The sequence below is a fragment of the Achromobacter arsenitoxydans SY8 genome (genome assembly GCF_000236785.1).
GTDB classification, from domain to species: domain Bacteria; phylum Pseudomonadota; class Gammaproteobacteria; order Burkholderiales; family Burkholderiaceae_B; genus Achromobacter; species Achromobacter arsenitoxydans.
On record NZ_AGUF01000052.1, the window covers coordinates 57,672 to 266,142 of the forward strand.

163 protein-coding genes and 3 pseudogenes (1 of these 166 running past the window's edge) are annotated in these 208,471 nt (G+C 62.6%); 74 read left to right on the forward strand and 92 right to left on the reverse strand.

The window, feature by feature from the left end; genetic code table 11:
* The 3 genes in view from KYC_RS14410 to KYC_RS14420 are tightly spaced (at most 15 nt apart) and all read right to left on the reverse strand, a layout consistent with a single transcriptional unit that may run on beyond the window.
* A protein-coding gene (locus KYC_RS14410; protein WP_008163452.1) for an aspartate/glutamate racemase family protein crosses the window boundary here: on the reverse strand, positions 1 to 647 show its 5' portion. It extends 85 nt beyond the left edge of the window; only the first 647 of its 732 coding nucleotides appear in the window; it begins with the start codon at positions 645 to 647; the stop codon falls past the left edge of the window.
* Positions 648 to 662: 15 nt separating this feature from the next.
* Positions 663 to 1,925: an NAD(P)/FAD-dependent oxidoreductase gene (locus KYC_RS14415; protein ID WP_008163454.1), complete on the reverse strand. Its 1,263-nt coding sequence runs from the start codon at positions 1,923 to 1,925 to the stop codon at positions 663 to 665.
* Entirely contained in the window at positions 1,922 to 3,592 is a 1,671-nt protein-coding gene (locus KYC_RS14420; protein WP_008163456.1) for a thiamine pyrophosphate-binding protein, read from the reverse strand. Before KYC_RS14420 ends, KYC_RS14415 begins: the two co-directional genes overlap by 4 nt.
* Before the next feature lie 225 nt (positions 3,593 to 3,817).
* On the opposite strand from KYC_RS14420, the gene KYC_RS14425 reads away from it, so the two are divergent.
* The 10 genes from KYC_RS14425 (at position 3,818) to KYC_RS14470 (ending at position 12,888) form a co-directional block, all read left to right on the forward strand.
* The gene (locus KYC_RS14425) at positions 3,818 to 4,684 is read left to right on the forward strand and encodes a transporter substrate-binding domain-containing protein (protein ID WP_043518457.1); all 867 of its coding nucleotides are present in this window, start codon (positions 3,818 to 3,820) and stop codon (positions 4,682 to 4,684) included.
* Positions 4,685 to 4,696: 12 nt separating this feature from the next.
* Positions 4,697 to 5,362 (forward strand): amino acid ABC transporter permease, encoded by a 666-nt coding sequence (locus KYC_RS14430; RefSeq protein ID WP_008163461.1) that lies wholly within the window; start codon positions 4,697 to 4,699, stop codon positions 5,360 to 5,362.
* Positions 5,359 to 6,168 (forward strand): amino acid ABC transporter ATP-binding protein, encoded by an 810-nt coding sequence (locus KYC_RS14435; protein WP_008163463.1) that lies wholly within the window; start codon positions 5,359 to 5,361, stop codon positions 6,166 to 6,168. Before KYC_RS14430 ends, KYC_RS14435 begins: the two co-directional genes overlap by 4 nt.
* Positions 6,165 to 6,899, forward strand: coding sequence for a GntR family transcriptional regulator (locus KYC_RS14440; RefSeq protein ID WP_008163465.1), 735 nt, complete (start codon positions 6,165 to 6,167; stop codon positions 6,897 to 6,899). The genes KYC_RS14435 and KYC_RS14440 overlap by 4 nt, the downstream gene beginning before the upstream one ends.
* Positions 6,896 to 7,819 carry an NAD(P)-dependent oxidoreductase gene (locus KYC_RS14445; RefSeq protein WP_008163467.1) on the forward strand — a complete coding sequence of 308 codons (924 nt, stop codon included), beginning with the start codon at positions 6,896 to 6,898 and terminating at the stop codon, positions 7,817 to 7,819. Before KYC_RS14440 ends, KYC_RS14445 begins: the two co-directional genes overlap by 4 nt.
* Complete coding sequence (locus KYC_RS14450) at positions 7,816 to 8,169, forward strand: RidA family protein (protein WP_008163469.1); 354 nt, start codon at positions 7,816 to 7,818, stop codon at positions 8,167 to 8,169. The genes KYC_RS14445 and KYC_RS14450 overlap by 4 nt, the downstream gene beginning before the upstream one ends.
* A 28-nt stretch (positions 8,170 to 8,197) precedes the next feature.
* Positions 8,198 to 9,433, forward strand: coding sequence for a pyridoxal phosphate-dependent aminotransferase (locus KYC_RS14455; protein WP_008163471.1), 1,236 nt, complete (start codon positions 8,198 to 8,200; stop codon positions 9,431 to 9,433).
* 176 nt (positions 9,434 to 9,609) lie between these two features.
* Positions 9,610 to 10,932, forward strand: coding sequence for a tetratricopeptide repeat protein (locus KYC_RS14460; RefSeq protein ID WP_008163473.1), 1,323 nt, complete (start codon positions 9,610 to 9,612; stop codon positions 10,930 to 10,932).
* 185 nt (positions 10,933 to 11,117) lie between these two features.
* On the forward strand, positions 11,118 to 11,900 hold the full coding sequence (locus tag KYC_RS14465) for a bestrophin-like domain (protein ID WP_008163476.1): 783 nt from the start codon (positions 11,118 to 11,120) through the stop codon (positions 11,898 to 11,900).
* Entirely contained in the window at positions 11,884 to 12,888 is a 1,005-nt protein-coding gene (locus KYC_RS14470; protein ID WP_238531928.1) for a hypothetical protein, read from the forward strand. Before KYC_RS14465 ends, KYC_RS14470 begins: the two co-directional genes overlap by 17 nt.
* A gap of 41 nt (positions 12,889 to 12,929) precedes the next feature.
* Here KYC_RS14470 and KYC_RS14475 read toward each other — a convergent pair whose 3' ends face one another.
* Positions 12,930 to 14,951, reverse strand: a complete 2,022-nt coding sequence (locus KYC_RS14475; RefSeq protein ID WP_008163479.1) for an alkyl/aryl-sulfatase — start codon at positions 14,949 to 14,951, stop codon at positions 12,930 to 12,932.
* Between the two features lie 337 nt (positions 14,952 to 15,288).
* On the opposite strand from KYC_RS14475, the gene KYC_RS14480 reads away from it, so the two are divergent.
* The 6 genes from KYC_RS14480 (at position 15,289) to KYC_RS14505 (ending at position 23,593) form a co-directional block, all read left to right on the forward strand.
* Complete coding sequence (locus tag KYC_RS14480; RefSeq protein WP_202946587.1) at positions 15,289 to 16,761, forward strand: DUF1254 domain-containing protein; 1,473 nt, start codon at positions 15,289 to 15,291, stop codon at positions 16,759 to 16,761.
* A gap of 50 nt (positions 16,762 to 16,811) precedes the next feature.
* Positions 16,812 to 18,296: a DUF1254 domain-containing protein gene (locus tag KYC_RS14485; RefSeq protein ID WP_008163483.1), complete on the forward strand. Its 1,485-nt coding sequence runs from the start codon at positions 16,812 to 16,814 to the stop codon at positions 18,294 to 18,296.
* Between the two features lie 194 nt (positions 18,297 to 18,490).
* Positions 18,491 to 18,991: a sigma-70 family RNA polymerase sigma factor gene (locus tag KYC_RS14490; protein ID WP_008163485.1), complete on the forward strand. Its 501-nt coding sequence runs from the start codon at positions 18,491 to 18,493 to the stop codon at positions 18,989 to 18,991.
* A gap of 6 nt (positions 18,992 to 18,997) precedes the next feature.
* The gene (locus KYC_RS14495) at positions 18,998 to 19,978 is read left to right on the forward strand and encodes a FecR domain-containing protein (protein WP_008163487.1); all 981 of its coding nucleotides are present in this window, start codon (positions 18,998 to 19,000) and stop codon (positions 19,976 to 19,978) included.
* Between the two features lie 112 nt (positions 19,979 to 20,090).
* Positions 20,091 to 22,475 (forward strand): TonB-dependent siderophore receptor, encoded by a 2,385-nt coding sequence (locus KYC_RS14500; protein ID WP_008163489.1) that lies wholly within the window; start codon positions 20,091 to 20,093, stop codon positions 22,473 to 22,475.
* On the forward strand, positions 22,475 to 23,593 hold the full coding sequence (locus tag KYC_RS14505) for a PepSY-associated TM helix domain-containing protein (RefSeq protein ID WP_008163491.1): 1,119 nt from the start codon (positions 22,475 to 22,477) through the stop codon (positions 23,591 to 23,593). Before KYC_RS14500 ends, KYC_RS14505 begins: the two co-directional genes overlap by 1 nt.
* Here the strand turns inward: KYC_RS14505 and KYC_RS14510 are convergent.
* Positions 23,576 to 24,430: a LysR substrate-binding domain-containing protein gene (locus KYC_RS14510; RefSeq protein ID WP_008163493.1), complete on the reverse strand. Its 855-nt coding sequence runs from the start codon at positions 24,428 to 24,430 to the stop codon at positions 23,576 to 23,578. The two genes, KYC_RS14505 and KYC_RS14510, sit on opposite strands and share 18 nt — an antisense overlap.
* A gap of 166 nt (positions 24,431 to 24,596) precedes the next feature.
* On the opposite strand from KYC_RS14510, the gene eno reads away from it, so the two are divergent.
* On the forward strand, positions 24,597 to 25,868 hold the full coding sequence (eno, locus tag KYC_RS14515) for a phosphopyruvate hydratase (RefSeq protein WP_043518536.1): 1,272 nt from the start codon (positions 24,597 to 24,599) through the stop codon (positions 25,866 to 25,868).
* Here the strand turns inward: eno and KYC_RS14520 are convergent.
* Entirely contained in the window at positions 25,858 to 26,730 is an 873-nt protein-coding gene (locus KYC_RS14520) for a LysR family transcriptional regulator (protein ID WP_008163498.1), read from the reverse strand. The genes eno and KYC_RS14520 overlap by 11 nt on opposite strands.
* Positions 26,731 to 26,843: 113 nt before the next feature.
* Here KYC_RS14520 and KYC_RS14525 point away from each other — a divergent pair, with 113 nt between their 5' ends.
* Positions 26,844 to 27,548 carry a ribonuclease activity regulator RraA gene (locus KYC_RS14525; protein ID WP_008163500.1) on the forward strand — a complete coding sequence of 235 codons (705 nt, stop codon included), beginning with the start codon at positions 26,844 to 26,846 and terminating at the stop codon, positions 27,546 to 27,548.
* A gap of 122 nt (positions 27,549 to 27,670) precedes the next feature.
* On the opposite strand, the gene arsH (KYC_RS14530) is transcribed toward KYC_RS14525, so the two are convergent.
* The 8 genes from arsH (KYC_RS14530) to KYC_RS28780 all read right to left on the reverse strand — a co-directional run bounded on the left by arsH (KYC_RS14530) (position 27,671) and on the right by KYC_RS28780 (position 36,998).
* Positions 27,671 to 28,393, reverse strand: coding sequence for an arsenical resistance protein ArsH (gene arsH / locus KYC_RS14530; RefSeq protein ID WP_008163502.1), 723 nt, complete (start codon positions 28,391 to 28,393; stop codon positions 27,671 to 27,673).
* Positions 28,386 to 28,808 carry an arsenate reductase (glutaredoxin) gene (arsC, locus tag KYC_RS14535; RefSeq protein ID WP_008163503.1) on the reverse strand — a complete coding sequence of 141 codons (423 nt, stop codon included), beginning with the start codon at positions 28,806 to 28,808 and terminating at the stop codon, positions 28,386 to 28,388. The genes arsH (KYC_RS14530) and arsC (KYC_RS14535) overlap by 8 nt, the downstream gene beginning before the upstream one ends.
* Positions 28,809 to 28,811: 3 nt before the next feature.
* On the reverse strand, positions 28,812 to 30,041 hold the full coding sequence (locus KYC_RS14540; protein WP_050814878.1) for an MFS transporter: 1,230 nt from the start codon (positions 30,039 to 30,041) through the stop codon (positions 28,812 to 28,814).
* A 2-nt stretch (positions 30,042 to 30,043) separates the two neighbouring features.
* Positions 30,044 to 31,123 (reverse strand): ACR3 family arsenite efflux transporter, encoded by a 1,080-nt coding sequence (gene arsB, locus KYC_RS14545; RefSeq protein ID WP_008163508.1) that lies wholly within the window; start codon positions 31,121 to 31,123, stop codon positions 30,044 to 30,046.
* A 67-nt stretch (positions 31,124 to 31,190) separates the two neighbouring features.
* Positions 31,191 to 31,517, reverse strand: a complete 327-nt coding sequence (locus KYC_RS14550) for an ArsR/SmtB family transcription factor (RefSeq protein WP_043518460.1) — start codon at positions 31,515 to 31,517, stop codon at positions 31,191 to 31,193.
* Positions 31,518 to 32,263: 746 nt separating this feature from the next.
* On the reverse strand, positions 32,264 to 34,261 hold the full coding sequence (locus KYC_RS29475) for a hypothetical protein (protein WP_139026517.1): 1,998 nt from the start codon (positions 34,259 to 34,261) through the stop codon (positions 32,264 to 32,266).
* 2 nt (positions 34,262 to 34,263) lie between these two features.
* On the reverse strand, positions 34,264 to 35,757 hold the full coding sequence (locus KYC_RS28775) for a site-specific integrase (RefSeq protein ID WP_081478036.1): 1,494 nt from the start codon (positions 35,755 to 35,757) through the stop codon (positions 34,264 to 34,266).
* On the reverse strand, positions 35,757 to 36,998 hold the full coding sequence (locus KYC_RS28780; RefSeq protein ID WP_081478037.1) for a site-specific integrase: 1,242 nt from the start codon (positions 36,996 to 36,998) through the stop codon (positions 35,757 to 35,759). The genes KYC_RS28775 and KYC_RS28780 overlap by 1 nt, the downstream gene beginning before the upstream one ends.
* Positions 36,999 to 37,634: 636 nt before the next feature.
* On the opposite strand from KYC_RS28780, the gene KYC_RS14565 reads away from it, so the two are divergent.
* On the forward strand, positions 37,635 to 38,021 hold the full coding sequence (locus KYC_RS14565; RefSeq protein WP_008163517.1) for an ArsR/SmtB family transcription factor: 387 nt from the start codon (positions 37,635 to 37,637) through the stop codon (positions 38,019 to 38,021).
* 17 nt (positions 38,022 to 38,038) lie between these two features.
* On the opposite strand, the gene moaA is transcribed toward KYC_RS14565, so the two are convergent.
* From moaA to KYC_RS14585, 4 genes are all read right to left on the reverse strand, one after another.
* On the reverse strand, positions 38,039 to 39,133 hold the full coding sequence (moaA, locus tag KYC_RS14570) for a GTP 3',8-cyclase MoaA (RefSeq protein ID WP_081478038.1): 1,095 nt from the start codon (positions 39,131 to 39,133) through the stop codon (positions 38,039 to 38,041).
* Between the two features lie 79 nt (positions 39,134 to 39,212).
* Complete coding sequence (locus KYC_RS14575; RefSeq protein ID WP_043518464.1) at positions 39,213 to 39,542, reverse strand: c-type cytochrome; 330 nt, start codon at positions 39,540 to 39,542, stop codon at positions 39,213 to 39,215.
* A 30-nt stretch (positions 39,543 to 39,572) separates the two neighbouring features.
* The gene (locus KYC_RS14580) at positions 39,573 to 42,056 is read right to left on the reverse strand and encodes an arsenate reductase (azurin) large subunit (protein WP_008163524.1); all 2,484 of its coding nucleotides are present in this window, start codon (positions 42,054 to 42,056) and stop codon (positions 39,573 to 39,575) included.
* 14 nt (positions 42,057 to 42,070) lie between these two features.
* Complete coding sequence (locus KYC_RS14585) at positions 42,071 to 42,601, reverse strand: arsenate reductase (azurin) small subunit (RefSeq protein ID WP_008163528.1); 531 nt, start codon at positions 42,599 to 42,601, stop codon at positions 42,071 to 42,073.
* 287 nt (positions 42,602 to 42,888) lie between these two features.
* Here KYC_RS14585 and KYC_RS14590 point away from each other — a divergent pair, with 287 nt between their 5' ends.
* The 5 genes from KYC_RS14590 to KYC_RS14610 all read left to right on the forward strand — a co-directional run bounded on the left by KYC_RS14590 (position 42,889) and on the right by KYC_RS14610 (position 48,497).
* Positions 42,889 to 43,650, forward strand: coding sequence for a substrate-binding domain-containing protein (locus KYC_RS14590; protein ID WP_238531929.1), 762 nt, complete (start codon positions 42,889 to 42,891; stop codon positions 43,648 to 43,650).
* Positions 43,647 to 45,152: a sensor histidine kinase gene (locus KYC_RS14595; RefSeq protein WP_008163536.1), complete on the forward strand. Its 1,506-nt coding sequence runs from the start codon at positions 43,647 to 43,649 to the stop codon at positions 45,150 to 45,152. Before KYC_RS14590 ends, KYC_RS14595 begins: the two co-directional genes overlap by 4 nt.
* Entirely contained in the window at positions 45,149 to 46,498 is a 1,350-nt protein-coding gene (locus KYC_RS14600) for a sigma-54-dependent transcriptional regulator (RefSeq protein WP_008163538.1), read from the forward strand. The genes KYC_RS14595 and KYC_RS14600 overlap by 4 nt, the downstream gene beginning before the upstream one ends.
* Positions 46,499 to 46,635: 137 nt before the next feature.
* Entirely contained in the window at positions 46,636 to 47,127 is a 492-nt protein-coding gene (locus KYC_RS14605) for a MarR family winged helix-turn-helix transcriptional regulator (protein ID WP_008163542.1), read from the forward strand.
* Between the two features lie 92 nt (positions 47,128 to 47,219).
* Positions 47,220 to 48,497 (forward strand): NAD(P)-binding domain-containing protein, encoded by a 1,278-nt coding sequence (locus KYC_RS14610; RefSeq protein ID WP_043518467.1) that lies wholly within the window; start codon positions 47,220 to 47,222, stop codon positions 48,495 to 48,497.
* A gap of 275 nt (positions 48,498 to 48,772) precedes the next feature.
* On the opposite strand, the gene KYC_RS14615 is transcribed toward KYC_RS14610, so the two are convergent.
* The gene (locus KYC_RS14615) at positions 48,773 to 51,463 is read right to left on the reverse strand and encodes a TrlF family AAA-like ATPase (RefSeq protein WP_008163546.1); all 2,691 of its coding nucleotides are present in this window, start codon (positions 51,461 to 51,463) and stop codon (positions 48,773 to 48,775) included.
* A gap of 275 nt (positions 51,464 to 51,738) precedes the next feature.
* Between KYC_RS14615 and KYC_RS28785 the strand changes: the two are divergent.
* Positions 51,739 to 51,855: pseudogene (locus KYC_RS28785) on the forward strand (phosphomethylpyrimidine synthase ThiC); the annotation flags it as partial.
* 473 nt (positions 51,856 to 52,328) lie between these two features.
* Here KYC_RS28785 and KYC_RS14620 read toward each other — a convergent pair.
* From KYC_RS14620 to KYC_RS14645, 6 genes are all read right to left on the reverse strand, one after another.
* Positions 52,329 to 52,745 carry a universal stress protein gene (locus tag KYC_RS14620; protein ID WP_100148318.1) on the reverse strand — a complete coding sequence of 139 codons (417 nt, stop codon included), beginning with the start codon at positions 52,743 to 52,745 and terminating at the stop codon, positions 52,329 to 52,331.
* Positions 52,746 to 52,937: 192 nt separating this feature from the next.
* Positions 52,938 to 53,690, reverse strand: a complete 753-nt coding sequence (gene arsH / locus KYC_RS14625; RefSeq protein ID WP_043518469.1) for an arsenical resistance protein ArsH — start codon at positions 53,688 to 53,690, stop codon at positions 52,938 to 52,940.
* Positions 53,691 to 53,700: 10 nt separating this feature from the next.
* A complete protein-coding gene (locus KYC_RS14630; RefSeq protein ID WP_008163555.1) occupies positions 53,701 to 54,957 on the reverse strand; it encodes an MFS transporter in 1,257 nt (418 codons plus the stop codon).
* Between the two features lie 3 nt (positions 54,958 to 54,960).
* Entirely contained in the window at positions 54,961 to 55,386 is a 426-nt protein-coding gene (arsC, locus tag KYC_RS14635; RefSeq protein WP_008163558.1) for an arsenate reductase (glutaredoxin), read from the reverse strand.
* Positions 55,387 to 55,394: 8 nt separating this feature from the next.
* Positions 55,395 to 56,480, reverse strand: a complete 1,086-nt coding sequence (locus KYC_RS14640; RefSeq protein ID WP_008163561.1) for an ArsO family NAD(P)H-dependent flavin-containing monooxygenase — start codon at positions 56,478 to 56,480, stop codon at positions 55,395 to 55,397.
* On the reverse strand, positions 56,480 to 56,803 hold the full coding sequence (locus tag KYC_RS14645; protein WP_008163563.1) for an ArsR/SmtB family transcription factor: 324 nt from the start codon (positions 56,801 to 56,803) through the stop codon (positions 56,480 to 56,482). The genes KYC_RS14640 and KYC_RS14645 overlap by 1 nt, the downstream gene beginning before the upstream one ends.
* Positions 56,804 to 56,914: 111 nt before the next feature.
* Between KYC_RS14645 and KYC_RS30125 the strand changes: the two genes are divergently transcribed.
* The 10 genes from KYC_RS30125 (at position 56,915) to KYC_RS14680 (ending at position 65,787) form a co-directional block, all read left to right on the forward strand.
* Positions 56,915 to 57,337: an ArsR/SmtB family transcription factor gene (locus KYC_RS30125; RefSeq protein ID WP_167310253.1), complete on the forward strand. Its 423-nt coding sequence runs from the start codon at positions 56,915 to 56,917 to the stop codon at positions 57,335 to 57,337.
* Positions 57,338 to 57,460: 123 nt separating this feature from the next.
* Positions 57,461 to 58,483: a phosphate ABC transporter substrate-binding protein PstS gene (gene pstS / locus KYC_RS14650; protein WP_008163566.1), complete on the forward strand. Its 1,023-nt coding sequence runs from the start codon at positions 57,461 to 57,463 to the stop codon at positions 58,481 to 58,483.
* A 94-nt stretch (positions 58,484 to 58,577) separates the two neighbouring features.
* Positions 58,578 to 59,567, forward strand: a complete 990-nt coding sequence (pstC, locus tag KYC_RS14655) for a phosphate ABC transporter permease subunit PstC (RefSeq protein ID WP_050814879.1) — start codon at positions 58,578 to 58,580, stop codon at positions 59,565 to 59,567.
* Positions 59,564 to 60,424: a phosphate ABC transporter permease PstA gene (gene pstA / locus KYC_RS14660; RefSeq protein ID WP_008163569.1), complete on the forward strand. Its 861-nt coding sequence runs from the start codon at positions 59,564 to 59,566 to the stop codon at positions 60,422 to 60,424. Before pstC ends, pstA begins: the two co-directional genes overlap by 4 nt.
* Positions 60,417 to 61,268: a phosphate ABC transporter ATP-binding protein PstB gene (gene pstB / locus KYC_RS14665; RefSeq protein WP_420796114.1), complete on the forward strand. Its 852-nt coding sequence runs from the start codon at positions 60,417 to 60,419 to the stop codon at positions 61,266 to 61,268. The genes pstA and pstB overlap by 8 nt, the downstream gene beginning before the upstream one ends.
* 63 nt (positions 61,269 to 61,331) lie before the next feature.
* Positions 61,332 to 61,709 (forward strand): ArsR/SmtB family transcription factor, encoded by a 378-nt coding sequence (locus KYC_RS28795; protein ID WP_008163572.1) that lies wholly within the window; start codon positions 61,332 to 61,334, stop codon positions 61,707 to 61,709.
* Positions 61,706 to 62,212, forward strand: coding sequence for an arsenate reductase ArsC (locus KYC_RS14670; RefSeq protein ID WP_008163574.1), 507 nt, complete (start codon positions 61,706 to 61,708; stop codon positions 62,210 to 62,212). The genes KYC_RS28795 and KYC_RS14670 overlap by 4 nt, the downstream gene beginning before the upstream one ends.
* 78 nt (positions 62,213 to 62,290) lie before the next feature.
* On the forward strand, positions 62,291 to 62,650 hold the full coding sequence (arsD, locus tag KYC_RS28800) for an arsenite efflux transporter metallochaperone ArsD (RefSeq protein ID WP_008163576.1): 360 nt from the start codon (positions 62,291 to 62,293) through the stop codon (positions 62,648 to 62,650).
* Positions 62,651 to 62,660: 10 nt separating this feature from the next.
* Positions 62,661 to 64,451 carry an arsenical pump-driving ATPase gene (gene arsA, locus KYC_RS14675; protein ID WP_139026518.1) on the forward strand — a complete coding sequence of 597 codons (1,791 nt, stop codon included), beginning with the start codon at positions 62,661 to 62,663 and terminating at the stop codon, positions 64,449 to 64,451.
* 52 nt (positions 64,452 to 64,503) lie between these two features.
* Positions 64,504 to 65,787: an arsenic transporter gene (locus KYC_RS14680; RefSeq protein ID WP_008163580.1), complete on the forward strand. Its 1,284-nt coding sequence runs from the start codon at positions 64,504 to 64,506 to the stop codon at positions 65,785 to 65,787.
* A 628-nt stretch (positions 65,788 to 66,415) separates the two neighbouring features.
* On the opposite strand, the gene KYC_RS29480 is transcribed toward KYC_RS14680, so the two are convergent.
* Positions 66,416 to 66,712, reverse strand: coding sequence for a helix-turn-helix domain-containing protein (locus tag KYC_RS29480; RefSeq protein WP_139026519.1), 297 nt, complete (start codon positions 66,710 to 66,712; stop codon positions 66,416 to 66,418).
* 49 nt (positions 66,713 to 66,761) lie between these two features.
* Positions 66,762 to 67,112 carry a hypothetical protein gene (locus KYC_RS14685; protein ID WP_139026520.1) on the reverse strand — a complete coding sequence of 117 codons (351 nt, stop codon included), beginning with the start codon at positions 67,110 to 67,112 and terminating at the stop codon, positions 66,762 to 66,764.
* 624 nt (positions 67,113 to 67,736) lie between these two features.
* Between KYC_RS14685 and KYC_RS28810 the strand changes: the two genes are divergently transcribed.
* On the forward strand, positions 67,737 to 67,982 hold the full coding sequence (locus KYC_RS28810; RefSeq protein ID WP_008163585.1) for a helix-turn-helix domain-containing protein: 246 nt from the start codon (positions 67,737 to 67,739) through the stop codon (positions 67,980 to 67,982).
* A 423-nt stretch (positions 67,983 to 68,405) separates the two neighbouring features.
* On the opposite strand, the gene KYC_RS14695 is transcribed toward KYC_RS28810, so the two are convergent.
* Entirely contained in the window at positions 68,406 to 69,677 is a 1,272-nt protein-coding gene (locus KYC_RS14695; protein WP_167310254.1) for a type II toxin-antitoxin system HipA family toxin, read from the reverse strand.
* A gap of 937 nt (positions 69,678 to 70,614) precedes the next feature.
* On the opposite strand from KYC_RS14695, the gene KYC_RS28815 reads away from it, so the two are divergent.
* On the forward strand, positions 70,615 to 70,860 hold the full coding sequence (locus KYC_RS28815) for a helix-turn-helix domain-containing protein (RefSeq protein WP_008163590.1): 246 nt from the start codon (positions 70,615 to 70,617) through the stop codon (positions 70,858 to 70,860).
* A 24-nt stretch (positions 70,861 to 70,884) separates the two neighbouring features.
* Here KYC_RS28815 and KYC_RS28820 read toward each other — a convergent pair.
* The 5 genes and pseudogenes from KYC_RS28820 to KYC_RS14720 all read right to left on the reverse strand — a co-directional run bounded on the left by KYC_RS28820 (position 70,885) and on the right by KYC_RS14720 (position 75,506).
* A protein-coding gene (locus KYC_RS28820; protein ID WP_085945461.1) for an IS3 family transposase occupies positions 70,885 to 72,005 on the reverse strand; the annotation gives its coding sequence in 2 pieces (ribosomal slippage) (positions 70,885 to 71,747 and positions 71,747 to 72,005; 1,122 coding nt in all).
* A 365-nt stretch (positions 72,006 to 72,370) separates the two neighbouring features.
* Positions 72,371 to 72,496: pseudogene (locus KYC_RS30100) on the reverse strand (Bug family tripartite tricarboxylate transporter substrate binding protein); the annotation flags it as partial.
* 149 nt (positions 72,497 to 72,645) lie between these two features.
* Positions 72,646 to 73,659 carry an RES family NAD+ phosphorylase gene (locus KYC_RS14710; RefSeq protein ID WP_008163599.1) on the reverse strand — a complete coding sequence of 338 codons (1,014 nt, stop codon included), beginning with the start codon at positions 73,657 to 73,659 and terminating at the stop codon, positions 72,646 to 72,648.
* 11 nt (positions 73,660 to 73,670) lie between these two features.
* Positions 73,671 to 74,618, reverse strand: coding sequence for a sce7725 family protein (locus tag KYC_RS14715; RefSeq protein ID WP_008163600.1), 948 nt, complete (start codon positions 74,616 to 74,618; stop codon positions 73,671 to 73,673).
* Positions 74,619 to 75,506, reverse strand: coding sequence for a sce7726 family protein (locus KYC_RS14720; protein WP_050814880.1), 888 nt, complete (start codon positions 75,504 to 75,506; stop codon positions 74,619 to 74,621).
* A gap of 1,962 nt (positions 75,507 to 77,468) precedes the next feature.
* Between KYC_RS14720 and KYC_RS14730 the strand changes: the two genes are divergently transcribed.
* The 5 genes from KYC_RS14730 to KYC_RS29495 all read left to right on the forward strand — a co-directional run bounded on the left by KYC_RS14730 (position 77,469) and on the right by KYC_RS29495 (position 85,072).
* Positions 77,469 to 78,566: a site-specific integrase gene (locus KYC_RS14730; RefSeq protein ID WP_238531930.1), complete on the forward strand. Its 1,098-nt coding sequence runs from the start codon at positions 77,469 to 77,471 to the stop codon at positions 78,564 to 78,566.
* Positions 78,567 to 79,805: 1,239 nt separating this feature from the next.
* Entirely contained in the window at positions 79,806 to 81,584 is a 1,779-nt protein-coding gene (locus KYC_RS29485) for a hypothetical protein (RefSeq protein WP_139026521.1), read from the forward strand.
* Entirely contained in the window at positions 81,577 to 82,560 is a 984-nt protein-coding gene (locus tag KYC_RS28835; RefSeq protein WP_081478043.1) for an ATP-binding protein, read from the forward strand. Before KYC_RS29485 ends, KYC_RS28835 begins: the two co-directional genes overlap by 8 nt.
* A gap of 1,144 nt (positions 82,561 to 83,704) precedes the next feature.
* Entirely contained in the window at positions 83,705 to 83,956 is a 252-nt protein-coding gene (locus KYC_RS29490; protein WP_139026522.1) for a hypothetical protein, read from the forward strand.
* A gap of 51 nt (positions 83,957 to 84,007) precedes the next feature.
* Positions 84,008 to 85,072 (forward strand): site-specific integrase, encoded by a 1,065-nt coding sequence (locus KYC_RS29495; protein ID WP_139026523.1) that lies wholly within the window; start codon positions 84,008 to 84,010, stop codon positions 85,070 to 85,072.
* Positions 85,073 to 85,697: 625 nt separating this feature from the next.
* Here the strand turns inward: KYC_RS29495 and KYC_RS14740 are convergent.
* The 9 genes from KYC_RS14740 to KYC_RS28840 all read right to left on the reverse strand — a co-directional run bounded on the left by KYC_RS14740 (position 85,698) and on the right by KYC_RS28840 (position 106,744).
* Positions 85,698 to 86,537: a DUF2950 family protein gene (locus KYC_RS14740; RefSeq protein ID WP_008163610.1), complete on the reverse strand. Its 840-nt coding sequence runs from the start codon at positions 86,535 to 86,537 to the stop codon at positions 85,698 to 85,700.
* A complete protein-coding gene (locus KYC_RS14745) occupies positions 86,534 to 87,823 on the reverse strand; it encodes a DUF3300 domain-containing protein (protein ID WP_008163611.1) in 1,290 nt (429 codons plus the stop codon). The genes KYC_RS14740 and KYC_RS14745 overlap by 4 nt, the downstream gene beginning before the upstream one ends.
* 134 nt (positions 87,824 to 87,957) lie before the next feature.
* On the reverse strand, positions 87,958 to 89,145 hold the full coding sequence (locus tag KYC_RS14750; protein ID WP_008163613.1) for a hypothetical protein: 1,188 nt from the start codon (positions 89,143 to 89,145) through the stop codon (positions 87,958 to 87,960).
* Positions 89,146 to 89,162: 17 nt separating this feature from the next.
* Positions 89,163 to 91,187 (reverse strand): site-2 protease family protein, encoded by a 2,025-nt coding sequence (locus KYC_RS14755; protein ID WP_008163614.1) that lies wholly within the window; start codon positions 91,185 to 91,187, stop codon positions 89,163 to 89,165.
* 82 nt (positions 91,188 to 91,269) lie between these two features.
* Positions 91,270 to 92,601 carry an efflux RND transporter periplasmic adaptor subunit gene (locus tag KYC_RS14760; RefSeq protein ID WP_008163615.1) on the reverse strand — a complete coding sequence of 444 codons (1,332 nt, stop codon included), beginning with the start codon at positions 92,599 to 92,601 and terminating at the stop codon, positions 91,270 to 91,272.
* A 5-nt stretch (positions 92,602 to 92,606) separates the two neighbouring features.
* Entirely contained in the window at positions 92,607 to 93,386 is a 780-nt protein-coding gene (locus KYC_RS14765; protein ID WP_050814881.1) for an efflux RND transporter periplasmic adaptor subunit, read from the reverse strand.
* Entirely contained in the window at positions 93,383 to 94,891 is a 1,509-nt protein-coding gene (locus KYC_RS14770) for a TolC family protein (protein WP_008163617.1), read from the reverse strand. The genes KYC_RS14765 and KYC_RS14770 overlap by 4 nt, the downstream gene beginning before the upstream one ends.
* 5 nt (positions 94,892 to 94,896) lie before the next feature.
* Positions 94,897 to 106,059: a VCBS domain-containing protein gene (locus tag KYC_RS14775; protein ID WP_043518478.1), complete on the reverse strand. Its 11,163-nt coding sequence runs from the start codon at positions 106,057 to 106,059 to the stop codon at positions 94,897 to 94,899.
* 415 nt (positions 106,060 to 106,474) lie between these two features.
* Positions 106,475 to 106,744: an H-NS histone family protein gene (locus tag KYC_RS28840; protein ID WP_008163619.1), complete on the reverse strand. Its 270-nt coding sequence runs from the start codon at positions 106,742 to 106,744 to the stop codon at positions 106,475 to 106,477.
* Positions 106,745 to 106,835: 91 nt separating this feature from the next.
* On the opposite strand from KYC_RS28840, the gene KYC_RS14785 reads away from it, so the two are divergent.
* Positions 106,836 to 107,816, forward strand: coding sequence for an AraC family transcriptional regulator (locus KYC_RS14785; RefSeq protein WP_008163620.1), 981 nt, complete (start codon positions 106,836 to 106,838; stop codon positions 107,814 to 107,816).
* Positions 107,817 to 107,836: 20 nt separating this feature from the next.
* Here KYC_RS14785 and KYC_RS14790 read toward each other — a convergent pair whose 3' ends face one another.
* The 16 genes from KYC_RS14790 to KYC_RS14865 all read right to left on the reverse strand — a co-directional run bounded on the left by KYC_RS14790 (position 107,837) and on the right by KYC_RS14865 (position 126,966).
* Positions 107,837 to 108,736, reverse strand: coding sequence for a hypothetical protein (locus KYC_RS14790; protein ID WP_238531938.1), 900 nt, complete (start codon positions 108,734 to 108,736; stop codon positions 107,837 to 107,839).
* Between the two features lie 93 nt (positions 108,737 to 108,829).
* Entirely contained in the window at positions 108,830 to 109,612 is a 783-nt protein-coding gene (locus KYC_RS14795) for a bestrophin-like domain (protein ID WP_008163622.1), read from the reverse strand.
* A gap of 124 nt (positions 109,613 to 109,736) precedes the next feature.
* Positions 109,737 to 112,154, reverse strand: a complete 2,418-nt coding sequence (locus KYC_RS14800) for a fused MFS/spermidine synthase (protein WP_008163623.1) — start codon at positions 112,152 to 112,154, stop codon at positions 109,737 to 109,739.
* A gap of 167 nt (positions 112,155 to 112,321) precedes the next feature.
* The gene (locus KYC_RS14805) at positions 112,322 to 113,944 is read right to left on the reverse strand and encodes an arylsulfatase (protein WP_043518481.1); all 1,623 of its coding nucleotides are present in this window, start codon (positions 113,942 to 113,944) and stop codon (positions 112,322 to 112,324) included.
* A gap of 46 nt (positions 113,945 to 113,990) precedes the next feature.
* Positions 113,991 to 115,022: an HAD family hydrolase gene (locus KYC_RS14810; RefSeq protein ID WP_420796115.1), complete on the reverse strand. Its 1,032-nt coding sequence runs from the start codon at positions 115,020 to 115,022 to the stop codon at positions 113,991 to 113,993.
* Positions 115,003 to 116,370, reverse strand: a complete 1,368-nt coding sequence (locus tag KYC_RS14815) for a hypothetical protein (protein WP_238531931.1) — start codon at positions 116,368 to 116,370, stop codon at positions 115,003 to 115,005. The genes KYC_RS14810 and KYC_RS14815 overlap by 20 nt, the downstream gene beginning before the upstream one ends.
* Positions 116,367 to 117,875, reverse strand: coding sequence for a VWA domain-containing protein (locus KYC_RS14820; protein ID WP_008163629.1), 1,509 nt, complete (start codon positions 117,873 to 117,875; stop codon positions 116,367 to 116,369). The genes KYC_RS14815 and KYC_RS14820 overlap by 4 nt, the downstream gene beginning before the upstream one ends.
* Positions 117,866 to 118,867, reverse strand: coding sequence for a vWA domain-containing protein (locus KYC_RS14825; RefSeq protein ID WP_008163630.1), 1,002 nt, complete (start codon positions 118,865 to 118,867; stop codon positions 117,866 to 117,868). The genes KYC_RS14820 and KYC_RS14825 overlap by 10 nt, the downstream gene beginning before the upstream one ends.
* Positions 118,854 to 119,345 carry a DUF4381 domain-containing protein gene (locus KYC_RS14830; protein ID WP_008163632.1) on the reverse strand — a complete coding sequence of 164 codons (492 nt, stop codon included), beginning with the start codon at positions 119,343 to 119,345 and terminating at the stop codon, positions 118,854 to 118,856. The genes KYC_RS14825 and KYC_RS14830 overlap by 14 nt, the downstream gene beginning before the upstream one ends.
* Positions 119,342 to 120,277 carry a DUF58 domain-containing protein gene (locus KYC_RS14835; protein WP_043518483.1) on the reverse strand — a complete coding sequence of 312 codons (936 nt, stop codon included), beginning with the start codon at positions 120,275 to 120,277 and terminating at the stop codon, positions 119,342 to 119,344. Before KYC_RS14835 ends, KYC_RS14830 begins: the two co-directional genes overlap by 4 nt.
* Positions 120,278 to 120,286: 9 nt before the next feature.
* Positions 120,287 to 121,246 (reverse strand): AAA family ATPase, encoded by a 960-nt coding sequence (locus tag KYC_RS14840; protein WP_008163637.1) that lies wholly within the window; start codon positions 121,244 to 121,246, stop codon positions 120,287 to 120,289.
* A 45-nt stretch (positions 121,247 to 121,291) separates the two neighbouring features.
* A complete protein-coding gene (locus KYC_RS14845) occupies positions 121,292 to 122,434 on the reverse strand; it encodes a formylglycine-generating enzyme family protein (RefSeq protein WP_043518485.1) in 1,143 nt (380 codons plus the stop codon).
* A gap of 338 nt (positions 122,435 to 122,772) precedes the next feature.
* Positions 122,773 to 123,894: a BamA/TamA family outer membrane protein gene (locus tag KYC_RS14850; protein ID WP_008163640.1), complete on the reverse strand. Its 1,122-nt coding sequence runs from the start codon at positions 123,892 to 123,894 to the stop codon at positions 122,773 to 122,775.
* A gap of 648 nt (positions 123,895 to 124,542) precedes the next feature.
* A complete protein-coding gene (locus KYC_RS14855) occupies positions 124,543 to 125,520 on the reverse strand; it encodes a Bug family tripartite tricarboxylate transporter substrate binding protein (RefSeq protein WP_008163642.1) in 978 nt (325 codons plus the stop codon).
* Between the two features lie 121 nt (positions 125,521 to 125,641).
* Positions 125,642 to 126,556: an NAD(P)-dependent oxidoreductase gene (locus KYC_RS14860; RefSeq protein WP_008163644.1), complete on the reverse strand. Its 915-nt coding sequence runs from the start codon at positions 126,554 to 126,556 to the stop codon at positions 125,642 to 125,644.
* The gene (locus KYC_RS14865; RefSeq protein ID WP_008163645.1) at positions 126,553 to 126,966 is read right to left on the reverse strand and encodes a carboxymuconolactone decarboxylase family protein; all 414 of its coding nucleotides are present in this window, start codon (positions 126,964 to 126,966) and stop codon (positions 126,553 to 126,555) included. Before KYC_RS14865 ends, KYC_RS14860 begins: the two co-directional genes overlap by 4 nt.
* A 239-nt stretch (positions 126,967 to 127,205) precedes the next feature.
* Between KYC_RS14865 and KYC_RS14870 the strand changes: the two genes are divergently transcribed.
* From KYC_RS14870 to KYC_RS14910, 10 genes and pseudogenes are all read left to right on the forward strand, one after another.
* Entirely contained in the window at positions 127,206 to 128,426 is a 1,221-nt protein-coding gene (locus KYC_RS14870) for an ABC transporter substrate-binding protein (protein WP_008163648.1), read from the forward strand.
* Positions 128,427 to 128,465: 39 nt separating this feature from the next.
* A complete protein-coding gene (locus KYC_RS14875) occupies positions 128,466 to 129,329 on the forward strand; it encodes a branched-chain amino acid ABC transporter permease (RefSeq protein WP_008163651.1) in 864 nt (287 codons plus the stop codon).
* Complete coding sequence (locus tag KYC_RS14880) at positions 129,326 to 130,300, forward strand: branched-chain amino acid ABC transporter permease (protein WP_008163652.1); 975 nt, start codon at positions 129,326 to 129,328, stop codon at positions 130,298 to 130,300. The genes KYC_RS14875 and KYC_RS14880 overlap by 4 nt, the downstream gene beginning before the upstream one ends.
* Entirely contained in the window at positions 130,293 to 131,033 is a 741-nt protein-coding gene (locus KYC_RS14885; protein ID WP_008163653.1) for an ABC transporter ATP-binding protein, read from the forward strand. Before KYC_RS14880 ends, KYC_RS14885 begins: the two co-directional genes overlap by 8 nt.
* A complete protein-coding gene (locus tag KYC_RS14890) occupies positions 131,030 to 131,743 on the forward strand; it encodes an ABC transporter ATP-binding protein (protein WP_008163656.1) in 714 nt (237 codons plus the stop codon). Before KYC_RS14885 ends, KYC_RS14890 begins: the two co-directional genes overlap by 4 nt.
* A 116-nt stretch (positions 131,744 to 131,859) precedes the next feature.
* Positions 131,860 to 132,603, forward strand: coding sequence for a GntR family transcriptional regulator (locus KYC_RS14895; RefSeq protein ID WP_008163659.1), 744 nt, complete (start codon positions 131,860 to 131,862; stop codon positions 132,601 to 132,603).
* Positions 132,548 to 133,780 carry an alpha/beta fold hydrolase gene (locus tag KYC_RS14900; RefSeq protein WP_100148311.1) on the forward strand — a complete coding sequence of 411 codons (1,233 nt, stop codon included), beginning with the start codon at positions 132,548 to 132,550 and terminating at the stop codon, positions 133,778 to 133,780. Before KYC_RS14895 ends, KYC_RS14900 begins: the two co-directional genes overlap by 56 nt.
* On the forward strand, positions 133,777 to 134,574 hold the full coding sequence (locus tag KYC_RS14905; protein WP_008163662.1) for an N-acyl homoserine lactonase family protein: 798 nt from the start codon (positions 133,777 to 133,779) through the stop codon (positions 134,572 to 134,574). Before KYC_RS14900 ends, KYC_RS14905 begins: the two co-directional genes overlap by 4 nt.
* 292 nt (positions 134,575 to 134,866) lie before the next feature.
* A pseudogene (locus KYC_RS30130) lies at positions 134,867 to 134,998 on the forward strand (ESPR domain-containing protein); the annotation flags it as partial.
* Between the two features lie 63 nt (positions 134,999 to 135,061).
* Positions 135,062 to 140,506: an autotransporter domain-containing protein gene (locus tag KYC_RS14910; protein ID WP_238531933.1), complete on the forward strand. Its 5,445-nt coding sequence runs from the start codon at positions 135,062 to 135,064 to the stop codon at positions 140,504 to 140,506.
* Positions 140,507 to 140,546: 40 nt separating this feature from the next.
* Here KYC_RS14910 and KYC_RS14915 read toward each other — a convergent pair whose 3' ends face one another.
* The 15 genes from KYC_RS14915 to KYC_RS14985 all read right to left on the reverse strand — a co-directional run bounded on the left by KYC_RS14915 (position 140,547) and on the right by KYC_RS14985 (position 170,659).
* Positions 140,547 to 142,646 (reverse strand): site-2 protease family protein, encoded by a 2,100-nt coding sequence (locus KYC_RS14915; protein WP_008163665.1) that lies wholly within the window; start codon positions 142,644 to 142,646, stop codon positions 140,547 to 140,549.
* Between the two features lie 10 nt (positions 142,647 to 142,656).
* Positions 142,657 to 143,988 (reverse strand): efflux RND transporter periplasmic adaptor subunit, encoded by a 1,332-nt coding sequence (locus tag KYC_RS14920; protein ID WP_008163667.1) that lies wholly within the window; start codon positions 143,986 to 143,988, stop codon positions 142,657 to 142,659.
* 4 nt (positions 143,989 to 143,992) lie between these two features.
* A complete protein-coding gene (locus tag KYC_RS14925; RefSeq protein ID WP_238531934.1) occupies positions 143,993 to 144,778 on the reverse strand; it encodes an efflux RND transporter periplasmic adaptor subunit in 786 nt (261 codons plus the stop codon).
* Complete coding sequence (locus tag KYC_RS14930; protein WP_008163672.1) at positions 144,775 to 146,295, reverse strand: TolC family protein; 1,521 nt, start codon at positions 146,293 to 146,295, stop codon at positions 144,775 to 144,777. The genes KYC_RS14925 and KYC_RS14930 overlap by 4 nt, the downstream gene beginning before the upstream one ends.
* Positions 146,292 to 157,457: a VCBS domain-containing protein gene (locus tag KYC_RS14935; protein WP_008163673.1), complete on the reverse strand. Its 11,166-nt coding sequence runs from the start codon at positions 157,455 to 157,457 to the stop codon at positions 146,292 to 146,294. Before KYC_RS14935 ends, KYC_RS14930 begins: the two co-directional genes overlap by 4 nt.
* Before the next feature lie 494 nt (positions 157,458 to 157,951).
* Positions 157,952 to 160,471, reverse strand: coding sequence for a fused MFS/spermidine synthase (locus KYC_RS14940; protein WP_008163675.1), 2,520 nt, complete (start codon positions 160,469 to 160,471; stop codon positions 157,952 to 157,954).
* Between the two features lie 74 nt (positions 160,472 to 160,545).
* Complete coding sequence (locus KYC_RS14945; protein ID WP_008163677.1) at positions 160,546 to 162,168, reverse strand: arylsulfatase; 1,623 nt, start codon at positions 162,166 to 162,168, stop codon at positions 160,546 to 160,548.
* A 46-nt stretch (positions 162,169 to 162,214) separates the two neighbouring features.
* Positions 162,215 to 163,243, reverse strand: a complete 1,029-nt coding sequence (locus tag KYC_RS14950; RefSeq protein WP_043518488.1) for an HAD family hydrolase — start codon at positions 163,241 to 163,243, stop codon at positions 162,215 to 162,217.
* Positions 163,243 to 164,589 carry a BatD family protein gene (locus tag KYC_RS14955; protein ID WP_043518490.1) on the reverse strand — a complete coding sequence of 449 codons (1,347 nt, stop codon included), beginning with the start codon at positions 164,587 to 164,589 and terminating at the stop codon, positions 163,243 to 163,245. The genes KYC_RS14950 and KYC_RS14955 overlap by 1 nt, the downstream gene beginning before the upstream one ends.
* Positions 164,586 to 166,097 carry a VWA domain-containing protein gene (locus KYC_RS14960; RefSeq protein ID WP_008163682.1) on the reverse strand — a complete coding sequence of 504 codons (1,512 nt, stop codon included), beginning with the start codon at positions 166,095 to 166,097 and terminating at the stop codon, positions 164,586 to 164,588. The genes KYC_RS14955 and KYC_RS14960 overlap by 4 nt, the downstream gene beginning before the upstream one ends.
* Entirely contained in the window at positions 166,088 to 167,095 is a 1,008-nt protein-coding gene (locus KYC_RS14965; protein ID WP_008163684.1) for a VWA domain-containing protein, read from the reverse strand. Before KYC_RS14965 ends, KYC_RS14960 begins: the two co-directional genes overlap by 10 nt.
* Positions 167,082 to 167,573, reverse strand: coding sequence for a DUF4381 domain-containing protein (locus tag KYC_RS14970; RefSeq protein WP_008163686.1), 492 nt, complete (start codon positions 167,571 to 167,573; stop codon positions 167,082 to 167,084). Before KYC_RS14970 ends, KYC_RS14965 begins: the two co-directional genes overlap by 14 nt.
* Entirely contained in the window at positions 167,570 to 168,502 is a 933-nt protein-coding gene (locus tag KYC_RS14975) for a DUF58 domain-containing protein (RefSeq protein WP_008163688.1), read from the reverse strand. Before KYC_RS14975 ends, KYC_RS14970 begins: the two co-directional genes overlap by 4 nt.
* A 9-nt stretch (positions 168,503 to 168,511) precedes the next feature.
* Positions 168,512 to 169,471, reverse strand: coding sequence for an AAA family ATPase (locus tag KYC_RS14980; protein WP_008163691.1), 960 nt, complete (start codon positions 169,469 to 169,471; stop codon positions 168,512 to 168,514).
* Positions 169,472 to 169,516: 45 nt separating this feature from the next.
* Complete coding sequence (locus KYC_RS14985) at positions 169,517 to 170,659, reverse strand: formylglycine-generating enzyme family protein (RefSeq protein WP_043518492.1); 1,143 nt, start codon at positions 170,657 to 170,659, stop codon at positions 169,517 to 169,519.
* 343 nt (positions 170,660 to 171,002) lie between these two features.
* Between KYC_RS14985 and KYC_RS14990 the strand changes: the two genes are divergently transcribed.
* Entirely contained in the window at positions 171,003 to 172,268 is a 1,266-nt protein-coding gene (locus tag KYC_RS14990; protein ID WP_008163698.1) for a cation:proton antiporter, read from the forward strand.
* Here KYC_RS14990 and KYC_RS14995 read toward each other — a convergent pair.
* On the reverse strand, positions 172,261 to 173,061 hold the full coding sequence (locus KYC_RS14995) for a hypothetical protein (protein ID WP_043518494.1): 801 nt from the start codon (positions 173,059 to 173,061) through the stop codon (positions 172,261 to 172,263). The genes KYC_RS14990 and KYC_RS14995 overlap by 8 nt on opposite strands.
* Before the next feature lie 229 nt (positions 173,062 to 173,290).
* Complete coding sequence (locus KYC_RS15000; RefSeq protein ID WP_008163703.1) at positions 173,291 to 174,820, reverse strand: arylsulfatase; 1,530 nt, start codon at positions 174,818 to 174,820, stop codon at positions 173,291 to 173,293.
* A 332-nt stretch (positions 174,821 to 175,152) separates the two neighbouring features.
* Here KYC_RS15000 and KYC_RS15005 point away from each other — a divergent pair, with 332 nt between their 5' ends.
* On the forward strand, positions 175,153 to 176,337 hold the full coding sequence (locus KYC_RS15005; protein ID WP_008163706.1) for a hypothetical protein: 1,185 nt from the start codon (positions 175,153 to 175,155) through the stop codon (positions 176,335 to 176,337).
* Between the two features lie 151 nt (positions 176,338 to 176,488).
* Here the strand turns inward: KYC_RS15005 and KYC_RS15010 are convergent, their stop codons facing one another.
* The 3 genes from KYC_RS15010 to KYC_RS15020 all read right to left on the reverse strand — a co-directional run bounded on the left by KYC_RS15010 (position 176,489) and on the right by KYC_RS15020 (position 177,774).
* Positions 176,489 to 176,986 carry an outer membrane lipoprotein gene (locus tag KYC_RS15010; protein ID WP_008163708.1) on the reverse strand — a complete coding sequence of 166 codons (498 nt, stop codon included), beginning with the start codon at positions 176,984 to 176,986 and terminating at the stop codon, positions 176,489 to 176,491.
* A 42-nt stretch (positions 176,987 to 177,028) separates the two neighbouring features.
* Positions 177,029 to 177,469: a hypothetical protein gene (locus KYC_RS15015; protein ID WP_008163709.1), complete on the reverse strand. Its 441-nt coding sequence runs from the start codon at positions 177,467 to 177,469 to the stop codon at positions 177,029 to 177,031.
* 80 nt (positions 177,470 to 177,549) lie between these two features.
* Entirely contained in the window at positions 177,550 to 177,774 is a 225-nt protein-coding gene (locus tag KYC_RS15020; RefSeq protein ID WP_008163711.1) for a LapA family protein, read from the reverse strand.
* A 291-nt stretch (positions 177,775 to 178,065) separates the two neighbouring features.
* Between KYC_RS15020 and KYC_RS15025 the strand changes: the two genes are divergently transcribed.
* Positions 178,066 to 178,821, forward strand: coding sequence for a carbonic anhydrase family protein (locus KYC_RS15025; RefSeq protein WP_043518496.1), 756 nt, complete (start codon positions 178,066 to 178,068; stop codon positions 178,819 to 178,821).
* Between the two features lie 50 nt (positions 178,822 to 178,871).
* On the opposite strand, the gene KYC_RS15030 is transcribed toward KYC_RS15025, so the two are convergent.
* Both KYC_RS15030 and KYC_RS15035 read right to left on the reverse strand, forming a co-directional pair.
* Positions 178,872 to 179,441: a class I SAM-dependent methyltransferase gene (locus KYC_RS15030; protein WP_043518560.1), complete on the reverse strand. Its 570-nt coding sequence runs from the start codon at positions 179,439 to 179,441 to the stop codon at positions 178,872 to 178,874.
* Between the two features lie 315 nt (positions 179,442 to 179,756).
* Entirely contained in the window at positions 179,757 to 181,196 is a 1,440-nt protein-coding gene (locus tag KYC_RS15035) for an NAD-dependent succinate-semialdehyde dehydrogenase (protein ID WP_043518498.1), read from the reverse strand.
* A 207-nt stretch (positions 181,197 to 181,403) separates the two neighbouring features.
* On the opposite strand from KYC_RS15035, the gene KYC_RS15040 reads away from it, so the two are divergent.
* Complete coding sequence (locus KYC_RS15040; RefSeq protein ID WP_139026524.1) at positions 181,404 to 181,685, forward strand: hypothetical protein; 282 nt, start codon at positions 181,404 to 181,406, stop codon at positions 181,683 to 181,685.
* A 70-nt stretch (positions 181,686 to 181,755) separates the two neighbouring features.
* Here KYC_RS15040 and KYC_RS15045 read toward each other — a convergent pair whose 3' ends face one another.
* The 5 genes from KYC_RS15045 to KYC_RS15065 form a co-directional block, all read right to left on the reverse strand.
* On the reverse strand, positions 181,756 to 182,304 hold the full coding sequence (locus KYC_RS15045; protein ID WP_043518499.1) for a cytochrome b: 549 nt from the start codon (positions 182,302 to 182,304) through the stop codon (positions 181,756 to 181,758).
* 126 nt (positions 182,305 to 182,430) lie between these two features.
* The gene (gene ligD / locus KYC_RS15050) at positions 182,431 to 184,959 is read right to left on the reverse strand and encodes a DNA ligase D (protein ID WP_008163723.1); all 2,529 of its coding nucleotides are present in this window, start codon (positions 184,957 to 184,959) and stop codon (positions 182,431 to 182,433) included.
* A 2-nt stretch (positions 184,960 to 184,961) separates the two neighbouring features.
* Positions 184,962 to 185,876, reverse strand: coding sequence for a non-homologous end joining protein Ku (gene ku, locus KYC_RS15055; protein WP_008163725.1), 915 nt, complete (start codon positions 185,874 to 185,876; stop codon positions 184,962 to 184,964).
* Positions 185,877 to 185,902: 26 nt separating this feature from the next.
* Positions 185,903 to 186,172, reverse strand: a complete 270-nt coding sequence (locus tag KYC_RS15060) for a hypothetical protein (protein ID WP_008163727.1) — start codon at positions 186,170 to 186,172, stop codon at positions 185,903 to 185,905.
* A gap of 50 nt (positions 186,173 to 186,222) precedes the next feature.
* Positions 186,223 to 186,615: a PRC-barrel domain-containing protein gene (locus tag KYC_RS15065; protein ID WP_008163729.1), complete on the reverse strand. Its 393-nt coding sequence runs from the start codon at positions 186,613 to 186,615 to the stop codon at positions 186,223 to 186,225.
* Between the two features lie 473 nt (positions 186,616 to 187,088).
* On the opposite strand from KYC_RS15065, the gene ppk2 reads away from it, so the two are divergent.
* On the forward strand, positions 187,089 to 187,925 hold the full coding sequence (gene ppk2 / locus KYC_RS15070; RefSeq protein ID WP_008163734.1) for a polyphosphate kinase 2: 837 nt from the start codon (positions 187,089 to 187,091) through the stop codon (positions 187,923 to 187,925).
* Positions 187,926 to 187,942: 17 nt separating this feature from the next.
* Positions 187,943 to 188,197 (forward strand): hypothetical protein, encoded by a 255-nt coding sequence (locus tag KYC_RS15075; protein ID WP_008163737.1) that lies wholly within the window; start codon positions 187,943 to 187,945, stop codon positions 188,195 to 188,197.
* Positions 188,198 to 188,262: 65 nt separating this feature from the next.
* Here the strand turns inward: KYC_RS15075 and KYC_RS15080 are convergent, their stop codons facing one another.
* The 6 genes from KYC_RS15080 to KYC_RS15105 all read right to left on the reverse strand — a co-directional run bounded on the left by KYC_RS15080 (position 188,263) and on the right by KYC_RS15105 (position 194,040).
* Positions 188,263 to 188,460: a hypothetical protein gene (locus KYC_RS15080; protein WP_008163738.1), complete on the reverse strand. Its 198-nt coding sequence runs from the start codon at positions 188,458 to 188,460 to the stop codon at positions 188,263 to 188,265.
* Between the two features lie 72 nt (positions 188,461 to 188,532).
* The gene (locus KYC_RS15085) at positions 188,533 to 190,593 is read right to left on the reverse strand and encodes a TonB-dependent copper receptor (RefSeq protein WP_008163740.1); all 2,061 of its coding nucleotides are present in this window, start codon (positions 190,591 to 190,593) and stop codon (positions 188,533 to 188,535) included.
* A gap of 189 nt (positions 190,594 to 190,782) precedes the next feature.
* Positions 190,783 to 191,187 (reverse strand): DUF2946 family protein, encoded by a 405-nt coding sequence (locus KYC_RS15090; RefSeq protein WP_008163742.1) that lies wholly within the window; start codon positions 191,185 to 191,187, stop codon positions 190,783 to 190,785.
* Between the two features lie 111 nt (positions 191,188 to 191,298).
* Positions 191,299 to 192,711, reverse strand: a complete 1,413-nt coding sequence (locus KYC_RS15095) for a PepSY-associated TM helix domain-containing protein (RefSeq protein WP_043518501.1) — start codon at positions 192,709 to 192,711, stop codon at positions 191,299 to 191,301.
* A 76-nt stretch (positions 192,712 to 192,787) separates the two neighbouring features.
* Complete coding sequence (locus tag KYC_RS15100) at positions 192,788 to 193,249, reverse strand: DUF2946 family protein (RefSeq protein WP_043518503.1); 462 nt, start codon at positions 193,247 to 193,249, stop codon at positions 192,788 to 192,790.
* A 161-nt stretch (positions 193,250 to 193,410) separates the two neighbouring features.
* On the reverse strand, positions 193,411 to 194,040 hold the full coding sequence (locus tag KYC_RS15105) for a Rossmann-fold NAD(P)-binding domain-containing protein (protein ID WP_008163748.1): 630 nt from the start codon (positions 194,038 to 194,040) through the stop codon (positions 193,411 to 193,413).
* Between the two features lie 143 nt (positions 194,041 to 194,183).
* Between KYC_RS15105 and KYC_RS15110 the strand changes: the two genes are divergently transcribed.
* From KYC_RS15110 to KYC_RS15145, 8 genes are read left to right on the forward strand one after another with little or no spacing between them, the layout of a single operon-like run.
* The gene (locus KYC_RS15110; protein WP_043518505.1) at positions 194,184 to 195,359 is read left to right on the forward strand and encodes a PepSY-associated TM helix domain-containing protein; all 1,176 of its coding nucleotides are present in this window, start codon (positions 194,184 to 194,186) and stop codon (positions 195,357 to 195,359) included.
* Positions 195,356 to 195,892, forward strand: coding sequence for a hypothetical protein (locus tag KYC_RS15115; protein WP_008163752.1), 537 nt, complete (start codon positions 195,356 to 195,358; stop codon positions 195,890 to 195,892). Before KYC_RS15110 ends, KYC_RS15115 begins: the two co-directional genes overlap by 4 nt.
* Positions 195,892 to 196,218 (forward strand): hypothetical protein, encoded by a 327-nt coding sequence (locus KYC_RS15120; RefSeq protein ID WP_008163755.1) that lies wholly within the window; start codon positions 195,892 to 195,894, stop codon positions 196,216 to 196,218. Before KYC_RS15115 ends, KYC_RS15120 begins: the two co-directional genes overlap by 1 nt.
* 18 nt (positions 196,219 to 196,236) lie before the next feature.
* On the forward strand, positions 196,237 to 196,851 hold the full coding sequence (locus tag KYC_RS15125) for a DUF6162 family protein (protein WP_043518507.1): 615 nt from the start codon (positions 196,237 to 196,239) through the stop codon (positions 196,849 to 196,851).
* Positions 196,852 to 196,900: 49 nt separating this feature from the next.
* A complete protein-coding gene (locus KYC_RS15130; RefSeq protein ID WP_008163758.1) occupies positions 196,901 to 197,854 on the forward strand; it encodes a metal ABC transporter solute-binding protein, Zn/Mn family in 954 nt (317 codons plus the stop codon).
* The gene (locus tag KYC_RS15135) at positions 197,851 to 198,621 is read left to right on the forward strand and encodes a metal ABC transporter ATP-binding protein (protein ID WP_008163761.1); all 771 of its coding nucleotides are present in this window, start codon (positions 197,851 to 197,853) and stop codon (positions 198,619 to 198,621) included. Before KYC_RS15130 ends, KYC_RS15135 begins: the two co-directional genes overlap by 4 nt.
* Positions 198,618 to 199,523, forward strand: a complete 906-nt coding sequence (locus tag KYC_RS15140; protein ID WP_008163764.1) for a metal ABC transporter permease — start codon at positions 198,618 to 198,620, stop codon at positions 199,521 to 199,523. Before KYC_RS15135 ends, KYC_RS15140 begins: the two co-directional genes overlap by 4 nt.
* Complete coding sequence (locus tag KYC_RS15145) at positions 199,520 to 200,521, forward strand: metal ABC transporter solute-binding protein, Zn/Mn family (protein ID WP_008163766.1); 1,002 nt, start codon at positions 199,520 to 199,522, stop codon at positions 200,519 to 200,521. Before KYC_RS15140 ends, KYC_RS15145 begins: the two co-directional genes overlap by 4 nt.
* Before the next feature lie 158 nt (positions 200,522 to 200,679).
* Here KYC_RS15145 and KYC_RS15150 read toward each other — a convergent pair whose 3' ends face one another.
* Positions 200,680 to 201,627 carry a LysR substrate-binding domain-containing protein gene (locus KYC_RS15150; protein WP_008163767.1) on the reverse strand — a complete coding sequence of 316 codons (948 nt, stop codon included), beginning with the start codon at positions 201,625 to 201,627 and terminating at the stop codon, positions 200,680 to 200,682.
* Positions 201,628 to 201,771: 144 nt separating this feature from the next.
* On the opposite strand from KYC_RS15150, the gene KYC_RS15155 reads away from it, so the two are divergent.
* From KYC_RS15155 to KYC_RS15185, 7 genes are all read left to right on the forward strand, one after another.
* Positions 201,772 to 202,776 (forward strand): tripartite tricarboxylate transporter substrate binding protein, encoded by a 1,005-nt coding sequence (locus KYC_RS15155; protein WP_008163770.1) that lies wholly within the window; start codon positions 201,772 to 201,774, stop codon positions 202,774 to 202,776.
* 7 nt (positions 202,777 to 202,783) lie between these two features.
* On the forward strand, positions 202,784 to 204,307 hold the full coding sequence (locus KYC_RS15160; protein ID WP_008163772.1) for a UxaA family hydrolase: 1,524 nt from the start codon (positions 202,784 to 202,786) through the stop codon (positions 204,305 to 204,307).
* A 25-nt stretch (positions 204,308 to 204,332) separates the two neighbouring features.
* Positions 204,333 to 205,097 (forward strand): aldolase/citrate lyase family protein, encoded by a 765-nt coding sequence (locus KYC_RS15165; RefSeq protein ID WP_008163774.1) that lies wholly within the window; start codon positions 204,333 to 204,335, stop codon positions 205,095 to 205,097.
* A 127-nt stretch (positions 205,098 to 205,224) separates the two neighbouring features.
* The gene (locus KYC_RS15170) at positions 205,225 to 205,614 is read left to right on the forward strand and encodes a hypothetical protein (protein WP_043518509.1); all 390 of its coding nucleotides are present in this window, start codon (positions 205,225 to 205,227) and stop codon (positions 205,612 to 205,614) included.
* 8 nt (positions 205,615 to 205,622) lie between these two features.
* Positions 205,623 to 205,844 carry a hypothetical protein gene (locus KYC_RS15175; RefSeq protein WP_043518511.1) on the forward strand — a complete coding sequence of 74 codons (222 nt, stop codon included), beginning with the start codon at positions 205,623 to 205,625 and terminating at the stop codon, positions 205,842 to 205,844.
* A gap of 88 nt (positions 205,845 to 205,932) precedes the next feature.
* Entirely contained in the window at positions 205,933 to 207,519 is a 1,587-nt protein-coding gene (locus KYC_RS15180) for a hypothetical protein (RefSeq protein WP_008163779.1), read from the forward strand.
* A 114-nt stretch (positions 207,520 to 207,633) separates the two neighbouring features.
* Complete coding sequence (locus KYC_RS15185; protein ID WP_043518513.1) at positions 207,634 to 208,302, forward strand: ProQ/FinO family protein; 669 nt, start codon at positions 207,634 to 207,636, stop codon at positions 208,300 to 208,302.
* The last annotated feature ends 169 nt before the right edge of the window (positions 208,303 to 208,471 follow it).

The following is a 208,471-nucleotide window of genomic DNA, read 5'->3' on the forward strand; positions in this document are numbered from 1 at the left end:
TGCAGGGCGGCCGCGTAGGGGGGCATGTTAGTACATTCCAGCACGATGGCGCCAACCTCGGGATGGCGGCGGATCAGGTCGGCGCCGGCGTCCAGGATGTCCTGTTGCGCCAGATCCACATCCATGTCGGTCTTCTCGGCCTTGATCAGGACGCGGAAGAACTCGCGGCCGTTCTCGGTGCCCGCCACCGGAATGTCGGCCGGCACATTGACGGCCGCCAGATGCTCGGGCGACAGGCTGCCGCCGCTGACGGTGACGACGCCCACGCGCTTGCCCGGCGGCAGCGTGGCCTGCACCCAGGGCACCTGCATCAGCGACGAGGTCGCAACCGGCACCTGCAGGCGGGCGGAGAATTCGCGCTGGAACAGCGCCAGAAAGCCGCAGTTGGTCGTGATGGCTTCGGCGCCCTGATCAATCAGGTCCTGGGCAGCCTCGACAAAGGCGTCCAGGGTGCCGCTGGCCCCTTGCAGCACCACTTTTTCGGGACTGGCGCCCCGGACCACGCGGTATAGCACCGGAAAGGGCCAGGTAAGGCCGTTGCCCATGTCGCCCAGGATGCGCGGAAAGCGGGCGTCGAGCATCAGCACGCCCAGGGGAGCGCCGTAGAGCGATTTGCCGCCACGGGCAATGCGGGGAGTCGTCGGCATGAAGGTTCCTTCGAGTCAGGCGAAGCGTTGGGGGGAAAAGGGGCCCAGGTCGATGGCGGGGGCGGAGCCGGTCAGCAGTTGCGCCACCAGTTGCCCGGTGCGGGCCGAACCGACCAGGCCCACGTGTCCGTGGCCGTAGGCGTGGATGATGTCCGCGCTGGCCGAGGCCGCGCCGATGCACGGCAGGCCGTCCGGCATGCTGGGACGGGAGCCCAGCCAGAAATCGTCCGTGCCCTGCGGTTCGTCCTTGGGCAGCGCGGGAAAGATCGAAACCAGCTGACGGCGCAGGATGCGGGCGCGCTCCCAGTTGGCGGGCGCCAGGGGCGCGGCGATTTCGACCTGCCCGGCGGCGCGCAGGCCGTGGTCCGTCCAGTTGACCACCATCTTGGCGTCGGCAAATTGCGTGGGCGTGCGCACGCCGACCTTCGCATCGCGGATGACGGCGTGGTAGCCGCGTTCGGCGGCCAGCGGCACGTGGTCGCCGGCAAGTTCGGCCAGCGCGCGGCCATGCACGCCAGTGGCGATGACCGCGCGGTCGCAGGCGATATCGCCTGCGTCGGTGCGCACCGCCAGCAGGCGGCCGCCCTCGATGCGAAAACCCGTGGCGCGCGTGACGCGCAGTTCGGCGCCTTGCGCGCAGGCCTGCCGCACCAGCGCGGCCACGTAGCCGCCGGGGTCGCGGCAGCTGCCGGTTTCGGGCACCCAAACCCCGAAGGTGTAGCGCGGGTCCAGGTCCGGCTCGCGCTCGCGCAGCGCCTGCGCGTCCAGTTCTTCCCAGACGATGCCCTCGGCGCGCCGGATTTCCCAGGCGCGGGCATCGGCGCGGAATTGCGCTTCGCTCAGATAGGCATGCAGCAGCCCGCGCCGCTCGATCAGGTGCCCGACGCCGGCCCAGGCGGCCTGCTCGTCATGCAGCGCCGGCGCGTCCCGCAGCAGCGTGCGCAGGGCATGCGCGGTGCGCTCGACTTGCGGCCAGGTCCAGGCCGCGCGCAGATAGCGCCACAGCCAGGGCAGGGCGCGCGGCAGGTAGCCCCAGCGCACCGCCAGCGGTCCGAGCGGGTCAGAGAGCCACTTGGGCAGGCGCTTCCAGACGCCGGGCTCGGCCGGCGGCAGGATGGAGTGCGACGACAGCCATCCGGCATTGCCGTAGCTGGCGGCCTGTGTGCCGCCGGGTTCGGAAGGATCGACCAGGGTCACGCGCAGGCCCGCCTGCAGGGCGCGCATCGCCACGGCCGCGCCCACGGCGCCCGCGCCGATCACCACCACATGGCGGCTCATTGCTGCGGGCCGGTGTAGTCCCGCGCATGGGATTGCGCGCGGGGATCCAGGCGGCAATGCAGGATGGCGGGCTTGCCGCTGGCCAGGGCGCGCTCGAAGGCGGCGGTGAACTGTTCCGTCGTTTCCACGCGTTCGCCATGGCCGCCGAACGCCACGGCCATCGCGGCGAAATCCGGGTTGGCGAGGCGGGTGGCGACCTGGCGGCCGGGATAGTCGCGCTCCTGGTGCATGCGGATGGTGCCGTACTGCCCGTTGTCCAGCACGACGACGATGATGGGGGCGTCGTACTGCACGGCGGTGGCGAATTCCTGGCCGTTCATCAGGAAGCAGCCGTCGCCCGCGAAAGCCACCACCACGCGGTCGGGTAGCTGGCGCTTGGCCATGACGGCCGCCGGCACGCCATAGCCCATGGAGCCGCTGGTGGGCGCGAGCTGGGTGCCATAGCGATGGAAGCGGTGGTGGCGGTGCAGCCAGCCGGCGTAGTTGCCCGCGCCGTTGCAGATGACCGCGTCGGCCGGCAGGCGGTCGCGCAGCCAGGCCAGGGCCTGGCCGTACTGGAAGTCGCCCGGCAGCGTGCGCGGCACGTCCGTCCAGGCGCGGTATTCGGCGTGCGCCGCGGCGGCCGCGCCTTCCCAGGCGGGGCTTGCGGGCACTTCAATGGCCTGCAGCGCAGCGGCGAAGGACTTGGGGCTGGCCTGGATGGCAAGTTCGGGCTGATACACCCGGCCCAGCTCTTCGGCGCCGGGATGCACGTGAACCAGCCGCTGGCGCGGCACGGGAACGTCCAGCAGGGTGTAGGAGGACGACGGCATTTCGGACAGGCGTCCGCCCACCAGCAGGATCAGGTCGGCCTGTTCGACGCGGGCCTTGAGCTTGGCATCCGGGCCGATGCCCAGGTCGCCCGCGTAGTTGGGGTGGTCGGCGTCGAACAGCGAAGCGCGCCGGAACGACGTGGCGACCGGAAGCTGGGCGCGTTCGGCAAAGCGGGCGAATGCCGCGCAGGCCGCTTCGTCCCAGCCCGACCCGGCGAGGATGGCCAGGGGCCGTTTCGCGTCCGCCAGCAGCGCGGCCAGCCGGTCCATGTCGGCGGGGGCGGGCCAGGCGACGGCGGGTTCGACGCGGGGAGCGTCAGGCACCTGGCAGGTCTCGACCAGCATGTCTTCGGGCAGGGCGATGACCACGGGGCCCGGCCGGCCCTGCATGGCGACACGGAAGGCGCGCGCCACCAGTTCCGGCACGCGGGCGGCGCTGTCGATCTCTACCACCCACTTGGCCATGCCGCCGAACATGGCGCGGTAGTCGATTTCCTGGAAGGCCTCGCGCTCGCGCATGGCGCGGTCAACCTGGCCGATGAAGAGAATCATCGGGGTTGAGTCCTGCATGGCGATGTGCACGCCATGGCTGGCGTTGGTGGCGCCGGGGCCGCGCGTGACGAAGCACACGCCGGGACGGCCGGTGAGCTTGCCGTAGGCCTCGGCCATGATGGCCGCGCCGCCCTCGTTGCGGCAGGAAATGACCTCGACGCCCGTGTCGTACAGCGCATCGAGCGCGGCCAGATAGCTTTCGCCGGGCACGCAGGTCAGGCGCTCCACGCCCTGGACGCGCAGTTGGTCGATGAGCGCCTGGCCGCCGGTGCGTTCAGGCCAGGAGGAGGGGGCGGTAGTCATGGATATGCGTCTCGAAGTAGGGCGGACGCAACCCGCGTCCGCGAAGAATCGGTAGGAGTCCCGTGGCGGAACCGGGTGAAAAAAGCATAACACTTGACTGCATGCACAACAAGCATCATGATCTGTATACAGACGCCAATACAGCAACAACTAAGGCGCCGCGACACCCCCGCCAGATGCCCTGGCGGGCGGCATATACCGTGACTATTCAAGGGGTTACACGTAATGAAACGCAGAGAGTTGTTGAGCCGTACCGCCATGCTGGGCGCCGTTGCCGCCGCCGGCGCCACCGTCCTGCCGCAAGCCGCGCAGGCGCAGGCCGCGCCCGCCGCCCCGGCCAACGGATCCACCCTTGACCGCGTCCGTTCCAGCGGCGTGCTGCGCATGGGCGTGGTGGTGGGGCAGGCGCCTTACTTCACTAAGAACCTGACGGACGGCACCTGGACGGGCGCCTGCCTGAAAATGGCCGCCGACATCGCTTCCAAGCTCAATGCCAAAGTGCAGGTCGTGGAAACCACCTGGGGCAACCAGGTGCTGGACCTGCAATCGAACAAGATCGACCTGGCCTTCGCCGTCAACCCGACGCCGGAACGCGCGCTGATGGTGGACTTCGCCACGCCGATCCTGGTGCACTCGTTCACCGCCGTGACGCGCAAGGGCTATGCCAAGCCGGCCACCTGGGACGATCTGAACAAACCCGAGGTGCGCATCGCGGTCGACATGGGTTCGTCCCACGAGCTGATCGCGCGGCGCTATGCGCCCAAGGCCAACATCCTGGCGTTCAAGACCCGCGACGAAGCCGTCATGGCGGTCTCTACCGGCCGGGCCGACGTCAACATCGTGCTGGCCATCCTGGCGCTGCCCATGCTCAAGAAGAATCCCAGCCTGGGCGAGATCGCGATTCCGCGCCCGGTGCTGACGATGCCGACCAACATCGCCGTGCGCCTGGAAAGCGACAAGCGCTGGCGCGACTTCCTGAGCGTGTGGGCCGACTACAACCGCTCCATGGGCACGACCCGCGAATGGTTCATCGAGGGCCTGGCCGAACTCGGAGTGCAACAGGCCGACATCCCGCCCGAAGTGCAATTCTGAGGCGGGCAGGGCATGGAATATTCCTGGGACTTCGGGGCGCTTGCGCCCTACGCAGGCCTGATCGGCAAAGGGCTGTGGATTACGGTGCTCTACACCGTCGCCACGGCCCTGGCCGGCCTGGCCATCGGGCTGGTGGCAGGGGTGCTGCGCACCAACGGGCCGCGCTGGGTCGCCATCCCGATCATCGCCTACATCGAGATCTTCCGCTGCACGCCCTTGCTGGTGCAGCTGGTCTGGATGTATTACGCGCTGCCGGTGCTGGTGCAGATGGAAATGTCGCCCGGCATGGCCTGCTTCCTGACGCTGACGCTCTACGGCGGCGCGTTCTACGCCGAGATCTTCCGCGGCGGGATCGAAGCCGTCGACCGCGGCCAGTGGGAAGCAGGGCGGGCGCTGGGCATGCGGCGCGGACGCATTTTCCGCCGTCTCGTCCTGCCGCAGGCCGTCCGCGTGATGATTCCTTCGCTCATCAACCAGACCGTGCTGCAGCTCAAGAACACCTCGCTGGTGTCGACCGTCGCGGTGGGCGACCTGCTGTACCAGGGTTCGGTCATCACGGCCGCCATCTACCGGCCGCTGGAGGTCTACACCGTCGTGGCCGTGCTGTATTTCGTGGTGTTGTTCCCGCTTACGCTGGGCGCCACCCGTCTGGAAAAACGCCTGGGAGCCCACCGATGAACGCCATACCCGCCGACGGCGCGCCCATGCTGCGCGCCACCGCCATCCACAAGTCGTTCGGCGACAACCATGTGCTCAAGGGCGTGTCGCTGGACGTGGCGCGCGGAGAGGTCGTGACCCTGATCGGCGCCAGCGGATCCGGCAAATCCACCTTCCTGCGCTGCATGAACCTGCTTGAAATGCCCGAATCCGGCCAGCTGGAGGCGGCGGGCCACGCGTTCGCATTCGGCCCGCGCCAGCGTCCCATTGGCGACGCCCAGGCCGCGGACTTGCGGCGCGACGTCGGCATGGTCTTCCAGCACTTCAACCTGTTCCCGCACATGACCGTGCTGGCCAACGTCATCGAGGCGCCCATCCAGGTCAAGGGCATGGCGCGCGACGAGGCCGAGGCGCTGGCGCGTCAGCTGCTGGACAAGGTGGGTCTGGCGTCCAAGGTGGATGCGTTCCCCAGCCGCCTGTCGGGCGGCCAGAAGCAGCGGGTGGCGATCGCCCGGGCGCTGGCCATGCGTCCGGACATCATGCTGTTCGACGAAGTCACCTCGGCGCTGGACCCCGAACTGGTGTCCGAAGTGCTCGCCGTGATGAAGGACTTGGCGGCCGACGGCATGACCATGGTTCTCGTCACGCATGAAATGGCGTTCGCCGCCGAAGTGTCCGACCGCGTGGGCTTCATGCTGGGCGGCGAAATGGCCGAGATTGGTCCGCCGTCCGACATCTTTCAGCGGCCGAATCACGAGCGGCTCAAGGGATTTCTCGAACGCTTCCACAAGCAGGCCGCCTTCTGTTCTGGACCGCCCACGCAATGACTGACACGCCGCCGGGCTCGCCGGCCTCCATCTACGAACGCATCAAGGCAATGGCGACCACATTCCGCCTGCGCCCGGGCGAACGCATTAACGAGGTCGAACTGGCGCGCCAGCTTGGCGTGTCGCGCACGCCGGTGCGCGAGGCCCTGGCGCGGGTGGCGGCGGAAGGGTTCCTGATCGCCACGCCCACCCGCGGCTTCACGATGCGCGCGCTGGACGCCCAGCAGCTGCTGTCGCTGTACGAGTACCGCGCCACGGTCGAACTGGGCGTGGTTCGGCTGGTCTGTGCCCGGGCAAGCGACGAGGCCCTGGCCGACCTGCTTGCCCGCGCCGAGCAGAACCGCGACGAGCCCGACACCGATGCCCAGGCCATCGGGCTGCTGTGGCGCGACGAGGACTTTCACGAGCGCCTGGCGGCGCTGGCGGACAACCCCGAGTTCCTGCGCTCGGTGCGCTCGCTCAATGAGCGGCTGCGGTTTGCGCGCTGGATGGATCTGCGCGCCAGGCGCTCGCATACCCGCAACGACCATCCCGACATCGTGCGCGCCCTGATGGCGCGCGACCTTATCCGCGTGGAGGCGCTGATGCGCCAACACATCAACCATCACCTCGATCACCTGATCGAACTCACCCGGCTCGGCTATGCCGAGATCTACATGGGCAATGCGCTGGCCGATTACGCCGAAGCCGCCAGCGCGCCCGGCGACCCTCTGAACAGGAAATCCGCATGAAAGCTGTCTTCATTGATGCCAACCCCACCTTGGCCGCCGTGGCCGAACGGCTGCACTTGACCGCCGACCCCGAGCTGCGCGTGAATCGCCAGCCTGACATCACGTCCGAGCAGATTCCGGCGGCGCTGGGCGACGCCGAGATCATCATCGTTGACCATACCCACCTGCCCACGGCCATCGCCCGCCAATGCGCGGCCCTCAAGCACGTGGTGTTCCTGGGCACGGGTGCGCGCTCGTACATGAACCCCGAGGAACTGGCCGAACTGGGCATCGAGGTGCACATCATCAAGGGCTACGGCGACACCGCCGTGGCCGAATGCGCCTTCGCGCTGCTGTGGGCCGGCGCCAAGGGCTTTGCCAAGATGGACCGCGGCATGCGCGCCGGCAACTGGCTGCGCACCGACGCGGTGCAACTGACCGGCAAAACGCTGGGCCTGGTCGGTTTTGGCGGCATCGCCGCCGAAATGGCGCGGCTGGCGCAAGGCGCCGGCATGAAGGTGCTGGCCTGGAATCGCAGCCCCAAGTCGCACCCCGGCGTGACCTTCGTCGAACTGGACGAACTGCTGGCGCAGAGCCATGCCGTGTCGCTGCACCTGCTGCTCAATGACGAAACGCGCGGCATGATTTCGGCCGAACGCATCGCCCGCATGCGCGACGGCGCCATCCTGGTGAACACGGCGCGCGGCGCCCTGGTCGACGAGGCCGCGATGATCGCCGCGCTGCGCAGCGGCAAGATCGGCCATGCCGGCCTGGACGTGTTCGACGTCGAGCCCATGCCCGCCCAGCATCCGCTGTATGAGCTGGACAATGTGACGCTGTCGGCGCATTCCGCCTTCCGCACGCCGGAAGCCAGCGACAACCTGGTGCAGGCCGCGCTGAACCACTGCCGCCGCGTGTCGGGCCAGGGGGAACAGCAATGAGCCAGACCATTACCCGGCTTGACCAGAACACGCGGCGGTCGCGCGCCGTGATCCACGGCGACACGGTCTATCTGGCCGGCCACACCGCCGCCGACCGCAGCCAGGACATCGGCGGGCAGACGCGCCAGGTGCTGGCCGCGATCGACCAGCTGCTGGCCGACGCGGGCACCGACAAGTCGCGCCTGCTGAACGTGACGATCTGGCTTAGCAGCATGGCGCACTTCGCCGGCATGAATGAGGTCTATGATGCCTGGATCGTCCCGGGCCAGGCGCCGGCGCGCTGCTGCGGCGCGCTGGAGCTGGCGGCCCCGGACATTCTCGTCGAGATCATGGTCACGGCGGCGCGTTGAGCGCTGCTTTTCCCCAGGAACAGCTGCAATGTCCCAAACAGAAGCAATTGCCCCCGCCGCACCGCTGCGCCGGGCCCGGCGCATCGCCGCCATTGAAGTCTCCGAAATCCTGCGCATCGGCGCGCGCGCGGCCCAGCTCAAGCGGGAAGGGCGCGACGTCATCGTGCTGGGCGCGGGCGAACCCGACTTTGACACCCCGGACAACGTCAAGGCCGCCGCGGTGCGGGCCATCGAAGCCGGCGAGACCAAGTACACGCTGCTGGACGGCACCCTGGCGCTGAAACAGGCCATCGCCGCCAAGTTCCAGCGCGAGAATGGCCTGACCTACGGCCTGGACCAGATCACGGCCGGCGCGGGCGCCAAGCAGGTGATCCACAACGCGCTGATGGCCACGCTGGACGAGGGCGACGAAGTCATCGTCGTCACTCCGTACTGGACGTCCTACGCCGACATGATCACCATCGCCGGCGGCACGACGGTGCAGGTGCCGGGCCGCGAGGAAAACGGCTTCCTGCTGGATCCGGCCGACCTTGAGGCGGCCATCACGCCCCGCACGCGCTGGCTGATGCTCAATTCGCCGTCCAACCCCTCGGGCGCGGCGTACGACGAGGCGCGGCTGCGCGCCATCAGCGAAGTTCTGCTGCGTCATCCGCACGTCTGGGTGCTGGCCGACGACATCTACGAACACCTGGTCTATGACGGCTTTGTCTTCAAGACCATGGCGCAGGTCGAGCCGCGCCTGGCGGACCGCACGCTGACCGTCAACGGCCTGTCCAAGGCCTACGCGATGACCGGCTGGCGCCTGGGCTACGCGGGCGGTCCCCGAGAGCTGATCGCGGCCATGGCCGTGGTGCAGAGCCAGAGCACCTCCAACCCGTGCTCGGTGACCCAGGCCGCCGCCATCGAGGCGCTGAACGGCCCGCAGGACGTGCTGGCCGAACGGCAGGCATCTTTCCTGCAGCGCCGCGACCTGGTGGTGGACGCGCTGAACGCCATCGACGGCATCCGCTGCCGCCGTCCAGAAGGCGCGTTCTACACCTTCGCCAACTGCGCGGGCGTGCTGGGCAAGGTCACGCCGCAAGGCAAGCGCCTGGAAACCGACGCCGACTTCTGCTCGTACCTGCTCGACCACCACGATGTAGCGGTGGTGCCAGGCAGCATCTTCGGGCTGGCGCCGTACTTCCGGATCAGCTATGCCACGTCGCTGACGCAGCTCAAGACCGCCATGGAACGCATCGCGAACGCCGTGCGCGCCTTGAACTAGGGACGGATGCCGGACGGCTTGCGCGCCCGGCCGGGCCGCAAGCCTGCAAAGCCCCGCGCGGCGTCGGCCGGCTGGTGCAATCGCACTAGCGCGGCTGCGCTTTGCCGGGGCTTGCTATCCGTGCTTACATCGTCAGAGCCCGTCGCGGGGCGGATCGGCATCCCGGGGAGATCACCATGGCGCTGAGCGATGTGCGGGGCAACCCCGTTTCCACCGATGACCAGGCGTCCCTGGCCGCCTATGAACGGGCCCAGTCCCTGTTCCACGGCTATTACGGCGATCCGCTGGGCATCATCGACCAAGCCCTGGCTGACGATCCCGTGTTCGTGATGGGCCATGTGCTGCGGGCGGGCATGATGATCACGGCCAGCGACAAATGCGTCGAACCGCTGTTGCGCGACAGCGTGGAGGCCGCCGAGGGCCTGTACGACATCGCCAATGACCGGGAGCGCCGCCACACGGCCGCCGCCCGCGCCTGGCTGAACGGCGAATTCTCCACCGCCTTGCGTCGCTACGCCGACATCCTCATCGACTACCCCCATGACACGCTGGCCCTGCAGGTCGGCCATATCGGCGACTTCCTGCTGGGCCGTTCGAGCATGCTGCGCGACCGCGTGGCCGGCATTCTTCCGGCCTGGGACCGCAGCATGCCCGACTACGGCTACGTGCTCGGCATGCACGCCTTCGGCCTGGAAGAGACCAACCTGTACGCCCAGGCCGAGGCGCAGGGCCGGCGTGCGCTGGAGTTCAATGCGCGCGACCCCTGGGCGGTGCACGCCGTCGCCCATGTGCTTGAGATGCAGGGCAGGGTGGACGAGGGCATCGCCTGGCTCGACGGACGCCGCGACGACTGGTCGGCCGACAACATGCTGTCGATCCACAACTGGTGGCACCTGGCCCTGTTCCGACTGGACCGCGACGAGATCGACCCGGTGCTGGCGCTGTACGACGAGCGGCTGCGCGAGTCGTCCACCGGCCAGGTCCTGGACCTGATCGACGCGTCCGCCATGCTCTGGCGGCTGCTGCTGCGCGGCGTGGACGTCGGGCCGCGCTGGCGCCAGTTGGCCGACGTCTGGCGCGAACGCGGCGGCACGGGGTACTACGCGTTCAATGACGTGCACGCGCTAATGGCCTACCTGGGCGCGGGCGACGGTGCAGCCGCGCAGGAGTTGATCGCGGCCATGGAAGCCGCAGCCGAGGGCGGCGGCACCAATGCAATGATGACCCGCGACGTCGGCCTGCCGGCCGCGCGCGCGCTGGCCGCCTTCGTGCGCGAGGACTACGCGCTGACCGTGGACTTGCTGCGCGACCTGCGCCTCATCGCGCATCGTTTCGGCGGCAGCCACGCCCAGCGCGACGTGCTGGCGCTGACCCTGGTGGAAGCCGCCTTGCGGGACGGCGCGCGCTCCCTGGCCAAGGCGCTGACCGCCGAGCGAATGGCCTTGAAGCCCGCCAGCGCCGGCAACCGCAAGCTGGCCTCGCGGGCAGCGGCGCTGTAGGGGCCGCGGCGGACCGAAACGCAACCAGAATCCGCGAGTGTCGCGCATTTGCCATAGGCGCGCCGCCGGCGCGAGATGGCGTCTTCCTTGAGATATCATGGGCAGCCCAGAGCGTTTCCCGTTCGGGCTTGGGTTCCGTTTTTCTTTCGTGCTTGGTCAACATTGGTTTTGCGCGGGGTATCAACTTGAACTATTCGCTTCTCCTTGCCGGTCTGGCATTGGTGTTTTTCGTGCTGCTGTTGCTGGCCATGCAGTTGGGCAAGCGGCTCGGACAAAATGCGGACGAGACAAGCCGTTCGGGAACCGCCGCCATCGAAGCGTCCGTGTTCGCGCTGCTGGGTCTGCTGGTGGCCTTCACGTTTTCGGGCGCGGCCCAACGCATGGCCGAACGCCGGACCATCCTGGTGCAGGAGGTCAACGACATCGGCACCGCCTGGCTGCGCATCGACCTGCTCAACGCAGCGGACCAACCGGCATTGCGCGACCTGTTTCGGAACTACGTCGACGAGCGCATCAATTATTACGGTCATGTGGCCGACCTGGCAGGGCGCGACGCCATCGCCGCGCGGGCCGGCGCCATCCAGAAGCAAATCTGGACGGCGTCGATGCGGGCGTCGCACAACACCCCGCCGCCCTTTGCCGCGACCTATGTCGCCGCGGTCAACGACATGTTCGACATATCGACGACCCAAACCGTCGCCCAGAAGATTCACCCGCCGGCGATGGCGTACGTATTCCTGTGTGTGCTGGCGCTGATTGGCGCGGCGCTGATCGGCTTTAATCTTGCCGTGTCCAAGCGCTCGCCGTTGCTGCACCAGGCCGTCTACGCGGCGGTCATGACGGCCGCGCTGTACATCATTGTCGATTTCGAGTTCCCCCGTATCGGCACGATCCGCATCGACCAGAGCGATACGTTGCTGATCGCCCAACGGCAATCTATGGTCAACCCCGATGGAACAGGGAAATAGCCACGCAGCGGGCAGGGCAGGCAAGGGCGGCCGCGTGGCCGGACCGGCCTCAGGTCCCGCCTGCGCCCTGATTGCCTGCCTGTTCGCCGGCTCCGTGCAGGCGCAGGAAGGACTGCGCCTGACGCAGGACGACCTGCAAAAGCGCGCCAACGGCGTGCTGGCGCTGATGTCGCTGTCCATCGTCCCGGACATCACCACCAGTTCGCTCAACATCGGCAGCGGCGGAGGGTCCACCTCCGGATCGAACGAATTCTTCATGACGCAGCTGGGCGGCGGCGACACGATATCGGATTCGGTGCCTATCTATCTGGAAGGCGTGCTGGCCGCCAGCCGCTACGACCCGACGTTCGTCGCCACGCAGGGCGCGGAACGGCGGACCATCCCCACCAAGTGGAACAGCGTGTCCGCCACGGGGGGCATCGGCTGGGACTTCAAGCTTACCGACGAGCTGAAGCTGCGGCCCATCTTCAACGTCGCCCTGGGCAACGTCACCAGCGACCTGCGCGCCGCAAGCTGGTACGTGGGCCAGGTGACGGGCCGCGATATCCACTTCCTGGACCGCGGATCGCTGAACGCGTATGGGCTTGGCGGGTCCATCATGCTGGACTACGAGCACTATCGTCCGGGATACGAGGTGGACGTGGAGCTGCGCTATTCCGACATCCGCCTCAAAAGCTTCGACAGTTCGGCGGCGGTGCAGGGCAACGCGACCGCGCAGTCCGCCAACCTTTGGGCGCGGTACCGGGCTCCCACCGGCATCACCATGCTGGACCGGCCGTTGCGCTATGTGCTGGAGCTGACCCATTCCGAATTCATCGGCGACCAGAAGGGCATCCTGGGGTTCGACCGGCTGACGTCGGTCGGCGCGGGCCTAGAACTGGACTCCAGCGCCTACGACATGATCATTACGCGGACCCGGGTCGTGGGCCGCTATGTTTTCGGAAACAACGTGCGGGGCTTCTCCGTTGGCCTGGCCGTCAGCTTCTGAGATGAGCGGCGGGGCCGGCTGTCAGGCCGGCCCCCAACCGTTTACGGCGTCACGATGTTGAACCAGAACTCGAAGTTGTCCAGCGCGGCGAACATGTCCGTGATCTTCTCCTGATCACCGCTGACCTTCACGTCGCCCTTGGCAAGCGCGTCTTTCAGCGTCGTTTCCTTGAGCATCATGCGGTTAAGCGTGTCGCGGCTGAGCGTCATGCTGGCCGTGGGTTGCTTGGCCGGCTTGCCCTCGGTGTGGTTAAGCACGCTGTTGACCATTTCCAGGGTGTACTTCTGGTTGGTGTCGGTGAAATCCAGGTTCAGCACGACGTGCTTGCCCGCGGACTTTTCACGATTGAGCCGCACCGCAAAGTAGTCGAACAGCATATCCAGCGTCATCGCCCGCACGGTGTCGGGGCTGGCCGTGTCCGGGACGGGCAGTTTCTGCACGCCTTCGCGCAGTTCCTTGGCGCCGGTCAGGTAGAAGTTGCGCCACGGTCCGCTTTCGGCCTGGTAGCCCATCTGCTCCAGGGCGTCGGCCTGCAGGTTCTTGGCTTCCTGGTTGTTGGGGTCCGCGAAGACCGCGTAATTCACGACTTCCGCCACCCAGCGGTAGTCTCCCTTCTTGTAGTATTCGCGCGCCTTTTCAAGAATGGCGGGCACGCCGCCCATCATGTCCACGTAGCGCTTGGACGCCTCCTGGATCGGCAGCGTGTGCAGCGTGGCGGGGTTGCCGTTGAACCAGCCCAGGTACAGCACGTAGGTCGCCCGCACGTTGTGGTTCAAGGACCCGTAATAGCCGCGGTTCGAGAACTTGGTGGCGATGGCCTCGGGCAGCTTGACCTGTTCGGCGATTTCTTCCTTGTTGTAGCCCATGTTGGCCAGCCGCAAGGTTTCGTCGTTGATGTAGCGGTACATGTCCCGCTGCAGGCTCAGCTGTTCCTGGACCTCTTTCTTGCCCCACACGGGCCAGTGGTGCATCGCGTACATCACTTCGACGTCGTCGCCCCACAGCGCCAGCGCCTCGTTCAGGTACTTTGACCACGCCAGCGGATCCCGGATCTTGGCGCCGCGCAGGGAATAGGTGTTGTGCAGCGTGTGGGTCGAGTCCTCGGCGGTGTTCAGCGCCTTCTTTTCCTTGATGTAATACAGCATTTCGGCTGGAGCCTCGCTGCCCGGCGCGTACAGGAATTCGTATGTCAGGCCGTCGATGACGCGCTTTTCGCCGGTCTTTTCGATGATGTCGGTGGGCGGGATAAGCGTGACCGTGCCCGCCGAGGTCGTGGTCCCCAGGCCCGCGCCAACCTGGCCGGTGGCGCTGGGCGGCAGCAGGTTGCCGTACATGTAGCTGGCGCGGCGGCTCATGGCCGTGCCGGCCATGACGTTTTCCGCCACGGCGTGCTCCAGGAAGCCCAGCGGCGCGTAGATTTTGACCGTGCCCGCCTTGACGTTTACTTCGTCCACCACCCCGCGCACGCCGCCGTAATGATCAACGTGGCTGTGGGTGTAGATCACCGCCACCACGGGCTTCTTGGGACGGTGCTGATAGTAGAGATCCAGCGCGGCCTTGGCCGTCTCGGTGGAAATCAGCGGATCCATGATCGTCAGGCCTTCCTTGCCCTCGACGATGGTCATGTTGGACAGGTCGTAGTTGCGCACCTGATAGATGCCGTCGGTGACCTGAAACAACCCTGAAATGTTCAGCAGCTGGGACTGCCGCCACAGGCTGGGATTGACGGTGTCCGGCGCCGGCGCGCCTTCCTTGATGAAGTCGTACTTGGTCGGATCCCACACCAGGTTGCCCTGGGCTCCCTTGATCATGCCCGCGGGCAGCGGGGCGATGAAACCCTTGTGCGCCAGGTCGAACGAAGTCTTGTCGGAGAAGGGCAGTTCCTTGAGTAGCGCCGCATTGGCGTCTTTCGTGGCGGGTTCGGCTGGCTTGGGCGTGTTCGCCGCCCAGCCAGGTACTGACATCGCCAGCGCCAGGGTCAGCGCCGTCAGGGCCGGGACCAGGCGGCGCCGTTGAGCTTGCAGGGGAGTGGCAGAAGGTACCGCGCGTACGACGTGCATCATGGGTCAACTCCGAGGGAAGAAACAATCTCGTTGTCCAACGTGAATACCGTTCTTGCGTGCGCCTTTCGAAACCATGGAGACCCGACGCCAGGCTGTCAGATCCATACGGCAGAACCGATAGCGCGAATATGCAATCTTTTCAGCCTACAAGAAAAAGTCGACAAATCCATTACGGGTAACCCCCTAGTCGATCGCGCTGCGTCATGCACGGTCTGCCGGGATCGCTGAGCGGCGGATGCAAAAATCGGCATGGACTTCGAAAGCGTCACTAGCGAGAATAGGCCGTCGGACAAGATCGTCCTGCACTCCCGGAACATGACGTCAGAGGTGTGGATCCATGATGAAACGTACGCGGCTGATAGCAACCTGGTTATGTGTGATTGGCCCTTTGGTGGGTGCGGCGCCCGGACTCGCGGCCGCTGCGGAAAAGGCAGGGAACGCCGCGCTGACGCTCCCCGCGGACGGCATCGTCATGCATCCCGAATACGCGAAAACCGTCGGCAGGATGGCTTACGTCTGGGGCTGGCCGCTGGTGAACATGCAGAACCGCAATGACCGCATCACCAAGGCGCCGCACCCCGGATTGCTGGGGGGCATTCTGCCCGCCGCGCCGCGCGGGCAGGTCGGCATGTTGCACGATTACATCGTGCCCGAGGAGACCTTTGTCACGTGCCCCAATCAGGACGTGGTGTACGGCCTGGGCTTCTTCTCGCTGGACGAAGAGCCCGTGATCGCACAGGTGCCGGATTTCGGCGACCGGTTCTGGGTGTACGCCCTGTACGACCAGCGCACCAACCAGTTCGGTGAACTCGGCAAGCCCTACAAATCCAAGCCCGGCTTTTACCTATTGGTCGGACCCAACTGGAAGGGTCAGAAGCCGGCGGGCGTGCAGGCCGTCATCCGCAGCCCCACGGCCCTGGCCAATGCGATTCCCCGGATCTTCATGGACGACTCCAGCCAGGACCGCGAGACCATCCAGCGCAAGCTCAATCAAGTGGTGTTCTATCCGCTGAAGGACTTCAACGGCAAGATGAAGACCATCGACTGGAAGACTGCGCCGGATATCCCGAATCCGCAGGCCGACAATGCCAGCGACGGCGAGACGCGCTGGGTCATTCCCGAGAAGTTCTTCGATCAGCTCGGCCAGGTGCTGGACCAGGTGCCGCCGCTGCCCGGCGAAGAAGCCATGTACGCGCAGTTCCGCTCGGTGCTGGCCGCCGCTAGCCGTGACCCCGCTATCAAGGAAGCGCTGCTTCAGGTCGCCAAAGAGACTGAAGAGCAGGTAATTACGCCGTTCTTCCAGTGGAAACACAACGGTCGCCCTGCGGGCAATAACTGGAACCGCTCGGTCCACAACGCGCAGACCGGGCTGGATTATTTCAATAGAACGGGCACGGCCAAGTCGAACATGTTCGACAATCGTCCGGTCGAGACCCAGTATTTCTACACAGACTTCGATGCGGCGGGCGCCGTGCTCGATGGCGGGCAGCGCTACGAAGTGACGTTCGCGGCTGGCCAGTTGCCACCGGTCAATGGATTCTGGTCGCTGACGCTCTACAACAAGCGGCACCTGTTCAGCCCCAACGAGCTGAACCGTTATTCGCTGGGCACCAAGAACAAGGCGCTAAAGCGCAACCCGGACGGCTCCCTGACGATCTATGTGGGGCCGGCTTCTCCCGGCAAGGACAAGGAGGCCAACTGGCTCCCGTCGCCGAAAGAACCGATTTCGCTCTACATCCGTGCCTACTGGGGCAAGCAGGGCATCCTGGACGGCAGTTGGAAGCCGCCCGCGGTACGGCGTATCGACTAAGACCGCGCGGCATCGCCAACGCGACCGACTTTCCACCGATGGAGTGATCCATGTCCGCAACACCGAAGTTTTCCCTGGCCGCGATGTCGCTGCTTGCGCTCCTGGCCTGGGGACCCGCAGGCGCACAGGAGAAGGCCGCCTCGCCCCTGGTCCAGCAGATCAACAACGGCAACTGGCTGGCCCAGGAAGAGGCTGAACGGCTGCGCGACGAACTCTACTATCAGCGGGCCGTCCACGCCTACATGACGATGCTGCCGGCGCTCAACGTCATCGGCATGCGCGACGGATCGGAGCAGGCTTTCGGCGCTGGCTACAACGTGCTGCCGATCTGGAAAGCGCGGATGGACTCGCGCACCATGGTTCCCACGCCGAATGCCGACGTGATCTATTCCATGAGCTACCTGGACTTGAAAAAAACCGGGCCGCTGGTCGTCAACGCGCCGCCCAACGTCATCGGCATGTTTACCGACTTCTTCCAGCGCACGATCACGGATGTCGGCGCGGTGGGCCCCGACCGCGCCCGGGGCGGCCTGTATCTGCTGCTGCCGCCCGACTACACCGGCCAGATTCCGGGCGGCTACTTCGCCTTCAAATCGCCCACGTACAACGTGTTCCTGTTCTTCCGCACGATCATGGCCAAGGGCGACGGCAAGCCCGATCCGGCTCCCGCCGTGAAGAACGCCGAGCGCACTCGCGTCTATCCCCTGTGGGCCACGGAAAAGGAAACCAAGCCAATGGCGTTTCCGGACGCCAGCGGCAAGCGCCTGAATATGATGTATCCCGTCGACAACACTTACTGGACCAAGCTCAAGGCGTTCGTCGACTACGAACCAGTGGCGGCCATCGACCCGGAGCTGCGCGGGGTGCTGGCGTCGATCGGCATCGTCAAGGGGCAGCCCTTCAAGCCGACTGCCCGGCAGGAGGAACTGCTGAAAAAGGCCGTGGAAACGGCGCCAAAGATGATCATGGCGACCCGCCAATTGGGCCGGGAAGACCGCCGGAACCTCTATTACGATGACCGCCAGTACGAAAACACCTGGGCCGGCGGCACCGCAGAGTGGATGCAGGAGAGCTACCTGGACGTCAGCCAGCGCGCCAGCTTTTTCCAGATTGCCTATTCGTCCGCGCCCGCCATGGTCATGCATACGACGGGCGCGGGCTCCAAATACCCCTTCACCGCGCGGGACAAAGACGGCAATTTCCTGGAAGGCGGCCACACATACAAGCTGCGCCTGCCGCCGGATCCGCCGGCAAGCCTGTTCTGGGCCGTCACTGCCTACAACATCACCGATGGCACCATGCCGGAAACCGGGCAATTGCTGCCGTCGACCAACGGCTACTACGACATACCCAAGCAGCCGGATGGATCGCTGGAAATCTGGTTCGGACCGCAGAAGCCCGAAGGCGTGGCCGATGCGGCCTTCATCCAGACCATTCCGGGGCGCAACTTCCTGGCTACCGTCCGTCTGTATGGCACGGAAGACGCGTTCTACGACCAGACCTGGAAACCGGACGATCTTGTGAAGACCAAGTAATTCCGCCGCCGGGCGCCGCGTTTTCGGAATGGTCGGCGTCCTGGCGGGGGAGAGGCATCCACGCAACACTGCCTGGCCCAAAGTTCGATGTTGCGAACAATTCTTGGTATCATTTTCCGCGTCTTGGCCGCCGGCCGCTCATGCAGGCAGGCGGCTTTTCTGTGTCATCGCGCTGCTTGTCGGGGCGTTCGAGCATGTCCAACCCCCTCCAGCCGCTCCAGCTTCTCTGCGAAAACCACTACGACTGGCTATGCCAGTGGTGGCGGCGTCAGCTTGGCCACGGCGACGAGGCGGCCGATTTTGCGCACGACACCTTTCTGCGCGTCCTGCGCAATCCCGAAGAAGTCCGCACGCTGCGCCAGCCCAGGGCCTACCTGACCACCATCGCCCGGGGCCTGCTCAACGATCACTGGCGCCGGCGGTCGCTGGAGCGCGCCTGGCTGGAGGCCGTCGCCGCGCTGCCGCCCGAACTGGAAGCCTCGCCCGAGATGCTCCTGGGCGTGCGGCAGGCCCTGCAACAGCTGGACCGCATGCTCGGGAATCTGGCTCCGCAGGCGCGCGAAGTGTTCGTCCTGTCGCAGCTCGAAGGCCTGACCTATGTGGAAATTGCCGCTCGTACCGGCCTCTCCGACCGCAGCGTGAAGCGCTACATGGCGCAGGGTTTCGAAATCTGCCTCGCCTTGATGGAGCACTGAAACAAGGTGAGCGCCGCCGAATCCAAACCGTTGGACGCCATGGTCATCCGCGAAGCCGCGCGCTGGCTCGTGCGGCTGCATTCCGGTGAGGCCGGTCCAGCGGACCATGCCGCCTTCGAGCGCTGGCGCCACGGCAGCCCCGAGCGCGAGCTGGCCTGGCAGCGGGCGCAGCGCCTGACGCAGCAATTCAATGCGGTGCCGCCCGCGCTGGGCGTGCCATTGCTGACGCGCGAACCCGCCGTCAGCCGGCGCACGGTGCTGCGCACGCTGGCTGTGTTTGGCCTGACCGTGCCCGCGGCCGCCTGGATGACCTATCGCCTGAGCGGCCAGGAGCCTGGCGCGTACCGCACGGCGGTAGGCCAAAGCCAGCGGCTGGCCCTGGCCGACGGCAGCCACGTCCATCTGAACACCGGCACCAGCCTGGACCTGCGGTTTTCCGACGACGCTCGCCTGCTGCACCTGCAAGCCGGCGAAGTCTATGTGCGCACCGCGCCCGACCAGGCGGGCAGGGCGCGGCCATTCATCGTCGAGACGCCACAGGGCCGCCTGCAGGCCCTGGGCACCCGTTTCGTGGTGCGGCGCCTGGGCGATGCTGGCGGCATGACCGAGCTGGCGGTGCTGGAACATCGCGTCGCGGTGACGCTGCGCAACGGCGGGGCCGCACGCATTTTCAGCGCGGGAGAGTCGGTGCGATTCACCGCGAACGCCTTCCTGGCGGCCGATGCGGACGCGAAGACGGGCCGCGCTGGCACGCCCGGCTGGACCCGTGGCGTGATCGAGGCCGACAACATGCGCCTGGACGCGTTGCTCGCCGAGGTGGCGCGCTATCGGCCCGGCGTGGTGCGTTGCGATCCCGCCGTCGCAGGTTTGCGCGTGTCCGGCGTATTCCGCCTGGACGACACCGACGCGCTCCTGGCGGTCGTGGCGAACACCCTGGATCTTAGGGTGGTGGCGCGGACTTCGTACTGGATCACGCTGGCACCTTGAATCGAGGACGCGTGGTTTCAAATATTTACATTCGAATTGGCGTTTGCCTGTCCCTTTTGCGGGTGCTCGTTCGGCATACCCCGCATTGATGACCTGAAAGGGATGCGAACCCGTGGCACCTAAAGACAACTTTCACGCGCGCGCCGCGACGCGCGTCCTGCGACTGGCCGGACTGACCCTTAGCCTGGCGGCGGCGTTCGCCGTGGCGCCGCAGGCTGCCGCCCAGGGCGCGCAACCGGCCGCCACGCAGGACTATCGGATTCCGGCCGGCCCCCTGGACCAGGCGCTGTCGGCCTTTGCCAAGGCTGGGGGGCTCACGGTCTCGTTCAAGCCTGAAGAGACGAGGGGGCTGACCACGGCGGGCCTGGACGGCAGCTATAAACCGGAAGCAGGACTGGCGAAACTGCTGGCGGGCACGGGCCTGACCGCGGTGGCGGTGGGCGGACAGGGCTACGTGGTGCGGGCGGCGGCGCCGGCCCCGGCGAAGGCCGCCCCGGCCGCCAGCGCCAATACGCTGGAATCCATCCAGGTCAGTGGCGACTGGCTGGGCACGGGCCTGGAGAACAGCGTGCAGACCTTCGGCGGCGCGCGCACGCTGCTCAAGCGCGACGAGATCCAGAACAGCGGCGCCACTAGCGTCGCCGACGCGCTGCGCCGCGTGCCGGGCGTGCAGATCAGCGGCAGCACCAGCGCCAGCGGCAGTTCAGTCGGCCTGCATGTCGGCATCCGCGGTCTGAACCCGCGCAATTCCTTCCGCACCACCATGCTGCTGGACGGCATTCCGATGGCCATGGCGCCCTATGGCCAGCCGAACCTGGTGATGTCGCCCACCAGCCTGGGCAACATCGACGCGATCGACGTGGTGCGCGGCGGCGGGGCAGTGCGCTACGGGCCGCAGAACGTGGGCGGCGTCATCAATTTCAGGACGCGCCCGATTCCGACCGGCGCAGGCCTTGTAGCGGATGCCTCGGCCCGCTACAACATGTACAGCCACGGCGGCGAAAACACCCAGTACACCGCCTTCCTGGGCACGCAGTTCGACAACGGACTGGGCGTGGCGCTCATGTATTCCGGCATGGACGGCCAACAATGGCGCGACGGCAGCGATGACCGTTACAACGACGTGGCGCTCAAGTGGCGCTACGAGCTGACGCCCACCTCGGAAATCTACGGCAAGTTCGCGCACTACGACGTCAAATCCATGACGCCGGGCGGCCTGACGGTGGCGCAATACCGCGACGATCCCTTCCAGAATACGCATCCGACCGACTACTGGAAGGGGCAGCGCGACCAGATAGACGTGGGCTATTTGAACTCCATCTCGGACACGCAGGAATTCGAGGCCCGCATCTATCACTACGACAGCTCGCGCCAGAGCTCCCTGATCAATACCGCCGCGCGCCGCAACGACTACCAGCCGCGCAACAACCAGGTGCTGGGCATCGAGCCGCGCTATACGCAACGGGTGGAGTGGGGGCCGACGACGCACGACGTCACCATCGGCTACCGCTATATCCACGAAACCGGCCAGGACAGGCGCTATTCGACGTCGCTGGCCACGGATCAGCGTGTGGGCGTCACCCAGGTGTTCGACAACGAAACCGAGGCCCACTCCCTCTACCTGGACGACCGCATCGCGTTTGGCAAGTGGCGTGTGACGCCGGGCGTGCGCTACGAGCACATCGACACCAACCGGCAGCCCAGCGGCACGGGCAACGACACGCCGTTCGACCTGCGCAACAGCCGCGGCCTGCCGTCGCTGAACGTCGCGTACCTGGTCAATGACGCGCTGACGCTTTACGCCAACTACAACACGTCATTCGGGGCGGTGCAGTACACGCAGCTGAACTCGATGTCGGCGTCGAACCCGTTGAGTCCCGAAGTGGCCAAGACGATGGAAGCCGGCCTGCGCTATTCGGGCGAACAGACGCACACTGAGTTCACCGTCTTCAACCTGCGCTTCGACAACCAGATCCTGTCGATTCCCGGCACCAACCCGGCCGTCTTCCGCAACCTGGGCGCCACCACCCACAACGGCGTTGAATTCGCGATCGACTACGACTTCGACAAGTCTGGCCCGCTTGCGGGCCTGAACGTCTACGCCAACTACACGTACGTGCGCGCCATCCAGAAGTCCGGCGAGTTCGAGGGCAACGACGTGCCGTTCTACTCGCGCCAGACAGGCACGCTGGGCGGACGCTACACGCGGAACAACTGGACCTTCAACCTGTTCACCACGGCGCAGAGCGGACAGTATTCAGACACCGCCAACACCGAGGACGAGAACGCGGACGCCAGCAATGGCCGCGTGCCCGGCTTTAGCGTCTGGAACACGCAGCTCAGCTACAAACTGCCGCAATGGAAGGGCAGCGAGCTGGCCGTCGGCGTGAACAACCTGTTTGACCGCCGCTACTACACCCGCAACGTCGACACCAACGGCGGCCGCATGGTCGGCGCGCCGCGCATGGTCTATCTGCAGGCGCGCCTGGCCTACTGATGCGGCGCCTCTGGCTGTCCTGCCACCGGTGGATGGCGCTGAGCCTGGGCTCCATCCTGATCCTGTCCGGGCTGACGGGCGCCTTGCTCGTCGTCGCCCGGCCGCTGGACCGGCTGCTGCATCCGGACTACTTCACGGCCCAGGGCGGATCGGCGGCCCAGCCGGTTTCGCTGGAATCCCTGCGCCGCGGCCTGGCGGCCGAGTTCGGCCCGCAAGCCGCTTTCACATTCCGTCCGCCGCGCGAACCCGGCGAGACGATGCAGGTGCTGGTGAAGGCGCAAGGGGGCTGGCGAGGCACCGTCTACCTGGATCCGGCCAGCGGCCGCGAGCAGGGCAGGCGGGGCGACGGCGAAGGCCTGGTCGCCATCGTCTACAAGCTGCACAGCGCGTTGATGCTGGAGCAGACCGGCAAGGCCGTGCTCGCCTGGACCGCGCTGGCCTACTTGGTCCTGCTGGTCTCCGGCCTGGTTCTGTGGTGGCCGCGCAAATGGCCGCCATCGCTGCGCATGGTGGTCAACAAGGGCGCATTGCGCGCCGTGTTCGACATCCACCGCAACGGCGGTGCGATTCTGGCGCTGCTGCTGGCGGTCAGCATCGCCACCGGCGCCTATCTGGCCTGGCGCCCGATCGGCGGCTGGATCACGCTGGCCAGCGGCCAGCAGCAAGTCGTGGCGCCCAAGCTGCCGCCCCCGCCCGACGGCCACGAGCGCGCAGTCCCAACCCTGGATGAAATGGCGAGCCACGCGCGGGCCGTGTTTCCGGGCGCGGCGATCGGCTACGTGCTGTACACCCCGCATTCGGACCGCCCGATGGCCATCCGCATGCGCGTGCCGGACGATCCGCATCCGAACGGGCGTTCGACCGTATGGTTCGATCCGCGCGACGGCCGCGTCCTGGCGGCGCAGCGCTGGAGCGAACTGGATCCCGGCACGCGGATCAATTCCGTGATGTATCCGCTGCACACCGGAGAACTGGGCGGTGTCGCCGGCGAGACCGTCGTCGCATTGCTGGGGCTGGGCCTGGGCGCATTGGGCATCAGCGGCATCTGGCTGTGGTGGCGCCGGAAATCCCTGCACGGTCAAAAGACCAAGCCGGTTGGATCAAAGCGCGTCCTTTAGCCACCCCACAAACGCCTCGGCCTGGGCGTTCATACGGCGTCCCGCGGCCGGCAGCACCCGTAATCCTCCGTCGAACTGCACGGTGCCGAATGGCGCAACCAGGGCGCCGTCGGCCAGCTCGCGGGCGATCAAGCGCCTTTCAACCAGGGCGACCCCCAGCCCGGACAGGGCCGCTTCAATGCACAGGTGCGTGTGCGGAAACTCCAGCACATCTCCGCGCGCGACGGACTGCCCGGTTTTGGCTTCCCACTGGTCCCAGGCGCTGGACGTGTAGCCATGCGCGATGCGCGTCCGCTTTCCGGGCGACAGCTTCGCGCAGGCAGGCACGCAAACCGCCGCAAAATTCACCGGCGCCACGAGCAGGGCGCGCCGCTGGTCGGCCTCGGGGTAATTCGACATGTCCCACGCCACCAGCAGATCGGCTCCCTCGTTGCGGATTTCGCGCGCCGACGTCATTGATAGCCGGACGCGGATATCGGGATGCTTGCGGTAGAACACGGCAAGCTGGGGAACCAGCCAGCGCATGGCGAAAGTTGCGCTGCACGCGACGTGCACGCCCGGGCTGGCCGCGCTGAGCATCAGGTTTTCGTAGGCACGTTCAAGCTGATCGAACGCGGAGCGCGTTGCCGCATAAAAATCGGCAGCCGCGGGCGTCATGCGCAAACCGGTGCCGTCACGTTCGAAAAGTTCAATCCCGGCGTCATCCGCCAACAGTTTCAGATGCCGGCTGACCGCGCCGTGCGTGCGAGCCAGTTCGTCGGCGGCGCGGGTGACGGACCCGGTGCGCGCGACCGCCTCGAATGCGCGTAGAGAGGCCAGGGGCGGGAGTTTTCGCATGGGCGCCTATTAGTCAGGAAAACTGACGAAACATCAAAACAAATGGATTTTCGGATCCTAGCAGGCTGCTTAGCATTTCTCCAATTTCCTGCCTATATCGGATCGCCGGCAGCCGGCGAGGGCAGGGAAGTTTCGTTCAATTACCTGACATATTGGAGTCATGCGCATGCACATCGTCAACATCCAGGCGTTCGAGGCGATCGACAGCCGCGGCAATCCCACGCTTGAAGTCGAAATGGAACTGTCCGACGGCGCCCGCGGCCTGGCGCTTGTGCCGTCCGGCGCGTCCACCGGCGCCCGGGAAGCGTGCGAACGGCGCGACAAGGATCCGTCCCGGTTCCGCGGCCGCGGCGTCCGGGACGCGGCCCACAGCGTGAACACGGAACTGCGCGCCTTGCTGCTGGACAGACGCGCCGATCAGCAGGCGGCCTTGGATCAGGCGATGATCGCCCTGGACGGCACCCCCGACAAAAGCCGTCTGGGCGCCAACGCGATCCTGGGCGTGTCGCTGGCCGCGGCGCGGGCGGCGGCCTCCAGTCTGCAAGTCCCGCTATGGCGCTACCTGGGCGGGAGCCAGGCCTGCGTGCTGCCGGCGCCGATGATCAATGTGCTCAATGGCGGCGCGCATGCGGACAATCCGCTGGACTTCCAGGAGTTCATGATCTTGCCCGTGGGCGCCGCCACGTTCGCGGAGGCCGTGCGCATGGGCGCGGAGGTCTTCCATGCGCTCAAGGATGCGCTGAAGCGCGCAGGGCATTCGGTGAACGTCGGCGATGAAGGAGGCTTTGCGCCGGACTTGCGTTCAGCGGACGAAGCCCTGGATTTCCTGATGGCCTCTATTGAGCAGGCTGGCCTGCGGCCTGGCCAGGACGTCGCCTTGGCGCTGGACCCGGCCGCCAGCGAGTTCCATCGGCCCGAAGGCTACGTGTACGCGGGGCAAGACAGAAGCCTGAGTTCTGAGGAGCAGGTCGGCTACCTGATGGAACTGACGCGGCGCTATCCCATCATCTCGATCGAGGACGGCATGGCCGAGGACGACCTTAGCGGCTGGACATTGCTGACCGACCGGCTGGGGGCCCGGTGCCAGCTGGTCGGGGACGATGTCTTCTGCACCCATCCCTCCTTGTTTCAAGCCGGCGTGAAGCAGGGCGTCGGCAACGCCATCCTGGTCAAGATGAATCAGATCGGCACCCTGACAGAGACGCTGCAGGTCTTGAGGATTGCGGCCCGTCACGGATACCAGGCGGTCATATCACACCGATCCGGCGAAACCGAAGACACCAGCATTGCCGACCTGGCGGTGGCCTGCAATTGCCCGTGGATCAAAACCGGTTCGATGTCGCGCTCGGACCGCACGGCCAAATACAACCGGCTGATGCGGATAGAGCGCGAACTCGAGGCGGCGGCGGTGTATGCGGGCAGGCTGTTCACTGGCTGAACCGTTCGGCGGCTTCGGCAATGCGTTGGGCAAGCAGGGCGGCGGCAGGCTGCCTGCTGTCCGACGGCCGCTCCACCAGACCGATTTCCCGGTAGAACGTCGCGTCGCCCAGCTCCTTTATCACGACGCCCCTGGGCACCGACAGGGCTTTGCTGAGGGGCAGGAGCGCAACGCCTATACCCCTGCGCACAAGCCGGGTGATCGCGGGCAATTCGTCCAGCTCTATGGCTTCCCTGACCGACAGCCGCGAGCGCCGCAGGAACTGGTCGACCAGCCTGCCGCCGAAAGACGCGCGGTCATAGCGGATGAACGGTTCATTCTGCAGGAGATCCTGCCAATCCCGATGCGCCTGCTTACCGGGGGCCATCAGCACGAAGGGCTCGCTGAACAAGGCCCGCCAGCGCAGATCTGCGGGCAGGGCGAACGGAGGTTTGATCATGACGGCAATGTCGACTTCGCCCGCATCCACTTGTCCCAGCAGATTGAGCGAAAGACCGGGCACCAGCCTGACACGGTAGCCCGGATTCATGCTCCAGAATTCCGCCAGCGCGTCCGTCAGGAACGTCGACTGCGCGGAGGAGATTGATCCGACCCGGATCAGGCCTGTCTTAGGGCTACTGGCATTGCGTCCGAACTTCTCGTAGACCGACATCAGTTCTTCCGCAATGGCCAGGGCTTCGCGGCCGCTGCTATTGAGGTTGGCCGCGCGTCCCGTCCTGTCGAATAACGGATAGCCCAGCTCTTCCTCCAGCCGCTGGATCTGCGCGCTAACGGCCGATTGGGTCAAGCCCACATGCGCCGCCGCATTGGCGAAGGTGCCGTATCGCACCACGGCCATGAAAGTCTGAAGTTCACGCAGCATGGTTTTGATCGAAATTATTGATGCTCAGGCTAAAAATATATCGCTTTTCCTGAATGAAGGGCGCCCCTAGACTAGATCCATCCGCCAATCCTGATATCACCATGGAGAGACACATGACGGTTTCCGATGAGGTTTATTTCAAGGCGCTCTCCGGCGTCACGACGGCCACGCTGACCACCATCCTGCTGAAGAAGGGGTTGCGCAACGTCTGGATTCGCGGCGCATTCCCGCTGGCCCAGGGCTTGCCGCGCATCGTCGGGCGCGCATTCACCGTGCGCTTCGTGCCGGCCCGCGAAGACCTGGCCACGCCCGAATCGTGGTCATCGCCCAAGTCCAGCCGCGGCGCCATCGAGCAGATGCCGTCTGGCTGCATTGCCGTGGTCGACGCCATGGGCGTGAAAGACGCCGGCATCTGGGGCGATATTCTTTGCGCGCGCATGGCCAAGCGCGGGGTCGCCGGGCTGGTGACCGACGGCGTCGTGCGCGACCTGGCCGGCGTGCTGGGCACCAAGCTGCCCGTCTGGGCCAGCGGCGCGGCGGCGCCGCCGTCGGTGGCCGGCCTGACCTTCGTGGATTGGCAGCAACCCGTTGCCTGCGGCGGCGTCGCGGTGTTCCCGGACGACGTAATCGTCGCCGATCAAGATGGCGCCGTCATCATTCCGGCCGCGCTGGTGGCCGATGTGGTCGACGCCGCCGTAGAACAGGAGCGCTTCGAAGGCTGGATCATGGACGAAGTCAACAATGGCGCCGTTCTGCCGGGGCTGTACCCGCCGAACGAAGCCAACAAGGCCAAGTACGAAGCGTCCAAGAAGAAGTAATAGCGCGCAGAATAGAAAAGGGGCGATGCCGGGAATACCGGCATCGCCCCTTTTGCGTTCCTGGCGCCCAGCATCAGGCGGCTGCGGGATTGCCAATCGTGCGGATAAAGGCGCGATGGAGCCTAAATCGAGGCTTGCTCCGCCCGGTTCGACAGCGCAATGGCGGATTCCCTGCGCTCGCTGTAGCGGTCGACCAGGTAGGGCGCGACATCCCGCGTGAGCAATGTGAACTTCATCAGCTCCTCGACGACATCGACCACGCGGTCATAGTAGGGCGAGGGCTTCATCCGCCCCGACTCGTCGAACTCCTGGTAAGCCTTGGCCACCGACGACTGGTTGGGTATCGTCAGCATTCGCATCCAGCGCCCCAACACCCGCATCTGATTCACGGCGTTGAAGGACTGCGAGCCGCCCGATACCTGCATGACGGCCAGCGTCTTGCCCTGGGTGGGGCGCACGGCGCCCACCGATAGCGGAATCCAGTCGATCTGCGTCTTCATAAGCCCGGTCATGGCGCCGTGGCGCTCGGGCGAGCTCCAGACCATGCCTTCCGACCATTGCACCAGTTCGTGCAGCTCGCGGACTTTAGGATGGGAGTCGCTGGCGTCGTCGACCAGCGGCAGCCCGGAGGGATTGAAGATACGTGTCTCGCCGCCCATGGCTTGAAGGAGTCTTGCGGATTCCTCGGCAACCAGGCGGCTGTAGGAACGATCGCGCAACGACCCATAGAGCACCAGGAAGCGCGGTGCGTGGGTGGCGCGCCTGGGCGTAAACAATGCCGTTCTGGACGGCGGTTCCAGCAGTGACGGGTCGATGTTGGGCAAGTCTGCAATGTGCTCAGACACGATGGCCCTCCGCATTGATGAGCGGCTCGCCATCCTCCTTGTTGAAGGCGCCAAGCTGGGGCCGGGGCAGAATGTCCAGGACCACCTCCGACGGGCGGCACAGACGCGTGCCCATGGGAGTGACCACAATGGGCCGATTGATCAGAATAGGGTGTTCAAGCATGAAACCGATCAATTGTTCGTCCGTCCATTTCGGATCCGATAGCCCCAGTTCGTCATACGGCGTGCCCTTTTGACGCAGGACGTCCCGCACCGGCATCCCCATCGCCGCAATCAGCGACTGCAGCGTGCTGGCGTCGGGCGGGGCCTTCAGGTATTCGATGATGGTCGGCTCTTCGCCGGTATTGCGGATCAGGCCCAGCACATTGCGCGACGTGCCGCAGGCCGAGTTGTGATAGATGGTGATGGAACTCATGAACTACCTCTCTTGATGCAAGACTGAGACTTGACTGTCCGGCTTGTGCTGGGCGCGCAGCAGCATCAGCGCGCCGCAGGCGGCCAGGCCAATGGCGCCGGACAGCCACAGCGCGTTGGCGCCCCAGGCGTCCAGCGCAAATCCGAAAAGAAGCGGGGAAAGCGCCTGCGCGAACCGCGCGGGCATCATTAGCCAGCCCTGGCGGGCGCCATACCCCTGGGCGCCAAACAGCACCAGCGGCAAGGTTCCCTTGGCGATCGTCAGGATGCCGTTGCCAGCGCCATGCAGGATCGCGAACACGGGCGCCATGGCCGGTCCGGCCGTCAGCAGCATCGCCACGCCCACGGGATGCGCCACTGCGGCCAGGCGTGCGGACAGCAGCGGATGAACGCGCCGCAAGAGCCCGAACTCGAGCACCCTGCCGGCCACCTGCGCGGGGCCGATCAGCGCGCCAGCCGCAACCGCTGCGGCGAGCGTGGCGCCCGCAGCCTCCAGCATCCGCGGCAGATGCGTGGCCATCGCGGTGCTGATGAACCAGGTCGCGGCGAAGACAAAGGCGAGGAGGGCGGTTGCGTATCCGGAACGCGGGGCCGAGGGAGCAGGGGACGGGGATGCCGAGGAAACCGCCTGCGCTGGATCCGCGGCAGCGAGTCTTTCGGGTTTCGCATGCGCTGGCAACTTCGGAAGCCAGGCATTCAGCGGCAAGCCGATAAGCAGATGTATGCCGGCCCAGCCCAGACAAGCGTTGCGCCAACCGAACTGCGTGTCCATCCAGGCTGATAAGGGCCAGCCTACGGTGCTTGCAAAGCCCGCAATCAGCGTAATGCCGGTGATCGCGCCTCGGGCGTGTTGCCCATACAGGCGAACCAGGCTGGAGAACGCCGCTTCGTACAGGCCGGCGCCCATCGCCGCGCCGATGACCAGCCAGGCGGCGACCATCGTCCAAAGACCCTGGGCGAGTCCAAGCATCGCGAGTCCGAACGCGAATGTCAGGCTCGTGCCGACCAAGACCACGCGGCCACCGCGCCGGTCAATCGCTTGGCCGGCCCACGGACCAACCAGGGCCGATACCACCATTGCGCCGGAAAAGGCTGCGTAGACCGCTGGCGTCGGAACGTCCAGTTCCGCGGCCATCGGCGCCGCCAGCATGGCGGGCAGGTAATAGGACGAAGCCCAGGCCAGCGTTTGGGCAATGCCCAAGGCGCCGACGACGCGGACGGGCGCTCCCGACACCGTCAGCCCCGGCAGGCGCCAGCGTCGTACCAGTCCTTGGACTGGTTCACGACGCGCACGACCAGCAACATCACCGGAACCTCGATCAGTACGCCGACCACCGTCGCCAGCGCGGCTCCAGACTGGAATCCGAACAGGCTGATCGCCGCAGCGACGGAAAGTTCGAAGAAGTTGGATGCGCCGATCAGTGCCGACGGGCAAGCAATGCTGTGCTTTTCTCCCAAGCGACGATTCAACCAGTACGCCAGCCCGGAGTTCAAAAGCACCTGAATCAGGATCGGCACCGCCAGCATGGCGATCACCAGCGGCTGGCCAAGGATGGCTTCGCCCTGGAACGCGAACAGCAGCACCAGCGTCAGCAATAGCGCGGCCATGGAAAATGGTCCAATCCGGGCCAAGGCCGCTTCGAACGCTTCCTGCCCGCGGCGCAGTAGCGCACGACGCCAGAGTTGGGCGAGGATGACCGGAATCACGATGTAGAGCCCGACGGACACCAGCAACGTATCCCACGGCACGGTGATGGCCGACAGGCCAAGGAGCAGCCCGACAATGGGCGCGAACGCGAACACCATGATCGTGTCGTTCAGCGCAACCTGGGACAACGTGAACACCGGATCGCCACCGGTCAGCCGGCTCCAGACGAACACCATGGCGGTACACGGCGCGGCGGCCAGCAAAATCAGGCCGGCGATGTAGCTATCCAACTGGTCGCCGGGCAACCATGGAGAAAAGACCTGACGGATGAACAGCCAGCCCAGGAAGGCCATCGAAAACGGTTTGACGGCCCAATTGACGAACAGCGTCACGCCGATGCCGCGCCAATGCTGTTTGACCTGGCCAAGCGCTCCGAAATCGACCTTGAGCAGCATTGGAATGATCATTACCCAGATCAGCAGGCCGACCGGCAGGTTGACTTGGGCGACTTCCAAGCGCCCAATGGCCTGGAACAACGCCGGCATGCTCTGGCCAAGTGCCACGCCGAGCACGATGCAAACAAAGACCCACAATGAAAGCCAACGCTCGAAAGCGCTGAGCCCCGGGCGCTGGCGCGAAGCCGGAACCGCCTGTGTGATGGAAGACATGGGTTTACTCCCGGGATTGGCCGATGCCGGCAGGAATGTGGAAGGGATTCATGGACACAACTCCCGATCAGCAGGTCTGGCAGGCGTCAGGATTGGCAGCCTCGCACGAGGCGCCTTGGCAGCAATGCTCGGTGAGATACCCGAGCAAGCCATTCATCTGGGAGAAATCGGCGCGATAGATCAGGTTGCGGCCTTGTTGCTCAACGCTGACCAGACCGGCGTGCGCCAGCTCCTTCAGATGAAAGGACAGCGTGTTGCGCGCCACGCCGAGCTGTTCTGCCAGGACGCTGGGCATCATTCCGGGAAGGCCAGCCACGACAAGCGCGCGAAAGGTCCGCAATCGTTGGGGATGGGCAAGGGCGCCGAGCGCTGAGATGGCTTGATCTTCGTTCATGGTTCGATAGTACAACGATTATTGAACTACGGATGGGGGTGCCATACCGCATTCCTTCCCATCAAGCCATAAACACTACTTTACATATGCCCCATGTTTTGGGTTCGCGTGCCCTATAACTAGTTGATATTAAAAAACATTTCTCGAATTTCCGCCTGAGTCCGTTCATGAACATGCACTCGATCTCAAGCTAGTGACCGTTCTCCGCAAATGGGAGCGATTTCGGCATATTCAAAAGTTATGCGCGCCCTGTTCATCGTGCACGTGTTGGTTTTCTGTCGAAACTTCTAGCCAACCGGTCGACGACGATATGTCTCATAAAGCTCACTGCACCAGGTTTCTGTTATTGGGTAGTAGCGGCCTCAGTAGAAATTCAATGTCCCAACCCTTTGCTGTGGCATTGGCAACCACTCGACACAGCTGTTCAATCTGGTGGTCGAGGGCAGCTTGGAGCGCCGTATTCTCGTTCTCCAACTCTCGGATCCGTTCGGCCTGATTTCTTCGCTGTGTTCTCGGGGTCACTGCTCCGCAAGCATCCAGCTGCATCTGAATAGCAAGGTGAATTCTTTGCTTGCGGGCCGCAGTGTGTAGCGTGGACCTACTGTTTAAACCTAGCCTAGTAGTAAGAGCCGAGAATGAAATAGGGGAATTATCCAGGCCATCAGCGAGCATTGATTCCAGCTCCCTATCCAAGAGCTCGTCCAAAGCCAATCCTTTGGCTCGCGTCCGCTTTTTTTTCATTTCCATCAGACAGAACTTCCCCTTTTGGCCTTTATTGACGTAGCGGCACCTTTCGCACCGGGAAAAACCGGTATCGGATTGAGCGTTGATACCTGCGGACCGAGCGCTATTGCTTTGCGAATACCCACAATCTTTCGCTTTTGCTCCTCTACCCACTTGTCCGCGCCGGCTTCGACGTCTGATTCCGCTTCCATTTTCTGCAATACTTGTAGGTTTAGCTGCAGAAGCTTCTTAAGATTATCCGCTTCTCGTGCATCATTCGTCCGGTGCAAATGCCCACAGTTATCAAAGCACTGGAGGTGCTTGGTACAAGGTTCTCGCGAAAAGTCGTTCGTACAAATTCCCCAAAGAGTAACGTGCACCCCTCCAGCATGCGTCTCTAGAAATGCTTCTGCCTCAACCGGATCTCGCGCGGCGAGATCATGGTAGGTCTCGGCAAGCGCTCCACGAATCCTGCCGCTGACGATACCGGCCTGTAGATACTTAACCTTTTCGTGGTACGACTGGAATTCCACGAAGGCGGAATGAAACTTCAGCTCGGTATCCAAGGCCACATGTTGATAGTAACTATTTTGGCGTATGTCCTTGCGACCCATGGCTAATGCTTGTTGAATCTCAGTCATTCCGCCAAGCTTGTACAGGGTGTTCCGCCAGTGTCTCGATTGGTGTGTACGCAGGGATATCCGGCTACCGTCGGCCTCGGTCAGCCTTCGACGATCAAATATTGACTCGGCAGATTCGATATTTCCTAGAGCACCGCTGATATCGGTGAAGGACACGAGCCGAGGCAGCAGATAGTTGACGGATTCGTCGCGCTCCTTAAACCGAAAATATCCTGTGAACGCAATCGCGAGGCATGCATGTAATTCCAGGATTACCTTTCCATCTTTTTTTAGCGCAGCTTGAGGTGGCCGCCGAGCCATGAAAGCTCTCTCGACATCTCCGGCAAGATACTCTGGTTCTCTCGCAACGATGCGAACAGGTTGCACCCCGAGCTTTCTAAGAAGACGATCTAGATTATAGGCTTTCGAAGCTCCGACAAATCGATGCACCAAAGACCGCGGCACGATCTCTTGAGGTGAAATATCCCACAATCTACCGGGATTATCGTGTTGCCAAGCCGCTGTCTTGCGCACATTTCGCGTCAGGAAAGTCAGCCGCTCGACAGCGCGTTTTGCCAGGGGAACGTCCGAATCCGCTAACCAATGAACGCGAGACTCGAATCCCTTTTCTGGAAAATATCGAATTCCGCATTCCGTATAAGGAGAAGCCTCTTCATTGTCTTTTGATATAACTGAATTATTACGATCTCGTACGTCTCTTTCGATCCAGCAGTCTAGAGGAATGAGCAGAGATTCATTTATTCTTGTTCCGAGAGCAATGTGCAAGTCGATGATTCGCAATAATATTTCTTCCCGCTCATTAATGGGGCTATTGGTACATTGCGCATACGCGACCATTGCTTCCTTACTTGGCAGTTTGGAAGGTAAGGCCTCCCGTTCTGCCTTGGGATCGTGACGCAACCTGGGGGCCGGCGCCGAGACTCCAGAGACGAAACCGATCGGCTGTGTGGTTAATTTATATTTATCAATGAGGCTGCCCAAGACCTCAAGGCAATTAGCGGCATCATAGAGATTCTTGTAATTTTGGCGTTTCAGGCGTTCCACGACATCGTGAAACCGATCGTTTGTAAGGTCTGCTGGGTCTGCGCAGCGCGTCGAGGGCAAAACGTCGTACAAACGTCTTATTCCAATCAAGTAAGCATTTAACGCGGCGAACTTTGGCCGTTTCTGCTGATGGACCGCAAGAAACAAGGCTTTAGAAAAATCGCTAAATTTTTCGGGTAGGGGAGTGACAGTACCTAGAATTGTGAAGGGGAACTGCCTCGATTTCACACCTCTGACTTCAAGCCAGTCATCCGCACACCAATGGGAATCCTCCCAGTTTCCGGGGATTTTTACGGCATCGAAGTACTTGCGTTGGCGAGAAATGAATTCGTCCATGATCAATGCGATCCTTCGATATGAGCTTTGCAGCGCTCCAAAATATCGCTTGCATGTTCGATTGTTTTTTCCAATTGCAATACGACTTTGTTTTCGCCCAAATCAAGGGATTGATCAAGCATAAGCTGTACTTCACTGCGCAGCGCAGCAATTACGTTGTCGTGTTCGCCGTTAATAAAGGGCTGAAACTTCCTGCAGGTGTAGCATGAGTAAATAGGATTTTTGCTGCATGCAGTATCGACGTCTAGTCCACATACTCCGATGTTCCCGATGTACCGTGTGGCAACGACTCCGCGAACAATCGTCGCCGAATCAGTGGCATCATGGCGATGAACTAGAGCCCCCGTCATAAGGCTCATTAACTCCTTGTAAGTCGCATTCTTTCCAAGCGCTCTAGCCTTGATTTTTGCAATTGCGGGAGTCGCCTGGACGTAGTATCGGGCAGCGATCTTTGTTGTGTGGTCCAGCATGTCGGAAATCAAGTCGCCAGGGGTACCTTGATCGGCCAGCTTCTGCGCCATGTTATGTCGGAGAAAGGTGCTTGTACCTGGACTGAGCTTCGCTTGCTGACACATCCATACGATTGCGTTGCGTATGAGTTCACCAGATACTCGCCGGTTACCTGAATCGACAAAGAGTGGCAGTTCCTCAACCTCTGCGCCAAAATTCTTAACTCGTAGTGCAATAAGGTTTTTGAGCTTCTTGGCAAGAACCTCTGAAACAACGCGATTTCTATATGATGATTTGTAGCTTCGCTGCTTCAGGCGAATAATTTTGAGATGAAAGTAGCTAACGCCATTCGGTCCAACGACCTCGACCAGATGATTCCCATCTACTCCCGCAACCTGCTCTGTACGCAGACCTAGCTCCCAATTCAGATGCACCATGACGTTGTCACGGAAGGCGAAGTAGCTCGAGTCATCGGCCGTGTTTTCGAGAGCAGCGACAAACAGACTTTCCTCTGCTGCTGTAAAGACGCTATTGCGTAGCTTTACGGACTTATATGATTCTGCTTCGGGCGCTGCAATATCGTCCAAAAAAGAAGATATCTCACGCGTGAAGCCAGCTATTTTCTTGAGCGACGCCCAACGATAAAAAACCCGAAAAACGAGAAATATATCTCGCTTTGCTTGAAAACCACCTAGGATAGCCAGGCACGCCTCTGCCGACCATGGGAAGGGGTGCCTTTCCAACACGTCTTGGTTGCTCATCAACAGCTTGAAGTTTCCATCCGCTGTTAAGGGCGAATTCGCTGAGAGGCGGTACCAAATAAAGCGACGCATCGCGTCTTTCACCCGGTGCTCAAGCCTACATTTTCGCCAGTCGATCGAGCAGTAACGCTCATGCATCCAGGTATCTCCACTCGTATCGACGAAAATGCCATCTTCTACGAAGCGAGTTCGAATGCGTACTTTTGGCGGAACGCAATTATGGGAACTATCTATCTCTGCGCTAAATAGATTTGGTTCGATTTTCTCAATAAATCGTTGTTTCATTATCCCCGCCCATTTCTAGTGGCGTCCTCCCAGGCCGCATTAACTCGGTCCTGATTCTCTTGATTCGCTTGTTCCGCGATCCATTTTGCCGCATAACGCTGCGGCATTTTTGAATTCAGCTGCCAGCCGCACAGATATCTCAACTCGTCTGTAGCACGTTCAATTTCAACCTTGGTTTTATCCACCCGCCAATCCAGATAGTTATTGCAGAATGTGTTGCGCAAGATGTGAGGATGCAGTGCGATTTTTGTGTGTTCAAAGGCGGCCTTTTTCATAACTGAAAAAAGGCTATTAAGCGCCGAAAGAGAGAGCGGAGAGCCTCGCTCAGAAGTAAATAAGAACTGATGAGATAGGCGACTGCGCCTGCCTTCTCGGATAGGACGACGCTCCATCTGGATATATTTCTCTATATCCAGGAACAGTGATCCACTAATTCCGACGGTACGAGGAAGCGTTTTCTGAGCGGGAGGAATTGCGCGTATCTCAGATGGATCGTCGGGCATTCGTCGTAGAACCACGTAAAATCCTTCATCTTTTTCGACGACATCCGTGGTTTTGAGCTTAAGTAGTTCTCCGCGGCGCGCTCCCGTCTCAACAAAAAGCCGGAAGATTAGCCAGTTGCGAACCCGGGCGTTGCGACGAAAAGGATTATTGCTCGCTCGCGGATGGAGAATAAGTAGAACAGCATGCAGATCCTGGCTGTCGAGTCCTTTCATTTCCGCGACTGACGCTCCGCCAAGATAGAGTGCGTCAAAACCAGACCGAATTCGGTCTTTTAAGGCCAATATTCGCTCACCTACCGGTGTCGCTGGCGCTTTAGGCAGATATCGTTCGGCGGCCCACGTCAGGAACATCTGGACAGTGTGGAGATACCCATTGAAGCTTGTGGGATGAAGCCAGTCATCGGCGTCCTTCGATCGAGGTTTTCCGATTCGACCAACGATTTTGGTCGTCACGCGTCCGGTCCGGAGCCAGAATCCAAAGTGTTCTATTCTATTTATGACAAGATCTACTTGGCCGGCAAGGGCAAGCTCATCAAAGTCGCGACCGAGTTCACAGAATGTCCATTGGTATAGCCATTTGAAAATCTGGACATCTCGGCGCAAAGTGCTGACCGCGCGGTGACGGCGGCGCAAGACTGTGTAGATCAGAGGAAGTATTGCCGGTGTTTGGTGAGGTGTTCTGCACAGCACCGGAAAAACCTCCCCGTGATTAAAACGGGTGTTATGAACTTCAAACATTCGGATCCACAGCAAAGAGAGTCGTAGAAGGCTACAAGGGAGCTGGGGAGCTCACAAGACCGCGTGATCATCATGAACATGACCAACATCGGACGTTTGCGACGAACGCAGCCGCTTTCCCAGGAAACCTTTGTCTTTCCTGGCTTCACACATGCGACCAAATGGGGCATAGCCGACAGTGCGACTCGGCAACGTGTCGGTAAATCAGCCGTGGGCTTCTGCACACCCGAGCCGCGCCTAAGCGCTTAGTGTCTGAAGGGCAGCAGGTGGCAGACGAGGCCCCCCCCACCCCAACTGGTCTGCGACTACGTAGCCGCGACTCTGCGCGCCGCAATGCCGAATCACTTGCAAATTGCAAACGAAAGATCGGCCGATTGAGCTCCTGTCGCAAGCTCGGGGCTGTATCGCGAGGAGATCGACAACGAACTCGGTCCGGGGCAATTGACGAAGCCTGCCTAAGACACCGAAGTGCATCCCGACGCTGACGGAATGTTGCTGACACTAATCTGTCATCTATGGGATATAGTCTGTCCGGATATCCAGAACTAACGATGCATCGACTTTTCCATGGCCATAGCTAGCATGCCCTCGCCGGCAGTTGCGAGTCATTTCAACGCAGATCTTCCGCGCGATGGGATGACCTTTCAGCATGCCTTAAGCGCGTTTCACGCTCTTTCCCAGCCCACTAGACTCGAGATTTTTCGTTTTCTAATGGCGAGAGAACCGGAAGGCGCGCCTGCCGGCCTTATCGCGGAGACGGTGGAGGGACCACACAATACCGTGTCTCAGCACCTGTCAGTCCTTGCTCGCGCAGGATTGATTCGAGGCGACCGTCAAGGGCGAAGCATTATCTATCGTGCGGACGTGGGTGTCATGGGCACGCTGATGTCCTTCATGTTGACGGACTGTTGCCATGGCCATCCGGAGGCATGTGCACCCGTCATCGCAGCGCTCGCCGGCCACTGCGACTGCGACATCGTGGTCAACAAAAAGCAGCCTACCCCAAGAAAGAAGAAGAGCTAGCGCGAACGTCGGTCACCCTAGCCTCCGATGTAGCTCATCTCGATCTTGTGCTGACGCTTTGCCACTGCGCGCACCTCTGAGTATCGATCCCCACGAGATAGCCATCGCGTCGCTAGGCGTGCGACCAAGGTTTGATCTTCCGTTTCGGCCCGCAGCATCGAGCGGATGTCGTCGCCTTGCTCGGCAAACAGACAGGTATACAGTTTGCCGTCGGCCGAAAGGCGCGCCCTTGAGCAATCACCGCAAAAGGGATGGCTCACGCTGGAGATCAGCCCAATTTCTCCCTGCCCATCCAGGTACCGCCAGCGGCGAGCAACTTCTCCCGGCGTCGCAGGCGCCACGGGCTCGAGCGGGAAGTGCATATGGATTTGCTTCAACACGTCATCGGAGGGCAGCACAGCGTGCGCCGTCCAGCCGTTGGTCGTGCCGACATCCATGAACTCGATGAAGCGTAGCGTATGGCCCGTACCGCGGAAGTGCCGCGCCATAGGCAAGATCTGGTCATCATTGACGCCACGTTGCACCACCATGTTGATCTTGATGTGCCGAATGCCTGCATCGTGAGCCGTCGCAATTCCGTCCAAGACATCCCCCACGGATGCGGACGTATTGGCAATCCGAGCGAATGTGGCCGGCGCGAGCGCATCGAGGCTGACATTGAGACGCCGAAGGCCGGCGGCCGCCAAAACATGTGCTTTACGCGCCAGGAGCGCGCCATTGGTCGTCATGGCCAGGTCGATTGGCTCGCCTGCAAGGGTGACAAGGCGCGCCAGCTGCGCCACGAGGTGCTCCAAGTCCTTGCGCAAGAGAGGTTCGCCACCACTCAAACGGATTTTCCGTACTCCGAGACGGATGAACGCGCGGGCTGTCCTCTCGAGTTCGTCAAAGGTCAGCAATTCATCACGGCGCAGGAACGGGTAGTCCGCCCCAAAGACCTCTCTGGGCATGCAGTACGTGCAGCGAAAGTTGCATTGATCAATCACTGAAATTCGTAAGTCTCGAAGAGGGCGTCCAAGCGTGTCTTCGGGCTGTCGATCCATCGGCAGTTCGGTTAAAGGTCCGGTCAGTTGCGAACGAGCAACTCGGCGATCAAGCAGGGGGGCTTCAATCATTTTTTGATATGTGAGTTGCTAGTAGGTCAGGGCAGGGGCCGCCAACATTAAGCGCGAACCCGCCCCATGACACGATGCGTCAGCCCGGCGCGCCGCTAAGGATCCAGTTCACGACCTGCTTGGCTTCGTCGGGCGAGATGCCAGGGTTGGGGGGCATCGGCACGGGCCCCCATGTGCCCGCGCTGCCATTCTTAATTTTGCCCACGAGAAGGGTCACCGCATTGGGATCGTCCTTGAACTTGGCACCGACATCCTTGTATGACGGGCCCACGACTTTGCGGTCCACTGCATGGCATGCCAAGCAGTTGTTCTTGCTCAGAATTGCATTGACCGCAGCGTCGGGCGCCGCCAAACAGGCAAGTGATGTAGATGCCAACCCGAGCGAAACTAGCAGCTTGATGGTACGCATGAAACTTGATTCTCCACTCGATGAAAGAAGTTAGCCGAGTACAAATCGGCGGCTCTTGAAGCTGATCGTGCGTCGAAACTCCTCGACAGAGCCGACCTTGCGGATGTTTCCCCATGTGCCTTTGTAATAGGGGATGATGTTGCGGTCGGTCCAGTCAGTCGTAACGTCGCCCTGGATCCCATTGACGTAGCCAAACATCATGAATGTTTGCCCGCGCTTGATCTCAGGCACGGGATACACCATCGCGTAAGTCGATCCGAAATCGTTGTAGACCTCAACAATGTCTGAAGCCTCGACCCCCAGCTCCTTACAGTCGTCGGGATTGATCTCGATGTAGGCCATCGGATAGCGTTCCTGGGCGAAGCTGTTGTACTGGTCGTGATAGGCGGTTTGCCAAATTTCATTGTTTCGACCGTTGTTCAGCCAAAACTTGTACTTTTTCTTTTGCGCTGCAACCGTCTCGGGCAGTCCCTGCCACTTGGCTGGCTTGAAGTGGGCCTTTCCGTCAGAGGTGTCGAATTTCCCGTCCGTATAGAGCATCTCCGTGCCTTTGAGGCGACCATCTGCATAGGCCTGAACGGGAAGCTGAACACCGTTGTTGCCGGCGGCGGCGAGCCGTTCGTACGTGACCAGATGCCCCGTATCACCACCCTGGCTGTCTATCTTGGGCGCGCCATCCTGGCCCGCGCGACGGAACCCATCATTGAATGCGTCTTCCTCGGTTTTCCAGTCGAATCCGGAAAAGCGGTCCACCATTTTGCTGTTGCCTTCCTTCTCATACATCGCCTTTAGCGTGTTGGCGATTCGCGCCGCGATCAGGCAATCTGCTTGCGCCTCCCCGGGCGGGTCCATGAATTTCTGAGATAGGCGGATGCGTCGCTCGCCGTTCATGGAAGTGAGGTTTGTCTCGCCAGGGTGAGCCGCTGGCAGCATGAGATGCGCAGCTTCCGCGAGCTTGGTCGGATAGAGGTTGATGCTCGCTACAAACAGTCCGCCTTGTTGCGTGGCCGCGTAAATGATGTCGACCAATTCCTCGGTTGACGCGCCCCGGGCCTTCTGCATCGCTTCTTTCACAATTGCCGCCCGTTTGAGGACGGCGACGCGGAGCGCCTGGGCGTTGTTGCTGGTTTGGAAATTATTGGAGCCCCACCAGGTCATCATCCGGCCTTTGCCCTTGATGAGCTCTTGATCGATGTAGATCTTCTTGTCGCCAGGGTAGGGCGGCCGGGCATACCCCTCCTGGTGCCCACCCATGCGCACGCATCCTGTGCCGCGACGTCCCACGTTGTGGGTCGCAATCACCAAGTCCAGTAGTGCCGATTGGATGACGTAATTGTCGTTCCCCCAGATGATTCCCTTTTCATAGGCATGCATCGTCCTGGGCAATTGCCCGGTCTTCTTCGGCTTGTACGACCACTCCGCCGCCTTTTTGAGATCTTCGACCGGCACACCCGTAATCTTGCTGCATTCATCCAAGGACATGCGGTTCGTCTTAACCGCCTCGTCGAACCCGGACGTGTGGTCTTTAATAAAGGGCTTGTCGATCCAACCCTGATCAACCACGTAGGTGAACAGCCCGTTGAACAAGGCGATGTCGGTGCCTGGTTCGATCGCCAGGTGCAGCAATCTGTCCTTTCCCACAATCTGCCTTGCTATCGCGATAGACGGTGTGTCTCGCGGGTCGACGAATACGATACGGGTGTCGGGAAGATCTTCCCCCGCAAAGCGCGCCTTCTTCTTTTCGACGGTCTGCCCGTAAAGGTTGGGAACCCAGTGATTGAGGAAGTAGTTCGTCTGCGATTCGTAGGGGTTATTGCCGATAGACCACAACACGTCGGCAAGCTCGGCGTCTTCATACGCATTGTTGAGTTCACCGATGCCCATTTCACGCGTGGCGTGGCACTCCGAGTTGTAGGCGGGGCGGTTGTGGATGCGCACCATTGGAGTCTGCAGGGCAGTGAACATCAGCTTCCCCGTTCCCCAGGTGTTTTCGAACCCTCCACCAGCCCCGCCGTGGTCGAAACAGGAGAACACGATGCCTTCTGGGCCATCGTTGTCCAGCACCTTCTTTAGCAGCCCCGCGTATAGTGCCAGAGCCTTATCCCAGGGCGTATCCACCCACTGATCGGCCGCATACATCCGAGGCTGACTCAAACGCGCCTTCCCATCGCCATCGGGCGTGTACATGTAGCTCGCCATGCGGCCACCGCGAGTAGAACTCAGGCCGCCATTGACCACGCATTCCTTGTCCGGAACGATCATGATGTTGTGACGTGACCCGTCGCGCTGCGTGATGACGTTGGTCATCGCTGGTGTTAGCGTTATGGCGAATGGCGACAATTGCTGGCGGAAGTCCTGGCCCAGCGCGTTCTCTTCCGGAGCGCGGCCTCCCTCGCTTTGCTCGGGCCATTTATAGACGTGGTACCCACAGCCTACGATGCAAAAGTGGCACGTCATATTTGTGCGTGCAGCATCTTTGGGCGGCAGGGTGATGCGGTCTTTAGGTGCAGACATGAGAGCCTCCCGACTTAGAGAATGTTGGCCTGGCGGCCGTAGATCAGTCCCTCAACGCCCACTGCGGAAACGGCATCCGAACTGGCGTCATAGCGCAACAGAATGCGCGGGAGGTTCTCGGTGGCTTGCCCACATATCATCTGACCCGCTTTCTCGGCATCAAATTCGCTGAAGTGGCAAGGGCACTTGAACGTCTTTGTCTTGTTGTCGAACACTGTCGGGCAACCCATATGGGTACACATCGTGCTAAAGGCGACGATGTCGTGATCGGGCCCTACGCCACCGGGAACTGGATGGCCTAGCTTCACCGCGGTACACGGCGAGGCGCTGTCCGGATAGGTGAATTGCAGCGGCGTATCGGCCGCGAGTTTTTTCGCCATGCCGATTGACCTTACGGGGTAGGGCAGCGTGGTGCCAGTGTGTGGCGCAGCCGGTGTCTGCGCCTGGACGGGCACGATAGGAATTAGAGTCGCGGCCGCAACCGCGCCACCTGTGCCGCTTAGCTTGAGAAAGCCGCGCCGGGTGAAGATCTGTGGGTCGGACATGTCGATATTTCCTATTGAAACGAAATGACGGCTTCAGTACTCTGTATCCCTATAAGCAAAGGGCATGCCAAGTAGCTTTCGGACGGCCCTGCACAGTGGAGACGAAAAAAATGCACCCGTTGCCCTGTCGGAACGGTAACTACGAGCGGCCTAGCGCGAGCTCGACGTTACCTTCCGGTAACCGTCGCCGCTTTCTCGCTGCCGGCGCTGCATCCATCGCAATGTGTGCAATGCCGCAACGGGCAACAGCCGCCGAGCCACTCAAATTGGGCACCACTGCCGTCTTCTTGGACGATCAGCTCCAGTTGTTGGACATTTGGCGATCCGACCTGCAAACCGTGCTGAAGCAAGAGGTGCGATTCGTTCAGAGGCGCAGCTACGGCGAGATCGTGGATCTTCTTTTGCGTGGCCAAATCGACGCAGCTTGGATCTGCGGCTACCCCTATGTCCTGAACGCCGATCGGCTCAGGTTGTTAGCAGTGCCGCAGTACCGGGGAAGGCCGCTGTATCAGTCGTACTTGATCGTGCCGCAGAAGGATCGCGAAACGTCGGAGATTGGGGACCTGCATGGACGGGTTTTTGCCTACAGTGATCCGCTGTCAAACTCTGGTTTCCTGGTGCCACGCACAGAGCTGCTGACCGAGCATCAAGATCCGCTCACTTTCTTCCGCAAAGCTTTTTTCACGTTTGCGCATAGCAAAGTCGTGGAGGCGGTAGCCGCCGGCCTGGCCAATGGCGGGGCGGTTGATGGATACATCTGGGACAGCCTTGCATCACAATACCCAGCACGGTCTGCCGGCGCGCGTGTCGCCTGGAAATCACCGGAGTACGGCTTTCCGCCTATCGTCGTGAGCGACCAAATTGCGCCCACCACGGCCACAGCATTGCGCGACGCGCTGCTTCACATGCATGAGCGTCCAGGAGGGCGTCTCATTTTGCAGCGCCTCTGCCTGGACCGCTTTGTAGGGGGCACCGATGACATGTACGACGACATCCGCAGTTTGGTTCGCATATCCGCGGGCGAGAATCTGGCGCAGGACTCGACATGAATTTTGGCCGCTGGAATTTCTGGTCCAGAGTTAGTTACCGCTACAAGGTGCCGCTCGCCTTGGCAGCCGCGATCGTTGTGACGGAACTCGTCGTGACTGTGACGTTGGTTCGCACCGCGTATGTCGGCATGCTTCGAGACACACGTCAAAGCGCGAAGACCCTGACACAAGTGTTGTCCCTGTCGGTGCGAGAGCCTTTGGTGCGTGATGACCTTTGGCGTGTCTATGAGGCGCTCCGTATTCCGCTCGCCGCAGGAGATGGCGCCCCGGGATTGCGGTCGATCCTAGTGCTAGACCCCAACTTGCGTGTCTACGCTTCGTCCGATCCGCAGCAGTTTCCGGTACTTACGCCGAGTGCTGCACTGCCAACAGAACTGCGAGCGGCAGCCGAGACCCTGCGCGGCGATCAACGCGCTTTTGTCTTCACTTCGCCGGATAGTTTAGATGCGTCATTGGCAGTCGCCGGCGCTGCCGTTATGTCTGAGGACGATGGCCTGGCCGGATATGTGCTCGCTGCCTATGACGCGGGTACGTGGCGACAACGGCTTTATGACTTGGTCGCCCGGGTGCTACTTGTCAGCATTCCTGGACTGCTGTTGCTACTAACTCTCGGGTGGCTCTGGGGAAACAGGATTGCCCAACCACTCCTCTCTTTGGCCAGGGCCACCCAGCGCGTCGGTCGCGAACCTGCCGCCAATATCGAGCATTCGCGACACAAGGACGGCAGCGACGAGATCGCGGCGTTGAGCAAGAGCTTCTCGACCATGCTCAAGCAGTTGGAACGGCAGGAAGCTCTAGAGCGGGAAATCATTGCCGCGGAGCGGCTGGCAGCCGTGGGACGAGTCGCTGCGGGAGTCGCGCATGAGATCAACAATCCATTGGGTGGCATGCTAAATGCGCTGGATACTATAGAAAAGCACGGTTCCTATGATGAGTTGACGGGGAAGACGCTCGGGCTCACGCGTAGGGGCCTGATGCAGATTCGGCGCACTGTGTGCGCGCTACTGGTGGAAGCCCGTCTGGACTCGCCGTTGATGCACGCTAGCGACTGGCAAGATCTGCGAGTGCTTATCGAGCCCGAATTATCCGAGAAGGGCGCCACTTTGCTGTGGGATGTCACGGCGCAGCAAGAGTTGCCACTACCTTCACATCTGGTGCGACAACTGACCTTGAACCTGCTCATCAATGCGAAAAATGCGGTTGATCTGGGCGGGACGGTCAGCTGCACAGTAACCGGAATCCAAGATCAGCTAACGGTGGAAGTCGCCAATTCTGGACAACACATTCCGGACGATGCGCTTCCACACCTGTTTGAGCCATATCGAGTGGATGCGCAGAAGGGCAGCAGGGCTCGTGGCTTAGGGCTATGGGTCACCTACCAGATCGTCACGCAATTGGAAGGCACCATCGAGGTGGTCAGTGAAGAGGGCTATACCGCCTTCACGGTGACACTGCCGTGCGCCACACCTATACAAGAAGAGCATCAGGAGACACCGACGTGATACAGCCATACGTATGTCTAATTGAGGACGACGCCATCATGGGCGAGTCCATTGTGGAACGATTCCGCCTTGAGGGGATTAGGACCGATTGGTTCTCGAAGGCAAATGATGCGAAGACAGCCATTCAAACCAATTCCTACGGGGCGGTGATCAGCGACATTCGACTGCCGGACTTGGACGGGGACGAGCTCTATCGGCAATTGGTCGCGCAAGGCTGTACCTTGCCGCCATTCATCCTGATGACCGCCTATGCCACCGTGGAAAAGGCAGTGGACTTGCTAAAACTTGGCATCAAGGACTATGTCACCAAACCTTTTGAGATCGCCAGTCTGATCCAAACCGTGCAAGATGTCTTGCCAATCGATGTCTCTCCGGAGAGCCAGACTGAACTCGGCGTGTCTCAAGCGGCCAAGAACTTGCACCGTCTTGTGCCCCGGGTCGCAGGACGGGCTTCGGCAGTGCTGTTGATTGGCGAATCAGGTGTGGGCAAAGAGGTCTTGGCGCGATTGATCCATAGTCAAGCTCGACGCGAAACTGCCACACGGCCGTTCGTCGCTGTGAACTGTGGTGCCATCGCGCCAACGATTGCGGAAGCTGAGTTTTTTGGCTATGAAAAGGGGGCATACACCGGCGCTGATAAGGTCCGGAAAGGCTACCTAGAACAAGCCGATGGCGGGACATTGTTCCTGGATGAAGTAGGGGAGTTGTCGCCGTCCCTCCAAGCGGCTCTATTGCGAGCAATACAGGAAAAGCGCATCCGTCGGCTCGGCGCCGAACACGACACCCACACTAAGTTCGACCTAATCTGCGCGACCAACCGGAACCTTTCGGAGATGGTGGCCGCAAAGTCGTTCAGGGAAGACCTTTACTACCGAATCAACACGGTGACCCTTGAAGTCAAGCCATTGCGCGAACGTCCTGAAGATGTCCTATGGTTGGCCAAGCGATTCGCCGCAAGCATCGCTGAGCGGCTAGGAGAACCTGCGAAGACGCTTCATCCACTGTCTTTGATCAGGCTCCAAACGTATCCGTGGCCAGGCAATATCCGCGAACTACACAACAGAATTGAGCGCGCCTGCCTGGTTAGCCAATCCAACATGCTGATGCCAGGAGAGATTTTTCCCGAGGAGCCTGACGGTACTCACTATCCGGACGAGTTGCCCACGCAAGAAGAAGCAACACTCACTGCCTATCAGCAGGTCTGTGAGCGGCTTTACATCGAAGAGGTTCTACGACGACATGGGGGTCGGATCCAGGAAACGGCAGACGTCCTGAGCATCTCGCGAAAGAACCTTTGGCAGAAGATGAAACGCTACGGTATCGACTCCAAAAATGCAGGTGACTAGCCCAACGAGATGCGAGGCTTCACGGTGTGGATGGACGGACGCATACGTAGCCCAAGGACTGCCCAACACCTGAGAACGCTTGACGTACAGCAAGAATTCCAATAACGTTGGCACTAACAACTAAATGGAATTTGTCCATGGATCAGAGCACAAGGCGCCCTCTACCGCAGGACGCAGAGGCGCTATACGAAGCTGTGAACCAGCTTATTAGGGTGCATCAGTTCCGCGATCGTGATCGCATTTGCTGCTATGACGTTTCGGTAGCACAGTGCTACGCCCTGGAAACGCTGGTCAAGCAAGGCCCCCTCAGGCTTCAAACGCTCGCGCAGGAAATGTTCTTGGACAAGAGCACGGCCAGCCGAATTGTTGATTCGCTCGAGCGGAAGGGCTACGTCAGCCGGGTGGAGGACGCCTCCGATCGCCGAGCGGTGCAACTGGAGCCGACCGCAGCGGGACACGAGCTATATCAGACCATTCGCGCGGACTTAGTGGCCGAGGAATTTGCGATGATCGAGAACATGCAGCCCGAGGTACTGGATGCATCGTTGACGCTATTGCGGCAACTGACGCGCGCGGCGCAAGCACGCTGCGGTGTCGCCTCCACATGTGCTCCCGATCCGCAGCCGTAGGCGATTACGGTTTTTTTTGTCCATTTGGTTGTTAGTACCAATTAATTGCGGACCAAGTCCGTGTCTCAACCACGTAAAAAGAGGTGCTTGGAATGAACAAGAATGATCTTCCTATCGCAATCATTGGCGCTGGGCCGGTGGGACTAAGCGCGGCAGCCCATGCGCTAGATAGAGGAATGACGCCGATCATTTTCGAAGCGGGCGAGGTCGCGGGTGCCAATTTGTACCAATGGGGGCATGTCAGAATGTTCTCCCCATGGCGTTTCAACATCGATAAGAAAGCCGGCGAATTGCTCGAACGTGCGGGATGGATCGCGCCGCTAAGTGACGCTTATCCCACCGGGCACGAACTTCTGACGCAGTATCTGCAACCGTTGGCCGAACTGGAACCGATCAAGAGCCGCCTCCACACCAAGAGCCGCGTGATTGCCGTGAGCCGCGCTGCGCACGACGTCATGAAGAATAGGGATCGTGCAGCCGCACCATTCCTGCTGCGTGTCCGCGGACCAGCAGGCGAGCATGATGTCTTGGCTAGGGCAGTTATCGATGCCTCGGGCACATACACCACGCCGAACTGGATGGGGGCCCATGGAATCCCGGCCTTAGGAGAGGAAGAATTTAAGGCGCAGATTGCCTACGGTATTCCCAACGTTCTAGGCGACGCGCGGCAGCGCTATGCGAATCGGCGAGTCTTGGTCATTGGAGGAGGGCATTCCGCATTCAATGCGCTTCAAGACTTGGTGAAACTCAAGTCCAGCGCCCCGCGCACTCAGGTGTATTGGGCTGTCCGCAGCGCCACTCTCGACCGCATCTTTGGTGGTGGTGAGAATGACCAGCTTGAGGAGCGCGGCAAATTGGGCCTGGTGATCAGGCAGTTAATGGAAGAGCGCCGCATAGAGGTTTTCACGAACGTTAACGTTGACCGCGTCAGCACCTCGAACGATGGCCTGCTGGTACACACGGGCGCCACGACGCTTCCGGCTGTTGATGAAATAGTCGTGGCAACGGGATTTCGTCCCGACCTTCGATTGATGGCAGAGCTTCGTCTTGAGCTAGATCCCGCGACGGAAAGCCCCGTTCGCCTTGCTCCCATGATCGATCCCAACGTGCATAGTTGCGGCACAGTGAGACCCCATGGCGCCGCCGAGCTCGCGCACCCGGACGAGGGCGTTTTTGTGGTTGGCATGAAGAGCTACGGACGTGCGCCAACATTCCTCATGCTTACCGGCTACGAACAAGTCCGGTCTGTTGTCGCCTGGATAGCCGGCGACCGGGAGGCGGCTGAACGCGTAGAGCTTGAGCTTCCTGAGACAGGTGTATGCAGCACCCAGTTTGATCGGACGAGCGTCCAGAAAAGCTGTTGCAACTAATGCAGCCGCATTCTTATTGACCAGGTCGGTCCCCAGGGTGCAATTTGTCTTGGGGACCGCCTTATTGGGTGCATCAGGTGGCGAGGACCCCAATACCAGTCCGCTTGACCAAGCCTACAACGGCTGTAAGCTAGACGTCGGTTGACGAACGACTGCCATCGGCCCGAAGCGGACGTTCCGCCACTTCCCTGGAAGAGAACCTTGACGAAGCATAAGTCTGACTCTCACGGGCGTTCAGTCGGATGATGTGTCCGAAATGTCTATAGACGCTCCATCTACACCTCAAGTCCGTACATTTTGGCTCGACGCGTAAACGCTTCCTTAGCGCCTTCAAGGATAGCGCATGCGGCATCCCTGGTTTCAGGGCTGTCGATAGAGCCGCGTGAAACAATCTCTGCGTGATCGTTGTTAGCCTTCATCACGATGATCTGTTCAGCGTCACCCAGGACAGCAACATTGGCGTTGTGTGTGACGATAATGACCTGGCGCCGCTCCTTAGCCCGGCGCAGCACGGGAACCAGCGTTGAGTAGATGAACTCACCATCAAGGTTGTCTTCGGGCTGATCAATGATGAGCGGCTTGTCGCTGTTCGCGGAGAGCATCAGCGCGAGCAGGATGGATTGCTGTTGGCCAAGGGAAAGTTTCGAGAATTCCCTGCGGACAGTTCGCCGGCCGCCAGCGCCATCTTCAACTTGCTTGCTGACTTGGAGCCTTGGGACGTCGTACAGGGCAACTCGCTCGAGCCCAAAGCGCACTGCTTGAGCCGACAAGCGCTCCAGCACCCCTCCCGCCTCCTCGACATCGAACGCTTGTGTGCCGTCCTTAGTCTTCAGGGCGGTCAGCGGGCCGATGTCATTGTTCTGGATCGCTTCCAACAAGCTCGGAACCGTCAAATCCTCGACAAGATAACCTGCCCGAACCTGCTGATTGGTGCGCCACCCCATTGCAGAAATGATCTGTTCCGAAGCCTCCGGAGAATAGGCGTTGCGCACGTATTTTAAGCTGACCTGAAGATCAGACAAGGCCTCTCTCAAGGTAGTCGAAGCTAGGCGCCCAAATGACTCACGCAGCATGGCGATGCGGTCACGGGCACTGCTACGTCGGGCCAGAGCGGCCTGCCGCTTGCGACGTGCCTCCGTCAAGTTGACCCTCCATGCCTCCAGGTTTTTAAGCGTCGCCTTGTGGTTGGCCTCGTCGTTTGCCAGCTTTGTGATGTACGACATGTCGAACGTGATCCGCAGCGCCTCGAGTTCCCTTTTTTTAGTGTCGATCCTGCTCTGAGCTTCGCTGTCTTTTGCCTTCCATGCCGCCGTCTGACCGGTGACGGCTGTCTCCAAAGTCGATGCGCCGGCTGCAATCTTTTGCTTTGCGTCAACCACAAGCGACTTAAAGACATCGACCTCGGTCACGATCGCCTCAAATTCTCTGCGACCCAGGGTCAGCGAGGTCGGGTCAGCGAGCTTGGTGATCTCATCAGCCGCGGTGGCCTGAGTTGTAATGTCGGCGCTGTTTTTGAGCTGTTTGAGTTTTGCGACAATCTGGGTCCGAAGCGCACGCTCGGTCGCGAGGTGCCGCTGCAACTCAATCAGCGCTTTGACCTCTGGCTTTTGCATCGCCGCAAGAGCGTTCTGTGTCGTCTGCAATTGCCGCTGGTACTGAGGGATCAGCGCGACTTGCTGCTCGGCCTTCTCGATGGCGGTCTGCAACTCCAGTAGTTCATCCCGCGCTCCCGCCTCTTCGTCCAGGAGCGCTCCGAAATCAATAAACTTGTCGAGATAATTGAGCAGCGCGAGTGGGTTCTTTTGAGCCTCGATACTGATACGCGCAGCGTCTCCTTGTCCGAAACAGTCGATGTCAAAGCAACAAGGGCCGCCGTCTGCGTCGTCGAGATTCTCAAGTGACTGATCTTTATGTCGAGCCAGGAGGTGACGCTGCCCAGACTTGTCCTGCCAGATGAAATGGACCACGTCTGGCCAAACCTCCGAGTCGACGACTTTGCCGGACTCCTCGTCGATGCCTAATAAACAGCGAACACCCTCGAAAGTGGTTGACTTGCCGGTCCCACGGCCACCGATGATACAGTTCAGGTTTCGACTGAACTGAATTACTTGTTTGTCGAGGAACCCACCCTCCATGGCGATGCCAACAACATGGGGCAATGCTTGTGGGATGAGGTCTTCGATACGAACACGGGCGTCCGCATCTTCAAGCGCGATTTTCAGTGCCGCAAAGCTGGGTTTGTCCATTTTGTAGCGGGTGATGCGCTTGTCGTTGGAAGCATTGTGGCCAAGCGCATTCAGAGCGTGGGAGTCCGAGTTCATGACCCTAGCGAGGTATTGTCTCGAACCAAGGCCAAGACGCTCGATTCTTCTCTGCCCCATCTGAACTCGTTCCGCCTGGCCGTCAGCTGGCGAGTAGTGGATATCCGATGTAGCACGCTTTAGTTCAATCCCCACCAAGGCGGGATGGCAAATGACATCCACTTTATGTGGTGATCCGCCGGGATTGTCATGCTCGAACCCTGAAGCCACATCGACGTGGGCAAGGATGCCGAAGCCCCCCTGGACATTCACTGCGGCTAGGCACTCAAGAATTGACTGTTGGCATCGAGATGTCGGCAAGCCCACATCTACGATGTCGAGACCGGCGAAGAACTTCACCAATCTAGGGTAGTCGGGGAGATAGCAAAGAAGGTGACCCTGAGCCGTGGAGAGTTCCACGCCAGGGATAACAATCACATCGCTCCTTTGCCCGATCTCGATGGCCTGCGCGACGTTGGAGATGTCGTTGTGATCCGCGATTGCTATGAGAGAGATGCTCTCGTTGATTGCAGTGGCCACGATGTTCTCGGCGGTCATCGTGGCATCCTTCACATCGTGCGATCCGCCGTAGGAATGAATGTGCAGATCAGCGCGGTAGAACATCGCACCGGCCGACTGAGCATAGATGTCATCGGATACAGACATAGTCCTCTCTTAGGAGTTGGGCGTGAAATCCAGTTCCCGTCGCGATAGTTACTACGAAACCGTCGGGAGTTTGCAACGTGTAACATATTTAGGGCAAGTGTAGAACGTCGAAGAGACCCACTTCGAACGAGACGGAGCGGCTAGAAAATCTATCGCCTTTCGATGCCTGCTTCGGATAATGACTATTTCCAACTCGGGGCGGCAGCAGGCTATCGTTGACGACCACTGCCGGCTTTGGAGCGACAATCGACGACGATGGGCTACGCCCAAATTACTCAGGCATCGGCGCGGCACTGATTGGCTGGTGTGGCAAGGCGATGCGCTGTTATGTGACGCCCAAGGAGCATCTGTGCCTGCCGAACAAGAAGGATGTGAAGGACGGCCCGATCACCTGAATCTACAGTCCACTCTAAACTGCGTGGTGGCCAGTCATTTCGATACTGTTAGACCTTGTACTTTGGGATGCACACGCCTCGGACGAATATATTTCGGCTCTTGCACCCCGCCGCACTACGTTATTGGCGTTACTTGTCCGTTGCGCGTTTTGGAAGGACCTGAACGCGGAACGCTAGACCGTGGTGAAGGAATGGCCCAGTCTCAGTTCGCGCATTCGGCTTACTAAAGGGCGTACTCGATGAGCGTGGATACATCGGGTTGCACCCCCGAAGAAGGCGCGCGCCGTATCCGCTCGTTTTTCAACCAAGCTGAGTAAGTGACGGCTTTTGATACGGGCAGATGTCGCTTCCGGCTCGAAACGGTCGGCCGCCTCGAGCCAGTTTCCGCCCAGGACACGGCCAACTTCAGTGAACCAAATCTCAAGTTGAATGTAATTCGACAGCATGGTCCAACCGGCGCGAAGCCGACATCAGGGCAGAATCAACACCGCGACATCTGCGCGCGTGAGGAAGTCTTTCCAGGGGAGTCCGAGCACGGCATTTCTGATGCCGCCCGAGTGCGACTTTCCCGCAACGATCAGATCGGCATCGATTTCTCGGCCATAACCCAAAAGCGCTTCAATTGGGTCACCCGCGAGAACCTCTAAGCGCGGATCCAGCCCTCGCTGCCGTGCCAAAGACATGATCACGCCCCATTCATCGGCAATCTGTCTTCGCACGTCTTCCACAAACTCATCTTCCGATGCACACAAGAGCTCATCCAGCTTCGGCCGCAGAGCGAGAAAGGTCAGCGCCGAATGGTTGGCCGCAGCCAAATCCAACAGCCCAAGCAACGAGGAATGGCTCAGATGCTCCGGATCGAAATCAACCAATATGCGTGTAAACATGGCGTCCGTCCTGAAGCCCAAGCCGCACCCTTGGTCTCGGTGGTCAGACTCGCCGATCAACCGAGCCTCAATGTTCGCCAACGGACTTCCGCTGTACCAATCAAATAGTTCGATATGTCCAGGTATATGGAATTAATTTCCATCCGTCAAGGCCAATACGTATTCGACCGCCGAGCCGGCAGGCCGAAGTCTCTACTGGGCTTGCTCCTCATGCACCATCGCTTCGCGGCCGAGGCGCGCGATCTCTTCAGCCATGCCTTTGCGCTCGCTATACCGGTCCGTAAGATAGTCGCTTCGATCTCGCACCAGCAAGGTGAACTTGTAGAGCTCTTCCATGACGTCGACCACCCGGTCGTAGTACGGCGATGGCTTCATGCGGCCGGCTTCATCAAACTCCTGGAAGGCTTTGGCCACCGACGACTGATTCGGAATGGTCACCATCCGCATCCAGCGCCCCAGCACGCGTAGTGCGTTCACGGCGTTGAAAGACTGGGAACCACCCGAAACCTGCATCACTGCCAAGGTGCGGCCTTGTGTGGGACGTACGCTACCGGTTTCCAGTGGCAGCCAATCGATCTGGCTCTTGAAGACCCCCGTGATCGTGCCGTGCCGCTCGGGGCTACACCAAACCTGGCCTTCGGACCACATCGACAGTGCTCTGAGTTCGGCCACCTTGGGATGGTCCGCGGGAACGCTGTCCGGCAAAGGCAAACCACTAGGATCGAAAATCCGCGTCTCCGCACCAAGTCGCGTCAAGATTCGGGCGGCTTCTTCGGTCAGAAGGCGGCTGTATGAGCGTTCGCGCAGAGAACCGTACAACAGCAGGATACGGGGCGGATGCGTCGTGCCTACAGCCAGCGACAGCTTGTCGTGCGTGGGCAAATCCAGCAATGTTTCGTCCATGCTGGGGAGATTGAGATCGGAAGGGGAAGAATACGTCGTCATTGCAAAACACTCACTCGGGCAAAAATTGTAATTTCGGGCGGCTGAGCCACGCTGCCAGCCAGAAGCTGGCCGCCAGTAGGACAGCCACTACAAGGATGGCGACTAGGACGCCATCGTAGGAAGAGCCAATCGTCCAAAGCGCTGCCGCACCCACGGGCGCCGCGGCGCGCGCGAATGTCATTGGCACAGTCAAAAGTCCGTTGATCGCTCCATAGGCATCTCGGCTCAGCATTTCCGGCACGACCATGCCCCGCACGATCGTGAATATGCCGTTGGCGCCACCGTAGACCACACAGATGGTCGCAACCACAAAGAAATCCGCATGTAGGTAGGCGAGGGCACCAAAGGCCATCGGGAATACGGACACCACGGCCGTACCCACTGTCCGCATCGAGGCGCGGGCCGCAAATAGGCTTATCACGATCCGGCCCACCACCTGTGCCGGTCCAATCAACGCGATAGCCTGAACCACAGCGGCGGTGTCGATGCCACGTTCGCGTAGCAAGGGGTACATGTGGAACGTAAAGGCGGAGAACATTGCCGCGTATGCCGTCAGCGACAGCAGCAGCGCCCAAAAGACGGGTCGTCGCAATGCTTCCTGAACGGCCAGGCGATTTCTAGTGCGCTGCTCAACAGGATTAGCAGTACCGACAGGCCTGGCATCTCGACCTGGTTGGATGAACAACAGGTAGGCCCCCGTGCAAATGATGGTGTTAACCGCCGCAAGTACCATCAGCGCCTCGCGCCAGCCCCAATGACTTAATAGCCATTGCACCAGTGGAATGAAGACTGTGCTTGCAAATCCTCCCCACAGTGTCAGTGCGGTGATGCCTGCCCGGGAATGGCTGGGACCGACTCGACGTGCGACTACGGCGAACGCCGGCTCATAAAGGGTCGCTGCCTGCAGCGCACCTATTCCTGCTACCAGCACATAGAAGGCAGCCAAGGACGTCACTTGAGACCAAAGCATCAACAATGCGCCAGCGAGCAGTGACGATAGCCCCATCACCCAACGGCCGTACCCACGGTCGACCGCAACGCCGACTGGATATGCCGCCAGCGCAGCGAGGACTAGCCCTAGCGTGGCAGCACCATAAAGGTCAGGCTTGCTCCAGCCGAGCTCCTGGCCCATCGCCTCGGCAATCAATGGAAAGCTGTAGTACAGCGATCCCCAGGAGCAGATCTGCCCAATGCCTAACGCGGTGATCAATCCGTGCGCTTTCTCGGCGGGAGCGGCGGCTGCGGCGACTGTCGAAGCGACTGGCATGGCTCAGCGCACGCGCTTTCCGCTTTCGTCGATGACAACTTCACCATCTTCTTTGGTGAACGGGCCGCGCTGAGGAGCTTCCAGAATATCCAGCACTACCTCGGACGGTCGGCACAGGCGCACACCAGCGGGCGTCCCGACAAACGGGCGATTGATCAAGATCGGGTGTGCCAGCATGGCGTCAATTAACTGATCATCGCTCAGGGATTCGTTGTCCAATCCCAGCTCCAGGTACGGCGTACCCTTCTGCCGAATCGCCTCCCGCACGGTCAGGCCGGCCCGAGCAATAAGATCGACCAGCGTCGCGCGATCGGGCGGCGCCTGCAGATACTCGATGACTTGGGGCTCAATCCCCGCGTTGCGAATCAGCGCAAGCGTGTTTCGGGAGGTGCCACATTGAGGGTTGTGGAAGATAGTGACAGTGTTCATATGCATGATTAAGAGGTGAGGGAAGAAGCGTTTTCGACGAATGCAGCTACTTCCGCCGCGGTAGATTTGGCGGTGCGCATGATGCCGATGAGCGTGGCTGAGGCAAATCCGGTCCACTCGCCGTAACCAACGAGCCACAAGCCCGGGACATTTACGGATTGGGTGCCGGAGACCTGAACCTTGCCGTCAGCCTCTACGACGCCCAGCGTGGCCAGATGACCTAACGCAGGCCGGAAACCGGTGCACCACACGACGGCATCCACGGGCGACTCTGTTCCGTCCGGCCAGACGACGCCATTGCGGGTAAAGCGGGAGAAAGGGCGCACGGAATGAAGTACCCCACGGTCGCGAGCCGCGCGTACTGGCGGCACCATGACGACATCGCCGAATCCGCCGGGCAAATCTTCGGGCGGACTGCCCGCCTGGATCGCCTGCCAACGTGCCGTCGCTCTTTCAAAAAGCACCCGTCCATCAACGTCATCCGGCAGAAATAACGGCTCGGCGGGCGTGACCCAGGTAGTCTGGGCGACTTCGGATAGCTCGGCGAGAATCTGTGCTCCAGAATTGCCCCCGCCGACAACCAGCACGCGCTTGCCGGTATATGGCGCAGGCGAGCGATAGTGCGCAGAATGCACCTGCTCTCCCTGGAAGATGTCATGGCCTTCGTACGAAGGGATGAATGGCGCGCTCCACGTGCCTGTGGCGCTAACCACGGCCGTCGCTCGCCAATCGCCCTGGTTCGTCTTGATGACGAACCCGAAATCCGCCTGCTGTACCGCCTCGACGAGGACGGGCCGCTCAACACGAAAACCGTAGCGCCGTTCGTACTGTGAGAGATAGTCGACAACCTGATCGCGCGTGGGATAGCCCTGCGTCGGCGGCATTGGCCAACCGGGTAGCGAGCTCCACTGCGCAGGCGAAAAGAGGTGCAGCGAGTCCCACCCGTGACGCCAAGCAGCGCCTGGTCCGGTCTCGGCATCCAGAAGCACAACATTCTCGGCGGTGCGTTTGAGGAAATAGGCCAGAGCCAACGCGCTTTGGCCAGCCCCCACGATGACGACATCTGCCCAGCGGTCCTGAGAGGAAACGTCCATCAGGCGTCCTCGGTGGCGTCTGAGGGGGACGGCGCTGACACGCCGCTGCAGCACTCCGCGGTAAGGTAATTCACCAAGTTGTCCATCAATTCGATGTTTGCTCGGTAGCGCATGAATCGGCCTTCCTGCTCAACGGTGAGCAGTTGCGCCTGTGTCAGGGCCTTAAGGTGAAATGAAAGGTTGGTGGGCGGAATGGCCAGTTCTGTAGCGATCTGCCCGGCAACGCACCCATGAGGGGCCGCTCGGACGAGCAGGCGAAAAATGTCCAGCCGCACGCCCGAGGCTAAGGATTCAAAAATGGTGACAGCGGAATCTTTGTTCATCGATCAATACTACAACAACTGTTGAACTATTGAAATACCTCATCTGGACTGTCATTCAATTGTCATATGACAAGAAGAACATGTCTGGAATTTACGACAGATGGAAATGAGATGGAGCACATCAATCCCCCTGCAGCGCGCCCTCAGGCCGTCGTACGCGCGCTCGCCCCGGCAAGACCTTCACACACCACAGCGTTTGAAGCCGTCTCGACCTTCACGGCGCTCAGCCATTCGACACGACTAGGTATCTTCAGGATGCTGATTCGCCAGGAACCGCGTGGCATGGATGCGGGGGAAATTGCAATGGTGGTAGGAGGGCCGCGTAGTACGGTGTCGCAACATTTGGCGGGGCTTGCGAAAGCCGGGCTGATCGTCGGCAATAGAACCGGCGACTGTGTTCGCTATAGGGCGCGGCTGGGCGGAATCTATGGCCTATTGGAGTTCATCTTAGAGGACTGCTGCGCAACGGAACCCTGCGGCTGCTTGCCGGATGATGCGGAGAACTTTTGGAGTGTCGGCGCGTCGGCTCGGTAGCAATAGTCCCTGTCATAAGCCGTTAACACTTTTTATTCATCATTTCCATACATCACGACATATCGAATAGTTGTGACGCTGGGGCCAATGGGGCCTTCAACGTACCTACACAGGAGAACAAGCATGTTTGTACAGGCCAAAAGATACGCCGCCGGATTGGGCATTTTCATCGCACTCGGCATGGGTGCAGCTCAGGCCGCGGATATCACAGGTGCGGGATCCACGTTCGTCTACCCAATCCTGTCGAAATGGTCCGACACTTACAACACCAAAACGGGCAACAAGATCAACTATCAATCGATCGGCTCAGGCGGAGGGATCGCTCAGATCAAGGCTGGAACCGTTGACTTCGGCGCCTCGGACAAGCCGTTGCCTCCAAAAGAGCTCGACGAGGCTGGATTGGGTCAATTTCCTGTTGTTATCGGCGGCGTAGTCCCCGTGATCAATATCGCCGGCGTCGAGCCGGGCAAGCTGCGATTCACGGGTCCACTGCTTGCCGATATCTACCTGGGAAAGATCCAAAAATGGAACGACAAGGCCATTGCTGACCTGAATCCGGAAGTTAAGCTCCCCGACGCAAAGATCACGGTGGTGCACCGTTCCGACGGCTCAGGAACTACCTTCAACTGGGTCAATTACCTATCCAAGATCAGCCCCGAGTGGCAAAGCAAAGTGGGGGAGGGCACCTCTGTGCAATGGCCGGTGGGCGTCGGGGGTAAAGGCAATGAAGGCGTCGCTGCGTATGTCAAACAAATCAAGAACTCCATTGGCTACGTCGAACTTGCGTATGCGCTGCAGAACAAGATGTCCTATGCCGCGGTGAAAAATTCGGAAGGCAATTTTGTCGCGCCCAGCGACAAGACATTCCAGTCGGCTGCCGCTCACGCCGACTGGAAGAATGCGCAGGACTTCCACCTGGTGATCACTAACGCACCCGGTGCTGACGCTTGGCCTATCTCGGCGACTGTGTTCGTCATGATGTACAAGCAGCCCAAAGATGCGGGCCGCACAGCGGCAACGCTCGATTTCTTCAAATGGGCTCTGGAAAATGGCCAGCATGAAGCCGAGGCGTTGGACTATGTCCCGCTGCCGAAGGAGCTTGTTGCTCAGATCGAAAGCTATTGGGCCGCACAAATCAAGCGCTAAACCGAGGTCGACGATCTCCGCCAGGCGCCGCACACCATCGGCATGACGTGGCGGGATCGTCGACCAACTGGCCGCTTTTAAAAGGCTGATGTAAATGTCGAACAATCCGGGACTTAATCCCGCGCTAACACTGTACACGGACGAGCTGCGATCTCGGCGAGACGCCGCATCGGACAGGGTGTTTCGCCGCACTGTTGCCGTTGCGGGCATCTTCGTACTTGTGTCGTTGAGCGGAGCCGCGCTTTCTATGCTTTGGGGGGGAAGGCTCGCGTTCAGTACGTTTGGCTTCGAATTCCTCTGGTCAAGCGAATGGGATGCCGTCAATCACAAATTCGGCGCGTTGGTACCGATCTATGGAACATTAGTGACGGCTCTGATTGCCATGCTAATTGCCGTACCGGTGAGTTTTGGGGTCGCCTACTACCTCACAGAAGTGGCGCCGAAATGGCTGCGCCAACCTGTGGCCTCAGCGATTGAATTGCTGGCGGGCATTCCATCGATAATCTATGGCATGTGGGGGCTCTTCGTCTTCGTGCCGGTGATGGCCGAGTATGTGAATCCCTGGCTTGACGAGCACCTCGGAGCACTGCCATTTGTCGGCGTGCTTTTTTCCGGCCCGCCGCTTGGCATGGGCATGCTGACCGCCGGCATTGTCCTGGCCATCATGGTCGTGCCCTTCATCACGTCCGTGATGCGCGAGGTGTTCCTTACCGTACCTCGTCAATTGAAAGAATCTGCCTACGCGCTGGGTTCTACCACCTGGGAGGTTGTCTGGAATATCGTGTTGCCGCACACACGTTCGGCGGTCATTGGCGGAGTATTCCTGGGGCTGGGAAGGGCGCTGGGCGAGACCATGGCGGTGACCTTCGTGCTCGGTAATGCGCATCGGCTGACCGCTTCTTTGCTAGAGCCAGGCAACTCAATCGCGGCAACCATCGCCAACGAATTCACCGAAGCCGACTCGGACATCTACCTGTCTTCGTTGATCGCGCTGGGCTTCCTGCTGTTTGTCGTGACCTTCATCGTCCTCGCTATCGCCAAACTGATGCTGAATCGGCTGAATCGGCAGGAGGGACGGCTATGACCCCACATGGTCTACGACTGCAACGCGTGCGCGCCGCCCGAAATCTGGTGTCGGTAGCGCTCTCGACGGCCGCTACTCTCTTTGGATTGTTTTGGCTGATATGGATCCTGTGGACCACCGTCACCAAGGGGTTAGGCGCCCTGAAATGGGACCTTTTCATCAAGATGACGCCACCCCCTGGGGCCGATGGTGGGCTGGCCAACGCCTTGTTTGGAAGTTTGGTCATGAGCGTGGTTGCCATTCTGCTGGGGACGCCTATTGGGATCGCTGCGGGCACATATCTGGCCGAATATGTGAATCGCCACAGAATCGGCGCAATGATTCGGTTTGTGAATGACATCCTGCTCTCGGCGCCTTCAATTGTGTTGGGGCTGTTTGTGTACGAACTGGTGGTACGGCAGACGGGACACTTTTCTGGATGGGCTGGCGCGATTGCATTGGCATTCATCGTGCTTCCCGTTGTGGTCCGCACCACCGATGAGATGCTGCAACTGGTTCCAAGCCAAATGCGCGAAGCTGCGCTCGCGTTAGGGGTGCCCCAGTGGAAGGTGACGATTCAAGTGTTGTTCCGGGCTGCGCTGCCAGGCATCACAACTGGCGTTTTGTTGGCCTTGGCACGCATCAGCGGCGAGACAGCCCCGTTGCTGTTCACAGCGTTGAACAATCAATACTGGAATTCAGACCTGAGCGCGCCAATGGCGAGCGTGCCTGCGGTCATCTTCCAATATGCGATGAGTCCATACGAAAGCTGGCACGCGCTGGCCTGGGCGGGCGCATTCGTTGTCACGATGTTCGTACTACTTCTGAGCTTGCTATCGCGCGCAATCTTGTCACGCAACAAGGTGAATCATGACTGAATTTGCTCTTCCGCCCTCACTACTTGGAGCTACTGCGGCCGGAGCTATGGCTGCGCGCAGCGCACCCTTGGCGGATCCCGCCACCACGCCGCAACCGAAAGTAGTGACTAGGGATCTATGCTTCTACTACAAGGGCGCGCAGGCGCTCAAGAACGTCAACATTGAACTTGCCGGTAATCGTGTGACCGCACTTATTGGACCTTCTGGTTGCGGAAAGTCCACGCTCCTGCGCATCTTCAACCGGATCTATGCGATCTACCCCGGGTTAGAGGCCCGGGGGGAGGTCCTGCTGGACAATCAGAACATCCTCGATTCGCAGTACTCGATAAATCGCCTGCGCAGCAAGGTCGGAATGGTGTTTCAAAAGCCAGTCCCATTTCCGATGTCCATCTATGACAACGTCGCATACGCAATCAAGCACTATGAGCGTTTACCAAAAGCTGAGATGGATGCGCGCGTGGAAGCTGCGTTGCGAAACGCGGCTCTCTGGGACGAGGTGAAGGACAAGCTGAACCAGAATGCGCTAGGCCTGTCCGGCGGCCAGCAACAACGGCTCTGCATTGCACGCGCAATTGCTCTGCGGCCGGAGGTATTGTTGCTCGACGAACCGACATCGGCGCTAGACCCCATCTCCACCGCAAAAATAGAACAGTTGATCGCCGAGTTGAAGAAGGACTACACCGTGCTAATTGTGACCCACAACATGCAGCAGGCGGCGCGGTGCTCCGACTACACAGGCTTCATGTGCGCAGGTGAGCTTGTGGAGATGAGCAGAACTGACGACCTGTTCACCAAGCCCAAGCGCGAACAGACCTCTGACTACATCACCGGACGATTTGGCTAGACATTGACCCTGAATGGCAAGGAAGGGCTTTACAGATTTCGATCATTCCATTAAAGTCGAATTATGGAAATGAAAGACGCTGTTAAAGCCCTAGCTGCGATTGGTCATGAGTCGCGCCTGACCGTCTACCGCCTCTTGGTCCAGGCCGGCCCCGCGGGTTTGCCTGCGGGCCAACTCGCCGAAAAGACGGGGATTCCCCCATCGTCACTCTCTTTTCATTTGAAGGAGTTGGTGCACGCCGGCTTATTGGCCTCGCGGCAAGAGGGCAGATTCGTCATCTATGAAGCTCGATTCGAATCTATGGCTGAACTCCTTGCCTATTTGACTGACAACTGCTGCGGTGGCGAACCGTGCGCACCTACAAACATTGCCGCGTGCCCATCGCCCACATCTGCTCGCGCTCGGCGCTCTAAAACCTCTCTTGAGGAGTCCACATCATGACTGACAAGGTCTACAACGTTTTATTCCTGTGCACTGGTAATTCGGCGCGCAGCATCATGGCCGAAGCGCTGCTAAATTCATTGGGGAAGGGCCGATTTCATGCATATAGCGCTGGCAGCCATCCCGGCGGCCAGGTGAACCCGTTCGCTATCGAGAAAGTTCAAGTCCTGAACTATCCGCTGGAAAGTCTGCGCAGCAAGAGCTGGGACGAGTTTGCCAGCCCCGACGCGCCGCAAATGGACTTCATCATCACCGTCTGCGATAACGCTGCGGGCGAGGTGTGCCCAGTCTGGCCTGGTCAGCCGATCTCGGCCCATTGGGGGTTTGAGGATCCGGCGGCCGCCGTTGGGACCGACGACGAAAAGCGCCGCGTTTTTGAGAAGGTCTTCCGACAGATCTCTGCGCGAATCAATATTTTTGCGAACTTGCCCATTGCGGCGCTAGACAAGGCAGCCATTCACCGTGAATTGCAGCAAATAGGCGAGCATCCGGCCACCGCGTAGCGCGCGGTACACGGCTCGTGGTCGACATCCATGAGCTTTTTTTTGAACGGACATTTCGAAAATAGTTGGATTATCAAAATGAAAACCATACGAATCTTCGATCCGGCGTTGTGCTGCAGCACTGGCGTCTGCGGCACCGACATAGATCAAGCTCTGGTCACGTGCGCAGCGGACATTGATTGGGCGAAGCGACAAGGAGCCCGCATCGAGCGCCTGAACTTGGCTCAGCAGCCCCTGGAGTTCGCCCAAAACGCTGTCGTGAGCGCATTTCTCGCACGCTCGGGAGCAGACTCCCTTCCATTGACACTGGTCGACGATGAGATCGCGCTGGCCGGTAGATATCCGACGCGTAGCGAACTCTCGCGCTGGGCCGGTATCAACGGTGAGTCCACCTCCAAAGGGCAATCAACATGCTGCGGTGGAAATAGAAGCTGCTAAGGAGATGATTATGAAGTTCCTGGACGAAACACCCAGGTTTATGTTTTTCACGGGCAAAGGCGGGGTTGGGAAGACTTCGCTCGCCTGCGCTACTGCCGTCACGCTAGCGGAGCAGGGCGCGCGAGTGTTGCTCGTTAGTACCGACCCAGCCTCGAATGTCGGCCAAGTGTTCAATACAGAAATCGGCAATCGCGTCACGGCTATTGAGGCGGTTCGCAACCTTTCGGCCCTGGAGATCGATCCTCAAGGTGCTGCACAACAGTACCGCAATCGCATCGTTGATCCCGTGCGCGGCGTATTGCCAGACGACGTCGTGCGGGGAATCGAAGAATCTTTGTCCGGCGCCTGCACAACAGAGATTGCAGCATTCGATGAGTTCACATCACTGCTGACTGATGCGAATCTGACATTGGATTTTGATCATGTGATCTTCGATACTGCTCCGACAGGACATACCATCCGTTTGCTCCAGTTGCCTGGAGCTTGGAGCAACTTTCTGGAAGCGGGCCAAGGCGATGCGTCATGCCTTGGTCCCTTGGCAGGTCTGGAAAAGCAGCGCACCCAATATCGGGAGGCCGTCGCTGCACTCGCAGATTCACGCCGCACCCGATTGGTCCTCGTCGCGCGTGCCCAGCGGGCAACGTTGGACGAAGCGGCACGGACCAGTCAAGAGCTGGCGGACATAGGGCTTTCGCAGCAGCACCTGGTGATCAACGGCGTCCTGCCCGCCGCAGCCGTCGAGCATGACGCCCTGGCGGCAGCTGTTTACGAGCGCGAACAGGCTGCTATTGCCGCCATTCCGCCGCGGCTGGCTGCGTTGCCTCAGGACCAGGTGACACTAAAAGCGTTCAACATCGTGGGTTTGGACTCATTGCGAATGCTCCTAAGCGACAAGACCGTGGTCGCGCCTGATGCGGGCAACGGAGTCTCGCCCGCGATTGAGGCCCCCGATCTGGCATCCATCGTCGAAGACATTGCAGCCGATGGGCATGGCTTGGTCATGGTCATGGGGAAGGGTGGAGTGGGGAAGACCACCTTGGCGGCAGCCGTGGCCGTCGAACTCGCGGAACGCGGTTTCCCAGTTCATCTCACCACCTCAGATCCCGCTGCACACTTGGCCCGCACATTGGAAGGCACGTTGCCCCATCTAACGGTAAGCCGAATCGACCCACACACTGAAACCGAACGATATCGACAGCATGTGTTGGCCACGAAAGGGGCAAAGCTGGATGCGGAGGGCAGGGCCTTGTTGGAAGAGGATCTGCGCTCTCCCTGCACCGAAGAGATAGCGGTGTTCGGCGCTTTCTCTCGGATCATCCGTGAGGCAAACACCAAATTTGTCATCATGGACACCGCGCCGACAGGCCATACATTGCTGCTCTTGGACGCAACGGGTGCCTATCATCGCGAGATTGCGCGCCAGATGTCGGGTAGCAATGTCCACTACACCACGCCGATGATGCAGTTGCAGGACCCGGCACAGACAAAGGTCTTACTTGTCACGCTCGCAGAGACGACACCAGTGCTAGAAGCCGCAAATCTCCAGGAAGATCTCCGGCGCGCCGGCATTGAACCCTGGGCATGGTTAATCAACAACAGCATTGCCGCGGCCGGACCGAGTTCGCCATTGCTGCGTCAGCGCGCGCGAAATGAGCTCAGCGAAATCAAGACCGTCGCTCAACGCCATGCCAGACGGTACGCCGTAGTTCCCTTGCTGAAAAGCGAGCCAGTCGGCATCCAACGTCTCCGCGAGTTGACGGGATACCACGCTGAAGCCGCGGCGGATCTGCGATCTTCCTGACTGGCCGGGCAACCAGCACAGTTCGTTCTACAAACAAAAAAGAGTTCCCCGAATGTTATTAGCTGCAATAGCGATCTTTGTTCTCACCCTAATACTGGTTATCTGGCAGCCCCGCGGCTTGGGAATAGGATGGAGCGCGAGCCTCGGCGCCGGCCTTGCTCTTCTCGCCGGTGTTGTCCAGATGAGCGATATTCCCGTCGTATGGAATATTGTGTGGAACGCCACGGCAACCTTCATCGCCGTGATCATCATCAGCCTGTTGCTGGATGAGGCGGGCTTCTTCGAGTGGGCAGCTCTGCACGTCGCACGTTGGGGGAAAGGCCATGGCCGTGCGCTGTTCGCACTAATCGTCCTTTTGGGAGCCGCAGTAGCTGCGCTGTTCGCGAACGACGGCGCGGCATTGATACTGACTCCCATCGTGATGGCCATGCTGTTAGCGTTGGGGTTCAGTCCGGCGGCTACCTTGGCGTTCGTCATGGCCGCAGGCTTCATCGCAGACACGGCAAGCCTGCCGCTGATCGTGTCCAACCTCGTCAACATTGTCTCTGCAGACTTCTTCGACATTGGGTTCAACCGCTATGCCGCTGTGATGGTGCCCGTCAACTTTGTTGCGGTCGCTGCCACTCTGATCGTCTTGATGCTCTATTTCCGCAAGAGCATTCCTGCACGCTATGACGCGGATCAGCTAAAGGCCCCCGTTGCGGCCATACGCGATTCGAGCACTTTTCGAGCAGGCTGGATCGTGCTCTTGCTGCTGTTGGTAGGGTTCTTTGGCCTGGAGCCGCTCGGAGTGCCAGTCAGCGCTGTGGCAGCTGCGGGCGCGGCAATCTTGCTGCTTGTTGCCGGGCGCGGCCATATCATTAGCACGCGCAAGGTCATACGAGAGGCGCCTTGGCAGATCGTGGTCTTCTCTTTGGGGATGTACCTAGTCGTATATGGACTGCGCAACGCGGGCTTGACCCAATATCTCGCGGATTTGCTGAGCAAGTTTGCGGAGCAGGGGATCTGGACAGCCACGATGGGCACGGGACTAGTGGCGGCATTTTTGTCGTCAATCATGAACAACATGCCGACCGTCTTAGTGGGAGCCTTGTCGATTGACGCAAGCCAGGCCAGCGGTGTGGTCAAGGAAGCAATGATCTACGCCAATGTGATCGGCAGCGACTTGGGCCCAAAGATCACTCCGATTGGCAGCTTGGCTACATTGCTCTGGCTGCACGTGCTTCAGCGTAAGGGAATGACGATCTCTTGGGGTTACTACTTCAAGGTTGGCATCGTGCTGACGCTCCCGGTGCTCTTGGTGACACTTGCCGCTTTGGCGGTCAGACTGGGCTAGCTGACCTGCAGGCCATTGATCGTTAGCGATGCCCACTTATGGGCACATAGGTGGCTGTACTCGCTAATAGATATTCTCTGGAGCGGGCTTCGTGGGAGAAAACGCTCGGCTGAATCCATTTCCGCAAAGACGTGGTATGGATTTTTGCAACCGAATGGCAAGCGTTCCTGGCCCACGGCGCCGCCGTGGCGAACGCGGCGGAAGAAGGCCCCTTCATGAGTCTGCGTAACAGCGAGCCAGATCTCCTACGGCTGAGCGAATCGCGCGATCTCCAAGCGGTTTGTCGTGTAGCGGAGGGATCGTAGCCGTCTAACGGCACAACTCTATGCCAGTGTTTCGACCCATCTGCTTGGCTTTTTACCGTCGCTTTGATCAAAGCCCGCGTTGCTGCTCATCGAGAATGTCTTCAAGGGTCCTCATATGACCTCGCTTGACCACTTTAATATCGTATCCAACGGCGTCAAGCGGGCGAACCAATGCCGAAACGGTCATCTAAGTAGTTCATCGCACGCGGTCAATCCGTAGCCGTTGAGCTACAAGAGTGCATTCTTACGCCTGCGTCCAAAAAATTGCGTGCTGTAATGCGCGCTCGTAACACCAAGTGCTCTACGGGAAGAGGTACGTCGGGTCAAAAATTCGTGTCAATTGAAGAAAAGGCTGATGTGCCCGCGGGAAGCCCTGTGGCCCAGCTATCAATGTCCGCATCTAGGTCAAGCGCCCAAAGAATGGCCGCGTAGCAGCCTAACGCAATGTTCGGATCACCGATCTCTGCTGCTTGCACATCCGAAAGGTAAATGCCGGCGACCTCAGCAAGCCGGTCTTGAGACCATTTTCGATCTTCGCGAAACATGCGCAGACGTTGGCCAAATAGGGTCAAATATTTCGGGACTGGCGCAGGCAGGCCAGCCGTGTAGTAAATAGTCAAAGTGGCTTACCTCGACAAGAAAGCCGTGGCCCGCAGTAATGCTTGGATCTCAGGCGGTCCAATGTGTACGCGTCCATACTGGAGGTTCACGCCCCTCAATAATTTCAACGCGCATTTCAGCCTCCTCAACAAGAGAGCAGATTTCTTGCTCCTTTTCTGCGTCGTTATCGTTGACGTAGTAGGCGCGTAGCCCTCCACGCTTTTCCTTAATATCCGTCCACCAGAAACGCTCCCGCTCCTCTGGGGAGAGCAGGTTCTCAATTGCGAACATGAGGTTAAACAAGGCAACGTTCCAGGACGGCGGAACGGAGCCATCCACTCGGAACCCAGCCCTGAATTGCAAGGCAAAACGCTCCATGAGGTCTTCGGCAGTCAAATCGGGCGAATTGTTCATGTTCATAGTTGTGGCATATGGATCCATGGCAGCAGAGTAGGGGAAGCCCGCAGTTGCGTATCCGACAAACAATCAGATCTCCATCTCATGCCAGAAGCGTCAATCGATGAGCAGATTCCACGTCTGTGAGCTCTAGGGGAAATCCTTCCTGAATTGCGTGATCAGGGTCGCTTCGTCGCTCGCTCCCACGAGGTGTTCCCAAGGCGGGATGGGCCGCAACTCTTGGGTGCCCACATAGCCATAGACCGGCTCATCGCACATTCGCCGCGAACGATAGACCCAAAATTCAGCTACTCGCTCAATCGCTCCGTGCCACCACATAAAGACGTCCCAGTCGGTCGCCTTCTGCCGCTCGAGCAAGGCCGCTAAGACTGGAGCCGAACTTGCTACATAAGAGCGCAAGTGCCGACCATCGGCACTGTGCTGATTTGTATAAATCAAGAAGGCCGCAGTCTCCGTTGTCACAGCAACCATCCCCCACGCGCTAAATGGCGCGGAAAGCCTTCTTCTAGAACGATCGGATTCCCCCCAAGAATCGGACGTTAGCAACACTTGAATCTTCCTGAACTCGAGTGAAATGGGTCATAAATGCCGTGGCCAGCGAGTCCATCTTAACGCGACGATTCGGGCATGACCAGAGTATCTGCCCGCAACGACCACGGAAGGCGCCTACAAGCGCTTGGCGCGGCCGTGCGAAGTCGTAGGAAGACACTGCAGATATCGCAAGAGTCATTGGCTCTCTTAGCTGGACTAGATCGCAGCCATATGGGGCGCATCGAACGAGGCGAGCGGAATGTGACGCTCCTCAATCTTCTTCGCATAGCAGATGCCTTGGACTGCCAGCCGAGTACGCTTCTAGCTACCGCCGGCATGTAGAGTCGGCCAGCAGCACATGTGCCTGATAGTGCAAGCAGAGGGGGGTCGGGCACTGACTCAAGGGCGTAGTGGCACGGCTCCAGACACGGGGGAGTTTGCTAAGTAGACGACGACAGGCAGATGAACATTCCTGACTTAGGTCGTGGCTTTACATAATGCACATTATGCGTATTATGGCTTGTTCCGTACGGGGCCGACGTCCAGGACGTCTTGGCTCCCATTCAAGTCGGTGGACATAAAGTCGAGAACACGCTAGGCGTCGCAAGTGGTTTTGCAATCGAACTTTCATTTTTTCCGCCAATTCTCAAGTTTTTGGCCGGACATAAAGTCGAGAATGCTCCGTTGCTGGACGTCCAAGTTAAGAATTGGCTGCTTCTGGACGCTCGGGTTGAGAACTGACCGTTAGCGGACGTTGATCGCGGCTCAACGGGCTAGAAGACCAGTGCCTCCCCGCGAAAGCTGTCGCACGAACTCGGCGGCTACCGAGTTGTACGGCCTTAATCCGATAGACCAAAGCTCCAACATCCTGACAATAGCCGCCCTCGTTGGTGCGTCGACGTCTGCCAGACTCCTATCTGTGGTCGTTTTTCTGGCGGCGTCTACGAGTGCTGTCACCAAGCGGTCAACCCAAAAGGCTTCACGTTCATGCGACACTTTGCACCGTCGAGCCAGGCCACTCAGCATGGCTGGCGTAGGCCATCGACGGCTTCCATTGAGAGTTAAAGCCATCCCATCATCGGCATCCCCGCCATTACGTTTTGGTGCGTAAACCGCCATGCTAAGCATGTCGTAGACAGGCGAAAGCGTTGCTGGACAAGTCTGTCCATACAACAATCCAAAATTCTTGAGATGTGCGTCACCGTTCCGGATGACGCTGGCCAGCAGGTACTGAGCAAAGAACCCATCCAGGCTGCAGGCTACTGTCGACGAATCACAAGCGACTTCAAGCATCCCGACGATTCGTTCGGCCGAACTGGCGTACTTGTCAGCGGCGTGCGAGCCGCTGATTGCACACAGATCGGCGAACCCAAGTTGCTCGCCTGTGGCGTCTAGGTCGAACCGCTCGACCATGTAGCGCGAGTAATCATCTGAGATGATCGTCTCAGGAACCTCTAGTCCCATTGACCTTGCCGCACACATCCCAAAGTATTCGACAGCACACAGCCCGGGACGGTCACCATCCGCTACCTTGACGATCCAATGACGATCGCGTTCCAAAGGGGCCGCTGCAGGGCTGGTCACGAAGAGCTTCATGAAACCGCCAGAGATTCCTGGCCACGCATTTCCGACGTCGAAAGCCAAATCGATGAGGCTCCCCTCTTCCATTTGAAGCGCCTCAGTGACGCCCAACCTCAAGCCGGCGCTCGAGGGCAGAGCAGTTGCTTTGGAGTCGGCGGCCTGGATGAGACCGATCATGTTGCAACCGACAGCGCGCAGCAATGCGATATCGCCGGGCTCTACCCTCCCCGGCAAGCGCGCAAGCATCGCACGCCTCATGTGTCCCTCAGGCAGGGAAACTTCAAGAAATGGCGGCAGCGCTCCACCCTTTGTCGATCGTGCGTACTGCACTGCGAGTATGGTGGGAGCCAAAGTAAGGGGAGCAACGATCTCGGCAGTGTACGCGCCTTCGCCCAGCGCATAGACCATACTCCCTACACTGACCGTCCCGTGGCGAATTTCGAGCTTACAACTCATTCTTCGTCTGAAGGGTTGTGAATGCTGTTCTCGAAACACGTGGTGCACCTCGCGCTCAACCACCCTGCCCGTTCCCTTACAGCCGCTGCCGCTCCACATCGCTCACATACTGTTCTCGAGCGTCGCTCGGTCTGGCTAATCAAGGCCCCGACAACTTCTACGTCCGCCCGCGTGCCGTTAGGGACGCCGATGTAAAGACGAAGGGCGCCAAACTTTTCTGTAGCTTGTAAAAAGGTGAACTTGAGATGTGGCGCCAACTTTTGAAGCCTATCTAACTCTTGCAGCGCGGCATCAATCAGCGGGAACCATCCGGGTCCGCAAGTAATCGACGGCGGATGAGCTCTGAAGTTTGCGTGGCGCGCGCACAGCATTTCGAGCTTTTGAAGGTCTTCGTCCATCAGTTCACCACCAAGAACGGCGCTTGATTTTGGTCGCTGACACAAATACGCCGCAACACGATGCGTCAACGTAATCGTCCGGCGCAAAGGTTTCGACATCCGGCGGTATCGGCTTCATCGCGCCCTGGCTATCACAGTAGCCATATCGAGTCGGTCGAGGCTTTCCCTCAGGTCGTTGGATGTACAGTTCAGAAACTTCAGTGACCTTGCCATCCCACAGCATGCGCACTTCCGAGGGCTTTTCCCCGAGCTCTCGCGTTACTTCATACAGGCGAGCACCGCCTCTTACAATTCCTGAAGGCAGATCCAAGCGCAATACGCCCCATTTCACGCGGCGAAGGACGAACAGCGCGACGTGTGGGCACATCAAAATCCAGCGATTCCGCCGTCCTTGGCGAATCGAAGGAACTCCACGTGGGTGCATCCATGAATCGTCAGTAACAAACATCGTGAAGGTTGGAGGACCAAAATCAACATGATAGTTCAATTGGGCCGTAAATGCCGTGGCCCTAATTACCGTGAATCGACACGATCCACGGATGCAAAGAACTTCGGCAAAAACGGACGACGATCAAAACCTAGCAGCTATTGGGACGGCGATCCGTGCCCGAAGAAAGCACCTTGAGCTTTCCCAAGAAGGTCTTTCACTCCGATCGGGAATCGACCGCAGTCACATGGGCCGAATCGAGCGCGGCGAGAGAAACTTGACGATGTTGAACTTGATTCGAATTTCCAGCGCGTTGGACTGTAAGCCAAGTGAGCTCATGGCTGCCGCGGGCCTGTAGAGGCCGGCTGACCTGCCCCCAGACTTAGTACGGCATCGACATAGAGTCCAGGGTTAAAAGCCGTTGTTGCCGATGCGCCTTAGCAAATTGCTCCGGCGTTAAGTATCCCAGCGCGCTATGCGGGCGTTCGGTGTTGTACTCGACGCGCCAGTCTTCGATCAAGGATTTGGCTTGGCGCAGCGACATGAACCAATGCTCATTTAGGCATTCATCGCGGAATTTTCCATTGAAGCTCTCGATGTATGCATTCTCCACGGGCTTGCCTGGTCTGATGAACGACAGCTTCACGCCGACCTGATAAGCCCAAGCGTCCAAGGCCCTGCCGGCAAACTCCGGACCGTTGTCCACGGTGATGGATTTGGGCAGCCCACGCAGTTCCGCAAGCCGTTGCAGCACCTGCGCCACCCGCAATCCCGGCAGTGATGTATCGACCTCGATGGCAAGACACTCGCGCGTGTAGTCGTCGACGATGTTCAAGCACCGGAACCTGCGGCCATAGGCCAGACCGTCGGACACGAAGTCCATCGACCAGCTCTGATTCGGCGCCGTCGCAACGGGCCGAACTACCCGTTCTGCGGGCGCGATACGCTTGCGGCGACGCTTACGCACGCTCAAGCCTGCCTGGCTGTAAAGCCGCCAGACCCGCTTGTGATTCGTCTGCCAGCCTTCGCGGCGCAGCAGAATATGGATGCGCCGATAGCCGTAGCGTCGCTTGAGCGCTGCCATCTCCTTCATGCGCTCGGTCAATGCCACATCGCCCGTACGCTTACTTTCATAAGCGAATAGCGACCGGGAAATGCCTACCAGCCCGCAGGCCCGGGTGATACCCATGCCGCGCTCGGTCATCAACGTTCTGACCGCTTCGCGTTTGGCCTGCGGGCTTGCTACTTTCGGCTCAAAAGATCCTGAAGCGCAGCCTTGTCCAGCATCGATTCAGCCAACAGCTTCTTGAGCTTGTTGTTCTCTTGCTCCAGCTCCTTCAGTCGCTGGGCGTCCGAGACGGTCATACCGCCGAACTTCGCCTTCCAGTTGTAGTAGGTAGCCTCCGAGATCCCGTGCTTGCGGCACAGTTCGGCCACCTTGGCCCCTGCCTCGGCCTCCTTCAGCACCCCGATGATCTGTTCTTCCGTAAATCGTTTCTTCATTGCCGTTCCTTTGTGATCGGACTCTACATCGATTTCGTACTAACCACGGGGAGCAGGTCACGGCTACCCCACTGCCAGTGGATGTGCGGTCCTGCAAACTGGTTGTAGTCGCAGCGGCAGCTAAGGCTGGAAAGCGAAAGCCCCGCTAATGCGGGGCTCCGTAGTCCAATAACTGTTTCCCTCGCTTTTGGAGAGACCGGCGTACCGACAGACAACGCGTTCGCCCTCATCGGGCTCATTGGCTATTGCGTCAATGTATTGACTGTAGCATGGAGAGTAGCCCCCTGAAACGGTGGCCGCACACGCCTCTCAAACCTTCTGTGCGGGGTTCCGCGGTGGCCATTGCATAGCTTCCTGCTAATCGTTCATTGCGGCTCAATGTTTGCGTCGACCGCGCGCTGAGTCCAAACCTGGCGCTGCGATTGCGCAAAGCCCTGATGTTCGGCGAGCGTGTTGGGCGAGACCTGCATACCCAGAGATTCGAAGCGCTCTCGCTCGGCGCTCCTCCATTCTTGGCAGACTCCTTCATGAACGTGTTCAGCAAAAGCGGGCCCCCTGCCCTGTTGCGGACGGACTGTCACGACGGGGCGAATCACATCCCGTAGTGCGTTGAGCCGTAGGAGACGGGACTCGTTCTAGCTCAGCCAACTTCCACACTGACTCGGGACACTCGCATCTGCTCGACACCTCGGCCCGCAGCATGGCTCGGGTTGAACAAAGCCATGTTCATTCCCGTGCCGACCGAACTGCGATACACCACACCGTCCCAACCCAGCTTCTTGATGAGTTCGCACAGATACTGGCTCGGCACGTAGTCAATCGCCACTCTGGTGGGAATGACCGGTCTGGTCAACTCCTCGCCTAGCCTTTCAAGAAAAGGCAAATCATTCTTCAGTGATGCGATCCGATCTTCATCTCCCAAATCGAGAGGAGAAATCATCGTGCGCGGGGCTCGCAAGTCGACGAGTTTCAGCCCGTCGGGAATGTCAAATTCAGCGACGCATACTCGATCTCCCGTATGCGGGCGGATCTCGGCCGCAGCGGTGTTCTGGTTTTCAGCCAAGTACAGATAAGGAATGCCAGCGGGATTGGCGCGACCTACCGATGTGATTTCCTTTGGAGGCGGCCCCATGGCGTCTAAGGAGTACGGTTCATCAGCTTGCTGGATTCTTGCACGATACCATTTGGTAGGTATTTGTCTGCCCTTCAAGAACCCCAGTAACGCCCCAAACCGAACCTCATCGAGCGCAGTCTCTGGGAAGTATCGATTTCGGGCTATAAGCTCGTCCCGCAGGCTTTCCCAAAGCATATGCATGCCCGGCCGCTCAAATCGGCATGACACCGCGAACGGACGGCGCACCAGCTCTGCGTCATCGAGAATGTCGCCGAAAAGGCTTCGGGGCCCTTGCTGCCCGAGCCGAGCGACATTAAAGATTCTCCAGTCCTCTTGCACACAATCAATCAGTGGTCGCCCATTCTCGTCGGGCGCGTAGATTGCCGCCACGGGAGCGAAACGGTCCTTTAGCTTTCGAGGATCGATGACATGGACTCTTACCGCCCCGCAGTAGTCACAGTCCTCGCCTTCGATCTCCGCAAGGTTAGCCCACTCGGCCGAGAGGTGTGGGTCCGTGAAGCAGTTGGCGCAACATTTCACGGCGGCGACTCCTAACTCCGCCGCAAGGCAAAGTACTGTGCCATGGTCTCGATATGGTGCTGCATTGAGAGCTTTTTGACGTACCCCAGTCCCGGGAAATGGCCCCGATCATGGAGACTTCGAAACTCGGCAATGGCATTTGTCTCGTACACCCGCGAGTCGGGTTGATTGATCGTCTCGTACAGAAGTTGGAGAGCTTCTGCGAACTTCGCACCGGGATCGCCGGGCGTGTCCGATTGCTGAGACTTGAAGTGGTACACAAACATGGCGTCGTCCTCACCTTCGTCAACGAAGGTGAGGTGGATAGCTACCGAGTAAGCAGGTCCGCCGCCTTCCGCGTAATCATCACCAACCGTGAGAAAGTCGCCAAAGCCATTTAGACCTGTGTGGTCAAACGTAGCGTGGAGCTCCGAAAATTTTTCGACGAAAGGATAGTCCAGGTTGCGGCGCCGCTTGTTAAATCCATCTCTTATCCGAACCTTGGTGCCAGTCGTAAAGTGGCGGCGGTACAGGAGATTGTCGTCCGTACTGACAAAGAAATGGGCGAACGTCCAGCCGCGGTCCCGAAAGGTTGTGGCCAATTCTCGACCGTGTGAGAAACCGGCGTGCACGAGCGAAACCTGATGCTGCAAATGCTGACCGCATATCGCTACGATGTCATCGACAGTCATAGCCTCAGTTAGCAAAATCCCTGCGGAAACGTCAGCGCCGGCATATCTTTCCCTAAGAAGCGCTGAGATCGCCTCGCCATCTTCCCGGAGCGAGCCGAATCGCGGGTTGACAATCACGATGGCTCGACCTTGAGCAGCACGCACGGCAGCGAGCGCGCGGTCTAGCCCTCCCAAAGCATCCCTAACGGGCTCAATGATTGGCGTGAAGCCAGCTTGTGCTAGACGTTCTGCATTTTCGCGGATGGTTACGAGTTCGTATTGTTTGCCACGAAAATAAGGAAAGTACATTCAAGCCCATCCTAAAGCGTCGACGAAAGTTGAATTAATCGCCGCCAAAAGATTTTTATGCTCTGCAGGCTTGACGCGAATGGTCAGCGCTGCAGCGTGCAAAGACCTGGGCATATCGCTTACTAGGTCTCCCAACGACGCCAGAGTGCGCGACTCTTTAACAACACTGACGAACGTCGAATAAATCTCGCCGGCGGCGAAACCTGCAAAGATCTCGCGCAACTCACCGCGGATCCGAGTGTTCGGAACGACGGGGATCTCAATGTTACGATAATTAAGGATTTTTATCGCTTCGTCAATACGCAACGCGTCAAATATTGCCGCAGGCTGAACCAAGTCCAACCGTTCGGTCGCCTCTCGGATAGTCGAAATTTGGTACCTGCCCGAAAGCATCAAAATGCCGACGTCTGGGTCGGTGGACTGCAGCACGCCGTCAATGTGATTTTCGCCAGCGATTACGTAGCGCCTCGGGAAGACTAGCTGATATGCGTCCAGTTGGCGTTTCAACCGGCCAAGCCCATCGCGCTCTGACTTGATTTCGTATGCCGTCGCCGTGCCGTTTAGAATCGCCAGATCGACTTTGCATATTCCGACCCGAAACTCGTTGAGCATGCAGGCAGAGCGCAACGAATGTCGTCCGAGGAGGATCCGCTGGGTAATGGCGGCTTTATATACGTACTCGTCGCGATTGGCGTGGGCTTTCAATCGCTCGAAGGCATAGTTGAACGCATCCCCTACGGATTGAATCTGGGATTGCTCCGCATCCGTAAAAGATTGGCGCACGAGACGCGCGAATAGGGGCGAACGCCCTTTACCCGCCATTTCCTTGAACACTGATGACGAGAAGAGTCGCGAAAATGCCATCGATCGGTTGGCATCGAGCCTCAAAGCTCCCCCCGTCTGTCAAGCGAAAAAACTTGCGTATTGTATAGGTAATCTAGCAGCGGCGGGCTTGAATGTCGCATTGGCGACAAAGACGCCGCGGGAGCTGAGCCCGGGAAGGCGATCCGCAGAGGTACTCTCATGCACCAGCCTGCGAGGCTCGGGCAGCTGATGTCGGACTTGCTGGGCAAGATGCGAAAGCCCCGGCAGCAGCGAGGTTCCGTCGCCCGGCATCCTCTTACGCCTGTTGTTGGCAAGGCTGATCAAGATCGGCAGGCAACGCATCCACTCCGTTAGGAGCCCGTCGGCCATCGCGTTGGATCTGTTCCATTCCAGTTGCCAGCGATGAAGCGCACGGCGACATCGTTAGTTGGGCAACAGGAGCCCGCGTCTTCAGTCCAGGAGCGCTGGGAGCAAGTCTTCCCGCATGGTTGTGACGCCGCAGCTGACGTTAACGATGCATCCGATTGGTAGCGTGTGCAGTCCACGCGTTGAAATTATCTGGGAAGGAGCCGAGGTGATCGGCCGACCCCCCATCACCCTTTCCTGCGGAAATCGGTCTGCAAAGCAGCAGTCGTCGTGAAAACCCTACATTAGCCAGCGTCAATCTAGTCTTGAGGAGCGGAACGGCCAGACGATGTGAATCCCGGTCGCGACGCCGAATCTAATAGTTGGTGGCACAAAAGCTCATCAGTGACGATCACGATCAAGCGGGCAAAAGCTGATGCTAAGTCAGAATGAGTCGTAAATGCCGTTTTCTCACGTTGTATGTGTGAACTTTGGCGGCTCGTCAGGGGACGGTAGCGCCATTCGGGCACCGCGCGTTTCGATGATCATCGAGCGGTCGATTGAAGCGTCTGTATGTTGAATAAGAGGTACTTATCCGACCTAGAGAGTTCACAACTGTAATGTGTAGTACGGCATACGTATTATTTTCAACACTTCAGTCCAGATTTCTCCTTGAGGCGCTGTTGTGGCTCCTTTGCGACATCAAACTCATGATCGCGAAGAACGGATAGTGAACTGGATATAATTCCAGTACCTCGTCCGAGGTAGCTGTACGTTCCACCTTTCTTGGAGTTGTGAAATGGCAGTTAATCCGAAGCAGACGTCGCAGCGAGTTGCCTCCACGGCGGGCAAGACACTGGGCAGCGGAAGCGCCAGTAACCTGCAACGCTCGTTGGCAGGCTCTGCCCTACGCCAGGCCGGCAGTTCCGCGCAGACGAGTTCCGGCATGGAACAAAAGGCATCTCGCGCGCTAGAAGGCAGTCGGTCGAGCCCTTTGACGAAGACACTCGCAGGCAGTGTGGTGTCGCAGTCCAGCCGTAAACGTTAAACACCCCTGACGCGCTCAAGCGCGCACTTGCCTGCAATCGAACAGGCGCCCTTGCCGGCTAGTTAAAAGCAATGGATCATGGCAGTTGCCGCGATAGTGGCTAGGCTTACCGCAAATCGGCGCGACGACACGCCGAAACGCTCCTGCCAAATGGTCCGACAGTCGGAGGGTGGTGAGCGTTGTCGCTGAATGCCTTCAGCTAGACGACCACGTATCGCCCATGAAGTTGGGAATTGAAGATCCGGACACCGCTTTCGACCCGCATTGCGCGAGTACAGCTTTCGCTGCCGGGAAGTGCTCAGTCTCATCCGGTCGGTCACTTCGAGAGGTCGTACTCTACCAAATTGCGCGAAACTTGGGCAGCAATGCCGACTTGAATGAGTGCCGTGCATCTGACAGCCGCAAGGGGGCGCTGATCCAGTCCTCCGCCTCACCGCCGAATTGCATCATTGCTTGCAGCAATCCCCGGTCACGAGACGCATAGGGCAACCGTCGGCGAGAACGAACGAAAGCCGCGGGTGCGCACCCCAAGTATTTGGCAGTCGTACGATATACATCAGTAAGGCGGAGTTGTCAGCGTTCATAGATGGTGGAACCTCATCTCGCGATAAATCAACGACGAACGTCAGCTTATGAATTCCACCCGTCCAAAAGAATACAGCGCCCTTAAAGAGGACGGTTGTCGCATCCGAAATTCATCCGTTGACACCGCTGTGCGTGCATTGTTGCGCGAAGGCAGTTCTACGAACACCCTCATCTCGTATCGCGCGGCTATAAGGTATTGGGCAGCCTGGCACCGATTGCGCTTTGCGATTGAATTGAAGCTGCCACTGACCCTGGAGGCGGTCGTAACGTTTATCACCGACCACGTAGAACACCTGGGCCCCAACGGCCTTCGCCAAGGGCTCCCTGAGCAGGTCGACCGCGAACTCGTGAAGCTTGGCATCAAGAAGAGGGTCGGTCCTCTCGCGCTATCCACGGTTGAACACCGCGTGGCTGTTATGTCGGAGGCACACCTCGCTCAGCACATGGAAAGTCCATGCCGTGTTCCTGTGGTGCAACGGTTGCTGTCCAGGACCCGGCGCGCGTACGTCAAGCGCGGTGTGCGGCCAAATAAGGTTGACGCGATAACGCTGCAACCCCTCAAACAAATGCTTGAAACCTGCGACGATTCGCTGCTAGGCATACGAGATCGCGCGCTACTCTTGTTTGCTTGGTCGAGCGGTGGCCGGAGGCGCTCCGAGGTCGTGGCGGCAACCGTGGAAAACACGAAGAGACGCGGTGAGAGCTACGTGTTCATCCTTGACCATAGCAAGACAAACCAAGAGGGCCGAGTTGATGGCAGCAGCTACAAACCGATCGTTGGGGCTGCAGCCGAAGCGCTGACGCACTGGCTACATTCGGCCGGGATCACACAGGGAACACTTTTTCGGCAGGTACGTCGCTACGGCATCCTGGGAGGCCCCTTGAGCACAGAAGCCGTCCGGCGAATCGTTATCGAACGCGCAAAGCGTGCCGGTCTGGACGGGAGATTTGCGGCGCATAGTCTGCGCGCGGGCTTCGTCACAGAGGCCGGTATCCAAGGCATACCGATGGCGGAAATTATGGCAATGACGGGACACAGCAGCGTCGCTAGTGTCGTGGGTTACCACCGTGCGGGCTCTTCCTTGACCTCCGCTGCGGCGCGCCTCTTTGACGACGCCGAAATGCGCAATGAACCTACCAGTTAAGACTCGGGCCTAGCAGCTACGTGCCACAAAAAGGAACTGGCTGTACACCTTCACGTCAACATGGAGTCGTCACAACAGTATCGAGCGAAATTGCAGCCCGCTGCTGTCAAAAGAGATTTTTGAATCTCAGATTCGTTAGACGAACTCCGCAGCGCCCCACTCTTTCCACGTTGCGTCATAGGGGCGAACTCCGCAACGGGGTTACCTAGTACAAACACTGATTTCCAATCCAAAAAACGCAGCGCTACGCTGCGCCCATTGTCAACCTCGAATGTCGTTGCAACGACAGTCGGGAGAAATAGATGGGTACGCGTAAGCCAGGACCTCGACTCGGCACCTCACGCAGAGCTCAGCTAGCGCTAGCTCACGGCCGAAAACCCAATGCCCTTGCAACACTGTGGTACGCCTATAGCGGACACAATGGCGAAGATGTCGTGCTTCAGGGGCAAATGGAATGGGCCAACTTCCTACTCGTGGAGAGCACTCCGAGAGTGCTCACTGTTGACTACGCGCCGAGACCAAACATACTGGGCGGCACTCACCACGCCGCTCTCGCTAGCATCGTCGCCTACAACTTCGAAGGGGCAAGCGAATGGCATGTCCTGGACGCCGCCGAGCCAGATGAAAAGCAGGTCTCGCTGGCGTACATTTCTAAAGTCCCCTCGAAGACTCTGATACGCGCCGCACAGGATGTTGGAGCCGTTGTAGTCGTAAGGACGAAGGCTGATTTCCAGGCTCAAGCGCTCCTAATCTCCAATTGGGCTCGAGCCCTTAGTTGGATCGCCGCAGCAAGGTGTCACGGTCTCTCCGACATGCAAGAAAGGGCGTTCTCCACCATTAGGGCCACTGGGCCCATGACATTAAGAGCTGTTCAACGAGACGCTTTGGACCCGCAAGCCTTCGCGTTGGCAGTCGCCGCAATGTTTCGCTTGGTCCAACAAGGACGGCTAGCCTGTGATTTGCACCTTCATCCCCTATCGCTAAACACGAAGTTCAGTTTGAATCGGGAAACGGGCGATGTATAGAGCGACGACCACGTTTGCATCGATACCAGCGCACCTAAAAGATTGCGCAAAATGGCCATGGATCGACGCCGGATTGCTTTCGGACAGCGCTCGCCTCCGCTACGAGTCACTAAGGAAGGGGATTGAGGTCTATTGTCGGAGCGGGCAGTTGTCCATCGCCGCGAAGGAAGCGAAAACCTCGCCTGGGAATCTGCACCGCATATTCGCCAGATGCGTGTCTAGCTGCGCCGACGGCCAAATTGCTGGCTGGCGTGCCCTGGTTCCGCACATTCGTCTTGGTCAGTACATGCGATCGCTCCAAAGCCGAAATCGGGCTGGCAAACCTGGCCAATTCGATTTGTTGCTGAGAACGCACCCTCAGATCAAGGTCTGTCTAGACGATGAAATCCTCCGGCTTCGCGAGGGCAAGGGCAAAGCGTACGAAGCGCGGAAGAGCTTGGTTCGCCTGGTGCATCTTTTGCGAACGCAGTGTGTAAGCATCGGTCTTACAGATGCCGACTATCCACTCAATACCGAATCCTGCGCGAGGAAGGCACTCACTCGATACGTAAAGAAGCTAATCGAGCGAAATCCCAAACGCGGCGTGCTTGCGCGCTACGGAAAACTGGCGGCTCAGATGCTCAACCTTGGGACCGGAGTCGAACCATTGTGGGCGCTACAGGCCCTCCAGCCTTTCGACCGCATATCGATTGACGCCCATCGAGTTGACTGCCTGGGTGTCGTCGAGTTCGATACACCTTCTGGTCCTCTTACAGCGTTGGTCGAGCGGATATGGCTCGTTGCGGTATTCGATGCGTATTCTCGTGCGGCCCTGGGTTATGCCATCTGCTTTGACGAGGAAGTGTCAGCACGTACGGTTGAAGATGCGCTCTTAATGAGTCTCAGTAGTTGGAAGCCAAGGCAGCTATCAAGTCGAGTCCCAGCATATTCGGCCAACAGCGGATTCCCGTCGGGCTTGTTCCCTCTGATCATGGGTACATTCGGGGTACTTCTGACTTTAGACAACGCTCTAGTGCATCTAAGCAACCAAATTGCTGAGAAAGTCCGCCGACGTCTGGGATGCACACTTTCTTGGGGCCCTTGTGGTGCTTGGTACCACAACGACACGCTCGAGCGATTTTTTGGCTCGCTGACTCGCTTAGGATTTCAAAGACTTCCATCTAGCACCGGCGGTGGCACGAGCGATCCAGCTCGCCGAGAGCCGGAAGCGGCGGCGCTCCGGCACAAAATAACAATTGCCGAAATCACGGACCTAGTGGATGTGTTACTGGCTAGACATAATGCACTGGGTCACTCTTCCCTTGCAGGTCGATCTCCGTTAAAAGTAATCGATAACTTTTTGGCGTCTTCCAATAGTCTTCTGTTTGCGCGTCCTCTTCCAATGACGACGGGTGATGTGCTTGAACTGGGTCACAGTTTGGTAACGGTAACCGTCCGCGGAAGCGTTGAGAAAGGCCGGCGACCTTACATACAGATGACGGGTGCGTGTTATACAAGCCGAAAACTAAGCGACAGTTTTTGGCTCATCGGAGAGAGGTTAAATATTCAATATTGTGAGAGTGGCGATTTTCGCGAAGTCGTCGCTTACCATCCATCCGGCGAATTTCTCGGAAAACTGAAGGTTTTAGGCCAATGGGCGCGAATCCCGCACACAAAATGGATCCGGGAACAAGTTCTGAAAGAAATTAAGGCTGCCCGAATTCGACAAACCGACCCCGATCCGATTGATACATACATAAACAATATCAATACTAGAATAATTCAAGACATAGCATTCAAACCCCTAAGGATTTCTGCTTCCGCTACCATTCGGAACCGAATCGCGCACGAACTCGATCACGATAAAAGCGGCGACCTTCCCGTTATCGCCCCAGACAGCTCGAACCAGCCTTTAGCTGACATTCCGCCGGTAAATCACGCGCTGCCTCCTCTATCGCTACCGGACCCCGTAAATTTAATAATACGACGGCCCAAATGGAAGACGAATGGATAGTCAAAATATTCGAGCACAGGTCCTCAATCCAGGAACCGTCCGCGACGAAGCGTACCTTGACCATCCCCTTGTGACAGGGCGGGTTGAGATTCCCACACCTGAGGTTCAAAGAGCTTACGAGGAGACGGTCGCCGCCATCGTAAAAAGGCGTCCCGGTCTATGCTATTACGGTGAATTTCGCGCTGGGAAAACCTTCGCAATATCCCTTTTGCAGCGCAATTTGCCTCAATCATTTGCCCACTTACCAATACGCTCCATTGTTGCCAAGGATCATGAAAAGCCAACAGAGAAAGCTCTGTTCAGCGACATGCTCTTTGATTTGGATCATGCGGCTCATGACAAGGGGTCGGCACCAGATCGCCGCATTAGGTTGATTGAACACTTACGATCTTTGGCTTGTGATCGTGGGTCTGACAAGCTTCTCCTATTTGTAGACGAGGCACAAAACTATTCCATACCAGATCTTAGTAGATTAAAGGATATCGGTAATGATCTGGGACGAATCGGCATCTCTCTTACTGTAATTTTCTTTGGGGATTGCAGGCTTCTCAATATGCGGGCAGCCCTCACTAGCCGTCAGAGGACGGATATCGTCGGTCGTTTTTTTCTGCATTCAAGGCCGTTCAACTCAGTTAATTCCCTCGAAGACGCACGCTCAATTCTTCAAGCAATGGACGACCCCGAAGTATCTTCCTATCCACCAAATTCCGGTATTAGTTATACGGAATTTTTCCAGCATCCGATGTATTCAAGGGGCTGGCGGTTGACAGACGAAGCACCCAAATGCTGGCAGGCATTTGCAACCATTGGGCGATGCTCCGCCGAAGACTTAAGGGTGGGAATGCAATGGTTCATGTCGACAGCATCGGATTTTCTATTTGGCCAGCACTCCCTGGACGTTGATCGTCTACCGGCATGGATTGCTGCAGCAAAGGCATCTGGCTTTGAGTCCGCAAATGGTATCCAACGACCGTGACGAAGGTATCTTGCACGAACCTCTTCCAGCAGCGAGCCGCCGTCTCACGTGGTCGCATAGCTGGACCCGTCCTTATGAAAGTCATATCAGCCTTGTCTGGCGGGCTATCCAAATCAATGTACTGTCACCCACCCTATTCAAGGGATTCCTGATTTTTGAAAAGGAACGGAGAACAAATACAAAAACAGATACTACTTGCGAAATCAACACAATAAAAAAAGCCTTAAAAATCTCTGAAAATATTTACCAACCTGAGTCGGACCGGTTTTTTTTTAAGAATGCACGTCCGCTTGATCTGCTCTCGAAAACGCTCCGTTTTTGTCCAGAGTGTAGCCGAGAAGCTTATCATTCGCTCCTATTCCAAATTAATGACATCGCTCAATGCCCACTACATCGCATACGGCTTCAGTCTCGATGTCCAGGTTGCTCCGAACAGTTCCCGCACGCCAATCTATCCCTAAACACCATGTCACACCCTTGGGGTTGCGCTCGATGTAACTGGCCGCATCTTCGTTCATCAGAGCAATCACAGGCTGCTTGGCGCGACAATTCGATTGACCGAATTAAAAGCTTCGCACCCGTGGTCGCAGAAATATTTCGAGTTATATCTGTGGCGGACTCCGAGGAGTGGATTAAAGAGGTCCAATATCAGGGTTATTGCATAAGTCGTACGTGCGCCTTCAGGTTAGCCGCGAAATGGATCAATGCCTCACCGCAACTTGAAGCGTTACTCGCACCCTCATCTCACCAATTTGCGCGCGCAGTATTGCCCGAGCAGCAAGGAGACTGCGCCAGTACGTCCGGCGATCCCAAGCCTGATCTCCGCGCATATTTGCATATTAGGCGTCATGCTGCGCGTGAGATAAGAGACAGGGAACCGAATGGGATTCTCACAGAGCAGGCATCGTGGAAATGGGACCCCATGACAGCATCCAGAGCTCCTTATTGTCACGACCTATCTTCACGGAAGTTAGGTTTTCACCTTTGGCGCACGGCTCATGAACTAGGCTATGCGAGCATATCGTTTCGAGGCACGGAATGTAACCTCGAGGGGCCAGTGGTTCTATTGCCGATACATCGCAGTTCGGATGTTCACCTTCAACATTCCTATGCGTTATGGGCCGCCTACTTTCACACGTCATTGATGATGTTTTACGAACTGGCAAAGTACTGGTGCCACGACGTCAAAAAAGCTATGCGCGACTCTTCGAATGCGGTCGATCATCAAATTGAAGCAGTAAAGATGATTTGGGCCCACCACGCACCCACCCTCCTCATCAATCCAACCAATGCCAACTTTCCAGTAAAAGCGGTGCTTGTCAAGAATGGCAGCACGTCAATTTTTCCACCCGGCACGGTGTTGTTTTTTTGCGTAGTCCCGCGAAAACTGGTTTGACGCGGACTTCAGAATTTTCGTAGCACTGTTGCTCTTAATATCGAGTTGGCCATGAACGAAACGCGTGACAATTTGGTCGCCGCAGCTCAAACTGCGGCTGCACTCTACGAGAGTAAAGGCAGGTCTGTCGACAACGCGAAACTACACAAGTGCGCCTTACGGCATTTCGGTGCGTGGCATTTATTGAGATTGGGCAAGCCTGTTAAGGGCCCGGTGGATTCTGAGACATTGCGACTATACCTTCTAGACCACCTTGCCTTGCCTGCTAGTCATGGTGCCGCCCAAACGACAATGCCTCTTCACATTAAAGAAACGTTAATTAGGTATCGCTATAAGCGATGGGCGGAGCCCTCCACGCTTTTGTCGATCAAAATACTGATCAGGGTGCTGCGAGAGATTCATGACAGGCACCACTGGCCGCGCCCCGAAGAGGATGCCGAAGTAGTTGCCATCTTATGTGCCGCTGCCTCGCATCAGAACTTATTGTCATTGGGCGGACCTGTCCCACCGCTTAAACGGGAGCACCTATTGGCGCTGCTTGAAACCTGTGATCAGTCGCTTGTCGGAATTCGGGATCGCGCCTTTTTGCTTTTGGCTTGGACCACTGGCCTGCGATGCGTCAGAGCGGTTGAGAATCTGGAGGTCTCTGATCTGTCGCCTTCCGACCAGGGATATCACTGGCCGCTGAGTGAATATGAGGAAAGGTTTACTTTTCGGATGCGAAGCACATCTATCGTGGGAATCGCAGCGGACGCGCTCGATCTATGGTTAGAGAAGGCACGAATAGTGAGGGGTCCTGTCTTTTTCAGATGCGAGAACCGCGGCAGATTCGAGCGCGAGTCCTTTGGGACAAAATCAATCTCAAAAATCCTGAAGGAGCGAAGTTTGATGGCCGGCTTGCGTGAGATATTTTGTTTTCGAAGCATTCAGCGAGGCTATGCTCTTGAGGTTGGTTCGTCCTTACCTTCTATAGCTGACAAGCTGTCGCTCGCGCATCGTCGCCGATCCGTGCCCAATGAACCCGATTCGTGCGCGGAAGGCAATGGAGTTTCGCCAGACCTGGCCGCACAGGATCCGCTTCGAGATTTGGACGAGTTGCTAGCTCGTTTCAGGTGATCTTTCAGTTCGCTGCCCAGGTGCAATAAATTCACCCACCATTTTTGACGGCTGAAGCGCAACATACGCGCACAGCGTGAATCTCTGTGTGCGAGCTACCGCAAGCGAGCTCTGGAGCCTTATTCGATGTCCATGCACCGGTATAGCCCGACATCTTGACTAACCCGCATGCGACAACCTGGAAGCCAGCCCTAGAACGAAGCCGACAAAGGGGCACCGAACGTTCTGTCGAAAAATGAGTCGCGCGGACGTAAAGGGTGCAAGTTTCTCATCGACCGAACCGTTCTTTCTTGAAAGTCGCCCCAGCCAGAAGGAGGTTTTTGAACGGACTGACCGCTTAGAACATATGTCCGGCTTACGGAGCACCCTAACGCGCCGGCGAGCGCTCATCGGAATCCGCCTCGGCTATGACGGTCGCCTACAGCGGAGAACACTTTCACACTCGTCCCGCCGATTTTCAACTTAATGCCCAGATTTGGCCAATTCTCACTTTAAGTCCACTCGTTTGGACATAAATTTGGTTCGAATCAATGGGGTTCTGAGCAAAAAGTACTTTGGAACACGCACAACTTTATGTCCACCGACTTCGTCGGCATGGCTCCAACAACCGGCAAACCCACACCGCTCAGGGGGAAATCTTCGCCCACGCAGCCTTGTCGTTGGCCGCGTGCATCACTTGTCTCTCCGTGACCGGCGCCCCAAATCTCCGCTCGCTCACAACCTTATGGGGGCCAATCAGAAAGCTGTGCAGACCCGATCGACCGGCTTCTGCTGGCCACGCAGCAAAAGAGCATCCTGACGGTTCTGCCGTCGGCACATATGCAAAGCGATAGCCGTTCAACGCAGCGTCCACCGGCACGTCCGCGCCCATCACCAATGCATCGTCATCCAGCGGGCTGGTGGCGGATGGCGATGACGCGGCGTTCCAGTACAAGCCGTCATGTTCGCCTTCGCGGCTGACAATCCTGCGCGCCGGTTGCCCGTTGCCCACGGTTGCCCGGTACTGGTCCTGCGCGGCGCATAGCCTCCGCAGGTTGGCAATTGCAGCCGCTTCGTTTCGCTCAATCCGCCGGTGCTGCATTTCGGCCACGCCGGCGCGCAGATCAAAGCGCCAGCCGCGACTGCCGCTGACCAACGGTGCGGGAAACGACCAGTCGTGCTCACCGACGACAAACTCTGCGGTGTTCGGACCGGTATCGACGATCCTGTGTTTTTTGAACCAGGCGGCGAGAAAGGCATAGATGTCGTCGCGGTCTATGCTGTCGCGCGGGACAAAATGGCGAAAATCGTCGCCCAGCACGCGACGAAGCCCATCGTCGTCGCCGGTCGCCACGGCCTGGATGAGGGCATCGGCGGCCGCCTGTGGGGTGCTGAACGTGGTTTGCGCCGCTTGGCCAGACGTTGCCGCCAGGCCAAGAACAGCGGCCAGCGTCAGTTTGGCTAATGTATGTCGCGTCGATTTCATCTTCTTCCATGCCCCCTTTCGATATGACCGCCTCCGGTGCGCCCACCCGGGTGCGCACCGGCCCCCGGCGAGTGCCGGCGTGTCTCGGTATGTGCGGCAGGCCTGCCGGCTGCCCTGCTTGCTGCGTGTCGATCTGGACGCGGGCTGTCCACGCCGCGCAGCGCATTGTCGCGGTTCGCGCTGCGCGAACGCTCGATGGCAGCATTGCGCGCGTCATTCCGCTGCGGGGTGGCGTTGTGATGTGACGATGTCCGGTTGGAGCCCGGATGTGACGCTGATGCGCCGCGTGCCGAGTTGCTATGGCGCTGCCCCGCCCCGGCCGCCCTGCCGCCTGCCGGTTCATGGTCCCGCATGACTTGTTGTGCGTGGTCACGGCGCGCCTGCTGGTCATTCATGGATCGCCGGCCCCCGTGCCCTTGCGCGGCGCCCACACGACGCTGCTGGTCAAATCTTTGTTGCGTTGCCGAGTTGCGGTAAGGGGTGCTGCCGCGCCGCGCCGGGTCGTGGTTCCAAGCAACATTGTTCCGGCTGGCGTCCAGCTTACGGTTGATGTTGATGTTGTTGTACCGGTTGACGTCGATGTCCACGTCGTTGTGGCCCCAATCGAATCCACCCCATAGCGAGTCTGCAATGGCGATGCCGGTTCCGAAGGCTAAGCCACTGACGATGGCTGAGGCGAAGACCGATCCTGGCGGCGGCGGATAGTACGCTGGCGGGTAGGAAGGATAGGGCCAGGCACCGTAGGCGCTGGTGGGGTTGTAGGATGGCACGTATACGACGCTGGGTGATGCCGGCTCGATGGTCACCACCGTAGAGTTGCCCCCGGTTTGCGTGGATACAGTCTGCTGGTCATTGCTGGTCAGCGTGCCGGCCGCTTGCGCCTGAGCCCGCAGCCGCTGCACCGAAGACATCACGTCCTCTGGCTGGTCCAGAAATGCATCGCCCACCGATCGCACCCATTCGGGCTGCCGGCCCATCATGTCGAGCACCGACGGAAAGGCAGCGAGGGACATCACACTTGGATCCCAAGGCTGCTCCTGCACCGCCTTGACTGCAGCATCTCCGCTCAGGCCGGTATTTTTGCCAGACCAGGTGGCGGCTTGCGCAACATCATCGGGATACGTTGAAGCCATTAAGAGCTGGGACAACAACGCGTCGGGGTACAGCGCCACCGGCGCCAGCATCTGGTCAAGTTGCTGCTTGCTAAACGACGACTGCGCAAGCGCGGTTGAACTGACAATCCACAGCGCTGTTGCGATGAAAAATAGCCTTAAAACCCGTCTCATAACCCCCCCGTTCGGGAAATGCCAGACGCTTCGGAGGAACCCGCCAAGCTTCTGACTCCGTGATTTCATCTGACCCGGCCACATGCCATGCAGCCGCCGGATCATTGCGTGTACGCGCGTCGGCTAGATTCCTCCTAGATAAGCGTGAATAGAAGTTTGGACAGCGTGCTTTTCAACGGCCATTGGGTGGAGATCAGAATCAGCAACGGCAAGGCTGCAGGCAACGCGATCTTGAGCAGGATCGATCTGTTGACCACGACAGGACGCATCGCGGCCACCGCCTGGTACATTGCCTGGATATCGGCGACCGGTCCCAACTCTGGCGCATCGAGGATGGGATTCTCCCGAACCTGCGCGTTCTGAATCCACCGTGCGTCGACCAGCCTTCCGTGCTCGGACAACAAGGCGCCATAGTCCAGTAACGCCTGCCGTTTGGCATGCGCGAGCGACGGCGTAAACACGAGCAGCGGCGCAAGACCGATCAATATCAGTATCAAGAGCAGCGTGGCGACCTGCACATACAGCGATGGGACGGTGACGCCGTGGTAGAACACGGTGTGCGCCCACGCGCCGGCCAGCACGGCGGACACCGAGAACAGGAATGGTGCATAAACCATGGGCAATCGGTCCAGGAACCCCAGCCCTCCCATTCGGTCCGGGTGCATCACCACCAATTTCAGCGGTAGACGTGCGATCCGCAGCAAGAGAATGCCCACAAGCGTCAGCCGCCAGACCCAGGCGAGCAAAAGCACGGAAAAGATCGGCCTGGTAACCAGCAGGAACCACCACGCGCCGAATGCCATGCCCTCCGATCCGGAACCTGCCCATTGCACCTCGTCCGGGTTGGGTGCGAAAAGAAAGGCAACCGTCCAGGCGGTGACGAGCGTTGCGATGACAAGCCAGGGAAATACGCGCCTTTTTAGGCGCAGCACGCCCGCGATGACGCCATCGAACCGGGGCGCCAGCGCCGGGTCGACCAGACCGGAGCGCTTGAACTCGCTCAAGCACAACGGAAGGATTTTGCGGGCGACGCCCTCTGCCAGCACCAGCAGCGGAATGGCGACCAGACAACGGATGTGGATGCCGAAATGCCCGAGCAGCGTTTCTGAGGTACCGGTGCCCTGCTCCGATGGCGTGCCCGTCACCCAGGAAGCAACAACCAGGGGCAGCCAAGCCAGCAGGGCATAAATCAGGGCGCGCCGAACGATTCCCCTGCCTTTCTCGGGAATCAAGCCGACTCGACCTTGCAAGCGCGACAGTCCGTCGTCTTCAACCAGCAGAAAGGGTTCGTCGCGGGAAGCGGTGGGTGGATGCTGTGGCATGGGATGTCTCAATCAAGTCAAAACCCGCTTTCGCGAATGGCCAGGCTGGCCAGATACCGCAGGCCGGCCATCAGGCGGCTCCGCTCTGCCCCGGTGAAATACGCCTTGCCGCGTTGCTCGCGCAAAAGCGGCAAAGGTTCGTCCAGCGCGACGCGCACCGTATAGAGCGAGTATTCGGGAATGAGCACGCCCTGCTTCTCATATGCCGGGATGGGGCCATCGTGCACGGTGGCCAGCATTGCCGACGGCAGATGTTGCAACCTGGCCGGTGCGACGGCATCGACATTGCCGCACAGGTGCCGCGGCGCAAGCTCAAAGTAGAAGCATCCCCGGTCTCCTGGGCGCAGCGCGTGGATATCTTCTTCCGCCACATACGCCTCAACGACCCAGCGATCGGGATTGACCAGACGGCCCAACGGCTGCCGCTGGCTGACCCAGCTGCCCGTGCGCGACTCGGGCGCAACGTCCAGCCATACCCCATCGAACGGCGCACGCAGCGTCAGGCGCATTTTTTCGGCCGCGACGGAAGCCGCGTTGGCCCGGCTGAGCGCCAGGGATTCGATTGTGGCGGCCTGCTCGTCAAGTCCCCCCGCCTGATCCAGTAAACCCGACAGGCGGGCCGCGCCGCCGCGGACGCCCGCCTGGGCGGCGTCGGCTTGCGCGGCCAACTCCGGGTTGTTCAGACTGACGAGAACGGTGCCGGCCGCCACCGGTCCGGGGTCCGCGCGCATGTCCACGCGCGCCGGCGTCGGCGCGAAGGCCGTCCATTGCTGGGCGGGACGCGCCAGCGCGGGCGCTCGCACAGGCGTTGCCGTGGGCACGGCCAGCCACGCGAGGAGCAGCAGCGGCGCAAGCAGAAGCAGCCATCGGTGCAGGCGCCGGGTCTCGCGACGGCGCTGCGACCAGATGCGCAGTTCGCGCCAGCATGGGCGAACGATGAAGAAGCCGATCTCCACCACGAACAGCAATACGCCGAGCGCCTTGAAGAAGAAGTGATAGACCGCGACCGCGATCGCCAGGTAGACCGTCAGGCGGTAGATCCAGGTCACCCAGGCAAAGACGATGAGCCGCCGCCGAACCGCAGGCGCAAAGACTTCCGGCCAGGCTTCATGCCAGCCCAGCAGGCCGCGGCGCAGCGCCGTGCGGGCTTGAGCGGCCGCACGCTCATGAAGATTGGGCATGTCCAGCCAGTCGGACAGGATGAAATAGCCATCGAATCGCATGAACGGACTTGCGTTCAGCAGAAGCGACAGTACCCAGCTCGTGGTGGCAAGGTAAAAGCAGGCTTGCCGAAGGATGCCCGGCGGTAGTAACGCCCAGCCCAGTGTCGCGAGTCCGGCAATCGCCAATTCGGTGACGATGCCCGCGGATGCGATCATCAGCCGCTTGCGGGACGATGCCAGCCGCCACGATTCACTTGTGTCGGTATAGAGCATGGGCCACATCACCAGGAAGGCGACGCCCATGTGCCCTACCCGCACGCCACAATGTGTAGCCATCAGCGCGTGGCCGAACTCATGCAGCGTCTTGGCAACGACCAGCGCCAGCGCGAAGCCCAAGGCGCCCTGCCAGGATACGGATTCGAAAAGCGTGTGCTGAAAGGTGTCCCATTGCCGCAATGCCAGGACAATGCCCAGCAGTGACAACGCCGCCACGGTCCACGGCGTGGCCGGATGGAACAGGAAACGCAGCGCGCGGTGCAGCCGGCCCAGCCAGTATGTGGGGTGAATCAGCGGAATGCGGAAGAACAGATAATTGTGCAGCCACCATTTTGGCTTGCTCCACGGCCGACGCGGTTCCGAGCGCGCCATGGCCTGGCTCTGCGACGGCGCGGGCCGCAGCAGATCGTTCAGGCGCAGGAAGTCGGCAAAGTCGCGCAACTGGTTTTCGTCGGGTTGCAACGGGGTCCGGCGACGGATGTCGGCCAACAGGTCGGCAGGCATCTGCCGCCAGCGGGCCAGGAACTCGAACTCCAGCCAGCCGATTCGAAAATGGCGGTTACGCACCGGGTCTTCAATGACCCATCCCGGGCTGCCGTCCAAATGGGGATCCGCAGAAAAAAGACGGAGATCCTCCCTCAACTGAGGTAGGGATTCCAGGGAGGTCGCAGTCATGGCGGCTGCCTCACAATCCGAAGAACGCGCGCAGCGCCGCCACGGGACGCCGCACGAGTTCGAAGCCCAGCACCGACTGTCCCCCCGACAACCGGGCCGTTCCCTTCAGGCCGATGCGGGCACCCTCACCTTCATCGACGCTGGCCCGCAGGCGGTAGCTGGGCACTCCCTCCGGCGTGAGCGCCGCCTGGTAGCTGGTTTCGATGACCTTGCCGCGCAGCGGATCCATCGGCCGTACGGTCAGGTACAGGTCCACCGGCGCGCCAACCTCCAGCGCGATCGCATCCGAGGCCGGCAACTGTACCAGCATGGCAGGCTTGGCGGGATCAGCCAGCTGCATGATGCGCTCTCCTGTCACGACGGGCTTGCCGACCCAGTCGTTGGGGTCGCTGAATACCGCAACGCCACCGCGCGGCGCGCGCGTTTCCAGCCGTTGCAACTGAGACCGGATGGACGCGAGTTCCGCGCGCCGCTCCTCGGCTCGGCTCTGAAGCAAGGTCAGTCGAGCACGGCTGTCCTCGCTGCGAAACGCCGTCTGACTGGCGGCCAGGTATTCCGCATCCGCAACGGCCACGGCTCGGGCGGCGACCTCCTGCCGGTGGCTGAGCGTAGTGTCGTCCAGCGAAAACAGTAGCTGGCCGGCCTGCACCTCCTGGTTGGGCCGCACATGCACCGCCTTGACGACGCCATCCAGCGGCGCGCTGATCATGTCCAGATCCAGCGATGTGACTTCTGCCGGCGCGAGTGCCCGCTGGCGCACCGGAAGGAAGCACAACGCGACCAACGCAATGAGCGCGAGCCTGACTATCCAGGTCTTACGCCCGCTGGGCTGACGGCCCGAGCGGCGCGCAAGCAGTTCCCAGCTGTAGGCCCAGGACTGCGCCAGGCGTTTCATTACCGCCGCGTGACCGGCAGTCGGCGCCTGATCCATCAAGTACACGGCCCAGCCCAAGCGCGTTCCGGCCCGGCGCTTAAGCGGCAACAGCCAGGCTCCCGCGGGCCACCATTCTCGCCATCCCTGCGCCACGAGTTCGGCGCCGGGCGCTCCGTCTTCCGGCGGTTCCAGCCAGTCCTTTCCATGAAGCGCCTGCGCGCGGATCCATTTGCGCGCCTGCCCAAGCCATACAAGATACGGTGAATCATGGTCGACCGACACGAGTCCCGAGATGTTCAGCAGGCGCCAGTCCGATCCCGTGTCCTCGAAAACCAGGGCCTGCCGATAGCGCAGCAGCGGATGCGCGTCGTTGGCGATGTGAAAGCTGAGCTGCTGGACGTCGTCGGCCTGCCGCGCCAGGCCTTCCACCTCCGCCACCTGCAGCAACAGGAGAATGTCGTCCTGCATGGCCGTTACCGGGAGAAACCGAAATTGGCGATGCCGCTCATGCCGGGCAGCAGTTCATGCCCGGGATCCTCCGCCCTTCCCTCCAGTTCAATCGTTTGCGCCACCGCGTCAACCCGGGCGTTGATCGCGGTGACGCGCGCCTCATACTGCTTGCCGGTTTCGATGACATCCAGCTTGAAGTGGCTGCCCACCTTGACGCTCGCCATCTGGCGCGACGGCAAGTTCAGCCTGAGCCGCGGCGGACCGTCACTGACCAGGTCGATCAGCGGGGCGCCCGCGTTGACGGTCTCATAGGGGCGCACGTAGACCCGGGCGATGCGGCCTGCGAACGGGGCAGCGACCGTGCAGTAGTCGACCTGCGCCTGCGCCAGCGTCTGTGCCGCCGCAGCCCGCTCAGACGCGGCGCGCGCCAGCGCGACTTCGGTGTCGCCTGCGGCGTCCAGCTTGCGCAGTCCCGCCTTGGCGCGCAGGCTTTCGCGCGCGCCTGCAAGTTCGGCCGATGCCATCTTCAGACGGGCCTGCGGTTCGCCGCAATCAAGGCGGAACATCACGTCGCCTTTCTCCACGTGGCGGCCCAGATGCGCGTCCATGGATTGCAGGCGGCCCGCCATTGGCGCGGACAACGTGCTCTCTGGGTCGGCGGCCAGCAGTACCCGTATGGCATTCGGATCGCTGGCGAGGTCCGGCAACGCGCTCTGCGCCGCGACCTGGGCATGTGCGGCAAGGCTTGCCGCCGCAAGCGCAACAAGCGGTGCTGTTCGAAGTCGCTGCAAGCGCCGCATCATTTTGTCTCGCTTTGGGCCAGCAGCGTTGTGCGCTCCCAGTCCGTCATGGTCTTCTGGATTTCCGCCGCCAAAGTGGCGACGTCGTGGCTGGCAATGACGTCCGGCATCACGTCAAGACCGATGGAGTTGTAGAGGCGGCCCCACGCCGCCTGCGCGTCCGAATAGGCCGCATAGCGCTGGTACTGAGACAGCAGCCACCGGGCGTCCGCGCGGATGAACTCCAGTTTCGAGTCAGCGGAAATGCTGGCGCTGGCCTCGGCATAGTCCCGGAGCCTGCCGTCGACCTGCGTGCTCTGATCGGCAAACTGGTACTGCTCACGCGCCAGGTAGTAGCGCTGGGCCGCGACACGCACCTGCGTCAGGACGGCCATGGAAAGCGCCAGGCGGCGCAGGTCGGCAACCTTGTTCTGGTTTTCGCCTGCCGCCTGAAGCGCTGGCGCCTTGAGCAAGCTGAGCAGATTCCAGGACACCCGTACCCCCACGGAGGACCAGGTATTGTTGTAGAGATATTCGTTCGAATCGTAGTGGGTGCCGGCGTTGAAGCTGATATGTGGCCAAAGTTCTGCCTTGGCAATTCGTATGTCGTTTTCCGTCACCCGCTTGCGGTACCACTCCTCCATGATCTCCGGCCGATTCTGCAGCGCCAGTTGTTCCAGGCCCGGAACATTCATGTTGGGCAGAGGAATGGGTGGCGGATTCTCGTCCGCCACCAGAAAATCCGTGCCCGGCGGCAAGGACATGAGGGCCGCAAGTTCGGCTCGCGCCAATTCCAGATCCTGCCGCCGCGTGGACAGCAGGCTTACCGCGTCCAGCAACGCCCGCTGGTACGCCAGCGCCTCCTGGCGTGGCAGCAGGCCCCGCCGTTCGGCCTCGCGCGCGTTGTCCAGGCCCGTGCGCACGCGCATCAGCAGGTCGTCGACCGACGCGATGAGGCGCTGAGCGCCCACCGCTCGCCAATAGGCATTGCGCACGTCCTGCAAGACGTTCTGGACGACCTTGCGGCGACGTTCTTCCGCCATCAGCACCTGGTCCATCTTCTGCTGCGAGCGCTCGTAGGCCACGACGAAGTCCAGGGTGCTCCAGCTGAGCTCGAGATCTGCCAGGCGGTGGTAGCGTTGCTCCGACGTTGACGGCCGCAAGCTGACTTCCCCATCCTCGATGCCGACAGACGTCCCCCCGGAATCGTTTGAACGGTCGGTATAGCCTGCCGACGCAATCAGCCTGGGCAGCATCTCATGCCGGGTCACGTCCACCAGATTGCGCGACAAGGCGCTTTCCATCAGTTTGAGGCGATAGTCGAGGTTGTATTTCAGCGCGCGCGCCGACGCCTCGTAGAAGGTGACGGGATGCGTGATGGGTTCCTGGTCCGCATACATCATCTTGCGGTCCTGTTCGATGCGCTGCAGGATTTCGTCGTGTGTATACGGGCTGGTCAGCTGGCTGGTCGAACATGCGCTCAAGCCAAGAATCGCCAGCACCAACACATTCGCGCGGATCGCGAGCATTCGCTTCATACGTCTCCCCTCTTGGTCTTGACTGCTGCTGTCTCGTCCACCGGCGCCCAGCGATCAATCCATGCCCCCGAGGCGGCGGCATGCACCTGGTCGCTGAAGGAACCCGCCGTGCGCCGGGCAGGCGGACCCCGTTCGCCATCGGCGCTTGTCCTGCCTGTCTGAAGCAGACGCAACTCCTTGTACGCGAACACCGAATCATCATCTAGCAGGCCGTCAGCCGACAGGAATACGTTGGCGTACCGTGTCTGCATTCGGGCGTTTTCGTAACGGGCCTGCCATTGCAGCGCCTGGATGGTGCGCGTCAACGGGGTTTCGTCCTGATCGATGAGGCCCGCAGCCTGGGATTCGAGCGTGGACTCCAGCGGCATGGCCATCCATGGACGTTCGCCGCGGATGGCCGCTTCGAGATAGCGTTGCAGGGCAAGGCTATCCCGCACGGCTGGCGTCACAAAGACGACGGGATCCACGCGCAAGTCCGAACGAAAGCCCGGTGTTTCCTCCTGCCCAAATAGCGCATGCGGATTGGGCGGCGGGAAGTAATCGGCATTGAGGTTGATGATGATGGTAAGGCGCGCCTCGGATTGGTGGCCCGCCAGATCCGAAATGGTGTAGATGAACTGATCCTGCAGAATCGGTCCTTGTCCACGAGCAGCTTGCACCTCCGGGTTGGACAGGTCGACTTCGTAGCGATAGCTGCCGTCGGCGTTCATGACGATCGTGCCGTAGCGTCCCGCCAGGCTCTGGCCTATCTGGCCGGGAGCCGCCCCATCCTGCTGCGGCCGGATGCCGGTGACGGCCAGCGAATCGCCGCCGTCGACGTCGCTATCGTTCTGCAATACGTTGCCCTGAACGACCGGCGGTCCGGAAATGTCGTCTACCTGCGCAACATCGTCGCGCGCCTGTGGCGTGTCGTCGCGGCCCGCGATCGTGATGACAAGACGCGCCTGCGCCAGTGCGCCATCCGTGTCGCGCATCGTGTAGGTGAAGACCTCCGTCAGAGTGTCCGTGGCCAGGCGCAGTGCCTGCACGACGGGATTGTCATTGTCGACGACATACTGATAGTCGCCATTGGCGCCCATGACCAGCATCCCGTACTGTCCTGCGATCTGGCCGACCGCGCCTGGCGCGCCCGTGCCCAGTCCCACCGAGATCACCGTCTTCGTGTCGCCGCCATCGACATCCGAGTCGTTGGCGAGCACGTTGCCAATGGGATTGAGCCCCGGTTCGCCGTTGTTTACCCCCCCTGCTTCCACGGCGTCGGCAACGTCATCGCGCGCCACGGGCGCATCGTTCTGTCCCAGGACCAGAATGACCAGCGTGGCGCTATCCTGCAAACCGCCACTGTCCGTGATGGTGTAGGTGAACACATCCCGCAGCGTGTCGCGCACCAGGCGCAGCTGTTCAACGGCGGCAAGCGAATTGTCGAGCACATAGGAAAACGTACCGTCGGCGTTCACGATGAGATCGCCGTAGGCGCCACGCAGCACGGTCCCTACAGTGCCAGCGATCCCTCCTCCCGCTGCGGGGCCGGTGCGGATGCCGACCACGGTGACGGGTTCGCCTTCGGCATCGATGTTGCGCAGCGTGACATCGCCACTGGGATTACGCCCCGGGAACGGCTGGCTGTCGCGCACGCCCTGCTCAATGGCGATCCCGACCACCGGTGTGGCACGCGGAGGATCGTTGACGCCCTGGATGGTGATGCGCAATTGAGCCTGATCTGTAAGGCCGCCGCTGTCCGCCATGCGGTAGGTAAAGACTTCCTGAAGCGTGTCGCCCGCGTTCAGTGCCGCCACGGCGTCATTGGTGTCGTCCGCGTGATACGTGTAACTGCCGTCCGAGGCGATCTGCAGCCAGCCGAACTGGCCATCGATCCGCAGCGGTGCCGTGCCCGTCACTGCCGTGAATCCGGCCACACCCGCGCCCACGCGTATGCCGTTGACGGTTTTGGTGTCGCCCGCATCGACATCCGTGTCGTTGGGCAGCACGTTGCCGGCCGCGTCCACGGCTGGCGATATCGAAGTGGCTGGCGTCGCGGTATCTGTGTCGTCGACTGCCACCGGTGCGTCGTAGCTTCCGGCGATGGTGATCGTGAGAATTGCCGTGTGGGTCAGTCCCGACAAGTCCTGCACCGTATAGGTGTACGTCTCCTGCAGCGATTGGCCCGCGCGAAGCTGTTGAACGGCAGCAAGGGTATCGTCGACTTCGTAACGGTACGAGCCATCCGTTTGCAGATACAGGGTCCCATACAAGCCCGCTGCGGCGCCGCCCACGGTTCCCGCCGCAGCCTGCGAATTCTGCACGGCGGAGACCGTGCGACGGTCTCCCGCGTCCACGTCCGTATCATTGGCCAGCACATTGCCGATGGCGGGAGTGCCGGGCGTGCCGTTAGCCGTACCCCCTGCCTCCTTCGCACTTCCGGCATCGTTGCGCGCGACCGGCGCGTCATCGGCGCCGCGCACGGTTACCGTCAATTGGCCGTCGCTGGTCAGGCCCGCGGCATCGCTCAGCCGGAAAGTGAAATATTCAACCAGGGTGTCGGTGGGCAGCCGCAGCGCCTGGACGGCGCGCAGCGAATTGTCCACGGTGTACACGTAGCTGCCGTCCGCGTCGATCCGCAGCGTGCCGAACTGCCCCTGAACCGTCGTGCCCGCGGCCAGCATGGCCGCATTGCCGGCTGGCTGGCCCGCGCGCAAGCCGGCGATATGCAGCACGTCACCCGTGTCGGGATCCGTTCCCGCGGCCGGCAGCAGATTGCCCGAAGGGTCGAGCCCGCCCGTGGTGTTGCCTGTGCCGCCTTTTTCGACCGCCGTGATCGACTGCGCCACTGCCTCGGGCGCATCGTTGGCGCCGGTGATCGTGATGCGCAATCCGGCGCTGGATTCCAGGCCGCCGGCGTCCCGCACCTTGTAGGTAAAGCCCTCGAACAGCGTCACACCCGCCGGCAGCGCCTGCACCGCGGCATTTGAATTGTCGACCGCGTACACGTAAGCGCCATCGGCAAGCAGCGTCAGGGTTCCATAGACGCCCGTCACGACCATGACCCTGCCGGTGGCGTCGGGTACCGCGCCGCCGCCCGCGTCCCCCGCCCGCACGCCGGCAACAATTAGCGTTTCGCCATTGGCCGGACTGTCGACGTCCTGATCGTTGTCCAGCACGTTGCCAAGCGCAGGCTGTCCGCGCGAGGTATTGGCCGTTCCGCCGGCCTCGACCGCTGCGTCCGCATCATCTGCCGCTACCGGAGCATCGTTCTGGCCCAGGATGCGCACACGCAGTTCGGCCTGATCGGACAGACCGCCCGGATCCGATACGGTGTACGTAAATACGTCGACCAAGGTGTTGCCTGCCGTGCGCAAGGCCTGAACCAAGGGATCCGTCTCGTTCAGCGCATAGCTGAACGAGCCATCGCTGTTCAGTGTCAACGTGCCGTACGTGCCCGCGATGGGCGCGCCGACCGGCAGCATCGTCCCGCCACCGGCTTCCGTGCCGGTGCGAATGCCGGAAACGCTCAGCGGGTCGCCGTCCGGCTCGATGTCGTTGATCGTCACATCGCCCGTTGCGGTTCGCCCGGGGGTGGCATTGCCCACGCCGCCGCGTTCCTGCGCGACCGCGACCACATCGTTGGCAACCGGTTGGTCCGACACGCCATGGATGCGGATGACCAGCACCGCGCTGCTCTGGCCCCCGTTGGCGTCCTGCAGCCCGTACGTAAAGCGTTCATCCACCGTCCCATTCGGACCCAGAGCTATCAAGGTGGCGTTCAGGCTGTCGATCTCGTAGGTGTAGCTGCCGTCGTCATTTATGCGCAACATGCCGTACAGCCCGGTGATCGCTGCTTCGACGCCCGGTGTCACGGCCTGCTGGATTCCGCCTTCGGGTCCGATACTGCTGACCACGGCGGTAGCGATGTCGTTGTCGACGTCGCTGTCGAGCTGGTCCGGATCATTTACCGTGTACGGGTCGAGAATGACGTTGCCCTGTGGATTGCGCGGCACCCCGATGACGGAGTTGGTATCCACATCCACAAGCGCGGTGTATCCCTCACCCAGGTTGTCGGCAGCCACCGGGTTGTCGTTGGCCCCATTGATGGTGATGACAAGCGAAGCCAGGGCATTCAGCCCCCCCGCGTCGGTGACCACGTAGTCGAACGTTTCGCGTAGCACCTCGCCCACGTTCAAGGCTTGAACCGCCGCGTTGTTGTCATCGGCCGTGTAGGTGTAGCTGCCATCGGCGCCAAGGCTCAGCGAGCCATACTGGCCCACGATGAGCGCACCGTTGGCCGCAGTGCTGCCCGCGGGGACGCTCGACGCGGGGCCTGGCCCTGTGCTTGTCTGGGCACGCGCTTGTGTCACGCCGCGCGTGTCGCCGGCATCAACGTCGCCATCATTGTCGAGAACGTTGCCGTTGGCCGGGCTGCCCCCGCTTGCGTTGGCAGTGCCGCCCTTCTCCTCTGCCGTACCCACATCGTCCTGCGCCGTGGGGGCATCGTTGGCGCCGGTCAACGTAATGACGAGCTGGGCGGAACTCGTCAGGAACCCGGTGTCACGCAGGTTGTACGTGAACGTGTCCGCCAAAGGGGGACTGCTGGCCAGCAGCGCTTGCACCGCCGGGTCTGCGTTGTTCACCACGTACCGGTAGCCCCCGGCCGCGTTGATGAACAGCGTGCCGTACAGACCAGCCACCGGCGTCTCGCCGCCCAGCGGATCCACGGTTTGCGGGCCGCCCACGCCGCTGACCTGTGTCACGATCAGCACGTCGCCGTTGGTCTGGATGTCCACGTCCAGATCGTTATCCAGCACGTTGCCCGCAGGATTGACGCCTGGGATATCGTTGCCGACCCCGCCCGCCTCCACGGCCTGATCGGTGTCGTCAACGCCAAGCGGCGCATCGTTGACCGCCACCACCGTGATATCCACGGTGTCCGTGTCGGTCAGGTTGTCGTCCGCCGCCTCGAACGGCGTGCCGTCGCCGTCGGCATCACCGCGCTGTCCCAGGTCCTCAGTCAGGAGGGTCAGGCGCTCGCTGCCGTTGTAGTTCGCGCCCGGCGTGTAGACCAGCGTGGCGAGCGCCGCATTCAATGCGCTCTGGCTGCCGCGTAGCTGCAGCGTTCCCGAGCCCAGTGCGCCGCCGGCGAGCTGGGCGCTCCCCAGGGTCAATGTCAGGCCGCCATGCAATACGCTCAGCGTGACCTGCATCGTCCCCGCGCCGGCGTCGGGGTCGTTGATGAAAAGTCCGGCAATCGCGAGCGCATTATCCTCATCCACGGACTGCACGCCCGGCACGGTATTGACCGGCCCATTGTTACGTTCCACATAGCCGACGTTGCCGGCGCCCGTGACACCCAGTTCGCCGAATTGTGCAAGCACCTGGCCCGCAGGAGACGCATTGTCGCTGTCGACGCGCGCATTCACCACGCCGGTCGGCCCCGCAACCGTGATGGTTGCCGGCGCATCGATGCGGAACATGCCCGCGCCCAGTACGCCGAAGTAGTAGTAGCCATTGGCGTCGGACGTGGTTGTCCATGTGCCGTTATCCGCCGTGGTCGACAGATCGTTGTCCGCGCCGCCCCAGGTCAGGGTGACAGTCTGGCCGGCCAGCGCCGGGCCGTCCGGCGCCGACGACGCCGTCGCGCTGTCCGTATCGTTCCAGAGCGTTCCCTCGATGCGGCTGACACCCGCGGCGTCGCCGTCCTGATACGTGTTGGGGCCGGCGCCGCTGCCGGTGCGCTCGCCGCCCACGGATCCCGCCGCGCCCACCTGTGTGCCCGCAAAGCTCTGGAAGCTGTTAGGCAGGCTGGTGTAGGTGACGCTGGCCGTCGTGTCGGCCAGCGCCAAGTTGTTCGGCAGCTGCGCGCCATAGGTAAGGCTGACGGTGCCGCCTGCCGCGAGGGTATCCAGCGATACCGTGACCGTGCCTCCAATGACCACCACGGATACTCCTGCGGGATAGCCGCCCGGGGGGTACGCCGTGCCATTGAGCGTCAGGCCGGTGACCGTAAGATTCTGGCCGCCGGCGGGCAGCGTGTCTCGTAAGACGACATCGTAGGCCGTGGCGGACCCGGCATTGCTGAAGCTGACCACGTAGCCAGCCTGGCCAAGCGTGCCGCCAGCGCCAGGATCGAAACTGACGACGGACTTCTGCACATTCTCAATCTTGGGTTCGACGACGCGTTCCGTGACGGTTTCCGTGCCGAACCGGACTTCCGACCCGCTCAGGAAGTCGGCGCGGACCGCCAGCTGACTACCGGCCACGACGCCAGCGGCGTTGTCCACCCGAGCGTTGAACTCGAAATACAGGCCCTCGAAATCCGCATCCTGGTTGGCGTTGACGAGATTGCCGAGCCGCAGCACGATCATGCGCGGATTGCTGGTGTCGATTGCGCCCGTGTTCAGTACGCCCTGGGCGCTGAAGCCCGAGAGATCAGCATTGAGCAGCGTGCTCTGTTTGTCCGTCACGCCACCATCGATATTGGGATTGCCCGAGGCGAACAGGCCCGCTAGATCTGTCGTCAGGCCTGGCGAACCATTGGCCAGCGCGTTCGCCAGGAAGGCCAGCATGGCTGAGCCATCGTTCATGAAGGTCAGGCCCGGCGGCAAATAGACTTGAATCGACGCATCGGGCTGCGTGCCCTCCGGGACCAGAAGCGCCACCCGATAGTGAACGATTTCCCCGATCGCGACATCCTGCGGATCGGCGGTGCTCGGCGTGCCGCCCGCCGTATCGGGCAGCCCGCCTACGTGACTGATCGTGCCCGAGGCCGCCACGTCTTCGCTAAGGACGCTCACCGTCCGATAGTCGTTCAAGACGCCCGAAGCGAGGTTGCCATCGGCGCCCGTGCGTTCTCCACTGCTGGCTCCGTCCAGGCTGCTCCATTGGATAGTGACCTGGTTGTCGACTTTGCCGGAGGTACCGGTCGTGTCGTTCAACGTACCCCTGAACTGCAGAACCAGACTGGCACCCTTGGGTATGTCCAGTTTGGCGCCGGGAGCCAGTTGCAGCACGCCGTTCTGGACCACGAAGTCGCCACCCGTCAACGTTGACCCGCCATACAGTGTGACGCCGATGATCTGTATGGCACCAAGTTCCGTGGGAAGCACGTCGGAGAGCCGCACGTCGAATGCGTCGACATCGGCGGAGGTGGTTCCATTTCCGACTGTGATCGTGTACGTGATCTGATCACCCCGGTCCACGCCAACTGGAGCTCCAGTCGTGACCGCCGTCTGCGAGACAGTCAACGTGGGTTCGACGATGATTGCAGACGGCAGGCCGCCGCCTGCCGCCACGTTGCGGTCTATCGGCGAGACGCCGTTGGGCGTGTCCCCGTCCGGGTCTGTGTATGTCAGCGACGCATCGTTGGTCAGCGTGCGACCCGCCTGATTGCCGCTCAGGTTGACGGCAACCAGGCCAAGCCGGATGACGAAGCTGTTGTCTGCGGCGTTATTGTTTGCCAGTGCGCTGCTGGCGCTGAAACCGAGCGCCAGATCGACGCCGTTTGCACCCAGCGCGCCGCCCGATCCCGATACGCTGGCCACGGACACCAGACCGGCGAAGTTCGCAGCTAGATTACCGCTTTGCGCCGCCTGCGTAATCAGTAGATAGCCGCCCGTGCCGAAACTGGTATCCAGCGCGAAGCCGTCGGGAATTAGGTCCGTGATGCGCAGGTTTTGCGTGCTGCCCTCCGGTAATGTCACCAGGATGTCGTAGAGCATGCGCTCGCCGATCACCAGATTGCTGCCGCTCGTGTGACTGGCGCTGGAGTCTGACGGATCCAGGCTGCCGTCCGCGTAGCCTTTTGTGATGACGGGCGCGGCGGATTGCGCGTCGGCAGTATCTGACAGGTCGGTCGGGGTAAAGTCTGTTCCCCCCTCCACGCTGGCGTAGTGTGTCAGGACAGCCGTGCTCTGCAGCGTGCTGGAGGCTGCCAGCGAACCGCTGGCCACGACGTCATACGTGATCACGATCATGTTCTGACCGCTGTCGTCCTCGGCTGTCCCCGGACGCCCCGCCAGAAGACTTGCCTGACCACCCGCATCCAGGAATGTGATCGTCGTTCCCGAAATCGCGTAGTCCCGTCCAAGCACCATCACCGTCCCGTCTCCGCGGGCGATGCGCAGGTTTGCCGTGTTCAGCGATCCGCCGAAGAAACTCAAGCCAGCCGGGACCTGCAAAGCCACCGACACGTCGAAGGCGTCCCCGCCGCCGCTGTTCTCAAGGCCTGTCGCCATGCGGAGAATGTCGCCGGCGTCCATGCCGCTCACCGCGCCTTCGAGGTCGGCAAGATCCGTAATCGCACCGTTGAAACCCGTTCCTGTGCTGCCCGGTGGATTCCAGTTTCCTGACGCGCCGCTGACCGTGCCGCCAGACGCGCCCACCACACCGTGTCCGATCGCGACGACGGGCTCGGCCACCGATTGGATCAGGACGTTATCCGTATCGACCAATGCGGCTTGATCGATCGTGGTCTGCTGCGAAGACTGGCCCAGCACCGTAATCGAACGCTGGTCCGCGAAGGGCTGGCTGCTGACCCGCAGACTGAATAGCACTTCGATCCGATTCTGACCGGCCGGGTCGCCTTGCAGGGCGTAATCACCAAAATCAAAGACCAAGGCGCCACCGGCCTGCGCGCTCACGCTTACCTGCGTGCCTGGATGAGAATCCCCCGGACCGAACGACCAGCGATGGTCGCCGATCCCCATGGTCCAGTTCCCTTCCGGCTGGAACACCGGCGCCGGCAGGTAGGCCGTCAGCGTCAGATTCTCGTAGTCGCCCGTCTGCAAGTCATAGCGCAGCGCAAAGGTGACGATATCGCCCGGCTGCAGTTCGTAGGATGCGGGCACGGTGCTGCCGTTGACCTGGAACACGGCGATGTCGACGTTGCCCGCCGGCACGGTCACCGTCACCTCGGAGCCATCGGATTGAATGGCGCCAACATTGAGCCGGCTCTGTATGATCGTTCCCGCCAGCAATGCGCTATTACCTAGCGAATCGCCTTCATTGATTTCGGCTTGCGCATAGTCTCCCTGGTACGCCTCGTCGACCCTGGCGTCATAACTGATTGTGGCCCGGGTTGCCGATTGCCGCGTGCCGTCGCTGGCGATGTCGCCGATGAGCGCGTCCATGCTCAGACCCGCCTGCGCGATCGACGCGGCCAGGTCGAAGACGATCTGCGTGCCGTTCTCCGTTTTGGCGCCCAGGCTGTAGATCAACGACACCGTGTACTGCTGGCCATCCTGTGTGAAAGTCAGCAATGGCGTGCCCGCGAACGTCAGGCCATCGCCCAGGTCGTCGGTGATGGTCAGGCTGCCCTGACCCAGCAGCGATTTGCCGATGGCGAAATAATCGGACAGCGTCACGTCGTACTGATAGCGCAGCGTATCGCCGGGCGACAGGCCAGCCACACCGTTATCGTCGAACACCACCGCGGTCTTGTGCAGGGCGACCGACTTCGCCGTGAAGGTGATGCTCTCGCCGCGTCCGATCACTGGTACCCATGGAAGCAGATCGGGCACGTCACGCGGATCCAGCGGGGTCCACTGCCCCGTGGAAAAGGCCTGCGCGACTTCGATCGCTCGCGGTGCGCCGCTGGCGGGATTCAGAACCTGTTCGCCTTCCGCAGTCGTTTCCGCCACGAAGAAGCGCACTTCGGTGTCGGAAGGACCGCTCAGCGTGCCGTACGTGACCTCGTACGACGCGACATACGGCTTGAGCGCCAGAGCCGCATTGATCGCAACCGCATCGGTCAAGACCCTGCCGTCGGTCAGCGTCAGTCGTGTCAGCGTCCCGCCGCCACCAGGTGTGATGCTCAACACGCGAACACTATCGGGCAATTGCTGCGTGACCACCACGTTCTGAATCGTCTGCCCGGGAGCCGGCGTGGCGGTGACGGTCAAGGTGTGCGGGTAGTTTTCGCCGGTGGCGGTTTCGCCTTCGGTCATGTCTAATGTCTGCGTCACTTCGAACGGGGTCGAACGCAGCGCGTACGTTTGCCAAGCTCCCTCAAACAGCGACGGATCCTGCTGCGGGTTGTCCAGCGCATCATTGCCATACTGAAAACCAGCTCGCAGGCTGACGGTGTGATCTTTATTGACGTCCGCCAGCGGGCTCAGGCCCAGGACGATATCCACCGCAATCGAGGGCTGGTCCTTGCCAAAGCCCGCGTAAGGCAGCGCCAGCACCACCAACTGGTCGCCAGGACGATATCCGTAGTCCGCCGCCAGCAACACCACTGGATTGCCGCTGGCGTCCCGAGCCACCGGGTGCGCCGCCGTTCCGTCAGCCCCGAAGGTCACCACGTAGCCATTCAGAGCTATCCCCGACGTGCTGGCGGAAACAAAACTGACGCCGTCGTCGCCGTCGTACCCAGTCGATGGGATGAGGATGTCGATGAATGGCGCATAGCCTTCCTGGGTCGAGGGATTGCTGAGGATGGCCTGGATCTGAGCCGTCCCGCCCAACAGGATGTCGGCGCTGCTGCCGCCGAGCGCAATGGTGGGCAACGCATCGGCCAGTAGCCCGTCGTACGCAGCAAGTCCTGCCATCCCGATCTGAGGTTCGCTTTCAATGGTGCCGGTCGCGATTTCCAGGCGCCAGTCACCGCCCGCCGAGGGATTGCCGGTGTCATTGATGGATGCCGCGATATCTGCGCCGGTGCTGCTGGCCAATGCCTCCATCAGTTCTTGACCGCTGGCCGTGCTGCCTGTGCCGCAACCGTAGATCAGAATGTCCGCATTACCGCCAAGATATTGGCCCCAACTTGCAGTGCGCTGTGTGTCGGCCGATTGTGCTGTCAGGATGCTGCTGCCCAGACTCAGCTGCCCGGGCGTGCCATGGCTCAGGATCTGGATGGAGTCCACGTTGCCCAACGCCTCGAGGGACTGCCGCACCGCTGCCACCCCATCCTGGCTTGGGTTGACGATGAGGACCGTGGTGCCAGGCGTAGCGCTGGCCGCCAATGCCTGTGCGCCTGCCAGGCGGGCATCTATAACGAGAAGATTTTTGCCCGAAGCAGAAGCGGAATCGTCGGCGCCGCTTACATCCGTGTGCTCGCCATGGGTATCGTCCTGGCGGTCGACTGCAGTCGCGGCCGCAGCGTCGTATAACAGTCTGGGTTCAAGGGCCAGCGCCCGAGGCACGGGGCGAAAGATTGGCGACGTACGCATAGCCTTGCTCCTCGGGCAACACGACGACAAGGACGTGCCACCCTGCGACCATCGTTAATTGCTGCTTGAACCAGTAAGCGCTAAATCAATTTCGACCCGCGGCATGCGGAGAGCCCTTTTTCCCGGGGTGGCGAGGTGCGCCCGCCAGCCGAGACATGACTTTGATGAAACGAATTGTTATGGCTAAATCCGACGAATCGTTGCAAATAAAAAGTAGTCCCAATCAGCCGCATTCGCTATCCAAAATGCGAAATCCCGAGAAATCCCATTTCAGTCGGGCATACGTCTGGAAGTATTGAGCAATACCACGTTACTGTGCCATGCCTCGCTTCCAGCAAGATAGAGACAAGTTCCCCGCCACTTTGCGCCCGTTTCCAAGTGGGTCAGATCCCTTCCTAATAGGAGGCGTGCGCGTTCATTTGACGAGGAAGCGACTCCGGTCCTGTCCTCTGATCCAGTTCGGCGGTCTTCCCACTCCGTTCCAAGTCTGCCCCGTGTCCGGATGCCGATACTGCACGAGATCCGAAAGGTCAGGACCGAACAGTTGGCTTTGCGTGATTCCGTATTCTCGAATTCGCTGGCGTATTTCAGCCAGAATCAATTGCAGCTCCTCGCGGCGCAAATTTTCGGTCTCTGCTTCCAGACTGCGTATGCGCGCCCTGACCTGCCGATAGTCTTGCGTCATGGTTTCACCCCAGTCTGAAAGTCTGCGGTAAGTAAGCCCCGATTGCTCGCTGGGGCAGCCGAAAAGCGAAATCGCCAGGGAGTTCTTTGCGATGCCTATCGAATCCGTTTACATGCATCATGTTTACTCCGGACTTGAGCCTCTGCAGGCTTTCGATGTCGTATTCGGCGGCAGCTTCGAGCATCGCTTGATGTCGTCCGACTTGGCCACGATGGAGCATCAGCGCCTGGTGCTTGGAGACGTCCGCCTGGAAACTGGGCGCTACGAATTTCCGGTGATCGCCCATGGCGCCATGCCCAAGGATGGGATCTGCGTCGGTTTCATGGCTGAAGGCGGCCACCTGACGCGCTGCAATACCGCAGCAATAGGCCCGGATGAAGCTCAGATTTACCCTGCGGGCGTCGAACTTCTGTATCACGCCCGCGGACACTCTCGGTGGGTCAATCTGGCCGTACCTGAAGCGCGTATCCAAAAGGTTGCCATCGCCCGCACAGGCCGGCCATTGCCGCTGCACCGGCGCTCGCTGCATTCCATACACCTCAGGCCTGGCACTCGGCAAACATTGACAACGCTCACCAACGATGCGCTCGGACTTGCGCGGCGCCTCCAGCCAGATGGCGGCATGGCGCCGGCCCTGGCCGAGAAGGTCTGCGAATCGTTGTTGACGGGTTACGTGGACGCCCTTTCCCTTGCAACGCCGGCGGGCAAGTCCGAGAAAATGACTGTCGAACAACGGCACTATCATTTGATTGCCGCGTGCGAACGACTGGTCTTGTCCGGCGAAGCGACGGACGTGGCACTCTTGGACATCGCTCGGCGCAGCGGCTACACCTTGCGATCGCTGGAGCTGATTTTTCGCCGCAGCGTCTGCATGTCGCCGGGACGCTGGTTCATGACAGCACGGTTGAACGGGGCGTTGCGCGATCTGCTGACAAGTGGTCCAGACGTCAGCGTGTCCGAAATTGCCTTGAAGTGGGGCTTCAGGCACATGTCGCGGTTTTCTGACTACTACAGAAACGCATTTGGCGAGTTGCCAAGCGCCACCCTCGCCCGCTCGAGCGTTCGCCGCTGAACCCGCCCAAGCGCCGCCCATCAGAAGCTCACCGCCAACCCGACCGAAAAGCCGGATACGTTGTTGCCGAACACGTAGCGACCGACCAAGCGCGTGCGGGTAATGAACACGTCGTAGGCGCTGGAATCCAACTCCAACCCCGCGCCGACGGACGTCAGACGGTCAAACCCCAGAATTCCTTTCTGGTCACCCAGAAACTCCGAGTGCGTCAGCTCCAGCACATACCGGAGCGGCCGCTGCAGCACGACCATGCCGGTGGGCGCGCGATAGCGGGCCCAAAGGTTGGCGGATTGCGCGATCGCACTGCCGCTTACCGCTGCCGAGCTGTCGAAGCTCTTCAGGCGGATGTCGGAATAACGCAGTTCCACATCCACCTCGTACCCGGGCCGGTAGTGCTCGTAATCCAGCATGATCGAGCCGCCCAACCCGTACGCATTCAAAGACCCTCGATCCAGGAAGTCGATATCGTTGCCGGTGCGTCTTCCGACATACCAGCTTGCCGCGCGCAGATCGCTCGTCACGTTGCCCAGTGCAATGTTGAAGATGGGGCGCAGCTTGAGCTCATCGGTCAGCTTGAAATCCCAGCCGATGCCGCCCGTCGCGGAAAGGCTGTTCCATTTGGTGGGTATGCGGCGCGTCTCGGCGCCTTGCGACGCGATGAAGGTTGGATCGTATCTGCTTCCTGCCAGCACACCTTCCAGATAGATCGGGACGGAATCGGAGATCGTGTCCCCGCCGCCCAACTGCGTCATGAAAAACTCATTGGATCCGGAGGTCGAACCGCCGCCGCTCGCGATATTCAAGGAGCTTGTCGTGATGTCTGGAACGATGGAGAACGACATGATCGCCAGCACGCCGTTCGCGCGCTTTTGCAGGTCGTCCTTGCTCAGGCGCAGGCCTTCCTGAGCCTGAGCCTGCATTGGCGCAACGCAGACGGACGCCAGCGCCCATGCGCTCAACTGCGCAGGCAACCTGCTTTGCTGCCTCATGCCTCCGGTCGCCATGAAACTCTCCTAGTTGGCGCCGCCAGCGGGATCGACCATGGATTGCCGCTGCGCCACCAGCAAGGCATCGCTCTGGTCGATGCGTATCGTCCCGATTCGGGGGAACTCAAAATCGATGATGATGTAGAGTGCTGCGGTCATGACGACGGCGTACACGACCTGGTGAAGTCGCGTGCTGCGTTTGGAGGCCGCCAGATTGACGCCAACCAGACCCGCCGCCACAAGTGCCAGGAAGCCCAGGAAGGCGTAAGCCGCAACAGGCGGATGCACTTTCTGCGCCACCGTCTGGGCGGTTGCGACGTCGAACATTTCGTTGACGGCTCCGATATAGGACGCGGCGAACGGCGGCACGCTGCTGCGCGCGGCCAGCATCGAGGTGGTCCAGATTTCCTTCTGCAGCATCCCGACGCGCGCGGCGATGGTGTCGCGTTGCGCCAGGTCAGCGACATTGCGGTAGTAGTTGATGCGCTCATCCACATAGCCGCGGAACTGTTCCCGCAACCGAGGCTGATCCTTCGCATCGATCATGTCGATGCGCAGCCAGGCAGTTCCGATCGCGTTGACCTCCTGGACCAGCAGGTCGCGGCGTTCAGCCATGCGTTGAGCCGCCCCTGAAAACGTGAACGCCACCAGCAGACCCAGCAGCGCAAACACGGAACCTTCGATAACGGCGGCGCCCGGAACGGCCTTCTCGTCGGCGCCCCGCCCAAGCAGCTTTCCCACTTGCATCGCCACGAGCAGCAATACGAAGAACGCGGCGGCCAGCGCGACAAGAATCAGGGAATAGTTCATTCGTTCACCTAACGCATCATCATGGTTGATGGATACATTCCGATCACTTAATGCCATCGCTGCAATGGGACGCCAACCCCAGGTGTGCGTGCGCCCGGCGGCGTCCCTTCCGCAGCAGCCTTCGTCACCCCGGGTCCGTGCCTGCCATGAACCAGCGCAGATAGGGATTCGTTTGCGCCAACTGCGCCAATGCGCCGGCATTGCGCGCCCATTCTTCCCGGTTGCCCTGGTAGGCTGCCAGCGCACTGCGATAAAACACATCCAGGACACCGCGTTCCTGCGCGATGCCGACCATCAGCGTCCGGCCGTCCTCGCCCAGCGGCGGATCGCCGCGCAGCGCCATCAGGGCCGGCAACGTGCGCACGATCTCGCGTGGCCGGACCCACGGGGCGTACTCGATCGCCGGCCAGTCGTCCGTCACCGGCGCTTGCCTGCCCGCGAACCGCGCCAGGCCGTCCCTGTCGGTCACCCATGTCGCCAGCAGCGCCTCGGGTGACGCGACGCCCACGTCCGCCAGCGCCCGGCGCAGCGGAGGATGGGCCATGCGCTGCGCGATGCGCGCGGCATCCAGGGGCATGGATTGCAGAGACCCCACCAGAAGCATCTCGTGCAGTTCCGTCGTCCACAGCGACGCATGCGGGAAGACTGCGATGAAGCTGGCAACCAGGGCACGGGTGTCGTCCAGATTCTGTGTGGGCAATGGCAGCCACTGTGCAACGACGCCCTGGGGATTGAGCCGGCTCGCCGCAAGTTCATAGAAGTCACGCGAGTACAGATTGACCACGCCGGCCGCCGATGGCGGCGGCGGCTCCAGGGTGATCAGGTCATAGCGTTCGGGGCTGACGAGCAGCTCGCGCCGCCCGTCCCGCAGCCGGCGATCCAGTCCCGGATCGACGGCTGCATCGAAGCTGCCTTTGAACAGGGTCCCGGCGCGCAGGACACCGGGCAACAGTTCAGCGGCAACCCGACGCTCCAGGCCGGGATACCTCGACAGCGCCCCGGCCGTGATACCGGTGCCGAAACCGATCACCAGCGCCGACCGTGGCTCGCCCGCATGGATGACCAGCGGGAGCAGCGCCTGCAGCCGCATATAGCGCAGCGACGGCATCGCGTCGCCCGAATTCGATACGCCCTGGATATACAGACGGCGGAACCGCTGATTCGCTTCTCCGCGCTCGACGACTGCGACCGTTCCCCCTCTGCTCTCCTCGTAAAACACGATCGTCCCGTCCTTGGCGCCGGGCAGCAGCCGCGCAAGATGATCGTGCGGCAACGCCCAGCCCAGGATCAGCACGGCGCCCAGCAGGCCAACGGACACAGCCCGCGTCATTGACTCCCGGGAACGCCACGCCGCCGCGATGCCGATGGCGCAGGCGAAGGCGGCCAGAAGCACCAGCCCGCGCACGGTTCCCAGGCGCGGCAACACCACAAATGCGACGACAAGCGTGCCGGCGATGCCGCCCAGCGTATTGCCGGCCAGGACCAGACCCGTGCCCTGCCCCCGCCGGGCCGGCGGCACGGCGATCCGCAACACGGCGGGAAAGGCTGCGCCAAGCAGCAAGGTGGGCAACAGCACCACCACCGCCCCGACAACCGCGAAGCGCGCGCTCATGCCCGCCAGACCGCTGTCGCTCCATTGCCGCACTGCGGCTTCGGCCATGGATTGCAGGCCGATCAGCCACGGGCCCAGCAGCGCCACTTCGAGCAACGCCGTCACGCCTGCGCCGGCGATCAGCAGCGAGAATACGCGCCACGGATCCTGAACGCGGTGTTCCAGGCGCGCATAGAGCGCCGATCCCAGCGCGAGCCCGGCTAGATACACCGCCAGCACGACGGAAAAGGCGAACGCCCGTGTGCTCATGAAAGGCACGACCATCTGCGACCACAGGACCTCATACCCCATCGCGACCGAGCCAGCGGCCGTGTAGAGGCCGATGGCCAGCCAGGCCTCGCCCGACAGGGCCTCGCCCGTTACCGGCTCTTCAGGCGACGTGGTTGGCGCGTGGCGTTGAAGCACCCAGGCGCCGGCCGCCGCCGCAAGATTCAAGCCCGCCGCCACACAAGCGGCACCCATCATCCCGAGAGCGGGAATAAGGACATAGGCAGGGAGCAACGCGCCGGCGATCGCGCCCGTCGTATTGGCCGCATAGAGAATGCCGCCGGACCGCCCGACCTGCCCCGCGCCGCACGCCCGCAACAGCACGGGCAAGGTGCCGCCCATCAGCATCGGGGGGATGGCCACCACGGCAAGAAGCCCCAACCAGGCGGCGCCGGACCATGTCTGCTCGGCGCGGGCAAACAGCGGCGCGCCATGGGCCAGCGCCCAGGTCACCCCCAAGGCCAGCACGGCCACGCCAAGCTCGATACTGGCATACAGGCGCAATGGCCCCGCACTGCCGTCGGCTACCCGGCCCAGCCACGCGCTGCCCAATGCCAGGCCGAAGAAAAAGGCGCTGACCGCGATGGCGATGGCATGAACCTCCACCCCCACGATCAGCGTGAGCTGCTTGATCCAGAGGATCTGGAATATCAATGCCGCCATGCCGGAGAGCGCCAGCAGTCCTGCCGGCGCCCACAGACCCGTGACACGCTTCGTGTTCGAAGGGACGTTTGACCGGATACGCGAATCTTGCAGCGTTGGATTCATGAGCACCTGCTTTTGAATGGGGGATCAGGCGGTGGCGAGCATGCCCGCCACCGCCTGCCGCGCTACTTGCCCTGCTTCTTCGCCGCTTCCTCAAACCGCCTTTCGATCTCGCGATCCACTTCCTCCTGGACCTGATCCACACTGAACGTGGCAGGCCGCTGACTGGGCGGATACTCGATGAACGTCTTGAGGAACTCTCCGGCCTTCATCGACGCGATGAGCGGCAGGTAATCGTTCTTCACGAGCCAGTCGTAATACTGGTTGGAGACGACATCCGCGCGTTCGTAGGGATCCATGCGCAGGTTGAACAGCTTCGGCACGCGCAGGCACACGAACGGATCTTTCCACACCGCGAACCCGCCTGGCGCCTGCTGCTCGCAAAAGACCGCCTTCCAGTTCTGATACCGCATGGCGACAAGCATGCCGTCGTCGTTGAAGTAGAAGAAGTCTTCGCGTGCGCTGTCCGGCGCCTTGCCCGTCAGGTAATCCAGCTGGTTGTAGCCGTCAAGGTGCACCTTGTAGCTCTTGCCTGCGCCGTCGGGGGTCCAGCCTTTCAGCAGCCGCTGTTTGACATCCTGATCGCCCACGGCAGCGAGAAGCGTGGGAAACCAATCTAGCCCCGACACGATGCCCGTCTTGATCTCGCCAGCGGGAATATGCCCTGGCCAGCGGATCATCGCGGGCACCCGGTAAGCACCTTCCCAGTTCGAGTTTTTCTCGTTGCGGAACGGGGTGGTGGCTGCGTCCGGCCAACTGAACTGATTTGGCCCGTTATCGGTGGTGTAGATCACGATGGTATTGTCCGCAATCCCCAGGTCATCGAGCTTTTTCAGGAGTTTGCCGACGTCCTGGTCATGCTCCCACATGCCATCGGCATAATCGTTGCCCGGCATGCCGCTCTTGCCTCGATGCTCGGGACGGATGTGGGTATAGACGTGCATGCGGGTTGTGTTCATCCAGACGAAGAACGGCTTTTCAGCCTTGCCATGCTTGTCCAGATAGTCCAGCGCCGCACCAACCGTCTCATCGTCGATGGTTTCCATGCGTTTGGCGGTCAGCGCACCGGTGTCCTCGACTTTCCCGTCGGCACTACTCTTGATGACCCCGCGCGGCTGATAGCTCTTGATGATGGGGTCGTTGGAGTTCTTGGGCCAATACGGACGTTCAGGCTCTTCCTCGGCATTCAGATGGTAGAGATTGCCGAAGAATTGATCGAAGCCGTGTTTGGTCGGCAGGTATTCGTCGCGGTCCCCCAGGTGATTCTTGCCGAATTGCGCCGTGGCATAGCCATGGGATTTCAGCGCTTGGGCAATCGTGATGTCACGGTCCTGTAGGCCGACCGGCGCGCCGGGCATGCCAACCTTCGACAAGCCCGTGCGCCGGGCCACCTGGCCGGTAATGAACGTCGAGCGGCCGGCCGTGCAACTGTTCTCGGCGTAGTAGTCCGTGAAGATCAGCCCTTCTTTGGCGATACGGTCGATATTGGGCGTGTTGTATCCGACCACGCCCTTGCCGTACGCACTGATGTTTGTCTGGCCAATGTCGTCGCCAAAGATGACGAGTATGTTGGGCTTTTTACCGGAATCCTGAGCTTTGGCCGGCGCGCTCTGGGCCTGAGCCCCGCCCGCCAGCGCAAGGCTGCTCGCGGCCAGCAAGGCCGCTCCCCACCATCGTCTTGCTCTCATTACTGCTCTCCTTGCCCGCGGACGGGCTCCTGGTCAACAGAAACAATCAAGGCTTTTCAGACTGATAGATTTGCTTCCACTCCTTCTCCATATCAACGACGGTCCACCCCTGCGCGCGCGCCGCGTCCAGGGCCTTGTCCAGGCGCCCGACGCTGGACTGCCTGTCATAGGCCCATTCGCGCCGGGCGTCGGTGTGATGCACCAGGCCGGCAAAGCGCTTGCCGGGCCCGGCAGTCGTCCACTCGAGCATTTGCAGGTCACCGTCGGAATTGCCGAAGGCCAAGATGGGCCGGCGTCCGATCTGGCGTTGGATCCCAACCGGCTTGCCGGGCCCGTCGTCCACCAGGTCGATCTTTGGCAGCCGCATGATCTGGAGCTCGCCATCGACCGTCTGCAGTTCGGCCACGAAGCTGGTGCCGACCACTTGCTCCGGCGGAATTCCGTAAGCGGCCTGCGTCCACGGGCGCATGAACTCGGTTTCGCCGCCGGACACGATGTAGGTCTTGAAACCGTTGGCGCGCAGGTAGTCCAGCAATTCCCGCATCGGCAGGTATGTCATGCTGGTGTAGGCCATGCCGGTGGTGGGATGGCGCGCGGTCTGCGTCCAGCGATTCACGCGTTGCGCGAACTGATCAACGGTCATATCGGTATGGGTCGCGGCAATGAGCGTCATCAGCCCCTGATGGCCCGACTTGGCAAGCGCCGCGTTGTCCTTTTCCAACACGGCCTTGAACGGCTGTGTCGTCTTCCATTCAGGGTGGGAAGGCGCCTGTGCGCGGACTTCGTCCATCGCGAACAGCACTTCGAAATACATCGGCTGCTCGCTCCAGAGCGTGCCATCGTTATCGAAGACCGCGATACGCTCATCGGCCGGTACGAAATCCGGACTGCCCGGCTGGGTCACCGCCTTGACGAAATCGACGATGGCGGCGCGCGATGGGCCGTCATTCCAGGAGGCCAGATCGGCCCCGGTTCGGGACTGTGGCGCCGCGCAACCGGCCAGCAGGAAGACTGCGCACAGCCACGTCCAGGCGATCCATCGTTGCATCAGTCCGCGTTCATCGATGTGGCGCATCAGCGTCTCCCGTGCGAGGTGGGGCTTCATGGTGTAGAGGATTCAATGACTTGGGCAGCGCGTGGACCGCAGCCGGCCGCTTGCGCCATGCCCTGCGCCAGACACGGCTGCGCGAGGCCAGCGGAGCCCGCCATGCGGTCTTGGCCGCGTTCATTCCGTACGCGTGGCGCAGCGTGCTTTCCACAAACTGGCGTTCGTCTTGCGCCAGGGGCGCCACCGCGTCGCGCAACGCCGCCGCGCCGCTGCTGCGCCGTATCCACCGGTAGCAATCGCTCAGGACGGCAGGCGCGGCATGCGCCTCGCGCTGCCAGGCACGCCAATAGCGCGGCTCGCTTACCAGCCAGCGCGTCCGCGCGCGCCTCGCGACGGCGCCCAACGCGCGCGCAAGGCGTTGCCAATAAGCGCGGCCAAGCCACAACGCGAGGCCCGCGGCCGCCAGCCCAATCACCGCGGGCATGGCCCAGCCGGGTATCGCCCAGCGCAGGCCATGGCGCAGTGCCGCTAGGTCTGCCTGCAGCGAGAATGGCGGTGGCGCTGTTTGGGCCGCGGCAACGTCCACCTGCCGGCCGGGCAACGTCTGGTTCTTCGGCGAGCCGGAGCGTGCGTCCGTCCAGTGCAAGGTCAAGGGCGGCAAGGCAAAGCTGCCTGACTCCTGCGCGACATAGTCGGCCTGGTCGATTCGTTGCGCCCCAACGAAGCCGCCGCGCCCGTCTGTCAGCGTGACGACTTCCGGTTCGCGCGGATAGCGTTTGAAGTGCGGAACGTCCCCCAGCGGCGCCGGCGGGAGCAACATCGGTTGCACGCCATCGGCCCGCTGTGTAACGCTGCGGGTGATGCGCCCGCCCTGCACCAATGGGTCCGGGGTTAACGTGAAAGACTGCGTCACGGAAAGATCCCCGACGACATTGCCCAGCCGCGCCGCGCCCTTGATCTGAAGGGTCAGCGGCGCACTCTCGGCCGTCACTGGCGCGCCGGCCGGTCCCAGTTGCGCCGTCACGCTCAATGCGGGAATGTGCAGCGCGCCGGCGGATTCGACGCTCAACAGGTAGGTGTAGCGCAGCCCGTTTAAGGACTGACCATTCTGTTCATCGCGCACCAGCTCTCCGTGACCCGACGGCGGCGTGACCGTGACGCCGGGCAGGTCGAGTTTGGGCAACTGCGGCGGTTGCGTGAACCACGTGCTGGTCATCACTTCGAGCTGCAGCTTGATCGTGGCCCCCGTCTGGCCCTCGGCAGGCGCCGAAGCCGTCACGCGCAGCACGGGAGCGTCCTGGGCGTGCAAGGGACGCGCCAGGATCGCGGTCAACGCCACGGCCAGCAGCAGGCAGCATCGGCAGACCCTGCGCATCATTGCTGACTCCCCGCATCCTGCGCGGCGAACTTACCGCGCAGAAAGCGCGCTGGCGACAGGTTCAGCGTGCGCAACCAGACGTCTTCCGATGCCGCTTGTGGGACCTGTACCGTCGTCATCTGGCCCGACTTGGCCGACTTGTCTGCAACGCGCTGGTCGGGCGGCTCGGATTGGCCATCCTGCTGCTCCTGGCTCATCGCCGCGATCAGGCGGGTCACGATACCGCGGTTGACCACCGCGGGCTGCCATCCCGGCTTGAGCGCCAGTGCCCGGTCGTAGGCCGCGAGCGCCGCGTCGTAGCGATGCAGCCGGACCTGGGTATTACCAAGGTAAAAGTAGGCGTCGGGCGTGGTCTGCTGCGAAAACGCCGTCAATGCCGTGGCATAGTCGCCGGCCGCATAGGCAGCTCGCCCTTTCCAGTACGGGTCCTTGAAGTGACCGGCCGCCTCGCCGAAGCGGCCTTGCTCGAAGGCCAACCGTCCTTGCTGGTCCGGCGTGAGGAAGGCATCGGCCAGAGTGGCGGCATGTACCGGTGGCGACGTGGCGGCAAACACGGCGGCTAGCAGGCAGGCTTGCCAGGGCACCCGCCACCCGCGCCGCAGCGCAAGCAGCGCCAGCAACGCCAAGGGCCAGCTCAGCCAGTAGCCCGCGTCCTTCCAATGCGCCGCCCCGCCCCTATCGTCCTGGACGGCATTGAAGTGCTTTTGCGCGTGCAGGGTGACCCAGTCGAGGTCGTCCGGCGTTCCCGTCAGGCTGCCCAGCGGTGCGCCGGCTGCTTGCGCGAGCCCACGCAAGGCCGCCTCGTCGATGCCGCCCTGTTGCGCCGTCCTGCCTACCGCCATGACGAGGATCTGCAGTTGGCTGGCCGCCTGGGCCCGCTCGCGCACGGCATCCGGCGCGGGCGCGCCATCGGTCATAAGCAGCAGCGTGCCGCCGGCGCGTTCTGCCGCCAGCACCTGCGCCGCCAGATCGATGACGCCAGGTACGTCGCGGCCGTCGCGGTCGATGAGATCCGTGGACAAGGCCTGGATGAAGAGGTCCAGCAGATCGCGATCATCGGTGGGCGGCAGCACAAGATGGCTGCTGCCGGCGTAAGCGATCAGGCCCGTCTTGCTGCCTGCCCGTCTGGCCGCCAGATCGCGCATCGTCTGCTTGGCGGCTTCGAGTCGCGACGGCGGCACATCAGCGGTGTCCATGGTCGCCGACAGATCCACGGCCACGACCAAGGGCGCGACGTTGTCCAGAAAACCGGGTTCATCGCGCTGCCAGGCGGGTCCCGCGGCGGCCACCGAGCCCAGTGCGAGCATCACCGCCAACAGGTCCAGCGGGCGTGGGCCGCGCGATCCGGCGGTGTGCACCAGCAGATAGCGCAACAACGCGGGCGCAATGCCGCTGCCCAGGCCTGCTCCCGCCCGCTGCGCGCGCCCGGCCGCCCACAGCGCCACCGCGAGCGCCGCGCCCAGCAGGAACCACGGACGCAGAAAGTGGAAGGCGCTCAGGTCCATGTCGCGCCTTTCGTGTTGTCGACGGCGCCGAACCGCGACCGCAGCGCCGCGGCCGCGTGCCAGAGCGCTAGCAATCCCAGCGCTGCGGCCAACGGAACCCAGAAGTAATCGTGCTTGGGCTGGTGCCGCAGCGTCTTCACCTCCTGCGGCGTCATCTGATCGAGCGTCTTGTAAACGTCCTGCAGCGCAGCCTGGTCGGTGGCGCGGAAAAACCGCCCGCCTGTCGTGTCCGCGATGGATCGCAGGGCCTCGAAGTCCACGCGATCCTCGCCGCTGGCCTGCGGATCGCCGATGCCGATCGTATGCACGACGATGCCGTGCGCCGAGGCAAGCTGCGCCGCGCGCGACGGCGGCACGGCACTGCCGGTGTCGTTGCCATCGGTCAGCAGAATCATCACCTTGTCGCGTTCCCGGGCCTTGTCGAGCATGCGTATGCCCAATCCAATCGCATCTCCGATGGCGGTGTTTGGCCCCGCCATGCCAACGGCGGTCTGATCCAGCAACAGGCGCAAGGCTACGTGGTCGCGCGTCAGGGGCGCCTGGGGATAGGCGCCCGTGCCAAACACGATCAATCCCAGCCTGTCATCGGGGCGCCTGGCGATGAAGTCCGCCACCACCTTTCTGACGCCCTGCCAGCGCGTCACGGGTTGACCATTGGCGTCTTGAAAATCCGCGCTGTCCATCGACTGGGAAATGTCGACGGCCAGCAGGATGTCGCGCATGGGTTCGGTATGGGTCAGCGGCGGCTCGATCCACTGCGGGCGGGACAATGCCAGCAGCAAAAGCAGCCATACCGCAACGTTCAGCCAAAGCTGCCCGCGGCCTGCCTGCACCCCTGGACGGGTTGGCGACCTGCCCGTCAGCGTGGCCATGGTGTCAAAGAACGGTGTGCGCAATGCGCTTTGTGCTTGCATGTAAGGCGGCAGCCAGCGGTAGGCCAGCCACGCCAATGGCGCCGCGGCCAGCAGCCAGGGATAGTCAAGCCGCCACATGGTGGCGTTCCATCCAGTGGCGGCTGGCGGCCAGCAACTGGCGCAGGTCCGAGGGTTCCAGCGCGCTCACGCGCGCGTTCGACGCATAGGCCAGCGTTTCGAGCAGGTGTGCGCCGTTACCCGGCAGCGTCGCGCCGCTGCTCGCCAGCCATGCCACCCACGTTTCGCCGCTTAGCGCCGCGGCCTGGCCGCCGGGCCCTTGCGCCGCCAGCGCGGTGCGTTTGAGCAGCGACGGCAGCGCGCGCGCGGCCAGCGGATCGGCGCCCATGTCGGCTTCGAGCTGCCGCAATTCGGACAGCGCCTCGCGCCGGTAGCGGTTTCGGCGCCACCGGCGCCATGCGCGTGCCGCAAGCCAGCCCGTCGCAAGCACCACGACCACGGCCACCACCAGCCAGCCCCAGGTTTGCGGCCAATAGGAGACGGGCGCGGGCAAAGGCAGTTCGCGCAATTGGTCAAGGCCCGGCAGTTCCTCGTTCATGGCCGCCCTCCCAGGGCCTGCCGGCCCAGTTCGCGGCGCAGTTGCGTCAGTTCGTCCTTTGCCGTATCGATGCTGAGGAGCGGCACGCGGCTGCGCCGCAGCAGTTCGGCCACCTCGCGCAGCCGGCCGCTGAAGAAATTTTCCAGGGGTTGGCGCACGTGCTGGCGCCCTACCGGAATCTCCAGATGAAGCTCGCCCTGCGTGACGTGCAAATGGCCCCGGCTTGGCATGCGCTGCGCCATGGGGTCGAAAATGAGTGCCGCGATGACGTCGTTATGGACCGCGAGCAGGCGCAGGCTGCGGAGCGTGTCGTCATCGGCGCCAAAGAAATCGCTGACGATGCATATCAGGCTATCGTGCGGCGACTGCGCAATGGCAGCGCGCAACGCCGCGTTCAAGCCTTGTGGCCGCGGGCGGTCCGGGCGCTGCGCCGAAAGTCCCTGGTTGGCGCGAACGAGTTCCGCCAGAAATGCCCGTATCCGGTCTCGGCTCCGCAGCGGTTTGACGCTGCGCTGTCCGTCGTCGTCGAAGACGATTCCGCCGACACGATCCCCGGCATGGAACGACATCCAGGCGGTTACTGCCGCCAGACGGGCGGCGACCGCGCACTTGAAGGCTTGCACCGATCCGAAGTACATGCTCATGCGTTGATCCGCCAGGATCAACGTCGGCCGATCGCGCTCTTCGGTGTAGCTGCGCAGGTAAGGCTTGCCATACCGCAGCGATGCTCGCAGATCCAGCTGGCGCAGGTCGTCGCCGGCGACATAGCGCCGCAATTCGGCGAAATCCAGGCCGCGGCCGCGCAGGCGCGACCCATGCAATCCCGCCAGCACGCTGCCCCGGGGTGGGCTTGCGTGGAATGACAGTCCGGCCACGGCCTCTTCCAAGGCCATGAGCTCTGCAAGTGGCGGATGGACGGGGTGCGGTTCCATGAAGCGCCCTCAGGCCGGTACCGCGACCGTGTCAAGCAGGCGGTCGATCACCGCATCGGGCGTCACGCCGTCGGCCACCGCATCGTAGGACAGCTGGAGACGATGGCGCAGCACAGGGTGCGCCATCGCACGCACGTCGTCGGGCGCGCTGAAATCGGCGCCCGATAGCCAGGCGTGGGCGCGGGCCGTCCGGTCCAATGCAATCGCGCCGCGCGGACTTGCGCCCACCTGTATCCAGCGGCCGATATCCGGGTCATTCGAATGCCGCGTCGCGTTGACCAGGTCGACGATGTAGCGATCGGTCGCGGCCGAGACGTGGACCGCAGCCGCTTCCGCCCGGCAGGCGAACAAGTCGTCCTGGGACAGGCGGCTGGCGGCGTCCGCCGACTTGGCCGGGCGGCGCAGCAGCGCAAGCATCTCCAGCTCGTCGTCGGGCGCGGGATAGTCGAAGCTGACCTTCATCAGGAACCGGTCCATCTGGGCTTCGGGCAGCGGATAAGTGCCTTCCTGTTCGATCGGATTCTGCGTTGCCAGCACCATGAACAGCGGCGGCATGGGCCGGGTCTCGCCTCCCACGGTGATCTGCCGTTCTTCCATCGCTTCGAGTAGCGCGGACTGAACCTTGGCCGGCGCCCGGTTCACCTCGTCGGCGAGAATGAGATTGCCAAATAGCGGACCGGGCTGGAACGCCACCTGGTTTCGGCCTTCGGCGTCCTGCTGCAGCACATCGGCGCCCGTGATGTCCGAAGGCAGCAGGTCCGGCGTGAACTGGATGCGGCGCATCTCTGCCGCAAGATGCGCCGCCAGCGCCTTGACCGAGCGCGTCTTGGCCAGCCCAGGCAGGCTTTCGAGCAGGATGTGCCCATCGGCCAGCAGTGCCACGATGATGTTGCGTATGACCTGCGCCTGTCCCAGCACCTCTCGGGATACCGCCTGTTCAAGCGCAAGAATGCCTTCACGGTTCGCCATGTCTCTTCCCCTTCCCCTGGACCGGCAGCTCGCTGGGAGCGGCGCTTAACGACTGGCGATGCTGCGCTGACGCGCTTGGGCCGACTTCCATTGCTCTGGCGTCATGACCGTCCGGAATCCGAGATGCGACATGGGGTTGAGGGGGTCGGTGCCACGCCGCGCGCTGGCGCGGTAGCTGATGCAATAGGTGTCGCTGCAGAGAAATGACCCGCCGCGCGTGACGCGCTTGGGCGCCGAGGCCGGCACGTTGCCGTCGCTCGGGTCGAAACTGTCTGCCGGTCCGGCCGGATCCGTGGGTGGTTGGCGGTACTGCGCCTGCACCATGAACGCATCCGCCCGATACCAATCCGCCGTCCACTGCCAGACGTTGCCGGCCATGTCGTAAAGGCCGTAGCCGTTGGGCGCGTAGCTGCCCACGGGAGTCGTGCCCACCTGCACCTTTTCGTCCTTGACCACGGGAAACGGCTGCTGCTGCCGGGTATCCCATATATTGGCCATGGCTTGGCCCTGCGGCTGCAGTTCGTTGCCCCAACTGTAGGTGGCCTGCTCGTAACCGCCGCGCGCCGCGAATTCCCATTCGGCCTCGGTCGGCAGGCGTTTCCCCGTCCACTGGGCATAGGCCTGGGCGTCTTCATACGACACCTGCACGACAGGGTGTTCGTCCTTGCCGTCGATGTTGCTCCCTGGCCCTTGCGGGTGGCGCCAATTGGCGCCGGGCACGAAACGCCACCAGCGTGAGTAGTCGCGAAGCGAGACCTCGGTCTCCGTGCCGACGAACACCATCGCCCCGGCGACGAGCGCACTGTCATCCGGGCGGGGCGTGCCGGGCGGCAACTGGGGACGCAGATCTTCCCAGCGCGGCTTTTGCTCTGCGGTTGTAACGTAGCCGGTGGCATCGACGAATCGGCGGAACTCTGCGTTAGTGACGTCATGCACGTCCATCCAGAATCCAGTCAGCCGTACCTTGTGCGCGGGGCGCTCATTGGGCTGAGACATCTGATGGTCGTTCCCCATGAGGAATTCAGTCCCCGGAATCCAGGCCATTCCTGCTGGGCCGTTTTTGCCGTCACCGAGTTTGACTACATGAGTCTGAGGAGCGGCAGGAGTACCCGCCACATAAGCGCCGATCGCGGCCGAAGCCCCGAGAATCGCCGCAAGCGCCAGTCCGATCTTTAGCTTCTGTTTCACTTGCCCTCTCCCTCAGTCGAGTCAAGCCAAAACTGCGTGCGCCACGCTCGCGTCAAAACGGCCATAAAGGCAGATTCGACGACGAAGTGTTTGGCGGTTTAAATGGGCTACCGTCCGTAGAAGGTAGAGCCCTTTTCGAGGCGGCGCTATCCGAAATGCGAAAACTACGAATTGGCTTTCAAAAAAAGTAGCTCACAGCAGCACGCAGAAACTCAGCGCCAGCTTATCCAAATGACTGAGGAGTCATTCAATGGGATATCCAATTTTCGAGCGGCGTCGATCGAAACACCGCCAACCGTGGACGCAATGTCGCAGCGCACGGGGCAAAGTCTCAACGTTCACCTCCAGGCAGAGCCGACCTGGATATAGAAGGCGCTTTGGTCCTTGCTATGCGCCACATCCACACCGACGGCCAAGCCCAGGGAGCGTGCGAGCAAGTAGCGAAAGCCTGTGCCCACGCTGACGACATTCTGGGCCTCTGAGAACGAGCGCCAATTGCCGTAAGCCTTTCCAACCCCGGTAAATGCCAGTACCGACCATCGAGGAGTGACATTCCAGCGCAGTTCGGTTTCCAGCACCACCGCGTCACGATCCTGATAGCGCCCGCGCGCTACACCACGCAGATCGACATAAGGTTGGGCGTAGAAAGGTACTGTGCCACGTGTGAATTGACCATCGGCGCGCAGGCCTAATGTCCAGCGTTCCTTCAGCGGCAGCCAGTTGTATCCACGCGCTCGATAGCTTTCGAAAGGTTGGTCGCTGCCCAGCCAATTACGTGCAAGCTCTGCCGTGAATTCGGCATACGATCCGCGATTCGGGTAGAAGATGTTGTCCCGAGTGTCGTATTCCAACACTGCGCCCGCCTTCCCAATGTGGCCGGCCTGCTGTTCCAGGGAAAGCTCTGATGCGGCCGTGCCGGTGAAGCGGGTGCTGGAACGAAAATAGGAATATCGCGGGCCCGCGTACCAACGGCTGTCTCCAAGCCGAGCAAGCACCTGCTGCACCAGAAATGTGCCTCTGACTTGGTAGTTCCGCCCGCTATCGAAGGCGCCGTAGTATTCCAGGTTGGCTCGACCCTGCGCAATCGCGCCAAGATAGCGATACCGGTCTCCAGACCAGTTATGGAAGTGAAAGAGCGCTCCGCCTCGCGTACCGTTTTCAGTGGCCAGGCCACCCACACCGGTAATATTGGGAGGCGGTTTTCGCCCTTCCATCGCCTCACCGCCCTCGTGCGCATCAGCCTCTGAAAAATACAGCAGCATCAGCCCCCCTCCGTAACCCACTGCGGGCTCGGTAATGATGACCGGCACTGGCAATGCGCCACGGTTACGAAGCAGGAAATCGCTAGCGTCGAGCCCTCCATCGGACTTGTCAGTCATGAGTGGCGCGTCAGCCCACGCGGCGGCATTCAGGCAACACGCAAGAAACATTGCAGCGAGAGCCGCTTGCGTCATCTGCATAGGCCAGCGAGGTGTCGCACGGAGCCTAGCGCACTGTCTCGAAATCTTTTGGTTTTCAAGTGCCATCTATGGCTGCCTTCGCCGGAATGTACGGCCTAAGTATTACCGACGCATTCGGATAAAGCCTAGTGCCATGTTGCAGCGCTTGCGCGGCAAAAACTGAGCCCGGGCGCGGGGCTGTGGAGTGCGAAGCATGTTGCGGAGAAACGTCCGCCGATTTCCAACTTTATGTCCCGCTGCCGCGAATTCTCAACTTTATGTCCAATGACTTGGACATAAAGTCGGATTTCGACCTGTTCTTGTTATAGGAGAGATTGGTCGAAATCAACTCTCAACTTTATGTCCACCGACTATTCAAGTCGATGGACATGCAGTCGATAGCAGTCGGCGGCCATGCTGTTGATCTTGATGACCCCGTCGGCACAAGTAAAGCTCGAAGCCTTTGAGAATTCGGAAAGCACCGGCATATGATGAATCCGCCCAAGTTGCGGACGCGGTACGAGAGAACATTCAATCGGCCTCTAGAACCGCTCCGAAAACATTCTGGAATGCACTGAAGAGTCGCGCGCGGATCCCACACGCTGGTCCAACGGCATAAGCCAAGCCAGATCGAGGTAGGACCGCCACCTTCCGTCCCCCGATCTGGCTTCAATTCACAGTGACGTTCGCTTCTTTGATGAGCGCTGAAAACCTGGGCACATCGCGGGCAATCAGTGCTTGAAAAGCTGCCCCGCCCTGCTCTTTTTCGCTCGGCGCTTGCGCTGCCAACTTATCCAGCGACTCGCGCACATTGGGACTTTTCAACGCCGCAGCCAGCGCCTGCTCCAGCCTGGCAATTACCGCTGGCTGTGTACCGGCCGGCGCCGCGATGCCATTCCAGACGCTCATGTTGAAATCTGGCACGCCCGCCTCGGCGAAAGTCGGGACATCCGGAATCTGGGGCAGGCGGCTGGCGCTGGCCACCGCCAGCGCGGTGACGCGGTTCGCGTCGTGAAGTGGGATCATCGTGACCGTTTGGTCAATTACCGCATCCACAGTGCCCGCGATCAGGTCAGCGATGGCCGGGCCCGCCCCGCGGTAGGGTATTTGCATGCCTTGGGTCTTGGTCACATGCATGAAGTAGGCGGCGGATATATGACTGGTCGACCCGTTTCCAGCGTTGCCGAAGTTCACATCGGCGCCTTGCTTCTGCAAACGCGAAACAAAGTCAGGCAGCGTCTTGACGCCGCTCTTTTTACTTACCGACAGCACCATCGGGACGGTGGCGACCAGGCCGACTGCGGCCAGATCCCGGCGCGGATCGAACTTGCTCTTGGGATAGAGCGATGGAGCGATCGCCAGCGAGCCCATGTTGCCGAACGTGATGGTATAGCCATCCGGTTCGGCCCGCGTCACGCGCTGGTTGCCAATCATGGTGCCGCCGCCGCCCAGGTTCTCAACCACAATGGTCTGCCCCAGGTTTTCGCCCATGGCTTGCGCGACGATGCGGGCCAGACCGTCTGTGGATCCGCCAGCGGCGTAGGGTACGACCATCGAGATGGCTCGCGTCGGATAGCTTTGTGCGGATGCATTTGCGCCAAGTGCGACCAAGCCGGCGCCCAGTGTCGCCATGAAAATCTTCTTCATACTCTTGCTCCTCGCTGTTTCGACCGGCAACAGCCGGCCCTCCGCCTTGTCTTGGCGGTTTTTTGTGATGCAGGTTGAAAAGACGGCGCGGTGATTGCCGCGCCGTTGGGATACGAAAGGTCTAGTCTTTTTTGGCAGCCAGCTCCACGCCAGCCAGCATTTCCGACAGGCGCGCCACTGCAGTGTGATCCTGCCCGGCGCCCAGCGTCTTGCCCGCCGACGCCCAGAGTTCGCGGCACAACGAGGCAAACGGCGTGGGCGTACCCGTGTCGGTAGCGATGCCCAGCGCAATGCCCAGGTCTTTGACCATTAAGTCCAGGCCGAAGCCGGAATTGAATTGGCGCGACAGCACGAACTGCTTGAACTTCTTTTGCGTGGAATTGTTCATGCCGGTGGATGCGTTCAACACGTCCACGATCACGTTCGGGTCCAGGCCGAACTGCTGGCCGATCAGCATGGCTTCCACGCCGATCAGAAAGCCGCCGGCGGATACCAGATTGTTCAGCGCCTTCATGGCGTGGGCGCTGCCCACCTCGCCCACCGCCGTGATGGACGTGCCCATTGCAGACAGCGCGGGGCGCACGCGTTCCAGCGTTTCGGCGGGGCCGCCGAACATGATGGCGAGCTCACCGGTGCGTGCGCGCGGCACGCCGCCGGACACCGGCGCATCCACCATCTGGCCGCCCGCGTTGGCAATGGCCGTCGCCAGCCGCTGCGTATGGGCGGGCACGCCCGAGCTCATGTCCACCACGACGCCGCCCGGGCGCAAGCCTGCCAGCACGCCGTCCGGCCCGTTCAGCACCTGCTCGACGATGGCGCTGGTGGGCAGCATCGTGAAGACGATGTCGCTTTGCGCGGCCAGCGCGGCGCAGGTCGTGGCGGCCTGGCCGCCTACCTCTTGCGCGAACTTTTGCGCCTGTCCGGGCACGGCGTCAAACACCGTGACGGCGTAGCCGGCTTGCACCAGGCGCGCCGCCATGGGCCAGCCCATGCTGCCGATGCCGATCAGGCCGACGCGCTCTTGCGCGGCGCTCATGCTTGCTGCTCCTTGAAGGCACCCTCTTCTTCCAGCACCTGATTGGCGACCTTGAACGCATCCAGGCCGGCGGGAATGCCGCAGTAAACGGTGGCTTGCAGCAGGATTTCCTTGATCTCTTCCACGGTGACGCCGTTGTTCAGCGCGCCTTTGACGTGCAGCTTGATTTCGGCCGGCCGGTTCAGGGCGGTGAGCATGGCCAGGTTCAACATGCTGCGCGTCTTCTTCTCAAGACCCGGACGGCCCCAGGTGTAGCCCCAGCACCATTCGGTGGTGATGTGCTGAAACGCCATCATGAAGTCATTGGCGCGGGCCAGCGAGCCGTCCACGTACTCGGTGCCAAGCACTTCGCGGCGCAGATTCAGGCCTTGGTCGAACAGGGCTTGGGTTTCGGATTTGATGTCTGCCATGAGTTCCTCTGGGTGATTTACGGCAGGCCCTTGGGCACGCGCCGCTGGTTGTTGCTGATAGGTATTTCGCCGTTGCTTGGCGAAAGTGTTTGTCGGATTGTCAGGCAATTATTTATAAAACGTCAATAGTCAGATTGTCGGACAATCCGCTTGACTGCTTAAAGTTTGAGCACAATAATGCCGCAAAGCGCCGGGCTGGCTGCCGTGCGCAAACACCCACAAAAAGCCAGGAGACAAATATGAAGAACACCCCCAAGCAGGCCGTGCGCCATGGGCGCCGGGAATTCGTAGCGGGAATGGGTGCAGTTGCATTGGCGGCATCCCTGCCCCGCCCAGCCGTGGCCGCGCCCAGCGAGATCAACGTGGGCGTGATCCTGCCCCTGTCGGGCGCGAATGCGCAGTTCGGCATCAACTCCCGCCAGGGGCTGGAGCTGGCGGCCGATGAGATCAACGCGGCCGGCGGCATCAAGTCGCTAGGCGGCGCCAAGCTCAAGCTGATCATTGCCGATGCGACCTCGCAGCCCACCACCGCCGCCACCGTCGCGCAGCGGCTGATCACGCAGAACCGCTGCGTGGCCATCATTGGCGCCTATGCCTCGTCATTGACGCTGGCCGTGTCGGAAGTGACCGAGCGCCGGGGCATCCCCTTGCTGACGATGTCGTTTTCCGACGTGCTGACCGAACGCGGCTTCAAGCACATCTTCCAGGTGGTGTCCAAGGGCTCGGTGCTGGGCAAGGCGCAGTACGACTATGCGGCCTCGGTGGTGGCCGGCGCGTCCGACATCAAGAAAATCGCCCTGTTGTACGAAGACACGGCCTACGGCACCTCGCAGGCCGTGGGCGTGCGCAATGCCGCCAAGGCGGCCGGCGCGCAAATCGTGCTGGACGAAGCCTATCCGCTGGGCATCACCGATGTCACGCCGCTGATCAGCAAGCTGCGCGGCTCGGACGCGCAGATCGTATTCCCGATTTCCTACCTGAACGACAGCCTGCTGATCATTCGGGTAATGCGCCAACAGCGGCTTACGGTGCCGGTCGTGGGCGGCGCCGCGGGCTACGTCATTCCCGATTTCGCCAAGGCGCTGGGCCAGTACTCGCAGGCCGTGCTGTCCATCGCGCCGGCCAATTACGACCAGGCCCCGGAATACACCGAGCGGTATCGCAAGCGCTTTGGCACCTTCATGCCGCATGAAGCCTTGGAACATGCCGTGTGCGCGGGCGTGCTTGCCCAGGCGCTGGAGGTGGCCAAGTCCGACAAGCCCGAAGCGGTGTCCCAGGCGCTGCGCGCGCAGAAATATGACCAGGGCTGGTCGGGGGTGATGTCGGGCGGCGGCGTGCATTTTGACGCCAAGGGCCTGAACACCCTGGCCCAGCCCATCATGGTTCAGTGGCAGAACAATGAACTGGTGTCGGTGTGGCCCAAGGAGCTGGCCAAGGGCAGCGTCATCGCCGCCGGCTGAGCACGCCGCGCGCTACACGAAGGACGGAGGGGGACAGTCATGCAATTTTTGCAGGCGCTGGTGGACGGCATTTTGCTGGGCGGCGTGTATGCGGTCATCTCAATCGGGTTGACGCTGGTGTTCGGGGTGGTCTCGATTGTCAATTTCGCCCAGGCCGAATTCCTGATGGTGGGCATGTTCGTGGCGTACTTCGCCTGGAAACTGCTGGGGCTGGACCCGCTGCTGGGGTCGCTGCTGTCTTTCGCCGTGGCCTTTGTGATCGGGGTGCTGACCCAGAAATTCCTGATCAACCGCGTGTTGAAGGCGCCGGCGGTCGCGCAGATTTTCCTGACGGTGGGCTTGCTCATCGTCATGGAGAATCTGGCGCTGATCCTGTTCGGCTCGGAGTTCCGGTCGGTGCAGACGTCCTATCAGATGACAGCGCTGGCAGTCGGCCCGATCCTGCTTAGTGCGCCCTATCTGCTGGCCTTTGTGGTGGCGGCCGTGGCCGGGCTGGCGCTGTGGTGGGTGCTGAAAAAAACCTGGTGGGGCATGGCGGTGCGGGCCACGGCGCAAGATCCGATGGCCGCGCGGCTGTCGGGCATTTCCACCCATCGTGTGCATCAGCTGGCGTTTGGGCTGGGCGTGGGCCTGACGGCGTTGGGCGGCGGCATCATCCTGCCCTATCTCACCGCCTCCACCACGGTAGGCGCGCAGTTCAGCGTGCTGATGTTCACGGCGGTGGTGCTGGGCGGGCTGGGCAGCGTGCTGGGGGCAGTCGTGGGCGGGGTGGCCGTCGGCGTGATCCAGTCCCTGTCGTCGCTGGTGCTGCCGATGCAGCTACAGAACCTGGTGCTCTTCGCCATCTTCATTCTTGTCCTGGCCGTGCGCCCGGAAGGTCTTTTGAAAAGGGCTGCAACATGAGCTTGAACCGGCACTCCCTGCCCTGGGCGATCACGCTCGTGATCGCCGCGGCCGCGCCCTGGCTGCTGGAAGATCAGGGCTATGGCATCCGCGTGCTGACGCTGGTGCTGCTGTTCGCGGCGATGGGCCAATCCTGGAATATCGTGGGCGGTTTGGCCAATCAGATCTCGCTGGGGCATGCCGCCTTTTTTGGGCTGGGCGCGTATACCTCCACCCTGCTGTTGCTGCGTTTTGGCATTTCGCCCTGGCTGGGGATGGTGGCGGCAATGGCGGTGGCGGCCGTGGCTGGCGCCCTGCTTAGCCTGCCCACGATGCGGCTGCGCGGGCATTACTTTGCGCTGGCCACGCTGGCCTTCGGTGAAGTGCTGCGCGCCATCGCCAATACCTGGGCCTCGGTGACGGGCGGGCCGGTCGGTCTGTCCATCCCGTTTTCGGAGGGCCTGGCGCAGATGCAATTCAAGTCCAGCATTCCGTATTACTACCTGATGCTGGGCGCCGCGCTGATCACGTCGGTGGTGTTCGCGCTGATCAGCCGTTCGCGGCTGGGCTACCGGCTGCGCGCCGTGAAGGCTAATCCGCAGGCGGCGGAGGTGATCGGCGTGAACACCGCGCGAACGCGGATCCTGGCGGCGGTCATATCGGCCGCGCTGATGGGCGCCTGCGGCACGCTGTATGCGCAGTTCATCTACTTCTTCGACCCGGACACGGTGTTTTCGCTGGTGGGGGTGTCGGTGCGGGTGGCGCTGATCTGCATCATCGGCGGCGTGGGAACCGTGGCCGGGCCGCTGATCGGCGCGCTGGTCATCATTCCCCTTGAAGAAGTGTTCAACGATTGGCTGTCGGGCCACACGGCGGGCGTGTCCCAGTTGGCGTTCGGGCTGATCTTGATCGCCATCATCCTGATCGAACCGCGTGGCCTGTCCGCTTTGTGGGCACGGCTGCGCAATCTGACGCGGAGCCAGCATGCCTGACATCCTGAAAGTGTCGAACCTGCAGCGCCGCTTTGGCGGGCTGAAGGCGGTGGATGACGTCTCCTTCCGGGTCGAGCAAGGCGACATTCTGGGCCTGATCGGCCCCAATGGCGCGGGCAAAACGACGCTGTTCAATCTACTGGTCGGGCTGTATCCCAGCCAGGGCGGGCGTATCGAGCTCGAAGGCCGGGACGTCAGCGGCCTGCGTCCGCATCAGATTGCCGCGCTGGGCATGACCAAGACCTTCCAGAACGTGGCGCTGTTTCCCGAGATGACGGTAGAGGACAACGTGCTGGTCGGTGGGCTGCTGCGCCACGACGTGCCGCGCGCCCGCCAGGTGGCGCGCGCAAACCTGGATCGCGTGGGCCTGTCTTCTATCGCTGCCAAGCCTGCGGGCGAGCTGTCTTTCCCTGAGCAGGCGCGGGTGGAGCTGGCGCGCGCACTGTGCACCGACCCTAAGGTCTTTCTGCTGGACGAGGTGATGGCGGCGCTGAACGATGCCGAAATGGACGCCTTGCTGGATCTGATCCGCAGCTTGCGGGACGAATCGGGCATTACCTTCATCGTGGTGGAACACCATATGCGCGCCATCATGCGGCTATGCAACCGGATTCTGGTGCTGTCGTTCGGCCAGAAAATCGCGGAAGGCAGTCCGGCCGAGATCGCGGCGGACCCGAAGGTGATCGAGGTGTACCTGGGCAAGTCGATGGAGCAGCTGGAGGTGGCGGCATGAGCCTGTTGCAGATCCGGGGCCTGACCGCCTCTTATGACCGCAGCCCGGTGCTGCATGAGGTGTCGCTGGAGGTGCCTGAAGGCGGCTTCATCACCGTGGTCGGCGCCAACACCGCCGGCAAAAGCACCCTGCTGCGCTGCATCTCCGGCCTGCTGGACAAGGTCAGCGGCAGCATCGTCTTCGATGGCCAGGACATTCTGCGCCTGCCCCCGCACCGGGTGCCGGAGCTGGGCATCGCGCATGTGCCGGAAGGCCGCCATGTGTTTGCCGAGATGACCGTCGAAGAAAACCTGTACCTGGGCGGCTATTGCCGCCGCAGGGATGCCGCAGCGCTCAAGCAGAGCTGCGATCAGGTCTATGCGCTGTTTCCCCGTCTGCGGGAACGCCGCCGGCAGGCGGCGGGTACGCTGTCCGGCGGTGAACAGCAGATGGTGGCGTTCGGCCGCGCGCTGATGCTCAAGCCGCGCCTGCTGCTGCTGGACGAACCCAGCCATGGGCTGGCGCCCAAGGTGGTCGAGGAAATGCACCAGGCCATGATCGACATTCATCGCAGCGGGTTGACCATTCTGCTGGTGGAACAGAACACCCGCCTGGCGCTGTCGGTGGCCGATCACGCCTATGTGCTGCAATCCGGCGAAATGGCGCTGTCCGGCCCCAGCAGCGCGTTGCTGGAAGACAGCCGGGTGCGCGCGGCTTACCTGGGGCTGTGATCATGACCCGCCGGCGGGATATATTGCGTCTTTACGTTGAACCGGCGGCTCGCACCGTAACGGCCACAAGCCTGGACATTGCTTGAGCCCGCCGCCAAGTCAAGCGAGAGACCGTCATGCACAGCCGCTCCGGCGCAGTATTCGAAAAGCCATCCACCTTGCGCACCCGCGTCGAGGAATTTTTGCGCACGTCCATCATGGACGGCCGGATCAAGGGCGGTGAACGCCTGCGTGAAGTTGAACTCTGTGAGCAGCTGAACATCAGCCGCAGCACGCTGCGCGAGGCGCTGCGCACGCTGGAGGCCGAACGGCTGATCTCGATCGAGCCGCACCGGGGGCCGACGGTGGTGCGCATCACCGAGAAGGCGGCGCGCGACCTATACGCCCTGCGCGCCTTGCTGGAAGGATTTGCCGCGCATGAGTTCGCGCGGCTTGCCAGCGATGCCGACGTGGAGCGGCTGCGCAAGGCCGTTCAAGCGCTGAACCGGCAGGCCAAGGGCAGCAATAAATCCGCCCTGCTCGCGGCCAAGCGGGATTTCTACGATGTCTTGCTGTCCGGCTGTGAGAACGACCTGGTGAAAGACATGCTGCCGGGGCTGCTGTCGCGCATCAACCTGCTACGCGCCACGTCGTTTGCGCGGCCCGAGCGGCTGCCCGAAAGCATGGCCGAAATTGACCACATCTTCGAGCGCATCCTGGCTCGGGATCCCGTTGGCGCTCAAGCGGCCGCGCAGAGCCACATCGTCAACGCGGAACGCACCGCGCTCGAAGTGCTAAGACGTCAACAAGAGGAGACATCCACAAGTGAAGACGATCGTTCAGGAACTGAAAGCCGGCGTGATGCTGGCGCATCAGGATAGCGAGTTCAAATCCGCGGTCAAAGGCTTGCTGCCCGCCATTGTGCTGCAAGCCGGGCCCGAGCCGGACGGCAAGGTCAGCGTGTGGACTGGCCAGCCCGCCTCGCCCTCGCAATGCATCGTCATTACTGCGCCCGCCGACACCTGGCGCAAGCTGCTGGACCCTGCCCCCGCCGTGGGCTACCACTCGTTCACCGCCGCGCAGCGTTACGCGCAAGGGCTGCATGTCAGCGGCGACCCGCTGGCCATCGCCCAGGCCCTGCATGCGCTGGAACGCTTGTTCGAATTGCTGCGCGGCCAGATCGACCCCATTCCCGCCCTGCTGGACCGCAGCGCGATCACCGGCCACTACGCCACCCTGGATCTGGGCGCCACCCAGGCGTCGGTCTTTGTTGAGACCAGCGGCCTGGCCGACGGCCCTCCCCTGTTGATGCTGCATACCGCGGGCGCCGATTCGCGCCAGTATCACGCGCTGATGGCCGACCCGGAGCTGCGCAGCCAATGGCGCATGATTGCGTTCGATATGCCCAGCCACGGCCGCAGCATGCCGCTGCCCGGCCGCGCCTGGACGGAAAGCGGGTTGACGCGCGACGCCTATCTGCAGATCTGCCTGGCCGTGATCCATCACGTGGCGCGCGCGCCCGCCGTGCTGCTGGGCTGTTCCATGGGAGCGGCAATGGCGCTCGTCATCGCCGCCAACAGCCCTGCGGAAGTGGCGGGCGTGGTGGCGCTGGAGGCGCCGTACAAAGCATCCGGCCGGTTGTCGCCGATGCTTTGCCACCCGGCAGTGAACCAGGCCGCGCACAACCCCGCGTATGTGCGCGGGCTGATGGGTCCCGGTTCGCCGCTGGCCGCCCGCCGCGAGGCCGCCTGGATCTACGCGCAAGGCGGATACGGCGTTTACGCCAATGATCTCTGGTTCTATAGCGAAGACTTCGATGCGGCCGAACACCTGGGCGGTTTGGACACCAGCACCTTCGGCGTGTCCTTGCTAACAGGCGCCTACGACTATTCCGCCAGCCCCGAAGACTCCCGGCGCGTCGCGGCGTTGATTCCCGGCTCGCGCTTCACCGCCATGGCTGACCTTGGCCATTTCCCCATGGTCGAGAATCCATCGAGCCTGATGCAATACGTCAAGCCAGAGCTTGCCTTGATCCGAGCCGCCCGGGGAATCGCATGAACCTGCCCAACTACGAAGTCTATGCCTTGCGCTACGCCACCGTCGCACGACGACGCTCCCAGAATTTCATCACGCCTCCCGACCCGCATGACGGTCCGATGCCGATGGACTATTTCGTCTGGATCATTCGGAACGGCGACCGCGTCTGGCTGGTCGACACTGGATTCAATGAAGCCGCCGCCCAGGCGCGCGGCCGCGAATTCCTGCGCTGCCCGATCGACGCGCTGAGGGCGCTGGGCATCCGGGCCGCCGACGTGAGCGACGTGATAGTGACGCATCTTCACTACGACCACGCCGGCAATATCCGCAAACTGCCCCACGCGCAACTGCACCTGCAGGAAAGCGAATTGCACTACGCCTGCGGCTGCAACATGCGCTTCGATCTGCTGCGCCACGCCTATGCCGTGGAAGACGTGGTGGACGTGGTGCGCGGCGTGTATGACAAGCGGGTCTCGTTCTACCACGGGCACGACGAACTTGCACCCGGCCTGCAACTACTGCACATCGGCGGCCACACCCAGGGGCTGCAGTCCGTACGCGTCCACACCGCCCGAGGATGGATCGTGCTGGCGTCAGACGCCAGCCACTATTACGACAACATGGGGCAAGACGCGCCCTTCCCGATTGTGCTGAATGTCGCAGACATGCTGGCTGGCTTCGAAATCCTGCAGAAATTTGCAGAATCTCCCGAGCACATCGTTCCCGGGCACGACCCGCTCGTACGTTCGCGGTATCCCGCGTTCGCCGATGGCAATGTCGAAATCGTGTCACTGCACATGGATCCTCGAAGTTGATCAAGGATTAGCCTCGCGCCTTGCCATCAGGGATTACCCCATATCCCAGCTGTGTCGCAATCCCGCAGCACTCGCATCGTCATGCGAGTGAAAGTCATCGCGGAATGTAAACGCCTCGCTTACACTCTGTCGTTTTGTAAATTTGTCGTTACAAGACGACATAATTCACACGCCCGGCAAGCGCACCAACCATGCGCTTGAGCTGACAGCGCGCAGGTGCCAACCGCCGCTTCCCGGGATGCCACCGCCCTTCCCCAGCGTCGCGCATGCCTGCGCACATCCAGTACAAGCTATGAACAAAATCCACCGAGTCGTGTTCAACACCGCAACCGGCGCATGGCAGGCCGTCAGTGAAATCGCGCGGGGGCCAAGCAAGAGCAGCAGCGATTCCAGGCGCGTGCGCCGTAGCGCTGCGATGGCTGCCGCGGTTGGCGCGTTCTTGTCGGGCGGGGCGACGATCCCCTCTTCGGCTTGGGCGGCGTGCACGGTGAATACCAGCGCCGCACTCGCGATGTGCTCGGGTACCGACCAGCGGAACTTCAGCAATTTCCTGGACGGCCTTCAGGTGATCATGGATCTTGGCGCCGTCGCCGGCTCGGTGACGGGCAGCGGCGCGCCAGTCTTTCGCATGGGCGGCAGCAATGTCCGTCTCCAGAATAGCGGTCAGATCAACCCATCCGTCGGTGCTCAACAGAGCGTGCTGACCACCGGGGTGAAGGCGGGCAATGCCAACAATAATCAGCACATTGAGATCATCAACTTCTCGGGCGGCTGGATTTCCGGCACGGGCGCCAACCTGGGCGCCTCCATCGCCAACCTGGACGGCATGGCGCTGGATGTGCAAGGCGGCCCGGGCGGCTTGGCGGAACTGACCAATAACGGCATCATCTCCGCCATTCCGATTGTCGGCGCAACGCTGGCAGCCGACGACATGCCGACTGTCGCCGTCCATGGCGGCATACAGGTCGACATGACCAACACCAACCAGCTCCACGGGCGCGTGGCATTCGAAGCCTCGACGCAGGGCAACATCTTCACCAACACCGGAACGCTGCTGGGCAGCGTGTCGTTGGGCGCTGGCGGCGGCGGCAATACCTTCAATGCGATCACCGGCTCCTCAGTGAGCACAGGAGTCGCCACCGGCACCACGTCCGTCAGCGTCGACTCGCACCCCAATCTTGTGTTCGTCGCGCCCGGCATCGTGGACGGCGGCGCCGGCGGCAATAACACTTTGGCATTGAAGAACGCGATCGGCGGTGGTTCGGGTAGTGCCGGCTCTGGTGTGATTTCGGCGGCCAACTACATCAATTTCCGCAACCTGTCGGTGCAAAGCGGCACCTGGCAGGTCAACGGCGCCCTGCTAGCCGGGGCTTCCACCAGCACGACACTGAGCGGCGGCACGTTGTTGGTGAACGACGGCAACGTATTCGGCGCCGGCTCCCTGACCGCCGGCGGCGGAGCGCTTGGCGTCCAGACAGGCAGCGTGGCCCTGGGCAACAACATTGGCCTGCAACCGAATTACAGCACTTTCGTCCATGGACTGACGATCGCCGGCAATGGCGACATCACGTTAAACGGCACAATCTCCGGCGCTACCAATGGAACGCTGACCAAGAACGGCACAGGCATCCTGCGGCTCAACGGCGCCAATACTTACGCCGGTGGCACCCGGCTCAATGCCGGGACGACCGTCGTCAGCACGGACGCTGCTTTTGGCACCGGCCGTGTCGTCATCGGCGCCTCGGGCGCGCGTATTGATGGCGCCGGCAGTATTACTGTAAATAACGATATCAACCTGGAGGGGAACATCGCGGTTGGCGGCTCCGGCAGCCTGACGCTGGGTGGGGTCATCAGCGGCTTCGGCAGTAGTAGCCTGACGAAAGTGGGCTCAGGCCAGCTTACGCTGCCCAATGCCAACGGCTATATGGGCAACACCACGTTGGTGTCCGGCACGTTGCAGGTTGGCGACGACTCGGCTCTGGGTTGGGGCACCTTGACCGTCGCTGGCGCCAGCACCCTGACCAGCACGCAATCGGTAGCCTTGGGCAACCCCGTACAGCTGAATACCGGCCTGACCATCGGCGGCCCCAACGATCTCACCCTCAACGGCCTGATCAGCGGCGGCACAGGCAACACGTTGACCAAGACGGGCAGCGGCAATCTCACGCTGGGTGCCAACAATTCCTTCTCCGGCGGCATCGTCCTCAACAGCGGCACCCTGACGTCGCGCAATGGCGGCGCCCTCGGCGCCGGCACGTTGACCGCCAACGGCGACAGCCGCCTGGCATTCCGTTCGGGCCAGGTCGTCGGCAACGCGATCGCCATCGGCAATGGCGCCACATTGGAAGTTTCGACCGCCGATCCGATCATTCTCATGGGTGGGGTATCCGGCAGTGGCGCCCTTGCCAAAACCGGCGCCGGCAACCTCAATTTCGCCAGCGGCAGCAACACCTTTACAGGCCTGCTTGATGTGCGCCAAGGCACGCTGACCACATCTGTCCCCAATGGGCTGGGCGTCAATCCCGATCTCAATGTCGGCACCGGCGCAAGGGTCAATCTGGGCTTTCAGACCGCCATCGGCACTTTGACCGGCAGCGGCGCGGTCGAAACCAATTCGGGCATGACCCTCACCGTGGGCAATAACAATGGCAGCTCCATGTTCGCCGGCGTCATCAGCGGCGCGGGCAGCCTGACCAAGGCGGGCACCGGCACCTTGATCCTCGGTGGCATCAACACCTATACCGGCAACACCCAGGTCGACGCCGGTCGCCTGCACCTGGATGCCGGCAGCCGCCTGGCCGGCGGACAGGTCACTGTGGCCAGCGGCGCCAGCCTGAGCGGAAGCGGCACGCTGGCCGGCAATCTGAACATCGACGGGAACGGCGCCCTGGACCTGGAAAGCGGTCGCACGCTGACCGCTGGCAACCTGACGCTGAACCCCGGCAGCCGTATAAACGTGGCCCTGGGTGCGCCGTCGTCGACGCCGTTGGCGAGTGCCAATAACCTGCTGCAGTTCTTCAACCCCACGTTCAACTTCAGGGATGCAGGCGGCTTGGGCAATGGGACCTACAGGCTGTTCAGTTTCGGCGGCGCGTTCAATAACACCGGATTCACCCTCGGCCCCTTGCCCGACGATGTGCAGGCGAGCGACATCACCTTCCATCACGTTTCGGGCGGCATCAACGTCGTCATCCAGTCGGCATCGCTGGAGTACCAACACTGGAATGGCAACGGCGTCTGGAACAGCACCAACACCAACTGGGAGAACTCGACCGGCTCCGCCGCCAACGCCTGGCGCTCGGCCAAGGCGGCATTCGGCGGCATGGCCGGCACTGTTGTCATCGAGGGCATGCAAGCCCTTACCGGCGCGGACTTCAAGACCGATGGCTACCGGCTGACCGCGGGCACGGCGGGCGGGCTGAGTCTGGTGAACAGCATCGGCGGTTCGGCCAACTTCATCACCGACGCAGGGGTGACGGCGTTGATCGACGCTCCGGTCAGCGGATTGGGAAGGCTGCAGAAGAGTGCCGCCGGCGCCCTGATCCTGACCGGCGACAACTCCTACTCCGGCGGCACCTTGCTCGGCGAGGGCACGCTGGTCGTCCGCCACGACCGCGCGCTCGGCAGCGGCGGCCTGAACATCGCGAATGGGGCGCGCCTATTGGCCGATACGCACGACGTGCAATTGCAGAACAGCGTCATACTCGACGGCGGCCAGGCAAGCCTGGATGCCGACGACGGCGCCACGATGACGCTGAGCGGCGATGTCAGCGGTGCAGGCGGTATCGCCAAGAACGGCGCGGGCACGCTGCGGCTGCTCGGCGCCAATAGCTACCAGGGCGGCACGACCGTCAATGCCGGCCGCCTGGTGACCAGCGTCGCTGGCCTGGGCGGCGGCGCCATCATCAACAATGCCGAACTCGAACTGGACCAGGCGGCAGACGCCACGCTACTGCAGACCCTGGGCGGCATCGGCAACCTGACGAAGACCGGGGCAGGCACGCTCACGCTGGCAGGCGCTAACACCTCGACCGGCGCCACCATCATCAGCGGGGGCCGTCTGGTCGCCTCCGTGGCCACCTTGGGCAGCGGCGCCATCATCAACAACGCTGCGCTCGACCTGAACCAGAAGACCGACGCCACGCTGGCCCAGGCCATCAGCGGCAACGGCACGCTGACCAAGACGGGTGCGGGCATCTTGACGCTGACCGCCGACAGCCACGCGTTCAGCGGTAACACGCAGCTTTCGACGGGTACGCTTGCCATGGGCTCGGGCGCCGTGCTGGGCGGCACCCTGGCCGTGGGCAACGGCGCAACCCTGACAGGCGCGGGCGCAGTCGGAACCACCACGCTGGCCAGCGGCGCCACGATTGCCCCGGGCAGTGCCGGCGCATCGGGCCACGTCCTCGGCACGCTGAGTATCGGCGGTGACCTGACGTTCCAGCCCGGATCCACCTATCTGGTCCATGCCGATCCCGCATCCAGCGCCAGCGATCGCATCGTCGTCTCAGGCACGGCTCGCCTCGCAGGCGGGGTGCTGCACGTCGGGCCCGAGTCGGGCTTCGATGTGGCCAAGGCCTACACGATTCTGTCGGCTGGCCACGTAAGCCAGACGTTCGACAGCGTGGCGTCCAACTACGCTTATCTCGCCCCGACGCTGCAGTACCGCGACACCGATGTCTTGCTGCAGCTGCAGCGCAAGCAGGTGCCGGTCGATCCGGTCACGCCCGTCGATCCAGGCAAGCCGGTCGATCCGGGCAAGCCGGTACCCCCCGACACGCGTCCCATTGCGTTCGCCGACCTTGCCGCTACAGGCAACCAGCGTGCGGTGGCCAACGCCGTCGAACGCATGTCCGCCAGCAGCGCCCTGCACAAGTTCGTGCAGAACCTGCCCGACGGCGCCCCGCAAAACGTATTCGAAAGCCTGTCTGGCGAAAGCCACGCCTCCGTGCAGGGCAGCATGCGCAACGGCGCGAACCTGTTCAGCGCGAATGCGCTCAATCACCTGCATGCCAATCTGACGTCCAACCTGCGCCAGGGCGACCCTGTCGCCCAATTCGGCGGCTCGCTGCCCGCCTCGGCCTTGCCCAGTTCCCGCGCCCTGCCCCTGTGGGCCGAGGTCGTGGGCCACTGGCAAACCTACTCGGGCGACGGCAACGCCGCACGCATGAAACAGACGACGGGCGGCCTGTTCCTGGGCGGCGATGCGGAAGTGGCGTCCAGCGGCTGGCGCGTGGGCGGATCGCTCGGCTACACCAACGCCGACTCTCGCGTTTCCGACCGTAGCGCCAAGGCCTCCGTGGACAGCTACAGCGCCTCAATCTACACAGGCAAGTCCTTCGGGCTGGGCTCCGCCAACCTGAACGTGATGGGCGGCATGGCCTATACCTGGCACGACATCAACTCCCAACGCAACGTTGCTGGGCTGGGCCAGAACCTGAAGGCCGACTACCACGCCAGCACCGCACAGGTGTTCGCAGAGGTGGGCTACGCCATGGGCCAGCACGATAAGGTAGGCATCGAACCGTTTGCAGGATTCAGCCTGGGTCAGCAGCGCACACGCGGTTTCCAGGAAAGTGGCGGATTCGCAGCGTTGGGAGCCGACAGCAGCAACGACGACTTGGCCAGCACCATGCTGGGCGTGCGTGCACACAGCGACTTCCTGCTGGGCCGCACCGAAGGACGCCTGCGGGCCACGCTGGGTTGGCGCCATGCATTCGGCGACGTGAGCACCCAGACCACCATGGCTTTTGAAGGGGGGCCGAATTTCACCGTGGCCGGCGTGCCGCTGGCGCGCAACACCGCCGTGGCGGGATTGGAAGCCGGGATGGAGCTTAGCCGCAGCAGCGCGCTGGTGCTGGGCTACAACGGCGAATTCGGCAGCGGCAACCGGGACCATTCGGCGCAGGTGCGTGTGCGCTGGGCGTATTGATCGGATATGTGTCCGGGGCCATGTGACGCCTCGGGCAAGTTCAAAAGCCGCTTTCACGGATGGCCAGGCTGGCTACGTACCGCAGCCCGGCCATCAGGCGGCTGCGCTCCGCCCCTGTGAAATAGGCTTTGCCCCGCTGTTCACGCAGCACGGGCAAAGGTTCGTCCAACGTCACGCGCACGGCATATAGCGAATACTCGGGAATCAACGCGTCCTGCTTCTGAAAAGCAGGAATCGGGCCGTCATGCACGGTGGCCAGCATGGGCGAAGATAACTGCTGCAACCGTGCCGGGGCAATTGCTTCGATGCTGCCGCACTGCCGCCGGGGGGAAAGCTCAAAGTAGAAACAGCCACGGTCGCCTGGCCGCAAGGCATGAACGTCTTCTTCAGACACAAAGGCCTCGACGATCCAGTGGTCAGGGTTCACCAGCCATCCCAATGGCTGACGTTGACCGACCCAGGTTCCGGCGCGCACCTCCGGCGAGACGTCCAGCCAGACGCCCGCGAACGGTGCTCGCAGCGTCAAGCGCGCCTTTTCCGCCGCGACGGAGGCTGCATTGGCCCGGCTGAGCGCCAGCGATTCTATAGTGGCCGCCTGCTGATCCAGACCGCCCGACTGGTCCAGCAGACCGGACAGGCGGGCTGCGCCACCTCGGATGCCCGCCCGGGCCGCATCGGCCTGGCTTGCCAGTTCCGGATTGTCCAAACTCACGAGAACGTCTCCGGCAGCTACCGGACCAGCGTCGATGCGCATGTCAACGCGCGCGGGGGTAGGTGCGAAGGCCGCCCACATCTGGGCGGGCCGGGCCAACGCGGGTGCCCGCACCGGCGTCGCGCTGGGCACTGCAAGCCAGACAAGAAACAGTATCGGAATCAGGAGCAGCACAAAGCGCCTGGTGCCTCTGGTTTCGCGGCGTCGCTGCGACCAGATGCGTAGTTCGCGCCAACACGGACGCACGATGAAAAAGCCGATTTCCACGGCAAACAAGAATATGCCCAGCGCTTTGAAGAAGAAGTGGTAGACCGCCACCGCGATCCCAAGATACACGGCCAGGCGATAGATCCAGGTAACCCAGGCGAACGCGATCAACCGTCGCCGCCGCGGCGCAGCAAACGGTTCCGGCCAGGGCTCCTGCCACCCGAGCAGCCCGCGGCGAATTGCCGTGCGGGCCAGAGCCGCGGCGCGTTCGTGCAGGTTCGGCATGTCCAGCAGGTCCGACAGGATGAAATAACCATCGAAGCGCATGAAGGGGCTGGCGTTCAGCAACAGCGACAGGACCCAGCTTGTGGTGGCGAGATAAAAGCACGCTTGCCGGAGAATGCCTGGCGGCAGCAACGCCCAGGACAGGGTCGCAAGGCCGGCGATCATCAGCTCCGTGCTTATGCCCGCTGCGGCGATCATGAGCCGCTTGCGTGGGGCCGCCAGTCGCCAGGACTCACTCGTGTCGGTGTACAGCATGGGCCACATCACCAGGAAGGCGACGCCCATGTGCCCGACCCGAACTCCAAAATGCGTGGCCACCAAGGCATGGCCGAACTCATGTAGGGTCTTTGCAACCAGCAGCGCGAGCGCAAATCCCATGGCCCCCTGCCAGGACACCGATTCGAACAGCGTGTGTTGGAAGGTGTCCCACTGCCGCAGGGTAAGCACAATCCCCGTTAGCGACAGCGCGGCAACGACCCAGAGCGTGGCGGGATGGAACAGAAAGCGCAGCGCCCGGTACAAATGCCTCAGCCAGTAAGTCGGGTGGATGAGGGGTATGCGAAAGAACAGGTAATTGTGGAGCCACCACTTGGCCTGGCTCCACGGGCGGCGCGGTTCCGCCTGCGCCATGGCCTGGCTCTGCGACGGCGCAGGCCGCAGCAGGTCGTTGGCACGCAGGAAATCGGCAAACGCGCGCAATTGCTCCTCGTCCGGATGCAAGGTGGTCCGGCAACCAATGTCGGCCAGCAAGTCCCCAGGCGCCATTCGCCAGCGCGACAGAAATTCGAATTCCAGCCAGCCGATCCGGAAATGACGGTTTCGCACCGGGTCTTCGATCACCCAGGCCGGACTGCCATCGGCGTGCGGGCTGGCCGGGAACAGCCTCAGGTCTTCCCTCAAGCTGGGGAAGTTCTCAATGGCGGCGGCCGGCATCATGGCGGCGTCCTCACAGGCCAAAAAAGGCACGAATCGCCGCGAGCGGCCGCCGGATGATCTCAAAGCCGAGAATCGAATGCTCCCCTGAAAGCCGTGCTGTGCCCTTCAGGCCGATCCGCGCTTGATCGCCTTCGTCTACGCTTGCCCGCAGGCGATAGCTGGGCACGCCCTCGGGCGTCAGTGCGGCCTGGTAGCTCGTTTCGATCACTTTGCCGCGAAGCGGCTGCATCGGTCGCACCGTCAGGTACAGGTCTACAGGCGCGCCTACCTCCAGGGCGATGGCGTCGGACGCCGGCAATTGGACCAACATTGCGGGTTTGTCCGGATCGGCCAATTGCATGATGCGTTCACCGGTCACGACCGGCTTGCCGATCCAATCGTTGGCATCGCTGAATACCGCCACCCCCGCACTTGGCGCGCGTGTCTCCAGCCGCTGGAGCTGGGAACGGATGGAGGCCAGCTCGGCGCGCCGCTCTTCCGCCCGGCTTTGCAGTTGGGTCAGCCGCGAACGGCTGTCTTCATTGCGGTATGCCGTCTGACTCGCCGCGACGTACTCTGCATCGGCCACGGCCACAGCGCGAGTGGCCACCTCCAGCCTGTGGCTGAGCGTGGTGTCGTCCAGCGAGAACAGCAGTTGCCCCGCTTTCACCATCTGATTCGGCCGCACGTGAATTGCCTTCACTACACCGTCCAGCGGTGCGCTGATCATCTGAAGGTCCAGTGAGGTGACCTCGCCTGGGGCCAGCGCGCGCTGGCGCACGGGCAGAAAGCACAGAGCCGCCACCAGCAGGAGCGCCAATCTGGCAATCCACGTTTTGCGCCGGCGCAGCGGTCCGTGCGTCCGACGGGCCAGCAACTCCCAACTGTAGGCCCAGGATTGCGCCAGCCTGCCCATGACGGCGGACTGGGCGGACGTCGGCGGGTGTTCCAGCAAGTAGACCGCCCACCCCAACGGCTCGCCAGCACGGCTTTTCAGCGGCAAAAGCCACGCGCCCGCCGGCCACCACTCTCGCCATCCCCGGGCGACCAGTTCCGTGTCGGCTGTGGGAGTCGCTGGCGGCTCAAGCCAGGTCTTGCGCTGGCTGGCTTGCTCGCGCAGCCATTTGCGCGCCTGCCCAAGCCACACCACGTAGGGGGAATCCTGATCAACCGAGACCAGCCCGGAAATGTTCAACAGGCGCCAATCGTTGCCAGTGTCCTCAAAAATCAGCGCCTGACGGTAATTGAGCAACGGATGCGCATCGTTGGCAATGTGAAAGCTCAGCTGTTGAACATCTTCGGCCTGACGCGCCAGGCCTTCCACCTCCGACAGCTGCAGCAAGAGGAGGATATCGTCTTGCATAGCCTCACCGCGCAAAGCCGAAGTCGGCGATGCCGCTCATGCCTGGTAGCAAGTCGCGTCCCGGATCCTCCGCCCTGCCCTCCAGTTCGATCGACTGCGCCACCGCATCAACGCGCGCGTTGACTGCAGTGACCTGCGCCTGGTATTGCTTGCCGGTTTCGATCACGTCGAGCTGAAATGGCGTCCCGACCTTGACTTTGCCCAGCTGCCGCGACGGCAGGTTCAGCCTTAACCGGGGCGGCGCGTCACTGACCAGATCGACCAATGGCGCGCCCGCGTTGACGCTTTCAAAGGGGCGCACGTAGACCTTGGCGACGTAACCGGCAAATGGCGCGGCAACCGTGCAATAGCCGACCTGGGTCTGGGCCAACGCCTGGGCTGCGTTTGCGCGGTCGGCGGCCGCTCGCGCCAGCGCGACTTCGGTGTCGCCCGCAGCGTCCAGCTTGCGCAAGCCCACCTTGGCGCGCAAGTTTTCGCGGGCTCCCGCCACCTCCGCCGACGCCATGCGCAGGCGCGCCTCAGGCTCGCCGCAATCCAGCCGGAACAGCACATCTCCCTTTTCCACATGGCGGCCCAGCTGCGTTGCCATAGATTCCAGCCGCCCCGCCATGGGCGCCGCAAGCGTGCTCTCGGGATCAGCCGCCAGCAGGACCCGGACAGCGTTCGGATCGCTCGCCAAGTCTGGCACCGCGCCCGGCATGGGCGCCTGCGCGTTTGCCGGCACCCAGGCGCACGCCATCAGGACCATCGGAACAAAGCCCTTTCCTGCCCGACTCAGGTATCCGCTCATTTTGTTCCACTTTGGGCCAACAGCGTGGTGCGCTCCCAGTCCGTCATGGTTTTTTGGATCTCGGCGGCCAGGGTGGTGACGTCATGGTTCGCAATAATGTCCGGCATCACGTCCAGACCGATGGAGTTGTACAGCCGTCCCCAGGCTGCTTGGGCGTCAGAATAAGCCGCAAAGCGCTGGTATTGCGACAGAAGCCAGCGAGCATCCGCACGGATGAACTCCAGCTTGGAATCAGCAGAAATGCTGGCGCTCTTCTCCGCGTAATCCCGCAGTCGGTTGTCCACTTGGGAGCTCTGGTCCGCAAACTCGTACTGCTCGCGCGCCAAGTAGTAACGCTGCGCGGCAACCCGCACCTGGGTCAGCACCGCCATGGACAGCGCCAGGCGGCGCATATCCGCGACTTTGGCCTGGTTTTCGCCCGCGGCCTGAAGTGCCGGGAGTTTGAGCAGACTCAGCAGATTCCACGAAACGCGTACGCCAACCGACTGCCATGTGTTGTTGTAGAGGTATTCGTTGGAGTCGTAGTACGTGCCAGCGTTGATGCTGATGTTCGGCCAAAGCTCGGCCTTGGCGATCTTGATGTCGTTGTCCGTCACGCGCTTGCGGTACCACTCTTCCATGATCTCGGGACGGTTCTCCAAGGCCAGTTGCTCCAACGCGGAGACGTTCATGTTGGGCATGGGGATCGCGGGCGGATTCTCGTCCGCCACCTTGAAGTCCGTGCCTGGCGGTAGCGACATCAGGGCTGCAAGCTCGGCGCGCGCCAATTCCAGGTCCTGGCGCCGTGTCGAAAGCAGGCTTACAGCGTCCAGCAGCGCGCGCTGATAGGCCAGCGCCTCCTGGCGGGGCAACAGGCCGCGCTTTTCGGCTTCGCGGGCGTTGTCCAGCCCTTTGCGCACCCGCACCAGCAGGTCATCCACTGACGCGATCAGTCGCTGCGCGCCTACTGCGCGCCAATAGGCATTTCGGACATCCTGCAGCACGTTCTGCACGACTTTGCGGCGGCGCTCTTCTGCCATCAGCACCTGATCCATTTTCTGCTGGGACCGCTCGTAAGCGACCATGAAATCCAGCGTGCTCCAACTGAATTCCAGATCCGCCAACCGGTGATAGCGTTGCTCGGACGTCGATGGCCGCAAGCTGACCTCGCCGTCTTCGATGCCGATAGACGTACCGCCCGAATCGTTGGACCGGTCAGTGTATCCGGCCGACGCGATTAGCTTGGGCAGCATCTCGTGGCGCGTCACGTCTACCAGATTGCGCGACAACGCGCTTTCCATCAGCTTGAGCCGGTAGTCCAGGTTGTACTTCAGCGCGCGAGCGGCTGCCTCGTAGAAAGTGATGGGATGCGAAATTGGCTCCTGGTCCGCATACATCATCTTCCGGTCCTGCTCGATGCGCTGCAGGACTTCGTCGTGGGTGTAGGGGCTGGCCAGCTGACTGGATGAGCAGGCGCTCAAGCCAAACACGGCCAGCGCCACCAAATTCGTTCGAATCACGAGCTTGCGTCGCTTCATATCGTTCCTCGCTCGGTCGCTACCGCACTTGCCTCGTCATCGGCCGCCCAATGCTCTCGCCATGAGCCGCTTGCGTTGGCGCGTATCTGTCCGCTGAAGGATTCCGCGCCGCGTCTCGAGGGTTCGCCGCGTTCGTCTGCGCGATCGGATCGGCTGTCCTGCGGCAGACGCAGTTCCTTGTACGTGAACACCGAGTCGTCGCGCAGCAGGCCGTCTGCCGACAGGAACACATTCGCGTAGCGGGTCTGCAGGCAGGCATCTTGATATCGCGCCTGCCATTGCAGCGCCTGCACAGTGCGCGACAGCGGCGTCTCGTGATCCTGCCCCAGGTCGGCAGCCTGCGATTCCAGAGTGATCTCGGGCGGCATGCCAAGCGCCGGCCGTTGCCCGCGAATGCTCGCATCGAGATAGCGTTCAAAGGCCAGCGTGTCCCGCACGGTCGGCGTAACGTAGACCACCGGATCCACGCGCAAGTCCGTATGAAACGCGCGCTCGGTCTCCTGCCCGAACAACGCATACGGGTTGGGTGGAGCAACGTAGTCGGCATCAAGCGTCAGGACGATCGTCAGGCGGGCTTCGGACTGATTGCCGGCCAGATCCGAAACTGTGTAGATGAACGGATCCTCCAGGATGGACCCGCGTCCGCGGGCTGCCTGCACTTCCGGATTGGTCAGATCAATTTCGTAGCGATAGCTGCCGTCGGCGTTCATGACAATGGTGCCGTAGCGCCCCGCCAGGGTCTGCCCTATCTGCCCGGCCTGCGCCCCGCCCTGCTCCGGCCGGATGCCGATCACGGAAATCGCATCGCCGCCATCGACGTCGCTATCGTTGCCCAGCACATTCCCCTGCACGACGGGCGGGCCGGAGGCGTCATCCACGTACGCCGTATCATCGCGCGCCTGGGGCGTGTCGTCACGCCCGGAAATGGTGACGATGAGCCGGGCCTGCGCCAGTGCGCCGTCCGCATCGCGCATCGTGTAGGTGAAAACCTCGGTCAACGTCTCGGAAGGGGTTCTCAGCGCTTGCACCACCGCGTTGCTGTTGTCGACCACGTACTGATAGTCGCCATTGGCGCCCATGATCAGCGTCCCGTATAGCCCGGCGATCTGGCCGACCGCCCCGGGCGTGGCCGAGCCCATTCCCACCGCGACGACCGACCGCGCGTCCCCCGCGTCTACGTCGGTATCGTTGGCTAGCACATTGCCGGTCGGGTCGACGCCTAGCTCGGCATTGTTGACCCCTCCTGCTTCCACGGCGGCCGCCGCATCATCAATGGCGACAGGCGTATCGTTCTGGCCCAGGATCAGAATGACCAGTGTGGCGCTGTCCTGCAGGCCGCCGCTATCTGAAATGGTGTACGTGAACACATCGCGCAAGGTGTCGCGCACCAGACGCAATTGTTCGACGGCGGGCAGCGTGTTGTCCAGCACATAGGAATAGCTGCCGTCGTCGTTCACGATCAGGTCGCCATAGGTGCCGCGCAACACGGCGCCCACCGTGCCAGCGGTTCCGCCTCCGATTGCGGGACCGGTGCGAATCCCTACGACCGTCACGGCTTCGCCCTCGGCGTCGGTGTTGCGCAACGTGACGTCTCCGACCGGGTCTCGCCCCGGGAACGGCTGGTTGTCGCGCATACCCTGCTCCACGGCGATTCCGACCACCGGATTGGCGAGCGGGGGATCGTTCACACCCTGGATAGTGATGTTCAATTGGGCGTGGCTGGCCAGGCCCCCGCCATCCACGACGCGGTAAGTAAATACCTCCACCAGCGTCTGGCCCACGTCCAGCGCTGCCACAGCCTCGTTCGTCTCGTCGGCGTGGTAGCTGTAGCTGCCGTCCGTGGCGATGTCCAGCCAGCCATACAGACCATCTACGCGCACCGGCGTTGAGCCTGTCACCGCCGTCAGGCCTGCGATACCGGCGCCCTCGCGAATCCCGTTGACGGCTTTGGTGTCGCCGGCGTCCACATCGGTATCGTTAAGCAGCACATTGCCGCCGGCATCGCTGGCCGGTGAAACCGATGTGGCGGGCGTGGCGGTGTCGGTGTCATCGACCGCCACGGGAGCGTCATAACTTCCGGCGATCGTAATGGTCAGTGTCGCCGTGTGCGTCTGACCGGCCAGATCGCGCACGGTATAGACATAGGTTTCCACCAGGGATTGCCCCGCCCTCAATTGTTGGACCGCTGTCAGCGCATCGTTGACCTCATAGCGGTACGAGCCGTCGGCCTGCAGGAACAGGCTGCCGTACAGCCCCGCCGACGCGCCGCCCACGATTCCCGCCGCCGCCTGGGAATTTTGGACTGCCGACACCGACTTGCGGTCGCCGGAATCCACGTCGGTGTCGTTGATCAGAACATTGCCCATGGCGGGGCTGCCTGGCGTGTTGTTGTTCGTGCCGCCGGCCTCCTTCGCGCCGCCCGTATCGTTGCGCGCAACTGGCGCATCGTCGGCGCCTGTAATGGTCACCGTCAGCTGGCCGTCGCTGGTCAAGCCAGCGGCATCGCTGAGCCGGAAGGTGAAATATTCGACCAGGGTATCGCTGGACAGCCGCAACGCCTGCACCGAGGCCAGCGAGTTATCCACCACATAGGCGTACGTGCCGTCGGCATCTATGCGCAACGTGCCGAATCGGCCCTGCACCGTCGTGCCCGCGGCCTGCATGGCTGCGCCGGCTCCGGGCTGGCCGGCGTTGAAGCCGGCGATGGATAGCGTATCGCCCGTGTCGGGGTCCGTTCCGGCCGCTGGCAGCAGGTTGCCCGTGGGATCGAGCCCCCCGGTGTCGTTGCCGGTTCCGCCCTTCTCCATGGCGGTGATCGCTTGTGCAACGGACTGAGGCGCATCGTCCGTGCCGGTGATCGTGATCCGCAGAACGGCGCTGGATTCCAGTCCGCCAACGTCCCGGACCTTGTAGGTAAAGTCTTCGAAAATGGATACGCCCGCCGGCAACGCCTGCACGGAGGGGTTCGCGTTGTCTACGGTGTACACATACGAGCCGTCAGCCAGCAGCGTCAGTGCGCCGTAGCTGCCGGCAATGACGATAGCCGAACCTGTCGCGTCCGGCACCGCGCCGCCGCTGGCGTCGCCCGCACGCGCGCCCGCTACGGAGAGTCTCTCGCCGTTGGCCGCACTGTCCACGTCGTTATCGTTTGTCAGCACATTGCCAATCGCTGGCCGTCCTCCCGACGTATTGCTTGTTCCGCCGGCTTCGGTCGCCTCGTCCGTGTCGTTGCTCGCCACCGGGGCGTCGTTCTGACCGAGGATGCGGATACGCAATTCAGCCTGATCGCTCAGATTGCCAGGGTCGGAAACGGTGTAGGTAAACACGTCGACCAGTGTGTTTCCCGCCGTGCGCAACGCCTGCACAACCGGATCCATTTCATTCAGGGCGTAGCTGAACGTGCCATCGCTGTTCAGCGTCAGGGACCCGTATTGGCCCACGATGGGAGCACCGATCGGCAGCATGGCGCCGCCGCCAGCTTCCGAACCTGTACGCGCTCCGGTGACCGTCAACGGGTCGGCGTCCGGGTCGATATCGTTTTGGGTCACATCCCCCGATGCCGTGCGCCCGGGGGTGGCGTTGCCGACGCCGCCTTGCTCCTGGGCAATGGCCACGGTGTCGCTGGCCACGGGCTGGTCCGACAGGCCATGGATGCGGATCACCAGCACCGCGCTGCTCTGGCCGCCATCGGCATCTTGCAGGCCATACACGAAACGTTCGTCTATCGAGTCATCGGGACCAAGTGCGACCAGCGCCGCGTTCAGACTGTCGATTTCATAGGTGTAGCTGCCGTCGCTGTTCATGCGCAGAACGCCATACTGCCCATTCAGGGTCTTTTCCACCCCTGCGAGCACGGCCTCCTGAGCGCCACCTTCAGGGCCGATGCTATTGACCACGGCGGTCGCCATATCGTTGTCGACGTCGCTGTCCAACAGCGCCGGATCATTGACCGTGTAGGAATCGGCAATGACATTGCCCTGGGGGTTACGGGGCACGCCGATAACGGTACTGTTCGCGACGTCCACCTCCGCAGTGTATCCTTCACCAAGATTGTCGACGGCCACCGGATTGTCATTGGCGCCGCTAATGGTAATGACCAGCGACGCCACCGCGTTCAACCCGCCTGCGTCCGTCGCAAGGTATTCGAAGGTTTCCTGCAAGACGTCGCCCTGATTCAGAGCCTGCACGGTCGCGTTGCTGTCGTCCACCGTGTAGACGTAGCTACCGTCGGCGCCCAGCCGCAACACGCCATACAGTCCGGTCACGAGCCCCCCGTCTGCCGATGTGGTGTCTGCCGGAATACTCTGCGTTGGCCCGGGGCCCGTGGGGGTCTGGCTGCGCGCCAGCGTAACGCTGCGTGTGTCGCCGTTGTCGACATCGCTGTCATTGTCCAGCACATTGCCGCTGGCGGGGCTGCCGCCCGTGTCGTTGGCCGTGCCGCCCTTTTCTTGCGCTGCGCCGGCATCATTCACCGCATCAGGCGCGTCATTGGCGCCCGTGAGCGTGATGACAAGTTGGGCCGAACTGGACAGCAAACCCGTGTCGCGCAGGGTGTACGAAAACGTGTCCGTCAATGGCGCGCTGCTGGCCAGCAATGCCTGGACGACAGGATCCGCGTTGTTTACTACATAGCGGTAACCGCCGTCAGCATTGATGAAAAGCGTGCCGTACAGCCCCGCCACCGGGACTTCCCCAGCCAGAGGATCGACCAGGACCGTGCCACCGGCGCCGGTGGCCTGAGTTACGGTCAGGATGTCGCCGTTGGTCTGAATGTCTACATCGAGGTCATTGTCCAGCACATTGCCAGCGGGATCGACGCCCGGCGTGTCATTTCTGACGCCACCGGCTTCCACGGCACGGTCCACGTCGTCTGCGCCTGCCGGCGCGTCGTTGACCGCCACCACCGTAATGTCCACCGTATCCGTATCGGCCAGATTGTCATCCGCGGGCTCAAATGGCGTGCCGTCTCCGTCGGCGTCGCCGCGCTGTCCCAGGTCTTCGGTCAGGATGGTCAGGCGTTCACTGCCGTTGTAGTTCGCCCCAGGCGCGTAGACAAGCGTGCCGAGCGCCGCATTCAGAGCGGCCTGGCTGCCGCGCAACTGCAGCGTGCCAGAGCCCATTGCGCCGGCGGTAAGTTCGACACTGCCCAGTGTGAGCGTCAGTCCGCCGTGCAGTACGCTCAGCGTGACCTGCATGAGGCCCGCGCCCGCATCGGGGTCACTGATGGACACGCCAGTGATCGCCAGCGTCGTGTCCTCGTCCAGAGACTGCAGCCCGGGCACGGAATTGACCGGACCGTCGTTACGCTCGACATAGCCCACGTTGCCGGCGGCCAATGCGCCCAGGTCACCGAACTGGACCTGTACCGTGCCCGTGGGAGATGCACTGTCGCTGTCGATGCGCGGGGTCACCACGCCAGTCGGGCCCGTAACGGTAATGCTGGCGGGCGCATCGACGCGGAAGACGCCAGAACCCAGGACCCCAAAGTAGTAATAGCCGTTGATGTCCGTGGTTGTGGTCCAGGTACTGTTGTCGCCCGCTGTAGACAAGTCGTTGTCGGCGCCGGCCCAGGTCAGGGTGACGGTCTGGCCCGCCAAGACCGGGCCGTCCGGCGTGGCCGATGTGCCCGCACTGTCCGTGTCGTTCCAGAGCGTGCCATCAATGCGGCTGACGCCGGCGGCATCGCCATCCAGATAGTCATTTGGCCCTGCGCCGCTGCCCGTGCGTTCGCCGCCCACGGAACCCGCCGCGCCAACCTGCGTGCCCGCGAAGCTCTGGAAGCTGTTTGGCAGACTGGTGTAGGTCAGGGTTGCCGTCGTGTCAGCCAGCGCCACGTTGTTGGGCAGTTCCGCGTTATAGGCGAGGCTGACCGTGTCGCCTGCCCCCAGAGTTTCGAGCGACACCGTAACGGTTCCGGTATTGACCACGACAGTCACGCCCGCCGGATAGGCGCCGGGAGCATACGTCACGCCATTGAGCGTCAAGCCGGTGACGATCAGGTTCTGCCCGCCTGCGGGCAGCGTGTCGGTCAGGACGACGTCATAGGCGGTGGCCGATCCCGAGTTGCTGAAGCCCACCACATAATCGACAACGCCGACCGTGCCGCCAGCGCCGGGATCGAAGCCAACAACGGATTTCTGCACGTTGTCTATGTTTGGCTCGACAATCCGCTCGGTAATCGTCTGGGTGCCGAACCGCACGTCGCTGCCGCTGAGAAAATCCGCATGCACGTCCAGTTGAGCGCCCGCCGCCACGCCTGCCGCGTTATCGACCCTAGCATTGAACTCGAAGTACAGACCCTCGAAATCGTCGTCCTGATTCAGGTTCACCAGATTGCCGAGCCGCAGCACGATCATGCGCGGATTGCTGGTATCAATGGCGCTGGTGTTCAGTACGCCCTGCGCGCTTACACCGGAAAGATCGGGATTGAGCAGCGTGCTTGCCTTGTCCGGCACGCCGCCGTCGATATAGGGACTCCCCGACGCGAACAGGCCGGCCAGATCCGTCGTCAGGCCCGGCGAACCGTTGGACAGCGCATTGGCCAGGAAGCCCAACATGGCCGAGCCGTCGTTCATAAAGGTCAGGCCTGGCGGCAGATAGACCTGGACCGCCGCATCGGGCTGATTGCCCTCCGGCACCAGCAGCGCAACCCTGTAGTGCACGATCTCGCCAATCGCGACATCCTGCGGATCGGCCGTGGTTGGGGTGCCTCCGGTCGTATCCGCCAGCCCCCCCACGTGGCTGATGGTGCCCGACGCCGCCACGTCCTCGCTGAGTGTGCTGACCAGGCGGTAATCGTTCAGAACGCCCGAAGCCAGATTGCCGTCGGCGCCTGTGCGCTCTCCAGCATTGGCCCCGTCCAGGCTGGTCCATTGAACGGTCGCGACATTGTCGACCTTGCCTGCCGTACCTGTAGTGTCGTTGAGTGTGCCTTTGAACTGCAGGACGAGGGTGGCTCCCTTGGGAATGTCCAGCTTGGCATCGGGAGAAAGTTGCAGCACGCCGTTCTGGATCACGAAATCGCCGCCGGTGAGCGTCGCCCCGCCGTACAACGTCACCCCGATGATCTGAACGCCGCTTAATTCGGTGGGCAGTACGTCCGTCAGCCGGACATCGTAGGCGTCCACATCGCTGGCAGTGCTGCCGTTGCCGAGCGTGATGGTGTAGGTAATTTCATCCCCGCGATCCACTCCTACCCGGGAGCCGGTGGTAACTGCCGTGTGCGATATGGTCAGGGTCGGCTCGACGATCGTGACGGCAGGCAGCCCTCCCGTCGACGCCACGTTGCGGTCCAGGGAGGCGGCGCTGTTAGGCGTGTCGCCGTCCGGGTCGGTGTACGTCAGGGCCGCGTCGTTGGTCACCGTGCGACCGGCCTGGTTGCCCGTCACGTTGGTGGCGATCAGGCCCAGGCGAACGACAAAGCTGTTGTCGGCCGTGTCGTTGTTGGCCAATGCACTGCTGGCGCTGAAGCTGAGCAGCAGGTCGACCCCGTTTGCGCCCAGCGTTCCGCCCGATCCCGACACGCTGGCCACGGACACCACGCCGGCAAAGTTCTCCGTCAGGCTGCCGCTCAGCGCAGCCTGCGTAATCAGTTGGTAGCCGCCAGTGCCAAAACTCAGGTCGAGGGCAAAGCCGTCGGGGATCAGGTCAGACAGGCGCAGATTCTGCGTGCTGCCCTCTGGAAGCGTCACCACAATGTCGTAGAGCATGCGCTCGCCGATAACCAGATTGCTGCCGCTGGTGTGGGTGGCGCTCGAGTCCGACGGGTCCAGGCTGCCCCCCGCGTATCCCTTGGTGACCACGGGCGCGGCGGATTGCGCGTCCGCCGTGTCGGTCAGATCCGTGGGCGTAAAGTCCGTCCCGCCCTCCGTGCTGGCGTAGTGGGTCAGGACCGCCGTGCTTTGCAACGTACTGGAGGCGGCCAGCGTACTGCTGGCCACCACGTCATACGTGATCACGACCATGTTCTGGCCGTTGTCGTCGGCAGCCGTCCCTACCCGGCCGGCCAGCAAAGTTGCCTGCCCGTTTGCATCCAGGAATGTGATGGTGGTGCCCGAAATGCTGTAGTCCTGCCCCAGAACCAACACGCTGCCGTCGCCTCGCGCGATACGCAGGTTGGCTGTGTCGGCCGAGCCACCCAGAAACGCCAGACCCGGCGGTAGCTGCAAATCAACGGAAACATCAAAGGCGCCGCCTCCGCCGGTATTCTCGATGCCGGTCGCCAGACGCATGATGTCGCCGGCGTCCATGCCGGCAACCGAGCCCTCGAGGCTGGCCAGATCGGTGATACTGCCGCTGAAACCCGCTCCGGTGCTGCCCGGCGGGTTCCAGCTGCCGGTGGCGCCGCTAACGGTGCCGCCGGAAGCGCCAACCACACCGTGCCCGATCGTGAGCACCGGCTCGGCCACTGATTGGATCAGCACATTGGCGGTGTCCACCAGCTGCGTATGATCCACCGTGGTCTGCTGCGTCGACTGACCGAGCACGGTGATGGAGCGCTGGTCCGCAAATGGATCGTCGCTGACCCGCAGCGTGAACAGAACCTCGATGCGATTCTGTCCCGACGGATCGCCCTGCATGGCAAAACTGCCGAAGTCGAAGACCAGCGCCCCACCTGCTGCCGAGCTGACCGAAACCACGGTGCCCGGATGGGTGTCCTGCAGGCTGTACGACCAACGATGGTCGCCGATCCCCATCGCCCACGATCCGGCAGGATCGAAGACCGGTTCGGGTAAGAAGGCGGTCAGCTTCAGATTTTCGTAGTCGCCGGTTTGCAGGTCGTAACCCAGCACAAAAGTCACCACGTCGCCAGGCTGCAGCTCATAGGACGGTGGCACCGTGCTGCCATTGACCTGGAACACGCCGATGTCCACGTTGCCGGTGGGCACAGAGACCGTCACGCTGGATCCATCCGACTGCAGCGCTCCAACGTTGAGCCGGCTCTGTATGATCGTGCCTGCCAAAAGCGCACTGTTGCTCAGCGAATCGCCTTCGTTGATCTCTGCCTGCGTGTAGCTTCCCTGGTAGGCCTCATCCAGCAACACCTGGTAGTTGATTGTCGCGCGCGTTGCCGATTGACGCGTGTCATCACTGGCGATGTCGCCGATCAGCCCATCCATGCTCAAGCCGGCCTTTGCAATCGAGGCTGCCAGGTCGAAGACAATCTGCGTACCTGCTGCTGTCTTGCTGCCCAGGGTGTACTCGAGCGCGACGGTGTATTGCTGGCCGTCCTGGGTGAAGGTCATGACCGGTGTTCCGGTGAAGGTCAGGCCGTCGCCCAAGGTGTCGGTGATCGTCAGGCTGCCCTGCCCCAGGTCGGATTTGCCGATGGCGAAGTAATCGGAAAGCGTAACGTCGTACTGGTAACCCAGCACATCGCCTGGCGAGAGGCCGGTGGCGCCGTTGTCGGAGTCTATCTCCGAGGTTTTGTGCAGGGCGACCGACTTCGCTGTAAACGAAACGGCCTCGCCGCGCCCGGCTACCGGAATCCACGGCGACACGGCGGGCACATCCCGCGGATCCAGCGGCGTCCATTCGCCGGTCGAAAACGCCTGCGCAACGTCGACTTGGCGTGGCGCGCCGCTGGCAAGGTCCAATACGCGTTCGCCGGTCGCCGTGGTGTCCGCGACGAAGAAACGCACCAGCGTGTCGGAAGGCGCGCTTAACGTCCCATACGTGATGACATAGGAAGTGACGTAGGGCTTGAGCGCCAGCGCGGTGTTGATAGCCGCCGGTTCCGTCAATTCCCTGCCGTCCGAGAGCGTCAACCGCGTCAGCGTGCCGCCGCTCCCAGGGGTAATGTCCAATACCCGGATGCTCTCGGGCAATTGCTGCACCACCACCACGTTCTGCAGCGTCTGCCCGGGCGCGGGCGTGGCAGTGACGGTCAACGTATGTGGGTAGTTCTCGCCGGTGACCGTCTCGCCCTCGGTCATGTCCAGCGATTGCGTTACCTCGAAGGGGGTTGACCTAAGAACGAACACCTGCCAATCACTAGCAAGGATAGAAGGATCCTGCTGCGGGTTATCCAGCGAATCATTCCCGTACTGGAAGCCGGCGCGCAAGCTGACGTTGTGATCCTGATTCACGTCCGCAAGCGGACTCATGCGCAGCGTGATGTCGACCGCAATAGACGGCTGATCCTTGCCGAACCCCGCATAGGGCAAAGCCAGGACGACCAATTGATCACCCGGCCGATATCCGTACTGCGACGCTTGCAGAACAATGGGATTTCCATTCGCATCGCGCGCGAACGGGTGCGCGGCGGTTCCATCGGCGCCAAAGGTCACAACAGAACCATTGAGCGTGATTCCCGCCGTTGTGGCAGAAACGAAGCTGACCCCATCGTCTCCGTCGTAACCCGTGGCAGGAATCAGGATATCGACGAACGGCGCATAGCCGTCCTGAGTCGATGGGTTGCTGACAATGGCGCGGATCTGCGCCGTGTCGCCCAGCAGGATGTCCGCGCTGCTGCTGCCCAGGGAAAGCGTGGGTGTGGCATCGGCCAACAGGCCGTCATAAGCCGCCAGCGCCGCGGCGCCAATCTGCAATTCGCTTTCGATCGCGCCGGAGCTGATCTCCAATGTCCAGTCGCCACCGGCGGCTGGATTGCCAGTGTCGTTGGTGGACGCGGCAACATCCGCGCCTGTGGCTTGAGCCAACCCTTCGACCAGCGCTTGTCCGGCGGCATTGGCGCCCGTGTCACACCCGTACAGCAAGATGTCGGCGCTTCCGCGCAGGTGAGCGCTCCACCCGGCCGTACGCTGCAAATCGGGTGACTCAGCGCTTAGTACGCTGTTGCCCAGCGTCATCTGACCCGGGGCGCCATGTCCGAGAATCTGGATCGAATCCGCTGTGCCCAACGCCTCAAGCGCCTGCCGTACGGCAGCTACACCGTCCTGGGCGGGCTGCACGATCAAAACCTTGGTCCCGGGCGTAGCACTGTCGGCCAGCGCCTGAGCGCCAGCCAGTCGTCCGTCGATGACCAGCAAGTTCTTGCTGGCCGCGTGCGGCGCAGGCGCATCGTTGGCATCGCCTTCGCTCGCTTGGGCGTCGGTATGCTGGCGATCGGCCGCCACTGCAGCGGCAGCGTCGTACAGCAGTCGCGGTTCCAGCGCCAAGGTCCGGGATACAGGGCGGAAGCGATGCGAATCGTTCATCATTCACGGTCCCCTTCGATGCACGATTGCCTTGCCTGCATCGACTTATACCGATTCGATATTTGACAGCGCAGGGCCAAGCCTCGCGGGCGCAGCGCCCTTAGTGCGAAGCGACAAGTTATCGGGAAAGCTGAACTGAAAGTGGCGGAGAGTCGCCAGGGGCACGCGCCGCTAGTGCAAAGAAGCAGAGGGATTTCGTTGCTGTGTACGAAAGTTGTTGCCACATACGGCACCTCTAGCGCAATTCGTTGAGCATAGATAAAGCAAAACGTCCAAGTCACACACTTGTAGTGCAAACATACAGCACTAAAGTAGCGGAATGGATGATGCAATCTTGGCAAAGGTGACGCATCCTGTACAGCACATTCTGCAAATTTGCGACATGCGTTGCTAATGATTTATTTGTGAGTCGATGTGTATCTTTCTGCCGCAAACATAGCGACCAAACAGCCGGGTCCGCGTGACGGTCAGATCGCAGGCTGCGCTTGTCGTCCGTCTCAGCGGCTTTCGGTGCCAGCCATGAACCAGCGCAGATAGGGGTTGCTCTGCGCCAGTTGGTTCAATGCGGCGGCATTTCGGCCCCACTCTTCCCTATTGCCCGCATAAGCCGCCAGCCCGGTGCGATACAGCAGATCCAGAATGCCTCGCTCGCGCTCGATCGCGGCCATCAATGACTGAGGGGGGGAATTCAGCGGGGGATCGCCGCGCAGCGTCAGCAAGGCCGGAAGCGTGTGCAGGATCTCTCGAGGTCTGACCCACGGGGCATACTCGATTGCCGGAAGATCGTCCGTGACAGGGGCCACGTCCCCGGCGAAGCGCGCTAATCCTTCCCGGTCCGTTATCCAGGTCGCCAGCAGCGCCGCAGGCGTGGCGACCCCCACGTCCGCCAGGGCCTGGCCCAATTGCGGCTGAGCCATGCGCGCTGCGATCCGTGAGGCATCCAGCGGCATGGACTGCATGGATCCGACAAGCAGCATCTCGTGCAATTCAGTTGTCCATAACGTCGCGTGCGGAAAGACCGCGATGAAACTGGCTACCAGGGCTCGCGTATCGTCGAGGTTCTGCGTCGGCAACGGCAGCCATTGCGCCACGACGCCCTGCGGATTCAGGCGCCCGGCAGCCAGTTGGTAAAAGTCGCGCGAATACAGGTTCACCACGCCGGCCGCTGAAGGTGGCGGCGGCTCCAGGGTAATCAAGTCGTAGAGATCATGGCTGACAAGCAGTTCGCGTCGCCCGTCGCGCAGGCGTCGATCCAGACCAGGGTCGACACTGGCGTCATAGCTGCCTTTGAACAAGGGGCCTGCCTGCACGACGGCTGGCACCAGTTCCGCGACCACGCGGCGATCCAGCCCGGGAAACCGCGACAGAGCGCCGGCGGTAATGCCTGTGCCATAGCCGATCACCAGCGCCGATCGTGGTTCTCCGGCATGGACGACCAGCGGCAACAGCGCCTGCAGGCGCATGTAACGCAGCGACGGCATCGCATCGCCCGAGTTGGATACGCCCTGGATGTAGAGCCGGCGGAAGCGCTGCCCGCCCTCCCCGCGCTCGACGACCGCGACGGTGCCGCCGCGGCTTTCGTCGTAGAACACCAGCCTGCCTTCCTTGGCGCCGGGCAGTTGCCGCGCCAGATGATCGGCCGGCAGGGCCCAGCCCAGAATCAGGACGGATCCCAGGAGCGCCGCGGTTACCGCCCGCGCCATGGGCGTGGACCGCCAGGCCGCCGCGATGCCAATGGCGCACGCAGCCGCTGCCAGGACGACAAGGCCGCGCACCGTACCCACGCGCGGCAACAGCACGAATGCCACAAACAAGGTGCCGGCGATTCCGCCCAGCGTATTGCCCGCGAGGACCAGCCCCGCGCCCTGTCCACGCCGGGCGGGAGGCGCGGCAATACGCAGCACGGCCGGAAACGCGGCCCCCAGCAGCAAGGTGGGCGCCAGCACAACTACCGACGCGACGACGGCAAAGCGGGCGCTCATGCCCGCCAGGCCGCTATCTGTCCAGCCCCACACCGCAGCCTCGGCCATCGACTGCGCCTTGATCAGCCACGGACCCAGCAGCGCCAGTTCCAGCAATGCCGCCACGCCGGCCCCCGCGATCAAAAGCGCAAACACGCGCCAAGGGTCGCGCACGCGGTGTTCCCAACGCGCGTACAGCGCAGCGCCCAGCGCCAGTCCGGCCAGGTAGACCGCGAGAACCACGGAGAAAGCGAAGGCGCGCGTGCTCATGAAAGGCACGACCATCTGCGACCACAGCACTTCATAGCCCATCGCGATCGCGCCAGCCGCGCCGTACAGCCCGATGGCCGCCCATGCATCGCGCGGAAGCGCCGCCGTTTCGGCGGGCTCGGCCGAAAGCGCTGTCGGCGTTTGCCGCTGCAGCGCCCAGGCGCCGGCAGCGGCGGCCAGATTCAAGCCCGCTGCTGCGCAAGCCGTGTTGAACACGCCGTAGGCCGGGATCAGCACGAAGGCGGGAAGCAAGGCGCCAAGAATGGCGCCCGCCGTATTGGCGGCATACAGGACCCCTCCCGCCCGACCGACCTGGCCGGCGCCGCAGGCGCGCAGCAGCACCGGCAAAGTGCCTCCCATCAACATCGGGGGAATCGCTACCAGCGCCATCACAACCAGCCAGGCGAGCCAGGGCCACGACTGCTCGGCGCGTGCGAATGCCGGCGCGCCATGCGCCAACGCCCACGTCACGGCGAGGGCCAGCACGGCCACCCCCAGTTCGATGCCCGCATACAGCCGCAACGGCTGCGAGCTTCGATCCGCCACCCGGCCCAGCCACGCGCTGCCTGCTGCCAGCCCCAGAAAGAACGCGCTGACGGCAACGGCGATGGCGTGGACTTCCACGCCGACAATCAGCGAGAGCTGCTTGATCCAGAGGATCTGGAAAATCAACGAGGCCATGCCGGACGCAAACAGCAGGCCAGCCGCTGCCCACAGGCCCGCCCCTTGCTTCGTCCGCGTGCCGGCCGCCGCCGGAACCGCCGTGAATCGCAGTGATGAACGCATACGCTACCGCTCTCCGACATCGGCCAGGCGCGACGGACTTGCCGCCCGCCGCACCTGGCCCTATTTGCCCCGCCTTACTTGCCCTGCTTCCTTGACGCCTCTTCGAACTGCTTTGCGATTGCGCGATCCACTTCTTCCTGAACCTGGTCCACGCTGAACGTGGCAGGCCGCTGGCTGGGCGGATATTCGAGGAACGTCTTGAGGAACTCGCCCGCCTTCATCGACGCGATCAGCGGCAGGTAGTCGTTCTTGACCAGCCAGTCGTAATACTGATTGGAGACGACATCTGCGCGCTCGTACGGATCCATGCGCAGGTTGAACAGCTTCGGCACCCGCAGGCAGACGAACGGGTCTTTCCAGACGGCGAAGCCGCCGGGCGCCTGTTGTTCGCAGAAGACCGCCTTCCAGTTCTGGTAGCGCATTGCAACCAGCATGCCGTCGTCATTGAAGTAGTAGAAGTCTTCTCGGGCGCTGTCCGGCGTCTTGCCGGTCAGGTATTCAAGCTGGTTGTAGCCGTCCAGGTGAACCTTGTAGCTCTTGCCCGCCCCGTTGGGTGTCCAGCCTTTCAGCAGCCGCTGCTTGACGTCCTGGTCGCCGACTGCCGCGAGCAGCGTCGGAAACCAGTCCAGTCCCGACACCATGCCTGTCTTGACCTCGCCTGCGGGAATGTGGCCCGGCCAGCGGATCATCGCGGGGACCCGGTACGCGCCCTCCCAGTTCGAGTTCTTCTCGTTGCGGAACGGCGTTGTGGCGGCGTCCGGCCAACTGAACTGATTGGGCCCGTTGTCGGTCGTGTAGATGACGATGGTGTTGTCGGCGATACCCAGGTCGTCCAGTTTCTTGAGCAGCTTGCCCACGTCCTGGTCATGCTCCCACATGCCATCCGCGTAATCATTGCCCGGCATGCCGCTCTTACCCTTGTGCTCCGGCCGGATATGGGTGTACACGTGCATGCGCGTCGTGTTCATCCAAACGAAGAACGGCTTCTCGCCTTTGCCGTGCTTGTCCAGGTAGTCGAGCGCGGCGCCCACTGTTTCGTCGTCGATGGTCTCCATGCGTTTGGCAGTCAACGCACCCGTATCCTCGATCTTGCCGTCGGCGCTCGCCTTGATGACGCCCCGTGGCTGGTAGCTCTTGATGATGGGGTCGTTGGAGTTCTTGGGCCAGTACGGACGCTCGGGCTCCTCTTCGGCATTCAGGTGATAGAGATTGCCGAAGAACTGGTCGAAGCCGTGCTTGGTCGGCAGGTATTCGTCTCGGTCTCCGAGGTGATTCTTGCCGAACTGCGCCGTGGCGTAGCCATGGGACTTCAGCGCCTGGGCGATCGTGATGTCCCGGTCCTGCAAGCCCACGGGCGCCCCGGGCATCCCCACTTTGGACAGCCCGGTACGGCGCGCCACCTGGCCGGTGATGAAGGTGGAGCGTCCCGCGGTGCAACTGTTCTCGGCGTAGTAGTCCGTGAAGATCAGCCCTTCCTTGGCAATGCGGTCGATGTTCGGCGTGGTGTAGCCGACGACGCCCTTGCCGTATGCGCTGATGTTGGTCTGGCCGATATCATCGCCAAATATGACGAGTATGTTCGGCTTCTTACCCGAATCCTGGGCCTTGGCCGGCGTGCTCTGGGCATGCGCTGCGCCCATGAGCGCAAGCCCGCTTGCGGCCACCAGCGCCGCGCCTATCCATCCTTTTGCTCTCATTGCTGCTCTCCTTGCCCGCGAGCGGGCTCCTGGTCGACAGAAACAATCAAGGCTTATCAGTCACGTAAATCTGCTTCCACTCCTTTTGCATATCAACGATCGTCCAGCCCTTGGCGCGCGCTTCGTCCAGGGCTTTGTCCAAGCGGCCGATGCTAGAGTCCCTGTCATAGGCCCACTCCCGTTTGGAATCCGTGTGGTGAACCAGACCGGCGAAGCGTTTTCCTGGACCTGCTGTGGTCCACTGGAGCATCTGCAGGTCGCCGTCCGAGTTCCCGAAGGCCAGGATCGGGCGGCGACCGATGTAGCGTTGGATCGCCACTGGCTTTCCCGGTCCGTCGTCGTTGAACTCCAGTTTGGGCAGGCGCATAAGCTGGAAGGTCCCGCCCGCGTCGACGAACTCGGTGCCGAGTGCGGTGCCGACGACCTGCTCCGGCGGAATGCCGTAAGCGGCCTGTGTCCAGGGGCGCATGAACTCGACCTCACCGCCCGACACGATATAGGTCTTGAAGCCGTGGGCGCGCAGGTAATCCAGTAGTTGGCGCATCGGAACGTACGTCATCTCGTTGTAGAGCATGCCGGTACTGGGATGGCGGGCCTTCTGCATCCAACTGCCAACGCGTTGCGAGAATTGGTCAACGGACATACCGGTATGAGTGGCGACGATGAGGTCCATCATGCCGGCGTGGCCCGACTTGGCGAGCGCAGCCTTGTCCCCTTCCAGTACTGCCTTGAACGGCTGGCGCGTCTTCCATTCTGGATGGGACGGCGCCAGCGCGTGAACCTCGTCAAATGCGAACAGGACCTCGAAGTACATGGGTTGCTCGCTCCAGAGCGTGCCATCGTTGTCGAAGACCGCGATGCGCTCCTCCTGCGGCACGAAATCCGGACTGCTTGGATCCGTCACTGCGTTGACGAATGCAACGATGGCGCTGCGAGACGGCCCGTCGGCCCACGACGGCAGATCAACGGGCGCCTTGGCTTGCGGCGCCGCGCAGCCCGCGAGCAGGCACAGCGCGCAGAGCCACAGCCATGCGAGCCAGCGTCGCATCGGTTCAGTTTCATTGAAACACCGCATCAGCTTCTCCCCTTGCGCGCATCGCGCCGCTGGTTTACAGGATTCAGTTCGTCGGGTAATGCTTGGCCAGATCGTTTGTGGATGCGCCAGGCTTTCCGCCACACACGGCTGCGCGCCGCCAGGCGTGCCCGCCAATCCGCCTTGTGTTCGCCGGTTCCGTAGATCTGACGCAGTGCGTTTTCTGCCAGCAGTCTGTCTTGTTCTTCCAATGACGCCATCGCTGGGCGCAGTGCCACCTCGCCGCTGATGCGCCGTATCCAGCGATAGCAGGCGCTCAGCACGGGCTGTCCGGCGCGGGCCTCGCGGCGCCATTCAAGCCAATAGTGCGGTTCGCTGGCCAGCCAGCGTGCCTTGCCGCGCCTGCCGGCGGCGGCGACGGACCGGCCAAGCCGCATCCACCACGTCCGACCCAACCATAGGATCAGCAGCATTAGCGCCATGCCGATGAGCGTGGGCATGACCCACGCCGGCAGTGACCAGCGCAATCCATGACGCAACTTGGCAAGGTCCTCTTGCAGCGAAAAAGGCGGCGCCGCCTTGGGCGCGGCCTGGATGTTCACCTCCCGGCCAGGCAAGGTCCGGCTCTGAGGCACACCGCTGCCGCCATCGGTCCAGTGCAGGGTCAAAGGCGGCAAAGTAAAGCGGCCGGCCTCCTCGGCCACATAGTCTGCCCGGTCGATCCGCTGCCCGCCCACGAATCCGCCGCGTCCGTCCGTCAGTGTTACGACTTCCGGTTCGCGCGGATAACGCTTGAAATTTGCCACGTCCTCCAAAGGCGCAGGCGGCAACAGCATCGGCTGCACGCCGTCTGCGCGTTGGGTGACGCTGCGGGTAATGCGGCCTCCTTGCACCATGGGATCAGGCGCCAGCTCGAAAGCCTGCGTGACGGTCAGGTCTCCGACGATCTTCGCCGGCCCGGATTCACCCGTGATTTCAATAGAAAGCGGCGCGCTTTCAGCCGTTGTCGGTGCGCCGCCGGGGCCGAGCCGCGCCGTCACGCTCAAAGCGGGTATCTGTATCGCGCCAGCCGACTCCGCGCTGATCAGGTACGTATACCGCAAGCCGTTCAATGCCAGCCCATCCTGCTCGTCGCGAACCAGCTCGCCATGACCGGCAGGCGGGGTGACCATCACGCCGGGCAGGTCCAGTTTGGGCAGCTCTGGGGGCTGCAGGAACCAGGTGGTCGTCATGACCTCCAGATGCATTTCGATGGTGGCGCCGGTCAGCCCCTTGGCCGGCGCCTTTGCCGTCACGCGCAATACCGGCGCATCCTGGGCGTGCGACGGCAGCGCCGTCGCCATCCCCAAGGCCAATAACAGGCAGCATTGCCGTGCCAGACGCATCATGGTTGCCTCTCCGCGTCCTGCACCGCGAATTTGCTGCGCAGAAAGCGCGCGGGAGACAGCGTCAGCGTGCGCAGCCAGATGTCCTCCGACGCCGCCTGTTGGACCTGCACTTTCGAGAGTTCGCCGGCTTTCGCAGTCTTGTCGGCAATGGTCTGATCGGGTGGGTCGGCCTGGTCGCCCTGCTGCTCCTGGCTCATCGCCGCCAAAAGTCGCGTCACAATGCCCCGGTTCACCAATGCCGGTTCCCACCCCGGCCTAAGCGCGAGGGCCCTGTCATAAGCCCCCAGCGCTGCGTCGTAGCGGCGCAGCCGGACTTGCGTGTTGCCGACGTAAAAGTACGCTTCGGCAGTGGTCTGCTGTGAAAAGGCCGTCAATGCCGCGGCGTAATCACCGGCTGAATAGGCTGCGCGGCCCTTCCAATACGGATCCTGGAAATGGCCGGCCGCTGCGCTGTATTCGCCGCGCTCGAAGGCCAGGCGGCCCTGCTGGTCGGGCGTGAGGAAGACGTCGGCTAGACCGTCGGCGCGGGCCTCCGGCGGCACGGTGAAGAGGAATACGCCAGCAAACACGCAAGCCTGCCATGCTACCCGCCAGCCGCGCCGCAACGTCAGCAGCGCAAGCAAAGCCAGGGGCCAGCACAGCCAGTATCCCGCGTCCTTCCAGTGTGCCGGACCTGCGTCGGCGTCCTGCACGGACTCGAAGTGCTGCTGTGCGTGCAGCGTGATCCAATCCAGGTCATCGGGGGTGCCGGTCAGGCTGCCCAGCGGCGCATCGGCTGCGCGCGCCAGCGCGCGCAACGCCGGTTCGTCGATGCCTCCCTGGGCCTCGGTGTTGCCGACCGCCATGACGAGGGTCTGCAGATTGTCGGCGGCCTGCGCCCGCTGGCGCACCTGTTCCGGCGCGGGAGCGCCGTCTGTCATGAGCAGCAGCGTGCCGCCCGCGCGTTCGGCTGCCAACACCTGCGCCGTCAGGTCGATGACACCGGGCACGTCGCGTCCGTCCCGGTCGATGAGATCTGTGGACAGCGCCTGGACGAACAGGTCGAGCAGCTCGCGGTCGTCAGTGGGAGGCAGCACCAGATGGCTGCTGCCGGCATAGGCGATCAGGCCTGTCCTGGCGCCGGCACGCCGGGCGGCCAGGTCGCGCACCGTATGCTTGGCCGCTTCCAGGCGCGACGGCGGGACGTCGGTGGCGTTCATGGTTGCGGACAGGTCGACGGCAACGACCAGCGGCGCGACGTTGTCCAGGAATTCGGGTTCGTCCCGCTGCCAGGCCGGGCCCGCCGCCGCCACCGAACCCAGCGCGAGCATCGCCGCCACCATGTCAAGCGGGCGCGGGCCGCGCGTGCCAGCCGTATGCACAACCAAGTAAGGCAGCAGGCCAGTTGCGATTCCGCTATTGCGTCCAAACCCGGCGCGCTGGCCCCGTCCGGCCGCCCACAGCGCTATCGCGAGCGCGACGCCAAGCAGGAACCACGGACGCAGAAAGTGAAACGCGCTCAGGTCCACGATGCGCTCCCCCTGCCCTCGTCCGCGTCCGGGCCCAGCCGGGACCGCAGCGCGGCGGCGATGTGCCAGAGCGCCAGCAGGCCAAGCGCCACCGCTAGGGGCGCCCAAAAATACTCATGCTTGGGTTGGTGCCGCAATGTCTTCACTTCCTGCGGCGTCAGGCGATCCAGCGTGCCGTACACATCCTGCAGTGCCCGAAGATCACCCGCGCGAAAGAATCGGCCCCCGGTGGCGTTGGCGATGCCTTGCAGCGCGGCAAAGTCCACGCGGTCCTCGCCACTGGCCTGCGGATCGCCAATGCCGATCGTATGCACGACGATCTTGTGATCGGCGGCGAGCCGGGCCGCCCGCGCCGGCGGCACCGCGCTGCCAGTGTCGTTGCCGTCAGTCAGCAGGATCATCACTTTGTCACGCTCCTGGGCAACGTCCAGCATGCGGATGCCTAACCCGATAGCGTCACCGATGGCCGTATTGGGCCCGGCCATGCCGACGGAGGTTTGCTCCAGCAGCAGGCTTAGGGTCGCATGGTCCCGGGTCAGCGGCGCCTGGGGATAGGCGCCCGAGCCGAACACGATCAGTCCCAGCCTGTCGTCGTGGCGCTTGGCGATGAAGTCCGCCACCACCTCCTTGACGGCCTGCCAGCGGGTGGCGGGCCGGCCTTGGGCATCGCGGAAGTCGGCGCTGTCCATGGACTGCGAGATGTCCACGGCCAGCAGGATGTCGCGCACCGGTTCGGTGTGGGTCAGGGGCGGCTCGACCCATTGCGGGCGGGCCAGCGCCAGCACCAGGAGCAGCCACACGGTCAGGTTCAGCCATAGCTGCCCGCGCCCCGCCTGCACGCCTGGGCGCGTGGGGGCCTTGCCCGTCAGCCTGGCCATGGTGTCGAAGAACGGCATGCGCAGCGCGCTGCGCGGCTGCACGTAGGGCGGCAGCCAGCGAAAGGCGGCCCACGCAAGCGGGGCCGCGGCCAGCAGCCAGGGATACTCAAGCCTCCACATGGTGCCGCTCCATCCAGAGCCGGCTGGCGGCAAGCAGGCGGCGAATGTCCGCCGGATCCAGCGCGCGCACCGCCGTGTCGGGCGCATAGGCCAGGGTCGCCAGCAACTGTGCGCCATCGCGGGGCAGCGGTGGGCCGCAATGAGCCAGCCAGGCTATCCAGGCCTCGCCCGCCAGAGGCGCCGCGTTGCGGTCGGGCGCTAGTGCTGCCAGCGCGGAGCGCTTGAGCAGCGCCGGCAGCCCGCGCGCCGCCAATGGATCGGCGGCGGCGTCGGCCTCGATACGCCGCAGTTCGGACAGCGCCTCGCGCCGGTAGCGGTTCCTGTGCCATCGGCGCCACGCGCGCGCCGCCATCCAGCCCGTCGCCGCGGCCAGCAGCAACGCAAGCGCCGCCCAGCCCCAGGTCTGCGGCCAATAGGAAACGGGCGCGGGCAAAGGCAGCTCGCGCAACTGATCCAGGCCCGGCAGCGCTGCGCTCATGGCCGCGCTCCCGCCTGCCGTCCAAGCTCGCGGCGCAATTGCGCCAGTTCGTCCTGCGCAGTGTCGATGCTGAGCAGCGGCACGCGGCTGCGCCGCAGCAGGTCGGCCACCTCGCGCAGCCGTCCGCTGAAGAAATTGGCAAGCGGCTGGCGTTCGCGCCGGCGTCCCACGGCGATCTCGAGGTGCAGCTCTCCCTGGGTTACCAGCAGGCGGCCTCGGCTAGGGATGTTCTGCGCCATCGGGTCGAACACCAGAACCGCGACGACGTCGTTGTGCGAGGCCAACTGGCGCAGCCAGCGCAACGTGTCGTCGTCGGCGCCGGAAAAGTCGCTGACGATGCAGATCAGGCTATCGTGCGGCGCCTGCGACAAGGCCGCGCGCAGCGCCGCGTTCAAGCCATCGTCACGGGAGCGCTCTGGACGCTCGGCCGAAAGTCCCTGGTTGGCCCGGACCAACTCGGCCAGGAAAGCGCGCACACGGTCCCGGCTGCGCAGCGGCTTGAAGCTGCGCTGGCCATCATCGTCGAAGACGATGCCGCCCACCCGGTCGCCGGCCCCGAGCGCCATCCAGGCCGCACTCGCCGCCAGGCGGGCGGAAACTGCGCACTTGAATGCACGCACCGATCCGAAATACATCGTCATGCGCTGATCTGCCAGCACCAGCGTCGGCCTGTCACGCTCTTCGCTGTAGGCGCGGACATAGGGTTTGCCATAGCGCAGCGAGGCCCGAAGGTCCAGCTGTCGCAGATCGTCCCCGGCCACGTAGCGCCGCAGTTCGGCAAAATCCAGCCCACGGCCCCGCAGCCGCGAGCCGTGCAATCCGGCCAGCACGCTGCCCTGCGGTTGGAGGGCGCGGAACGACAGGCCGGCGATCCTCCCTTCCAGGGCGATGAGTTCGGCCAGGGCGGGATGCACGGGGTGCGCTTCCATGGGCTCGCCTCAGGCCGGCACCGCGACCGTATCCAACAGGCGGTCGATCGCCGCATCGGGAGTGACCCCGTCCGCCACCGCGTCGTAAGACAGATGCAGGCGATGGCGCAGCACCGCGTGCGCGACTTCCCGCACGTCGTCGGGCGAACTGAAGTCCGCGCCCGACAGCCAGGCGTGCGCGCGCGCGGCACGGTCCAGCGCAATGGCGCCGCGAGGACTGGCGCCCACCTGTATCCAGCGGGCCAGATCGGCATCGCCGGGTTGGCGCGTCGCGTTGACCAGGTCGACGATGTACCGATCGACTGCCGCCGAGACATGGACGGCGGCGGCTTCGGCTCGGCACGCGAACAGATCGTCCTGGGAGAGTCGCATCGCGGCCCCCAGCGCCTCGGGCGGCTGCCGCAGCAGCGCAAGCATCGCCATTTCGTCGTCGACGGCCGGATAGTCAAAGCTGATTTTCATCAGGAAGCGGTCCATCTGGGCTTCCGGCAAGGGATAAGTGCCCTCCTGCTCTATCGGATTCTGCGTGGCCAGCACCATGAACAGGGGCGGCATCGGCCGGGTCTCTCCACCCACGGTGATCTGCCGCTCTTCCATCGCTTCCAGCAGGGCGGACTGAACCTTCGCGGGCGCCCGGTTGACTTCGTCCGCCAGGATGAGATTGCCGAACAGCGGGCCGGGCTGGAACGCCACCGAGTGCCGACCTTCGGCATCCTGCTGCAGCACGTCGGCTCCGGTGATGTCCGAAGGCAGCAGGTCCGGGGTGAACTGGATGCGGCGCATCTCGGCGGCCAGATGCGCCGCCAGCGCCTTGACGGTCCGCGTTTTGGCCAGGCCGGGCAGGCTCTCAAGCAGGACGTGCCCGTCCGCCAGCAGCGCCACGATGATCTTGCGGATCACTTTCCCTTGGCCGAGCACCGCCTGGGATACCGCCTGTTCAAGCGCAAGAATGCCGTCACGGTTGGCCATGCCTCTTCCCCTCCCCAGGATCGGCCGCTCGCAAGGAGCGGATGCTCAACGGCTGGCGACGCTGCCCTGACGCGCCTTGGCCAGCTTCCATTGCTCCGGCGTCATGACCGTCCGGAAGCCGAGATGCGACATGGGGTTGAGCGGGTCGGTGCCGCGCCGAGCGCTGGCGCGGTAGCTGATGCAATAGGTATCGCTGCAGAGGAACGACCCGCCTCGCGTCACGCGCTTGGGCGCTGAGACCGGCACATTGCCGTCGCTGGGGTCAAAACTGTCGGCTGGGCCTGCGGGGTCTTTTGGGGGCTGCCGGAACTGAGCCTGGATCTGGAAGGCATCCGCGCGATACCAGTCCGCGGTCCACTGCCAGACATTGCCGGCCATGTCGTAGAGTCCGTAGCCATTGGGCGCATAGCTGCCCACTGGGGTCGTCCCTACCTGGATCTTCTCGTCCTTGACGACGGGAAACGGCTGCTGTTGCTGCGTGTCCCAGATATTGGCCATGGCCTTGCCTTGCGGCAGGAGCTCATTGCCCCAGGTGTAGGTGGCCTGCTCCAGGCCTCCGCGCGCAGCAAATTCCCATTCGGCTTCAGTGGGCAGGCGCTTGCCCGCCCATTTGGCGTAGGCCTGGGCATCTTCGTACGAAACTTGCACGACCGGATGTTCGTCCTTGCCGGCGATGTCGCTGCCGGGCCCCTGGGGATGCCGCCAATTGGCGCCGGGCACGAAGCGCCACCAACGCGAATAGTCACGCAGCGAGACCTCGGTTTCAGTACCTACGAATACCATGGCCCCCGCAATCAGCTCACTGTCGTGCGGTCGCGGCGTGCCTGGAGGCAATTGCGGCCGTAGATCCTCCCAACGTGGCTTCATTTCCGCAGTGGTGACGTAGCCCGTAGCTTCTACGAAGCGGCGAAACTCTGCATTGGTTACGTCATGGACGTCCATCCAGAAGCCGCTGACCTGCACCTTGTGCGCAGGACGCTCGTTAGGCTGGGACATCTGATGGTCGTTGCCCATCAAGAAGTCGGTGCCGGGTATCCAGGCCATGCCAGTTGGCCCGTTCTTGCCATCACCCAACTTGGGCGAGAACGTCTCCGGCGTGTTGCTGGTTCCCACCACGTACGCACCGATAGCCGCCGTTGCGCCAAGGATTGCAGTCACTGCCAATACGATCTTCAGTTGCTGTTTCACTGGTGCTCTCCGTCATGCGGGTGTGCCTGGGAACCTCTGACGCGACTGGACGCGTATCTCCTGCGCGAAGGAAAAATCGTTCGTATTCCGTTTGAACGATATACGAAAAACGAGGAACCGGCGGATTTTTTATCTAGGGGCGCTCGGTGATTTCAAAGAACACGGGGTCAACGACAAGGAGTATCGGGCAAAGAAATGACCAAAATGAGAAAGCGCACGGCAAGCAAGGAAAGACCTTGACGCACCACCCGGTTCTCTTAAACTTAGCTTCGCTGCAATCCCTGAACTGGGTTGCCGGACGCCCTCCTCTGCTCTTGACCAACCTGATTAGTCAAGGATCTCCATGTCGTGGACACAGACTGCAGTCGAATATTTCGTCCATCTGGCGCCATTCACACGGTTCGTCTTGTGGCTGCTGTTCTTTTTGACCGTGCCTCTGTTGTGCGAACGTGGCCGTATTCCCCCGGTGATCGGCTTTCTGATCATGGGGTTCTTGCTTGGACCTGCCGGCCTTGGACTGTTGGAGCCCGAAGCGCCGGTTACCGAGCTTGCCTCCGAGCTTGGCGTCTGCCTGCTGCTTTTCTTTGTCGGCTACGACATTGATTTCTCGCTGCTCAAGCAAGCGAAGGCCCAGGTGATCTGCTTCGGGCTGCTCACTTTTTTCATGACTTTTGGCGCTGGATTCGCCGTCGCGAGCGTCTGCGGTTACTCGACCAACGCCTCTTTGCTGATCGGTTCGCTAATCGCGTCTCATACGCTGCTGGCGTATCCCATGATACTCAGGCACGGTTTGGCGCGCCGTATCAGCATCATGGCGGCCAGCGGCGCTACCGTTTTCACCGATATCGCCGCCATGCTGGTCCTGGCGATTTGCCTGATTACGCATGAAAAGGGTTTCTCCCTGGCGGCCGTCGAGCTTCAACTGCTTCAGATAGCAATCTTCATTTCACTCATCGTTCTGGGCGGCCCGTGGTGCATTCGAAAGATCCTGGTGCACGCTCACCGCGATGAAACTCGAATCATCGTTTTCTTTCTGGCGGTCGCCTTCGCAGCCCAAACCGCCAAGCTGTTTGGCCTGGACGGAATCGTGGGCGCGTTTCTCGCAGGTATTGCGGTCCGTCAGGCGGCTCCTGAATCCCGCAACGCCGGTGTCATGAAGCTGATCAGCGATACCTTTCTCATCCCCGCTTTCTTCATGGCAACGGGGATGATGCTGCAACCGCTGGAGGCGCTGCAGACTATTTTCATGAATCCCGTGCTTGCGTTGGGCTTGCTTTTCGCGCTGCTGTTGGCAAAGGCCGCCGCGGCCTACGGTATTGGCCTGGTGTTCGGGTACGGCCGAGACGAAATCAAATTGGTCTGGAGCCTGACCTTGCCGCAAGTCGCCGCTACGCTCGCGGCAGCGACAGTCGCGTATCGCACGCTCAATGACCAAGGCCAACCGCTCATAGACAAGCCATTGCTGAATGTCATCTTGATGCTGGTTGTGGTCACATCGCTGGGCGCGCCGTTCCTGACGCAGCGATATGCCCTGCGGCTCCGCGATTCAGAAGCGAGCCAAGGCGCTACGACCCAGCAGCCGACGCCGGGACTCAAAGAACCTACTTAGGAAACAGCAGGGTAAATTGCAGTCGGAAACCTAGGCCGGAAGGTCCTCCTTCCGGCGAGGTAGCCCAGTATCGAAGGCCGCCGCCGATACTGAATGGCTGATCCCCAATTCGCATAACCTTCGTCAGGTTCAAATGCACTGGCACGCTCCACTGGCCGCGCTTCCAGTCATAGGTAGATTCCGTATTCAGGGCAGTGGTCCAGGCACTGGCAGTGGTGTAATTCACAAACGGCTGCGCGAACGTGCTGCTGACATCCCTTCCCTTGTCTCCAATTCCCCAGATATGGTTTGCCAAGAGGCCGTAAGTCCACGGTCCATCCTGCTTCAGCGCGACCGCCGTCGGACCAGCGCCCCAGGCCTTCGCGCCGAGCGCGCTACGGCTTGCCGTTGGCAACAGAAATACAGGTCCAACACCCCAGATGGTGCCGCCAGCGCCAGGTTCCACGGGAGACAGAAAAATACTCTGCACAATATCGCCCACGCCATGCTCGGAACTCCCTGACTGGCCCACGTCGTGCTGGCTGATCAAGGGCACAATTGTGCGAGAGATCAGGTTCCAATCCTTACTCAAGGAGAAAGGAATGACAGGCTGTACATTCAGCGTGCTGCGGCGCCCATCGTAGTCTCCGATGGAATGATCGTAGTTGTATTGGAAAGGAACGCTGATCAAGGAGGCGACAGGGTTGTTGAGCTGCTTTGCCAAATCTGCGTCGCCTGCGGCAGTCGCAATAACAGGCAAGGTCGAAAGAGCGCTCCAACCGGCAAATAGAAGTTCTCTGCTAAGTTTTTGCAATGCTAATCCTCTGGATCTGGCCTCTGCGGTCAGCGTGTCATTGCTCGTAAACGCGCAGCTACTGACGCGCCGCCACTGCCGTCGGTTCCCGCAGCTTCTGCCACTGATCAGTTGTCATCACGTTCGCTCCAGGCACGAATCGCCAATTGCCGTCTTTCTCTTCACAACATCCCCTTTCAACGGCCTGCCAGGCCCGCTCGCAGACTCCCTATCGCGAGCGGGCTCTAGCCTACTGCCCGGTCGGCGTCAGGGCCTTCAATGCATCGTCGATATTGAAATCAATACTTGCTGAGCGCGGAGGGTAGTCCTTCAAGGACTGGACAAGATCTCCCACCTTGTTGAAAGCCGGCGCATAGGTCCACGCCCTGTTTTCCTGCCACTCGTCGAAGCCGCGTGCTTCATGGAAGCGCTCGAACGGATCTACCTTCAGATTCGTGACTAACGGCGTAACCATGCTTTGCTGTACGCCGTTGAACCACTTGTCTTGCTTCTTGAACAGGAACTTCCAGTCACCGTACCGGACACCATGCAGTGTGGTTTCAGTGAAGTAGTAAAACTCCTTGCGTTGCGACGGGCCTTTACCCGTGATCATGGCTGTTTGATCATATCCGTCCAGATGGATTTTCTCGTAACGCTTGTTCCCGGCAGGGAAGCTCGTCAGCAGTTTCTTTTTCAGTTCCGGTTCGCCCAGCTGCGCCATGATCGTTGGCAGCCAGTCTTCCATCGTCATGAATTCTGCGGTCGTCGATCCGGGAGGAATTACGCCAGGCCATTTCACCATCATCGGCACCTTGAACCCGCCTTCGTAACCCCCTACGCCCTTCTCTCCTCGAAAAGGCTGATTGCCGCCGTCGGGCCAGCTGTTTGACGCCGCTCCGTTGTCAGTCGAGAACATAATCACGGTGTTGTCTGCGACGCCCAGCTCCTCAAGCAGCTTCATAAGCTCGCCCACCACATCATCGAGCTCCATCATTCCATCTGCATAGACGCCATAGCCGCTCTTCCCGAGATACTTGTCTGAAAGATTCGTCCGGTAGTGCATCCGTGTCGTGTTATGCCACACGAAAAATGGCTTATCCGCCTTTACCGCATCGGTGATAAACCGCTTGGACTCGGCAAGAATTTCCCATTCCAGGTTGCGCTGACGCTCTCGACCGAACGGGCCCTTATCTTCGATTTTTTGCTTTCCGTCCGGGAGCGCCCAGGAATGAATCATGCCACGCTGCGCAAATTGCTTGGCAACCTGGGGGTCTTTAGGAAAGTCATATTCCTCCATGTATTCGCCTGCATTCAGGTGATAGAGAATGCCGAAGAATTCATCGAAGCCGTTGTTGGTTGGCAGATGCTCGTCGCGGTCGCCCAGGTGATTCTTGCCGAATTGACCGGTGGCATAACCATACGGTTTGAGCAGGCTGGCCAAGGTGGGATCCTTGGGCGACATCCCTTGCTCGGCGCCGGGCAGGCCAACAGTGGCCAGGCCTACACGAATGGGGTACTGACCGGTGATAAAGGCCGCCCGTCCAGCCGTGCACGACGCCTGGCCGTAGTGATCCATAAACAGCATGCCCTGCTTGGCGATTTTGTCTATGTTGGGTGTAGAGCCGCCCATCAGCCCGCGGTGGTAAGCACTGATGTTGTACATGCCAACATCATCGCCCCATATGACCAGGATATTTGGCTTCTTGGCGTCAGCCGCCATGGCGGCCGTGCCGCCAAGAACAAGAATCCAGCCAACCACGGCAAGCAGAAATCTCTTCATCCCATTCCCCGAACAAACACAGGTTCAACAGCCTGAGAGCCAACTATGCGGCCCGCAGGGCGGATAAGGCGGTAGTCGGAAACCAACGATGGGCACCATCGCGACGAGCTTTCATTTGGCTGAGAGCCTAACCGCAATTCTCCGGTGTATCAATGGATATATGCCAGGACAGTGGCCGGAGGGGGAATGCCTGCTTGTCTGCCGCGCTTGCCGGGACATGGCAGGTCAACCATTGATTACTTGACAGGAATGGTAGAGCCGTGATCCTTTACCGACGTTACCGATCCGCGAGCACTGAACATTTCTCCCATACCATTCAATAGGGAGCAAGAATGAATACAGAGCACAGACCCGCCATCGAGGTCGAGAAGTTCTATCTCACCCGGGGTGACATCTTTTATCGCTTCCAGCAAAAGCTGGGCTTGATACCGGCATCAGGAGGCGGATTCAAGCGACGGGCCATCGCCTATGCGGCCATTGCGTGGCTGCCGCTGGTCTTGGCAGCCTGGCTTGCGGGAACTGCCCTTGAAGCCAAAGCGGGTGAAGAGCCGTTGCTGAGCCACATTGGCATTCATGTTCGTTGTCTCATTGCAATCCCGTTGCTTGTATTGGCCGAGGGCATTGCACAGAAACTCATTCCTCTGACGCTTCGCGAATTTCGTCGCTCCGGACTCGTTGACGAGAATCTGCAGCCCAGATTTGAGTCGGTTCTGATAGACATACTCCGATTGCGCAACCGCAGTCTGCCCTGGCTGATCATCGCCGTACTTATCGTGACATGGGCAACGGTTCTGTTTTTCTCGCCCAACCCTGACGAGATTCGCTGGACGGGGCCCGGAGGCGGCAGCCTGCAATTCGGCGCTTGGTGGCTATTGCTGGTTACGAAGCCGCTTTTCTCCATTCTTCTGCTGGCGTGGGTATGGCGGCTGGTTCTATTAAGCCTGCTCCTGTATCGAATTTCGGCGTTGCCTCTAAAACTTGTACCTTCGCATCCCGACAGGCTGGGAGGGCTCGGTTTCCTGGCTCGGCTACCGGCAATCTACAGTCCGTTCATTTTTTCCGTGTCTGCGGTTATGGCGGGCCTTTGGGCCCATCAGGTGCTTTATCACGACCTGGCTGTTCCTGAACTCTATGGCCAGATCGCGGCACTGCTAGCTGTGCTTACCTTGATCGGTTTGGCGCCCCTCCTTGTATTCACACCTTTGCTTATACGGGTGAAAAAACAGGCGCTTTTGGACTATGGCGTGTTTGCCGCAAAACATGGCCGAGCGGTTGACGAACGGTGGATACAGGATAAAAGCGTCCCGGATTACCCCATGCTGGACGCGCCAGAGTTGGGTCCTGTTGCCGACGTACAAGCCATTTACCAAGCGGTTGAATCCATGAGGACAGCCCTGATTAGCAAGTCCGTCCTTTTGATGATTCTTGCTCCCGCTGCAATCCCATTGCTGCTGGTCGTGGCGATGCAGTGGCCTTTGAAAAGCACCCTGTCGAAGCTACTGTTTACGTTGCTCTAAGCCGGCGCCTGCAGGGCCGGTCCGGGCGTCATCGGCACACATGGCCGATGCGCCACGCGCCGCAGCGTATGAATCGGTGGTGTAGATCAACCAGGCCCGAAGTAATGGCGGGCCTGACGCCGGTCCAGTGCCCTGCCCGCCCCGCCGCCGATCAGATGCCGACGACCCGGCTCACGCCACCCTGCGTGACGATCTGCACGCGCTGGCCGGTGGACAGGGGCACGTCCGCTTCCTGCGTGATGACGCGAAGGTCGCCGCTATCCAGGCGCACGGTCAATTCCAGGCCCGCCCTGCGTGCGCTGGCGTTTTCGATCGCGTTGCCGGCCATCGCGCCGCCCACCGCGCCGCCGACGGTGGTGATCCGCCTGCCGGACCCGCCGCCGATGGCGCTGCCCGTCACGGCGCCCAGCGCGCCACCCGCCATGACGCCCAGGCCCGAGGTCTGGCTGGCCTGGATGGTCACCGGCCGCACGCCGACGACATACCCCAGGGTTACGGTCTGCGCCCGCTGCGCCTGGTCAAAGGTGTAGACGCGCGATGAGGCCGACGGATTGGCGCAGCCCGCCAGAATGACGGCCAGCCCAAGAATGGCGCCAGCGCCGATCGTGGTCAGGGGGCTTCGTTTCACTGCCTGCTGATGCTTGTGCATGATGCGTTCTCCAGTACGACGGAATGGTGGAGGAATTCGGGCTTATCGCGGCTGCGCGGGGGCCGCTGCGGGCGCGGGCGCACTTGCTGCGGGCGGTTGCGCGCCGGTGCGCATGAAATTCCCATTTCCATCGAAGCCGCCGATCGCGCGGCCATTGAAGAACACGACGCGCCGCGCGGTCCATTGCGGCTGCTCGGGGCCCACCTGGTCATAACCGGCAACCTCGAAGGCGTACTCCCAGCCGGACACGGGCTTGCCGTCCTCGCCGGTGTAGGTTGCTTTCTTTACGGAGTCCGCATAGCCCTTGTCGCGGTAACTGACATAGCGCGTGGGCGGCAGCGTGTCCCGCAGCGACGACATGTACTGGTAGAGATCGTCCTCGCTGGGAGGCGTGCCGTAGGTCGCCAGGTCTTTCTGGGTGGCGACGGTGCCGGCGCAACCGGCCAGCAGGCACGTGGAAAAGATCAGGGATAGCCGTTTCATCGAGATTGCTCCTTGGTGCGCGTGCGCGCCTGGAATCGGCGCGGCCACGCGACTTGCTGGGTCGAATCTTTCAGGAATTGCTAGGACGGGCGGTTTGCGGCGCCGCGGAAGGCAGAACGCAACAGGCTGATGAGGAATCCGCCCGTGAACATTCCCAGGATGTACACGCCGATGACCAGGACCGAGGCTGGCAGCGTGACGGTCGAGGTCCAGAGCGACAGCGTGACGGAATCGAAGTTCTGGATCTTGAATGAGAGTACGGCGGCCGTCAGCAGAACGATCAATACGATGTAGAGGTATCTCATGGGGCACCTTTCGTATCTGTAGTCTGAATCGCCCCTGAAACTGCCGGGGACCGATCGTGCGAAAAACTATGCCATTCATCCGGCGGGAATACAAGGAAATCGGGGCGCTTGCGAAACCGGCTTGGCCCCTGCCCCGCCTGCCAATTGCTCGCGTGTCGCGCGGAAACATTGTCTGCCCCGGCGAACAGGAACAGAATATATGCGCCATAAATCAGTCGCGTATGGCCGGCCCGGACATGAACAACCGCGCCCCGCGGTCTGTCTTTGCGGGCTGCATTTTGGGGACACGTCATGGAAGCAATCAAGGATTGTTGCATCGCAGGGCACCCTCATAACCCGGAGCGCCGGGTCTGGTTGAAGGCAGGCGCGGGCGCGGGAGCGGCCGCCGTGATGGCCGGCGTGGCGCTGGCTCCGCAAGACGCGTCGGCCGCGTCGCTCACGCAGGCGCAGCGGGACGCGATGACGCCGGATCAGGTCATCGAAATGATGAAAAAGGGCAACGCCCGCTTTCGGGCGGGCAAGCCGCAAGCGCACGATTACCTGGCCCAGAAACGGTCCAGCGCGTCAGGGCAGTTTCCCGCCGCCGTGATCCTGAGCTGCATTGATTCCCGCGCACCCGCGGAAATCATCCTGGACACGGGCATCGGCGACACCTTCAACGGCCGGATCGCCGGCAATATCTCCAACAACGATCTGCTGGGCAGCATGGAGTTCGCCTGCGCCGCGGCCGGCGCCAAGGTGGTGCTGGTCATGGGCCATACGGCGTGCGGCGCCGTGGCGGGCGCGATCGACAACGTGGAACTGGGTCACCTGACGGGCCTGCTCAACGTGATCAAGCCCGCGGTCGAAGCGACCAAGTACTCGGGCGAGCGCAGCGGCAAGAATGCGGCCTTCGTCGATGCCGTGGCCAGGACGAATGTGCTGCAGACGGTCGAGTCCATCCGCAAGAACAGTCCCATCCTTGCCGGGCTGGAAAAGGAAGGGAAAATCAAGATCGTCGGGTCGATGTACGACCTGAGCAACGGCATGCTTACGTTCCTGGCGTAACAGCGGTTTGCGGCCGCCGGATCGCCGGCCGCCGGTTTCGGCCGCCGGCGTCAGGGCTGGCGGCTCAGGCTGTAGACCGACGCCGGAGGCAGGTTGAGCGGAACGAAGCGCACGCGCCGCGCGAACAGGCCGCAATCCTCGAGCACGCTGGGGGATATGGGACAGCGCACACCGTACGTGAAGAAGTGCATGGATCCGCCCGGGCGCATGGCCTCGAACACGGCGGTGAGCAGCTTATGGTGGTGCGCGCCGCTCATGTTCCTGAGGGGCAGCCCACAGATGGCGGCGTCGATTCCATGCAGTTCGGGATGGCTTTCGCGCGACAGATCCTGGGCCGACACCTGCAGCACGGCCGCCTCGGGGAATTGGGTGCGCAGGCTGGAGCTCATTTCGGAGTCCTGCTCGACCAGGACCAAGCTGGACGGCGCCACGCCTTTGCGCAGCATTTCGCGCGTGAAGACACCGGTGCCGCAGCCCAGTTCAAGGACTTTGCCCCGGGGTTCTATTGATTCGGTAATGGCGGCGGCCAGCGCGGCGCCCGAAGGCGCCACCGCGCCGATGGCCGCGGGGTTGGAAAGCAGCGCCTTGACGAACTGCTTGCGCTCCTGCAGCCACGACATGGAGCGGCTTGACGCTGATTTGACTTGGGCAATCGTTTTGTAGGACGGCGAGGAATGCATTGATGCGTCTATCTCCGGGTTAGACATATCAACCAGACATTACCTAAGCCTGGCGGCAGCGACAGGCAACGGTGCGTAAGCACCCTTATCAATTCGACGCCGCGCCGGGCGCCTGACCGCTTGCTACAGGGGCCGCATCGCCGCGCGCCGCACGCACGATGCTGCGCTTCTACGCATTTTGCAACAGCGTCGCGGTTCCAACGACTGGCCATCAGCCGGATCCGCCGAAAGGCGGACCCGGCGCCGGGCGGGCGCTTACACGCCCACGACCGATACCGCTTTGGTGACGAGATAGGCTTCGAGGGCCTCGGGGCCGCCTTCGGAACCGTAGCCCGAATCCTTCACGCCGCCGAACGGCAGTTCGGCCGAAGGCGTGGCGGGCTGGTTGACCCACAGCATGCCCACTTCCAGACGGCGCGTAAGCTCCTGCACGGTCTTGATCGAGCGGGTGAACGCATAGGCGGCCAAGCCGAACGGCAGGCGGTTGGCTTCGCGGATGGCCTCGTCCAGCGTGTCGAAGCTGCGGATGGCGGCGATCGGGCCGAACGGCTCTTCATTGAAGATGTCGGCTTCCAGCGGCACGTCGGTCAGGATGGTCGGGGCGAAGAAATTGCCCGCGCCGCCCACCCGCTTGCCGCCGGTGGCCAGACGCGCGCCCTTTTCGCTGGCGTTCTTGACGATCTTGTCCATGGCCGCCAGGCGGCGGTCATTGGCCAGGGGGCCGAGGGTCGTGCCTTCGGTCAGGCCGTCGCCCAGCTTGAGCTTTTCGGCGTGGGCCACGAACGCCTCTTCGAAGGCGGCCTTGACGTTCTTGTGCACCAGGAAGCGCGTGGGCGAGATGCAGACCTGGCCCGCATTGCGGAACTTGGCGCCGCCCGAGGCCTTGACGGCCAGCTGGACGTCGGCGTCCTCGGCGATGATTACCGGGGCGTGACCGCCCAGCTCCATGGTGACGCGCTTCATGTGGCGCCCGGCCAGCGCGGCCAGTTCCTTGCCCACCGGCGTGGAGCCGGTGAAGGTGACCTTGCGGATCACCGGGTGCGGGATCAGGTAGCTGGAGATTTCAGCCGGCGAGCCGAACACCAGGCCCACGACGCCCTTGGGGATGCCGGCGTCGACAAAGCAATTGAGCAGCGCGGCGGGCGAAGCCGGGGTCTCTTCGGGCGCCTTCACCAGGAAGGAGCAGCCCGTGGCCAGGGCGGCGCCCAGTTTGCGCACGATCTGGTTGACCGGGAAGTTCCACGGCGTGAACGCCGCGACGGGGCCGACCGGCTCCTTGATGACCAGTTGCTGCGCCGCCGGATTGCGGGACGGGACGATGCGGCCGTAGACGCGCAGCGCTTCGTTGGCGAACCAGTCGATGATGTCGGCCCCGGCCAGGACTTCGCCGCGCGCTTCGACCAGCGGCTTGCCCTGTTCCTGCGTCAGCAGGCGGGCGACGGAGTCGGCGCGTTCGCGCAGCAGCGCGGCCGCCTTGCGCATGACGGCGCAGCGCTCATGGGCGGACACGTCGCGCCAGGTTTCGAAGCCGCGCTGGGCCGCCGCCAGGGCAAGGTCCAGATCTTCGCGGCTGGCGCTGGCGACCTGGCCGATCTTCTGGCCAGAGGCGGGGTTCACTACGTCGATGCGAGCGCCGCCGCGGGCCTCGCGCCATTCGTTGTCGATCAAAAGAAGAGTATCGGGGTAATCGCTCATGAGTGCTCCGTGGTGGAAATGCGGCCGTCACGTTCAATTCGATTCGGGCAAGCGCGGCGGAAAACGCCTGGCGCCTGCCGGTATCGTAAGTGTTTGAGCTGGCGACGGGAAGTGGGCAGCGCGGCCGCGGCCACGAGGCGGGCACGCCGCTTGCTCTCCCCCCTGGGCTGTCCTCCCCCACGTCGTCCTCGATCACGGAGACTCATCATGAGCTCGCCGGAACCCGTCTTAACCCCGACGCCTGTCGGAAATATCCTGGTGTCATTCGCGTCGCCCCTGGCTGCAACGGCCGGGTGCGCCAGTTCGTGTCCGCCGCGGCTGTCCGCCGCCGCCAATGAAGACCTCCCGCCAGCGCCCCCGCGCGACGAGCCGTCCGCCGCCGCGCCCCCTGCCCGCGTGCCGCTCAGCGCGTGGCTGTCGCTGGCGTTCTGGGCGATCGGCACCGCCCTGCTCTTTACCCTGGGGCTGGCCTATCGGCTGGTCGCTTGAGGCCGCGCCGGCCGGGCGCGCCGTTTCGACACGCGCCGGCATATTTTTCCGATGCCGGCGCGCTGGCCGCTCATTGTCCTTTGGTCATATAGGACAGCACGCGCTGTCCGTTCGGCTTGCGGTGCAGGAACGCCATACAGATGTGACCGGCCGTCAGCGCGATCAGCGTCCATCCCAGCAGGCCATGCCAGGAATTGGCCAGCTGCACCAGGCTTTCGATCTCGTGGTCCCTTGCGCCGAACACCTCGATGCCGAACGGCGAATAGCCGCGGCCCCTGCCATATGCGCGCAGGAGGCCCAGGGTCGGGATGGCCAGCATCAGCAGATACAGAACCACATGGCCACACCGCGCCATAAAGCCGCTGTTTGGCCGCCGGCGGGCGTTCACCAGGGCCCACGCGCCGCGCACCAGCACCAGAATGAACAGCAGAAACCCCAGCGACGTATGCGAGAACCAGAAGAAATCCTCGACGGGGGTGTCGGGCATGAACTGGCGGGCGGCCGCGCTGGCGAATTGCCAAAGCAGCAGCGCCGCCATAAGCCAATGCAGGGTGCGGCTGACAATGCCGTAGCCCTCGGGGCTGTCCATGATTCCGGCCTGGGTTGAGCGGGCTGTCATCTGAAGCCTCCTGTGGGAAACCGTTATGCACAGCAGGGACGATTCAGGCATTTTGCCTACACAGCACCGGGCGCATGCAACAAAGTGCAATCGCCGCCGCGCCCTCGCCTTACGGACCCGGCCGCCTCAGGGCTCGAATTCCATCGCGGCCATGGCGCGCCCGGCCGCCTGAGGCGCGTAGTCCTCCCAAGGCGCGTTGCCGATGTCCAACCGCGCATGGATATCGCTGATCGTCCAATGCGCGCCCCCCTTGAGTGTTTCCAGTTCGTCCCAGGCCACGGGCACCGACACGCCCAGCCCGGGGCGGGCCCGCGCCGACCAGGCCGCCACCGTGGTGGCGCCGAAGCCATTGCGCAGATAGTCGGCAAAAATCTTCCCGACCCGGTTCTTCGGCCCGCTTTTGGCCACGAAAATCTGCGGCAGCGTGCGGGCCAGGTGCTGGACGATGGCGTGCGAGAAGCCCTTCACCGTGTCCCAGCCGTACTGCTTGCGCAGGGGCACTACGACATGCAGCCCTTTGCCGCCGCTGGTCTTCAGCCAGGCCCGCAGGCCGATTTCCTGCAGCAGCACATGCAGCAGGTGCGCGGCCTGCTGCATCGTTGCCCAATCCACGCCCTGCCCCGGATCCAGGTCGAACAGCATGCGGTCGGGCTTGTCGATGGAAGTCTTGACCGCGTTCCAGGTGTGGAACTCCACAACGTTCATCTGCACGGCGGACATGATGGCTTCCTGCGTGGGCACCTCCAGCAGCGGCGGATGGTCGGGATCCAGTGTCGGGGGCAACGGCTTTACGCCCGGCATGGCGGCCTCCAGGTGTTTCTGGAAGAAGAATTCCCCCTGGATGCCCGCCGGCGCGCGCAGGAACGACACCGGGCGGCCCTTCAGATGCTTGAGCAGCAGGGGCGCGATCAGCCCGTAGTAGCGGGCCAGGTCCAGCTTGGTGAACTTGGTGGACGGGTCGATGACACGATCCGGGTTGGTGAGCTTGCCCAGCTTTCCGCCCGCCGGCGATGCCCGCCTAGCCTTGGGCGCCTTCGTGGCGCTGGCGTCGCCTTCAATGTCTTTGACTGGCACAGCCTTCTCCCGGGAAACCGCCCGCACCGGCTTGTCCTGCCGCAACCCACGGAACACCGAATGCCGGATATGGCCACCGCTGGTCCATTCGCCGAACGAGACCTCGGCGATCAGCCCGGGCTGGACCCAATGCACTCCCGGGCCCTTCGCCCCGCCCGTCACCGCTTTTTCATCCGTTTCGATGCGCGCCAGCCGCTTTTGCAGGGATATCAGGGTCTGGTCGTCGAATCCCGTGCCGACCTTGCCCGCATACCGCAGGCCGCCGCCCTGTTCGCTGACGGCCAGCAGCAGCGCTCCCAGCCCCGCGCGCGCGCCCTTGGGCGCCGTGTAGCCGACGATGACGAATTCCTGGCGCCGGGCGCATTTCACCTTGACCCAGGTATCGGCGCGCCGCGACACATAGGGCGACGACAGCCGCTTGGCCATGATGCCTTCCAGCCCCATCTTGCAGGCGGATGCCACCAGGTCGGCGGGCGCCGCGTCGAGCGCCTCGCTGAACCGCAGGCGGTCGTCTTTGGCCGTGTCCATCAATTGCTTGAGCAGCGCCCGGCGGACATACAGCGGTTCCTGGCGCAGATCCCTGCCGCCGATGAGCGGCAGGTCGAAGGCGTAGAACACGATGTCCTGGGTGCGCTTGCCGTCGAAGGCGTTTTGCAGCGCCTGGAAGTTGGGGATGCCGTCGCGATCCGGCATGACGATTTCGCCGTCGACCCAGGCCCACTTTGCAGGCAGCGCCCGGAAGGCCTTTGCCAAATGCGGCAGCTTTGCGGTCCAGTCGTGCCCATTGCGCGTATAGAAGCGCACCTCATCGCCTTCGATGCGCGCCATCAGCCGATAGCCATCGAACTTCATCTCATACAGCCAGTCTTGCGCCTGCCGCGGCACGCCGTCCACCAGGGTGGCCAACTGGGGCTTGAGCATGTCCGGCAGATCCGAGGCCACGCCGGGCAGCGCGGGCTCGCCAGCCGACGCCGTGGCCGGATTCCGGCGTTCGGTCCGGGTCTTGCCGGTTCCTGCCTGCTTGCGCGAGCCACGCAGCGGCACGACGCTGTCGGGCATCTCGTCCACGACGCTGAATTCGCGCTCGGCCCGGGCGTAATCGTCGCGGTCCTTGATCAGCAGCCATGGCGGCTGTTTCTCTGTTTCCTTGCCTTTGAGCCGGATCAGCGCCCATCTACCCTGCATCTTTACGCCCTGAAGGTCGAACTTCAGGTGGCCGGCGCGATAGCCTTTGCGCGGATCGCCCACCGGCTCCCACCTGCCCTCGTCCCAGATGATGACCTTGCCCGCGCCGTACTGGCCCTTGGGTATCTGGCCCTCGAACTGGTTATAGGCGATGGGATGGTCCTCGACCTGGACGGCCATGCGCTTGACGGCGGGGTCGTAGCTGGGGCCCTTGGGCACCGCCCAGCTTTTCATGGCGCCGTCCAGTTCCAGGCGGAAGTCGTAATGAAGCCGGCTGGCCCAGTGCTTCTGGATGACAAAGGCGCGCGCGGCCTCGTTGGCCTCGCCGCCTCCGGCCGGCTCCGACGTCACCTTGAAGTTGCGCTTTTCGCGGTATTTCTTGAGGGCGTCCGCCATGGTCAGGCTGCCTTGCGGGACTTGGCTGCCTTGGCTGCGCTCTTGGCCGCCGTTTTGACTGCCTTGGCTGGCGCCTTCCTGGCGGCGGTCTTGCGGGGCGCGGCCTTCTTGGCGCCCGCCCTGCCTCCCTTCAGGCTGCGCTGCAGCAATTCAGTCAGGTCGATGACGTTATCGGCGTAGGCGGGAGATTCCTCCTGCGGCTCGATTACGGTCTGGGTCTTGCCCGCGCGCGCGCGTTTCTCGACGAGCGCCATCACGGCGGCCTTGAATTCATCTTTGTACTGCTCGGGGTCCCATTCGCCGGACATGTCGTCGACGAGCATCTTCGCCATCTTCAGCTCGCTGGCGCTGGGGCTCACGCCCTTGGCGCCCACCTTGGGCAGGTCCAGCCCTTCCAGCGATTTGACCTCGTCGCCCCAGCGCATCAGGTTCAGGACCAGCGCATCGCCCGCCGGAATCAGCGCCGCCAGGTGCTGCTTTGTCTGGATGACCACCTTGGCGATGCCGATCTTGCCGGTCTTGGCCAGCGTGTCGCGCAGCAAGGCATATACCTTCTGGCCCTTGTTGATGGGCGCCACGTAATAAGGACGCTCCAGGTAGACGAACGACACCCCGGCCGCGTCGACGAACTGCTGGATCTCGATGGTTTGCGTGGTCCTGGGGTAGGCATCGGCAATTTCATCGGGCGAAATGATGACGTACTGGCCGTCTTCATACTCTACGCCCTTGACGATATTCTCCTTGTCGATCTCTTTGCCAGTGCGCTTGTTGATGCGCTTGTATCCCACGGGATCCATCGACCGCTTGTCCAGCCAGTCGAAATCCACGCCCGACTCGGTCGTGGCGGTGTGCAGGCCTACCGGAATATGGACCAGCCCGAAGGAGATCGCGCCTTTCCAGATGGTTCTCGATGCCATGGCAAGGCTCCTCTGCTCGCAGGCCGTCAGCCCAGCCGCCTCACCACGCGAGCGACCCTGGCGATGCCCCCGGTTCCACTGGCGGCCCGGCCCACCAGCGCCGTGCCCGCTGCCGTAATGAGCGTCCGGCGCAATACGGTGCGGCTGCGCATGCCTGCCAGCATCAGCAGCACGCCCACGCCGAATACGATGACGTGCTCGCCTGGAAAATCGGGACGGCGGCGGTCAATGTCCTTGAGCTGACGCGCCAGCGACGGGGAGCTGGATGCGGAACGGGGCAAATCGTCATTCTTCATAAGGGCTCCTGCGTGATTCGGAGGCGATTCGCGGCGCGCCTCGGACCCGGCTATTTCATGTACTTGAACTCCGGCAGCGCCTTGAGCGTGTCCTTGGTCGCGTCGGGCAAGACAAGCTGGTCTCCGGCGACCTGGAGTTTCGACAGCGGCACGGTGACGAGGTGGTTGCCCACGCCCAGCAGGCCGCCCACTGACAGCACGGCATACGGCACCCAGTCGGGCGGACCCAGTATCAGGTCGTCGACGGTGCCGACCTTTTCCTTCTTGCCGTTGTAGACGGTGGCGCCGTTGATCTTCGATGCGCGATAGCCCGCGTCCACCTTCGCGACGTCGACGCGCACTTCCGTCACGGACTGTGGCGCGCCCTGGGCCGACACCGTGGACACGTTCGACAGGACGCCCAGCAGGACGGCCCAGCCCAATGTAGCGGTCTTTTCCATCATGGCGGTTCTCCCCTGGCGGGTCAGGACGGGCGCCCGGCGCTGTCCGGGTCATCGTCCGCATCAGTGGTGTCGGTGGGCTCCAGGTCTTCTTCATGGACCTCGTTGCCCTGCGTGTTCTCGCTGGCGTCCGACGGCTTCACGGGCGCGGATCCATCTTTGGCTGGAAGGGGCCGGGCGGTATCCGGGGCCCCGCCGGGCTGTCCCGGCGTAGCTGGCGGGTTGGGAGATTGTGCTTGCATGGCTGTCACCCTGAGTTCGCGGAAGGCTCGCGGGATCGCGGCCGTCGACGCTTTCAGCAAGCGCCATGCCCGGATGCGCCATCCCCGCGCCTTTTCCCTATGGGCCGGTTGGGTGCGTCCCCATAATTCGATACGTAACGCGCCTACAAGCGCGGGCGGATCGGCAATATATTCAAAGTGACTTGCCAGTGTTGACGATGCATTTCACTCGTGCAGCAAGATTCCAGGAGCGCGATGATGGCCAATAAGAAGCGGGACAAGAAGCAGGATAAGAGTCCGTCCGAAGCGCCCGCCAAGACCGGACTGTCCAGAACGCAATACGAAAAGGAGCTTGCCGGCCTGCACGTGGAACTCGTCAAGCTGCAGCAGTGGGTCGTACGGACCGGCGCGAAGGTGTGCATTGTGTTCGAAGGCCGCGACGGCGCCGGCAAGGGCGGGACCATCAAGGCGATAACCGAACGCGTCAGCCCGCGGGTGTTCCGGGTCGTGGCCCTGCCCGCCCCCACCGAACGCGAAAAATCCCAGATGTATATACAGCGCTACCTGCCGCATTTTCCGGCCGCGGGCGAAGTCGTGATTTTCGACCGCAGCTGGTACAACCGGGCGGGCGTGGAGCGCGTCATGGGATTCTGCACCGAAGACCAGGTCGATTCTTTCCTGAAGGGCGTGCCGCTGCTGGAACGGCTCATGATTGATTCCGGCATCCTGCTGTTCAAGTATTGGCTGGAGGTTAGCGAACAAGAGCAGACCCGGCGCCTTCAGTCGCGCATCAACGACGAGCGCAAGACCTGGAAGCTGACCAAGATGGACCTGGATTCCTACAGCCGCTGGTACGACTACTCCCGCGCGCGGGACGACATGTTCAAGGCGTCCGACACAGCTATCGCCCCGTGGTTCGTCGGGCGCTCCGACAACAAGCGGCAGGTGCGGCTGAACATCATCAACCATCTGCTGGAACGCATCCCGTACACCACCGAACCTCGGGAAAAGATCAAATTGCCCAAGCGGCAAAAGCCCAAGGGCTATACCGAACCGGACTACCCGTTCAGGTACGTCCCCGAGAAATTCTGACTTTTGGAGAACCGGCAATGGCCGCCCTGCTGATCAATCATGTGGAAGACAGCACGTCCGACGACGACATCCGGATGTTTCTGCAAAAGTATGGCTTCCCGTCGCTGGACGAGATCAAGCGCGTGCCAAGCGAAGGCGCGCGCCCTGCGGTGCTGGTGACGTTCCACGCCGCGACCGAAGCCGAGCTTCAGGTCTTGCTGCCCCGGATACACCAGGTGTTCTGGAAGAACCACACGATCACCGCCCTGGTGATGCGGGCGCCGATCGAGTGAATCGCGGACGGGGCCCCGCTGCCTGACGGCTTCCTGCTGGGGCCCCTGCTGTCTGCCGGCCGCGCCTACCAGGCAACGCGCGGCCGATACGCCTTCTTGACGTAGCTTGCCAGCTCGGCCTCCACCGAAGACATGGACTCGGGCGCCGGCCTTTCGGGATGCAGCAGCTGCTCCGCCGCCGCCAGCGTGCGCTGCGCGCGGCGTTCCCCGCTGCTCAGGACCCTGACGGAACCAGGGACGACCGTGTATTTGAAGTCTTCCATGACGCTTCTCCAGAGGACAATGAAAGGCGATGCGCCATGGACTGAGCAAGTGCCGTGCCCGGCAAGCCAGCTTCAGTATCTGACGCTGACGCGGGCCCACACGCTGCGGCCCGGTTCATTGACCGCGGTGTTGGCCGGATAGCCGAAACCCGCATTGCCGGCCAGATTCAGGTGTTCGCTGTAGGTCTTGTCGAACAGGTTATCGACCCCCAGCGACAGCTTGACCTGCTTGTTCACCACATAGCCCGCATTGATGGAAAAGACGCCGAACCCCGCGCTGGGGCCGAAATCCTTGCCGACCACGTTGCCCTCATTCAGGGCATAGCGCTTCTGCGGCGCGACAAGGCGCCACAGCGCGCCCGCCGACCAGGTGCCATCGTCATAGGCCGCGCTGAGCTTGGCCTCTAGCGGCGGGATTTGCGGCAGCGCCCGGCCGTCGCTGCGGTTCTGGCCCCAGGCGTACGCGAGCGTGGCGCCCAGCTTCCAGTTGGACGTCACGGCGTAGGACGCGCCGAGTTCTCCGCCGAATATCCTGGCGTCGACGTTGGCGGCCTGCGAAGACGGGCCCATCATTCCGCCCGACGTGTAGCTGAACAGGATGAAGTCGTTCACGTAGCCGGCATAGCCGGAGAACCAGGCGTCCAGCGTTTCCGTCTTGTACTGCGCGCCGAAATCGAGCTGCGTGGTCTTTTCCGGCTTGACGCCCTGGAAGGCGTTAGCTGACCCCGTAGGTCCGTTGTCGGGCGAGAACAACTCCCAGTAGTCGGGGAACCGCTCGACATGGCCCAGCCCGATGTAGACGGTGGCGGGCAGCGAGGCCAGGTCCTTCTCGTATCGCAGAAAGCCGCTGGGCAAGGTATCGTTGCGGCGCTCGTTGGCGGTGGGATTGGGCATGGGCATCATCATGCCGCTGGTGGTCTGGCGAAAGTCTTTGGCGGAGGCCCAGTCCACGCGCGCGCCGCCGATGACGCGGCTGTCAGGCGCGGCGCGCCAGGTCAGCTCTCCGAAGACGCCGGTATTGGAGAAGTCGGCGTCCTTGACCCAGGGCTGGCTGCGGTACGACATGGCTTGCGTTCCGCTGCGCGAGCGGTGGCGGCTCTGCTGGAAGTCCAGGCCCGTGACCAGGCTGAGGTCCGGCGACAGCGTCCAGGTGCTGGCGACGCGTCCGCCCCAGGTGGCGCGGTCCACGTCGCCCGCCATGGCCATCGCCATGGCGCTGGACGGGTCCGGCGCGCGCAGCGTGTAGTTATCCATGACGTGGTCGGCGTAGTTGTAGTAGAGCTGCGCCTCCAGCTTGTCCAGCACCGTGCCGATGTTGCGCTTTTCAAAGCGCAGCCCGAAGCTTTCCCGCTTGAACTGCGAGCCGTCCATGCCCCGGCCGGCGTAGCGCGCCTCGCCGTCGCCGGTGCCGGCGGTCAGTTCGTACAGCGTGTCCGCATCGGGCGTGAAGCCCAGCGTCACGTCCGCATTCCACTTGTCCCAGCGCGAGGGCACGGTGTTGCCGTCGCCGTCCTTGTAGTCCTGCGAATGGGAGTGGTTGGCCGTGACCCGCGTATAAACCTTTTCATTGCCCACGGTCAGGTCCGCCGTCTGGTCGTTGCGCCCGAACGACCCGCCGATCAGGCTGCCGTCAAAGCGCACGCCAGCCTCGGTGAACCGCGGCGTGTCGCGGTCGAAGCGGATGGTGCCGGCCGACGCGCCCGGTCCCCACAACACGGTCTGCGGCCCCTTGATGACCGTGAGCTGGTCGAAATTCTCGGGAGAAATGTAGGAGCTGGGCGCGTCCATGCGCGCCGGGCAGGCGCCGGGCATGGAGGTGCCGTTGGTCAGGATGTTCAAGCGCGAGCCGAACATGCCGCGCAGCACCGGATCGCCGTTGGTGCCGCCGTTGCGGATCGCGGAGAAGCCGGGGATGGTCTTTAGATAATCAGTGCCGTCGCTGGCCGGCAGCGGCTGGCGCGGAATCTTGGGGTCGGTCGTGAAGGTCAGCGGCGCGCTGGGCGCGACGCCGGTGATCACCACGGGGTCCAGCGTGGCGACGCCGTCGGCGGCGGATTGCGCCCAGGCGGGGAACGAGGCGGCCATGGCGGCGGCCAGGCAGGTCATGCGGAGGAATTCGTGCTGCTTGAACATAGGGAATCTCGACCATCTTGGATCGTTGGATTGAGTCGCCCAGTGGTCCGCCCGCTCGCAGCCGCGCAAGCGCGGCCCGGCGACGGAATACCGTGCGAGCGGCGGCGTGGCGGACTTGTGCGGGAGAACGGCGCTACGCGCCAGAGGCTGGCGGCGCGGCGCGCACCGGCGACGCTGGAAAGACGAACGTCAGGCCAGGATGGGCGGCGCGCGCGATCGCTGCTGCAATCGCGCCAGTGCGCTTGAGAAGTGAGTGACGACGGCGGGAGGCGCCGCGTCGGGCTGGGCCACTGTGGGCACCAGCCACGCAAGAAGCCAGAGTTCAGGCAGCGTGGCGCCGCCCAGCATGGCGCAGCCGGCGACGCAGCAGTGCGGCATGGCGCCGCTGTGCTGCTCAGCGCCCTGCCCGGCGTCGTCGAGGCCCAGCGAGACGACGCGCGGTCCGCTGGCCGTGCAGATGATGGTGGTGGCGCCGCCGGACACGCCGCCAGCGGGCGTGGCGAGCGCCGAGGATGCGATCAGCGACTGAAAGACGAACAGGATCGCCGCGAACAGCGAGATCCATCGTCTGCATTCAGTGCCGCATGTGTGCATCAGCCCCCCTTGACGGCGCAGATGGTAGCACGCAAGCCGGTGCAGATCCGGCGCGAAAAGGCCCGCCGCAGGGCCCTCGCGGCGCCTGTCTGCACCGCCCGTTGACGCAGATCAAGCGCGCCGGGCCCGGCGCCAGCGCAGCACGTCCACCGCCATGAAAGCGAGCAGACTCGCGCCCATGACAGGCAGGCACCAGCCCAGCGCCACGGCCACCGCAAGCGCCGCGATGCGCCCGGGCCAGGACAGGTCGCGCCAGGCGTGCGTGAGCGTCTGGCCAGATGCGCCCGCCGCCGGCCGGCGCAGCCACCACATGCGGTAGCCCAGGACGGTCATCGTTGTCAGCGCGATGCCGATGGCGGCCATCAGCAATTGGTTCGGCCATCCGAACAGGATGCCCATGTGCATGTCGACGCCCCAGCGGATGAGCTTAGCGATGAGCGGGAAGGTGTCGAAGTCGGCGCGGCTGGTGATGGCGAAAGTTGCCGGGTCCACGGCGATCGTATCGACCTGCGTGGGCCAGGACCGGTCCACTTCGCGCACCATCCAGGCCTGGCCGTCGGCGCGCGGCGGGCGGATCTCGAGCTGGCTGCTGTCGATGCCGCCCTGGCGCGCGGCGTGCAGGACGTGGTCGAAGCCTTCCGCCACGCTGGCCGGGGCCGGGGCCGGGGCCATGGCGGCATGGTCGTGCTGGCCGCCGTGGTGATGCGCGTGTTCGCCGCCGGACCCCATGTCGCCGCCGGTGGAACCGGGAAGCTTCAGCGATATCGAAGGCGTGATCCAGCCCAGTTGCGCCCGCAATTGGTCCACGCGCGCGCCCGCCCAATTCGACCAGGTCAGGCCGGTGGCGGACAGGAACAAAAGGCCGATACCCACCCATAGCCCCAGCAGGCCGTGCCAGCGGCGGGCGCGCAGGCGCGGGCTGCGCGCGGCCGCGGCCTTGTCCCGGTTGCGCTTGCCGAACCAAAGGATTACGCCGCCCAGCGTCGCCAGCCAGAGCCACGAGGCGGCCAGTTCGCTGTAGTTGCGCCCCAGCTCGCCCAGCATCAGATTACGGTGCAGGTAATCCAGCTTGGTGCGGAACGGCAGCGTGCCGCTGGTGCCGTAGACCGTCATGTCGCCCTTGATCTCCAGCGTGACGGGATCCACGAACAGCGCGCGGCTTTCGGAGTCGCCCATGCCGGGCTGCGTAAACATCACGCGGGTGGTCTCGCCCGGACCGGGCGCGGGCCGCACGGCGAACAAGCGCGGTCCGGCGCCGATGCGCGCCTGCGCCGCCTCGACCTGATCGGCCAGCGGCCGCGGCGCGCCGGTGGAAACGGTGCGCAGCTGGTCCGCGTAGATCAGGTTCTCAATCTGCGGCGTCAGCACGAACAGGGTGCCGGTCACCGCAGCGACCAGGATGAAGGGACCGACGAACAGTCCGACATAGAAATGCAGGCGGGTGATCAGCGCGAACAAGGCGCTGCCAGCCGCAGACCGCGGGCGTGCGGACGCGCCGGGGGTATCCAGGGTGTGAGTGGACATGATGCTCTCGAAAACAACGGACGCCGCCCGCAAAGGGGCGGCATTCGTGCGCGCGGGGCGCGCACGGCGACAGAGGTCATCCGGGGCTTCGAGGCGGAGCGCGCTGCCCCAGCGGCGGGCCTGCGGCCGGCATCGGCGGTCGCGGGCTGTCGGCGATGCGCGGCGGCTGGATGAACCCCCGCAGCAGCGCAGGAACCAGCGTCAGGGCGGGCGGCAAGAGCAGCGCCTGGTGCGCAGCCAACCCGAAGGGACACTCCTGCCCGGCGCCGACGTGGCCGGACGAATCGCCTTGTTCGTGGTGGCCGTGATGGGAGCCTGCCTGCGCATGCGGGCCGGCGAACTGGCTCATGCCCGGAAACGCGCCGCCGCCCGCCGCGCAAAACCCCAGGGCCAGGCGGCCCTGCCTGAGCGCGTCCGTGTCGGGCATGTAGCCGACGGGCACGAACGCGCGGGCGGCCAGCAACAGCAGCAACAGAAGCCGCGCCAACGTGGCGGCGCTGGCAACGCGTAAGGGTGGACAGGACAATCCGGGGCGCATGCGTCATTCCGGGCGACGGTGGATTCCGTCGCCTGCCGGGCATTTTACGCATTGCGCGCGCAGCGCTAAATAGCAGCGCCATATAAGTAAGTAAGGTGCGCCTCGCGCTAATTACCGAGTTACCCGCCGGCGGAACCGGAACCGGGACCGGAACCGCGCCGTCAAGTCAGTTGATCGGCCTCGATGATGTGAACGCCGGGCCGGGCCGCGATGGCCGCTTCCAGCATCACCCTGGCGATCGCCGGGGCCGGATTGATCCGCCAGCGTTGCGGCAGCACGGGCCCGGCCAGCCGCAATACCGCCAGCATCGCCCGTTCGCCTGCCCGGAACTCGTCGCGCTGACCACCGATCAGGCCTGGGCGCACGAAGGTCAGTGACCCGAATCCCCGCCTGGCCAGGGCCTGTTCCAGGTCGCCCTTGACGCGGTGGTAGAAGAACCGCGACGCGGAATCGGCCCCGATCGCGGAATTCAGCACATACGCGGGCGTGCCGGCGCGCAGCGCCAGATCGGCGACTGCCAGCGGATAGTCGTAGTCCACGCGCCGGAATGCGGCCTGCCCGCCGGCCGCCCGCATGGTGGTGCCCAGCGCGCAGATCACGGCATCGGCCCGCCACCAGGGCGCATCGTTGGGCAACCTATCGAAATCGACGGTTGGCGCCAGCAACTTGGGGTGCGGCGGCAGCGTCCGGCGGACGGGCGCCGTCACCGATTCCACGCGGGAATCGGCCAGCGCCAGGTCCAGCACGTGGCGCCCGACCAGGCCCGTCGCGCCGGCAAGCAATAGTTTCATAAGGGGTTCCTTGGTAGCGCCAGACCGACGCCAAAGCGGGGTTCGTGCCCATACTAAGACTATTGAGAATTATTATTGCTAAAATTCCGCCTGACACCCCCCTTAAATGGGACCACATGCCTTATTCACGGGATTGCTTTTGAATGGCCAAGCCATCGCGCTCTAAATTATGGTTCCTGGTACACAGTTGGCTGGCATTGCCAATCTGGATCTTCCTTTTCTTCATTTGTGCGACCGGAACCATCGCCGTCATCAGCCAGGAAATCGTCTGGCTCATCAACCCGGCCGTCCGCGCGCAGGCGCCCGACGCCGACACGCCCCGCATGGGCTACCAGGCGCTAATGGACTCCATCGCCAAGCAGGAGCCCGAAGCGACGGTGCAACGCCTGTCCTGGCCCGAGGAATCGCAGTTCGCCCTGACGGCCGCAGTCGGTTATCCCGGCGCGCGGTTCACGTCGATCTACGTCAATCCCTACACCGGCGTCGTGCAGGGGCCGGCGCTCAGCTTTGACCTGCGGCAGTTCATGCGGGCGCTGCACGGCTGGCTGTTGATCCCCTTTAACAACGGCTTTAGCTGGGGCTGGTACCTGGTGTCCTTCCTGTCGCTGCCGATGCTGGCCTCGCTGATCACCGGCCTGGTGGTGTACAAGCGCTTCTGGCGCGCGTACTTCCAGAAGCCGCGCCTGCGGATCGGCCAGGGCGCGCGTATTTTCTGGGGCGACTTCCACCGCCTGTCGGGTCTGTGGTCTGTCTGGTTCATTCTGCTGATCTCCGTCAGCGCGATCTGGTTCCTGGTGCAGGCGGTGCTGTCGGACACGGCCACCACCATCTCCACCCAGGGCGTGCCCGCCGTGGTCGCCCGGGACGAAGTGCCCACCGTGGCGCCGGGCCAGACCGTCAAGCGCCTGCCGCTCGATGACCTGGTCGCCGTCGCCGAGCGCGAGCTGCCCGGCCTGGAAACCCAGCATGTGTTCTTCCCCGGCAACGCCTATGACCCGATCACCGTGGCGGGCCGCGGCGCCTATCCGCTGATGTTCCAGTCCGCCAAGATCAATCCGTACAACGGCAAGGTCGAAGATGTCCGCCGCCTGTCCGACCGCAACGGCCTGGAGTTCTTCACCGAATCCATGCGTCCGCTGCACACGGGCGATTTCGGCGGTTTCTGGCTGAAGCTGGTGTGGTTCCTGTTCGGCCTGCTGCTGACGATGATGTCGCTCAGCGGCCTGTTGATCTGGACCAAGCGCACCGCGCAAGCCACCGCCAAGGCGCTGCGCCCTGCGCGCGCCGACCGTTCCGCCGCGCGCGAGGTGACCGAATGAGCAAGACCGCAACCCTGAGCTCCGCTGCGCCCAAGGCCAGCTTCTGGCGCCGCTGGCGCTTCCACCTGAGCGGGCTGTTGCTCATCCTGCCCATCATTTATGTCCCGAAGTATTTCGACAACCTGGCGCTGTCGCGCGGTCTGATGGGCCTGGGGCAGCGCCCCGCCGGCGACGTGCAGGTGGGCCCGTGGAAGCTCCAGTTTGCCGAATGGCAGATCGGCGCGCCCAAGTCCGATCCCGCCGGCATGGTCAAGACGTTCACGATGGCCCAGTGCGCCCAGTGCAAGGACCAGATCCGTGCGGTCTATCTTCGGGTGGGCAAGCCGCGCAGCCTGCGCGCCGCCGGGTCGATTTTCTTCGGCAGCCCGCACCGCGCATTCGCCACCGTGCCGATCCCGCCGCGCACCGCGCCCGACGCCGATCTCTGGATCACCGCCGAAGGCTGGGACGGCAGCATGCATCAGGCGGCCTGGCCCATCGCCACGGCCTCGCCCGCCACCGCCGAGTGGCTGAAGAAACAAGGAGCAAACTGATGAACCCGTTTTTCGCGAACGGCGCGCGCGCCGCCCTGCTGGGCGTCCTGCTGTGCGCCAGCGCCGGCGCCCTGGCGCACAATCCCATGGCCGAGTGCAAGGCGGCCGGCAAGGAACAGGTCGAGTGCACCGGCGGCTTCTCCGACGGCAGCGGCGCCGCGGGCGTCACGATGGATGTGATCTCCTACGATGAACAGATCCTGGTCCCGGGCAAGCTGGACAAGGATTCCAAGCTGACGTTCAAGCGGCCCAACGGCGAATTCTACGTGCTGTTCGACGCCGGCCCCGGGCACGTCGTCGAAATCGACCACGTCGACATTCAATAAGCCCAGGCCCGCAGCAGCATGCACACACAAGTCATCCGCCCCGCAGGCGCCGGACATGAAACGCTTGCGGTGCTGGGCGCGTGCCTGGTCATCGTTGCGGCGGCCGCCGGCTATATCGGCCTGCGCCCCGCCCCGGCTGAAGGCGCCGCGCTGGCGGCCAGCCAGATCGACGCGCGGCGCGACCTGACGCCCGCCGAACAAGGCATCTACGCGGACCTGCGCGTTGCCTATGACGAGATCGCCTTTGCACGGCAGGCCGGCGAGGCCGCTCCGTCTGTCGCCGACCTGGCCGGCCAGGGCCTGCCTCCGTTCGTCGCCGACAACAGCACCGCGGTGCGCGGCGGCCATGCCTGGCGCCTGCAGCAGCAGGCCGGCCACGTCCTGTACGTGGGCCAGACGGCCGATGCCGCGCTGGCGGGCTCGTTCCTTCTGCGCACCGATGCCCATGAATCCAAGGATGGCCACGGCCATGACCACGGACCGGCCGGCGCAGCCCAGGCCGACGTCTGGCTGGCGCGCGACGCCGGCGCGCGCGTGCCCGATCCCGCCGACGACGCCGCCCTGGCGGCCGCGGGCTGGCGCCAGATCGTGGCCCAGTTCGACAGCGGCGTCACCCGCCAGAGCAAGCCCTGACCGCCCTTCCCCACCCACCGTCTTCCGACTCCGAGTCTCTTCCCGCCTTATGTCCGCATTCCCGTCTATCGACCTGTTCCTGCGCCGCTGCGCCCGGCCGCTGACCGCGCTGGCGCTGCTGGCGTGCGCCCTGCTTGCGCCGGCCCATGCCGAGGAGGCCAAGCGCCTGCGCATCGGCGTGACGCTGCATCCCTATTACAGCTACGTCGCCAACATCGTCGGCGACAAGGCCGAGGTCGTGCCGCTGATTCCGGTGGGCTTCAATCCGCATGCCTACGAACCCCGGGCGGAAGACATCAAGCGCATCGGCACGCTGGACGTGGTGGTCCTGAATGGCATCGGCCACGACGACTTCGCGGACCGCATGATCGCCGCCAGCGAAAAGCCGAAGATCCCGGTGATCGAGGCCAACGCGCAAGTGCCGCTGCTGGCCGCCGTAGGCATGGCGGCGCGCGGCGGCGGCGACTCCGGCAAGGTCGTCAATCCGCACACCTTCCTGTCGATCACCGCGTCCATTGCCCAGATCAACACCATCGCGCGCGAAATGGGCCGCATCGACCCCGCGAACGCCCAGACCTACACCGCCAATGCGCGCGCCTACGGCCAGCGCCTGCGCAAGCTGCGCGCCGACGCGCTGGGCCAGTTGGCTTCGGCCCCCAACGCGGACCTGCGCGTGGCCACCATCCACGGCGCCTACGACTACCTGTTGCGCGAGTTCGGGCTGGAAGTGACCGCCGTCGTCGAGCCGGCGCACGGCATCGAGCCCAGCCCCGCGCAGCTCAAGGGCACCATCGAGCAACTGCGCGCGGCGAACGTCAAAGTGATTTTCTCGGAACTGAACTTCCCGTCCGCCTACGTCGAAACCATCCAGCGCGAGACCGGCGTGAAGCTGTATGCGCTGTCGCACATTTCCTACGGCGAATACAGCGCCGAGCAGTTCGAGAAAGAGATGAAGCAGAACCTGGCCACCGTCGTGCGCGCCATCGAAGAGGCCGGCGCGTGATCGCCGCTGCGACGACGCCGCTGGCAAGCGCGCTCGGCCCTTCGCTGGCCTTTGACGGCATTTCCCTGACCCTGGGCCGCACCGACATCCTCAGCGGCGTCAGCTTCAACGTGGCGGCCGGCAGCGTGCACGCGCTGGTCGGCCCCAACGGCGGCGGCAAGAGCTCACTGGTCAAGACCTTGCTGGGCCAGATGCCCCATCGCGGCAAGCTGAGCGTGTCGTGGCCGGGAGACCGGCCCGGCGTCATCGGCTACATCCCGCAGGCGCTGGAGTTCGACCGCGGCCTGCCCATGACGGTCAATGATTTCATGGCCGCGATGTGCCAGCGCAAGCCGGCCTTTCTTGGCCTGTCGCGCGCGCGATCGGGCGAGATCGGCGACGCCCTGGCCCGCGTGGGCATGCAGGACAAGCGCAACCGGCGCATGGGCGCCCTGTCTGGCGGCGAACGCCAGCGCGTGCTGCTGGCGCAGGGCCTGGTGCCCGGCCCGTCGATGGTGGTGCTGGACGAACCCATGTCCGCGCTCGACGAAGCCGGCGTGCGCGTGTTCGAGGAACTGCTGGACAACTGGCGTGCGCAGCGCGTGACCGTGCTGTGGATCGAACACGACCTGGAAGCCGTCGGCCGCCTGGCCGACCGCGTTACCGGGCTGAACCGCCAGGTGCTGTGCGACGGCCCGCCCGCCCAGGTGCTGACGCCCGACCGGCTGCTGGCTTTGTTTTCAACCCGGCCGCGCGTCGGCAGTCTGCCGCAGGAGCGCGCCGCATGAACGCCTTTTTCGACAATTTGCGGCTCTGGATTCAAGGCGCAGCCGAATCCGGCATGCTGCCCGGCTCGCTCTCCTATGGCTTTGTGATCAATGCCCTGCTGGCCGGCTTGATCATCGGCCCGGTGCTGGGCGGCCTGGGCACCCTGGTGGTGGTCAAGCGCTTCGCCTTCTTTTCGGAAGCCGTGGGCCACGCCGCGCTGACCGGCGTCGCCATCGGCATCCTGCTGGGCGAGCCCTATACGGGCCCCTACGGCAGCCTGTTCAGCTACTGCCTGATCTTCGGCATCCTGCTGAACTTCCTGAGCAACCGCACGCGGCTCACGCCCGACACGCTGATCGGCGTGTTCCTGTCGGTGTCGCTGGCGCTGGGCGCCAGCCTGCTGCTGGTGCTGTCCGGACGCATCAACATCCACATCCTGGAGAACGTGCTGTTCGGCTCCGTGCTGACCGTCAATAGCAATGACCTCTCGGTGCTGACGTGTGTGGCGGTCCTGGCGCTTGCGCTGGCCCTGCCCAACTACAACCGGCTGATGCTGGCCAGCTTCAATCCCCAGCTCGCAGCGGTGCGCGGCGTGCCGGTCAAGGCCATGGACTACCTGTTCGTGATCCTGGTGACGCTGGTGACCGTGGCGTCGGTCAAGGTGATCGGCGCCATCCTGGTCGGCGCGCTGCTGGTGATCCCCGCCGCCGCGGCCCGGATGCTCGCGCAGTCGCTCAAGAGCTTCTTTGCGCTGTCGGTGCTGCTGGCGTTGATCAGCACGCTGGCCGGCATCATGTTGCCGATCGAGCTGGAACTGCCGGTGCCCTCGGGCGCGGCCATCATTCTGGTCGCCGGCATATTGTTTGCGATCGCGGCCCTGGCCCGCAGCCTGGTCCCCGGTCTGAAAGGAAACGCAGCATGAATCTGAAGTCCAGGTACGCAATATTGCGCCGCGCCGCCCTGGCGGCGGCATTGGCGTCCGCGCTGGGAACCGCCGCCGTGGCGCACGCCCAGGAAGCCCCTAAGTCCGGCCGAGCAGCGCGCGCGGCGCAGGCAGACGCCCCGCCGGCGGCGCCTGCCGCGGCCACGGTGCTGGCCGCCCACCCCGTGGTCTATGCCCTGACCAGCAGTCTGGCCGAAGGCACCGGCATCCGCGTCGAGCGGGCCGCCCCGGCCAACCTGCCGGCCACACGCCTGTCTTCCTATTTCCATGGGCGCGGCGGCCCCGCGCTGCAGAAGGCCGCGGCGACGGCCGATGCGGCGGTGGGCCTGCGCTCGATCTGGCCTGACGATCCGCTATACGCCACCGCGCGCCGCAGCAACATCCGCATCATTGAAATCGACGCTGCCCGTCCGCTGGACGGCGCGCTCAACGGCATCGCGCTGCAAAGCGACGCCCGCCCCGGCGGCCAGTTCGCGGCCTATCCCTGGCTCAGCATCGTCAACCTGGGGCGCATGGCGGACATCGTCGCCGCTGACCTGGGCCGCCTGTCGCCCGCGGACGACAAGCGCATTGGCGAAAACCTGGCCCGCATCAAGCGCACGCTGGTGGAACTGAATGCGTCGAGCCAGGCCGGCCTGGCCCGGGCCGAGAACGTTGCGGTGGTCAGCCTGTCCGAGCGCCTGCCGTACCTGATCACGGAATTCAACCTGGACCTCATCGACACGCAGGCGCGCGACGACAAGGACTGGACGCCGGAAACACTGGCTGCGCTGACCGCGCAGTTGAACGACAACGGTGCGGCCGCCGCCCTGCTGCACCGCGAGCCCACCCCGGAATTGCGGCAGGCCATCGAGGCCGGCGGCGCCCGCGTGGTGGTCCTGGCCACCGATGGCGCCGATCCCGTGGCCGACCTGCAGACCAACGCGAAACTGCTGCTGCAGGCCCTGGCGCCCGCGGCTGCCGCCGCGGCAAAGTAAGGCGGCGCGCCGGCTGACCGCAGCCGGCGCCTCTGACCGGGCGCCTCTGACCGGGCGCCTCTGACCGGGCGCCTCTGACCGGGCGCCTCTGACCGGGCGCCTCTGACCGGGCGCCTCTGACCGGGCGCCTCTGACCGGGCGTCCCTAGCCGGGCGCCCCTAGCCCGCGCCGCTTTCGGTCTGCGCCGCCGCCTCTCTCAGGCATTCGATCAGTTGCACGCTTGCGGCCGGCAACCCCGCGCCGCGCAGCGTGATGATGCCGACAGGCGGCAGCGCCAGCGACAGCGGCACATCCAGGATCCTGCACAGGCCCTGCCGTTCGAAGCGCCGGGCCGCCGACTGCGCCAGGAACCCTACCCCGCCCCGTTCGCCCACGAAGGTCAGCGTCGCCAGATAGGACGAAGTTTCCATCAGGTCGGACGACGGCTGCAGCCCGTGGCGATGAAACTGCTGCTCCAGCTTCACGCGCAGGGACGCCCACGGCGGCGGCATGACACACGGCAAGGCGGCCAGATCGGCCCATTCCGGTTGCGCCATGCCGGCTATCGGGCTGCCCGGCGCGGCGATCGCCACCATGGGTTCGTCGAACAAGGCCTCTGTCTGCAGGTCCGGCGCCGCATAGCCGGGTTCCAGCCGCCCCACGAACAGGTCCAGCTCGCCCAGGCGCAGCTTGGGCAACAGGTGGGTCAGGTCGCCTTCCTCGATCTGCACCGTGGCGCGCGCCGACCGCGCCTTCAGCGCCCGCACCGCACGCGCCAATAGCACCGGCATGGCCACGGCCATCGCGCCGACCCGCGTCTTGCCCGCGGCGCCGCTGGCGGCCGCGTCGATCTCATCGCGCGTGCGTTCGTATTGCGCCAATACGCCGCGCGCAAAGCGCACCACGGCATGGCCCGCAGGGGTGGGTTCCGTGCCGCGGACGGACCGGTCGAACAGCGCAAGCCCGAGCATGGCCTCGACTTCGGACAACATGCGCGACACGGCGGGCTGGCTGACCGCCATGAATTCGGCCGTGCGGCCCAGGTGACGGAATTCGTCCAGCGCCACGACCAGTTGCAGGTGCCGCAGCTTGAGGTTGGAGCGAAACACGCGGTCCAGGTGCGCCATGGCGTTTCCAATACATACCAGACTGGTTATAAATTGATCAGCCAATTCTATTGGATAGTTATATATAAGCCCACGAGAATAAGCACCAGGTCGCCCGCAGCCTTTCCGGCGAACCTCAAAAATAACGACATCCGGAGACAATCCATGAGGCACATTCCTACCCCTGACCTGCAGAGGCGCAGGCTGCTGACCGGCGCCGCCTGTGCGGGCGCTGCCGGGCTCCTGGCCCCCTTTGCCGCGCGCGCCGCCGACTATCCGCAGCGGCCGATCACCTTCATCTGTCCGTGGCCGGTGGGCGGCACCGCCGACCAGTCGATGCGGGCGCTCTGCCAAGTGGCGTCCGGCGTGCTGGGCCAGTCCATCGTGGTGGAGAACCGGGCGGGCGCGTCTGGCATGATCGGCACCAAGTCGCTGTCGCAGGCCCAGCCCGACGGCTACACCATCGGCCAGATCCCGATTTCGGTGGCGCGGTTTTCCCAGCTGGGGATGTTGCAGTTGGACCCTCGCAGCGAACTGACCTACCTGGCACGCACCTCGGGCCAGACCTTCGGCATCGCCGTGCTGGCCTCGTCGCCGTTCAAGACGCTGAAGGATGTGGTGGCCTACGCCAAGGCCAATCCCGGCAAGCTGAGCTACGGCCACGCCGGCATTGGCGGCGCCACGCATGTGGGCATGGAGGAATTCGCGATGGCGGCCGGCGCGCGTTTCAACGCGATTGCCTACAAGGGCGGCGCCGCGGCGCTGCAGGACGTGCTGGGCGGCCAGATCGACCTGTTGGCCGACTCCAGCTCGTGGGCGCCGCATGTCGAATCCGGCAAGCTGCGCCTGCTGGCGACCTGGGGCGAATCGCGCGCCACGCGCTTCAAGGATGCGCCCACCTTGAAAGAACTGGGCTACGACGTCGTGGTCGAGGCGCCCAACGGCATCGGCGCGCCCAAGGGGCTGGACCCGGCCGTCGAGCGCAAGCTGCGCGATGCCTTCCGTACCGCCGTCCAGAGCGACGCCTTCAAACAGGTGGCCGACCGCATTGATGCGCCAGTGATGTATCTGGACGGGCCGGACTACCAGGCCTACGTGGCGGCGGTCTACCAGCAGGAAACCGCGCTGATAGCCCGCCTGAAATTGAAAGAAATGCTGCAGAAAGGCTGAATCCCCGGTGAATTCCAATCCCTTGATCCGCCTGCACGCCAATGACAACGTGCTGGTCGCCAGGCAGGCCCTGGCGCTGGGCATGTCCATCCCGGAACTGGGCCTGCGCGTGCGGGCTCAGGTGCCGGGCGGCCACAAGATCGCAGCCTGTCGCATCGCGGCGGGCGCGCCGGTGCGCAAGTACGACGCCATCATCGGCGTGGCCGCGCGCGACATCGAGGCCGGGGACCATGTGCACGCGCACAACCTGGCGCTGGCCGACTTCGCGCGGGATCCGGCGTTCTGCAGCGACTTGCGGCCCGTGGACTTGCTGCCCGAGGCCGAGCGCGCCACGTTCCAGGGGTTTGTCCGGGCCGACGGCCGGGTCGGCACCCGCAACTTCATCGGCATCCTGGCCTCGGTCAACTGCTCCGCCACGGTGATCCACCACATCGCCGAGCACTTCACCCCCGAACGCTTGGCCGCCTATCCCAACGTGGACGGGGTCGCGGCGTTCGCGCAGACCAGCGGCTGCGGGATGTCGTCGCCCAGCGAGCACTTCGATGTGCTGCGGCGCACGCTGGCGGGCTATGCCCGGCATCCCAACCTGGCGGGCGTGCTGATCGTGGGGCTGGGTTGCGAACGCAACCAGGTCGCCGCGTTGGTGGAATCGCAGCAGCTTGCGCAGGAGGCGCGCGTGCGCACGCTGGTGATGCAGGACAGCGGCGGCACGCGCGCCACAATCGCGGCGGGCATCCGCGCCATCCAGGAGATGCTGCCGCAGGCCGACGCCGCACGGCGCACCGCGGTGCCGGCCAGCCACCTGAAGATCGGATTGGAGTGCGGCGGCTCGGACGGATTCTCCGCGATCACCGCCAATCCCGCGCTGGGCGCGGCGATGGACATCCTGGTTCGCCACGGCGGCACGGCGATCCTGTCGGAAACGCCCGAGATCCATGGCGTGGAATACATGCTGACGCGCCGCGCCGCAACGCCCGAGGTCGGCCAGAAACTGCTGGACCGGCTGGCCTGGTGGGAGCGCTACACCGCCGGCCAGAACGCGCAATTCAACGGCGTGGTGGGCCATGGCAACCAGCAAGGCGGGCTTGCCAACATCTTTGAAAAGTCCTTGGGTTCGGCCATGAAGGGCGGCACGACGCCGCTGCAGGCCGTGTACGAATATGCCGAACCCATCGACCGCGCCGGACTGGTCTTCATGGATTCGCCAGGCTATGACCCGGTGGCCGTCACCGGCCAGATCGCCAGCGGCGCCAACCTGATCTGCTTTACCACCGGCCGCGGCTCCATGTTCGGATCCAAGCCCGCGCCCACGCTCAAGCTGGCCAGCAACAGTGCCATGTACGCCCGCCTGGAAGAGGACATGGACATCAATTGCGGCGCGGTGCTGGACGGCGACGTCGACATTGGACAGATGGGGCTGCGCATCTTCGAGCACATCCTGCGCGCCGCTTCCGGCGCGCCCACCAAGAGCGAAGCGCTGGGCCTGGGCAATCACGAATTCGTGCCCTGGCACCTGGGCATCGTCAGTTGAACCCTTTCTTCAGGAGCCTCCCCGTATGCCGGCCCACAACCCCTTCAAATCCGCCCTTGCGGCGCGACAGCCGCAGGTCGGCCTGTGGCTGTCGATGGCCGATCCCTATATGGCCGAGGTGTCGGCCACCGCTGGCTTCGACTGGCTGCTGATCGACGGCGAACACGCGCCGAACGACCTGCGCGGCACCTTGGCCACCCTGCAGGCCGTGGCGCCCTATCGTTCCCAGCCTGTGGTGCGCGTGGTGGCCGGCGAGACCGCGCTCATCAAGCAGGTGCTGGACATCGGCGCCAGGAACCTGCTTGTCCCCATGGTGGATAGCGCCGAGCAGGCGCGCGCGCTGGTGGCCGCCACGCGCTACCCGCCGCACGGCGTGCGCGGCGTGGGCAGCGCCGTGGGACGCGCATCGCGCTGGAGCGGCCGGGCCGACTACCTGGACGTTGCCGACGACGAGATCTGCCTGCTGGTGCAGGCGGAAACCGTCGCGGCGCTGGCCGACCTGGAAGCGATCTGCGCGGTTCCCGGCGTGGACGGCGTGTTCATCGGCCCGGCGGATCTGGCCGCCTCCATGGGCTATCGCGGCCGGCCTGGCCATGCGGAAGTCCAGGCCTCCATCGAGCGCGCCATGCGGGTCATCATCGGCAGCGGCAAGGCGGCCGGCACGCTGACGTCGGACCCCGCCCTGGCGCGTCGCTACCTGGACCTGGGCTGCACCTTCGTGGCGACCGGCGTCGACATCCTGCTTTACGCGAACAGCGCGCGCCGCCTTGCCGAGAGTTTCCCAATCTAGCCTTGCGCGGCACGGCGTTCAGGCATAAATTGATCAGTACCGCTTTTCGATCGGCCATCTCGATCCAACCGCCCGAATCGCGCGCGAAGGTTGTTTTCTATCTTTTGTTCCCCAAAGGAGCGATGCGATGCGAGTAAAACACCTGCTTGGCCCAGCGACCGTAGCCTTATCAATATTGTTTGCCCCGCCCACCACGGCCGCGCCTCCCGAACCGGCCCCCATCGTCACCGGTAAGCACTGGACGGAATCGGACGCGAACATAAAAAAGGCCTACCTGCTGGGCATGGCGAATGCGCTGGAAGTGGAACGGGCCTATCAGCAGCGCCGGGCCGTCCCGGACACCCAGACCTTGGTGCCGAAGTTCGCCAATGGACTTCAAAACCAGACCCTGGACTCCGTGCGCGAGACGGTGGATCGCTGGTATGCGGCAAACCCCTCCCGGCTTGATCGTCCCGTCGTAGAGACGATCTGGTTCGAGATCGTCGTGCCCGCCACCAAGACGAAACGCACCCCCTAGGAGCCGCCATGAAATCCATCCGAACAATAGGCTTGGCCATTGCGATGGCATCGCTGGCCGCCTGCACCAACATGACCAAGGAACAGCAAGGCACCGTAACGGGCGGCATCATGGGCGCCGCCGCGGGCGCCGGCATTGCCGCCATCGCGGGCGGCAGCGCCTGGACCGGCGCCGCCATCGGCGGCGCGGCCGGCGGCATCGCGGGCAATATCCGCGGCGCCAACCAGTAAACGGGCAAGCGCCGCGCATGGCCGCGCGGCGCCCCGCCTGCTTTCCCTCCCATCACGCCGGCTCGCGCCGCAAGCGCCAGCCGGCGTGATGCCGTTTCAGCGCGGACAATATTGCAGGGACGCCACCGAGCAGCGCCGCAGCAAGACCGGCATACACTGCTACGCTTTCACGCCGCGCATCCATCCCTGCCATGCACGCTTTCCCTCGATGATGTACGTACTGTGGTCGCTCCCCGCGCTGACCGTGATCGGCGCGATCGCCAGCGGGCGCATGAACACCACGCTGGCCGCAGTGCTGGGGCTGGTCGCGGCCATACCCGTCGCGCTGTTCGCCGCGCCCGCGCCCTACAGCGCCGCACAGCTTGCGACGGCGCTGGAGCGCGGGCTCTGGATCGGCTGGATCATCACGCCCTACATCCTGGGCGGGCTGCTGTTCTGGCAAATGGCCGCGCAGGGCCGCTCCGCTCCCGGCAAGGGTGGCGATCCGGCGCCGGCGTTTGATCCGATCGGCCGGCGCAGGCTGCTGTTCTTCGCCTGCTTCCTGGTCGGCCCGTTCGCGGAATCGGCGACGGGATTTGGCGTGGGCATGCTGGGCACCGTGATGCTGATCCGGCCGCTGGGCCTGAAGGCGCGCGAAACCATGGTGTTCGCCTTGCTGAGCCAGACACTGATCCCGTGGGGCGCGATGGGCAGCGGCACGCTGCTCGCATCGGCCTACGCGCGCGTGCCGCCCGCGCAGCTGGCGCTGTACGCCATGGCGCCGGTGGCGTTGCTGATGATCGTCTGGATGTGGCTGTTCTGGCGCACCGCCGACCGTGCAGGCCTGCCAGCGCCCGCCTCCGAACGCGGGCGCGAGGCCGGGTGGATGGCGATCAGCCTTGCGCTGCTGGCTGCCGCAACAACGCTGCTGGGCCCGGAAACGGCGCTGCTGGCCGCCTACGGCCCGCTGATCGTCCTGCGTTTCCTGGCGGACCGGCGCCCGGACGGCAAGCAGGCGCTGCAGGCGGCGCGCCAAGCCCTGCCCTATATCGCCCTGATTGCCTGCCTGGTGGCGACTCGGCTGCTGCCCGGCTTGAACCAGGCGCTGGCAAATCTGGCGGACTTCCGTCCTTATGCGGACCTGCCCGCCTGGATGCCATTTCTGCACGCGGGCAGCTGGCTGATCGCCGGCGCGCTGGCGATGGCCTTAGGCCCCGCCCGCCGGGGCCAGCTGGCGTCACAGGCGCGCTCGGCGTGGATGACAGGGCGCCATGCGGTCCTGTCCGTCTTTCTGTTCGCCATGATGGCCGAAACGCTGGCGGGCGCGGGCATTTCGCAGGCTTACGCCGATGGACTGTTTTCCGCCCTGCACGACTGGACTATTCTTATCACTCCGGTCCTGGCCGGCGCCTTCGGCATCCTGGCGAACAGCGGCAATGCGCCGAACAGCCTGTTCATGCCTTCCCAGCTATCATTAGCGCTTCAGGCCGGGCTGAATGTCCCTGCGGCGGCTGCGCTACTGCATGTGTCGGGCACGTCGATGGGGATTTTTTCGCCGGTCCGGATGTCGATAGCGGCCGGCCTGGCCCATGGCCGGGGGCAAGAACGCAGCGTGTATGTTCTACTACTGCCGTTTGCCCTGGCCGCGTTCGGCATACTTCTGTCGCTGGCGTTGCTTGTGGTCCTGTCCGGATAGCCGTTTTCCGGACTGGAAAAGACAGCAGCAACACGCGCGCAAGGGTGCGCAACGGCCGAAAAATGGCGGCGCAGCGGAAACGCTCGCGGCCTCAACCTTTTTTTTGTGTAGCACATGGGACTAGAACAATTAGCCGCGATCCGGGAATTGCTGATCAAGCAGTCGCCTGAAAAGGCAGCCCCGAAGAAAGAATCGCGTCCGCAGGGCGCCGACAAGGCGCGTCGCCCACAAGGCGCCGCGAAGGGACCGCGTCCGCAGAACGGGGACAACAAGGGCCAGCGCAAGCAAGGCGGCGACAAGGGGCAGCGTCCCCCGCGCGCCGAAAAGCGCGAAGCGCCCGTGGATCCGGTTGTGGTCGCGATTTCGCGCCTGCAGCGCCACTTCCCCAAGGCTTTTCCCAAGAACCCCGCGCCCAAGCTGCCGCTCAAGCTCGGCGTGCTGGCTGACCTGGTGCAGCATGCCCAGGCGCTGCAGCTCGACGAGGCGCAGATCAAGGAAGCCGTGAAGACCTGGTGCGACGGCCGCCGCTACTGGGCCAGCATGGTCGAGGACGCGCCGCGCGTGGATCTGAACGGCGAACCGTCCGGCGCCGTGACGGCCAACGAAGCCCGCCACGCCAAGCGCATGGCGTCGCGCAACGCCTCCCGGAACGCCGCCCGCGCCCGCGCGGAGAAGAAGGCCCAGGCCGCTGCCGAAGCGCCGGCAGCTGCGGCAGATGCTGCAACCGCCGAAGCGCCCGCCGCGCCTGCGGCGGCCGACGCCGCCCCGGCCGCGACCGAATAAGCGTCCGTCTCCCGACTCATCGCAACATCCGCCAGCCGCGGGCCAGGAACAACATTCCTGGCCCGCGGCTGGCTTGTTCGCGTGCGTTCGCGCGGCGGATGTTCCCTAGCGTCCGGCCTCAAGCGCCTCTAGCGCCTGCTTGATGTAGCCCAGTCCAGCGGGCGAATAC

What these genes read in the sequence shown, in the direction of transcription:
- KYC_RS14415 (WP_008163454.1), bottom strand. Translation starts at nt 1,925, where the DNA reads ATGAGCCGCCATGTGGTGGTGATCGGCGCGGGCGCCGTGGGCGCGGCC.
- KYC_RS14420 (WP_008163456.1), bottom strand. Translation starts at nt 3,592, where the DNA reads ATGACTACCGCCCCCTCCTCCTGGCCTGAACGCACCGGCGGCCAGGCG.
- KYC_RS14425 (WP_043518457.1), top strand. Translation starts at nt 3,818, where the DNA reads ATGAAACGCAGAGAGTTGTTGAGCCGTACCGCCATGCTGGGCGCCGTT.
- KYC_RS14430 (WP_008163461.1), top strand. Translation starts at nt 4,697, where the DNA reads ATGGAATATTCCTGGGACTTCGGGGCGCTTGCGCCCTACGCAGGCCTG.
- KYC_RS14435 (WP_008163463.1), top strand. Translation starts at nt 5,359, where the DNA reads ATGAACGCCATACCCGCCGACGGCGCGCCCATGCTGCGCGCCACCGCC.
- KYC_RS14440 (WP_008163465.1), top strand. Translation starts at nt 6,165, where the DNA reads ATGACTGACACGCCGCCGGGCTCGCCGGCCTCCATCTACGAACGCATC.
- KYC_RS14445 (WP_008163467.1), top strand. Translation starts at nt 6,896, where the DNA reads ATGAAAGCTGTCTTCATTGATGCCAACCCCACCTTGGCCGCCGTGGCC.
- KYC_RS14450 (WP_008163469.1), top strand. Translation starts at nt 7,816, where the DNA reads ATGAGCCAGACCATTACCCGGCTTGACCAGAACACGCGGCGGTCGCGC.
- KYC_RS14455 (WP_008163471.1), top strand. Translation starts at nt 8,198, where the DNA reads ATGTCCCAAACAGAAGCAATTGCCCCCGCCGCACCGCTGCGCCGGGCC.
- KYC_RS14460 (WP_008163473.1), top strand. Translation starts at nt 9,610, where the DNA reads ATGGCGCTGAGCGATGTGCGGGGCAACCCCGTTTCCACCGATGACCAG.
- KYC_RS14470 (WP_238531928.1), top strand. Translation starts at nt 11,884, where the DNA reads ATGGAACAGGGAAATAGCCACGCAGCGGGCAGGGCAGGCAAGGGCGGC.
- KYC_RS14475 (WP_008163479.1), bottom strand. Translation starts at nt 14,951, where the DNA reads ATGATGCACGTCGTACGCGCGGTACCTTCTGCCACTCCCCTGCAAGCT.
- KYC_RS14480 (WP_202946587.1), top strand. Translation starts at nt 15,289, where the DNA reads ATGATGAAACGTACGCGGCTGATAGCAACCTGGTTATGTGTGATTGGC.
- KYC_RS14485 (WP_008163483.1), top strand. Translation starts at nt 16,812, where the DNA reads ATGTCCGCAACACCGAAGTTTTCCCTGGCCGCGATGTCGCTGCTTGCG.
- KYC_RS14490 (WP_008163485.1), top strand. Translation starts at nt 18,491, where the DNA reads ATGTCCAACCCCCTCCAGCCGCTCCAGCTTCTCTGCGAAAACCACTAC.
- KYC_RS14505 (WP_008163491.1), top strand. Translation starts at nt 22,475, where the DNA reads ATGCGGCGCCTCTGGCTGTCCTGCCACCGGTGGATGGCGCTGAGCCTG.
- KYC_RS14510 (WP_008163493.1), bottom strand. Translation starts at nt 24,430, where the DNA reads ATGCGAAAACTCCCGCCCCTGGCCTCTCTACGCGCATTCGAGGCGGTC.
- eno (WP_043518536.1), top strand. Translation starts at nt 24,597, where the DNA reads ATGCACATCGTCAACATCCAGGCGTTCGAGGCGATCGACAGCCGCGGC.
- KYC_RS14520 (WP_008163498.1), bottom strand. Translation starts at nt 26,730, where the DNA reads ATGCTGCGTGAACTTCAGACTTTCATGGCCGTGGTGCGATACGGCACC.
- KYC_RS14525 (WP_008163500.1), top strand. Translation starts at nt 26,844, where the DNA reads ATGACGGTTTCCGATGAGGTTTATTTCAAGGCGCTCTCCGGCGTCACG.
- arsC (WP_008163503.1), bottom strand. Translation starts at nt 28,808, where the DNA reads ATGAGTTCCATCACCATCTATCACAACTCGGCCTGCGGCACGTCGCGC.
- arsB (WP_008163508.1), bottom strand. Translation starts at nt 31,123, where the DNA reads ATGTCTTCCATCACACAGGCGGTTCCGGCTTCGCGCCAGCGCCCGGGG.
- KYC_RS14550 (WP_043518460.1), bottom strand. Translation starts at nt 31,517, where the DNA reads ATGAACGAAGATCAAGCCATCTCAGCGCTCGGCGCCCTTGCCCATCCC.
- KYC_RS29475 (WP_139026517.1), bottom strand. Translation starts at nt 34,261, where the DNA reads ATGGACGAATTCATTTCTCGCCAACGCAAGTACTTCGATGCCGTAAAA.
- KYC_RS28775 (WP_081478036.1), bottom strand. Translation starts at nt 35,757, where the DNA reads ATGAAACAACGATTTATTGAGAAAATCGAACCAAATCTATTTAGCGCA.
- KYC_RS28780 (WP_081478037.1), bottom strand. Translation starts at nt 36,998, where the DNA reads ATGTTTGAAGTTCATAACACCCGTTTTAATCACGGGGAGGTTTTTCCG.
- KYC_RS14565 (WP_008163517.1), top strand. Translation starts at nt 37,635, where the DNA reads ATGACCTTTCAGCATGCCTTAAGCGCGTTTCACGCTCTTTCCCAGCCC.
- moaA (WP_081478038.1), bottom strand. Translation starts at nt 39,133, where the DNA reads ATGATTGAAGCCCCCCTGCTTGATCGCCGAGTTGCTCGTTCGCAACTG.
- KYC_RS14575 (WP_043518464.1), bottom strand. Translation starts at nt 39,542, where the DNA reads ATGCGTACCATCAAGCTGCTAGTTTCGCTCGGGTTGGCATCTACATCA.
- KYC_RS14580 (WP_008163524.1), bottom strand. Translation starts at nt 42,056, where the DNA reads ATGTCTGCACCTAAAGACCGCATCACCCTGCCGCCCAAAGATGCTGCA.
- KYC_RS14585 (WP_008163528.1), bottom strand. Translation starts at nt 42,601, where the DNA reads ATGTCCGACCCACAGATCTTCACCCGGCGCGGCTTTCTCAAGCTAAGC.
- KYC_RS14595 (WP_008163536.1), top strand. Translation starts at nt 43,647, where the DNA reads ATGAATTTTGGCCGCTGGAATTTCTGGTCCAGAGTTAGTTACCGCTAC.
- KYC_RS14605 (WP_008163542.1), top strand. Translation starts at nt 46,636, where the DNA reads ATGGATCAGAGCACAAGGCGCCCTCTACCGCAGGACGCAGAGGCGCTA.
- KYC_RS14610 (WP_043518467.1), top strand. Translation starts at nt 47,220, where the DNA reads ATGAACAAGAATGATCTTCCTATCGCAATCATTGGCGCTGGGCCGGTG.
- KYC_RS14615 (WP_008163546.1), bottom strand. Translation starts at nt 51,463, where the DNA reads ATGTCTGTATCCGATGACATCTATGCTCAGTCGGCCGGTGCGATGTTC.
- KYC_RS14620 (WP_100148318.1), bottom strand. Translation starts at nt 52,745, where the DNA reads ATGTTTACACGCATATTGGTTGATTTCGATCCGGAGCATCTGAGCCAT.
- arsH (WP_043518469.1), bottom strand. Translation starts at nt 53,690, where the DNA reads ATGACGACGTATTCTTCCCCTTCCGATCTCAATCTCCCCAGCATGGAC.
- KYC_RS14630 (WP_008163555.1), bottom strand. Translation starts at nt 54,957, where the DNA reads ATGCCAGTCGCTTCGACAGTCGCCGCAGCCGCCGCTCCCGCCGAGAAA.
- arsC (WP_008163558.1), bottom strand. Translation starts at nt 55,386, where the DNA reads ATGAACACTGTCACTATCTTCCACAACCCTCAATGTGGCACCTCCCGA.
- KYC_RS14640 (WP_008163561.1), bottom strand. Translation starts at nt 56,480, where the DNA reads ATGGACGTTTCCTCTCAGGACCGCTGGGCAGATGTCGTCATCGTGGGG.
- KYC_RS14645 (WP_008163563.1), bottom strand. Translation starts at nt 56,803, where the DNA reads ATGAACAAAGATTCCGCTGTCACCATTTTTGAATCCTTAGCCTCGGGC.
- KYC_RS30125 (WP_167310253.1), top strand. Translation starts at nt 56,915, where the DNA reads ATGGAGCACATCAATCCCCCTGCAGCGCGCCCTCAGGCCGTCGTACGC.
- pstS (WP_008163566.1), top strand. Translation starts at nt 57,461, where the DNA reads ATGTTTGTACAGGCCAAAAGATACGCCGCCGGATTGGGCATTTTCATC.
- pstC (WP_050814879.1), top strand. Translation starts at nt 58,578, where the DNA reads ATGTCGAACAATCCGGGACTTAATCCCGCGCTAACACTGTACACGGAC.
- pstA (WP_008163569.1), top strand. Translation starts at nt 59,564, where the DNA reads ATGACCCCACATGGTCTACGACTGCAACGCGTGCGCGCCGCCCGAAAT.
- pstB (WP_420796114.1), top strand. Translation starts at nt 60,417, where the DNA reads ATGACTGAATTTGCTCTTCCGCCCTCACTACTTGGAGCTACTGCGGCC.
- KYC_RS28795 (WP_008163572.1), top strand. Translation starts at nt 61,332, where the DNA reads ATGGAAATGAAAGACGCTGTTAAAGCCCTAGCTGCGATTGGTCATGAG.
- KYC_RS14670 (WP_008163574.1), top strand. Translation starts at nt 61,706, where the DNA reads ATGACTGACAAGGTCTACAACGTTTTATTCCTGTGCACTGGTAATTCG.
- arsD (WP_008163576.1), top strand. Translation starts at nt 62,291, where the DNA reads ATGAAAACCATACGAATCTTCGATCCGGCGTTGTGCTGCAGCACTGGC.
- arsA (WP_139026518.1), top strand. Translation starts at nt 62,661, where the DNA reads ATGAAGTTCCTGGACGAAACACCCAGGTTTATGTTTTTCACGGGCAAA.
- KYC_RS14680 (WP_008163580.1), top strand. Translation starts at nt 64,504, where the DNA reads ATGTTATTAGCTGCAATAGCGATCTTTGTTCTCACCCTAATACTGGTT.
- KYC_RS14685 (WP_139026520.1), bottom strand. Translation starts at nt 67,112, where the DNA reads ATGAACATGAACAATTCGCCCGATTTGACTGCCGAAGACCTCATGGAG.
- KYC_RS28810 (WP_008163585.1), top strand. Translation starts at nt 67,737, where the DNA reads ATGACCAGAGTATCTGCCCGCAACGACCACGGAAGGCGCCTACAAGCG.
- KYC_RS14695 (WP_167310254.1), bottom strand. Translation starts at nt 69,677, where the DNA reads ATGAGTTGTAAGCTCGAAATTCGCCACGGGACGGTCAGTGTAGGGAGT.
- KYC_RS28815 (WP_008163590.1), top strand. Translation starts at nt 70,615, where the DNA reads ATGCAAAGAACTTCGGCAAAAACGGACGACGATCAAAACCTAGCAGCT.
- KYC_RS14715 (WP_008163600.1), bottom strand. Translation starts at nt 74,618, where the DNA reads ATGTACTTTCCTTATTTTCGTGGCAAACAATACGAACTCGTAACCATC.
- KYC_RS14730 (WP_238531930.1), top strand. Translation starts at nt 77,469, where the DNA reads ATGAATTCCACCCGTCCAAAAGAATACAGCGCCCTTAAAGAGGACGGT.
- KYC_RS28835 (WP_081478043.1), top strand. Translation starts at nt 81,577, where the DNA reads ATGGATAGTCAAAATATTCGAGCACAGGTCCTCAATCCAGGAACCGTC.
- KYC_RS29490 (WP_139026522.1), top strand. Translation starts at nt 83,705, where the DNA reads ATGATGTTTTACGAACTGGCAAAGTACTGGTGCCACGACGTCAAAAAA.
- KYC_RS29495 (WP_139026523.1), top strand. Translation starts at nt 84,008, where the DNA reads ATGAACGAAACGCGTGACAATTTGGTCGCCGCAGCTCAAACTGCGGCT.
- KYC_RS14740 (WP_008163610.1), bottom strand. Translation starts at nt 86,537, where the DNA reads ATGAAATCGACGCGACATACATTAGCCAAACTGACGCTGGCCGCTGTT.
- KYC_RS14745 (WP_008163611.1), bottom strand. Translation starts at nt 87,823, where the DNA reads ATGAGACGGGTTTTAAGGCTATTTTTCATCGCAACAGCGCTGTGGATT.
- KYC_RS14750 (WP_008163613.1), bottom strand. Translation starts at nt 89,145, where the DNA reads ATGCCACAGCATCCACCCACCGCTTCCCGCGACGAACCCTTTCTGCTG.
- KYC_RS14760 (WP_008163615.1), bottom strand. Translation starts at nt 92,601, where the DNA reads ATGCAGGACGACATTCTCCTGTTGCTGCAGGTGGCGGAGGTGGAAGGC.
- KYC_RS14765 (WP_050814881.1), bottom strand. Translation starts at nt 93,386, where the DNA reads ATGATGCGGCGCTTGCAGCGACTTCGAACAGCACCGCTTGTTGCGCTT.
- KYC_RS14770 (WP_008163617.1), bottom strand. Translation starts at nt 94,891, where the DNA reads ATGCTCGCGATCCGCGCGAATGTGTTGGTGCTGGCGATTCTTGGCTTG.
- KYC_RS14775 (WP_043518478.1), bottom strand. Translation starts at nt 106,059, where the DNA reads ATGCGTACGTCGCCAATCTTTCGCCCCGTGCCTCGGGCGCTGGCCCTT.
- KYC_RS28840 (WP_008163619.1), bottom strand. Translation starts at nt 106,744, where the DNA reads ATGACGCAAGACTATCGGCAGGTCAGGGCGCGCATACGCAGTCTGGAA.
- KYC_RS14785 (WP_008163620.1), top strand. Translation starts at nt 106,836, where the DNA reads ATGCCTATCGAATCCGTTTACATGCATCATGTTTACTCCGGACTTGAG.
- KYC_RS14790 (WP_238531938.1), bottom strand. Translation starts at nt 108,736, where the DNA reads ATGCAGGCTCAGGCTCAGGAAGGCCTGCGCCTGAGCAAGGACGACCTG.
- KYC_RS14795 (WP_008163622.1), bottom strand. Translation starts at nt 109,612, where the DNA reads ATGAACTATTCCCTGATTCTTGTCGCGCTGGCCGCCGCGTTCTTCGTA.
- KYC_RS14800 (WP_008163623.1), bottom strand. Translation starts at nt 112,154, where the DNA reads ATGGCGGCATTGATATTCCAGATCCTCTGGATCAAGCAGCTCACGCTG.
- KYC_RS14805 (WP_043518481.1), bottom strand. Translation starts at nt 113,944, where the DNA reads ATGAGAGCAAGACGATGGTGGGGAGCGGCCTTGCTGGCCGCGAGCAGC.
- KYC_RS14815 (WP_238531931.1), bottom strand. Translation starts at nt 116,370, where the DNA reads ATGATGCGCAGGGTCTGCCGATGCTGCCTGCTGCTGGCCGTGGCGTTG.
- KYC_RS14820 (WP_008163629.1), bottom strand. Translation starts at nt 117,875, where the DNA reads ATGGACCTGAGCGCCTTCCACTTTCTGCGTCCGTGGTTCCTGCTGGGC.
- KYC_RS14825 (WP_008163630.1), bottom strand. Translation starts at nt 118,867, where the DNA reads ATGTGGCGGCTTGACTATCCCTGGCTGCTGGCCGCGGCGCCATTGGCG.
- KYC_RS14830 (WP_008163632.1), bottom strand. Translation starts at nt 119,345, where the DNA reads ATGAACGAGGAACTGCCGGGCCTTGACCAATTGCGCGAACTGCCTTTG.
- KYC_RS14835 (WP_043518483.1), bottom strand. Translation starts at nt 120,277, where the DNA reads ATGGAACCGCACCCCGTCCATCCGCCACTTGCAGAGCTCATGGCCTTG.
- KYC_RS14840 (WP_008163637.1), bottom strand. Translation starts at nt 121,246, where the DNA reads ATGGCGAACCGTGAAGGCATTCTTGCGCTTGAACAGGCGGTATCCCGA.
- KYC_RS14850 (WP_008163640.1), bottom strand. Translation starts at nt 123,894, where the DNA reads ATGCAGATGACGCAAGCGGCTCTCGCTGCAATGTTTCTTGCGTGTTGC.
- KYC_RS14855 (WP_008163642.1), bottom strand. Translation starts at nt 125,520, where the DNA reads ATGAAGAAGATTTTCATGGCGACACTGGGCGCCGGCTTGGTCGCACTT.
- KYC_RS14860 (WP_008163644.1), bottom strand. Translation starts at nt 126,556, where the DNA reads ATGAGCGCCGCGCAAGAGCGCGTCGGCCTGATCGGCATCGGCAGCATG.
- KYC_RS14865 (WP_008163645.1), bottom strand. Translation starts at nt 126,966, where the DNA reads ATGGCAGACATCAAATCCGAAACCCAAGCCCTGTTCGACCAAGGCCTG.
- KYC_RS14870 (WP_008163648.1), top strand. Translation starts at nt 127,206, where the DNA reads ATGAAGAACACCCCCAAGCAGGCCGTGCGCCATGGGCGCCGGGAATTC.
- KYC_RS14875 (WP_008163651.1), top strand. Translation starts at nt 128,466, where the DNA reads ATGCAATTTTTGCAGGCGCTGGTGGACGGCATTTTGCTGGGCGGCGTG.
- KYC_RS14880 (WP_008163652.1), top strand. Translation starts at nt 129,326, where the DNA reads ATGAGCTTGAACCGGCACTCCCTGCCCTGGGCGATCACGCTCGTGATC.
- KYC_RS14885 (WP_008163653.1), top strand. Translation starts at nt 130,293, where the DNA reads ATGCCTGACATCCTGAAAGTGTCGAACCTGCAGCGCCGCTTTGGCGGG.
- KYC_RS14890 (WP_008163656.1), top strand. Translation starts at nt 131,030, where the DNA reads ATGAGCCTGTTGCAGATCCGGGGCCTGACCGCCTCTTATGACCGCAGC.
- KYC_RS14895 (WP_008163659.1), top strand. Translation starts at nt 131,860, where the DNA reads ATGCACAGCCGCTCCGGCGCAGTATTCGAAAAGCCATCCACCTTGCGC.
- KYC_RS14905 (WP_008163662.1), top strand. Translation starts at nt 133,777, where the DNA reads ATGAACCTGCCCAACTACGAAGTCTATGCCTTGCGCTACGCCACCGTC.
- KYC_RS14915 (WP_008163665.1), bottom strand. Translation starts at nt 142,646, where the DNA reads ATGATGCCGGCCGCCGCCATTGAGAACTTCCCCAGCTTGAGGGAAGAC.
- KYC_RS14920 (WP_008163667.1), bottom strand. Translation starts at nt 143,988, where the DNA reads ATGCAAGACGATATCCTCCTCTTGCTGCAGCTGTCGGAGGTGGAAGGC.
- KYC_RS14925 (WP_238531934.1), bottom strand. Translation starts at nt 144,778, where the DNA reads ATGAGCGGATACCTGAGTCGGGCAGGAAAGGGCTTTGTTCCGATGGTC.
- KYC_RS14930 (WP_008163672.1), bottom strand. Translation starts at nt 146,295, where the DNA reads ATGAAGCGACGCAAGCTCGTGATTCGAACGAATTTGGTGGCGCTGGCC.
- KYC_RS14935 (WP_008163673.1), bottom strand. Translation starts at nt 157,457, where the DNA reads ATGATGAACGATTCGCATCGCTTCCGCCCTGTATCCCGGACCTTGGCG.
- KYC_RS14940 (WP_008163675.1), bottom strand. Translation starts at nt 160,471, where the DNA reads ATGCGTTCATCACTGCGATTCACGGCGGTTCCGGCGGCGGCCGGCACG.
- KYC_RS14945 (WP_008163677.1), bottom strand. Translation starts at nt 162,168, where the DNA reads ATGAGAGCAAAAGGATGGATAGGCGCGGCGCTGGTGGCCGCAAGCGGG.
- KYC_RS14950 (WP_043518488.1), bottom strand. Translation starts at nt 163,243, where the DNA reads ATGCGGTGTTTCAATGAAACTGAACCGATGCGACGCTGGCTCGCATGG.
- KYC_RS14955 (WP_043518490.1), bottom strand. Translation starts at nt 164,589, where the DNA reads ATGATGCGTCTGGCACGGCAATGCTGCCTGTTATTGGCCTTGGGGATG.
- KYC_RS14965 (WP_008163684.1), bottom strand. Translation starts at nt 167,095, where the DNA reads ATGTGGAGGCTTGAGTATCCCTGGCTGCTGGCCGCGGCCCCGCTTGCG.
- KYC_RS14970 (WP_008163686.1), bottom strand. Translation starts at nt 167,573, where the DNA reads ATGAGCGCAGCGCTGCCGGGCCTGGATCAGTTGCGCGAGCTGCCTTTG.
- KYC_RS14975 (WP_008163688.1), bottom strand. Translation starts at nt 168,502, where the DNA reads ATGGAAGCGCACCCCGTGCATCCCGCCCTGGCCGAACTCATCGCCCTG.
- KYC_RS14980 (WP_008163691.1), bottom strand. Translation starts at nt 169,471, where the DNA reads ATGGCCAACCGTGACGGCATTCTTGCGCTTGAACAGGCGGTATCCCAG.
- KYC_RS14990 (WP_008163698.1), top strand. Translation starts at nt 171,003, where the DNA reads ATGTCGTGGACACAGACTGCAGTCGAATATTTCGTCCATCTGGCGCCA.
- KYC_RS15000 (WP_008163703.1), bottom strand. Translation starts at nt 174,820, where the DNA reads ATGAAGAGATTTCTGCTTGCCGTGGTTGGCTGGATTCTTGTTCTTGGC.
- KYC_RS15005 (WP_008163706.1), top strand. Translation starts at nt 175,153, where the DNA reads ATGAATACAGAGCACAGACCCGCCATCGAGGTCGAGAAGTTCTATCTC.
- KYC_RS15010 (WP_008163708.1), bottom strand. Translation starts at nt 176,986, where the DNA reads ATGCACAAGCATCAGCAGGCAGTGAAACGAAGCCCCCTGACCACGATC.
- KYC_RS15015 (WP_008163709.1), bottom strand. Translation starts at nt 177,469, where the DNA reads ATGAAACGGCTATCCCTGATCTTTTCCACGTGCCTGCTGGCCGGTTGC.
- KYC_RS15020 (WP_008163711.1), bottom strand. Translation starts at nt 177,774, where the DNA reads ATGAGATACCTCTACATCGTATTGATCGTTCTGCTGACGGCCGCCGTA.
- KYC_RS15025 (WP_043518496.1), top strand. Translation starts at nt 178,066, where the DNA reads ATGGAAGCAATCAAGGATTGTTGCATCGCAGGGCACCCTCATAACCCG.
- KYC_RS15030 (WP_043518560.1), bottom strand. Translation starts at nt 179,441, where the DNA reads ATGTCGTGGCTGCAGGAGCGCAAGCAGTTCGTCAAGGCGCTGCTTTCC.
- KYC_RS15035 (WP_043518498.1), bottom strand. Translation starts at nt 181,196, where the DNA reads ATGAGCGATTACCCCGATACTCTTCTTTTGATCGACAACGAATGGCGC.
- KYC_RS15040 (WP_139026524.1), top strand. Translation starts at nt 181,404, where the DNA reads ATGAGCTCGCCGGAACCCGTCTTAACCCCGACGCCTGTCGGAAATATC.
- KYC_RS15045 (WP_043518499.1), bottom strand. Translation starts at nt 182,304, where the DNA reads ATGACAGCCCGCTCAACCCAGGCCGGAATCATGGACAGCCCCGAGGGC.
- ligD (WP_008163723.1), bottom strand. Translation starts at nt 184,959, where the DNA reads ATGGCGGACGCCCTCAAGAAATACCGCGAAAAGCGCAACTTCAAGGTG.
- ku (WP_008163725.1), bottom strand. Translation starts at nt 185,876, where the DNA reads ATGGCATCGAGAACCATCTGGAAAGGCGCGATCTCCTTCGGGCTGGTC.
- KYC_RS15060 (WP_008163727.1), bottom strand. Translation starts at nt 186,172, where the DNA reads ATGAAGAATGACGATTTGCCCCGTTCCGCATCCAGCTCCCCGTCGCTG.
- KYC_RS15065 (WP_008163729.1), bottom strand. Translation starts at nt 186,615, where the DNA reads ATGATGGAAAAGACCGCTACATTGGGCTGGGCCGTCCTGCTGGGCGTC.
- ppk2 (WP_008163734.1), top strand. Translation starts at nt 187,089, where the DNA reads ATGATGGCCAATAAGAAGCGGGACAAGAAGCAGGATAAGAGTCCGTCC.
- KYC_RS15075 (WP_008163737.1), top strand. Translation starts at nt 187,943, where the DNA reads ATGGCCGCCCTGCTGATCAATCATGTGGAAGACAGCACGTCCGACGAC.
- KYC_RS15080 (WP_008163738.1), bottom strand. Translation starts at nt 188,460, where the DNA reads ATGGAAGACTTCAAATACACGGTCGTCCCTGGTTCCGTCAGGGTCCTG.
- KYC_RS15085 (WP_008163740.1), bottom strand. Translation starts at nt 190,593, where the DNA reads ATGTTCAAGCAGCACGAATTCCTCCGCATGACCTGCCTGGCCGCCGCC.
- KYC_RS15090 (WP_008163742.1), bottom strand. Translation starts at nt 191,187, where the DNA reads ATGCACACATGCGGCACTGAATGCAGACGATGGATCTCGCTGTTCGCG.
- KYC_RS15095 (WP_043518501.1), bottom strand. Translation starts at nt 192,711, where the DNA reads ATGTCCACTCACACCCTGGATACCCCCGGCGCGTCCGCACGCCCGCGG.
- KYC_RS15100 (WP_043518503.1), bottom strand. Translation starts at nt 193,249, where the DNA reads ATGCGCCCCGGATTGTCCTGTCCACCCTTACGCGTTGCCAGCGCCGCC.
- KYC_RS15105 (WP_008163748.1), bottom strand. Translation starts at nt 194,040, where the DNA reads ATGAAACTATTGCTTGCCGGCGCGACGGGCCTGGTCGGGCGCCACGTG.
- KYC_RS15110 (WP_043518505.1), top strand. Translation starts at nt 194,184, where the DNA reads ATGGCCAAGCCATCGCGCTCTAAATTATGGTTCCTGGTACACAGTTGG.
- KYC_RS15115 (WP_008163752.1), top strand. Translation starts at nt 195,356, where the DNA reads ATGAGCAAGACCGCAACCCTGAGCTCCGCTGCGCCCAAGGCCAGCTTC.
- KYC_RS15120 (WP_008163755.1), top strand. Translation starts at nt 195,892, where the DNA reads ATGAACCCGTTTTTCGCGAACGGCGCGCGCGCCGCCCTGCTGGGCGTC.
- KYC_RS15125 (WP_043518507.1), top strand. Translation starts at nt 196,237, where the DNA reads ATGCACACACAAGTCATCCGCCCCGCAGGCGCCGGACATGAAACGCTT.
- KYC_RS15130 (WP_008163758.1), top strand. Translation starts at nt 196,901, where the DNA reads ATGTCCGCATTCCCGTCTATCGACCTGTTCCTGCGCCGCTGCGCCCGG.
- KYC_RS15140 (WP_008163764.1), top strand. Translation starts at nt 198,618, where the DNA reads ATGAACGCCTTTTTCGACAATTTGCGGCTCTGGATTCAAGGCGCAGCC.
- KYC_RS15145 (WP_008163766.1), top strand. Translation starts at nt 199,520, where the DNA reads ATGAATCTGAAGTCCAGGTACGCAATATTGCGCCGCGCCGCCCTGGCG.
- KYC_RS15150 (WP_008163767.1), bottom strand. Translation starts at nt 201,627, where the DNA reads ATGGCGCACCTGGACCGCGTGTTTCGCTCCAACCTCAAGCTGCGGCAC.
- KYC_RS15155 (WP_008163770.1), top strand. Translation starts at nt 201,772, where the DNA reads ATGAGGCACATTCCTACCCCTGACCTGCAGAGGCGCAGGCTGCTGACC.
- KYC_RS15165 (WP_008163774.1), top strand. Translation starts at nt 204,333, where the DNA reads ATGCCGGCCCACAACCCCTTCAAATCCGCCCTTGCGGCGCGACAGCCG.
- KYC_RS15170 (WP_043518509.1), top strand. Translation starts at nt 205,225, where the DNA reads ATGCGAGTAAAACACCTGCTTGGCCCAGCGACCGTAGCCTTATCAATA.
- KYC_RS15175 (WP_043518511.1), top strand. Translation starts at nt 205,623, where the DNA reads ATGAAATCCATCCGAACAATAGGCTTGGCCATTGCGATGGCATCGCTG.
- KYC_RS15180 (WP_008163779.1), top strand. Translation starts at nt 205,933, where the DNA reads ATGCCGTTTCAGCGCGGACAATATTGCAGGGACGCCACCGAGCAGCGC.
- KYC_RS15185 (WP_043518513.1), top strand. Translation starts at nt 207,634, where the DNA reads ATGGGACTAGAACAATTAGCCGCGATCCGGGAATTGCTGATCAAGCAG.